Source organism: Pseudomonas sp. B111 (genome assembly GCF_026428275.1).
GTDB lineage: Bacteria > Pseudomonadota > Gammaproteobacteria > Pseudomonadales > Pseudomonadaceae > Pseudomonas > Pseudomonas aeruginosa.
On record NZ_CP097857.1, the window covers coordinates 5739645 to 5962875 of the forward strand.

The 223231-nt window shown below is 67.2% G+C and carries 208 protein-coding genes, 1 pseudogene and 1 riboswitch (2 of these 210 only partly in view); of the genes and pseudogenes, 108 read left to right on the forward strand and 101 right to left on the reverse strand.

Translation table 11 applies throughout. The features are described from left to right. From M6E97_RS26565 to M6E97_RS26595, 7 genes are all read left to right on the forward strand, one after another. Window positions 1-343, forward strand: partial view of a glutamine synthetase family protein gene (locus M6E97_RS26565; protein WP_003084290.1) — the 3' portion only. 1016 nt of this gene lie to the left of the window's left edge; only the last 343 of its 1359 coding nucleotides appear in the window; its start codon lies beyond the left edge, outside the window; its stop codon occupies window positions 341-343. A 65-nt stretch (window positions 344-408) separates the two neighbouring features. Further along, complete coding sequence (spuC, locus tag M6E97_RS26570) at window positions 409-1779, forward strand: putrescine--pyruvate aminotransferase (protein WP_003084297.1); 1371 nt, start codon at window positions 409-411, stop codon at window positions 1777-1779. Window positions 1780-1894: 115 nt separating this feature from the next. Continuing rightward, entirely contained in the window at window positions 1895-2998 is a 1104-nt protein-coding gene (spuD, locus tag M6E97_RS26575) for a putrescine-binding protein SpuD (protein ID WP_003084299.1), read from the forward strand. Window positions 2999-3416: 418 nt separating this feature from the next. After that, a complete protein-coding gene (gene spuE, locus M6E97_RS26580) occupies window positions 3417-4514 on the forward strand; it encodes a spermidine-binding protein SpuE (RefSeq protein WP_003084301.1) in 1098 nt (365 codons plus the stop codon). A gap of 54 nt (window positions 4515-4568) precedes the next feature. Then, window positions 4569-5723 (forward strand): polyamine ABC transporter ATP-binding protein, encoded by a 1155-nt coding sequence (potA, locus tag M6E97_RS26585; RefSeq protein WP_003084303.1) that lies wholly within the window; start codon window positions 4569-4571, stop codon window positions 5721-5723. 26 nt (window positions 5724-5749) lie between these two features. Continuing rightward, on the forward strand, window positions 5750-6631 hold the full coding sequence (locus M6E97_RS26590; RefSeq protein WP_003121722.1) for an ABC transporter permease subunit: 882 nt from the start codon (window positions 5750-5752) through the stop codon (window positions 6629-6631). Window positions 6632-6713: 82 nt separating this feature from the next. Beyond that, complete coding sequence (locus M6E97_RS26595; RefSeq protein ID WP_003084307.1) at window positions 6714-7583, forward strand: ABC transporter permease subunit; 870 nt, start codon at window positions 6714-6716, stop codon at window positions 7581-7583. 177 nt (window positions 7584-7760) lie between these two features. Here M6E97_RS26595 and hacB read toward each other — a convergent pair whose 3' ends face one another. Continuing rightward, window positions 7761-10148 (reverse strand): N-acylhomoserine lactone acylase HacB, encoded by a 2388-nt coding sequence (gene hacB, locus M6E97_RS26600; protein WP_033939716.1) that lies wholly within the window; start codon window positions 10146-10148, stop codon window positions 7761-7763. Between the two features lie 110 nt (window positions 10149-10258). Here hacB and M6E97_RS26605 point away from each other — a divergent pair, with 110 nt between their 5' ends. Beyond that, a complete protein-coding gene (locus M6E97_RS26605; RefSeq protein ID WP_003112941.1) occupies window positions 10259-11311 on the forward strand; it encodes an AraC family transcriptional regulator in 1053 nt (350 codons plus the stop codon). Here the strand turns inward: M6E97_RS26605 and M6E97_RS26610 are convergent. Both M6E97_RS26610 and M6E97_RS26615 read right to left on the reverse strand, forming a co-directional pair. Next, window positions 11290-11793 carry a transcriptional regulator gene (locus M6E97_RS26610; RefSeq protein ID WP_003112942.1) on the reverse strand — a complete coding sequence of 168 codons (504 nt, stop codon included), beginning with the start codon at window positions 11791-11793 and terminating at the stop codon, window positions 11290-11292. The two genes, M6E97_RS26605 and M6E97_RS26610, sit on opposite strands and share 22 nt — an antisense overlap. 104 nt (window positions 11794-11897) lie before the next feature. Further along, window positions 11898-12509: a DUF6436 domain-containing protein gene (locus tag M6E97_RS26615; RefSeq protein WP_003118762.1), complete on the reverse strand. Its 612-nt coding sequence runs from the start codon at window positions 12507-12509 to the stop codon at window positions 11898-11900. A 76-nt stretch (window positions 12510-12585) separates the two neighbouring features. On the opposite strand from M6E97_RS26615, the gene M6E97_RS26620 reads away from it, so the two are divergent. Then, window positions 12586-13527 (forward strand): alpha/beta hydrolase, encoded by a 942-nt coding sequence (locus M6E97_RS26620; protein ID WP_023095103.1) that lies wholly within the window; start codon window positions 12586-12588, stop codon window positions 13525-13527. Window positions 13528-13546: 19 nt separating this feature from the next. Here M6E97_RS26620 and M6E97_RS26625 read toward each other — a convergent pair whose 3' ends face one another. Further along, complete coding sequence (locus M6E97_RS26625; protein WP_003110707.1) at window positions 13547-14299, reverse strand: hypothetical protein; 753 nt, start codon at window positions 14297-14299, stop codon at window positions 13547-13549. A 48-nt stretch (window positions 14300-14347) separates the two neighbouring features. Between M6E97_RS26625 and M6E97_RS26630 the strand changes: the two genes are divergently transcribed. Continuing rightward, complete coding sequence (locus M6E97_RS26630; protein WP_004346716.1) at window positions 14348-15046, forward strand: 2OG-Fe(II) oxygenase; 699 nt, start codon at window positions 14348-14350, stop codon at window positions 15044-15046. Between the two features lie 21 nt (window positions 15047-15067). On the opposite strand, the gene M6E97_RS26635 is transcribed toward M6E97_RS26630, so the two are convergent. After that, window positions 15068-15622: a DUF6160 family protein gene (locus tag M6E97_RS26635; protein ID WP_009315025.1), complete on the reverse strand. Its 555-nt coding sequence runs from the start codon at window positions 15620-15622 to the stop codon at window positions 15068-15070. A gap of 265 nt (window positions 15623-15887) precedes the next feature. Between M6E97_RS26635 and M6E97_RS26640 the strand changes: the two genes are divergently transcribed. Beyond that, complete coding sequence (locus tag M6E97_RS26640) at window positions 15888-16382, forward strand: DUF523 domain-containing protein (RefSeq protein WP_003084333.1); 495 nt, start codon at window positions 15888-15890, stop codon at window positions 16380-16382. A gap of 4 nt (window positions 16383-16386) precedes the next feature. Here the strand turns inward: M6E97_RS26640 and M6E97_RS26645 are convergent, their stop codons facing one another. Next, window positions 16387-17079, reverse strand: a complete 693-nt coding sequence (locus M6E97_RS26645) for an amino acid ABC transporter permease (RefSeq protein ID WP_003084339.1) — start codon at window positions 17077-17079, stop codon at window positions 16387-16389. Window positions 17080-17150: 71 nt separating this feature from the next. Next, window positions 17151-17921, reverse strand: a complete 771-nt coding sequence (locus M6E97_RS26650; RefSeq protein ID WP_003084341.1) for a cystine ABC transporter substrate-binding protein — start codon at window positions 17919-17921, stop codon at window positions 17151-17153. 292 nt (window positions 17922-18213) lie between these two features. Here M6E97_RS26650 and M6E97_RS26655 point away from each other — a divergent pair, with 292 nt between their 5' ends. Further along, window positions 18214-18651 (forward strand): DUF4399 domain-containing protein, encoded by a 438-nt coding sequence (locus tag M6E97_RS26655; protein WP_003084345.1) that lies wholly within the window; start codon window positions 18214-18216, stop codon window positions 18649-18651. A gap of 55 nt (window positions 18652-18706) precedes the next feature. Here M6E97_RS26655 and serA read toward each other — a convergent pair whose 3' ends face one another. Further along, entirely contained in the window at window positions 18707-19936 is a 1230-nt protein-coding gene (gene serA / locus M6E97_RS26660) for a phosphoglycerate dehydrogenase (RefSeq protein WP_003084348.1), read from the reverse strand. A 203-nt stretch (window positions 19937-20139) separates the two neighbouring features. On the opposite strand from serA, the gene M6E97_RS26665 reads away from it, so the two are divergent. The 4 genes from M6E97_RS26665 to M6E97_RS26680 all read left to right on the forward strand — a co-directional run bounded on the left by M6E97_RS26665 (window position 20140) and on the right by M6E97_RS26680 (window position 23813). Beyond that, window positions 20140-21534, forward strand: a complete 1395-nt coding sequence (locus tag M6E97_RS26665; protein ID WP_033939719.1) for an FAD-binding oxidoreductase — start codon at window positions 20140-20142, stop codon at window positions 21532-21534. Between the two features lie 91 nt (window positions 21535-21625). Then, window positions 21626-22291 (forward strand): fumarylacetoacetate hydrolase family protein, encoded by a 666-nt coding sequence (locus tag M6E97_RS26670; protein ID WP_003110705.1) that lies wholly within the window; start codon window positions 21626-21628, stop codon window positions 22289-22291. A 98-nt stretch (window positions 22292-22389) separates the two neighbouring features. Further along, complete coding sequence (locus M6E97_RS26675; protein WP_003128872.1) at window positions 22390-23379, forward strand: SdiA-regulated domain-containing protein; 990 nt, start codon at window positions 22390-22392, stop codon at window positions 23377-23379. 83 nt (window positions 23380-23462) lie between these two features. Continuing rightward, window positions 23463-23813: a NirD/YgiW/YdeI family stress tolerance protein gene (locus M6E97_RS26680; protein ID WP_003084357.1), complete on the forward strand. Its 351-nt coding sequence runs from the start codon at window positions 23463-23465 to the stop codon at window positions 23811-23813. 80 nt (window positions 23814-23893) lie between these two features. Here the strand turns inward: M6E97_RS26680 and aphB are convergent, their stop codons facing one another. The 6 genes from aphB to M6E97_RS26710 all read right to left on the reverse strand — a co-directional run bounded on the left by aphB (window position 23894) and on the right by M6E97_RS26710 (window position 30610). Next, the gene (gene aphB, locus M6E97_RS26685) at window positions 23894-24928 is read right to left on the reverse strand and encodes an acetylpolyamine amidohydrolase AphB (RefSeq protein ID WP_003084359.1); all 1035 of its coding nucleotides are present in this window, start codon (window positions 24926-24928) and stop codon (window positions 23894-23896) included. Between the two features lie 15 nt (window positions 24929-24943). Further along, window positions 24944-26338 carry an APC family permease gene (locus tag M6E97_RS26690; protein ID WP_003110575.1) on the reverse strand — a complete coding sequence of 465 codons (1395 nt, stop codon included), beginning with the start codon at window positions 26336-26338 and terminating at the stop codon, window positions 24944-24946. Between the two features lie 420 nt (window positions 26339-26758). Continuing rightward, window positions 26759-27802, reverse strand: coding sequence for an extracellular solute-binding protein (locus tag M6E97_RS26695; RefSeq protein ID WP_033939721.1), 1044 nt, complete (start codon window positions 27800-27802; stop codon window positions 26759-26761). Window positions 27803-27849: 47 nt separating this feature from the next. Beyond that, the gene (locus tag M6E97_RS26700) at window positions 27850-28638 is read right to left on the reverse strand and encodes an ABC transporter permease (RefSeq protein ID WP_003128877.1); all 789 of its coding nucleotides are present in this window, start codon (window positions 28636-28638) and stop codon (window positions 27850-27852) included. Beyond that, entirely contained in the window at window positions 28635-29564 is a 930-nt protein-coding gene (locus M6E97_RS26705; protein WP_003112953.1) for an ABC transporter permease, read from the reverse strand. The genes M6E97_RS26700 and M6E97_RS26705 overlap by 4 nt, the downstream gene beginning before the upstream one ends. Beyond that, the gene (locus M6E97_RS26710; protein ID WP_003110578.1) at window positions 29561-30610 is read right to left on the reverse strand and encodes an ABC transporter ATP-binding protein; all 1050 of its coding nucleotides are present in this window, start codon (window positions 30608-30610) and stop codon (window positions 29561-29563) included. The genes M6E97_RS26705 and M6E97_RS26710 overlap by 4 nt, the downstream gene beginning before the upstream one ends. A 327-nt stretch (window positions 30611-30937) precedes the next feature. On the opposite strand from M6E97_RS26710, the gene M6E97_RS26715 reads away from it, so the two are divergent. After that, window positions 30938-31903, forward strand: coding sequence for an SdiA-regulated domain-containing protein (locus M6E97_RS26715; protein ID WP_004364984.1), 966 nt, complete (start codon window positions 30938-30940; stop codon window positions 31901-31903). A gap of 38 nt (window positions 31904-31941) precedes the next feature. Here M6E97_RS26715 and M6E97_RS26720 read toward each other — a convergent pair whose 3' ends face one another. After that, window positions 31942-33885, reverse strand: a complete 1944-nt coding sequence (locus tag M6E97_RS26720) for an autotransporter outer membrane beta-barrel domain-containing protein (RefSeq protein ID WP_004364986.1) — start codon at window positions 33883-33885, stop codon at window positions 31942-31944. A 289-nt stretch (window positions 33886-34174) separates the two neighbouring features. On the opposite strand from M6E97_RS26720, the gene M6E97_RS31150 reads away from it, so the two are divergent. Then, window positions 34175-34900, forward strand: coding sequence for a CatB-related O-acetyltransferase (locus M6E97_RS31150; RefSeq protein ID WP_034005639.1), 726 nt, complete (start codon window positions 34175-34177; stop codon window positions 34898-34900). 42 nt (window positions 34901-34942) lie between these two features. Here the strand turns inward: M6E97_RS31150 and M6E97_RS26730 are convergent, their stop codons facing one another. Together M6E97_RS26730 and rpiA are read right to left on the reverse strand one after the other, a co-directional pair. Then, entirely contained in the window at window positions 34943-35275 is a 333-nt protein-coding gene (locus M6E97_RS26730) for a YegP family protein (protein ID WP_003110581.1), read from the reverse strand. Window positions 35276-35397: 122 nt separating this feature from the next. Further along, entirely contained in the window at window positions 35398-36069 is a 672-nt protein-coding gene (gene rpiA, locus M6E97_RS26735; RefSeq protein ID WP_003084386.1) for a ribose-5-phosphate isomerase RpiA, read from the reverse strand. A gap of 234 nt (window positions 36070-36303) precedes the next feature. Here rpiA and ilvA point away from each other — a divergent pair, with 234 nt between their 5' ends. The 4 genes from ilvA to M6E97_RS26755 all read left to right on the forward strand — a co-directional run bounded on the left by ilvA (window position 36304) and on the right by M6E97_RS26755 (window position 40215). After that, complete coding sequence (gene ilvA / locus M6E97_RS26740; protein ID WP_017001827.1) at window positions 36304-37842, forward strand: threonine ammonia-lyase, biosynthetic; 1539 nt, start codon at window positions 36304-36306, stop codon at window positions 37840-37842. A 119-nt stretch (window positions 37843-37961) separates the two neighbouring features. Continuing rightward, window positions 37962-38429 (forward strand): DUF2269 domain-containing protein, encoded by a 468-nt coding sequence (locus M6E97_RS26745; protein ID WP_003112958.1) that lies wholly within the window; start codon window positions 37962-37964, stop codon window positions 38427-38429. Between the two features lie 50 nt (window positions 38430-38479). After that, window positions 38480-39751 carry an SDR family oxidoreductase gene (locus M6E97_RS26750; RefSeq protein WP_033939724.1) on the forward strand — a complete coding sequence of 424 codons (1272 nt, stop codon included), beginning with the start codon at window positions 38480-38482 and terminating at the stop codon, window positions 39749-39751. Continuing rightward, on the forward strand, window positions 39748-40215 hold the full coding sequence (locus M6E97_RS26755) for a DUF2269 family protein (RefSeq protein ID WP_003084393.1): 468 nt from the start codon (window positions 39748-39750) through the stop codon (window positions 40213-40215). Before M6E97_RS26750 ends, M6E97_RS26755 begins: the two co-directional genes overlap by 4 nt. Here M6E97_RS26755 and M6E97_RS26760 read toward each other — a convergent pair. Both M6E97_RS26760 and M6E97_RS26765 read right to left on the reverse strand, forming a co-directional pair. Beyond that, window positions 40188-41429, reverse strand: coding sequence for an MFS transporter (locus tag M6E97_RS26760; protein WP_023092297.1), 1242 nt, complete (start codon window positions 41427-41429; stop codon window positions 40188-40190). The genes M6E97_RS26755 and M6E97_RS26760 overlap by 28 nt on opposite strands. A 49-nt stretch (window positions 41430-41478) precedes the next feature. Beyond that, window positions 41479-42132: an HAD family hydrolase gene (locus M6E97_RS26765; protein ID WP_003084397.1), complete on the reverse strand. Its 654-nt coding sequence runs from the start codon at window positions 42130-42132 to the stop codon at window positions 41479-41481. A 203-nt stretch (window positions 42133-42335) separates the two neighbouring features. Here M6E97_RS26765 and M6E97_RS26770 point away from each other — a divergent pair, with 203 nt between their 5' ends. The 3 genes from M6E97_RS26770 to M6E97_RS26780 all read left to right on the forward strand — a co-directional run bounded on the left by M6E97_RS26770 (window position 42336) and on the right by M6E97_RS26780 (window position 46273). Then, the gene (locus tag M6E97_RS26770; RefSeq protein ID WP_003084400.1) at window positions 42336-42815 is read left to right on the forward strand and encodes an RNA pyrophosphohydrolase; all 480 of its coding nucleotides are present in this window, start codon (window positions 42336-42338) and stop codon (window positions 42813-42815) included. Between the two features lie 22 nt (window positions 42816-42837). Beyond that, window positions 42838-45117 carry a phosphoenolpyruvate--protein phosphotransferase gene (gene ptsP / locus M6E97_RS26775; RefSeq protein WP_003084404.1) on the forward strand — a complete coding sequence of 760 codons (2280 nt, stop codon included), beginning with the start codon at window positions 42838-42840 and terminating at the stop codon, window positions 45115-45117. Between the two features lie 118 nt (window positions 45118-45235). Continuing rightward, window positions 45236-46273: a sensor domain-containing diguanylate cyclase gene (locus M6E97_RS26780; RefSeq protein ID WP_003084406.1), complete on the forward strand. Its 1038-nt coding sequence runs from the start codon at window positions 45236-45238 to the stop codon at window positions 46271-46273. Window positions 46274-46276: 3 nt separating this feature from the next. Here the strand turns inward: M6E97_RS26780 and M6E97_RS26785 are convergent, their stop codons facing one another. Continuing rightward, window positions 46277-47032 (reverse strand): NRDE family protein, encoded by a 756-nt coding sequence (locus tag M6E97_RS26785; RefSeq protein ID WP_033939725.1) that lies wholly within the window; start codon window positions 47030-47032, stop codon window positions 46277-46279. 121 nt (window positions 47033-47153) lie between these two features. Between M6E97_RS26785 and M6E97_RS26790 the strand changes: the two genes are divergently transcribed. The 3 genes from M6E97_RS26790 to M6E97_RS26800 all read left to right on the forward strand — a co-directional run bounded on the left by M6E97_RS26790 (window position 47154) and on the right by M6E97_RS26800 (window position 49767). Then, the gene (locus M6E97_RS26790; RefSeq protein WP_003110587.1) at window positions 47154-47957 is read left to right on the forward strand and encodes a sulfite exporter TauE/SafE family protein; all 804 of its coding nucleotides are present in this window, start codon (window positions 47154-47156) and stop codon (window positions 47955-47957) included. 9 nt (window positions 47958-47966) lie between these two features. After that, window positions 47967-48767: a prolipoprotein diacylglyceryl transferase gene (gene lgt / locus M6E97_RS26795; protein WP_003084409.1), complete on the forward strand. Its 801-nt coding sequence runs from the start codon at window positions 47967-47969 to the stop codon at window positions 48765-48767. Between the two features lie 205 nt (window positions 48768-48972). After that, window positions 48973-49767, forward strand: coding sequence for a thymidylate synthase (locus M6E97_RS26800; protein WP_003110588.1), 795 nt, complete (start codon window positions 48973-48975; stop codon window positions 49765-49767). A 26-nt stretch (window positions 49768-49793) separates the two neighbouring features. On the opposite strand, the gene M6E97_RS26805 is transcribed toward M6E97_RS26800, so the two are convergent. Genes M6E97_RS26805 through M6E97_RS26815 form a run of 3 tightly spaced genes read right to left on the reverse strand, consistent with a single transcriptional unit; the run spans window position 49794 to window position 53383 of the window. Further along, a complete protein-coding gene (locus M6E97_RS26805; RefSeq protein ID WP_003112965.1) occupies window positions 49794-50591 on the reverse strand; it encodes an FkbM family methyltransferase in 798 nt (265 codons plus the stop codon). A 34-nt stretch (window positions 50592-50625) separates the two neighbouring features. Continuing rightward, on the reverse strand, window positions 50626-52005 hold the full coding sequence (locus M6E97_RS26810) for a GTPase/DUF3482 domain-containing protein (RefSeq protein ID WP_034005640.1): 1380 nt from the start codon (window positions 52003-52005) through the stop codon (window positions 50626-50628). After that, on the reverse strand, window positions 51998-53383 hold the full coding sequence (locus tag M6E97_RS26815; protein WP_033939726.1) for a DUF2868 domain-containing protein: 1386 nt from the start codon (window positions 53381-53383) through the stop codon (window positions 51998-52000). The genes M6E97_RS26810 and M6E97_RS26815 overlap by 8 nt, the downstream gene beginning before the upstream one ends. 191 nt (window positions 53384-53574) lie before the next feature. On the opposite strand from M6E97_RS26815, the gene M6E97_RS26820 reads away from it, so the two are divergent. Further along, window positions 53575-53937, forward strand: a complete 363-nt coding sequence (locus M6E97_RS26820) for a hypothetical protein (RefSeq protein WP_003084423.1) — start codon at window positions 53575-53577, stop codon at window positions 53935-53937. 36 nt (window positions 53938-53973) lie between these two features. On the opposite strand, the gene M6E97_RS26825 is transcribed toward M6E97_RS26820, so the two are convergent. Then, complete coding sequence (locus tag M6E97_RS26825; protein WP_003117884.1) at window positions 53974-55125, reverse strand: glycerophosphodiester phosphodiesterase; 1152 nt, start codon at window positions 55123-55125, stop codon at window positions 53974-53976. A gap of 209 nt (window positions 55126-55334) precedes the next feature. Between M6E97_RS26825 and M6E97_RS26830 the strand changes: the two genes are divergently transcribed. The 3 genes from M6E97_RS26830 (at window position 55335) to M6E97_RS26840 (ending at window position 58043) form a co-directional block, all read left to right on the forward strand. Then, window positions 55335-56429, forward strand: coding sequence for a hypothetical protein (locus M6E97_RS26830; RefSeq protein WP_003110414.1), 1095 nt, complete (start codon window positions 55335-55337; stop codon window positions 56427-56429). Next, the gene (locus tag M6E97_RS26835) at window positions 56426-57466 is read left to right on the forward strand and encodes a hypothetical protein (RefSeq protein ID WP_033939728.1); all 1041 of its coding nucleotides are present in this window, start codon (window positions 56426-56428) and stop codon (window positions 57464-57466) included. Before M6E97_RS26830 ends, M6E97_RS26835 begins: the two co-directional genes overlap by 4 nt. A 70-nt stretch (window positions 57467-57536) precedes the next feature. Continuing rightward, window positions 57537-58043, forward strand: coding sequence for a dihydrofolate reductase (locus tag M6E97_RS26840; RefSeq protein WP_003084430.1), 507 nt, complete (start codon window positions 57537-57539; stop codon window positions 58041-58043). 15 nt (window positions 58044-58058) lie between these two features. On the opposite strand, the gene M6E97_RS26845 is transcribed toward M6E97_RS26840, so the two are convergent. The 5 genes and pseudogenes from M6E97_RS26845 to pfpI form a co-directional block, all read right to left on the reverse strand. Beyond that, a complete protein-coding gene (locus M6E97_RS26845) occupies window positions 58059-58532 on the reverse strand; it encodes a metallophosphoesterase family protein (RefSeq protein ID WP_003102894.1) in 474 nt (157 codons plus the stop codon). A gap of 138 nt (window positions 58533-58670) precedes the next feature. Continuing rightward, window positions 58671-60056: a nucleobase:cation symporter-2 family protein gene (locus M6E97_RS26850; protein WP_003084433.1), complete on the reverse strand. Its 1386-nt coding sequence runs from the start codon at window positions 60054-60056 to the stop codon at window positions 58671-58673. Window positions 60057-60285: 229 nt separating this feature from the next. Continuing rightward, window positions 60286-62124: a dihydroxy-acid dehydratase gene (ilvD, locus tag M6E97_RS26855; protein WP_003084436.1), complete on the reverse strand. Its 1839-nt coding sequence runs from the start codon at window positions 62122-62124 to the stop codon at window positions 60286-60288. Window positions 62125-62452: 328 nt separating this feature from the next. After that, window positions 62453-63648: pseudogene (locus M6E97_RS26860) on the reverse strand (class I SAM-dependent rRNA methyltransferase). 72 nt (window positions 63649-63720) lie between these two features. Beyond that, complete coding sequence (gene pfpI, locus M6E97_RS26865; protein WP_003128919.1) at window positions 63721-64260, reverse strand: protease PfpI; 540 nt, start codon at window positions 64258-64260, stop codon at window positions 63721-63723. A 216-nt stretch (window positions 64261-64476) separates the two neighbouring features. On the opposite strand from pfpI, the gene M6E97_RS26870 reads away from it, so the two are divergent. The 5 genes from M6E97_RS26870 (at window position 64477) to M6E97_RS26890 (ending at window position 68510) form a co-directional block, all read left to right on the forward strand. Beyond that, window positions 64477-65301 carry an HDOD domain-containing protein gene (locus M6E97_RS26870; protein WP_003128920.1) on the forward strand — a complete coding sequence of 275 codons (825 nt, stop codon included), beginning with the start codon at window positions 64477-64479 and terminating at the stop codon, window positions 65299-65301. 58 nt (window positions 65302-65359) lie between these two features. Beyond that, a complete protein-coding gene (mutM, locus tag M6E97_RS26875) occupies window positions 65360-66172 on the forward strand; it encodes a bifunctional DNA-formamidopyrimidine glycosylase/DNA-(apurinic or apyrimidinic site) lyase (RefSeq protein WP_003102876.1) in 813 nt (270 codons plus the stop codon). Between the two features lie 76 nt (window positions 66173-66248). Then, a complete protein-coding gene (locus M6E97_RS26880) occupies window positions 66249-66827 on the forward strand; it encodes a lysophospholipid acyltransferase family protein (RefSeq protein ID WP_003110410.1) in 579 nt (192 codons plus the stop codon). An 82-nt stretch (window positions 66828-66909) separates the two neighbouring features. Continuing rightward, the gene (locus tag M6E97_RS26885) at window positions 66910-67254 is read left to right on the forward strand and encodes a hypothetical protein (protein WP_003084452.1); all 345 of its coding nucleotides are present in this window, start codon (window positions 66910-66912) and stop codon (window positions 67252-67254) included. 269 nt (window positions 67255-67523) lie between these two features. Continuing rightward, window positions 67524-68510: a tetratricopeptide repeat protein gene (locus M6E97_RS26890; protein WP_023095107.1), complete on the forward strand. Its 987-nt coding sequence runs from the start codon at window positions 67524-67526 to the stop codon at window positions 68508-68510. 112 nt (window positions 68511-68622) lie between these two features. On the opposite strand, the gene M6E97_RS26895 is transcribed toward M6E97_RS26890, so the two are convergent. The 7 genes from M6E97_RS26895 to M6E97_RS26925 form a co-directional block, all read right to left on the reverse strand. Then, window positions 68623-69054 carry a hypothetical protein gene (locus M6E97_RS26895; RefSeq protein WP_003084454.1) on the reverse strand — a complete coding sequence of 144 codons (432 nt, stop codon included), beginning with the start codon at window positions 69052-69054 and terminating at the stop codon, window positions 68623-68625. Window positions 69055-69205: 151 nt separating this feature from the next. Then, complete coding sequence (gene ggt, locus M6E97_RS26900; RefSeq protein WP_023095108.1) at window positions 69206-70939, reverse strand: gamma-glutamyltransferase; 1734 nt, start codon at window positions 70937-70939, stop codon at window positions 69206-69208. Window positions 70940-71066: 127 nt separating this feature from the next. Next, window positions 71067-71318 (reverse strand): YfhL family 4Fe-4S dicluster ferredoxin, encoded by a 252-nt coding sequence (locus M6E97_RS26905; RefSeq protein ID WP_003084462.1) that lies wholly within the window; start codon window positions 71316-71318, stop codon window positions 71067-71069. Window positions 71319-71438: 120 nt separating this feature from the next. Beyond that, window positions 71439-71918, reverse strand: a complete 480-nt coding sequence (gene coaD / locus M6E97_RS26910; protein ID WP_003084466.1) for a pantetheine-phosphate adenylyltransferase — start codon at window positions 71916-71918, stop codon at window positions 71439-71441. A gap of 148 nt (window positions 71919-72066) precedes the next feature. Next, on the reverse strand, window positions 72067-73662 hold the full coding sequence (locus M6E97_RS26915; RefSeq protein WP_003102870.1) for a GMC family oxidoreductase: 1596 nt from the start codon (window positions 73660-73662) through the stop codon (window positions 72067-72069). A 55-nt stretch (window positions 73663-73717) separates the two neighbouring features. After that, complete coding sequence (locus tag M6E97_RS26920) at window positions 73718-74266, reverse strand: hypothetical protein (protein ID WP_003084486.1); 549 nt, start codon at window positions 74264-74266, stop codon at window positions 73718-73720. 54 nt (window positions 74267-74320) lie between these two features. Next, a complete protein-coding gene (locus M6E97_RS26925; RefSeq protein WP_033939730.1) occupies window positions 74321-75751 on the reverse strand; it encodes a coniferyl aldehyde dehydrogenase in 1431 nt (476 codons plus the stop codon). A 287-nt stretch (window positions 75752-76038) separates the two neighbouring features. On the opposite strand from M6E97_RS26925, the gene M6E97_RS26930 reads away from it, so the two are divergent. Beyond that, window positions 76039-76686 (forward strand): TetR/AcrR family transcriptional regulator, encoded by a 648-nt coding sequence (locus M6E97_RS26930; RefSeq protein WP_003084488.1) that lies wholly within the window; start codon window positions 76039-76041, stop codon window positions 76684-76686. On the opposite strand, the gene M6E97_RS26935 is transcribed toward M6E97_RS26930, so the two are convergent. The 6 genes from M6E97_RS26935 to M6E97_RS26960 form a co-directional block, all read right to left on the reverse strand. Next, window positions 76671-77081 (reverse strand): GNAT family N-acetyltransferase, encoded by a 411-nt coding sequence (locus tag M6E97_RS26935; protein ID WP_003084489.1) that lies wholly within the window; start codon window positions 77079-77081, stop codon window positions 76671-76673. The genes M6E97_RS26930 and M6E97_RS26935 overlap by 16 nt on opposite strands. A gap of 62 nt (window positions 77082-77143) precedes the next feature. Next, window positions 77144-78142 carry a hydrolase gene (locus M6E97_RS26940; RefSeq protein WP_003084490.1) on the reverse strand — a complete coding sequence of 333 codons (999 nt, stop codon included), beginning with the start codon at window positions 78140-78142 and terminating at the stop codon, window positions 77144-77146. A 36-nt stretch (window positions 78143-78178) separates the two neighbouring features. Beyond that, complete coding sequence (locus tag M6E97_RS26945; RefSeq protein ID WP_003084491.1) at window positions 78179-78745, reverse strand: hypothetical protein; 567 nt, start codon at window positions 78743-78745, stop codon at window positions 78179-78181. Between the two features lie 2 nt (window positions 78746-78747). Further along, entirely contained in the window at window positions 78748-79344 is a 597-nt protein-coding gene (gene rsmD, locus M6E97_RS26950; protein WP_003102864.1) for a 16S rRNA (guanine(966)-N(2))-methyltransferase RsmD, read from the reverse strand. Beyond that, a complete protein-coding gene (locus tag M6E97_RS26955; protein WP_023095110.1) occupies window positions 79344-80831 on the reverse strand; it encodes a M16 family metallopeptidase in 1488 nt (495 codons plus the stop codon). Before M6E97_RS26955 ends, rsmD begins: the two co-directional genes overlap by 1 nt. Beyond that, window positions 80824-82221, reverse strand: a complete 1398-nt coding sequence (locus M6E97_RS26960) for a M16 family metallopeptidase (RefSeq protein ID WP_003084498.1) — start codon at window positions 82219-82221, stop codon at window positions 80824-80826. Before M6E97_RS26960 ends, M6E97_RS26955 begins: the two co-directional genes overlap by 8 nt. A 120-nt stretch (window positions 82222-82341) precedes the next feature. On the opposite strand from M6E97_RS26960, the gene ftsY reads away from it, so the two are divergent. From ftsY to M6E97_RS26985, 5 genes are all read left to right on the forward strand, one after another. Next, on the forward strand, window positions 82342-83691 hold the full coding sequence (gene ftsY, locus M6E97_RS26965; protein ID WP_023095111.1) for a signal recognition particle-docking protein FtsY: 1350 nt from the start codon (window positions 82342-82344) through the stop codon (window positions 83689-83691). Next, the gene (gene ftsE / locus M6E97_RS26970) at window positions 83688-84359 is read left to right on the forward strand and encodes a cell division ATP-binding protein FtsE (RefSeq protein ID WP_003084505.1); all 672 of its coding nucleotides are present in this window, start codon (window positions 83688-83690) and stop codon (window positions 84357-84359) included. Before ftsY ends, ftsE begins: the two co-directional genes overlap by 4 nt. After that, complete coding sequence (gene ftsX / locus M6E97_RS26975) at window positions 84359-85366, forward strand: permease-like cell division protein FtsX (protein WP_003084508.1); 1008 nt, start codon at window positions 84359-84361, stop codon at window positions 85364-85366. Before ftsE ends, ftsX begins: the two co-directional genes overlap by 1 nt. 113 nt (window positions 85367-85479) lie before the next feature. Beyond that, complete coding sequence (gene rpoH, locus M6E97_RS26980; protein WP_003084510.1) at window positions 85480-86334, forward strand: RNA polymerase sigma factor RpoH; 855 nt, start codon at window positions 85480-85482, stop codon at window positions 86332-86334. 64 nt (window positions 86335-86398) lie between these two features. Next, window positions 86399-87004 (forward strand): hypothetical protein, encoded by a 606-nt coding sequence (locus tag M6E97_RS26985; RefSeq protein ID WP_003084511.1) that lies wholly within the window; start codon window positions 86399-86401, stop codon window positions 87002-87004. Between the two features lie 4 nt (window positions 87005-87008). Here the strand turns inward: M6E97_RS26985 and mtgA are convergent, their stop codons facing one another. Further along, window positions 87009-87740, reverse strand: a complete 732-nt coding sequence (mtgA, locus tag M6E97_RS26990; RefSeq protein WP_003100972.1) for a monofunctional biosynthetic peptidoglycan transglycosylase — start codon at window positions 87738-87740, stop codon at window positions 87009-87011. Window positions 87741-87776: 36 nt separating this feature from the next. On the opposite strand from mtgA, the gene M6E97_RS26995 reads away from it, so the two are divergent. From M6E97_RS26995 to M6E97_RS27015, 5 genes are all read left to right on the forward strand, one after another. After that, complete coding sequence (locus tag M6E97_RS26995) at window positions 87777-88154, forward strand: DUF423 domain-containing protein (protein ID WP_021263126.1); 378 nt, start codon at window positions 87777-87779, stop codon at window positions 88152-88154. A gap of 102 nt (window positions 88155-88256) precedes the next feature. Then, complete coding sequence (gene thiS / locus M6E97_RS27000; protein WP_003084514.1) at window positions 88257-88457, forward strand: sulfur carrier protein ThiS; 201 nt, start codon at window positions 88257-88259, stop codon at window positions 88455-88457. 58 nt (window positions 88458-88515) lie between these two features. Continuing rightward, window positions 88516-89313 carry a thiazole synthase gene (locus M6E97_RS27005; RefSeq protein ID WP_003084517.1) on the forward strand — a complete coding sequence of 266 codons (798 nt, stop codon included), beginning with the start codon at window positions 88516-88518 and terminating at the stop codon, window positions 89311-89313. Window positions 89314-89466: 153 nt separating this feature from the next. After that, complete coding sequence (gene trmB, locus M6E97_RS27010) at window positions 89467-90138, forward strand: tRNA (guanosine(46)-N7)-methyltransferase TrmB (protein WP_213904628.1); 672 nt, start codon at window positions 89467-89469, stop codon at window positions 90136-90138. Window positions 90139-90300: 162 nt separating this feature from the next. Beyond that, window positions 90301-91647 (forward strand): DUF1329 domain-containing protein, encoded by a 1347-nt coding sequence (locus tag M6E97_RS27015; RefSeq protein ID WP_003084522.1) that lies wholly within the window; start codon window positions 90301-90303, stop codon window positions 91645-91647. A gap of 12 nt (window positions 91648-91659) precedes the next feature. Here M6E97_RS27015 and M6E97_RS27020 read toward each other — a convergent pair whose 3' ends face one another. From M6E97_RS27020 to M6E97_RS27075, 12 genes are all read right to left on the reverse strand, one after another. Next, a complete protein-coding gene (locus tag M6E97_RS27020) occupies window positions 91660-91917 on the reverse strand; it encodes a hypothetical protein (protein WP_003084524.1) in 258 nt (85 codons plus the stop codon). 61 nt (window positions 91918-91978) lie between these two features. Continuing rightward, window positions 91979-92302 carry a DUF3392 domain-containing protein gene (locus M6E97_RS27025; protein WP_003084525.1) on the reverse strand — a complete coding sequence of 108 codons (324 nt, stop codon included), beginning with the start codon at window positions 92300-92302 and terminating at the stop codon, window positions 91979-91981. Window positions 92303-92382: 80 nt separating this feature from the next. Then, the gene (gene hemW, locus M6E97_RS27030; RefSeq protein WP_023115711.1) at window positions 92383-93537 is read right to left on the reverse strand and encodes a radical SAM family heme chaperone HemW; all 1155 of its coding nucleotides are present in this window, start codon (window positions 93535-93537) and stop codon (window positions 92383-92385) included. A gap of 120 nt (window positions 93538-93657) precedes the next feature. Beyond that, window positions 93658-94251: an RdgB/HAM1 family non-canonical purine NTP pyrophosphatase gene (rdgB, locus tag M6E97_RS27035; protein ID WP_003084527.1), complete on the reverse strand. Its 594-nt coding sequence runs from the start codon at window positions 94249-94251 to the stop codon at window positions 93658-93660. Further along, the gene (locus M6E97_RS27040; RefSeq protein ID WP_003100965.1) at window positions 94248-94667 is read right to left on the reverse strand and encodes a DUF4426 domain-containing protein; all 420 of its coding nucleotides are present in this window, start codon (window positions 94665-94667) and stop codon (window positions 94248-94250) included. The genes rdgB and M6E97_RS27040 overlap by 4 nt, the downstream gene beginning before the upstream one ends. A gap of 131 nt (window positions 94668-94798) precedes the next feature. Further along, window positions 94799-95419, reverse strand: a complete 621-nt coding sequence (metW, locus tag M6E97_RS27045; protein WP_003084530.1) for a methionine biosynthesis protein MetW — start codon at window positions 95417-95419, stop codon at window positions 94799-94801. A 7-nt stretch (window positions 95420-95426) separates the two neighbouring features. Further along, window positions 95427-96566, reverse strand: a complete 1140-nt coding sequence (metX, locus tag M6E97_RS27050; protein WP_003084535.1) for a homoserine O-succinyltransferase MetX — start codon at window positions 96564-96566, stop codon at window positions 95427-95429. Window positions 96567-96654: 88 nt separating this feature from the next. Beyond that, a complete protein-coding gene (locus M6E97_RS27055; RefSeq protein ID WP_003084539.1) occupies window positions 96655-98622 on the reverse strand; it encodes a dynamin-like GTPase family protein in 1968 nt (655 codons plus the stop codon). A 107-nt stretch (window positions 98623-98729) separates the two neighbouring features. Beyond that, a complete protein-coding gene (locus M6E97_RS27060) occupies window positions 98730-99026 on the reverse strand; it encodes a DUF167 domain-containing protein (protein ID WP_031628111.1) in 297 nt (98 codons plus the stop codon). Then, window positions 99023-99616, reverse strand: a complete 594-nt coding sequence (locus M6E97_RS27065) for a YggT family protein (protein ID WP_003084544.1) — start codon at window positions 99614-99616, stop codon at window positions 99023-99025. Before M6E97_RS27065 ends, M6E97_RS27060 begins: the two co-directional genes overlap by 4 nt. A 10-nt stretch (window positions 99617-99626) precedes the next feature. Further along, window positions 99627-100448 carry a pyrroline-5-carboxylate reductase gene (gene proC, locus M6E97_RS27070; protein WP_003084546.1) on the reverse strand — a complete coding sequence of 274 codons (822 nt, stop codon included), beginning with the start codon at window positions 100446-100448 and terminating at the stop codon, window positions 99627-99629. A gap of 11 nt (window positions 100449-100459) precedes the next feature. Beyond that, on the reverse strand, window positions 100460-101152 hold the full coding sequence (locus tag M6E97_RS27075) for a YggS family pyridoxal phosphate-dependent enzyme (protein ID WP_003084549.1): 693 nt from the start codon (window positions 101150-101152) through the stop codon (window positions 100460-100462). A 214-nt stretch (window positions 101153-101366) separates the two neighbouring features. On the opposite strand from M6E97_RS27075, the gene pilT reads away from it, so the two are divergent. Both pilT and pilU read left to right on the forward strand, forming a co-directional pair. Next, window positions 101367-102401, forward strand: coding sequence for a type IV pilus twitching motility protein PilT (pilT, locus tag M6E97_RS27080; protein ID WP_003084552.1), 1035 nt, complete (start codon window positions 101367-101369; stop codon window positions 102399-102401). Between the two features lie 177 nt (window positions 102402-102578). Continuing rightward, on the forward strand, window positions 102579-103727 hold the full coding sequence (gene pilU / locus M6E97_RS27085) for a type IV pilus ATPase PilU (RefSeq protein ID WP_003110016.1): 1149 nt from the start codon (window positions 102579-102581) through the stop codon (window positions 103725-103727). A 7-nt stretch (window positions 103728-103734) separates the two neighbouring features. On the opposite strand, the gene czcD is transcribed toward pilU, so the two are convergent. Beyond that, complete coding sequence (gene czcD, locus M6E97_RS27090) at window positions 103735-104634, reverse strand: CDF family zinc transporter CzcD (protein ID WP_023913256.1); 900 nt, start codon at window positions 104632-104634, stop codon at window positions 103735-103737. A gap of 154 nt (window positions 104635-104788) precedes the next feature. On the opposite strand from czcD, the gene M6E97_RS27095 reads away from it, so the two are divergent. The 3 genes from M6E97_RS27095 (at window position 104789) to M6E97_RS27105 (ending at window position 107990) form a co-directional block, all read left to right on the forward strand. Continuing rightward, the gene (locus tag M6E97_RS27095; protein WP_003084560.1) at window positions 104789-105193 is read left to right on the forward strand and encodes an NINE protein; all 405 of its coding nucleotides are present in this window, start codon (window positions 104789-104791) and stop codon (window positions 105191-105193) included. A gap of 242 nt (window positions 105194-105435) precedes the next feature. Continuing rightward, a complete protein-coding gene (locus M6E97_RS27100) occupies window positions 105436-106809 on the forward strand; it encodes a pyridoxal-phosphate dependent enzyme (RefSeq protein ID WP_023098360.1) in 1374 nt (457 codons plus the stop codon). Beyond that, window positions 106806-107990, forward strand: a complete 1185-nt coding sequence (locus M6E97_RS27105; RefSeq protein ID WP_003110017.1) for a cystathionine gamma-synthase — start codon at window positions 106806-106808, stop codon at window positions 107988-107990. The genes M6E97_RS27100 and M6E97_RS27105 overlap by 4 nt, the downstream gene beginning before the upstream one ends. A 227-nt stretch (window positions 107991-108217) precedes the next feature. On the opposite strand, the gene M6E97_RS27110 is transcribed toward M6E97_RS27105, so the two are convergent. The 7 genes from M6E97_RS27110 to gshB all read right to left on the reverse strand — a co-directional run bounded on the left by M6E97_RS27110 (window position 108218) and on the right by gshB (window position 114183). After that, entirely contained in the window at window positions 108218-109489 is a 1272-nt protein-coding gene (locus M6E97_RS27110; RefSeq protein ID WP_004365041.1) for a dihydroorotase, read from the reverse strand. After that, window positions 109486-110490 (reverse strand): aspartate carbamoyltransferase catalytic subunit, encoded by a 1005-nt coding sequence (locus tag M6E97_RS27115; protein ID WP_003084569.1) that lies wholly within the window; start codon window positions 110488-110490, stop codon window positions 109486-109488. The genes M6E97_RS27110 and M6E97_RS27115 overlap by 4 nt, the downstream gene beginning before the upstream one ends. 23 nt (window positions 110491-110513) lie before the next feature. Next, window positions 110514-111026: a bifunctional pyr operon transcriptional regulator/uracil phosphoribosyltransferase PyrR gene (pyrR, locus tag M6E97_RS27120; RefSeq protein WP_003084574.1), complete on the reverse strand. Its 513-nt coding sequence runs from the start codon at window positions 111024-111026 to the stop codon at window positions 110514-110516. A 111-nt stretch (window positions 111027-111137) separates the two neighbouring features. Further along, window positions 111138-111572, reverse strand: a complete 435-nt coding sequence (gene ruvX, locus M6E97_RS27125) for a Holliday junction resolvase RuvX (RefSeq protein WP_003084575.1) — start codon at window positions 111570-111572, stop codon at window positions 111138-111140. Further along, window positions 111572-112141 carry a YqgE/AlgH family protein gene (locus M6E97_RS27130; RefSeq protein ID WP_003084577.1) on the reverse strand — a complete coding sequence of 190 codons (570 nt, stop codon included), beginning with the start codon at window positions 112139-112141 and terminating at the stop codon, window positions 111572-111574. Before M6E97_RS27130 ends, ruvX begins: the two co-directional genes overlap by 1 nt. A gap of 48 nt (window positions 112142-112189) precedes the next feature. Beyond that, the gene (locus M6E97_RS27135) at window positions 112190-113083 is read right to left on the reverse strand and encodes a TonB family protein (protein ID WP_003084580.1); all 894 of its coding nucleotides are present in this window, start codon (window positions 113081-113083) and stop codon (window positions 112190-112192) included. Window positions 113084-113229: 146 nt separating this feature from the next. Next, window positions 113230-114183 (reverse strand): glutathione synthase, encoded by a 954-nt coding sequence (gene gshB / locus M6E97_RS27140; protein ID WP_003100943.1) that lies wholly within the window; start codon window positions 114181-114183, stop codon window positions 113230-113232. Window positions 114184-114437: 254 nt separating this feature from the next. Here gshB and pilG point away from each other — a divergent pair, with 254 nt between their 5' ends. The 10 genes from pilG (at window position 114438) to M6E97_RS27190 (ending at window position 129372) form a co-directional block, all read left to right on the forward strand. After that, window positions 114438-114845, forward strand: coding sequence for a twitching motility response regulator PilG (gene pilG, locus M6E97_RS27145; RefSeq protein ID WP_003084583.1), 408 nt, complete (start codon window positions 114438-114440; stop codon window positions 114843-114845). Window positions 114846-114891: 46 nt separating this feature from the next. Then, window positions 114892-115257: a twitching motility response regulator PilH gene (gene pilH / locus M6E97_RS27150; protein ID WP_003084587.1), complete on the forward strand. Its 366-nt coding sequence runs from the start codon at window positions 114892-114894 to the stop codon at window positions 115255-115257. 50 nt (window positions 115258-115307) lie between these two features. Then, entirely contained in the window at window positions 115308-115844 is a 537-nt protein-coding gene (locus tag M6E97_RS27155) for a chemotaxis protein CheW (protein ID WP_003084590.1), read from the forward strand. Between the two features lie 84 nt (window positions 115845-115928). After that, a complete protein-coding gene (gene pilJ / locus M6E97_RS27160; protein WP_003084592.1) occupies window positions 115929-117977 on the forward strand; it encodes a chemotaxis chemoreceptor PilJ in 2049 nt (682 codons plus the stop codon). A gap of 60 nt (window positions 117978-118037) precedes the next feature. Beyond that, window positions 118038-118913 (forward strand): type 4 fimbrial methyltransferase PilK, encoded by an 876-nt coding sequence (pilK, locus tag M6E97_RS27165; protein WP_003084594.1) that lies wholly within the window; start codon window positions 118038-118040, stop codon window positions 118911-118913. Window positions 118914-118924: 11 nt separating this feature from the next. Next, window positions 118925-126355 (forward strand): chemotaxis signal transduction system protein ChpA, encoded by a 7431-nt coding sequence (gene chpA / locus M6E97_RS27170; protein WP_034005214.1) that lies wholly within the window; start codon window positions 118925-118927, stop codon window positions 126353-126355. Beyond that, window positions 126348-127379 (forward strand): chemotaxis protein CheB, encoded by a 1032-nt coding sequence (locus tag M6E97_RS27175; protein ID WP_003084598.1) that lies wholly within the window; start codon window positions 126348-126350, stop codon window positions 127377-127379. The genes chpA and M6E97_RS27175 overlap by 8 nt, the downstream gene beginning before the upstream one ends. Continuing rightward, entirely contained in the window at window positions 127376-127882 is a 507-nt protein-coding gene (locus M6E97_RS27180; RefSeq protein WP_019485126.1) for a chemotaxis protein CheW, read from the forward strand. The genes M6E97_RS27175 and M6E97_RS27180 overlap by 4 nt, the downstream gene beginning before the upstream one ends. 7 nt (window positions 127883-127889) lie before the next feature. Beyond that, window positions 127890-128684, forward strand: coding sequence for an AraC family transcriptional regulator (locus M6E97_RS27185; RefSeq protein ID WP_003111539.1), 795 nt, complete (start codon window positions 127890-127892; stop codon window positions 128682-128684). Between the two features lie 76 nt (window positions 128685-128760). Continuing rightward, window positions 128761-129372, forward strand: coding sequence for a LysE family translocator (locus M6E97_RS27190; RefSeq protein WP_033955004.1), 612 nt, complete (start codon window positions 128761-128763; stop codon window positions 129370-129372). 7 nt (window positions 129373-129379) lie between these two features. Here the strand turns inward: M6E97_RS27190 and M6E97_RS27195 are convergent, their stop codons facing one another. The 3 genes from M6E97_RS27195 to M6E97_RS27205 form a co-directional block, all read right to left on the reverse strand. Then, on the reverse strand, window positions 129380-130795 hold the full coding sequence (locus M6E97_RS27195) for a hypothetical protein (RefSeq protein ID WP_023443539.1): 1416 nt from the start codon (window positions 130793-130795) through the stop codon (window positions 129380-129382). A gap of 34 nt (window positions 130796-130829) precedes the next feature. Then, window positions 130830-131552 (reverse strand): 16S rRNA (uracil(1498)-N(3))-methyltransferase, encoded by a 723-nt coding sequence (locus M6E97_RS27200; protein WP_023088759.1) that lies wholly within the window; start codon window positions 131550-131552, stop codon window positions 130830-130832. A gap of 92 nt (window positions 131553-131644) precedes the next feature. Further along, window positions 131645-133048, reverse strand: a complete 1404-nt coding sequence (locus M6E97_RS27205) for an adenosylmethionine--8-amino-7-oxononanoate transaminase (RefSeq protein WP_003106128.1) — start codon at window positions 133046-133048, stop codon at window positions 131645-131647. Window positions 133049-133221: 173 nt separating this feature from the next. Between M6E97_RS27205 and M6E97_RS27210 the strand changes: the two genes are divergently transcribed. The 3 genes from M6E97_RS27210 to M6E97_RS27220 all read left to right on the forward strand — a co-directional run bounded on the left by M6E97_RS27210 (window position 133222) and on the right by M6E97_RS27220 (window position 136050). Further along, window positions 133222-134712 (forward strand): flavin monoamine oxidase family protein, encoded by a 1491-nt coding sequence (locus M6E97_RS27210; RefSeq protein ID WP_003118815.1) that lies wholly within the window; start codon window positions 133222-133224, stop codon window positions 134710-134712. Between the two features lie 181 nt (window positions 134713-134893). Then, entirely contained in the window at window positions 134894-135463 is a 570-nt protein-coding gene (locus M6E97_RS27215) for a cytochrome b (RefSeq protein ID WP_034005215.1), read from the forward strand. A gap of 11 nt (window positions 135464-135474) precedes the next feature. Further along, window positions 135475-136050: a YceI family protein gene (locus tag M6E97_RS27220; RefSeq protein WP_003084626.1), complete on the forward strand. Its 576-nt coding sequence runs from the start codon at window positions 135475-135477 to the stop codon at window positions 136048-136050. 68 nt (window positions 136051-136118) lie between these two features. Here M6E97_RS27220 and mexR read toward each other — a convergent pair whose 3' ends face one another. Then, window positions 136119-136562, reverse strand: a complete 444-nt coding sequence (gene mexR / locus M6E97_RS27225; RefSeq protein WP_004365054.1) for a MarR family transcriptional repressor MexR — start codon at window positions 136560-136562, stop codon at window positions 136119-136121. Window positions 136563-136836: 274 nt separating this feature from the next. Here mexR and mexA point away from each other — a divergent pair, with 274 nt between their 5' ends. The 3 genes from mexA to oprM are packed head-to-tail and all read left to right on the forward strand — an operon-like array spanning window position 136837 to window position 142603. Further along, window positions 136837-137988, forward strand: a complete 1152-nt coding sequence (gene mexA / locus M6E97_RS27230; RefSeq protein WP_003118819.1) for a multidrug efflux RND transporter periplasmic adaptor subunit MexA — start codon at window positions 136837-136839, stop codon at window positions 137986-137988. Window positions 137989-138003: 15 nt separating this feature from the next. Beyond that, the gene (gene mexB / locus M6E97_RS27235; RefSeq protein WP_003107312.1) at window positions 138004-141144 is read left to right on the forward strand and encodes a multidrug efflux RND transporter permease subunit MexB; all 3141 of its coding nucleotides are present in this window, start codon (window positions 138004-138006) and stop codon (window positions 141142-141144) included. Between the two features lies 1 nt (window position 141145). Further along, window positions 141146-142603 carry a multidrug efflux RND transporter outer membrane channel subunit OprM gene (gene oprM, locus M6E97_RS27240; protein ID WP_003084633.1) on the forward strand — a complete coding sequence of 486 codons (1458 nt, stop codon included), beginning with the start codon at window positions 141146-141148 and terminating at the stop codon, window positions 142601-142603. Between the two features lie 95 nt (window positions 142604-142698). Here the strand turns inward: oprM and M6E97_RS27245 are convergent, their stop codons facing one another. The 5 genes from M6E97_RS27245 to ahcY all read right to left on the reverse strand — a co-directional run bounded on the left by M6E97_RS27245 (window position 142699) and on the right by ahcY (window position 148928). Then, the gene (locus tag M6E97_RS27245; RefSeq protein ID WP_003084635.1) at window positions 142699-144618 is read right to left on the reverse strand and encodes a DEAD/DEAH box helicase; all 1920 of its coding nucleotides are present in this window, start codon (window positions 144616-144618) and stop codon (window positions 142699-142701) included. Between the two features lie 250 nt (window positions 144619-144868). Continuing rightward, window positions 144869-145939, reverse strand: a complete 1071-nt coding sequence (locus M6E97_RS27250) for a hypothetical protein (RefSeq protein ID WP_003084637.1) — start codon at window positions 145937-145939, stop codon at window positions 144869-144871. A 69-nt stretch (window positions 145940-146008) separates the two neighbouring features. After that, on the reverse strand, window positions 146009-146857 hold the full coding sequence (gene metF, locus M6E97_RS27255) for a methylenetetrahydrofolate reductase [NAD(P)H] (RefSeq protein WP_003084639.1): 849 nt from the start codon (window positions 146855-146857) through the stop codon (window positions 146009-146011). A 66-nt stretch (window positions 146858-146923) separates the two neighbouring features. Beyond that, window positions 146924-147478 (reverse strand): HD domain-containing protein, encoded by a 555-nt coding sequence (locus tag M6E97_RS27260; protein ID WP_003118822.1) that lies wholly within the window; start codon window positions 147476-147478, stop codon window positions 146924-146926. Between the two features lie 40 nt (window positions 147479-147518). Beyond that, window positions 147519-148928 (reverse strand): adenosylhomocysteinase, encoded by a 1410-nt coding sequence (gene ahcY, locus M6E97_RS27265; RefSeq protein WP_003099900.1) that lies wholly within the window; start codon window positions 148926-148928, stop codon window positions 147519-147521. 22 nt (window positions 148929-148950) lie between these two features. Then, window positions 148951-149056: riboswitch (S-adenosyl-L-homocysteine riboswitch) on the reverse strand. A 179-nt stretch (window positions 149057-149235) separates the two neighbouring features. On the opposite strand from ahcY, the gene M6E97_RS27270 reads away from it, so the two are divergent. The 4 genes from M6E97_RS27270 to M6E97_RS27285 all read left to right on the forward strand — a co-directional run bounded on the left by M6E97_RS27270 (window position 149236) and on the right by M6E97_RS27285 (window position 154164). Next, on the forward strand, window positions 149236-149652 hold the full coding sequence (locus M6E97_RS27270) for a DUF2946 domain-containing protein (protein ID WP_003084647.1): 417 nt from the start codon (window positions 149236-149238) through the stop codon (window positions 149650-149652). 125 nt (window positions 149653-149777) lie between these two features. Next, a complete protein-coding gene (locus M6E97_RS27275) occupies window positions 149778-151970 on the forward strand; it encodes a TonB-dependent receptor (protein WP_003084649.1) in 2193 nt (730 codons plus the stop codon). A 10-nt stretch (window positions 151971-151980) separates the two neighbouring features. Then, window positions 151981-153459 (forward strand): PepSY domain-containing protein, encoded by a 1479-nt coding sequence (locus M6E97_RS27280; protein WP_023132738.1) that lies wholly within the window; start codon window positions 151981-151983, stop codon window positions 153457-153459. Window positions 153460-153543: 84 nt separating this feature from the next. After that, a complete protein-coding gene (locus M6E97_RS27285) occupies window positions 153544-154164 on the forward strand; it encodes a TetR/AcrR family transcriptional regulator (RefSeq protein ID WP_003084655.1) in 621 nt (206 codons plus the stop codon). Between the two features lie 36 nt (window positions 154165-154200). Here the strand turns inward: M6E97_RS27285 and M6E97_RS27290 are convergent, their stop codons facing one another. The 5 genes from M6E97_RS27290 to hydA form a co-directional block, all read right to left on the reverse strand. Next, window positions 154201-155472 carry a cytosine deaminase gene (locus tag M6E97_RS27290; RefSeq protein WP_033938506.1) on the reverse strand — a complete coding sequence of 424 codons (1272 nt, stop codon included), beginning with the start codon at window positions 155470-155472 and terminating at the stop codon, window positions 154201-154203. Continuing rightward, window positions 155462-156712 carry a cytosine permease gene (codB, locus tag M6E97_RS27295; protein WP_033938511.1) on the reverse strand — a complete coding sequence of 417 codons (1251 nt, stop codon included), beginning with the start codon at window positions 156710-156712 and terminating at the stop codon, window positions 155462-155464. Before codB ends, M6E97_RS27290 begins: the two co-directional genes overlap by 11 nt. Window positions 156713-156893: 181 nt before the next feature. Beyond that, entirely contained in the window at window positions 156894-158171 is a 1278-nt protein-coding gene (gene preA / locus M6E97_RS27300; RefSeq protein ID WP_003118829.1) for an NAD-dependent dihydropyrimidine dehydrogenase subunit PreA, read from the reverse strand. Continuing rightward, a complete protein-coding gene (locus tag M6E97_RS27305; RefSeq protein WP_033938505.1) occupies window positions 158168-159535 on the reverse strand; it encodes an NAD(P)-dependent oxidoreductase in 1368 nt (455 codons plus the stop codon). Before M6E97_RS27305 ends, preA begins: the two co-directional genes overlap by 4 nt. A gap of 94 nt (window positions 159536-159629) precedes the next feature. Further along, window positions 159630-161069 (reverse strand): dihydropyrimidinase, encoded by a 1440-nt coding sequence (gene hydA, locus M6E97_RS27310; protein ID WP_003099919.1) that lies wholly within the window; start codon window positions 161067-161069, stop codon window positions 159630-159632. Between the two features lie 615 nt (window positions 161070-161684). On the opposite strand from hydA, the gene M6E97_RS27315 reads away from it, so the two are divergent. After that, complete coding sequence (locus M6E97_RS27315; protein ID WP_003084674.1) at window positions 161685-163175, forward strand: NCS1 family nucleobase:cation symporter-1; 1491 nt, start codon at window positions 161685-161687, stop codon at window positions 163173-163175. Between the two features lie 58 nt (window positions 163176-163233). Further along, window positions 163234-164517: a Zn-dependent hydrolase gene (locus tag M6E97_RS27320; protein ID WP_003084676.1), complete on the forward strand. Its 1284-nt coding sequence runs from the start codon at window positions 163234-163236 to the stop codon at window positions 164515-164517. A gap of 406 nt (window positions 164518-164923) precedes the next feature. On the opposite strand, the gene M6E97_RS27325 is transcribed toward M6E97_RS27320, so the two are convergent. Further along, entirely contained in the window at window positions 164924-166147 is a 1224-nt protein-coding gene (locus M6E97_RS27325; RefSeq protein ID WP_003084679.1) for a CaiB/BaiF CoA transferase family protein, read from the reverse strand. Between the two features lie 119 nt (window positions 166148-166266). Further along, complete coding sequence (locus M6E97_RS27330; RefSeq protein WP_003084682.1) at window positions 166267-167448, reverse strand: acyl-CoA dehydrogenase; 1182 nt, start codon at window positions 167446-167448, stop codon at window positions 166267-166269. Between the two features lie 220 nt (window positions 167449-167668). Here M6E97_RS27330 and M6E97_RS27335 point away from each other — a divergent pair, with 220 nt between their 5' ends. Together M6E97_RS27335 and M6E97_RS27340 are read left to right on the forward strand one after the other, a co-directional pair. Beyond that, window positions 167669-168577: a LysR family transcriptional regulator gene (locus tag M6E97_RS27335; RefSeq protein ID WP_003109731.1), complete on the forward strand. Its 909-nt coding sequence runs from the start codon at window positions 167669-167671 to the stop codon at window positions 168575-168577. Between the two features lie 151 nt (window positions 168578-168728). Then, window positions 168729-169133, forward strand: a complete 405-nt coding sequence (locus tag M6E97_RS27340) for an acyl-CoA thioesterase (RefSeq protein ID WP_003084686.1) — start codon at window positions 168729-168731, stop codon at window positions 169131-169133. 42 nt (window positions 169134-169175) lie between these two features. On the opposite strand, the gene M6E97_RS27345 is transcribed toward M6E97_RS27340, so the two are convergent. Next, window positions 169176-170798 carry an inorganic phosphate transporter gene (locus tag M6E97_RS27345; protein WP_034005217.1) on the reverse strand — a complete coding sequence of 541 codons (1623 nt, stop codon included), beginning with the start codon at window positions 170796-170798 and terminating at the stop codon, window positions 169176-169178. 379 nt (window positions 170799-171177) lie between these two features. On the opposite strand from M6E97_RS27345, the gene M6E97_RS27350 reads away from it, so the two are divergent. The 3 genes from M6E97_RS27350 (at window position 171178) to M6E97_RS27360 (ending at window position 174139) form a co-directional block, all read left to right on the forward strand. Next, entirely contained in the window at window positions 171178-172509 is a 1332-nt protein-coding gene (locus M6E97_RS27350) for an NfeD family protein (RefSeq protein ID WP_033983368.1), read from the forward strand. Further along, a complete protein-coding gene (locus tag M6E97_RS27355) occupies window positions 172506-173300 on the forward strand; it encodes a slipin family protein (protein WP_023443536.1) in 795 nt (264 codons plus the stop codon). The genes M6E97_RS27350 and M6E97_RS27355 overlap by 4 nt, the downstream gene beginning before the upstream one ends. Before the next feature lie 107 nt (window positions 173301-173407). Next, window positions 173408-174139: a substrate-binding periplasmic protein gene (locus tag M6E97_RS27360; protein WP_003099929.1), complete on the forward strand. Its 732-nt coding sequence runs from the start codon at window positions 173408-173410 to the stop codon at window positions 174137-174139. On the opposite strand, the gene yccS is transcribed toward M6E97_RS27360, so the two are convergent. Further along, window positions 174136-176337: a YccS family putative transporter gene (gene yccS / locus M6E97_RS27365; protein ID WP_003084700.1), complete on the reverse strand. Its 2202-nt coding sequence runs from the start codon at window positions 176335-176337 to the stop codon at window positions 174136-174138. The genes M6E97_RS27360 and yccS overlap by 4 nt on opposite strands. 260 nt (window positions 176338-176597) lie before the next feature. After that, window positions 176598-177974: an ATP-dependent RNA helicase DbpA gene (gene dbpA / locus M6E97_RS27370; protein WP_034005218.1), complete on the reverse strand. Its 1377-nt coding sequence runs from the start codon at window positions 177972-177974 to the stop codon at window positions 176598-176600. A 347-nt stretch (window positions 177975-178321) separates the two neighbouring features. Between dbpA and M6E97_RS27375 the strand changes: the two genes are divergently transcribed. After that, complete coding sequence (locus M6E97_RS27375) at window positions 178322-178531, forward strand: cold-shock protein (RefSeq protein WP_003084710.1); 210 nt, start codon at window positions 178322-178324, stop codon at window positions 178529-178531. A 150-nt stretch (window positions 178532-178681) separates the two neighbouring features. Next, on the forward strand, window positions 178682-179206 hold the full coding sequence (locus tag M6E97_RS27380) for an ATP-dependent zinc protease (protein ID WP_003084714.1): 525 nt from the start codon (window positions 178682-178684) through the stop codon (window positions 179204-179206). Between the two features lie 102 nt (window positions 179207-179308). Here M6E97_RS27380 and mdtD read toward each other — a convergent pair whose 3' ends face one another. Further along, on the reverse strand, window positions 179309-180742 hold the full coding sequence (gene mdtD / locus M6E97_RS27385; protein WP_003084717.1) for a multidrug transporter subunit MdtD: 1434 nt from the start codon (window positions 180740-180742) through the stop codon (window positions 179309-179311). A gap of 374 nt (window positions 180743-181116) precedes the next feature. On the opposite strand from mdtD, the gene clpG reads away from it, so the two are divergent. Next, complete coding sequence (gene clpG / locus M6E97_RS27390; protein ID WP_003084722.1) at window positions 181117-183915, forward strand: AAA family protein disaggregase ClpG; 2799 nt, start codon at window positions 181117-181119, stop codon at window positions 183913-183915. A gap of 101 nt (window positions 183916-184016) precedes the next feature. Beyond that, on the forward strand, window positions 184017-184595 hold the full coding sequence (locus M6E97_RS27395) for a DUF2780 domain-containing protein (RefSeq protein WP_003084725.1): 579 nt from the start codon (window positions 184017-184019) through the stop codon (window positions 184593-184595). 197 nt (window positions 184596-184792) lie between these two features. Here M6E97_RS27395 and M6E97_RS27400 read toward each other — a convergent pair whose 3' ends face one another. Continuing rightward, window positions 184793-185680, reverse strand: a complete 888-nt coding sequence (locus tag M6E97_RS27400) for an acyltransferase (protein ID WP_003084727.1) — start codon at window positions 185678-185680, stop codon at window positions 184793-184795. Window positions 185681-185822: 142 nt separating this feature from the next. Between M6E97_RS27400 and M6E97_RS27405 the strand changes: the two genes are divergently transcribed. The 6 genes from M6E97_RS27405 (at window position 185823) to M6E97_RS27430 (ending at window position 190524) form a co-directional block, all read left to right on the forward strand. Next, the gene (locus M6E97_RS27405; RefSeq protein WP_003084733.1) at window positions 185823-186332 is read left to right on the forward strand and encodes an ATP-dependent zinc protease; all 510 of its coding nucleotides are present in this window, start codon (window positions 185823-185825) and stop codon (window positions 186330-186332) included. 84 nt (window positions 186333-186416) lie between these two features. Then, the gene (gene creB, locus M6E97_RS27410; RefSeq protein WP_019484382.1) at window positions 186417-187106 is read left to right on the forward strand and encodes a two-component system response regulator CreB; all 690 of its coding nucleotides are present in this window, start codon (window positions 186417-186419) and stop codon (window positions 187104-187106) included. Next, on the forward strand, window positions 187106-188530 hold the full coding sequence (gene creC, locus M6E97_RS27415) for a two-component system sensor histidine kinase CreC (RefSeq protein WP_003084735.1): 1425 nt from the start codon (window positions 187106-187108) through the stop codon (window positions 188528-188530). The genes creB and creC overlap by 1 nt, the downstream gene beginning before the upstream one ends. A gap of 101 nt (window positions 188531-188631) precedes the next feature. Beyond that, window positions 188632-189990 carry a cell envelope integrity protein CreD gene (gene creD, locus M6E97_RS27420; RefSeq protein ID WP_034005220.1) on the forward strand — a complete coding sequence of 453 codons (1359 nt, stop codon included), beginning with the start codon at window positions 188632-188634 and terminating at the stop codon, window positions 189988-189990. 49 nt (window positions 189991-190039) lie between these two features. After that, the gene (locus tag M6E97_RS27425; RefSeq protein ID WP_003084737.1) at window positions 190040-190342 is read left to right on the forward strand and encodes a hypothetical protein; all 303 of its coding nucleotides are present in this window, start codon (window positions 190040-190042) and stop codon (window positions 190340-190342) included. After that, a complete protein-coding gene (locus M6E97_RS27430; protein WP_003084739.1) occupies window positions 190339-190524 on the forward strand; it encodes a hypothetical protein in 186 nt (61 codons plus the stop codon). The genes M6E97_RS27425 and M6E97_RS27430 overlap by 4 nt, the downstream gene beginning before the upstream one ends. Here the strand turns inward: M6E97_RS27430 and M6E97_RS27435 are convergent. After that, window positions 190487-191107, reverse strand: a complete 621-nt coding sequence (locus M6E97_RS27435) for a glutathione S-transferase (protein WP_034005222.1) — start codon at window positions 191105-191107, stop codon at window positions 190487-190489. The two genes, M6E97_RS27430 and M6E97_RS27435, sit on opposite strands and share 38 nt — an antisense overlap. Window positions 191108-191125: 18 nt before the next feature. Next, window positions 191126-192076, reverse strand: a complete 951-nt coding sequence (locus M6E97_RS27440) for a lyase (protein ID WP_034005223.1) — start codon at window positions 192074-192076, stop codon at window positions 191126-191128. An 85-nt stretch (window positions 192077-192161) separates the two neighbouring features. On the opposite strand from M6E97_RS27440, the gene M6E97_RS27445 reads away from it, so the two are divergent. Then, window positions 192162-193019 (forward strand): PP2C family serine/threonine-protein phosphatase, encoded by an 858-nt coding sequence (locus M6E97_RS27445; RefSeq protein WP_003084748.1) that lies wholly within the window; start codon window positions 192162-192164, stop codon window positions 193017-193019. Window positions 193020-193191: 172 nt separating this feature from the next. Here the strand turns inward: M6E97_RS27445 and M6E97_RS27450 are convergent, their stop codons facing one another. The 3 genes from M6E97_RS27450 to M6E97_RS27460 form a co-directional block, all read right to left on the reverse strand. After that, the gene (locus M6E97_RS27450; RefSeq protein ID WP_034005224.1) at window positions 193192-195606 is read right to left on the reverse strand and encodes a TonB-dependent siderophore receptor; all 2415 of its coding nucleotides are present in this window, start codon (window positions 195604-195606) and stop codon (window positions 193192-193194) included. A 103-nt stretch (window positions 195607-195709) separates the two neighbouring features. Next, window positions 195710-196681 (reverse strand): FecR domain-containing protein, encoded by a 972-nt coding sequence (locus M6E97_RS27455; RefSeq protein WP_023109578.1) that lies wholly within the window; start codon window positions 196679-196681, stop codon window positions 195710-195712. Then, window positions 196678-197196 carry an RNA polymerase sigma factor gene (locus tag M6E97_RS27460; RefSeq protein ID WP_023435392.1) on the reverse strand — a complete coding sequence of 173 codons (519 nt, stop codon included), beginning with the start codon at window positions 197194-197196 and terminating at the stop codon, window positions 196678-196680. The genes M6E97_RS27455 and M6E97_RS27460 overlap by 4 nt, the downstream gene beginning before the upstream one ends. Window positions 197197-197364: 168 nt before the next feature. On the opposite strand from M6E97_RS27460, the gene M6E97_RS27465 reads away from it, so the two are divergent. The 3 genes from M6E97_RS27465 (at window position 197365) to M6E97_RS27475 (ending at window position 199277) form a co-directional block, all read left to right on the forward strand. Next, a complete protein-coding gene (locus tag M6E97_RS27465) occupies window positions 197365-198114 on the forward strand; it encodes a glutathione S-transferase family protein (RefSeq protein ID WP_023092327.1) in 750 nt (249 codons plus the stop codon). A gap of 139 nt (window positions 198115-198253) precedes the next feature. Further along, window positions 198254-198658 carry a PaaI family thioesterase gene (locus tag M6E97_RS27470; RefSeq protein WP_003084769.1) on the forward strand — a complete coding sequence of 135 codons (405 nt, stop codon included), beginning with the start codon at window positions 198254-198256 and terminating at the stop codon, window positions 198656-198658. 49 nt (window positions 198659-198707) lie between these two features. After that, the gene (locus tag M6E97_RS27475; protein WP_003084771.1) at window positions 198708-199277 is read left to right on the forward strand and encodes a TetR/AcrR family transcriptional regulator; all 570 of its coding nucleotides are present in this window, start codon (window positions 198708-198710) and stop codon (window positions 199275-199277) included. A 33-nt stretch (window positions 199278-199310) separates the two neighbouring features. Here the strand turns inward: M6E97_RS27475 and M6E97_RS27480 are convergent, their stop codons facing one another. Both M6E97_RS27480 and M6E97_RS27485 read right to left on the reverse strand, forming a co-directional pair. Further along, the gene (locus tag M6E97_RS27480) at window positions 199311-201038 is read right to left on the reverse strand and encodes an NCS1 family nucleobase:cation symporter-1 (protein WP_079382165.1); all 1728 of its coding nucleotides are present in this window, start codon (window positions 201036-201038) and stop codon (window positions 199311-199313) included. Between the two features lie 347 nt (window positions 201039-201385). Continuing rightward, on the reverse strand, window positions 201386-202312 hold the full coding sequence (locus M6E97_RS27485) for a LysR substrate-binding domain-containing protein (RefSeq protein WP_034005225.1): 927 nt from the start codon (window positions 202310-202312) through the stop codon (window positions 201386-201388). Window positions 202313-202399: 87 nt separating this feature from the next. Here M6E97_RS27485 and M6E97_RS27490 point away from each other — a divergent pair, with 87 nt between their 5' ends. Then, window positions 202400-202876 (forward strand): GNAT family N-acetyltransferase, encoded by a 477-nt coding sequence (locus M6E97_RS27490; RefSeq protein ID WP_003084777.1) that lies wholly within the window; start codon window positions 202400-202402, stop codon window positions 202874-202876. A gap of 78 nt (window positions 202877-202954) precedes the next feature. Here the strand turns inward: M6E97_RS27490 and M6E97_RS27495 are convergent, their stop codons facing one another. Further along, window positions 202955-203893, reverse strand: coding sequence for a LysR family transcriptional regulator (locus M6E97_RS27495; protein WP_009315084.1), 939 nt, complete (start codon window positions 203891-203893; stop codon window positions 202955-202957). 103 nt (window positions 203894-203996) lie between these two features. On the opposite strand from M6E97_RS27495, the gene pcaD reads away from it, so the two are divergent. Both pcaD and M6E97_RS27505 read left to right on the forward strand, forming a co-directional pair. Next, complete coding sequence (gene pcaD / locus M6E97_RS27500) at window positions 203997-204794, forward strand: 3-oxoadipate enol-lactonase (RefSeq protein WP_034005226.1); 798 nt, start codon at window positions 203997-203999, stop codon at window positions 204792-204794. 42 nt (window positions 204795-204836) lie between these two features. After that, a complete protein-coding gene (locus tag M6E97_RS27505; protein ID WP_009315086.1) occupies window positions 204837-205280 on the forward strand; it encodes a hypothetical protein in 444 nt (147 codons plus the stop codon). A 47-nt stretch (window positions 205281-205327) separates the two neighbouring features. On the opposite strand, the gene M6E97_RS27510 is transcribed toward M6E97_RS27505, so the two are convergent. Beyond that, entirely contained in the window at window positions 205328-207505 is a 2178-nt protein-coding gene (locus M6E97_RS27510; protein WP_003111109.1) for a malate synthase G, read from the reverse strand. Window positions 207506-207811: 306 nt separating this feature from the next. Between M6E97_RS27510 and M6E97_RS27515 the strand changes: the two genes are divergently transcribed. Both M6E97_RS27515 and M6E97_RS27520 read left to right on the forward strand, forming a co-directional pair. Continuing rightward, window positions 207812-208255 (forward strand): GNAT family N-acetyltransferase, encoded by a 444-nt coding sequence (locus M6E97_RS27515; RefSeq protein ID WP_003084786.1) that lies wholly within the window; start codon window positions 207812-207814, stop codon window positions 208253-208255. 31 nt (window positions 208256-208286) lie between these two features. Beyond that, on the forward strand, window positions 208287-208802 hold the full coding sequence (locus M6E97_RS27520; RefSeq protein WP_003084789.1) for a glycine cleavage system protein R: 516 nt from the start codon (window positions 208287-208289) through the stop codon (window positions 208800-208802). A 689-nt stretch (window positions 208803-209491) separates the two neighbouring features. On the opposite strand, the gene rarD is transcribed toward M6E97_RS27520, so the two are convergent. The 7 genes from rarD to M6E97_RS27555 all read right to left on the reverse strand — a co-directional run bounded on the left by rarD (window position 209492) and on the right by M6E97_RS27555 (window position 214952). Next, window positions 209492-210388 (reverse strand): EamA family transporter RarD, encoded by an 897-nt coding sequence (gene rarD / locus M6E97_RS27525; RefSeq protein ID WP_003103301.1) that lies wholly within the window; start codon window positions 210386-210388, stop codon window positions 209492-209494. Between the two features lie 202 nt (window positions 210389-210590). After that, complete coding sequence (locus tag M6E97_RS27530) at window positions 210591-211565, reverse strand: serine/threonine protein kinase (RefSeq protein WP_003129062.1); 975 nt, start codon at window positions 211563-211565, stop codon at window positions 210591-210593. 61 nt (window positions 211566-211626) lie between these two features. Further along, on the reverse strand, window positions 211627-212385 hold the full coding sequence (locus M6E97_RS27535; RefSeq protein WP_003103305.1) for a TOBE domain-containing protein: 759 nt from the start codon (window positions 212383-212385) through the stop codon (window positions 211627-211629). Window positions 212386-212452: 67 nt separating this feature from the next. Further along, complete coding sequence (locus M6E97_RS27540) at window positions 212453-212773, reverse strand: YfiM family lipoprotein (protein ID WP_031639707.1); 321 nt, start codon at window positions 212771-212773, stop codon at window positions 212453-212455. A 41-nt stretch (window positions 212774-212814) separates the two neighbouring features. Then, the gene (locus M6E97_RS27545; RefSeq protein ID WP_003129066.1) at window positions 212815-213540 is read right to left on the reverse strand and encodes a ComF family protein; all 726 of its coding nucleotides are present in this window, start codon (window positions 213538-213540) and stop codon (window positions 212815-212817) included. Window positions 213541-213678: 138 nt separating this feature from the next. Continuing rightward, on the reverse strand, window positions 213679-213972 hold the full coding sequence (locus M6E97_RS27550) for a hypothetical protein (RefSeq protein WP_003084806.1): 294 nt from the start codon (window positions 213970-213972) through the stop codon (window positions 213679-213681). Between the two features lie 53 nt (window positions 213973-214025). Further along, the gene (locus tag M6E97_RS27555; protein ID WP_174217692.1) at window positions 214026-214952 is read right to left on the reverse strand and encodes a LysR family transcriptional regulator; all 927 of its coding nucleotides are present in this window, start codon (window positions 214950-214952) and stop codon (window positions 214026-214028) included. Between the two features lie 117 nt (window positions 214953-215069). Here M6E97_RS27555 and M6E97_RS27560 point away from each other — a divergent pair, with 117 nt between their 5' ends. From M6E97_RS27560 to M6E97_RS27580, 5 genes are all read left to right on the forward strand, one after another. After that, entirely contained in the window at window positions 215070-215828 is a 759-nt protein-coding gene (locus tag M6E97_RS27560; RefSeq protein WP_003111232.1) for a 5-oxoprolinase subunit PxpA, read from the forward strand. Window positions 215829-215904: 76 nt separating this feature from the next. Continuing rightward, window positions 215905-216153: an acetyl-CoA carboxylase gene (locus M6E97_RS27565; RefSeq protein WP_003111233.1), complete on the forward strand. Its 249-nt coding sequence runs from the start codon at window positions 215905-215907 to the stop codon at window positions 216151-216153. 10 nt (window positions 216154-216163) lie between these two features. After that, window positions 216164-217540: an acetyl-CoA carboxylase biotin carboxylase subunit gene (locus M6E97_RS27570; protein ID WP_033957759.1), complete on the forward strand. Its 1377-nt coding sequence runs from the start codon at window positions 216164-216166 to the stop codon at window positions 217538-217540. Window position 217541: 1 nt separating this feature from the next. Next, window positions 217542-218420, forward strand: coding sequence for a 5-oxoprolinase subunit B family protein (locus tag M6E97_RS27575; RefSeq protein ID WP_021263093.1), 879 nt, complete (start codon window positions 217542-217544; stop codon window positions 218418-218420). Continuing rightward, complete coding sequence (locus tag M6E97_RS27580; protein ID WP_034005228.1) at window positions 218410-219387, forward strand: biotin-dependent carboxyltransferase family protein; 978 nt, start codon at window positions 218410-218412, stop codon at window positions 219385-219387. Before M6E97_RS27575 ends, M6E97_RS27580 begins: the two co-directional genes overlap by 11 nt. Before the next feature lie 43 nt (window positions 219388-219430). Here M6E97_RS27580 and M6E97_RS27585 read toward each other — a convergent pair whose 3' ends face one another. Next, entirely contained in the window at window positions 219431-219847 is a 417-nt protein-coding gene (locus tag M6E97_RS27585) for a fimbrial protein (protein ID WP_224429301.1), read from the reverse strand. Window positions 219848-219987: 140 nt separating this feature from the next. Here M6E97_RS27585 and bioB point away from each other — a divergent pair, with 140 nt between their 5' ends. The 4 genes from bioB to bioC all read left to right on the forward strand — a co-directional run. Then, entirely contained in the window at window positions 219988-221046 is a 1059-nt protein-coding gene (gene bioB, locus M6E97_RS27590) for a biotin synthase BioB (RefSeq protein ID WP_023100158.1), read from the forward strand. A gap of 105 nt (window positions 221047-221151) precedes the next feature. Beyond that, the gene (gene bioF / locus M6E97_RS27595; protein ID WP_003084826.1) at window positions 221152-222357 is read left to right on the forward strand and encodes an 8-amino-7-oxononanoate synthase; all 1206 of its coding nucleotides are present in this window, start codon (window positions 221152-221154) and stop codon (window positions 222355-222357) included. Then, window positions 222350-223072, forward strand: a complete 723-nt coding sequence (locus M6E97_RS27600) for an alpha/beta fold hydrolase (protein WP_003084828.1) — start codon at window positions 222350-222352, stop codon at window positions 223070-223072. The genes bioF and M6E97_RS27600 overlap by 8 nt, the downstream gene beginning before the upstream one ends. Then, window positions 223065-223231, forward strand: partial view of a malonyl-ACP O-methyltransferase BioC gene (gene bioC / locus M6E97_RS27605; RefSeq protein ID WP_003084830.1) — the beginning only. Its footprint extends 658 nt past the window's final position; 167 of the gene's 825 nt are visible here — the first part of the coding sequence; it begins with the start codon at window positions 223065-223067; the stop codon falls past the right edge of the window. The genes M6E97_RS27600 and bioC overlap by 8 nt, the downstream gene beginning before the upstream one ends.

Below are 223231 nucleotides of genomic sequence, written 5' to 3' on the forward strand. Positions count from 1 at the left end.
GGACTCCAGCCCGGAGAACCGCCGGGTCGAGAACCGTCTCGCCGGCGCCGACGCCAACCCTTACCTGGCGCTGGCTGCCAGCCTGCTGTGCGGCTACATCGGCATGGTCGAAGGCATCAAGCCGAGCGCCCAGGTCAAAGGTCGCGGCTATGAACGCCGCAACCTGCGCCTGCCGCTGACGATCGAAGCGGCGCTGGAGCGCATGGAGAACTGCAAGCCCCTCGAGCAGTATCTCGGCAGCAAGTTCATCAGCGGCTACGTCGCGGTGAAGCGTGCGGAGCACGAGAATTTCAAGCGGGTAATCAGCTCCTGGGAGCGGGAATTCCTCCTGCTTTCCGTTTGATCCTGACCGGGGGCGGCCGGCGTGGTCCGCCGCTCCCGGACAGTCTTGAATAGAAGAGGTGTGACATGAACAGCCAAATCACCAACGCCAAGACCCGTGAGTGGCAGGCGTTGAGCCGCGACCACCATCTGCCGCCGTTCACCGACTACAAGCAGTTGAACGAGAAGGGCGCGCGGATCATCACCAAGGCCGAAGGCGTCTATATCTGGGACAGCGAGGGCAACAAGATCCTCGATGCGATGGCCGGCCTCTGGTGCGTCAACGTCGGCTACGGCCGCGAGGAGCTGGTCCAGGCCGCCACCCGGCAGATGCGCGAGTTGCCGTTCTACAACCTGTTCTTCCAGACCGCCCACCCGCCGGTGGTCGAGCTGGCCAAGGCGATCGCCGACGTCGCTCCGGAAGGCATGAACCACGTGTTCTTCACCGGCTCCGGCTCCGAGGCCAACGACACCGTGCTGCGTATGGTCCGCCACTATTGGGCGACCAAGGGCCAGCCGCAGAAGAAAGTGGTGATCGGCCGCTGGAACGGCTACCACGGCTCCACCGTCGCCGGCGTCAGCCTGGGCGGCATGAAGGCGTTGCATGAGCAGGGTGATTTCCCCATCCCGGGCATCGTCCACATCGCCCAGCCCTACTGGTACGGCGAGGGCGGCGACATGTCGCCGGACGAATTCGGCGTCTGGGCCGCCGAGCAGCTGGAGAAGAAGATTCTCGAAGTGGGCGAGGAAAACGTCGCCGCCTTCATCGCCGAGCCGATCCAGGGCGCCGGCGGCGTGATCGTCCCGCCGGACACCTACTGGCCGAAGATCCGCGAGATCCTCGCCAAGTACGACATCCTGTTCATCGCCGACGAAGTGATCTGCGGCTTCGGCCGTACCGGCGAGTGGTTCGGCAGCCAGTACTACGGCAACGCCCCGGACCTGATGCCGATCGCCAAGGGCCTCACCTCCGGCTACATCCCCATGGGCGGGGTGGTGGTGCGCGACGAGATCGTCGAAGTGCTCAACCAGGGCGGCGAGTTCTACCACGGCTTCACCTATTCCGGTCACCCGGTGGCGGCCGCCGTGGCCCTGGAGAACATCCGCATCCTGCGCGAAGAGAAGATCATCGAGAAGGTGAAGGCGGAAACGGCACCGTATTTGCAGAAACGCTGGCAGGAGCTGGCCGACCACCCGTTGGTGGGCGAAGCGCGCGGGGTCGGCATGGTCGCCGCCCTGGAGCTGGTCAAGAACAAGAAGACCCGCGAGCGTTTCACCGACAAGGGCGTCGGGATGCTGTGCCGGGAACATTGTTTCCGCAACGGTTTGATCATGCGCGCGGTGGGCGACACTATGATTATCTCGCCGCCGCTGGTGATCGATCCGTCGCAGATCGATGAGTTGATCACCCTGGCGCGCAAGTGCCTCGATCAGACCGCCGCCGCCGTCCTGGCTTGAGTCCCTGAGCGGACTTTTGCCAGACTGCGCCAGTGCGTTGGCCAGGCTCACCGGGTGGTGACGCGATCGGTTGCGCCACCGCCCGGATACTTCAACAAAAATGGAGCTACCCCGCATGATGAAACGTTTCGGTAAGACCCTGCTCGCCCTGACCTTGGCGGGCTCTGTGGCCGGTATGGCGCAGGCTGCGGACAACAAGGTACTGCACGTCTACAACTGGTCCGACTACATCGCGCCGGACACCCTGGAGAAGTTCACCAAGGAAACCGGGATCAAGGTCGTCTACGACGTCTACGACAGCAACGAAGTGCTGGAAGCCAAGTTGCTGGCGGGCAAGTCCGGGTACGACGTGGTGGTGCCGTCCAACTCCTTCCTCGCCAAGCAGATCAAGGCCGGGGTCTACCAGAAGCTCGACAAGTCCAAGCTGCCGAACTGGAAGAACCTGAACAAGGACCTGATGCACACCCTGGAAGTCAGCGACCCGGGCAACGAGCATGCGATTCCCTACATGTGGGGCACCATCGGCATCGGCTACAACCCGGACAAGGTCAAGGCGGCCTTCGGCGACAATGCGCCGGTGGATTCCTGGGACCTGGTATTCAAGCCGGAGAACATCCAGAAGCTGAAGCAGTGCGGCGTCAGCTTCCTCGACTCGCCGACCGAGATTCTCCCGGCGGCCCTGCACTATCTCGGCTACAAGCCGGACACCGACAATCCCAAGGAACTCAAGGCGGCCGAAGAGCTGTTCCTGAAGATCCGTCCCTACGTCACCTACTTCCACTCGTCGAAGTACATTTCCGACCTGGCCAACGGCAACATCTGCGTCGCCATCGGCTACTCCGGCGACATCTACCAGGCCAAGTCCCGCGCCGAAGAGGCGAAGAACAAGGTCACCGTCAAGTACAACATTCCCAAGGAAGGCGCCGGCAGCTTCTTCGACATGGTCGCCATTCCCAAGGACGCCGAGAACACCGAGGGCGCCCTGGCCTTCGTCAACTTCCTGATGAAGCCGGAAATCATGGCCGAGATCACCGACGTGGTTCAGTTCCCCAACGGCAACGCGGCGGCCACCCCGCTGGTGTCCGAGGCGATCCGCAACGACCCGGGCATCTACCCGAGCGAAGAGGTCATGAAGAAGCTGTATACCTTCCCCGACCTGCCGGCCAAGACCCAGCGGGCGATGACCCGCAGCTGGACCAAGATCAAGTCCGGCAAGTGATCCGCGAGGAGCCCGGCGGCGCCTGAAGCCGCCGGCGCTCCGGCACGAGAGAACCGGAACGCGGCCGGGTTTCCTCCGGCCACGCTCCCCTGCGAAGAGGTTCGACTCTTTTGCCCGTTCGTCCAGACGCTTCCTCCTGGGGGCCCGACGACCGGACGCAGTATCGACGACGAAGACGCTGCCATGGGCGCTGCGCCAATCTGCCGCGCCGGGGCCGGTCGTGTCGCTCGCACCGGGGCCGAGGGCCCGGAAAACCTGAAACCAACACGCCGGTAGGGAACCCAGCTCACTCATGTTTCCCGGCGGAATCGTCGGGTTGTCATGAAACCCGAGTGATCTGGGCTTACATCGGCACTTGAAGAACACGGGTCGAACAGGCAGGGTGCTGCCGTGAAAAGGCCCGGAACAGGAGTCGGACATGCAACATTCCATTGGCAAGACACTGCTGGTAGCCGCTCTGGCTACGGCGATCGCGGGCCCCGTGCAGGCGGAGAAGAAGAGCCTGCACATCTATAACTGGACCGATTACATCGCTCCCACCACCCTCAAGGACTTCACCAAGGAGAGCGGGATCGACGTCAGCTACGACGTCTTCGACTCCAACGAGACCCTCGAGGGCAAGCTGGTCTCCGGCCACTCCGGTTACGACATCGTGGTGCCGTCGAACAACTTCCTCGGCAAGCAGATCCAGGCCGGTGCCTTCCAGAAGCTGGACAAGAGCAAGCTGCCGAACTGGAAGAACCTCGATCCGGCGCTGCTCAAGCAGCTGGAGGTCAGCGACCCGGGCAACCAGTACGCGGTTCCCTACCTGTGGGGCACCAACGGCATCGGTTACAACGTGGCCAAGGTCAAGGAAGTCCTCGGTGACCAGCCGATCGACTCCTGGGCCATCCTCTTCGAGCCGGAGAACATGAAGAAGCTCGCCAAGTGCGGCGTAGCCTTCATGGACAGCGGCGACGAGATGCTGCCCGCCGCCCTCAACTACCTGGGGCTGGACCCCAACACCCACGACCCGAAGGACTACAAGAAGGCCGAGGAAGTCCTGACCAAGGTTCGCCCCTACGTCAGCTACTTCCACTCCTCCAAGTACATCTCCGACCTGGCCAACGGCAACATCTGCGTCGCCTTCGGCTATTCCGGGGACGTCTTCCAGGCCGCTGCCCGCGCCGAAGAGGCCGGCAAGGGCATCGACATCCAGTACGTGATTCCCAAGGAAGGCGCCAACCTGTGGTTCGACCTGATGGCGATTCCCGCCGATGCCAAGGCCGCCGATAACGCCTATGCGTTCATCGACTACCTGCTGCGTCCGGAGGTGATCGCCAAGGTCAGCGACTATGTCGGCTACGCCAACGCGATACCGGGGGCCCGCCCGCTGATGGACAAGAGCGTCAGCGACAGCGAGGAGGTGTATCCGCCGCAGGCCGTGCTCGACAAGCTCTACGTTTCCGCCGTGTTGCCGGCCAAGGTGCTGCGCCTGCAGACCCGTACCTGGACCCGGATCAAGACCGGCAAATAAGTTCAAATTCCGCCCGGTAGCGTGACCGGGCTCAACGACTTGGGAGTTGTGGTAATGGCGATAGCCTCCGGTGCCTACAAGAAAGCCCTAGAGGGCAACCAGCAGCCGAAAGAGGTGCTGGTAAAGATCGACCGGGTAACCAAGCAGTTCGACGAGACGCTGGCGGTGGACACCGTGTCCCTGACCATCAACAAGGGCGAGATCTTCGCCCTGCTCGGCGGCTCCGGCTCGGGTAAATCCACCCTGTTGCGCATGCTCGCCGGTTTCGAGCGGCCCACCGAGGGGCGGATCTTCCTCGATGGCCAGGACATCACCGACCTGCCGCCCTACGAGCGACCGATCAACATGATGTTCCAGTCCTATGCGCTGTTCCCGCACATGAGCGTGGCGCAGAACATCGCCTTCGGCCTCAAGCAGGACGGCCTGCCCAAGGCCGAGATCGACGAGCGCGTGGCCGAGATGCTCAAGCTGGTGCACATGACCCAGTACGCCAAGCGCAAGCCGCACCAGCTCTCCGGCGGCCAGCGCCAGCGGGTGGCCCTGGCTCGCTCGCTGGCCAAGCGGCCGAAGCTGCTGCTGCTCGACGAGCCGATGGGCGCGCTGGACAAGAAGCTGCGCTCGCAGATGCAACTGGAACTGGTGGAGATCATCGAGCGCGTCGGCGTGACCTGCGTGATGGTGACCCACGACCAGGAAGAGGCCATGACCATGGCCCAGCGCATCGCCATCATGCACCTTGGCTGCATCGAGCAGATCGGCAGCCCGATGGACATCTACGAGACCCCGGCGAGCCGCCTGGTCTGCGAGTTCATCGGCAACGTCAACCTGTTCGACGGCGTGCTGGTGGAGGACGTGCAGGACCATGCGGTGATCGCCTGCCCGCAGCTGGAGAACCCGATCTACATCGGCCACGGCATCAGCACCCGCGCCGAGGACAAGCGCATCACCTACGCGCTGCGGCCGGAGAAAGTGATGATCAGCGCGCAGAAGCCGGACAACCTGGAACACGCCGGGCACAACTGGGCCCAGGGCACCGTCTACGACATCGCCTACCTTGGCGGCCACTCGGTGTACTACATCAAGCTGGCCTCCGGGATGATCGTCCAGGCCTTCATGGCCAACGCCGAGCGCCACGTCGCCCGGCCGACCTGGGACCAGTCGGTGTACATCAGCTGGTACGACGACAGCGGCGTGGTACTGCAGTCATGAAATTCGCCAACAGCCTGAAAAAGCGCATGCCCACCGGGCGGCATGCGGTCATCGGGGTGCCGTTCCTGTGGCTCTTCCTGTTCTTCCTGCTGCCCTTCGCCATCGTGCTGAAGATCAGCCTGGCGGAAGCGGACGTGGCCATCCCGCCCTACACCGAGATCTTCGCCTACGCGGACCAGCAGTTGCAGGTGCTCCTCAACCTCGGCAACTACCTGATGCTGACCGATGACCCGCTCTACATCGATGCCTACCTCGGCTCGCTGAAGATGGCCTTCATCAGTACCCTGATCTGCCTGCTGGTGGGCTACCCGATGGCCTACGCCATCGCCCGCTCCAGCCAGTCCTCGCAGACCGTCCTGCTGCTGCTGATCATGATGCCGACCTGGACGGCGATCCTGATCCGGGTCTACGCCTGGATGGGCATCCTTTCCAACAACGGCCTGCTCAACAGCGTACTGATGGGGCTGGGGCTCATCAGCGAGCCGCTGACCATCCTCAACACCAACATCGCGGTGTACATCGGCATCGTCTATTCCTACCTGCCGTTCATGATCCTGCCGCTCTACGCCAACCTGGTGAAGCACGACCCGAGCCTGCTGGAGGCCGCTTCCGACCTGGGCGCGCGTAACTTCACCAGCTTCTGGAAGATCACCGTGCCGCTGTCGAAGAACGGCATCATCGCCGGCTGTATGCTGGTGTTCATCCCGGCGGTGGGCGAGTTCGTCATCCCGGAACTGCTCGGCGGCCCCGAGACCCTGATGATCGGCAAGGTGCTCTGGCAGGAGTTCTTCAACAACCGCGACTGGCCGGTGGCGTCCGCCCTGGCGGTGGTAATGCTGGCGATCCTGATCATCCCGATCATCCTGTTCAACAAGAACCAGGCCAAAGAACTGGAGGGCAAGGTATGAGCCAGCACAGCGTATCCCGCTCCGTATCCCGTTCAACAGGCTCTCCATCCAGAAGCGTGGCCAAAGAACTGGAGGGCAAGGTATGAAGCGCTGGAATTTCTCCAACGTCATGTTGATCGTCGGCCTGCTCTTCATCTACCTGCCGATGCTGATCCTGGTGATCTATTCGTTCAACGCCTCCAAGCTGGTGACGGTGTGGGGCGGCTGGTCGGTAAAGTGGTACGTCGGCCTGCTGGACAACACCCAACTGGTCAGTTCGGTCGGCCGCTCCCTGGAGATCGCCTTCTATACGGCGTTCTCCTCGGTGCTCCTCGGCACCCTGGCGGCCTTCGTCCTCACCCGTATCCCGCGCTTCCGCGGTCGTACGCTGTTCGGCGGCATGGTCACCGCGCCGCTGGTGATGCCGGAAGTGATCACCGGCCTGTCGCTGCTGCTGTTGTTCGTGGCCATGGCGCAACTGATCGGCTGGCCGCAGGAACGGGGTATCGTGACCATCTGGATCGCCCACACCAGCTTCTGCTCGTCCTACGTGGCGGTGGTGGTGTCGGCGCGCCTGCGTGAACTCGACCTGTCGATCGAGGAAGCGGCGATGGACCTGGGCGCCAAGCCCTGGAAGGTGTTCCTGCTGATCACCATCCCGATGATCGCGCCCTCGCTGGCGGCGGGCGGCATGATGTCCTTCGCCCTGTCGCTGGACGACCTGGTACTGGCCAGCTTCGTCTCCGGACCCGGCTCGACCACCTTGCCGATGGAAGTGTTCTCGGCGGTACGCCTGGGCGTGAAGCCGGAGATCAACGCGGTGGCCAGCCTGATCCTGCTGAGCGTTTCGCTGTTCACCTTCTTCGCCTGGTACTTCACTCGCCAGGCCGAGGAGCGGCGTCGCCGGGCGATCCAGCAGGCGATGGAAGAGACCGCGACCGACTGGCAGAAAGGCTCGCCGACCCCGGCCTGAGCCCTCCGCCGAAAAGAAAAGGCCACCTGCGGGTGGCCTTTTTCATTGGCGTGTCGGTGGCAGGAAATGCCTGGCTACGCTCCGTAGGGCGACGCCCGAGGCGTTATCCGCCGATACCCCGTTGTACCCGGCGGACAACCACCATGCGGCTACTCGCCCGACCCCACGCCGGCCGGCTCAGCGCTTCGGTTCCAGCACCAGCACGCCCTTGCTGTTCGCCTTCACCTCGTTTTCCTCGTAGTGCTGCGGCAGGTAGTGGCCCTCGATGTAGGCCTCGGCCTGGTCGTCGTAGTGGCCGTCGAAGGGCACGCCGCTCTGCCCGACCGGGTTGATGCCGAGGCTGTGGGTCGGGTCGGCGAAGTCCACCAGGCGCCGGGTCGATGGACCGTAGGTGACCGCCCAGGGGGCCGGGCCGATCTTCGCCGACAGATTGTTCGGTACCTCGTGGGTGCCGGGGGCGGCGAACGGACCGACGTTGAGAAGGCGCCTGAGCAGCGCCTGCTGGCCCAGGGCGTGCTCGTGGGTCAGGGTATGCGCCTTGCCCCACAGCCAGCCGGACGGGTCGTTGCCGAGGGTGCCGCGCAGATGCGCGAGGGAGGCGTTCCAGGCGGCCCTGACGATATCCGCGCGGGTTTCCCGGCGTTCTGTGCGGGGGTCGTCCCACCAGGGCGAGTCGGCGTCGCCAGCCAGCCGAGGCAGCGCGCTGTCGATGGCGCGGGTGGCGATCAGGCTGTCGAAGAAGGCATCGCCCAGTTCGTCGTGCAAGGCGCCCTCGGCAATCTGGAACAGCAACTGGTTGAACAGCGTGGCGGCGGTCGAGTCGACCGGGTAGTCGCCGTTCCAGGCCGCCAGTTGTTCGACCAGGCGCTTGCCTTCGGCGTCGTCGACCACCTCGCGCAGGACCGGCAGCAAGGGTGCGAGCAGGCGCGGCGCGTAGCCGGTGCGACTGCCGAGTTGCAGCGCGCGGCTGTTGTCCAGGTTCCATTTGGTGCCGCGGTCGGCCAGTTGGGTATCCAGCCACTGGCCGCGGTCCGCCAGGTTGTAGTAGCCGGGAATCGGCCGGCCATTGGCCGGGACCGGCTGGAAGTTGGCGGAGACGATGTAGCCGCGCGCCGGGTTTTCCTCCTGCGGGTTGTCGGCGAACGGATAGAAGCCGGACTTGTCCGCCTCGCCCTTGCTGCCGTCGAGGATGAAGCTCGGGTTCACCCCCTCCGGCCGCTTCGGCAGGGCCGCCGAGGCCCACCAGCCGATATCGCCGGCGGCGTTGGCCCAGACCAGGTTGAGTCCTGGCGAATGGATCTTCGAGGCCGCCGCGCGGGCCTTGGCCAGGGTATCGGCGCGATTCAGCTGGTAGAAGGCGTCGAGCACCGGGTTCTCGGTCTCGAGGAAAGCCCACCACATGGCGATCGGGGTCTTGCCGGAGCTGGCGCCGAGCGCGTCGTTGACGATCGGACCGTGGGGCGAGCGGCGCAGGGTGAGCTTCACCGGGGCGGCGCCCTTGACCGCGATTTCCTGCTCCTCGCTCTGCAGGTCGACCCATTTGCCCTGGTACCAGACCTGGTTGGGGTTGTCCGGGTTGACCTTCTCGGCGACCAGGTCGAGGTCGTCGTTCTGGAACATCGTCAGGCTCCAGCCGAACGCACGGTTGTGGCCCAGCGAGGCGAAGGGGTTGAGCGCCTGGTGGTGGCCATAGAGTTCGAAGCCGGGCGCGCTCAGCTGGGCCTCGTACCATACCGCCGGCGCGGCGAAGCGGATATGCGGGTCGCCGGCCAGCAGGGGCTTGCCGCTGGCGGTGCGGCTGCCGGCGACGACCCAGGCGTTGCTGCCCTCGAACTGCGGCAGGCCGGCGTCCTCCAGGGCCTGCTGGCTGAGACGGGCGAGGGCGCCGAGGTCCTTCCAGTCGCCGGCGCCCAGTGCGCCGGAGGGCGTCAGCACGCCCTGCGGATGCCAGTCGAGATCGAAGATGCGCAGGTAGTCGCTGCCCAGTTCGTCGCGGATGTAGGTCAGCACCGGCTCGGTGCGGAAGGCGGCGGCGAAGCTGTAGGCCATGTAGCCGGCGATGCTCAGGGTATCTTCGGGGGTGAAGGGACGCCTGGGTATGCCCAGCAGGTCGAATTCGAGCGGCGCCGGGTTGTTTTCCTGGAACTGGTTGACCCCGTCCAGATAGGCCTCCAGCACCTTCCAGGGCTGCGACTGCTTGTCCTGGCGGGCGCTGTATTCGGCGGCGTGGTCGCGGATGCGCAGGGTGCGGAACAGACGGTCGGTATCCACCAGCTTGGCTCCGAGCACTTCGGCCAGCTCGCCGCGCGCCAGGCGCCGCAGCATTTCCATCTGGAACAGGCGGTCCTGGGCGTGCACGTAGCCGAGGGCGCGGTAGAGGTCGGTCTGGTTCTGCGCGTACAGGTGCGGAACCCCGCGCTCGTCGTAGCGCACGTCGACCGGCGCCTGCAGGTGGGCCAGGGCGAGCGAGCCGTTGCGGAGCGGCTGCTTGGCATGGAGGTACCAGGCGCCGCCGGCAGCCGCGGCGGCGACCGCCACGGCGATCACGGTCAGGGTGCGTTTCATCGATCCTTTCTCCTTGTTGTAGTGCCGAGCATTCTGCGGATGCCGCCGGCCTGCGGCATTGACCGAATGCTCGGACCCTGGAAGTCTTTGGTCAATCGCGAGGAGCCGCCATGCAGGACGACCCGTCTACCAGCCCCCTGACCCATTCCGCCACGTTGCGGCGTCTGTTGTATGAAGCCCTGGACGCCCTCGGGCTCGACCCCACCCGCGTCTACCGCAGCGTCTACCGGCGTATCCCGCTGCCGCCGCCGACCCTGGGCGGCCGCCTGGTGCATGACAACGCCCCGTTGTTCTGGACCGAGCTGGCGGCGGTGACCGGCGATGCCGACATCGGCCTGCACCTGGGCGAGGCAATGAAGCCGCGCCTGCTCGATGTGGTCGGCTACCTGCTGCTGTCCGCGCGCGACCTGGAGGAGGCGCTGCGCAGCTTCGTGCGTTTCCAGCACATTCTCTCCGGCGGTTTCGCCGCGCGCCTCGAGGTCGAAGGGGAAACGGCAAGGCTGATCCTCGACATCAACTACCTGGGCTATGCCTCGCTGCGCCAGCAGATCGAATGCCTGATGCTGCTGTTCCTCAAGCTGCTGGCGCTGATCAGCGACGACGAGTTCGTCGCCGAGCGCATCGAGTTCCGCCACCGAGCCCCGCCGCGGCTGGGCGAACACCGCCGGTTGTTCGGCAGGCTGCCGCTGTTCTCGCGGCCGCACGATGCCCTGGTGTTTTCCGCCGCCTTGCTGCGGCGTCCTTCGCGCAACGCCAATCCGGACATGCATGACGTGCTGACCCGCCACGCGGAAGAACAGTCCCGCGAACTCAGCGAGAACCGCTTGCTCAATCGCGTGCGCTACCTGATCGAGCTGCGCCTCGGGGAGGGCTATGGCTTGCGCCAGTGCGCGGCGGAGCTGGGTCTTGGCAGCGGTGCCTTGCAGCGTGCGCTGGCCGCTGGCGGAGCGAGTTTCCGGCAGGTTCGCGATGAGGTTCGCCGGCAGCGGGCGAGCGAGATGCTGTTGGCCGGTCGCGCCATCCGCGAGGTGGCCAAGGCTTGCGGGTTCGCCGAGCTGTCGCCGTTCTACCGGGCCTTTCGCCGCTGGCACGCCGCGCCCCCGGAGCAATACAGGGCGCGGCTGGCGAAGCGGGAAGAGGGTTACTCGACCAGCGGTACCTGACGGCCGATCTCCAGGGTGGCGATGGCGTCGAGCTGGATCTCGATCTGCAGGAAGCGCATGGCGCGCTTGGGCGAGACGTTCTTGGCGATGCGCTTGACGTACTTGTCGCGCAGTTCCAGACGGTCCTCCTGGAGGTCGTCGACACGCTCGATCAGCTTGCTCGCCTGGTCGTCGCTGACGTTGCCGCTGTTGTAGGCCTGGGCGTAGTCGAGCAGGAGCTTGAGGGTTTCCTTGCTGAGCTTGTCCGACTCGGTGCGGTAGGTGTTGTAGATCGGCCAGAACTTCTCGCCTTCCTGGTCGGTGAGGTTCATGTTGGCCTCGACGATGCGCTTGCGCTTGTAGTCGACGTCGGCCAGGTCGTTCTGGATCTGCGCCTGGTGCTCCTTCATCAGTTCCTTGCTGCTGGGCTGAGGGTCGTTCTGGGCGGCCATCAGCGGCAGGCTGACGAGGGCGAGCAGGGCGAGGGTGGGACGTAGGGACATGCAGCGACTCCTTGGTTCGGCAACGGCCCCTCGTGGGCCGACCCGGGCAGTGTAGCCGCTACGCCTTCCGGCGCCCCCTCCGGAAGGCCCGGTGTTGAGCCAGGTCAGCCTTTTTCCGGGGTCCAGGGGCAGTAGCAACCCACGGCGAGGGTATGGGTGGCATCCACCGGACGTCCCTGCAGCAGCGCTTCGAGGATCGGTTCGATGAAGCTGTTGCTGGAGGTGCATACCGCGCCCTCGCTATAGGGGCCGAAGTAGGCCAGGCGGCCGTCGCGGTCCCAGATCGCCACGGCCGGGCTGGCCGGCAACTGCTCGGAACCGGGCAGACCGGCGAGGGGGCGCAGGGCGGCCAGGTTGTCCGGCAGGCGGCCCTGGCTGCCAGGCTTCTGCAGGACATGGAACTCCACGCCCTTGCCGGCGAAGCGTTCGATCAGCTCGCCGAGGTGCTGCTGGTTGCCGACGTTGCAGGGGCAGGCCGGGTCCCAGAAATGCACCAGGCGGATCGCCCCCGGCCCGGCCAGCTCGGCCGGCAGGCGCAGGCTGTCGCCGGAGAACAGGGTGGTCTGCTCGCTGAACGGGCGGATGTAGCGGATCTCGAACCACCAGTAGGCGGCGAGCAGGCCGCCGGCCCAGAGCAGGCCGACCAGGCTGACGAGGAGCGTCTTGCGGCGGGGAGTCATGGCATTCACACGGAAAACGGGTGCCAAGCTTGCCATGTGTTCGCGCGCAGCTGAATATCCCTGGGTTTCGCCCGTGGCCCGGCCACGAATCGATTGCAGCCCGGAACCGCCGATGTCAGAAGCCTTCAACCCCGATTACCTGCGCCAGCACCTGCGACCCTTGGCCGCGGCCGAGGCGGACGCCGCCGTCCTCGCCTACCAGGCCTACTACGGCCTGGACCTGCGCTCCCGCCATCCGCGCCTGCAAGCGCGGCTCGGCAGCATGGCGGTCGACGGGCGCCGCCTGGCGGTGCAGGCCTGGCTGCTGCCGGAAGCGCGCGGCAGCCTGTTGCTGATGCATGGCTATTACGACCACATGGGACTGTATCGGCACGTGGTCGACTGGGCGCTGGGCATGGGCTTCTCCGTGCTCGCCTGCGACCTGCCGGGGCATGGCCTGTCCGAAGGCGAGCGGGCCAGCATCCGCGACTTCGCCGAATACCAGGCGGTGTTCGAAGGCCTGCTGGGCCAGGCTGCCGAACTCGACCTGGCGGCGCCCTGGCACCTCTGCGGACAAAGCACCGGCGGGGCGATCCTGCTGGACTACCTGCTGCACGGCGGCGAACGTCCCGAGCTGGGCGAGACGATTCTCCTGGCGCCGCTGGTGCGTCCGCGCGCCTGGGGCTGGTCGAAGCTCAGCTACCGCCTGCTGAGTCCTTTCGTCGATTCGATCCCGCGGCGCTTCTCGGAGAACTCCAGCGATCCGCAGTTCCTCGACTTCCTCCGCGAGCACGATCCGTTGCAGCCGCGCACCCTGCCGACCGCCTGGGTCGGCGCGCTAACCCGCTGGGTGCCGCGCATCGAGCGGGCGCCTCGGCGTGCCCTGAGCCCCCTGGTGGTGCAGGGCGAGTCCGACGAGACGGTGGACTGGCGCCATGGCCTGAAGGTGCTGCGGGAGAAATTCGACGAGCCGCGGATACTGTTGCTGGAAGAGGCGCGCCATCACCTGGCGAACGAAAGCGAGGGGCTGCGGCGGCGCTATTTCGATTTCCTGAGCGACGCGCTGGGGGCCTGAGTTCCAGGCCCCGCGGCGATCAGTGGGCGACCGCCTGGTCCACCGCCAGGCCGGCTTTCAGCGCCGCCAGGGCCGCCTGGTAGTAGCTGCGGCCGGCCGGCGACTCGGCGAAGTTCACGTACTGGGTGAGTTCCGTGTCGGAGAGATCGCGGTAGACATACAGCAGGGTGTTCTCCAGGTCCGCGCCGATCTGCTGCACCAGGCGCTGGCGCTGGCCTTCCAGCAACTGGCCGGTCTGTCCGCCGCCAAGCAGGCCGGGGAGGCCCGGAAGCATCTGGCTGAGGCTGTCGGCGGCGACCCCGGCCAGGGCCAGGCTGACTTCCGCACCGGCCTCTCGGGCCGGAAGGACCTGGGCCAGGCGCTTGACCAGGGCCCGGCGTGGCTCGCTGGCGGTCTGCCGCGGCAGGCCGTTGCTGTGCTGGAGCAACTGGTCGCGGCGGGTGGCGAGCACCTCGGCGGCGACCACCTTGCGCCCCAGCGGCGACTCGAAGAAATTCAGCGGGCTGGCGCTGTCCGGCAGGTTCTCGCGCAGGCCGTTGAGGGCGCGCTGGTCGACTTCGGCCGGGGCGAAGCGGCGATTGCTGTTGTCCACCAGGGTCTGGTAGAGCGCGGGTGGCAGCTTGTCCTGGTAGCGCTTCTGGGCCGCGTCCAGGGCATCGCTGAAATGCGCGCGCTGGTCGGGCCAGCCAGCGGCCTGGTACAGGCGTTGATAAGGGTCGGCCAGGGCGGGCAGACCAACCAGCAGTAAAGCGAAGGCGAGCAAAGCGCGCATTGATACTCCTTTGGCGGCGAAAGCCTCGTCGTTCGGGTGGTGCCGTCCATGGGGCGCTATTGTCGACATGCGGCGGACCGCTTGTCGAGACACCGGGGCGGCACGCTACAATGGACAATGCACATCAACGTCAATCATCCACTCCTGCATCGCATCGTCGATGAACTGGTCGACCAGGGCTGGTCGCACCAGAGCATCTTCATGCCTGAGCGTCTGACCACCAGACTGGCCGAAGAGTGCCGCACCCGTGCGGTCGCGGGCGACCTGACCCCGGCGGGGATCGGCCGCGGCGACGGCCAGGTGATCCGCGAAGGCATCCGCGGCGACCTCACGCAATGGCTGGAGCCCGGAGAATCCGAGGCCTGCGACGAATACCTGGGGGTGATGGACAGCTTGCGCCAGGCGCTCAACGCCTCGCTGTTCCTCGGCCTCGAGGATTTCGAGTGCCACTTCGCGCTGTACCCGCCGGGCGCCTATTACCAGAAGCATGTCGATCGTTTCCGCGACGACGACGCACGCACCGTCTCCGCGGTTCTCTACCTCAACGATGCCTGGTTGCCCGAGCATGGCGGCGCGCTGCGCCTGCACCTGCCGCAGCGGCAGGTGGACATCCAGCCGACGGGCGGTAGCCTGGTGGTGTTCATGTCCGCCGGCACCGAGCACGAAGTCCTGCCCGCCAGCCGCGACCGGCTGTCGCTGACCGGCTGGTTCCGCCGGCGCAACGAATCCCTCCTGCAACTCTCCTGAACCCTCGGCGGGGTCGCCGCCTCAGTGACCCCAGACCTTGATCGTGCCGCGCAGGTCGGTGATGTCGCGCAGTTCGATGCGGCCGATCGAGTTGTCACCGATGTACAGGTCGCTGGCCACCCGCAGGCGGATGCGCTGCGCCGGCAGGCCGCTGGCGATCAACTGGTCGTTGATGGTGGCGAGGTCCGGCAGGCTGATCGCCAGTTGCTGCCCGCCGCCGCTGCCGGTGGTCACGTCCAGTGCCAGGGTCGGCTGCTCGACGCCGAAGATCGGCAGGCTCAGGCCGAGCTGGGCGGCGCCCAGGGGGATGTTGCCGCCGCGCCCGTCCGGGCAGTCGCCGACCTTCACGCAGCCGTTGTCGATCACCAGGTTGCGCAGCGAGAGGCTGCCGCCGTCGTCCACCCAGGCGACCCTGGCCGCGCCGGCGCGCAGGTCCAGGCGCAGGCTGATGCCGGCCTGGCCGGTGACCTGGCTGAGACTGTCGTTGTCCAGGGCCTCCATGGCCGCCTGGCTGGCAGCGCTGGCGAGCAGCGCGGGGGCCAGGAAAAACGGTAGAAGCGAGCGGGTCGGGAGCATGACGGGCGGGTCCTTCGCGGTTGCGCGGGAAGCCAGTCTGCTCGGGGCGGCGGAGGTTCGCCATGGGCCGCCCGCAGTTCTATCCTAAGGATCGGCAAGAAATAGCCCTGGTCCCCGCCATACGGGCGCTGGAGCGCTACCGCGAGGCCTAACTCCGGTTGGGTCGAGGGCGGGTTTCCCCGGTGCTTCCCGGCTACTGTTACCGGGCGTGACCATCGGTGAGCGGCAGGCTACTCTGTGTGCCTGTCAAAGGGGTGGAGCATCCATGCAGAAGGTTCTGGTCAGCCGTTGCCTGCTGGGCCACCTGGTGCGCTACGACGGTGGCAGCCATGGCCCGTTCGACCTGCTCTCGCGCTGGCATGCGCAGGGGCGGATCGTCGCCCTTTGCCCGGAGGTCGCCGGCGGCCTGCCGACGCCCCGCCCGCCAGCGGAGATCCCCGGCGGCCAGGGCGGCGAAGTGCTGGACCGGCTGAACCGGGTCTTCACCGTCGACGGCGAGGATGTCAGCGAAGCATTCCTGCTGGGTGCGGAGGCGGCAGTGGAGCTGGTCCGCCGCCATGACATCCGGATGGCCGTGCTCAAGGCGCGCAGTCCTTCCTGCGGCAACCTGGAGAACTACGACGGGCGCTTCAACGGCAGCCGGGTCGCCGGCGAGGGCGTGACCGCCGCCGCCCTCAAGCGCATGGGCGTGCTGGTCTTCAACGAAGACGAGCTGGACCGCGCCGCGGTCTGCCTGGCCGGCCTCGACGCCGGCGGCTGAACGCTCAGCGCCGCAGCGGCGCGGTCAGGCGGTTCTCCAGGGCTTTCTGCACACGCTCGAAGAGCGCCGAAAGCAGCCAGTAGATCCCGGCGGCAGCGAGATAGAGCGGCAGCGGCTGGAAGGTCTCGGCGATGACCTCCTTGGTCGCCAGCATCAGCTCGGTCACGGTGATCACGGAGATCAGCGAAGTGTCCTTGATCAGGCTGATCAGGCTGTTCGACAGGCTCGGCACCGCCAGGCGCAGGGCCTGCGGAGTGATGATGTTCCACAGGGTCTGGCCCCAGGTCAGGCCGACCGAGAGCCCGGCTTCCCATTGTCCCTTGTCGATGCCGAGGATCGCCCCGCGCATGGACTCCGAGAGATAGGCCGCGACATTCAGGGTCAGCGCCAGGATGCCCGCGGTGACCGGGGTGAACTCGATGCCGACGCTCGGCAGCCCGTAGTACAGGACGAAGATCTGCACCAGCAGTGGCGTCCCGCGGAAGGCGCTGACGTAGACCGCGGCGATCTGCGAGACCACCGGCACCTTGGTCACCCGGACCACCGCGACGCTGAAGCCGAGGATCAGGCCCAGGACCATCGATACCGCGGCGAACAGCACGGTATACATCGCGCCCTGGAGCAGGAAGGGCCAGGCCATCCCGAGCAGCTCGACCAGGTTGGCGAGCCATTCGAGCAATTTCTGCAGCGAATTCATTCAACACTCCATCGACAAACACGACGGCCGCGTCCCTCGGACGCGGCCGCTTCCCCCGTTCGGGCGGGAACTCACTTCGGCGGCTGGCTGACGTCCAGGCCGAACCACTTTTCCGAGAGCTTGGCGAAGCGGCCGTCGGCCTTGATCTTCTCCAGCGCCGCGTTCAGCGCCTCGCCGAACTTCGGGTTGTTCTTCCGGTAGGGAATCGCCATGTTCGCCACCGGTCCCACCGCCGCGCCGGGCTTGACCGGGAGCTTGGCCTCGCGGATGGCGAAGGGGATCAGCAGGCGGTCGTTGAGCGCCGCGTCGATACGCTTGCTGGCCAGGTCCTGCAGGTATTCCGGGGCGCCCGGATAGGTGCGCACGTTGACGCCGGCCACCGACTTCGCCAGGTCGGCGTAGTTGGTGCCCTGGCCGACGCCGAGCTTGAGGCCCTTGAGGTCTTCCAGCGACCTGAACTGGCGGGTGTCGTCGGCGCGCACGATCAACTGGGCGCTGGAGATGGTGTACGGCTCGCTGAAGTCGAAGACCTTGCGCCGCTGCTCGTTCACCGAGACCTGGTTCAGCGCGATGTCGTACTTGCCGCTCTGCAGGCCGGCGAGGATGCCGCTCCATTCGGTGGTGACGAATTCCGGCTTGACCTCCAGCTCGGCGGCCAGCAGTTCGCCCAGTTCGGTCTCGAAGCCGGTGAGCTTGCCGCCCTGCTTGAAGTTGAACGGCGGATAGGTGCCCTCCAGGGCGATGCGCAGGGCGCCGCGCTGGTGGACGTCGTCGAGCAGCTCGGCATGGGCCAGCGGAGCGGCCAGGGATACCAGCATCAGCAGGCGGGGCAGAAATCGCATGTAGTACTCCTCGGGTGGGAATGAACGTCGGTCGGGCCTATGCTGTTCGTTCAGCTTAGCCGGGCCCGCGTCCTGGACAATCGCGAACCTACTGGGTTGCATGCGGTCTTTCCAGGGGTTGCGGGCATTGACCCGGATTATGTGCGCGAGCGCCGCTCTAACACGGGCTTCGCAGTGGAAATCGCTGTGCCAGCGATGCCTTTCCCTGATTCGGAAGGCACGAAGAGTGCCGGGGAAATTCCGTCCAGTGGCGTTTCCCGGGTGCTAACGGAAGTGAAAACAGGAGACTCCCATGAGAGTGACATTGCCTTGCCTCGGTCTAGCCGCCCTGATGTTCGGCGCATCCGCCAGCCTGATGGCTGCCGACCTGCCCCGGACGAAGGCGCCCGAAGGGGCGAAAGTGTATTTCATCACGCCGGCCGATGGTGCAACCGTCGACAAGACCTTCACCGTGAAATTCGGCCTGAAAGGCATGGGCGTGGCGCCGGCCGGCGTCGACATGCCGGATACCGGCCACCATCACCTGTTGGTGGACCTGAAGGAGCAGCCGGCGATGAACCTGCCGCTGCCGATGACCGACAACATCCGCCACTTCGGCAAGGGCCAGACCGAAACCGAGATCACCCTGCCGCCGGGCAAGCACACCCTGCAACTGCTGGTGGGCGACAAGAACCACGTGCCGCTGGAGCCGACCGTGGAGTCGGAGAAGATCACCGTTACCGTCAAGTGACGGAAACGAAAAAGGAGGCCGCTGGGCCTCCTTTTCCTTTCCGCCGGGCGCTGTCTTAGAACAGCACGCGGCTACGGATGGTGCCGTTGACCTGCTGGAGTTTCTCCAGGGCCAGGTCGGAGTACTCGGCATCGACGTCGATCACCACGTAGCCGACCTTATCGTTGGTTTGCAGGTATTGGCCGGAAACGTTGATGCCGTTGTCGGCGAAGACCTTGTTGATCTCGCTCATCACGCCGGGGATGTTGGCGTGGATGTGCAGCAGGCGGTGCTTGCCCGGGTGCGACGGCAGGGCCACTTCGGGGAAGTTGACCGAGGACACCGAGGTGCCGTTGTCGCTGTACTTGACCAGCTTCTCCGCCACTTCCAGGCCGATGTTGGCCTGTGCCTCGGCGGTGGAGCCGCCGATGTGCGGGGTCAGGATCACCCGGTCCAGGCCACGCAGCGGGCTGGCGAATTCCTCGTCGTTGGATTTCGGCTCGACCGGGAACACGTCGATGGCGGCGCCGATCAGGTGCTCATCCTTGATCGCGGCGGCTAGGTGGTCCAGCTCGACCACGGTGCCGCGCGCGGCGTTGATCAGGATGCCGCCCTTCTTCATCGCGCGGATTTCCTTCTCGCCGATCATCCACTGGGTGGAGGGCAGTTCGGGAACGTGCAGCGAGACGATGTCGGACATGCCCAGCAGCTCGTGCAGGCTGCCGATCTGCACCGCGTTGCCCAGCGGCAGCTTGGTCACGGTGTCGTAGAAGAACACCTGCATGCCCAGGGCCTCGGCGAGTACCGAGAGCTGGGTGCCGATCGAACCGTAGCCGACGATGCCGAGCTTCTTGCCACGGATCTCGAAGGAGTTCGCCGCGCTCTTGATCCAGCCGCCGCGATGGCAGGAAGCGTTCTTTTCCGGGATGCCGCGCAGCAGCAGGATCGCCTCGGCCAGTACCAGCTCAGCCACAGAGCGGGTGTTCGAGTAGGGCGCGTTGAACACGGCGATACCGCGTTCGCGAGCGGCGTTGAGGTCGACCTGGTTGGTGCCGATGCAGAAGCAGCCGACCGCGATCAGTTTCTTCGCGCAGTCGAAGACCTCTTCGGTCAGCTGGGTGCGGGAGCGAATGCCGATGAAGTGCGCATCGGCGATCCTTTCCTTCAGCTCGTCGCCGGAAAGCGCGGTCTTGAGGTACTCGATGTTGGTGTAGCCGGCGGCCTTCAGCGTGTCCACGGCGTTCTGGTGGACACCTTCGAGAAGAAGGAACTTGATCTTGCTCTTGTCGAGAGAGGTCTTGCTCATCTGCGTAAACCTGTTGTCCCGGAGGAAGTGGCTGGAAAGCGAACTGCGCGAAGCGGGTCCGGCCGGCGCTGGCCGGCACCCGCAACTCGGCGCCCAGAGGCACTAAGCGCGGGGGGCGTATGCTAGCATGTTCTCCCTTTTCCTTGCCCGGTTGCGACCTGAGTTGTTCTCAGGGCGACCATGAATCATTTGAGAGTTCCCGAATGACCCGCGAAGCCCTGATCGAATCGCTCAAGCCCCTGGTCGAGCCTGGCAAGCTGCTCGACGACGCCGCCTCCCTGGACGCCTACGGCAAGGACTGGACCAAGCATTTCGCCCCTGCGCCGCTGGCCATCGTGTTCCCCAAGAGCGTCGAGCAGGTCCAGGCGATCGTCCGCTGGGCCAACCAGCACAAGGTCGGTCTGGTCCCGTCGGGCGGCCGTACCGGGCTCTCCGCCGCGGCCGTGGCGGCCAACGGCGAAGTCGTGGTGGCCTTCGACTACATGAACCGGATCCTCGACTTCAATGCCTTCGACCGCACCGTGGTCTGCCAGCCCGGCGTGGTTACCAAGCAATTGCAGACCTTCGCCGAGGAAAACGGCCTGTACTACCCGGTTGACTTCGCTTCTTCCGGTTCCAGCCAGATCGGCGGCAATATCGGCACCAATGCCGGCGGGATCAAGGTCATTCGCTACGGCATGACCCGTAACTGGGTGGCCGGGATGAAGGTCGTCACCGGCAAGGGCGACCTGCTCGAGCTGAACAAGGACCTGATCAAGAACGCCACCGGCTACGATATGCGCCAGCTGTTCATCGGCGCCGAAGGCACCCTGGGCTTCGTGGTCGAGGCGACCATGCGCCTGGAGCGCACGCCGAAGAACCTCACCGCTATGGTCCTCGGCACGCCCGACTTCGACTCGATCATGCCGGTGCTGCATGCCTTCCAGAGCAAGCTCGACCTGACCGCCTTCGAGTTCTTCTCCGACAAGGCCCTGGCCAAGGTCCTGGCCCGTGGCGACGTACTGCGGGCGTTCGAGACCGACTGCCCGTTCTACGCCCTGCTGGAGTTCGAGGCGACCACCGAGGAAGTCGCCAACGAGGCGCTGGCCACCTTCGAGCACTGCGTCGAGCAGGGCTGGGTGCTGGACGGGGTGATGAGCCAGAGCGAGCAGCAGTTGCAGAACCTGTGGAAGCTGCGCGAGTACATCTCCGAGACCATCTCCCACTGGACGCCGTACAAGAACGACATCTCGGTCACGGTTTCCCGGGTGCCCGCCTTCCTCAAGGACATCGACGCCATCGTCGAGGCCAACTACCCGGACTTCGAGGTGGTGTGGTTCGGCCACATCGGCGACGGCAACCTGCACCTGAACATCCTCAAGCCGGAAAACCTCGGCAAGGACGAGTTCTTCGCCAAGTGCGCGACCGTCAACAAGTGGGTGTTCGAGACCGTCGAGAAGTACGACGGCTCGATTTCCGCCGAGCATGGCGTGGGCATGACCAAGCGCGACTACTTGACCTACACCCGCTCGGAAACCGAAATTGCCTATATGAAGGCACTGAAGGCGGTGTTCGACCCCAACGGGATCATGAATCCCGGCAAGATCTTCGCCGAGTAGCAGGTTTCGCAACGCAGAGGGCCGGTCATCCGGCCCTTCTCGTCTGTGGCGGGCGCCACGGATGCCTTTCCACCCGTTCAGGAGTCGGTAAATGAGTTACCAGCATCAATATATCGACGGCACCCCGATCCACTTCCCCCTGGGCAAGCTGGTCTGCGTCGGGCGCAACTACGCCGAACACGCCAAGGAACTGAACAACCCGGTTCCCACCGAGCCGCTGCTGTTCATCAAGCCCGGCTCCTGCGTGGTGCCGGTGAGCGGCGGGCTGAGCCTGCCGCAGGAGCGCGGCTCGGTACACTACGAGGCGGAAATCGCCGTGCTGATCGGCAAGCCGCTGTCGCGCAAGCCGAACCGCGAGGAGGTCCTCGACGCGATCTCCGGCTATGCGCCGGCGCTGGACCTGACCTTGCGCGAGGTCCAGGCGAAGTTGAAGGAAAAGGGCCTGCCCTGGGAGCTGGCAAAGAGCTTCGATGGTGCCGGCGTGCTGTCGCCGTTCGTGAACGCCGACCAGTTCCCCGACCCGACCGACATCGGCATCCGCCTGACCATCAACGGCGAGGTACGCCAGGACGGCAACAGCCGCGACATGCTCAATCCGATCGTGCCGCTGATCCAGCACATCGCCGGGCATTTCTCGCTACAGGCCGGCGATGTGGTGCTGACCGGCACGCCGTCCGGGGTCGGGCCGCTGAACAGCGGCGACGAGTTGCTGCTCGAATTGCCGGGCGCCAGCCGTTTCGAGACCCGCGTGCTCTGAACCGCTGCGGCCGCCGGGGGCGGCCGACCTCCCTAGCGCCGGCAGCGGAAGCGACTGTCGGTCGGCTGGCCGACGCTTCGATTGACAGGCCGGGGGCAATGCCCTTTCATGGCGACGCCCAAGAAAACACCTGGCCAAACAGTCGAGCCTCGCCCATGTCCCTTGCCTCCAAGCTTCCCCGTTTCCGCTGGCTGCTGCCGGCGTTCGTCGTGCTCGTCGGCGTGGTGCTGACCATCGTCATGCATTGGGACGATCGCGCCGGCCTGTGGTGGAAGGAAAGCCAGGCCAGCCAGCAGCAGCGCGACGAAAGCATCTGGCTGCCGGGCTATCGGGTGGTGATCGACGCCAAGCCGTTGCAGGGCCTGGAAGAGGACGAAACCTCGGACCTGGCCTACAACCCGGCAACCAGGACCCTGTTCACCGTTACCGGCAAGCGGCCGCTGCTGGTGGAGCTGTCGCTCACCGGCGACGTGCTGCGCACCATCCCGCTGCTCGGCCTGAGCAATCCCGAAGGCGTGGCGGTGCTGGAGAACGGCAACGTCGCAGTGACCGACGAGCGCCGCAATACCCTGACCATCTTCCATGTCGACCCGCAGACCGCCGAGCTGAGCACCAAGAGCCTGGCCGAATTCCCGCTGGGCAATATCGGCAAGAAGAACAAGGGCTTCGAGGGCATTGCCTGGGATCCGCGCCAGCAGCGTCTGTTGCTGAGCAAGGAGCGCGATCCGATGACCCTGTTCAGCTGGAAGAGCGACGGCGGGCCGAGCCTGAGCGGGGCGATGACCGCGCTGCCGAGCGACGACCTGTACATGCGCAACGTCTCGGCGCTCAGCGTCGACCCGCGTACCGGCCATACCCTGGTGCTGTCGGCCGAATCGCATCTGCTGCTGGAGCTGGACGAGAAGGGCGAGCCGGTCAGCTTCATCAGCCTGCTCGGCGGCTTCAACGGCCTGGACAGCAAGATCCCTCGCGCCGAAGGGGTGGCCATCGACGACGAGGGCACCATCTACATGGTCAGCGAGCCGAACCTGTTCTACGTGTTCCGCAAGAAGAGCGGCGAGCGCCTGGCCACCAGCGACGCCGATTAAGCTTCGCTTAAGCGCCGATTAAGCCTGGTTTCAGCAAGGCTTCGTAGCCTGGACCCATCGAAACCAACTACGAGGCGTTACCCATGAAACTTCGTCACCTGCCCCTCATCGCTGCCATCGGCCTGTTCTCCACCGTCACCCTGGCCGCCGGCTATACCGGCCCGGGCGCTACCCCGACCACCACCACGGTGAAGGCCGCGCTGGAAGCCGCCGACGACACCCCGGTGGTCCTCCAGGGCACCATCGTCAAGCGCATCAAGGGCGACATCTACGAGTTCCGCGACGCCACCGGCAGCATGAAGGTCGAGATCGACGACGAAGACTTCCCGCCGATGGAAATCAACGACAAGACCCGGGTCAAGCTGACCGGCGAAGTCGACCGCGACCTGGTCGGCCGCGAGATCGACGTCGAGTTCGTCGAAGTGATCAAGTAAGGCCCTGAATCGAAACGGCCCGCCTCTCTTCCGGGAGGCGGGCCGTTTCGCGTTCCGACCGGTCGAAGTTGCGGGTGGGCTTACCGGTGAACCCCTTCGAAACCCTGTAGCACGTTCACCGCGTTGATCCCGATTTCCTCCACCGCGTAGCCTCCCTCCATCACGAACAGCGTGGCCAGGCCGAGCTTGCCGATGGCTTCGCCCATGCGCAGGTAGTCGGGGCTGTCCAGGCGGAACTGGGAAATCGGGTCCTCCTTGAAGGTATCCACCCCCAGGGAAACGATCAGGACGTCCGCCGCATAGGCCTGGATCTGCCGGATCGCCGCCTGCAGCGCCTGGCTCCAGGTCGCCCAGTCGCTGCCGGCCGCCAGTGGGTAGTTGAAGTTGTAGCCGGTGCCGACGCCGTTGCCCTTCTCGTCGGCGTAGCCGAGGAAATAGGGGTATTCGAAGCGCGGATCGCCGTGGATCGAGGTGAACAGCACATCGGCGCGGTCGTAGAAGATGTCCTGGGTGCCGTTGCCATGGTGGTAGTCGACGTCGAGGATCGCCACCCGCCCGGCGCCCCGGTCGAGGAAGGCCTGGGCGGCGATGGCGGCATTGTTGAAGAAGCAATAGCCGCCCATGTAGTCGGCCGCGGCGTGGTGGCCCGGCGGGCGACAGAGCGAAAATACCGAGCGCGCGCCGTTGGCGAGTTCGGACTGGCCGCTGAGGGCGACGTTGGCCGAACTGGTGATCGCCTGCCAGGTCCCGGCGGTGATCGGCGCGCCGGCGTCGAAGGAGTAGTAGCCGAGGCGACCGTCGATATTGTCCGGCTCCGTCTGCCGCAGGCGCCGGGTCGGCCAGGCGATCGGCAGCATGTCGTGGCTGCGGCCGGTGGCCAGCCAGTCCTGCCAGGCGTTCTGCAGGAAACGCACGAAACCCTCGCTGTGCACCCGGCGGATCGGTTCCAGGCCGAAGTCGCGCGGTGCGCGGACTTCGCCGAGGCCGACGGCCTTCACGCAGTCGAGGACCATGTCGGCGCGGCTGGGTTTTTCGAAGCAGGGGGTGAACTGGCCGCCGATCAGTTCGTGCCGGCCGTGGTGCAGGCGATGGTCGTCGCTGTAGATGGTCAGCATGTCGGGCTCCCGGGCTCAGTTCTGTTCGGAGAAGGTCACGGTCGGCGCCTTGCGGCGGAAACCGCCGGTATGCAACGCCAGGTAGGCGAGGCCGGCGGCGAACCAGGTCAGGCCGATCACCAGGGTCAGCGCCGAGAGGCTGGTCCACAGCCACAGGGTCAGGCCCAGGCCGATGGCCGGCACCAGCCCGTAGCGCAGCAGGTCGCGCGGGGCGCGGCGGCCGTCGAGCAGCAGGTAGCTGCGGATCACCGCCAGGTTCACCGCGGAGAACGCCACCAGCGCGCCGAAGCTGATCATCGAGGCCAGGGTGGTGAGGTCGATGACCACCGCCAGCAGGGAAATCACCGAGACCACCAGGATCGCGATCACTGGCGTCTTGAAGCGCTCCGAGAGGCTGCCGAACACGCGCCGCGGCAGGATGCCGTCGCGGCCCATGCTGTAGAGGATGCGCGACACCGAGGCCTGCGAGGCCAGTGCCGAGCCGGCGGCGCCGGCGACGTAGGCGGCGGTGAAGAAGCTGGCGAGGAACTTGCCGCCGGCCGCCAGCATCACTTCGTTGGCCGCCGACTCGGCGTCCTGGAATACGCTGCCGGGGAACACCAGTTGGCTGAAGACCGCCAGCACGGTGAACAGCAGGCCGGCGCCGACCGTGGTGATGACGATGGCGCGCGGGATGTCGCGTTGCGGGTCGCGGGTTTCCTCGGCCAGGGTCGAGACCGCGTCGAAGCCGAGGAACGACAGGCACAGCACCGCCGCGCCGGCCATCAACGGGGCGAAGCCCGGCTGGCTGCCGTCGCCGACGAAGGGCAGGCTCAGGTCCAGCGAGGGGATGCCGGCCAGGTGCTTGACTGCCATGGCGACGAACACCACGGCGAAGACGAACTGGGCGCCGACGATCACGTTGCTCATGCCGGCCACCGAGCTGATGCCGATCACGTTGAGCACGGTGACCAGGCCGATCGCCGTGAGCACGAAGACCCAGGCCGGCACCATCGGGAAGGCGATGTTGAGGAACAGGCCGATGAGCAGGTAGTTGATCATCGGCAGGAACAGGTAGTCGAGCAGCAGCGACCAGCCGGCGAGGAAGCCGACGCAGGGGCCGAAGCTGAGGCTGGTATAGGAATAGGCCGAGCCGGCGATGGGATATTTCTTCACCATGAAGCTGTAGGAAAAGGCGGTGAAGAGCATCGCCGCCAGGGTGATCAGGTAGGCGCTGGCGGTGCGACCGCCGGTGATCTCGGTGACTACCCCGTAGGTGGTGAACATGGTCAGCGGAACCATGTAGACCAGCCCGAAGAAGACCAGGGCGGGGAGCCCGAGGATGCGCCGCAGGCCGGTGCCCTGGGCGCTGTGGACGTACTCGGGGCGCTTGCCGCCGATGAGGATGCCGTTGTTGCGTTGGCTGGCCATGTTCCGCTCCTCGCGAAATGCCGTATCGATCCCGCAGGCGGCCGCGTGGGCGGACCTTTCCTGCGCCGGGTGAATGGACGGGCTAGTGGAAAGCCGCTGGGGTTTCCGCCGGGTCGGTGGAGAGGGCAGTGACGAGAGGGCGCGCGGCGTGTGCGGGCACGGGCGTTGGGGCGTCGATAGTGTTCATGGCGTTCTCAGGAAGCGTTCTTGTTGGATTTCTAGCTCACGGTCGCGAGGTTCCCTTGGGCTCTGCCGGCGCCGTTTCCGCGGCTCCGGGCGACCCCTCGAGGAGGGCGCGGTTCGACTCTAGCAATCCGGTTTCGCCGGGGAGAACCCTGTAGACGGTCAAAAAGGGATCGAGATGGCCAAACTGGCTGGCCGGCCAGCGCTGGCGCGAGCTGGCCGCCAGCGCCGCGTCGATCATTTCTTAAGCTTGGTCCAGACCTTGCTGCGCAGCGCCAGGGCTTTCGGCGAGCAGAGCTTGAACGGCTTCAGGCGGTTGAGCTTGTCCTGCGGGGTGTTGATCGCCGGGTCGTCGAACAGCGCCTTCTCCATGAATTTCTCCGAGCCGACGATGGCGTTGTTGTACTTGGCGAAGTTGGAGGCGGCGGCGATGTTCTCCGGGCGCATCATCCAGTCGATGAAGACGTGGGCTTCCTTGACGTTGCTGGCGACGCGCGGAATCGCGAAGTTGTCGATGAACAGCCGGATGCCTTCCTTCGGATAGACGTATTCGAGGCTGGCGCGTTGGGCGTGGGCGCGGTGGAAGGCGCCGTTCCACTGCTGGTGCATGGCGACCTCGCCGGCGGCCATGCGCTCGATGGTGCCGTCGCTGTTGTACATGGCCAGCGCCGGCTTTTGCCTGAGCAGCAGGTCGAGGACCTTTTGCGCTTCCCTGGCGTCCTCGGTGCATTCGTCGATGCCGAGGTAGTAGGTGGCGGGAATGAACAGTTCCTCGATGGAGTTCAGCGCCACCACCTTGCCCTTCAGCTCGGCCGGTGGTTCGAAGAACGGCTTCCAGCTTTCTTCCAGCCTGCCGCCCGGCACCTTCGCGGTATCGTAGCTGTAGCCGGTGGTGCCCCAGAGATAGGGAATGCTGTAGTCGTGGCCGGGATCGAAGCCAAGGGTCCGGAAGTTTTCCTTCAGGTTGCCCAGGCTCGGCAACTGGCTCTTGTCGAGCTTTTGCAGCAGCCCCTCCTTGACGAAAATCTCTATGAAGCTGTCCGACGGCACCACCACGTCGTAGGCGCCGCCACCGGCCTTGAGCTTGGCCAGCAGCGTCTCGTTGCTGTCGTAGGCGTCGAGGGTGGCCTTGATCCCGGTGTCCTTCTCGAACTTCTTCAGCAACTCCGGCGGGTAGTAGTCCGACCAGTTGGCGAAGTGCAGGGTGCCTTCGGCGCGAGCCTGGCCGCCCAGGGCTAGACCGGCGGCGAAGAGCAGGGTGAGCGGTGTGCGGTAGGTCATGGTGGACTCCTGGCGATCTTCTGTTTTTTCTTCGTGGAGGCAGATTCTCAGCGGCGGCGTTGGCCGAGGTAGTACGACAGGGCGACGAAGGCGATGGAAATCATGAGGATGATCGATGAAATCGCATTGATCTTCGGGGATATGCCCATGCGGATGGAGCTGAAGATGTACACCGGCAGGGTGGTTGCGCCGGCGCCGGCGACGAAATAGGTGATGACGAAATCGTCCATCGAGATGATGAACGCGAGCATCGCCCCGGACAGCACGCCGGGCATCAGCAGCGGCAGGGTGATTTTCCAGAAGGCCTTCCACGGCGAGGCGTAGAGGTCGGCGGCGGCCTCTGCCAGGCGCGGGTCCAGGCCCTCCAGGCGGGCGCGGATCGGCAGGTAGGCGAAGGGGATGCAGAACACGATGTGGGCGATGAGGATGGTGAACAACGACAGCTTCAGGCCGATGAAGGAGAAGAACATCAGGGTCGCCACCGCGGTGACGATCTCCGGCACCAGCAGCGGCAGGCCGAGCACGCCGTTCATCAGGGTCTGTCCGCGGAAGGCGCGACCACGCATGCCCAGCGCGGCGAGGGTGGCCAGGACGGTCGAGGCCAGGGTGGCGAGGGTGGCGACGATCAGCGAGTTCTTCGCCGCGCGGAGGATTTCCGGATCGTTGGCCACCACCGCGTACCATTTCAGGCTGAAGCTCTCCCAGAGCGTCGCCGACTGGCCGCTGTTGAAGCTGAGCACTACCAGCACCAGGATCGGGATGTAGAGGAAGGCGAAGAACAGCCAGGCGGCCTGGCGCACTCCGCTGAAGGTCCAGAGTGGATTGCGGCCGTTCATGGCTGGCCTCCGCCGGCGTTGGCCCGGAAGCGCAGGTTGTAGATCAGCATCGCTAGCAGGACGAAGGCCAGCAGGGCGAACGAAAGGGCGGCGCCGAACGGCCAGTTGTGCGCGGTACCGAATTGCAGCTGGATCAGGTTGCCGATCATCAGCGCCTTACCGCCGCCGAGCAATTCCGGAATGATGTAGCTGCCCAGGGCCGGGATGAATACCAGGATGCAGCCGGCGACTATCCCCGGCATCGCCAGCGGCACGATCACCCGCCGCAGCGCTTTCCAGCGGTTGGCGCCGAGGTCGAATGCCGCCTCCACCAGGCGCCAGTCCATCTTTTCCAGGCTGCTGTAGATCGGCAGCACCATGAACGGCAGGTAGGTATAAAGGAGGCCGATGATCACCGCGTTGTCGGTATAGAGCAGCCCCAGCCCGGTGTCGGTCAGGCCGATGCCTTGCAGGCCGGCGTCCACCAGCCCGCCGTTGCGCAGCAGCAGGATCCAGGCGTAGACCCGCACCAGCAGGTTGGTCCAGAACGGCACGGTGACCAGGAACAGCAGCAGGTTGCGCCGACGTTCCGGTTGCAACGCCAGGTACAGCGCGGTGGGGAAGCCGAGCGCCAGGCAGCCGAGGGTGGTCAGCAGCGACAGCCAGAACGAGCGCTGGAAGATGCCCAGGTAGTCGGCGTTGAACACCAGGCTGTCGTCCAGGTCGCGTTCCCAGAGGAAATTGAGGTAGGCCTCCAGGCTGTGCTGGCCCCATTTCACTCCGCCGTAGTCGCCGGATTGCTGGATCGACACGGCGAACATGATGCCCAGCGGGATCACCAGGAACAGCACCAGCATCAGCATCGCCGGGCTGCTCAGCAGCAGGCGCCGACGCAGCTGCCGGCGTTCGGCCGACTGTTGCGCGGTAGGTCGCCCGGCGGTGCTCATTCGGCGAGCACCCGGATGGCGGCGGCGGGAATCCGCACCCGCACCTTCGCCCCCGGACTGTGCGGGCAGCGTGCGCCGTCGCGGTTCTGCTGGCGCACGCGGAAGCCCGGCTGGCCGGCCACGTTCAGGTGGTAGACGGTATCGGTGCCGACATAGACGATGTTTTCCAGCACGCCTTCCAACTGGCCGTCGGCGGCCAGTTCGGTGCGCTCCGGGCGGATCGCCAGGGTCACCGCGCCGCTGCCCGGGGTCGTCGCGGCCAGCCGCTGGCCGTCCGCCAGGCGCACGCCGTCGGCGTCGGCCTGGCCCTCGAGGAAGTTGGTTTCGCCGATGAAGTCGGCGACCGCCCGGTTCAGCGGCGCCTCGTAGATGTCGCTGGGCGTGCCGACCTGCAACACCTTGCCCTTGCTCATCACCGCGATGCGGTCGGACATGGTCAGCGCTTCCTCCTGGTCGTGGGTGACGAAGATGAAGGTGATCCCGGTCTCGTGCTGCAGGCGCTTCAGCTCGATCTGCATTTCCTTGCGCAGCTTCAGGTCCAGCGCCGACAGCGACTCGTCGAGCAGCAGCACCTTGGGCCGGCTGGCCAGCGCGCGGGCCAGGGCGATGCGTTGCTGCTGGCCACCGGACAACTGGTCGGCGCGGCGCTTGCCGACCTCCGGCAGCTTCACCAGCTCGAGCATGCGGCTCACGGTGGCGTCGATCTCGCTGCGCGGGCGGCCCTGCATCTCCAGGCCGAAGCCGATGTTGTCGGCGACGCTCATGTGCGGGAACAGCGCATAACTCTGGAACACCGTGTTGACCGGGCGGCGGAACGGCGGCAGGCCTTCCATGCGTTCGCCATAGAGGCGGATGCTGCCGGAGCTGGGTTGTTCGAAACCGGCGATGAGGCGGAGGAGGGTGGTCTTGCCGCAGCCGGAAGGGCCGAGGAGGGTGAAGAATTCGTTGGCGTGGATATCCAGGGACACATCGTCAAGGGCCTTCAGGCCTTGGCCGGGGGTACCGAATTCCATGCAGATCCGCTCGATGGCTATCGCGCTGGTCATGCTGAATTCCATGCAGTCAAGCAGTTGTTATTGTTGAGGTTTTGCGGTTTCTGGGGCCCGCTTCACCTGCTGCGGTTCGATAATGACCGGGGCGCCGCGGGCGCAGAACGATAGATGCGGCCAATAAGGGATCGAACAGGCCAATCTGGTGGCGCTGGAAGAAGACTGCGGATGCTCTCTTGTCGTCTCTTTCGGACAGGAAACTCGGACCTGTCCGAGTCGCCCGGGCGGCTGGCTGACTTTAAGCTTGGCTTCAGCCTGGAGCCGTAGCTTGCGTAGGAAAGGTCGGGCGCAGCCCGTTTCCATACAGCGTACAGGCTCTATGCTATGACTATCCACGCCCAAACTCCCGAGCCGTTTTCAATGTCCCGAGCTTTTACGCCTCGCCGTCTGCTGCTGGCCGTCCTGCTGGTCGCGCTGACCGCGCTGGTCCTTCTCGGCCAGAGCTTCCGCGTCTTCGACCGGGCCTGGTTCGCTGTCCAGGAGTGGCGTCACGCCGATGCCTGGAAAGAGCGCTCGATATGGCTGCCGGACTACCGCGTGCGGATCGAGGCGCAGCCCATCGAGGGGTTGAACGACGACGTTTCCGCGCTGACCTTCGATCCCGACCGGCGCACCCTGTTCACCGTGACCAACCAGCCGGCGCAGATCATCGAGCTGTCCTTGCAGGGCAAGGTACTGCGGACCATCCCGCTGACCGGCTTCGGCGACGCCGAGGCCATCGAGTACATCAGCCGCGGTGTCTACGTGATCACCGACGAGCGCCAGCAACGCCTGGTCAAGGTGCGCCTGGAGGACGATACGCGCTTCATCGACGCTGCCGATGCCCAGCAGCTTTCGCTGGGTATCGGCCTCAACGGCAACAAGGGTTTCGAGGGGCTGGCCTACGACGCCGAGGGCAAGCGCCTGTTCGTCGCCAAGGAGCGCGACCCGGTGCGCATCTACGAGATCCACGGTTTCCCCCACACCCAGGCGGACAAACCGTTCGCCGTGCACGTGGTGGACGACCCCGGGCGCGACAAGCGCCTGTTCGTCCGCGACCTGTCCAGCCTGCAGTTCGACGAGGGCACCGGGCACCTGCTGGCGTTGTCCGACGAGTCGCGTCTGGTAGTCGAGCTGGACACCGACGGCGAGCCGGTCAGCACCCTGTCGCTGCTGCGCGGCATGCACGGCCTGAAGCGCAGCGTGCCGCAGGCCGAGGGCGTGGCGATGGACGACCGTGGCGTGCTCTACCTGGTCAGCGAGCCGAACCTGTTCTACGTGTTCAGCAAGGACGAGCCGGCGCAGCCCTGACGCGGCTGCGGGGACGGCAGGAGCGTCCCCTGGCCCGCTCAGAACTGCCAGTTCACCCCGAGCGAATAGCCCGCCTGGTTGCCTTCGCTGTGGGCGAAGCGGCTGTTGGCTTCGGCGAAGACCCCGAGCTGCTCGGTGATCGCCAGTTGCGCGCCAAGCTGGGCGCGGCCGAAATCCTTGTCCACGCCGCCCATGTCGGCGACCCGGACACGCCCGTCGCCGCGGCTGGTCAGGTCCATGTCCTCCAGGCGTCCGTCCGCCAGCTCGCGGACCCAGCGCAGGCTGGCGTAGGGTTGCAGGCGCATTCTCGCACCCAGCGCCAGCTCGCCGCGCAGGCGCCAGCCGAGGCTCGCCTCCAGCGAGTCGTAGTCCTGCTTCTCGTAGCCGAGTGCGGTACGCAGGGCCTCGTCCTCGCGGAAGTCGTCGATGCGGTAGCGCATGTAGTCGAGACCGGCCAGCGGCCCGCTCCGCAGTTCGCCGAAGCTGAAGTCATAGCCGCCTTCCAGCCGGGCGCCCCAGGACCAGGCCGAGGTGTCGCCCGACAGACGCTGGTCGAGCAGCACCGGCCCGCCGGCGGCCTGGAGGTAGACCGAACGCTTGCTGTCGTAGCGGGTATGCCCGAGGTTCAGCTCGCCGGCCAGCCATTCCGGACCGCCGTCGTTGTACAGGCCGAACAGGCCGAGCTGCCAGGTGTCGCCCTCGATGCGCCCGCCATGGTCCAGCTTGTCGCGGCTGCGCTGGAAGGCCAGGCTGCCGCCGAGGGTCAGGGCCTCGCTGTAGCGGTAGTCGCCGAGCAGATGCACGCCGGCGCGCCTGGACTCCGGATCGCCAGGCATGTCGAAACCGCTGTCCGGCGAGACCTCGCCCTCCGCGCCCACCTCGCCGTCGAAGCTGCCTACCGGCCGGTTGCTGCCGAGCAGGGTCAGCCAGCGGCGGTCGTGCAGGCGGGTCAGTGCCTGGTGCTGGCGCTGCAACTGGTCTTCCATCTGCCGCGCCAGGGCGCCGCCGGAGGCGGTGGAGGCCAGCAGGTCGGCGTTGGTCAGCTCCAGCACCAGGCGCGTCAGCAGGCGGGAAAAGTCGCGCATGCGTTGCTCGATGCGCTCCTGGCCGAGGGCGTTGGTCAGTACTTCCTTGTTGTCCTCGGCCGGGTCGTGCCAGGTTGAGCCGCCGGGAATCGCCGGGTTGTCGGTCTGCTCGTAGCCGTCCAGGTCACCCAGTTCCCAGTTGGTCGCCTCGATGAACAACACCGGGATGTCCATCCCGTTGAAGCTTTCGCCGTCGCTGCAGCAGCCGGTACCCGCCGGGTATTCGGCGTTCAGGCCGGGGTTGGTGAACAGCGGGATGTCCAGCTCGCGGGCGATGCGCAGGATCTGTTCGCGGTAGGCGCCGAGGGCCGGGTTGGACACGCTGTTGGAGCCGGCATGGGCGTACATCTTGTCGCCGGTGACCAGGCTGTCGAGGTTGATCATTCCCAGCAGGTTGGCGCGCTGGCTGGCGTCGAGGGACTCGACGTAGGCACGCGAACCGCGCAGGCCTTCCTCCTCGGCGCCGAAACCGACCACCTCGAGGCCGTTCTCCAGGGCGATGCCGCCGAGGTTGCGGGCGATCTCGGTGAGCACCGCCGCGCCCGAGGCGTTATCGTCCAGGCCCTGCAGGGTCGGGCGACCGTAGTAGGTGTCGTAGTGCGCGCCGAGTACAAGGAACTTCCCGCTGCTGCCGGGCGCCGAGGCGATGACGTTCTGCGAACTGCGGTTGCCGGCCCAGGTGAAGTCCTGGCGACTGGTCTGGTAGCCGAAGCCCAGGCGCGACTGCATCAGTTCGCTGGCACCGGCGAAGCTGGCGGTGCCGCGATAGCGGCCCGGGTAGTCGGTGATCAGGCGCTCCAGGGTCTCCCCGGCGTATTCCCCGTATTGATAGGCGTTGGCACCCAACGACAGCGCAGCACATCCCAGGCCTACAGCGACAGCTAATGGTTTGAACACGGCACTTTCCTCTGTGTCGGTACGATGGTGCATCGAATGATGCTCGCGCCGCGAAAAGCAGGATGCGGACCGTTTCATGTCCTTGGAGCACGAATTGACGCCTGGGCGACCTGCGGTGTCGCCAGGTTGTAAGAAGCGTCGCTCCTGGCGATGGGCAGGAAGCTTCGTGCAGGACGTAGTGTTACCGGCGATGGCCGCTACTGGGGCGTGACTTCCCGTTTCGGGGCTTGGTAACCGCGAGCGGTCGATTTACAGTGCTCGCCCTGCCGATCTCCTGGATACCCGTCGCATGAACATTTTCCGCGAAGCCCTGCTCAACCGTCGCCTGAAGAAGGCCCTGGCACGTCACGGTTGCCGCATGGCCAGCGGGGTCGAGACGCTGCGCGACGGCACGCAGGTGACGCTGGAGCCGAACGTGAAGCTGGGCAAGGCGAAGATCCACTCGCCAGCACTGGAGGTCGGTGCCTATACCGACGTGGTCAGCGGCTGCGAGTTCTTGGAGGTGGCCAGCATCGGCCGCTTCTGCTCGATCGCCACCGGGGTGGTGATCGGCCAGCCGCGCCGCTCGCATCCAATGCACTGGCTGAGCACCCACGCCTTCACCGCCAATCCGAAGCTGTTGCGCAAGCCGTTGCAGCCCGAGCGCGAAGCGGCCCCGGCGCGGATCGGCCACGATGTATGGATCGGGCGCGACGCGCTGATCCTCGATGGGGTGGAGATCGGCACCGGCGCGGTGATCGGCGCGCAAACGCTGGTCAATCGCGACGTGCCGCCCTACGCGGTGGTGGCGGGTTCGCCGGCGCGGGTACTCCGCTATCGCTTCGCGCCGGAGCTGATCGAGCGACTGCTGGCGAGTCGCTGGTGGGAGTTGCCGCTGGACGTGCTCGGCGAATTGCCGCTGGACGATCCGCAGGCCTGCGTCGAGGCGCTGGAGCGTCGGCCGCCGCAGGCGCGCCAGGAGGCGCGGCGCTTGCGCATCCGGCACAAGCCGTTCGCCATCGAATGGCTGTCCTGAGGCCCGCAGCCGCCGCCGGCGTCGACGGCGGCCAGGGCTGGATCAGCTTTCGTCGCTGAGGCCGGCTTCCGGCGCTGCGCGCTTCACCGACTGCACGCCGGCTTCGGCGTTGGCCTGGCTGGCATAGAGCTGGCTCTGGCCGACGACCTGGCCATTGGTGGCCTTGAGCACGAAGTGGAACTTGCCGTTGTTGGCCGGCTTGACCTCGAAGGCACCGTCGCGCTGGGAGTTCTTGCGCACCGACTCGATGCCGCCGAGCGCCGAGTCCTTGGCCTTGTACAGTTCGCTGGTGAGAATGATCTCGCCGTTGGCGGCATGCAGGTTGAAGTGGAACTGGCCGTCTTTCGCTTTCTTCAGATGGAATTTGGCTGCCATGTCTAGCTCCTTGTTCACGGGGTGCGGCGGATCGCAACGGACCAGCCGTCTGCTGAGACACAGCGTAGCCGCTTTTGTTGCAGTGTCGCCCCGCACCGGTCATCGGCCTGGGGCGAGCGGGCTCAGGCCTTGAGGGTCTTGACGCCGTCGGCGGTGCCGAGCAGCAGCAGGTCGGCCGGGCGGGCGGCGAACAGGCCGTTGGTGACCACGCCGACGATGGCGTTGATCTTCTCTTCCAGTTCCACCGGGCTGTCGATGCGCAGGTTGTGCACGTCGAGGATGATATTGCCGTTGTCGGTCAGCACGCCTTCGCGGTAGACCGGATCGCCGCCGAGCTTCACCAGTTGGCGGGCGACGTGGCTGCGAGCCATCGGGATGACCTCCACCGGCAGCGGGAACTGGCCGAGGATGGGTACCAGCTTGCTGGCATCGGCGATGCAGATGAAGGTCTTGGCCACCGCGGCGACGATCTTCTCGCGGGTCAGCGCGGCACCGCCGCCCTTGATCAGCTCCAGGCGCTCGTTGCTTTCGTCGGCGCCGTCGACGTAGAACTCCAGCTCGCTGACCGTGTTCAGCTCGTAGACCGGGATGCCATGCTCCTTCAGGCGCTTGGCGGTGGCCTCCGAACTGGCCACTGCGCCGTCGAACTCGGCCTTGTGGCGGGCCAGGGCATCGATGAAGAAGTTGGCGGTGGAGCCTGTGCCGACGCCGACGATGCTCTTGCTGTCGAGGTGCGGAAGAATGTGGTCGACGGCGGCCTGTGCCACTGCCTGCTTGAGCTGATCCTGGTTCATCCCGGGTGCCTGTCTGGTTGCCTGGCCGGCCGTCCCGGCGGCGCAGGCGGAGGGTGCGCGCGGCCGTGGCGGCCCGGCGGGTTTCCGGCACGTCCTGTGCCGCTGCGATACGAAGGGACGAATTATAGCGGCCTGGCGTCCTCCGGTCTTGCCCCGGATGACCGGCAGTCGCGGTGTTTTCCTGCGGCGCGCCGGTAGTCCGCCCGGCGGGCCTGGAGTAGACTCCGGGCTTCCGTGAAGTCCGCCGAACCGCCTCCGATGCTCGAACAATACGTCAAGAAGATCCTCACCTCGCGCGTCTACGACGTCGCGGTGGAAACGCCCCTGCAACCCGCCCGCCAGTTGTCCGAACGCCTCGGCAACCAGGTCCTGCTCAAGCGCGAGGACCTGCAGCCGGTGTTTTCCTTCAAGATCCGCGGCGCCTACAACAAGGTCGCGCAGCTCACCGAGGAGGAGAAGGCCCGCGGGGTGATCGCCGCCTCGGCCGGCAACCACGCCCAGGGCCTGGCCCTGGCGGCCAAGCGGCAGGGGATCAGGGCGGTCATCGTGATGCCCAAGACCACCCCCGAGATCAAGGTCCAGGCGGTGCGCGCCCACGGCGCCAAGGCGGTGCTGCACGGCGACGCCTTCCCCGAGGCGCTGGCCCACGCGCTGAAGCTGGTCGACGAGAAGGGCTACACCTTCGTCCATCCCTACGACGATCCGGACACCATCGCCGGCCAGGGCACCGTGGCCATGGAGATCCTCCGCCAGCAGCCCGGCCGCCTCGATGCGATCTTCGTCCCGGTGGGCGGTGGCGGACTGGTCGCCGGCATCGCCGCCTACGTCAAGTACCTGCGTCCGGAGATCAAGGTGATCGGCGTCGAGCCGGACGAGTCGAACTGCCTGCAGGCGGCCATGGCCGCCGGCGAGCGGGTGGTGCTGGGCCAGGTCGGGCTGTTCGCCGACGGCGTGGCGGTGGCGCAGATCGGCCAGCACACCTTCGACATCTGCAAGGACCACGTCGACGAAGTGATCACCGTCAGCACCGACGAGATCTGTGCGGCGATCAAGGACATCTACGACGACACCCGCTCGATCACCGAGCCGGCCGGCGCGCTGGCGGTGGCCGGGATCAAGAAGTACGTCGAGCGCGAGCGCGCCGAGGGGCAGACCCTGGTGGCGATCGACTCCGGCGCCAACGTCAACTTCGATCGCCTGCGGCATGTCGCCGAACGCGCCGAACTGGGCGAGCGCCGCGAAGCGATCATCGCGGTGACCATTCCCGAGCGGCCGGGCAGCTTCAAGGCCTTCTGCGAGGCGGTCGGCAAGCGCCAGATCACCGAGTTCAACTATCGCTACCACAGCGGCAGCGAGGCGCACATCTTCGTCGGCGTGCAGACCCACCCGGAGAACGACCCGCGCGAGGCGCTGGTGGCCTATCTGCGCGAGAAGGGCTTCCCGGTCCTCGACCTGACCGACAACGAACTGGCCAAGCTGCACATCCGCCACATGGTTGGCGGCCATGCGGTGAAAGTCAGCGACGAGATGGTGTTCCGCTTCGAATTCCCCGAGCGGCCCGGCGCGCTGTTCAACTTCCTCACCAAGCTCGGCGGGCGCTGGAACATCTCGATGTTCCACTACCGCAACCATGGCGCGGCCGACGGCCGGGTGGTGGCCGGGTTGCAGGTGCCGGAAGACGAGCGCCACCTGATCCCGCAGACCCTGGAGGCGATCGGCTATCCGTACTGGGACGAGACCGCCAACCCGGCCTACCAGCTGTTCCTCGGCTGACCCGCGGCGGCTCGCCGACGCGGGCTGCTAAGCTTCACGGGCAGGTGATCTCCTTCCTCGGGAACTGAGCCCGCCCCCGGCCCCTCAAACGGGCCGGGAACACGGACAAGGATGCGCTGATGGAACATTTTCTCCAGATCAAGATTCTCCACGGAGTCGCCACCGTGCTGCTCTTCGGCGGCCTGCTCGGCCTGGCGTTCTACGCCTGGCGCAGCTGGCGGACGGGCGACGCGGCGCGGGTCGCGCGCGGTTTCAAGCGGGTCCGCCTGATCGGCTGGCCGCTGCTGGGGCTCAGCCTGCTGGCCCTGCCGGTCAGCGGCTGGTGGCTGGTGCACCTGGCCGGCTGGCCGTTGGGCCAGAGCTGGCTGCTGTTCGGCGCCTGCCTCTATCTGCTCGGCTGCATCTTCTGGCTGGTCCTCGCCGGCCGCCTGGCGCGGGTCCAGCACCAGGCCGGCGCCGCCGAGACGGCGGGGGCCGCGCTGGGCGAGCAGACCCTGCGCGAGATCAAGGTGGGCCTGGTCATGGCCCTGCTCGGTGCGGCCAGCTTCATCGCGGTGGCGGTACTGATGGTCAGCAAGCCGCTCTGAAAAGCCAACGAAATGGACTTCACCGGCCTTCGCCGGTTCTGTAGGAACGCATGCGTATTCTGCTGGTAGGCGCGGGAGGTTTCGTCGGGCGGCACCTGCTCCCGGCGCTGCTCGCCGCCGGACATGAACTGCTCCTCAGCGCGCGCCGCCCGCCGGCCGATGCGCCTGCCGGCGTACGCTGGCTGGCGCTCGACCTGGAGCGGCTTGCGGAAAGGCCGGACAGCTTCGCCTGGCCCGCCGGGGTCGACCTGCTGATCAATGCCGCCGGCACCATGAGCCTCGACGAGGCGAGCATGGCTCGCGTCCAGGACAGCGGCGCGCGAACACTCTTCGATCTCGCCGCCGCCCATGGGGCGAAGGTCCTGCAGATTTCCGCGCTGGGCGCCGGTGCGCACCCGGACGTGGCCTTCCTCGCCAGCAAGGCGGCGGCCGACCGCCACCTGCTGGAACTGGGCATCCCGGCGCTGGTGCTGCGCCCGTCCCTGCTGCTGGGGCCGGGCGGCGCCAGCAGCGCCTGGCTGGAACGCCTGTCGCCGCTACCGCTGATTCCCTTGCTGGACAATCGCGCGCGCCTGCAACCGCTGCATGTCGAGGACCTGGTCGGCGCGGTGCTGGCCTTGCTGCGCTGCTGGCCGGAGCGGGCGCAGGTGATTCCGCTGGTGGGCCCGCAGGCGCTGACCCAGGGCGAGCTGCTGGACGAGCTGCGCCGCGCCCAGGGTTGGCCGCGCGGCCGCTATGTGGTGCCGCCCGCGGCGCTTCTCGATGCGTTGGGCGGGCATGGCCGGCGTGCTGGCTGGCGGACACTGAGTCCATCGATGCTGAAGCTGGTGCGCCACGACAACCTGGCCGACCCGGCACTCCTCGATGCGGCCTGCGGCTATCGTTGCGCGCCGCTGGCCAGTCGCCTGCTCGGCTGGCCGCAGGCGGCACGCAGCCTGGCGGCTCTGATGCGGCCGCTGATGCTGGCGGCCCTGGTGCTGATCTGGTTGGGTACCCTGGTCGCCTGCCTGGGGCCGGGTTACGGCTGGGGCCTGCGGATCCTCGGCGAGGCCGGCATCCACGGCTGGCCGGCGAGCCTGGCGGTGATCGCCGGGGCCTTGCTCGACGGCGCGCTCGGCGTCGGCCTGCTGCTCCGCCGCTGGCGTCGGCGCGCGCTGCTGGCGCAGTTCTGGCTGATGCTTGGCTACAGCCTGGCGATCAGCCTGATCCTGCCGCATTACTGGTACGACCCCTACATGGCGGTCGGCAAGAACATCGTGCTGATGGTGGCCACGCTCTGGCTGCTGGGCGACGAACCTAGAGCCAGGGAGGCCCGTGGATGAACCTTTACCTGCTGCTGAAGACCCTGCATATCCTTTCCTCGACCATTCTTTTCGGCACCGGCCTGGGGTCGGCCTACTACGCCCTGCGTGCCTGGCGCAGCGGGCAGTTGCCGGTGATCGCAGTGACCTTCCGCCACCTGGTCACCGCCGACTGGCTGTTCATCGCCACCACCGCGGTGTTCCAGCCGCTCAGCGGCCTGGCCATGGTGCATGTCGCCGGCTGGTCGCTGGCCCAGGGCTGGTTGCTGTGGAGCCTGGGCCTCTACGTGTTCGCCGGGCTCTGCTGGCTACCGGTGGTGTGGTTGCAGATCCGCGTACGCGACATGGCCGAGGCGGCCTTGCGCGAGGCGCGGCCCATCGAACCGCTGGCGTACCGCTACATGAACGCCTGGTTCATCCTCGGCTGGCCGGCCTTCATCGCCTTCATGGTCATCTTCTACCTGATGGTCAACAAGCCGGTCTGAGAGTCCGCTCGGCGCAACCAGAGCAACGCCAGGACCAGGAACGCCAGGGAGCCGCCCCAGTACAACCAGGCGAAGCCGCCGGGCCGCTCCAGCAGGAGGAAGGCCAGGGCCGGGCCCAGCGCGGCACCGAGGTCCTGGACGATGGAGTAGCGGGTCATGAAGCCGACCACGTCGCCGGCGCGGGCGACGTCGGCGGCGAGGGCGTCGGTCAGGGTGGTGAGGGCGGTGGCGACCAGCATCACCAGCAGGGCGATGGCCAGCCAGGCGAGAATGGGCAGCCTGCTGGAAAGCAGGCCGAAGCCCATTGCGCCGACCAGTAGCGCCGCCACGTAGAAGCGCCGACGCCCGCGCGGGCCATCCGACCAGGCACCGAAGCGCCCGGCCAGCCAGGGCTCCCAGGACCAGCGCAGGGCCTGGATGATCCCGGAGAGGCCGGCGGCGCTGAGCGCCAGGCCGAGCAGGCTGACCTCGGTGCCGAAGCTGCGGGCGATCAGGGCGCTCAGGGTGGCGGCGAGTACGCCCTGGATCAGGAGCGCGGTGGCGAAGCCGCTGAGGATCACCAGGCCGCGCGGCGGCGGGCGCCTGGCGACGCTGGTGGATGCCGTTGCGGCGGAGGTCCGCGCATGTCCGGCGGGACTCTCCGGCAGGTCGAAACCCTTCGCCAGCAGCGGCAGGCCGAGCAGTGCCAGGAACGCGAAGGACAGCGCCAGCGCCGGCAGGCCGAGGACCGGCACCAGCAGCCCACCGAGCAGCATGCCGACCAGGCTGCCCAGGCGGTAGAGGCCGTTGTACAGGCCCATGGCGCGGCCGCGCTGGTGGTCGGCGGCGCAGTAGACCACCGCCGAGAGCCCGCCGATGCGGAAGAACGACCAGCCGATCCCCCACAGTCCGCGCAGCAGCACCCAGGCCAGGAAACCGCTGGCCAGGCCGTAGCCGGCGGTGCTCAACACGCCGATGACGACCGCCAGGAGCAGGCCGGTCTTCAGTGCCAGGTGCTTGTACAGGCGGCCGATCAGCGGATTGAAGGGCAGGCGGATCAGGCGGTTGATCGACAGCAGCACGCCGACCTGCCAGAGCGCCTCCAGGCCGACCTCGTGCCAGTAGATCGGCAGGGCGATATAAAGCATCGAATCGCCGGCCAGGCATAGCGCGGTGACCAGGGCGACGATCACGACCGGCCGCAGCGAGCCGGGAGTGGGGGCGGTGTGGGGCATCCTGGGTCCGCCGTGGCGCCGCCCGTCGGACGGCGCACTTGTCAGTGGGTCAACGCAGGGAAATGATCGGCCAGCCGCGTTTTTCCGCCTCGGCGCGCAGGCGCGGATCGGGGTCGACGGCCACCGGCCGGCTGACCTTCTCCAGCAGCGGCAGGTCGTTCAGCGAGTCGCTATAGAAGCTGGCGCCTTCCAGGTTCAGGCCGTTCTCGTCGAGCCAGCGTTGCAGGCGAACCACCTTGCCGCCCTGGAAGCAGGGCACGTCGAAGGTCTGCCCGGTGTAGCGGCCGTCGCGCATCTCGCACTCGGTGGCAATCAGGGTCTCCACCCCGAGTCGTTCGGCGATCGGGCCGGTGACGAAGCGGTTGGTGGCGGTGATGATCACCAGCCGGTCGCCGGCGGCGCGGTGCTCGGCGAGCAGCGCCTCGCCCTTGGCCAGCACGATCGGCTCGATCACTTCCTGCATGAATTGGCGGTGCCAGGTTTCCAGCTGGGCCATCTCGGTGCGACCGAGGATCGCCTGGGTGAAGGCCTGGTAGGCAAGGACGTCGAGCTTGCCGGCCACGTAGTCGGCATAGAAGGCGTCGTTGCGCGCCTGGTATTCGGCGGCGTCGACCAGGCCGCGCTGGCACAGCCATTCGCCCCAGCTATGGTCGCTGTCGCCGGCGAGCAGGGTGTTGTCGAGATCGAAAAGGGCCAGACGCACGGGGTGACTCCATCGGTTGGCGGGTGGTGGGAGGGCCGCGAGAGCCTTTTGCGAAGGCTCCCACCGGGCCTTGGGAAAACCCCTAGCCTACCGGCTTTTGCCGGCCCTGTATCCTCCCCGCACGAGTCGCAAAGCCGCGCGTTGCCGCTATCACAAGCTTTATGGAACAATGCGGGCACATGCGATTTCGAGGATGTCCCAGCGTGATCGATTCCGATGGTTTTCGCCCGAATGTCGGCATCATTCTCGCCAACGAGGCGGGGCAGGTGCTGTGGGCGCGGCGTATCAATCAGGAAGCCTGGCAGTTCCCGCAGGGAGGCATCAATGATCGCGAAACGCCGGAAGAGGCGCTGTATCGCGAATTGAACGAAGAAGTCGGGCTGGAGGCCGGGGACGTGCGCATCCTGGCCTGCACCCGCGGCTGGCTGCGCTACCGTTTGCCGCAGCGCCTGGTGCGGACCCACAGCCAGCCGCTGTGCATCGGCCAGAAGCAGAAATGGTTCCTGCTGCGGCTGATGTCCGACGAGGCGCGCGTGCGCATGGATATCACCAGCAAGCCCGAGTTCGACGGCTGGCGCTGGGTGAGTTACTGGTACCCCCTGGGACAGGTGGTGACCTTCAAGCGCGAGGTCTACCGCCGCGCCCTGAAGGAACTGGCCCCGCGCCTTCTGGCGCGGGACTGAACACGGAGACAAGGCCCCGAGCATGCTCAACACGCTGCGCAAGATCGTCCAGGAAGTGAACTCCGCCAAGGATCTGAAGGCGGCGCTGGGCATCATCGTGCAGCGGGTCAAGGAAGCCATGGGTACCCAGGTCTGCTCGGTGTACCTGCTCGACACCGAGACCCAGCGTTTCGTCCTGATGGCCACCGAAGGCCTCAACAAGCGTTCCATCGGCAAGGTCAGCATGGCCCCCAGCGAAGGCCTGGTCGGCCTGGTCGGCACCCGCGAGGAGCCGCTCAACCTGGAGAACGCCGCCGCCCACCCGCGCTACCGCTATTTCGCCGAGACCGGCGAGGAGCGCTACGCGTCGTTCCTCGGCGCGCCGATCATCCACCATCGGCGGGTGATGGGGGTGCTGGTGGTGCAGCAGAAGGAGCGCCGCCAGTTCGACGAAGGCGAGGAGGCCTTCCTCGTCACCATGAGCGCCCAGCTCGCCGGGGTCATCGCGCATGCCGAGGCGACCGGTTCGATCCGCGGCCTGGGCAAGCTCGGCAAGGGCATCCAGGAAGCCAAGTTCGTCGGCGTGCCCGGCGCCCCCGGGGTCGGGGTGGGCAAGGCGGTGGTGGTGTTGCCGCCGGCCGACCTGGAAGTGGTGCCGGACAAGCAGGTCGACGACATCGACGCCGAGATTGCCCTGTTCAAGCAGGCCCTGGAGGGCGTTCGCGCCGACATGCGCGCGCTGTCGAGCAAGCTCGCCAGCCAGTTGCGCAAGGAAGAACGCGCGCTGTTCGACGTCTACCTGATGATGCTCGACGATGCCTCCATCGGCAACGAGGTCAAGCGCATCATCCGTACCGGCCAGTGGGCCCAGGGCGCCCTGCGCCAGGTGGTGATGGAGCACGTGCAGCGCTTCGAGCTGATGGACGACGCCTATCTCCGCGAGCGCGCCTCCGACGTCAAGGACATCGGTCGCCGCCTGCTCGCCTACCTCCAGGAAGAACGCAAGCAGAACCTGACCTACCCGGAACAGACCATCATCGTCAGCGAGGAGCTGTCGCCGGCGATGCTCGGCGAGGTGCCGGAAGGGCGCCTGGTCGGCCTGGTCTCGGTGCTCGGCTCGGGCAACTCGCACGTGGCGATCCTCGCCCGTGCCATGGGCATCCCCACGGTGATGGGGGCGGTCGACCTGCCGTACTCCAAGGTCGACGGCATCGACCTGATCGTCGATGGCTACCACGGCGAGGTCTACACCAACCCCTCCGCCGAGCTGGTGCGCCAGTACAGCGACGTGGTCGCCGAGGAGCGCGAGCTGAGCAAGGGCCTGGCGGCCCTGCGCGAGCTGCCCTGCGAGACCCTCGACGGCCACCGCATGCCGCTCTGGGTCAACACCGGCCTGCTCGCCGATGTCGCCCGCGCCCAGGAGCGTGGCGCCGAGGGCGTGGGCCTGTACCGCACCGAAGTGCCGTTCATGATCAACGACCGCTTCCCCAGCGAGAAGGAACAGCTGGCGATCTACCGCGAGCAGCTCAGTGCCTTCCACCCGCTGCCGGTGACCATGCGCACCCTGGATATCGGCGGCGACAAGGCGCTGTCCTACTTCCCGATCAAGGAAGACAACCCGTTCCTCGGCTGGCGCGGCATCCGCGTCACCCTCGACCACCCGGAGATCTTCCTGGTCCAGACCCGCGCCATGCTCAAGGCCAGCGAAGGACTGGACAACCTGCGCATCCTGCTGCCGATGATCTCCGGCACCCACGAGCTGGAAGAGGCCCTGCACCTGATCCACCGCGCCTGGGGCGAGGTGCGCGACGAGGGCGTGGACATCGCCATGCCGCCCATCGGCATGATGGTCGAGATTCCCGCCGCCGTGTACCAGACCCGCGAGCTGGCCCGCCAGGTCGACTTCCTTTCGGTCGGTTCGAACGACCTGACCCAGTACCTGCTGGCGGTCGACCGCAACAATCCGCGGGTCGCCGACCTCTACGACTACCTGCATCCGGCCGTGCTGCATGCGTTGAAGAAGGTGGTCGACGATGCCCACCTGGAAGGCAAGCCGGTGAGCATCTGCGGCGAGATGGCCGGCGATCCCGCGGCTGCCGTGCTGCTGATGGCGATGGGCTTCGACAGCCTGTCGATGAACGCCACCAACCTGCCCAAGGTGAAGTGGCTGCTGCGCCAGATCACCCTGGACAAGGCCCGGGACCTGCTCGGCCAGTTGCTCACCTTCGACAACCCGCAGGTCATCCACAGCTCGCTGCACCTGGCGTTGCGCAACCTCGGCCTGGGTCGCGTGATCAACCCGGCGGCTACCGTCCAGCCCTGATTTCCCGCGCGCCGGACGCTTCGTCGTGCGGCGCTTACGCTTTCCCCGCAAGCGTATAGACTGCCTGCCATTCGGTAGAGGCCACTGGCCAGTCGAACGTGCGAGGGATTGCCGCAAAATGGACGAACGGGCGTCGAAGCCGCCAGGTCTTCTTCCGCTGTCACGCGAAGACCTTGAGAAAACCCTGCGATATGCCCTGGAGATCGTCAGCGACGGGATCTGGGACTGGAACATCGCGACCAACCAGGTCAGCCGCAGCGCCGGCTGGTACCTGATGCTCGGCTATCCGCCGCATAGCCTGCCGGAGAGCGTGGAGACCTGGAAGAACATCATCCATCCCGAGGACTATCCGCGGGTGATGGCCAGCTTCCAGGCCTACCTCGACGGCGAAAGCCCGGAATACTGCGAGGAATACCGCTGCCGCACCTACAGCGGGGATTACCTGTGGATCAGCGATCGCGGGCGTTTCGTCGAGTTCGACGAGCGCGGCGAGCCACGGCGGATGATCGGTGCGCACCACGAGATCCATCAGCGCAAGCTGGTCGAGCTGGAGTTGCAGCAGCGCAACGAGGAACTGTTCGACTGGAACCGGCGTCTCGAGGACCTGGTGGCCGAGCGCACCGAGGCGCTGCACCGGGTCAACCAGGCGCTGGCCTCGAAGATGGCCGAGGCCCAGCGCCTGAGCGAAATCGATCCGCTCACCGAGCTGTACAACCGGCGCAAGTTCGAGCAGTGCCTGCACCATGAATGGATGCGCCGGCAGCGCCATGGACGCGCCACGGCACTGGTGATGATCGATGTCGATCACTTCAAGCGGATCAACGACCTGTTCGGCCACTCCACCGGCGATCGCGTGCTGGTCGCCTTCGGCCGCCTGGTCGCCAGCGAGCTGCGCGAGGTCGACGTGCTGGCGCGCTGGGGCGGCGAGGAGTTCATCCTGCTGCTTCCGGAAACCGGCCTGGAGGCCGCGGCGGCCTTGGCCGAACGCCTGCGCCAGCGGGTTCGCTCGCAGTCCTTCGAGATGGGCGAGCGGTTGACCGCCAGCTTCGGCGTCGGCGTGCTGAACGATGGCGAGACCCTCGACCTGCTGCTGTGCCGGGTGGACGACGCCCTCTATCGGGCCAAGCAGCGTCGCGATTGCGTGGCCTGTTGCTGAAGGTCAGCCTGGCGGCAGCACCAGGTTGACCTCGCCGAGCCGGGCGCCGGACGGCCCGAAGCTGCGCTCGATCATCTCCCGCGTGCCGTCGGCGTGTACCCGTACGACGCTGCTGGCGCGAGTGCCGTAGCTCGGGCTGGCGATGAACACGCTGGAGAGCAGACGTTCCGTGGCCAGACCCACGCCGGTATCCGGCAACTGGCTGTCGGCGGCCGGCGCTGCGTCGGCCAGCAGCTCCAGCAGGGCCTGCGGATGCGGCTCGGCAAGCCGCTCGGCGAGGGCGGCGCGAGCCTTGAGCAGCTTCGGCCAGGGCGTATCGAGGGCCGCGTTGGACAGCCCGTAGACCCCCGCCGGCAGCAGGCGCGGTGGCCCTACGCGGGGGTTGTAGTGCCAGAGCTGATGGCGATCGCCAATGAGCAGGTTGAAGCCGGAATAGTCCGCAGCGCGCCCGGCGACCTGCGCCAGGTAGTCGGCCGGGTTGCCGCCGCCGCGCAGGAAGTCCGCCACCAGTTCGCCACGGGAGCGCTTGCCGAGAGCCTGCGACGGATCGCGGACGTTGGTCAGGGCGGCGAAACGGCCGGCCGGGCCGAGCCCCAGCCAGGTGCCGCCGGCCTCCAGGTCGCGTCCGGCGAATACCCCCTCGGCGTCCTCCCAGGCCGCCAGCGGCAGGCTCGGGCGGGCATAGAATTCGTCACGGTTGGCGGCGACCAGCAGCGGCAGGGCGTGCCCCGGTTGCCAGGCGAAGACGATCAGGCACATGCGCGATCCTTGGGATGGGCTGGCCGTCAGGCTAAAGGCATCCGCCATCGCCGTTCAAGCACGACGCCTGCCGCGCGGCGCGCAATTCCGTTACCATGCCGGCTTTCCAACGGGGGCGTGCATGGAGTTTCTCCTCTATATCGTGCTGGGCGCCTGTGCCGGCGTGCTGGCCGGACTGTTCGGCGTCGGTGGCGGCCTGATCATCGTCCCGGCGCTGGTCTTCAGCTTCACCGCGCACGGTTTCGGCGGCGACGTCCTGACCCAGATGGCGGTCGGCACTTCCCTGGCGACCATCGTCTTCACTTCGATCAATTCCATTCTCGAACACCATCGGCGCGGCGCGGTGCGCTGGCCGGTGTTCGCCTGGATGACCCTCGGCATCCTCATCGGCAGTGCCCTCGGCGCGCTGACCGCGGCGCAGATCAAGGGGCCGCTGTTGCAGAAGATAATCGGGGTGTTCGCCATCCTGGTCGCTTTGCAGATGGTTCTCGATCTCAAGCCAAAGGGTAGCCGCGAGGTGCCCGGCAAGGGCGGCCTGACCCTGGCCGGCGCGGTGATCGGCTGGGCCTCGGCGATCTTCGGCATCGGCGGCGGTTCGCTGACCGTGCCTTTCCTCAGTTGGCGCAGCGTGCCGATGCAGCAGGCGGTGGCGACTTCCTCGGCCTGCGGCCTTCCTATCGCCATTTCCGGCGCTCTGTCGTTCATCGCGGTCGGTTGGCACAACCCGCAGTTGCCGGAGTGGAGCCTGGGCTACGTCTATCTGCCGGCGTTGGTCGGCATCGCCGCCACCAGTATGCTGTTCGCCCGCTTCGGCGCGCGCCTGGCGCATCGTTTGTCGCCGCGCGTACTCAAGCGACTGTTCGCCCTGCTGCTGTTCAGCGTGGGCATAAGTTTCCTGACCCCCGATCTCGCTTTTCTGTCGTAGGAGTTATCGATGCTGACGTATCCCCAGATCGATCCGGTTGCGCTGGCCGTCGGCCCGCTGAAGATCCACTGGTACGGGCTGATGTACCTGATCGGGATCGGCGGCGCCTGGCTGCTGGCGTCGCGCCGGATGAAGCGCTTCGACCCGACCTGGACCAAGGAGCGCCTTTCCGACCTGGTCTTCTGGGTCGCCTGCGGCGTGATCCTCGGTGGCCGCCTGGGCTACGTGCTGTTCTACAACCTGGACGAGTACATCGCCAACCCGACGCTGATCTTCGAGGTCTGGAAAGGCGGCATGTCCTTCCATGGCGGTCTGCTCGGCGTGATGCTGGCGGTCTGGTGGTTCGGCAAGCGCCATGGCAAGAGCTTCTTCCAGCTGATGGACTTCATCGCCCCGCTGGTGCCCATCGGCCTGGGCGCCGGGCGCATCGGCAACTTCATCAACTCGGAACTGTGGGGCAAGGTCAGCGACGTGCCCTGGGCCATGGTCTTCCCCAACGGAGGCCCGCTGCCGCGGCATCCCTCGCAGCTGTACCAGTTCGCCCTGGAAGGCGTGGCGCTGTTCGTCATCCTCTGGCTGTTCACCCGCAAGCCACGGCCGACCGCCTCGGTCTCCGGCCTGTTCGTGCTGTGCTACGGGATCTTCCGCTTCGTCGTCGAGTTCGTCCGCGTGCCGGATGCCCAGCTCGGCTACCTCGCCTGGGGTTGGCTGACCATGGGCCAGGTGCTCTGCGTACCGATGGTGCTGGCCGGCATTGCCCTGATGGTCTGGGCCTACCGCCGCGACGCGGCGCAGCCGAAGGCGGCCTGAGCCGCTTTTCGTGCCCGGGGCGGATAACGTCGCAGGCGTCATCCGCTCCGGGCAGCCGGCTTTCCGCTCCAGGGCGTGCATGGCTTGCGCCGGTTGCGCCGAACTGGCGATGCCGGCCCCGTCGCCGTAGACTTGGCCATCCTTCTGTCATCCCTCGGTGGGAGCCGCCACGTCGGCGCCGCACCGATATCGATCCGAGCCTCCGATGAAACAGTACCTCGACCTGATGCGCCACGTGCGCGAGCACGGCACCTTCAAGAGCGACCGCACCGGCACCGGCACCTATAGCGTGTTCGGCCACCAGATGCGCTTCGACCTGGCCGCGGGCTTCCCCCTGGTGACCACCAAGAAGTGCCATCTCAAGTCGATCGTCCACGAGCTGCTGTGGTTCCTCAAGGGCTCCACCAATATCGCCTACCTCAAGGAACACGGCGTCTCGATCTGGGACGAGTGGGCCGACGAGAACGGCGACCTCGGCCCGGTGTATGGCTACCAGTGGCGCTCCTGGCCGGCGCCGGACGGCCGCCACATCGACCAGATCGCCAACCTGATGGCGATGCTGAAGAAGAATCCGGACTCGCGCCGGCTGATCGTCTCCGCCTGGAACCCGGCGCTGATCGACGAGATGGCCCTGCCGCCCTGCCACGCGCTGTTCCAGTTCTACGTCGCCGACGGCAAGCTCAGCTGCCAGCTCTACCAGCGTTCGGCGGACATCTTCCTCGGCGTACCCTTCAATATCGCCAGCTATGCCCTGCTGACCCTGATGGTGGCGCAGGTCGCCGGCCTGCAGCCGGGCGAGTTCATCTGGACCGGCGGCGATTGCCACCTGTACGCCAACCACCTGGAGCAGGCCGACCTGCAGTTGACCCGCGAGCCGCTGCCGTTGCCGAGCATGAAGCTGAATCCCGAGGTGAAGGATCTGTTCGACTTCCGCTTCGAGGACTTCGAGCTGGTCGGCTACGAGGCCCATCCGCACATCAAGGCACCGGTCGCGGTCTGACCCTTCGGCGGAGCCGTCGGCTCCGCTCAACCGAACAGGCGGCGGTACCAGGGAAGCGCGCGCCAGTCCCGCAAAGCCCGCTCCGCATCTTCTGCGCGTTGCAGCGCCTGCTCCAGGGCCTGCTCCAGCGGTGCGACCGGATGGCTCATGGCGTGGCCATGGCAGAGCTGGAAGTCGTCCAGCAGGTTCGGCGGTAGCGCGAAGGCGCCTTCCAGGCGGGCCTGTTCCTCCGCCAGGTAATAGCCGTTAAGGCCGTCGAAGTGGACGAAACGGTAGCCCGCGGCGAGCAGCGGCGCTTTCCACTCGGGGTCGTGGTCGAACGGAGTTTCCGCGAGGATCAGCCACGGGCGCCAGCGGTTCAGGTCGAGGCCGCGGAGCACCGCGCCTTCCAGCCCTTCGACGTCGATCTTGAGGAAGTGGATCGGCCCTTCGACATGGGCCGCGCAGATCGCGTCCAGGGTGCTGACCTTCACTTCGCGCGGAGTGGCCGTGCAGCCCTCGGCCTGGCGCTGGCGGGCTAGCTCGGGGTCCAGGGTGGAGAGACCCGAGGCGGCCATCTCGTAGAGCGTGGCGCGGCCTTCGCGCTCGCCAATGGCGAGGTTCAGGTTGAGGTCTTCCGGCCGTTCCCGCTCCAGCTCGCGGTGCAGGTGGGGCAGCGGTTCGATGTTGATGCCGCGCCAGCCGCGCTCGTAGAACGCCAGGGTGACCGAGTCGATCCGCGGGTGGTTGGCGCCGACGTCGATGTAGAACCCCCTGGGGAAGAGTTTCAGGGCCCGCCAGAGTCGGACGTCTTCCAGGTTCTGCGCGTAGGAAACGAAGGGCATGGGCCTACCTCTTGGGCGATCGTCGCCCAGTCTGTCATTCCCCGCGTCCGCTCTCCAGCAATTCGGCCAGCGCGTCGATCTGTTCCTGGCGGTCGCTGCCGCCCACCCGCCTGCCGTTCAGCGACGACCACTCCGGATGCGCGCGCGCCTTGCGCAGTGCTTCCGGCAGCTTGCCTTCGCGCCACTGCTTGTCCTCCGGGGTCTCCAGGCGGATCGCCTCGATCGCCGCGTGGCCGCGCGTTTGCAGGGCTGCCAGGAGCTGCCGTTGGCGCAGCGCAAGCAAGCGCAGCACGGCGTCGTTGACGGTCAGCTCGCGGGCGCCCTTGAGTTTGCCGAGCAGGCGCGAACCGTAGTGCCCGACGGTCTGCCAGGCGCCGCCAGCGAGGGCGCCGAGGGCGGCGGCGGCGCCAAGGGTGACGCCGCCCACCAGCAGGTCGATGCCGGCGCCGGCCGCGGCACCGGCCGCAACCCCGCCGCCGAGGCGGATACCGAGTTGGCGCAGGGTCTCCGGATTGAACAGATCGTCGCCCCAGCGGCCGTCGAGCAGCGGCAGGTCGGCGGCGCGGGCGTCGTCCCTGGCGAAGGCGTAGAGCCGCAGCAGCGCTTCCACGCAGGCCTGCTCGCGCTTGCGCACCTGCTGGTGCAGGTCGCGGGTGGCTTCCTGCATGGCGCTTTCGCCGCCGGGCACCAGGCGCCGACAGGCGGCGACGTCAACCAGCAATTCGGCGATCAGCCGTTGCCCGGCGCGCAGGCGCGCGGCGGCCTGGGTCTCATGGTCGGCGATCAGCCGGTCGAGTTGCGGCCGGGCGCGCTCCAGCAGCAGCGCCAGGCTCTCGTAGAGGCGCCGTTCGCCGTCCAGCGGCGGCGCCACGCTGTCGAAACGCACCAGGGCGTGCAGGCCCAGGCGAGCGAGGGCGGCGCGCCACTCCTCCTCGCGATGCTGCGGGCTGGCGACGAAGTTCAGCACCGGCAGCAGCGGCCGGCCGCAGCCGGCGAGCACCGCCAGTTCGTCGCGATACTTGGCCAGCACCGGTTCGCGGGCGTCGATCACGTAGAGCCCGGCGTCGGAGGCGAGCAACTGGCGGACCACCTTGGCTTCCTGTTCGAAACGCCCGCGCGCTTCGTTGCTGTCCAGCAACCGCGCCATGCGTTCCGGGCCATCGAGACGCTCGCCGGGGCGCTCCAGGGCGTCCAGGTAGTCGAGCAGGGCGATGGCGTCTTCCAGGCCGGGCGTGTCGTAGAGTTCCAGCAGCGCTTCGCCGTCCACCGACAGCCTGGCGCCCTCGACGTGGCGGGTGGTGCTGGGGCGATGGGAGACTTCGCCGAATCCGCGGTCGCGAGTCAGGGTGCGCAGCAGCGAGGTCTTGCCGGTATTGGTGTGGCCGACCACGGCCAGGATCAGCGGCTCAGTCATGGCCGGTCTCCAGCCAGGCCAGCGGCGAGGTCTCGCCGTGCGGCAGTTGCAGGCGCTCCAGGGCGGCGTGCCAGTCGCCCAGGCGGTCGCTGTCGAGCGCTTCGCCGGGCGGAGCCTGGAGCAGCCAGATGCGGGTGCTGGCGGCGCAGCGGGCGAGTTCGCCGAGCAGTGTCAGGGTGCCACGGTCCGGCGAGCGACGCGGGTCGCAGGCGATGGCCAGGCGCGCCGGCGGGTAGCGGGTCAGTTGTTCGAGCAGGCGACGGCGCTGCTGGCCGTCGTCGAGGATGCCGGCGTCGGCGACGCCTTCGGCGAGCTTCGGCGGCCAGGGCCGGCGATCGTCCAGCTCCACCGCCACCAGCACCGCTCCGGCGGCTTCCTGGCCGGACTGGCCGCCCTGCGGCTCCGGCAGCCAGTCCGGTGCCGCGTCGCTGACGCCGAGGCGTTCGCTGGCCGGCATCAAGCGTTCGCGCAGCAGGCTGTAGCCTGGGTCGTCGAGGTCCAGGTCGAGGTCGGCCAGGCCGCGTTTCCAGCGCCACAGGCAGAACAGACCGAGCAGCGCGCGCGGCAGGACCCCATAGACCAGCAGTACGCCTACCAGCCAGCCGGCCCAGGCGTGCCGTGCGGCTTCGCTGGCCAGGGCGGCGTCGCCGCTGGCGCGGATCAGTTCGGCGTCCGGCAACGGGAAGCCAAGCAACGCCGGCAGGGCGCCGAGCGCCTGGGTGAGGGCGATGAAGGTATCGCTGCCGAGAATGGTGGTTTCCCAGACGAAACCGTAGCGGCGGGTCGCCAGCAGGCCGAGGAGCATGGCCAGCGCGGTCAGCAGGCCGAGCAGCCAGAGCCCGTGGACCAGCGCGCCGAGGCCCCAGCGCGCCAGCCGGCGCCGGCCGAGCAGGACCAATAGCGCCGGCGCCAGGTGCGCGGCGCGGGCATCGCGCGCCAGCTTGCCGCTGAGCCACAGCCAGAGCCGGCCGAGCGCGCCCGCGGCCTCGCCGCCGGCGAGCAGGCCGAGGGCCCAGCCGAGCAGGGTCAGCAGGTGCAGGCCGAGGAGGCTGGCCAGCGCCCAGAACACGTTGACCGGGCGCTGGCCGTCGCCAAGCGCGGCGAAGGCCAGGCCGGCGCCGCTGGCCAGGGCCAGCACCAGCAGCAGGGCCAGCGCCAGCCGCGAACCCTGGCGCCAGGTCCGCTGGGCGTCCAGCAGGCCCTCGCGGCGGCCCAGCCAGTGGGCGCGGGTGAGAATACGGCGCGGCAGAGAACCGCCCTGGGCCAGCGCCTGGCGAAGCGCCTCGCTGTCTTCCAGCGGACCGGCCTGCTCCTCGCGCAGGCGAACGGCCTCGGTCAGCCAGAGGGCGTCGAGGCCGGGATGCGTCGTGTGACTCAAGTCACCTCCTGTGTCGATTTCCCTGCCGAGCGTGAATCGTGCCCGGCCAACGGCGTCTGATCAGCGCCAAACATAGCAAAAAGCGCCCCGGCGGCTCATGCTGGCTTGCCAGCCGGCTGGCGGCGGGGTGTGGGATTTTGACTGGCGCCGTGGCGAAAGCGTTCGGCGCCGGTAGCGAGAGGAACACTGAGATGAAGGTAGTACGCCGATACCCCCTGGCGCTGTTGCTGGGGATGGCGGGCGCGCTGGCCGACGAGTTGCCCGATGGCTCCTTGCTGCAACGCTATGGCGTGCAGGCCGACCAGTTGCCGACCCTGGCGGCGGATCCGCCGTCGCGCAAGGAGGAGAAGGAAACGCCGTCGCGCTTCCGGGTGGAGCCGGAGCAGCCCTTGGTGACCTTTGGCGTCAAGGACCACAAGGGCGTGGAACCCACCGGCAACCCGTCGATCGACGCCATGCACGAGCGCGATCGGCGGATCTGCCGGAACATCAGGCGGCAGGCGCTGGAGAAGGGCAAGGCACAGCCCTTCGACGGCTACATCGAGTGTCCATGAGGCCGGCGCCCGCGTACGAGCGCCGGTCGGGCCGCGTCAGCGCTGCTCGCGCAGGCGCACGGCGACGTCCGGCTGGTCGCTGAACAGGCCGTCGATGCCGGCGTCGAGGTAGGCCCTGATCTCGCCGGCCAGGTCGCCGCGCGACTGTGGGTTGCCGTCGGCGCTGCGGAACTCCGCCGGAAGGAAGCTGTTTTCCGCGCGGAAGGTGTAGGGATGCACCTTCAGCCCGGCGGCGTGGGCGTCGCCGACGAAGCGGGTCGGCTGGCCGAGGTTGCCGTTGGCATCGCGGGGAATCACGTAGCTCTTGTCCGGACCGACCCCGTAGGCGTAGCGCGCCACCTGGCGCAGGCCCTTGGCGGTGGCCATCTCGGCGTAGGTCAGGCTGCCGCCGCTGGCCTGCTGGTCGTAGGGCTGGCCGCTGCCGTAGAGCTGGACAAGGCGGATGCCGGTGAGGCGCTTGAGTTCCTTCAGGTTGTTCACCTCGAAGGACTGGATGAATACCGGCGCGCGCGGACCGAGGTAGCCGTTGCGGTGCAGGGTCTTCACCAGCGGGCGTTCCATGGCCAGGCCGAGGCGCTGGAAGTGGGTGCCGTGCTTGATCTCGGGGTACAGGCCGATGGTGCGTTGCTGGCTGATTTGCAGGCTTTTCACCAGGTCGATGATCTCCTGCAGGGTGGGGATCTCGAAGGTGCCGTCCAGGCGCGCATTGCCCGGGCGGATCGTGGGGATGCGCTCGATGGCGCGCAGCGTCTTCAGTTCGGCGAGGGTGAAGTCTTCGCTGAACCAGCCGGTGAGTTCCACTCCGTCGACTTTCTGCGTGCGCTTGCGGTCGGCGAATTCCGGGTGCTGGGCGACATCGGTGGTCAGGCCCAGCTCGTTGTCGTGGCGGGCGACCAGCTTGCCGTCGCGGGTCATCACCAGGTCCGGCTCGACGTAGTCGGCGCCCATCATCACCGCCAGGGCGTAGGCGCCCAGGGTGTGTTCCGGTACGTAACCGCTGGCGCCACGGTGGGCGATGACCAGAGGCGAGCGTTCGTCGCTGGCCGGGTGGCGGACGGAGGCCTGGCCCTGGGCCCAGTCGATGGCGCGTTGTACGTTGCCGGTGTCGGCGTGGGCGGCGCTGGCCAGGCCAGCGGCGAGCATCAGGCAGGCGGCGCCGAGGTGGCGGCGCAGGAAGGCTGGTTGCATGACGGGTCCTCGTCGGCGGTTCGGGAGTGTTCCAGTCCAGCAGAGTGACGCAGCCAGGTGATACTTCTTTGCCCGTTTCGCGACATTCCCGTGACAATCGCCGCCAGCGTGACGACGTCGGCGTTTTCCCGGCCAATCCAACGAAAGGGGCGGACGGCCGGGGCAGGGTATAGGGTGACGGCGCTCGCATAACAATAAGAGGATCGGTGATGGCTTCCGCGCAACCTGCCTCCGCGTTTCCCTGCCTGTCGTTGCAACTGGCCTGCCTGTTGCTGGGCGCCTGGCTGGCCTTCGATGCCCACGGTGGCGGCCAGGCCGTGGCGCCGCCGGCCCGTGTCGAAGCGCGTGTGCCGACGGCCGCTACCGATGACTGGGGGCGCCAGCCGGACAGCCTGATGAGCGCCGTGCCGCCGCGTACGCTGGAGGCGAGCGTCGGCGCCCGCGGCTCGGGATCGGCGAGTTCGCGACTGTGGATCGCCGATACCGACTTCCGCCTGCACGACGACATCGGTTTCTTCATCCAGCGCATGCTGATCCGCATGGAACCGACTCGTCCCGGCGCGCCCTTGTCGCTCGACGATCCGACGGCGATGGTGGCGCGGATCCAGGCCGGCGAGATATTCGTCAGCGACGCCACCCTGGCGACCCTGCTCAACCAGGACCTCGCCGCGTCCCGCGCGGCCGTGCGCAACCTCAGGATGAGCACCCGCAAGGACGGCCAGGAAGTGCGTGGCGAGTTGTTGCGCAAGGGGCGCTGGCGGCCGCTACGGATGCTCACCGAGATCGAGCTGAGCGGTCCGCTGGAGGTGACCCTGGTACCCCGGCGGATCTTCGTCGACGGGGTCGAGGTCACTTCGTCGCTGGCGGCGGCCTCGATCGAGATGTCCGAGGTGCTGAAGCTGAAGACCCGGCACATGGAGCTGGTCGGCAACCGCATCCGCGTCGACCTCGACGGTTTGTTCCCGCCGCCGCGCCTGGACTTCCGCGTCAGTCGCCTGGCCCTGGCGGACGGCGGCATGCAACTCGCCCTCGGCGACTCCCTGGCCGACCTGCAATGGCCGGCATTACGGGCGCCGGACAGCTACATGTTCATCGAGGGCGGCGATATCAAGATGGCGCGCACCGTGCTGGTCAAGGCCTACGCCCTGTTCACCAGCCTCAGCCCGGGGCAGCCGCTGCTGTTCAATCTCTACGACTACCGGCGGCAACTGCAGAACGGTGTGATCCGCCTGCGCGAGGACGGCATGGTGCAGATCGCCGTGTCGCCGGTGAAGGCGCCGGCGCCGCTGGAGGCACGGCTGTGAGCCGGCGTCCGTGGGGCGTGCTGCTTGGCTGGTGCCTGTTGGCGGCCAGCGCGGTCCAGGCCGAAAGCGCCATCGACCGGCAGCAACGCGAACTGGCCCTGCTGCGCGAGGGCTGGTACCGGCAGGTCCCGCCGGCGCCGGTGCCGCTGCCCATGCGTACGGCCGGGCCGGCGGATTCCGGCCAGGATGGCGTCGGCATACTGCTGCGCAACGTGGACATGTACCTGCGCGGCAACATCGGTTTCCACGTGCCCGAGGTGAAGGGCTGGCTGGTGCCGAACCGGGCCGGCCAGCCGGTGGACTTCGATCGCCCGCAGGACATGCATTTCCAGGTGATGGAGGGCGAGGTGCTGCTCAGCCCGCGGCAACTGGCCAACCTGTTCAACGAGCACATCCTCGCCTACGACGGGACCATGTTGAAGGACTTCCGCATGAGCAGTGCGGCGGGACGCCTGGAGGTGGAGGGACGGGTGCGTCCGCTCGGCGTAGGGCCCTGGCTGCCGCTGCGGCTGGGCGGCGGCGTGGAGGTGGACGCGGCCAGCGGCGCGCTGGTCTATCGGCCCGACCAGTTGAAGGTGATCGGTCTGCCGCTGTACGGGGCGATGAGCCTGGTCGGCTTGCCGATGTCGGCGCTGGTCAGCCTCGATCGGCCGGGGGCGAGCCTGGTCGGCAGCGCCATGCGCCTGGACTACCGCAAGGTCTTCCCGCTGCTGGGCATCGACGGCCACGTACAGGAGGCCTGGCTCGACGACCAGGGGCTGCACCTGCGTTTCTCCCAGGCGCCCGGCCAGCCGTCGCCGGTGTTCAGCCCGCCGACCGCGGCGGGCCCATCCTTCCTCTGGCTACAGTCCGGCGACCTGAAGATCTTCGAAATCCTCATCACCTACGCCCAGGTGCTGCTGAAGACCGAGACCCCGGACCAGGTGCTGACCTTCAACCTGCAGGACTACCGCAAGGTGTTGGCGACCGGCACCACCCAGGTCAACGAGGATGGCACCTTCTTCATGCAGGTGCCGCCGTATGCCAATCCCTTGTAGGCCGGGCCTGGAGTCCGCCGGCGCGAGTGTTTATCCTCGCGCCTTTGTCCTTCCACGATGAGGTAACCCCATGGCACGACCGCTGGCGATGATCGCCGCCCTTGGCGAGAACCGCGCGATCGGCATCGACAACCGCCTGCCCTGGCGCCTGCCGGCCGACCTCAAGCATTTCAAGGCGATGACCCTCGGCAAGCCGGTGATCATGGGGCGCAAGACCTGGGACTCGCTGGGTCGGCCGCTGCCGGGCCGGCTCAACCTGGTGGTCAGCCGCCAGGCCGGCCTGGCACTGGAGGGTGCGGAAGTGTTCGCCAGCCTGGACGCCGCGCTGGCGCGCGCCGAGGCGTGGGCGCAGGCGGAGGACGCCGACGAACTGATGCTGATCGGCGGCGCCCAGCTCTATGCCGAGGCCTTGCCGCGCGCCGCGCGCCTCTACCTGACCCGGGTGGGCCTGGCGCCGGAAGGCGACGCCTTTTTCCCCGAGATCGATGGCGCGGCCTGGCGCCTGGCGTCGAGCATCGAACACGCCGCGGCTGACGATGCGCCTGCCTACGCCTTCGAGGTATGGGAGCGCCGCTGACGGTTCCAGGCGGGGTCAGAGGGTGATCAGCTCCGCCTCGATCTTCTTCCCCGCCACTTCCAGCACGCCGATCCCGATCGGCAAGCTGAAGCGCCGCGGTCCGGCGCTGCCCGGGTTGAGGTAGAGCACGCCGTCGCGCTCTTCCTTCAGCGGCTTGTGCGAATGTCCGGCGACCACCACGTCGATGCCTTCGGCGGCCGGGTCGAGGTCGAGTCGCTTGAGGTCGTGCAGCACGTAGAGGGTCAGCCGGCCGATCTTCAGCAGCAGGCGCTCGGGGATGTCCGCCGCCCAGTCCTGGGTGTCGTTGTTGCCGCGCACCACCGAGAGCGGCGCCAGGCGTTCCAGCTCGGCGAGGATTTCCGGCTTGCCGATGTCGCCGGCATGGATCAACTGGTCGCAGCCGCGCAACCGTTCCAGCGCCTCGGGCCGGAGCAGGCCATGGGTGTCGGCGATCAGGCCGATGCGCAACGGGCGGCGGGACTGGGGCATGGGCGCGGGTCCGGGTTGCGGGACGGAAGAGGGTGGCCGACGGGCATGGCCATGCCGTCGATCATACCCAACCATTGGCCGGCTACGAAAACCCTTCGGCGAAAACCGCGACGCCACCCGGAGGTGGCGCCGCGCCTATCAGTGTGCGGCCTTCTGGACCGGGCTTTCCGGCAGGAACCAGTTCAGCAGCAGGGCGCAGATGCCGCCGGTGGCGACCCCGGATTCCAGCACGTTGCGCAGCGCCGCGGGCATGTGCGCGAGGAACTCCGGCACCTGCGAAACGCCCAGGCCGAGGGCCAGGGACACGGCGATGATCAGCAGGGCGCGGCGGTCCAGCTGGATGCCGGCGAGGATGTTGATGCCCGAAGCTGCCACCGCGCCGAACATCACCATCGCCGCGCCGCCCAGTACCGGTTCCGGCACCGCCTGGATGACGCCGGCGACGCTCGGGAACAGGCCGAGCAGGACCAGCATGGCGGCGATCCAGAGGCCGACGTAGCGGCTGGCCACTCCGGTGAGCTGGATCACCCCGTTGTTCTGGGCGAACACCGAGCTGGGGAAGGTATTGAAGATACCGGCGAGGAACGAGTTGGCGCCGTTGACCAGCACGCCGCCCTTGATCCGCTGCATCCACAGCGGGCCTTCCACCGGCTGCTTCGACACCTTGCTGGTGGCGGTGACGTCGCCGATGGCTTCCAGGGAAGTGACCAGGTAGATCACCAGCATCGGGATGAACAGCGGCCAGGAGAAGTCCAGGCCGAAGTGCAGCGGGGTCGGTACCTGGAACAGCTCGGCCTGGTGCATGCCGGTGAAGTCCAGGCGGCCGAGGTAGCCGGCCAGCGCGTAGCCGACGGCCAGGGCGATGACGATGGCGCAACTGCGCATCCATACCACCGGGATGCGATTGAGCACCACGATGATGCCCAGCACCACGCCGGACAGCAGCAGGTTCTCGCCGTTGGCGAAGGTGCCGTTGGACATCGCCGAGAAGCCGCCGCCCATGCTGATCAGGCCGACCTTGATCAGGGTCAGGCCGATCATCAGCACGACGATGCCGGTCACCAGCGGGGTGATCAGCCGCTTGACGAACGGCAGTATGCGCGAGATGCCCATCTCGACGAAGGAGCCGGCGATGACCACGCCGAAGATCGCCGCCATCACGCTTTCCACCGGCGTGCCCTGCTTGACCATCAGCGCCCCGCCGGCGATCAGCGGGCCGACGAAGTTGAAGCTGGTGCCCTGGACGATCAACAGTCCGGCGCCGAACGGGCCGAAGCGCTTGCACTGGACGAAGGTGGCGATGCCGGAGATCACCAGCGACATCGACACGATCAGATTGGTGTCGCGCGGCGATACGCCCAGCGCCTGGCAGATCAGCAGGCCGGGGGTAACGATCGGCACGATGATCGCCAGCAGGTGCTGGAGAGCGGCGAGCAGGGCGATGGGAGCGCTGGGACGGTCGTCCAGGCCATAGACCAGGTCGTTGCGGGCGCTGGCGTCCGACGGGCTTTGCAGGGAACTCATGGTGGCGGTCCGGGGAAAAAGAGCGCGATTTTACTGGGCGAACGCGGTCTCGCCCAGGCCTGGCTGCGCCGCATGTCGGCGGATAACGCCGGTGGCGTATGCGCCCTACGGTTGGAGCGTGGGTGAGCGGTAGGGCGAATGACCGCTTGCGGTTATCCGCCATTCGGCGTGCGCACGCGCGAATGAAAAAGCCCGGCGCGGGACCGGGCTTTTTTCGTCGCGGGACGATTCAGCCGTCCAGTAGCGCCTTGTTGCGTACCGCGCCCTTGTCGGCGCTGGTGGCGAGCAGGGCGTAGGCCTTGAGCGCGGTGCTGACGCGGCGGGCACGCGGCGCGGCCGGCTTCCAGCCCTTCTTGTCCTGTTCGGCGCGGCGGGCGGCGAGTTCTTCGTCGCTGACCAGCAGGTTGATCGAGCGATTGGGAATGTCGATCAGCACCTTGTCGCCGTCCTGCACCAGGCCGATGGCGCCGCCGGCGGCGGCTTCCGGGGAGGCGTGGCCGATGGACAGGCCCGAGGTGCCGCCGGAGAAGCGTCCGTCGGTGAGCAGGGCGCACTGCTTGCCCAGGCCCTTGGACTTCAGGTAGCTGGTCGGATAGAGCATTTCCTGCATGCCCGGCCCGCCCTTCGGTCCTTCGTAGCGGATGATCACGATGTCGCCGGCCTTCACCTCGTCGCCGAGGATGCCTTTCACCGCGGCGTCCTGGCTTTCGAAGATCTTCGCGCTGCCTTCGAACACGTGGATCGACTCGTCGACCCCGGCGGTCTTCACCACGCAACCGTCGAGAGCGATGTTGCCGTAGAGCACGGCCAGCCCGCCTTCCTTGGAATAGGCATGCTCGACGCTGCGGATACAGCCCTCGGCGCGGTCGTCGTCCAGGCTCGGCCAGCGGGTGTTCTGGCTGAACGCGGTCTGGGTCGGGATGCCCGCCGGACCGGCCTTGAAGAAGGTGTGCACGGCTTCGTCGCGGGTCTGGGTGATGTCCCACTGGGCGATGGCGTCGGCCATGCTCGGGCTGTGCACGGTGGGGACGTCGGTGTGCAGCAGGCCACCGCGGGCCAGTTCGCCGAGGATGGAGAAGATGCCGCCGGCGCGATGCACGTCTTCCATGTGGTACTTCTGGATGTTCGGCGCCACCTTGCACAGTTGCGGCACCTTGCGCGACAGGCGGTCGATGTCGCGCAGGTCGAACGGCACCTCGGCCTCCTGGGCGGCGGCCAGCAGGTGCAGGATGGTATTGGTCGAGCCGCCCATGGCGATGTCCAGGGTCATGGCGTTCTCGAAGGCCTTGAAGTTGGCGATGTTGCGCGGCAGCACGCTGTCGTCGCCTTCGCCGTAGTAGCGCTGGCAGAGTTCCACGGCCAGGCGCCCGGCGCGCAGGAACAGTTGCTCGCGGTCGGCGTGGGTGGCCAGGGTCGAGCCGTTGCCCGGCAGCGACAGGCCGAGCGCCTCGGTCAGGCAGTTCATCGAGTTGGCGGTGAACATGCCGGAGCAGGAGCCGCAGGTCGGGCAGGCGCTGCGCTCGTACTCGGCGACCTTCTCGTCGGAGCAGGAGTCGTCGGCGGCCACCACCATGGCATCGACCAGGTCCAGGCCGTGGCTGGCCAGCTTGGTCTTGCCGGCTTCCATCGGCCCGCCGGAGACGAACACTACCGGGATGTTCAGGCGCAGCGCGGCCATCAGCATGCCGGGGGTGATCTTGTCGCAGTTGGAGATGCAGACGATGGCGTCGGCGCAGTGGGCGTTGACCATGTATTCCACGGAGTCGGCGATGATCTCCCGGCTCGGCAGCGAATAGAGCATGCCGTCGTGGCCCATGGCGATGCCGTCGTCGACGGCGATGGTGTTGAATTCCTTGGCCACGCCGCCGGCCTTCTCGATCTCGCGGGCGACCAGTTGGCCGAGGTCCTTCAGGTGCACGTGGCCGGGCACGAACTGGGTGAAGGAGTTGGCGATGGCGATGATCGGCTTTTTGAAGTCTTCGTCCTTCATCCCGGTGGCGCGCCAGAGGGCGCGGGCGCCGGCCATGTTGCGGCCGTGGGTGGAGGTTTTCGAGCGGTAATCGGGCATGACGATTTCCTGCGGCTAATCAGGTTCGGGTTATGACTGTATCGTGAGCGTCGAAGGAACCGGATGCAAACGGGGAATAGCCGAGTGTACGGAGTTGGCCGGGGTCTGAATGGGGTCACCATTGGCGACGGCCTGGGCTCACTGCCCGCCGGGGGATGATTGGCGAGGAATGCCCGGATTCTAAGCCCAGAGCGGGCGAATGGGGAAGGCTGGCGGTCGGCGGAGCGGCGCGTCGCGACCAGGGTTGGCCTCTTGCGCCGCCCGTCGCGCCGCGAGAGGCGGTGGCCGTAGGGCGGATGAACGCAGGCGCTCATCCGCCGGGACGGGCTCAGCCGTTGGGCAGCAGCCGGCAGATCAGGCTCTTGATGTAGCGGGTTTCCGCGATCGCCAGGTGCACCGGATGGTCGGGGCCCTGGCCGCCGCGCTCGAGCAGCTGGATGTTGCGGTCGAGATGGCGGGCGCTGCCGATCAGGATGTTCTGCAGGTCGTCCTCGGGCAGGTGCATCGAGCAGGAGGCGCTGACCAGGATGCCGTCCTTGCTCAGCAGGCGCATGGCCTGTTCGTTGAGACGGCGGTAGGCGGCCTCGCCGTTCTTCAGGTCCTTCTTGCGCTTGATGAAGGCCGGCGGGTCGGCGATCACCACGTCGAAGCGTTCGTCGGCGGCCTTCAGCTCGCGCAGGGCCTCGAACACGTCGCCCTCGACGCAGGCGACCTTCTCCGCCACGCCGTTCAGCGCCGCGTTGCGCTCGACGCCGTCGAGGGCGAAGGCGGACGCGTCCACGCACATCACTTCGCTGGCGCCGAAGGCGCGGCCTGGATGCCCCAGCCACCGATATAGCTGAATAGGTCGAGGACCCGCTTGCCCTGCACGTAGGGCGCCAGGCGCGCGCGGTTCATGCGGTGGTCGTAGAACCAGCCGGTCTTCTGCCCGGCCAGCACCGGCGCCTCGAACTTCACGCCGTTCTCTTCCAGCGCGACCCACTCCGGCACTTCGCCGTAGGCGTTGGCCACGTAGCGCTCCAGGCCCTCGGCGTCGCGCGCGCTGGAGTCGTTCTTCCAGAGCACGGCGGCGGGCTTGAGCACCTGCAGCAGGGCGGCGAGCACCTCGTCCTTGCGCAGTTCCATGGCCGCGGACGCCAGTTGCACCACCAGCACGTCGCCGAAGCGATCGACCACCAGGCCGGGCAGCAGGTCGGAATCGCCGTAGACCAGCCGGTAGAACGGCTTGTCGAAAAGCCGCTCGCGCAGGCTGAGGGCGATGTTGATGCGATGAACCAGCAGCGATTTGTCGAGAACGTGCTTGGTATCACGGGAAATGAGGCGGCCGCAGATGAGATTGTTCGGGCTCAGCGCGACGATGCCCAGCGGCTTGCCGTTGGCCATTTCCAGCACCGCCTGGTCGCCGGCGGCGAAGGCATTCAGCGGCGTCGCGGCGACATCCACCTCGTTGCTGTAGACCCACAGGTGGCCGGCGCGCAGGCGGCGCTCGGCGTTGGCTTTGAGACGCAAGCTGGGCAGGGTCATGGGAAAGGCTCCGGCAAAAGAGCGCGATTATAGCGCAGCGACGGGATTCGCCGCTGCGCGAACGCGGGCCGTTCAGCCGGCGAGGATTTCGATGAATCGACGGTTGAAGGCCGGGATGTCTTCGGGTTTGCGGCTGCTCACCAGCTTGCCGTCCACCGCTACCTCCTGGTCCACCCAGTGGCCGCCGGCGTTGTTGATGTCGTCCTTGAGCGACGGCCAACTGGTCAGGGTACGACCCTGCACCAGTCCGGCGGAGATCAGCAGCCAGGCGCCGTGGCAGATCACCGCCACCGGCTTGCTCGCCTGTTCGGCGCGGATCGCCAGTTCCTGGGCCTTGGCCAGGCTGCGGATCTGGTCGGAATTGACCACCCCGCCGGGCAGCAGCAGGGCGTCGTAGTCGTCCAGGCTGGCGTCTTCGAAGGTGCCGTCGACGCGGAAGGCGTCGGCTGGCTGGTGATGGTTCCAGCCGCGCACCTCGCCGGCCTTGTCGGAAAGAATCCTTACCGTGGCGCCGGCGTCTTCCAGGGCTTTTTTCGGACCGATCAGTTCGATCTGTTCGAAACCGTCGGTCACCAGGGCGGCGACGACCTTGCCGTGCAGGGATTGGGTCATGGCGTGTCTCCCGATATCGGATGGGGGTATACATTCCGACCCTGGCGGCTGCGGGAAAAGTTCCATGCCCGTTGCCTGGCGCCGCTTTTCCGGCAGAAGCCCGCCCCATGGCGGGGTTCTCCGGGTAAACTGCGCACACCGTCAACTTTCGCCCCCGCCCTCATGGTCCAAGAACTCACCGCCGAGCAGATCCGCCAGGCCCTGCAAGGCATCAGCGTGCCGCCGCAACCCCAGATCATGGTCGACCTGCAGATGGAGCAGGTCATGCCCAATCCGGACCTGAAGAACATCGCCAGGCTGATCAGCCAGGACCCGGGCCTTTCCGGCGCCCTCCTGAAACTGGTGAACTCGCCGTTCTTCGGCCTGGCCAACCGCATCACTTCGATCCAGCGCGCGGTGAACCTGCTGGGCAGTCGTTCGGTGATCAACCTGATCAACGCCCAGTCGATCAAGGGCGAGATGAGCGACGACACCATCGTCACCCTCAACCGTTTCTGGGACACCGCCCAGGACGTGGCCATGAGCTGCCTGAGCCTGGCCAAGCGGGTCGGCTACGAGTCGGTGGACGAAGCCTACGCCCTCGGCCTGTTCCACAACTGCGGCATTCCGCTGATGCTCAAGCGCTTCCCGCACTATATGGCGGTGCTGGAGGAGGCCTATGCCGCCGCCAGCGACGAGCGCCGGGTGGTGGACACCGAGAACCGCGTGCTGAACACCAACCATGCGGTGGTCGGCTACTACACCGCGCGTTCCTGGCGCCTGCCGGAGCACGTCTGCGAGGCGATCGCCAACCACCACAACGCGCTGTCGATCTTCGGCGACGAGTCGGCCCGCGACACCCAGCTGAAGAACCTGCTGGCGATCCTGAAGATGGCCGAGCACATCTGCGGCTCGCACCGGATTCTCGGCAACCAGCCGGAAGACCACGAGTGGAACAGCATCGGCGCGCTGGTGCTGGACTACGTCGGGCTCACCGACTACGACTTCGAGAACCTCAAGGGCTCGATTCTCGAGCTGGGCGTCGGCCAGGGCAGCTACTGACTGGCCGCGCCGCGGCGCTTCCTGCTAAGGTGCCGCGGTCAACCGGATTGCTGCCGCCATGCCCGAACTACCCGAAGTCGAAACCACCCGCCGGGGCATCGCCCCCTACCTCGAAGGCCAGCGCGTCGAGCGCGTGATCGTGCGCGAGCGGCGCCTGCGCTGGCCGATCCCCGAAGACCTGGACGTGCGCCTGTCCGGACAACGCATCGTCAGCGTCGAGCGCCGCGCCAAGTACCTGCTGCTGGGCGCCGAGGCCGGTACGCTGATCAGCCACCTGGGCATGTCCGGCAGCCTGAGGCTGGTGGAGAGCGGCACCCCGGCCAGTCGCCACGAGCACGTCGACATCGAGTTGGCCTCGGGCATGGCCCTGCGCTACACCGATCCGCGGCGCTTCGGCGCCATGCTCTGGAGCCTGGCGCCACTGGAACACGAGCTGCTGCGCAACCTCGGCCCGGAACCGCTGACCGACGCTTTCGCCGGCCAGCGTCTGTTCGAGCTGTCGCGCGGGCGGAGCATGGCGGTCAAGCCGTTCATCATGGACAACGCGGTGGTGGTCGGGGTCGGCAACATCTACGCCAGCGAAGCGCTGTTCGCCGCCGGCATCGATCCGCGCAAGCCCGCCGGGAGCATCTCCAAGGCGCGCTACCTGCGCCTGGCGGAGGAGATCAAGCGGATCCTGGCGATCGCCATCGAGCGCGGCGGCACCACCCTGCGCGATTTCGTCGGCGGCGACGGCCAGCCCGGTTACTTCCAGCAGGAATTGTTCGTCTATGGCCGTGGCGGGGAGTTCTGCAAGGTCTGCGGCAGCACCCTGCGCGAGATCCGCCTAGGCCAGCGCGCCAGCGTGTACTGCCCGCGCTGCCAACGCTGAAGCGCCGCGCCGCGCATACTCTACCGCCACAAGAAGGGCCGCCACGGTGAGCGGCCTGCCATAAGAAAGGTGCACGATGTCCGGCAATTACCTGCCTCGCAACACCCTGGTCGAGTCGCTCGGCCATGCCATGCTGAAACTCTCCGGCTGGAAGATCGAGGGCCAATTGCCCGCGCTCGACAAGTTCGTGGTGATCGGCGCCCACCACACCTCGAACTGGGACTTCGTGGCCTTCCTTGCCGCCAAGTTCGTCCTGCGCCTGAACGCCCGCTGGTTCGGCAAGCACACCCTGTTCAACGGCCCGCTGGGCGGCCTGATGCGGCGCTGGGGCGGTATCCCGATCCAGCGCCACCTGAAGCTGAATACCGTGGACCAGGCGATCCAGGCCTTCCGCGAGCACCGTGAGTTCATGCTGATCATCGCTCCGGAAGGCACGCGCAAGAAGGTCGACCGCTGGCGCATGGGCTTCTACCACATCGCCCGTGGCGCCGGCGTGCCGGTGGTGCCGGCGGCGCTGGACTACGAGAACCGGCGGATCGTCATCGGCGAACCCTTCTGGCCGACCGGCAACGAGGACGACGACCTGTGCAGCCTGATTGGCTTCTACCGGCCGTTCATCCCTAAAAAGCCGCACTACGCATTCCTCGGCGATTGAAGGCGGTCACGCTGGCACTACCCGCAGCGCTGTTATAGTTAGGCGATATCTGCCCAACCAAAAACCAGAAAGGACCGCCTCCATGAACCTGTTTCGCACCACCGCGCTCGTGCTGGCGCTGACCACCGGGCTCTCGTCCATGCCCGCGCTGGCGGATGCCGTGCAGGAAAACGCCAGCGGCGACCCGATGTACACCGTCGAAGCGCCCCCCGCGTACGCCATGATCGGCGATCTGCTCATCGCCCGTCCCTTCCTGATCGCCGCCACGGCCGTCGGGGCGGTGGCCTTCGTGGTCAGCCTGCCGTTCACCGCGGCCAGCGGCAGCGTCGGCAAGGCCGGCCAGGCGCTGGTGGTCGATCCGGGCAAGGAAGCCTTCGTCCGTTGCCTGGGCTGCACCACCAGCGGCTATAACCACGACGAAAGCTGAGTTTCCAACGGAATGAAAAAAAGCCGGTCATCGACCGGCTTTTTGTTTTCTCGATGCATTGCAGGGGGCACGGAGATTGAGCTGAGTCTTTTCTTCCGCCACGGCAGGCGGCAGCTATAGCGCCGCATCGGCCGATGACAGATGTTCCGCACGGACCGTTCGCGGCACTTGATCGGACTCTCCGATGGTGACAGTGTCCTGCTGACCAGCAAGGTCACAAGGTCGACCAGGGGTGGCCGACCGGCTCAACCAAGATAAGGATTTCGCGTATGTTCAGTCAGTGGGTGTTCCTGTCCGTCCTTGCTCTTGCCGTACCCTCGTTCGCCTGGGCGGAGGATGCGGCGTCCGACCTCGGCACGGAGCAGTTCAAGGCGGAGCAGGGTGACAAGCGCGGCGATGAACTGTTCGCCGAATTCACCCGCCTCCGCCAGGCCGCCGAGACGGGGGAGCCGCAGGCGCTGTTCGATTTCGGCGCCTACTTCTACCAGCAACAGAACTACGCCAGCGCGCGCGAATGGTGGGGCAAGGCGGCCGCTGCGGGGATGGTCCGCGCGCAGATCCAACTGGCCATGCTCTATCGCGATGGTGACGGCGGGCCACAGGACAAGACCGAGGCGGCACGCTGGTTCCGGAAGGCCGCGGAGCAGGGGGCTGCCGCCGCCCAGAATGAAATGGGCGTTCTCTACTGGAGAGGCGAAGGGGTCGACCAGGACCGGGTGAAGGCCGGGACCTGGTTCGAACGCGCGGCGGCCAGCGGTAGCGAAGACGCCGAAACCAATCTGGGATGGTTCTACCTGGACGACTCGCAAGGCGTCTATTCCGCCACTTCAGACGAGGAAGCCGCCCTGCTGGACCGTTATGCCGGCAGCCGGGAAAAGGCCTTCCAGTGGTTCTGCAAGGCTGCGACCCAGGGAGATGCCCGTGCCCAGTTCAAGGTGGGCGAGGCCTACTGGAACGGTTCCGGTGCCGGGATGAACAAGCTGCAAGCACGGCTCTGGCTGGAAAAGGCCGCACAGCAGCAGGATGCGGATGCCATCGCCTGGCTGGAGAGCGCCGCGAACGCAGCCTGGTACACCCGCCTGGAAAACTGGATTCACGCTGCGCTGGATGGAGAGCTGTCCGGCGTCGCCGACTGCTCCGGTGTCGCCGATCGCCGGCACTCCGGCCGAGGCATGGAGGGCGCCTCGTCTGAACCGGAGGCGGTGGAAGCCAGTGCGGAGGATGCGCAACAGGCGGCTGAAGCGGCGAGCCAGTGAGGCCCGCCGCCTGGATTGCCAGCCGGACTCGTCGGCGAGACGTCTACGCGTGGGCCGGGGCGCCCTGTCGGTCGAGGAGGACCCGGCCGGTCATCGATCGGCTTTTTCTTGTTCAGGGGGTGTAGCGGTATTTCGTTTCCACGTCCTGGCGCTTCCGCGCCAGCGTGGCGCCGTCCAATGCGCCGTTGTCGGCCAGCCGTTGCAGTTCGTCGAAGTCGCGCTGGCGCAGCTTCTCCAGGTGCACCCGGGTCGCGGTGTAGTTGATGCGCTGGGATGCGTCGTAGCCGCTCACCGGGTCCCAGAGGATCGACAGCGGCCAGAACAGCAGGTTGACCACCCCGAGTCCGTAGGAACGGCCGTAGAAGGAGCCGCCGCCGGGGAGCAGGCCGAGGGCCGCGCCGGTGCCGGGGGATTTCTCGATGACCGCCAGGTTGCGGGCTTCGTAATACTCAAGTTCGGCCGTCTGCTGCGAGTTGAGGCCGCTGGCGCAACCGCTGGCGAGGGCGAGGGTGGAGGCGATCAGGAGGGGACGAAACAGCGACATCGGGTTTCCTTGCTTTTGATTATCCAGTATCCGTGTGAGCCGCCTGCGCGGCGGCGCGCAAGCTAGCATGGATGGATGTCAAAAGGCCATCATCGATCGCTGGTATCCGCGTTTTTGAGCGCTGTCTCTCGTTTCGCCGCTCTCCTGGGGTTCAGTGCGCCTGGGGCTGTGCCTGCATCTCCGGGGAAAACGCCGAATAACCGATCCCGCGCGGGTCGCTGGCGGCGTCGACGCGGCCGCTGCGCTTGTCCCAGTAGAGCACCTGCTGGTTGCCGTAGCTGCGCTCCAGGCGTTTGAGCTGATAGCCGCGCCGGCGCAGTTCGGCGGCCTCGGCATCGCTGAAGGCGCGCGGTTCGTACTCGACGACGTCCGGCTTGTACTGGTGGTGGTAGCGCGGCGCGGCGACCCATTGGCCGACCGGGCGGCCGTCGAAGTACTGCAGCATGGAGATCAGCACCATGCTCGGGATACGGCTGCCGCCAGGGGTGCCGAAGGCGGCGAAGTCGGTCGGGCTTTCCAGGAAGCTCGGGCTCATGCTCGACAGCGGGCGCTTGCCGGCCGCCACCGCGTTCGCCTGGCTGCCGGCCAGGCCGTAGCTGTTGGCGCCCTGGGTGTCGGCGGCGAAATCGTCCATCTCGTTGTTCAGCACCACGCCGGTACCGGGAACGGTGAAGGCGGCGCCGAACGGCAGGTTCACCGAGAGGGTGGCGGCCACCGCGTTGCCCTGGGCATCGATCACCGCGAAGTGGGTGGTGTGGTCGCCCTCGCGCCAGGCCGGCGCCTCCGGCAGCGCCGAGCTGGGCGTGGCGCGGCGCGGGTCGATGCCGGCGGCAAGGCGCTTCAGGTAGTCCGGCGCCAGCAAGCTGGGCAGCGGGTTGGCGACGAAGTCCGGGTCGCCGAGCAGGCCTCGATCGCGGTAGGCACGGCGCAGGACCTCCAGCACGTAATGGGCGCGCTGTACCGGCTCGGCCTTCTGCCACGGCAGCTGTTCCAGCATCTGCAGGCTCTGCGCCAGGGCCACGCCGCCGGCCGAGGGCGGCGGTGCGCTGATCAGTTCGCGGCCGTTGGCCAGCTTCACCTCCAGCGGGCGGCGTTCGATCACCCGGTAGTCGCGCAGGTCGGCCGCGCTCCAGATGCCGCCGCCGGCGCGGACCCCGGTGAGCAGCTTGTCCGCTGTCTCGCCTTCGTAGAAGCCGATCCGCCCGTAGCGCCCGAGGCGTTCCAGGGTACGTGCCAACTGCGGTTGGCGGAGCAGGTTCCATTCGTCGGGGATTCCGCCCTTGTCGAGGAAGATCCGCGCGGTTTCCGGGTTCTTGCGCATCGCTTCCAGGCGCATGGCGGCGCGGTCGCGGTAGACCCGGTCGACGGATACGCCATCCACCGCCAGGCGGATCGCCGGCACCAGGTTGTCGGCCAGGGGCTTGCGTCCGTAGCGGCCGCTCAATTCGACCAGCGCCGCCGGCAGGCCGGGGATCGCCGCCGCCAGCGGGCCGTCGACGGACAGCCTGGGGTCGACCTTGCCGTTGCGCCGGTACATGTCGGCGTAGGCGGCCTTCGGCGCGCGCTCGCGGGCGTCGAGGAAGCGATAGGTCGGCTGCGCGCCGGCCTGGCGCAGAAGGAAGAATCCACCGCCGCCGAGTCCCGAGCCGTAAGGCTCGGCTACCGCCAGGGCAGCGGCGATGGCCGCCGCGGCGTCGAAAGCGTTGCCGCCATTGGCCAGGGTTTCCAGGCCGGCGACGGTCGCGGCCGGATGTGGCGTGGCGACGGCGGCCTGCTGCGGTGCGTGGGCGTCGCCGCGAAAGCTGTCGGCATGCGCCGCGAGGCTGAGCAGGGACAGGCCGCAGGCGGCGACCAGGGTACGGACGGGCAGGTTCAGGAAGGACATGGCGGCTCACTGTTCAGCGGCGTTCGCGGGACGGGACCGCGAACGCCTCAGACTGGATTGCCAAGGATAGCCAAAAGCGCGTCGGACGGGGCGCGAACCGTCCCTGAAGGACAGGCGCCGGCGGGGATCAGGCCTTGCCGGTGATCTTCCGGTATTTCTCCATCAACTGGTCCTTGCTCTCGACATTGGCGTCGTCGAGGGGAATGCAGTCCACCGGACAGACCTGCTGGCACTGCGGCTCGTCGTAGTGGCCGACGCACTCGGTGCAGAGATTGGGATCGATCACATAGATTTCTTCGCCTTGCGAGATCGCGCCGTTCGGGCATTCGGGTTCGCAGACGTCGCAATTGATGCAATCGTCAGTGATTTTCAGGGACATCTAACAACTCCAACCGCGACGGACAGCCACGGCATCGGTAACGGGAATAGCGGAATTGTGCCGCATCGGCGCCCGCAGTGCACGCGGGGCGCCGACGGGAGGCCGGCGGAGAGACGCGGATCAGCGCTTGAAACGTTCCGCCAGGGCGTCTGCCACGGCCGGATGCACGAACTTGCTGATATCCCCGCCGAGAGCGGCGATTTCCCGGACCAGCGTCGAGGAAATGAAGGAATACTTCTCCGACGGGGTGAGGAACATGCTTTCCACGTCGGGGGCGAGCTGGCGGTTCATGTTGGCCAGCTGGAACTCGTACTCGAAGTCGGAAACCGCGCGCAGGCCGCGGAGGAAGACATTCGCCTTCTGCTCCTTGACGAAGTGCGCCAGCAGGGTGGAGAAGCCCACCACCTCGACGTTCGGCAGGTGCTTGGTGACCTCCTGGGCCAGCGCCACCCGCTGTTCCAGGCTGAACAGGGGGTTCTTCTTGGGGCTGGCGGCGACCGCGATGATCACATGGTCGAAAAGCCGTGAAGCACGTTCGATCAGATCGCCGTGACCCTTGGTGATGGGATCGAAGGTGCCTGGGTACAGCACTCGGTTCATCGCTACGTCCTGGCAGGGTTTCGTAAGGGAATCGGATGGTAGCGCAGGGATGCCCGTGCGGCCAAGACGCACGGGCCATCGGCCTTTAGCCCATAGGTCTGATGGCGCCGGGCCGGCTGCCGCGGCGCGCGGCCGGCCGGGCGGCGGTTCAGGCCCTGGCCAGGCGTTCGGCCAGCGCGCTGGCCAGTTGCGCGGTAAGACCGTAGACCGAGAGCTGCGGGTTGGCGCCGATGCTGGTGGGGAACAGCGAGCCGTCGTGGATCGACAGGTTCCGCAGGTGGTGATGGCGGCCGAGGCTGTCGGCCACCGCCACGGCCGGGTCTTCGCCCATGGCGCAGCCGCCCATGACGTGGGCGCTGCCCAGGCGCGTGCGGTAGATCTCCAGGCGCAGGCCGTCGATGATCCCGCGCGCCTCCTGCAGGTTCTTCGCGCTACGCGCGTCGCTGTGCACCGGCCGCACTTCCCGGGCGCCGGCGGCGAACTGGATCTCCGCCATGGTATGGAAGGCACGGCGGATACCGTCCCAGGTGTAGTCGGTCATTCGGTAGTCGAGCACTGGGGTGTCGTCGCCGCGCAGGCCGACCGAGCCCTCCGCGCTGTCCGGGTGGAAGCCGTCGCGGAGCAGGGCGAGCATCATGTTGGTATGCGGTAGCTGTTCCATGCGCAGGGCGTTGTCGCTGCCGAAGCCGCCGAGCAGCACCGAGGCCAGCGACGGTTGCAGCGGCGGCACCTCCAGTTTGTAGGACATGCGTCCGGTGACGCCGTCGTCCCATTGGAAATGGTCGGAGTAGATCGACTGCGGTGCGCCGTAGAAGGGGTTGATCACCCGGTCGAACAGCCCCGCGCTGAAATTCACCGTGTGCAGGAAGGTGCGCTTGCCGACCCGCTGGCTCGGATCAGGCGCCTTCGAGCGGAGAAGAATCGCCGGGGTGTTGATGCCGCCGCCGGAGAGCACGTAGTGCCTGGCCCGGACCCTGATCCGGCGGCCGTTGGGCGCCACGCAGCGCTCATCCATGCCCAGGCATTCGAGGCCCGTCACCTTGTCGCCATCCAGCAGCAGGCGGTTGGCGCGCGCCAGGTAGAGCAGCTCGCCGCCCTTGTCGAGGGTCGCCGGGATGGTGGTGACCAGCATCGACTGCTTGGCGTTGACCGGGCAGCCCATGCCGCAGTAGCCGAGGTTCCAGCAACCGAGGACGTTGCGCGGGATGACCTTCCAGTGATAGCCGAGCTTCTCGCAGCCCAGGCGGATCACGTCGTTGTTGGCATTCGGCGGCAGCGCCCAGGGCGCCACGTGCAGGCGCTGCTCCATTTTCTCGAACCAGGGCGCCATGTCCTCCGCGCTGTGGCCCTTGACCCCGTAGACCTGGGCCCAGTGCTGCAGGGTCGGTTCCGGGGTGCGGAAGCTGCTGGTCCAGTTGATCAGGGTGGTGCCGCCCACGGCGCGACCCTGGAGGATGGTGATGGCGCCGTCCTTGCTCATCCGGCCGATGCCTTCCTGGTATAGCTCGGGGTAGGCGTCGGCCTCCTGCATCTTGAAATCGCTGCTGGTCTTCAGCGGGCCCTCTTCCACCAGCAGCACCTTCAGGCCGGCGGCGCTGAGGATTTCCGCGGTGGTGCCGCCGCCGGCGCCGGTGCCGACCACGACCACGTCGGCCTCCAGCTCCAGGTCGTCGTCCAGGCGCGAGCCGTTGTAGGTTTTCCAGCCGCGGGCGAGGCCCTCGGCGAACAGATCGGGTACAGGCATGAATGCACTCTCAGGCTAGGCGGCTTCGGGCTCTTCGTATTGTTCCGGGGGCGGCTCAAGCGATCTTCGGCGGTCCGGGATAGCCACAATGGGCCCACGCCTCGGGGCGGGCGTACCAGGCCATCATCGCCAGTTGCATCAGCGAACTGTGGCCCATCCGCAACAGGCCGATGAAGCTGTTTTCCCAGCGCGAAAGGAATGCCCGAACGTCGTCGCCGCTGGCGTTCTCCCAACTGCCCCAGATACCGGTCAGCGGGCCACGGGTGAGCGGCAGGGCGAGCACGTCGAAGAGTTGCTGGGTGAGCTTGAACATCTCCGGGGAGAGCCGCGCCAGGTTGTGGTCGAGGCTCTGGATCGCGCCCTCCACGGCTTTCGGCATCTGCTCGGCGGAAACCGCGCCGAGCAGCATCACCGGCAGCAGCGCACGGAGGAACGGCAGGTCGGATTCGCGGACCTTTTCCAGGCCGCTCGCCGGTTTCTCCGCCGAACAGCCGGTGAGGCTGGCGGTGACGCCCGCGGTGGCGAGGAAGGCGCCGCCGATCAGGCCGACTTTCATCAGGCTGCGTCGGGACAGGCCGGCGCTTTCGAGAGTGGTGTCGCTCATTGTTGTTATGTCACCTGCAGCGTAGGAATGAGGGGGCGCCGCACGCGCCCCGGTTCAGCGCACGAACAGCTTGTAGACGAGCTTCTGGATCGACTTGCCGTAGGGCGGGTAGATCATTCGCGCGGCGTTGAAGCGCGGCTTGCTGAACACGCCCTTGGCCTTGCTGAAGGTGAGGAAGCCTTCGTGGCCATGGTAGTGGCCCATGCCGGAGGGACCGACGCCACCGAACGGGATGTCGTCCTGGGCGACATGCAGCAGGGTGTCGTTCAGGCACACGCCGCCCGAGTGGGTCTCGTGCAGCACGCGCTGCTGTTGCGCCTTGTCGTAGCCGAAGTAGTACAGGGCCAGCGGTCGCGGGCGCTGGTTGACATAGGCCAGGGCGTCTTCCAGGCGCTCGTAGGGGATCACCGGCAGCAGCGGGCCGAAGATTTCCTCCTGCATCACTTTCATGTCGTCGCTGACGTTCAGCAGCAGCGTCTGCGGCAGGCGCCGCTGCTGGCCCTCGGCGAACAGCGGGACGAGGGTCGCGCCCTTCTCGCGGGCGTCGTCGAGATAGCCCCGGAGGCGGCCGAGCTGGCGCTCGTTGATGATCGCGGTGTAGTCGGGGTTGTCCGGGAGGCGCGGGAAGAAGCCCTGGACCACCTCCTTGTACTGGCTGACGAATTCCTCGACGCGCCGGCTCGGTACCAGCACGTAGTCGGGCGCGACGCAGGTCTGCCCGGCGTTGAGGCTCTTGCCGAAGGCGATCCGCTCGGCGGCGTCCTTCATCGGCACGCTGTCGGAGACGATCGCCGGCGACTTGCCGCCCAGTTCCAGGGTGACCGGGGTCAGGTTCTCGGCGGCGGCGCGCATCACGTGCTTGCCGACGCTGGTGGCGCCGGTGAACAGCAGGTGGTCGAACGGCAGCTTGGAAAAGGCCACGCCGACGTCCACCTCGCCGAGCACCACGGCGACCTGGTCCTCGGGGAAGATCCGCGCCAGCAGGTCCTTGAGCAGGCGCCCGGTGGCCGGGGTCGACTCGCTCATCTTGATCATCACCCGGTTGCCGGCGGCGAGGGCCCCGGTCAGCGGGCCGATGGAGAGGAACAGCGGATAGTTCCAAGGCACGATCACCCCGACCACGCCCAGCGGCTGGTACACCACCTGGGCCGAGGCCGGCTGGAATTGCAGGCCGACCGCGCGGCGCGCAGGCTTCATCCATTTCTTCACGCGCTTGGCGGCGTAGTGGATGCCGTGCAGGCTGGGCATGATCTCGGCGAGCAGGGTCTCGTCGGCGGAGCGCGCGCTGAAGTCCTGGTCGATGGCCTCGATCAGTGCCTGCTGTTCCTTGAACAGCAGGTCGCGCAGGGCCTTCAGCCACTGCACGCGCTGCGTGGCGTCGGGCATCGGCTGCGCCAGGTAGGCGGCGCGCTGGCGGGCGAAGAGGGCTTCGAGCTGGTTGATTTCCTGCTGGCTCTGCTGCAGGTAGGCGATATCGGCGACCATGGGCTGGCTCCTCGGCGAAGCGTGGGCGGCTGCGTGGCCGCGCGTCTGTCGTTATGGCGGACCTGCTCGGTCCGATGAATTTCGCTACGTCGCTGGATTTCTAGAGTAAATACTCTAAAGTGTCAAACAGCATGCCTGCCAGCCCGGCGCTTGCGTACCCAACGAAAGGCGGGCCGGTCGCCGGCCGCCGCCCCGGGGGCTGACCCGGGCGGCCGGCTTTGTGTACCTTCTACGCTGTCACGGCGGGGCGCGCCCCGCACTGTTACCCGAACGAGCCCGTCGTCCCCATGGCACCACGCATCAAGACCCGCGATCGCATCGCCCAGGCCAGCCTGGAACTGTTCAACGCCCAGGGCGAGCGCAGCGTCACCACCAACCATATCGCCACCCACCTGGGTATATCGCCTGGGAACCTCTACTACCACTACCCGAACAAGCAGGCGATCATCGCCGAGCTGTTCGCCGAGTACGAAAGCCACGTCGAGAGTTTCCTGCGCCTGCCCGAAGGGCGGGGTCTGACGGTGGACGACAAGACCTTCTACCTGGAAGCGCTACTGGCCGCGATGTGGCGCTACCGCTTCCTCCACCGCGACCTCGAGCACCTGCTGGAAAGCGACCCGGAGCTGGCGGCGCGCTACCGCGCCTTCGCCCAGCGTTGCCTGGTCAACGCCAAGGCGATCTACCGGGGCTTCACCGAGGCCGGCATCCTGCGGATGAACGAGACCCAGCTGGAGGCCCTGACCCTCAACGCCTGGATCATCCTCACCTCCTGGGTGCGCTTCCTCTGCACCACCCTCGATCTCGACGGCGACCTCAGCGAGGCGCAACTGCGTCGCGGCATCTACCAGGTGCTGGCGCTGGAGAGCGGGCACATCGAGGCGCAGGCCCAGGATGCGGTGGACGGGATTTCCGAGCGGCTCTACGTGCCGCTCTGATCGCGCAGGGTTTTCTCCAGCACCTGCTGGATGTGGATGCCGTGGCGGCGGAAGAAGGCTTCGGTACCGAGGGTGGCGTCGGTGAACAGGTAGGCGCCGCGGTGATCCTCGGCGAAGCGCCGCAGCAGGGCTGCGCCGACGCCGCTGCGCTGTGCGCCTGGCAGCACGGCGATTTCCGCCAGCCAGACGCGAATCGGTGTTTCTTCCTCGGCGCGCAGCAGGCCGACCAGGCGGCCGTCGCGTTCGGCCAGCAGGGAATAGCCGGAATGCTGGTACAGCGTGCGTAGCTCGGCAGGCGGCATGCGCCGGTCCCAGCCGACTGCCGCGTGGATCGCCAGGATCGCCTCGCAGTCGGCGTCGTCGAGCATCGGGTTGTGCCGCAGCGTCAGTTCCATTCGCCCCCCTTTTTCCTTCAGCCTGTTCCTATTCTGCCGCCCGTCGCCGGACGCCGGCCAGCTCAGTGCTGCCGCAGGCGGGCCTCCAGCCAGTCGGGGATGCGTCGTTCCAGGTAGTAGGTGGGCTGGCGCGGAGAGCCGTCGACGAAGCCGACGTGACCGCCGCGGGCGTGCAGTTCCAGCTCGGTGCAGGGTGCCAGTTCGCTGCGATCGGGCAGGCTGCGGGCGAACACGAAGGGGTCGTCGCTGGAATGGATGATCAGGCTCGGCGTGCGGATGTCCGGCAGGTAGTAGCGGCTGGACGCGCGCCGATAGTAATCCCTGGCGTCGGCGAAGCCGTGCAGCGGCGCGGTGACCCGGCCGTCGAAGTCCCAGAAGGTGCGCATGCCCTCCAGCGGACCGAGGCGTTGCAGGGCGGCCAGGCCTTCCGCCTGGCCCTGCTCGCCGAACAGCCGCTGCTTGTCCTGCACGTAGGCCAGCATGGCCTTCATGAAGTGCGCCTGGTAGACCCGGGAAAAGCCCAGGCCGATGCGGTCGGCGCACTCGTCCAGGCGGAACGGCACCGACACCGCGACGCCGCCGAGCAGCGGGCAGTCCCCAGCGGTTTCGCCCAGGTACTTGAGCAGCACGTTGCCGCCCAGCGAATAGCCGACCGCGTACAGCGGCGCTTGCGGGCGCCTGGCGCGCAGGTGCGCGACCACCTCGGCGAGGTCGTCGCTGACCCCGGAATGGTAGCCGCGCGGCAGGCGGTTCGGCTCCCCCGAGCAACCGCGCCAGTTCAGCGCCACGCTGGCCCAGCCGCGCTCCAGCAGGGCGCGCTGCAGACCGAGGATGTAGTGCGACGAGGATGACCCGGTGAGGCCGTGCAGTGCCAGCACCAGCGGGGTTTCGGCATCGTGCGGGCCGGCCCAGTCGAGGTCGATGAAGTCGCCATCGGCCAGCCACAGGCGTTCGCGCTGCCGTTCCAGGGTCGGCCCGCGGCGGAAGAACGGGCTCCACAGGGTCTGCAGGTGCGGATTGGGCAGCCACCAGGCGGGCTGGAAGGTCGGGGACGCGGTCATGCGCAGGTCATGGGCGGTGGTGGTGTGGTCACCAGCTTACCAGCCGAACTCGTCGGCGAGGTCCTCCGCCCGCTGGCGCGAACCGAGGATCGGTTGCAGTTCGTCGACGAGCTGCTGCCGATAGCGGGGCGCGACGCTGCAGTCGTCCAGCAGGATGTCCTCGCCGGCGCCGCTCCAGACCTCGCCGAAGCAGGCCAGGCTGGCCGCCATCTGCCACAGGTCGTCGAAGCACGGGGCCGGGTCCCAGCCCCTGCCGCCATGCAGGTCGAAGAGTATGCGCCCGCTGCCGGTCTCGAGGATGAACGGGTCGGCGCCCTGGTCGGCCACCACCAGCCAGTCGTCCTGCCAGCCCGACAGGCGCTCGCCGCTGATGCCGTGCCAGCGATAGCCGGCCTGGCGCTGCCAGAGGCGGGCCAGGGACGGCAGGAAAAATGGGTTGCCGGCACTCTCCAGGGTGCAGTCGAGTGGGCCGACCTCGCGGTAGAAACGCTCCAGCTCGGCGGGCAGGGCGATATCGCCCTGCCAGTCGGCGGCGGGTTGCGCCGCGCAAGGCTCGCCAAGCGCCAGCAGGCGTTGGCGAATGCTCGCGGAAGCCGGGCTCATCCTCAGGCTCCCCGCTGCCAGAGCGCGTAATGTACGTTGCCGGCTTTCTTTTCCCGGTGCAGCCGCCAGTTTCCGGGCAGGCCGAGGGACGAGGGGACGCTCTCGCTCTCGGTATAGATCCAGGCGTCGGGGTTCAGCCAGCCGCGGGTTTCGAGCAGGCGGCAGGCGTCCTGCAGCAGGTTCTGATGGAACGGCGGGTCGAGGAACACCAGGTCGAAGGCGCTCGGAGCCTGGTTTCCCAGGTAGCGCACGGCATCGCCGAGGACCAGTTGGGCGGTGCCGCACTTGAGCGCGTCGAGGTGGTTGCGCAGGGCCGCCACCGCTTCGCCGTTGGTATCCAGGGCCAGCCCTTCGCGGGCGCCGCGCGACAACGCCTCGAGGAACAGCGCGCCGCTGCCGGCGAAGGGATCGAGCACCCGTGCGCCTTCGACATAGGGTGCCAGCCAGTTGAACAGGGTCTCGCGGACCCGGTCCGGGGTCGGTCGCAGGCCGGGCCCGTCGGGAAAGACGAAACGCCGGCTGCGCCATTCGCCACCGATGATCCGCAGCTGTCCCTGGCCGCCGTGGCGGCCGGGGGCTTTCGCAGTAGGTTTGCTCATCAATGCTCCGGAACGCCGCTGGGTTGCTGGGCCGGCTTGGCGGTGGGTGGCGGCAGGGGTTTCTGCGGCACGCTCGGGCCGGCGCTGACGATGACGAAGGCGTCGGCGTCCAGGTGCTTGGCCATGGCGGTCCTGACCTGTTCGACGCTGAGTCCCTCGACCTGCTTGAGGAAGCTTTCCAGGTAGTCCAGCGGCAGGCCGTAGAAACCGATGGCGCCGAGCTGGCCGACGATGTCGGCGTTGCTCGCGGTGGACAGCGGGAAGCTGCCGGCCAGTTCGCGCTTGGCGTCGTCCAGCTCCTTCTGGGTCGGGCCGTTGGCCAGGTAGTCGCGGACGATGTCCTGGACCAGCTTCAGCGCACCTTCGCTGAGTTCGGCGCGGGTCTGGAAGTTGATCATGAACGGACCGCGTGCCTGCATGGCGGTGAAGCCGGAATAGATGCCGTAGGTCAGGCCGCGCCTTTCTCGCACCTGGTCCATCAGGCGGGTGCCGAAGCCGCCGCCGCCGAGGATCTGGTTGCCCAGGTAGAGCGCCGCGTAGTCGGGATCCTGGCGGTCGATGCCAAGCTGGGCGAGCATCAGGTGGGTCTGCTCGGAGGGGAAGTCGATGTGCGTCAGGCCGGGCTTGGGCGTTTCCGGCTGGGCGGTCTTGGCCAGCGCCGGGCCCTGGGGCAGCGCCTTGGAGACTTCTGCGGCGATCGCTTCGGCCTCCTGCCGCGAGAGGTCGCCGACCAGCGCGATGACCACGTTGCCGGCGGCGTAGGCTTTCTTGTGGAACGCCTGCAATTGTTCGCGGCTGATCGGTGGAATGGACTTTTCGTCGCCGTCGCTGGAGTGCGCGTAGGGATGCTCGCCATAGAGGCGCTTGAACAGCTCCAGCCCGGCCAGCTTGCCGGGGTTCTGCTTCTGGTACTCGAAACCGGCCAGGACCTGGTTCTTGATGCGTGCCAGGGCGTCCTCGGGGAAGGTCGGCTGGCCGATCACCTGTTCGAACAGCTTCAGCGCCTGGGTCCGCTTGTCGGCGTCGGACAGGCTGCGCAGGCCGGCCACCGCCATGTCGCGGTAGGAACCGTTGCTGAACGAGGCGCCGAGGTCCTCGAAGCCGGCGGCGATGGCAGTGGTGTCCTTGCCCGGCACGCCTTCGTTGAGCATGGCGTTGGTCAGCATCGACAGGCCGGGGGTGCCGGCGTCCTGGCTGCTGCCGGCGGCGAAGGTCAGGCGCAGGTCGAACATCGGCAGTTCATGGGCCTCGACGAACAGCACCTTGGCGCCTTCGGCGGTCTTCCATTCCTGGATGTCCAGCTTGCGATGGACCGGCGGCTGCTTGGCGACGTCCTTCAGCGACTGCAACTGGTTTTCCTCGACCGCCGCGGCATGGGCCGCCGCCGGGGTCTGGGTGGGACGCGCGACGAAATAGGCCAGCGCGGCCAGCAACGCAATGACGATCAGGCCGAGCAGGCCATAACGCAGCCCTGTGCGCTCACTCATGACGGGCCTCCTTTTCCTCGGCCTTCACAGGCAGCACTTGCGCCAGGGTCAGGCGCGACGGGGTGAAATAGGTGCGGGCGGCTTTCTGGATATCGTCCGGAGTCACTGCCTTGAGGGCCTCCAGGTCCTGGTCGATCAGCTTCCAGGACAGGCCGACGCTTTCCAACTGGCCGATGCTGCTGGCCTGGGCGGCGATGGAGTCCTTCTCGTAGACCATCCCGGCGATCATCTGCGCGCGCACGCGCTCGATCTCCGCGGCGCTGGGCGGGTTCTGCTTGAGGTCGTCGAGCTGCTTCCACAGACCGGCCTCGACCTGCTCGAGGGTCTTGCCCTTCTGCACGTTCGGCGTGGCCGAGAGGACGAACAGGCTGTCGCCGCGGTTGAACGCGTCATAGTAGGTGGAGGCGCCGGCGACCAGCTCCTCGCCGCGCTCCAGGCGCGAGGCCAGGCGGGCGCTGTAGCCGCCATCGAGCAGCGCGCCGATCAGGCGCAGGGCGTTGACTTCGCGAGGGTTCTCGCTGCTGCCCAGGCTGGGCACATTGAAGCCCATGATCAGGTTCGGCAGCTGGGTGCGTACGTACAGCTTGAGCCGGCGCTCGCCGGGCTCGGCCAGTTCCAGCGGCTTGCGCGCCGGCGGCAGCTGGCGCCAGGGGATCTCGCCGAAGTAGCGCTTGGCGAGGGTCTTGACCTCGTCGGCGGTGACGTCGCCGACCACTACCAGGGTGGCGTTGTTCGGCGCGTACCAGGATTCGTACCAGTGGCGCAGGTCGTCGATGGTCATGCGCTGCAGGTCGGCCATCCAGCCGATGGTCGGGGTGTGGTAGCCGCTGGCCGGGTAGGCGGCGGCCTTGAAGCGCTCGAAGGCGAGGGCGTTGGGATTGTCGTCGGTGCGCAGGCGGCGCTCCTCCTTGATCACCTCGATCTCGCTCTTGAACTGGTCGGCCGGCAGGCTCAGGTGGGCCATGCGGTCGGCTTCCATCTCCAGCGCCACCGGCAGGCGGTCGCGGGCCAGGACCTGGTAATAGGCGGTGTAGTCGTCGGTGGTGAAGGCGTTCTCTTCCGCACCCAGGTCGCGCAGCACCCGCGAGGCTTCGCCCGGGCCGAGCTTGCGGCTGCCCTTGAACATCATGTGTTCGAGGGCGTGGGACAGGCCGGTGAGCCCGGGTGTCTCGTAGCTGGAGCCGATCCTGTACCAGAGCTGGGAAACCACCACCGGGGCGCGGTGGTCTTCACGCACTATGACCTTCAGGCCGTTGTCGAGGCTGAACTCGTGGGTGGGCTGGGTTTCCGCCGCCTGGGCGAAAAGCGGTAGACAAAGGCTGGCTAGGAGCAGGCCGACGCGGCGGCGAGCTGGGGTTTTCATGGTGATCTGGACCTTTCGTGCCGCCACCGGGGTCTCAGGTCACTGCGGGGCAGGACCCTTAGCCCCGTCGGGCGAGGAGATGCTAGGATACCCATCCGTTTTCCGGGCGGCCACGTCCCGTGCCGCTCCCTTGAGATACAAGCATTCATGTTTGGTTCCAACGACGACAAGAAGGCCCCGCAGGGCGGGGAAAAGAAAGGTCTGTTCGGCTGGTGGCGGAAAAAGCCGCAAGCCGGCGAGCAGCCTGCCGATCAGCCTGTCGAGCCGGTCTCCGAGACAGCGGCCGCCGAGCAGCGCGCGCCCGCCGATGACGTGGCGCAATCCCTGACAGAACAGCCAGGTCGGCAGCAGCCCTCCGCTGCCGAGCCGGCCGAGCCGCCGGCGCCGGTTGCCGAAGCGCCGCTCGCCGGTGACGAGCCAGCGTCGGCCGAGGAGCATTCGCCCCGGCCCGAGGCGCCCGTCGCGCAACCCGAGCCTATCCTGGCTGCCGAGCCCGAGCCCGAGCCCGAGCCCGAGCCCGTTGCGCCGCTGGCCGCCGCTCCGGCAGTCAGCGAGCCGGCGACCAGGCCGGGCTTCTTCGCCCGCCTCCGGCAGGGGCTGTCCAAGACCAGCGCCAGCATCGGCGAAGGCATGGCCAGCCTGTTCCTCGGTCGCAAGGAAATCGACGACGACCTGCTCGACGACATCGAGACGCGCCTGCTGACCGCCGACGTCGGCGTCGAGGCCACCACCCTGATCGTGCAGAACCTGACCAAGCGCGTGGCGCGCAAGGAGCTGGCCGACAGCGGCGCGCTGTACAAGGCGCTGCAGGAAGAGCTGGCCAGCCTGCTGCGCCCGGTGGAGCAGCCGTTGCAGGTCGACGTCGCGCGCGAGCCCTATGTGATCCTGGTGGTCGGGGTGAACGGCGTGGGCAAGACCACCACCATCGGCAAGCTGGCGAAGAAGCTGCAACTCGAGGGCAAGAAGGTCATGCTGGCCGCCGGCGACACCTTCCGCGCTGCCGCCGTGGAGCAGTTGCAGGTCTGGGGCGAGCGCAACCGCATCCCGGTGATCGCCCAGCACACCGGCGCCGACTCCGCCTCGGTGATCTTCGACGCGGTGCAGGCCGCCAAGGCCCGCGGCATCGACGTGCTGATCGCCGATACCGCCGGACGCCTGCATACCAAGGACAACCTGATGGAGGAGCTGAAGAAGGTGCGCCGGGTGATCGGCAAGCTGGACGAGACGGCGCCCCATGAGGTCCTGCTGGTGCTCGACGCCGGCACCGGGCAGAACGCCATCAACCAGGCCAAGCAGTTCAACCTCGCGGTGGAGCTGACCGGCCTGGCCCTGACCAAACTGGACGGCACCGCCAAGGGCGGGGTGATCTTCGCCCTGGCCAAGCAGTTCGGCCTGCCGATCCGCTATATCGGTGTCGGCGAGGGGATCGACGATCTCCGTACCTTCGAGGCCGACGCCTTCGTCCAGGCACTCTTCGCAGAGCGGGAGAACGCATGATCCGCTTCGAGCAGGTCGGCAAACGCTATCCCAACGGCCACGTAGGCCTGCACGAGGTGTCCTTCCGCGTGCACCGTGGCGAGATCCTCTTCGTCACCGGCCACTCCGGCGCCGGCAAGAGCACCCTGCTGCGCCTCATCCTGGCGATGGAGCGACCGACCAGCGGCAAGCTGTTGCTCGGCGGCCAGGACCTGGGGCGCATCACTACCGCGCAGATCCCTTTCCTGCGCCGGCAGATCGGCGTGGTGTTCCAGAACCACCAACTGCTCACCGATCGTACGGTGGCGGACAACATCGCCCTGCCGCTGCAGATCCTCGGCATGCCCAAGCCGGAGATCGCCAAGCGCGTGGCCTCGGCCCTGGAGCGGGTGAACCTGAAGGAAAAGGGCGAGGCGTTGCCTTCCGACCTTTCCACCGGCCAGCAGCAGCGGGTCGGCATTGCCCGCGCCATCGTCCACCAGCCGGCCCTGCTGCTGGCGGACGAACCCACCGGCAACCTCGACCCGCGACTCGCCTCGGAAATCATGGGCGTGTTCGAGGATATCAATCGCCTGGGCACCACCGTACTGATCGCCAGCCACGACCTGGCCCTGATCGCCCGTATGCGCCATCGCATGCTGACCCTGCAGCGTGGCCGGATCATCGCTGACCGTGAGGACGAGGCCTGATGAGCGCCAACGATCTTCCCCGTGGCCCCGAAGAGGGCGCACCGGAACGCAAGACCCGCGAGAAACCGAGCCAGGAACAGACCGACTGGAGCGGCTCGTTCAGCGCCTACCTGGAAAGCCATCGCGCCAGCCTGGTGGACAGCCTGCGCCGGTTGTTCGGCCACCCGTTCGGCAGCTTCTTCACCTGCCTGGTGATGGGTATCACCCTGAGCCTGCCGATGGGCCTCTCGCTGCTGCTGAACAATGTCGAACGGCTCGGCGGCTCCTGGCAGCGCGCCGCGCAGATCTCCCTGTTCCTCGACCTGAAGACCAGCGAAAACCAGGGTCAGGACCTGCGCGAGCAGATCGAACGCCTGCCGGACGTGATCGAGGCCCAACTGATCAGCCGCGAGCAGGCGCTCAGCGAATTGCAGGAACAGTCCGGCCTGGGCGAAGCGCTCAAGGAGCTGCCGGAGAACCCGCTGCCGCCAGTGATCTCGGTCACGCCCAAGCAGATCGACCGGGCCGGCCTGGAAGCGCTGCGCCAGCAGCTCGCGGAGCTGCCTCATGTGCAGCAGGCGCAGCTCGACCTGGTATGGGTCGAGCGCCTGAGCGCGATCCTCAAGCTCGGCGAACGCTTCGTCTTCGGCCTGACCATCCTGCTGGTGCTGACCCTCTTGCTGGTGGTGGGCAACACCATCCGCCTGCACATCGAAAATCGCCGTAACGAAATCGAGGTGATCAAGCTGGTCGGCGGGACGGACGGTTACGTGCGCCGGCCATTCCTGTACATGGGCGCGTTGTACGGCCTGGGCGCGGGCATCCTGTCCTGGGCGCTGCTGGCCTATTCGCTGAACTGGCTGAACGGTTCGGTGGTCAACCTTTCAGGGCTGTACGGCAGCGACTTCGGCCTGCAGGGCGTGCCGCTGGACGACGGCCTGTCGCTCACCGTCGGCGCGGTGCTGCTTGGCTGGGTCGGCGCCTGGCTGGCCGTGGCCCGCCACCTGCGCGAGCTGGCGCCGCGCTGAGGACAGGGGAATCACGACCGGCCGGCGGGTCGCTGTAAAGGAACTTATACACCCGCTTGCAGTCAGATATCCGAGTGCTACACTGCGCGAGTTTCGTGAATCGGAGGATTCGCATGACCACTTCTTTGCAACCTGTACATGCCTTGGTTCCAGGCGCAAACCTGGAAGCCTACGTGCACTCGGTGAACAGCATTCCGCTGTTGTCGCCGGAACAGGAGCGTGAACTGGCCGAACGCCTCTTCTATCAGCAAGACCTGGAAGCGGCGCGGCAGATGGTGTTGGCGCACCTGCGCTTCGTTGTTCATATCGCCAAGAGTTATTCGGGGTACGGCCTGGCCCAGGCCGACCTGATCCAGGAAGGCAACGTCGGCCTGATGAAGGCCGTGAAGCGTTTCAACCCGGAAATGGGCGTTCGCCTGGTGTCCTTCGCCGTGCACTGGATCAAGGCGGAGATCCACGAGTTCATCCTGCGCAACTGGCGGATCGTCAAGGTCGCCACCACCAAGGCGCAGCGCAAGCTGTTCTTCAACCTGCGCAGCCAGAAGAAGCGCCTGGCCTGGTTGAACAACGAGGAAGTCCATCGCGTCGCCGAGAGCCTGGGGGTCGAGCCCCGCGAAGTGCGCGAGATGGAAAGCCGCCTGACCGGCCAGGACATGGCGTTCGACCCGGCCGCTGACGCGGACGACGAGAGCGCCTACCAGTCGCCGGCGCATTACCTCGAAGACCACCGCTACGACCCGGCGCGCCAGTTGGAAGACGCCGACTGGAGCGACAGCTCCAGCGCCAATCTGCACGAGGCGCTGGAAGGCCTCGACGAGCGCAGCCGCGACATTCTCCAGCAGCGCTGGCTGTCCGAGGAGAAGGCCACGCTGCATGACCTGGCGGAAAAGTACAACGTCTCCGCCGAGCGTATCCGGCAGCTGGAAAAGAACGCCATGAGCAAGCTGAAAGGGCGGATTCTCGCCTGATCACCGCGCCTCGCGAAAACCGCACCCCGCAAGGGTGCGGTTTTTTTCTGCCCGGAGGAATCCCATGCCGCGCAATACCCGCTGGCTGTTCTACCTGTCGCTGGCGGTCCTGACCTTCGTCGTCGGCGCCTGGCTGGTCCGTACGCCGGAACCGGCACGGCCGTTGCCGTGGCTGGCCGACTGGCAGGAGCAGGTGCTGGCGCCGTTGGCGGACAACGCCCTGACCCTGCGCCAGCTGCACGACGCGGTGGATGGCGAGCTGTGGGTGGACCCGCGCCTGGATGGCGTGCGCCTGGCCTTCCGTGGCCGCCTGCTGGGCGATGGCGGCCCCTGGCAGGTGGAAGGCGAGCTGGGCCTGAGCGCCGAGGAGCAACTGAGCCTGCAGCGGGCATCCGCGTTGCAGCCTGGCAGCGCGCCGCAGCCATTGAGCGCCGGGCTGGAAGGACAGTTGGGCGACAAGCCGATCGTGGCGCTGAGCATGATTCCCGAAGGCAGGGTCGGTGCCGAGCGGCTGCTGGCCAGTCTCGGCCAGCCGCGCCTGCGCCTGCAACTGGCCCAGGGCGAGGCCTGGGTCTATCCGCAACTGGGCCTGACCGCGCACCTGCCGGACGACGACTTGCGGCTGATGCTCGCGGTGCCGCGCCAGGCCCTGGAAAAACCGCCGCGTTGAGCTTTCAGCGCTCCAGGCGCAGCAGGTAGTCGTCGCCGCCCAACTGCCACATCTGCTGGCGAATCCAGGCCGCGCGCTGGCGCACGTAGGGGCCCGGCCTGGCCGCGCTCCATTTCAGCGGGCTGGGCAGCACCGCGGCGAGCTGGCTGGCCTGGGTGCGGCTCAGGCGCTCGGCGTCGAGGCCGAAGTGATAGCGTGCCGCAGCCTGCGCGCCGAAGACGCCCGGGCCCCATTCGGCGCTGTTCAGGTAGACCTCGAGAATCCGTTGCTTGGTCCAGAGCGTCTCGATCAGCAGGGTGAACCAGGCCTCCAGGCCCTTGCGCAGCCAACTGCGCCCGGACCAGAGGAAGACGTTCTTCGCCACCTGCTGGCTGAGCGTACTGGCGCCGCGGATACTGCCGCCGCGCTCGTTGTGCGCGAGGGCCTGCTGGATGGCCGGCAGGTCGAAGCCGTGGTGCTCGGCGAAGTGCTGGTCCTCGCCGGCGATCACCGCGACCTTCAGGCTGTCCGGCAACTGCTCCCAGGAGCGCCAGTCGCGCTGCAGGTCGATGGGCTGGCCGTCGACCCAGGAGCCGACCTTGCGTTCGACCATGACCATGGTCCCCGGTGGCGGCACCCAGCGCAGGACCGCGACCAGCACGACGCTGGCGGCCATGAACCAGAGCAGGTACTTGAACAGGCGGCGGAACAGGGATCGCAACATGCGCGGCTTGGCTTGGAAGAAGGGGGCGGCCATTATAGCGGGCTGGATGCTATCACCGGAGTCTTGTCCATGCTTCGTCCCTTCCTGTTGTTGGCGGCATTTTTCGGTTTCACCGGCGTGGCCCTCGGGGCGTTCGCCGCCCACGGCCTGAAGAAGCAGCTCAGCGCCGAGTACCTGGCGGTATTCCAGACCGGCGTGCACTACCAGTTGATCCATGCCCTGGCGCTGTTCGGCGTGGCGCTGCTCGCCACCCGCCTGGACGGCCGCCTGGTGAGCGCGGCGGGTGGCCTGTTCACGCTGGGCATCCTGCTGTTCTCCGGCAGCCTCTACCTGCTGACCCTCAGCGGCGTCGGCAAGCTCGGCATCGTCACCCCGTTCGGCGGCGTCTCCTTCCTCGCCGGCTGGCTGTGCCTGGGGCTGGCCGCCTGGCGCCTGGGCAACGCCTGAGACCGGTTGCCTCAGGCGGCGCACTTGTCGACAAGGCGCCTTGGTCATCGGGGTGGATCGGGCTAGAATGCCGCTCCCTTTCACTTTCGTGACCGTCCAGCCATGCAGATTCAACTGAACGGCGAGCCCTTCGAGCTGCCCGACGCGCAGAGCGTCGCGGACCTGCTGGCCCGCCTGGAGCTTGGCGGCCGCCGCGTGGCCGTCGAGCTGAACCTGGATATCGTGCCGCGCAGCCAGCACGCCAGCACCGCGCTCAAGGATGGCGATCGCGTGGAGATCGTCCACGCCATCGGCGGCGGCTAGGCCTGGCCCCCGAACCCTTCCATCGGCCCCGCAAGCCTTTCCATCCAGGAGTCATCCGATGAGCCAAGCATCCAGTACCGATACCCCCTTCGTCATCGCCGGCCGTACCTATGGCTCGCGCCTGCTGGTGGGGACCGGCAAGTACAAGGACCTCGACGAGACCCGCCGGGCCATCGAGGCCTCCGGAGCGGAGATCGTCACGGTGGCGGTGCGGCGCACCAACATCGGGCAAAATCCCGACGAGCCGAACCTGCTGGATGTGATCCCGCCGGATCGCTATACCATCCTGCCGAACACCGCCGGCTGCTATGACGCGGTCGAGGCCGTGCGCACCTGCCGCCTGGCCCGCGAGCTGCTGGACGGGCACAACCTGGTCAAACTGGAAGTCCTCGCCGACCAGAAGACCCTGTTCCCCAACGTCGTCGAGACCCTCAAGGCCGCCGAGCAACTGGTGAAGGACGGCTTCGACGTGATGGTGTACACCAGCGACGACCCGATCATCGCCCGCCAACTGGCCGAGATCGGCTGCATCGCGGTGATGCCGCTGGCCGGCCTGATCGGCTCCGGCCTGGGCATCTGCAACCCCTACAACCTGCGCATCATCCTCGAGGAAGCCAAGGTCCCGGTGCTGGTCGACGCCGGCGTGGGCACCGCTTCCGATGCAGCGATCGCCATGGAGCTGGGTTGCGAGGCGGTGCTGATGAACACCGCCATCGCCCATGCCAAGGACCCGGTGATGATGGCCGAGGCCATGAAGCACGCGATCGTCGCCGGTCGCCTCGCCTACCTGGCCGGACGCATGCCGCGCAAGCTGTATGCCAGCGCCTCGTCGCCGCTGGACGGCCTGATCGACTGATACCGACTACCTGGGGCGGGCTGTCCGCCGGATGCGGGAAGCGTCCGGCAGGCAGCCCGCCCTTCTGTCTCTAGCAAGGTTTTCTTTTCCATGAGCGATACCCCGCAATCCCCGGCCCAGGACTCCCTGGCGGAACACGACGAAGCACGGCCGATGCGCACCGTGAAGAGCTTCGTGATGCGCGCCGGGCGCATGACCGAAGGCCAGCAGCGTGGCCTCGACCTGGGCTGGCCGAAGTTCGGCCTGGAACTGAGCGATGAGGTTCAGGACTTCGACGCGATCTTCGGTCGCCGGGCGCCGCGGACTTTCGAGATCGGCTTCGGCATGGGCCATTCCACCCTGGAAATGGCCGCCGCCGCGCCTGACATCGACTTCATCGGCGTTGAGGTGCACAAGCCCGGCGTCGGCGCGCTGCTCAACGGCCTGCTGACCCAGGGCCTGGGCAACGTGCGGGTGTATAGCTGCGACGCGCTGGAAGTGCTGCGCCACTGCGTGGCCGACGCCAGCCTCGATCGGCTGCTGCTGTTCTTCCCCGATCCCTGGCACAAGAAGCGCCACCACAAGCGGCGGATCGTCCAGCCGGAATTCGCCGAACTGGTGCGGCGCAAGCTGAAGGTCGGCGGCGTGCTGCACATGGCCACCGACTGGGAGCCCTATGCTGAGCACATGCTGGACGTCATGAGCGCGGCGCCGGGCTACCGCAACCAGGCCGAAGACGGCCGCTTCGTAGCGCGCCCGCAAGAGCGTCCGGTGACCAAGTTCGAACGGCGCGGGGAGCGCCTGGGACATGGCGTCTGGGACCTCAAGTTCGAGCGCATCGACTGATCCACCGCACCAGCGACGTATCCCTGGCGCCGAACCGGCGCCGGGACTCCAAGCAGACCGGGAACACCCGGCGGACCTCACCTTCAAGCTGCACGTTTCCCGGCTTCGGCCGGATCCAATAATAAGAGCGGCACGGCTCGGCCGGCTGCAAAGGAGACTGCTGTGTTGAAGAAACTGGGCATCCTGTTGCTCGGGGCCGGTTGCGCCTGGGCGGCGCAGGCCAAGGTAGACGAAGTCCAGGCCGCACGCCTGGACCAGGACCTGACCCCGCTGGGAGCGGAGCGGGCCGGCAACGCCGATGGCAGCATCCCGCCCTGGACCGGCGGCATCACCCAGGCGCCGGCCGGCTACCGGCCCGGCATGCATCACCTCGACCCGTTCGCCGCCGATCGTCCGCGCCTGGTCGTCGACAGCCGCAACATGGCCGCCTACCAGGCGCTGCTGACGCCGGGCACCCAGGCCTTGCTGCAGGCCAACCCGGACTACCACCTGCGGGTCTTCCCCACCCGCCGCAGCGCATCCCTGCCGCAGCGCCTGTACGACGCTACCCGCGCCAACGCCAGCCGCGCCGAGCTGATCGCCGACGGCAACGGCGTGCAGGGCGCTGCCGCCGGTGTGCCCTTCCCCCTGCCGCAGAGCGGCCAGGAAGCGATCTGGAACCACATCATGCGCTACCGCGGCGAGCAACTGCACCTGCAGACCAACCAGGCGGCGGTGCTGGCCAACGGCAGCTACAACCTGCTCAAGCTCGACCGCTACCTGTACTTCGTCTATGGCCGCGAGGGGATGATCCCGGAGAACCTCGACAACACGTTGTTCTACTACAAGTACAAGGTGGTCGCGCCGGCGCGCCTGGCCGGTTCGGCGCTGGTGGTGCAGGAAACCCTCGACCAGGTGCTGTCGATCCGCAAGGCCTGGCGCTTCAACCGTGGCGAGCGGCGCGTGCGGCGCTTGCCGACCCTGGCCTACGACAGCCTGCAGCCGGATACCAACGGCATGGCCACGGCGGACACCGTGGATGTCTACAACGGCGCACCGGACCACTACGAGTGGGCGTTGCTCGGCAAGCGCGAGATGCTGGTGCCTTACAACAGCTACGCGGTGCACCAGAAGGGCCTCGCCTATGGCGACATCCTCAAGAGCCGCTTCATCAATCCCGACCTGCTGCGCTACGAGCTGCATCGCGTTTGGGTGGTCGAGGCGACCCTGCGCAAGGGCTTCAGCCATCCCTACGCCAAGCGCCGCTTCTACCTCGACGAAGACAGCTGGCAGATCCTCGCCGCCGACATCTACGACAAGGATGGCGTGCTGACCCGGGCCCAGGAGGTCCATCCGATCAACTACTACGATGTGCCGCTGGTCTCCAGCACCCTGGAAGCGATCTACGACTTCAAGGGCGGCCGCTACTTCGTCGATGGGCTGGACAACAACGAGCCGATGTACGACTTCGGCGTCCAGGTCGGGCCGCGCGACTTCACCCCGCAGGCGCTGCGCCGGGAGGGTAACTGAGGCGGACGGCCCTCAGACGATCAGCTCGGCGCCGCGCAGCGTGCCGTCGTCGTCCAGGCGCGCCGGCGCCGGGCTGATCTGCAGGTACTTGATGCTGTCCCGCGGAATCAGCAGCAGGTCGCCGTCGACCTCGACGCTGAGATAGGGCGTGTCCAGTTGCTGGCGGATGCTGCGGGCGACCTCGGCCGGGTCGTCCTGCTGGCGCGGGAAGCGCAGCGACAGGCGCTGGCCGTCGGTGAAATGCAGATAGAGGTGCTTGATCGGTTTCATGCGGGCTCCCGGAGGCCATGACGCTCTTGGGGACGGCGCTGGCCGCCGGGAGACCGGGGGCTCAGCTGCGATCGGCGATCATGCCGATCACGAAGAACACTAGCAGGAGCACGGGCGCCAGGGTGTAGTTGTTGAAGTAGCCGAGGCCCTTGGCCAGCCAGGGGGTGACGAAGACCATCGCCAGGCCGTAGCCGACCGCGCAGATCAGCACGAACAGCAGGGTGCGGAAGACGAAGTTGAGGCTGCCGATGCGCTGCTGTACCCAGGCGTTGATCGCCGGGCCGAACAGCACCAGCAGGGTGGCCATGATGGCCAGGGAAATGTCCGACAGGTGGCTGCGGCTCCAGCGCGACAGGGTGGCGATCAGGTCCAGCGCGTAATCCATCGAGGGTTCCTTGTAACGAATCGGCGTGTCGGTCGGCGGAGTTTACCTGCCTGCCGGCACGGATGGGCGTGCATCCGTCGTCACGGCAGGAAATGTTGCAGCAGGTCGTTGAGGAACAGCTGGCCGCGTTCGCTGGGACGCAGGCGCTGCGGGTCGTCGGCGAGCAGCCCGGCGTCGCGCGCGGCGGCGCAGGCATCGGCGATCGCCGCCAGCGGCTGGCCGGTGCGCTGCGGGTAGAGCGCGGCGGGGACGCCGTCGACCAGGCGCAGCACGTTCATCATGAACTCGAATGGCAGGTCGGCCGCTTCCAGCGGGCGCTCGCCGGCCTGGAAGGCCTTTTGCGGGTTGAGGTAGTCCTTCGGCAGGCGGGTCTTCCAGGTCCGCACGATGCGTCCGTCCGGCGCGCTCAGCTTGGCGTGGGCGCCGGCGCCGATGCCGAGGAAGTCGCCGAAGCTCCAGTAGTTCAGGTTGTGCCGGGCGCGCAGGCCGTCGCGGGCGTAGGCGGAGGTCTCGTACTGGCGGTAGCCGTGCGCGTCGAGCAGGGCCTGGCCGGCTTCCTGGATGTCCCAGAGGATGTCGTCCTCGGGCAGCTCCGGCGGCTGGCTCCAGAACACCGTGTTCGGCTCCATGGTCAGTTGGTACCAGGAGAGGTGCGTGGGGGCCAGGGCGAGGGCCTGGCGCAGGTCGGCCAGGGCGTCGTCGAGGCTTTGCCCGGGCAGGCCGTGCATCAGGTCGAGGTTGAAGTTGTCGAAGCCGGCCTGGCGCGCCATGTCGGCGGCGCGCACTGCCTCGGCGCCGTCGTGGATGCGTCCCAGGGCCTGCAGCTTGTCGGCCTGGAAGCTCTGTACGCCGATGGACAGGCGATTGATGCCGAGGCGCCGGTAGTCGGCGAACTTGACCTGTTCGAAGGTGCCGGGATTGGCTTCTAGGGTGATCTCGATGCCGTCGGCGAAGCCGACCCTGCGCTCGACGCCTTCCAGTAGCCGGCCCAGGGCCTTGGCCGAGAACAGGCTGGGCGTGCCGCCGCCGAAGAAGATCGAACCCAGGCGCCGGCCGTGGACATGGCGCAGGTCTTGCTCCAGGTCGGCGAGCAGGGCGTCGACATAGGCCTCTTCGGGCAGCTCCGGGCCAGCGGCGTGGGAGTTGAAGTCGCAATACGGGCACTTGCGCACGCACCACGGGATGTGCACGTACAGGGCCAGGGGCGGGAGCTGGAACGGGGTGGCTTGGGTCACGGCGGGGCGGGGTGGAGGCGGTTTCGGGGCGCTATCGTGGCATGAGTTCGGCCAACCTCCAAGGCGGCCGGACGAAACGCCGTGTCGACGCCGCCCGGGGGCGGCGCCGGCGGTTGCGGCTCAGAGACCCAGGCGCTGCTTGAGCAGGGCCATGGCGCGGGCTCGGTGGCTGAGGCGGTTCTTCTCCTCGGGCGCCAGCTCGGCGCTGGAGCAGTCGCGTTCCGGCACCCAGAACAGCGGGTCGTAGCCGAAGCCGTGGGCGCCGCGGGCTTCGCGGAGGATGCGGCCTTCCCAGATGCCCTCGCAGAGGATCGGCAGCGGGTCGTCGGCGTGGCGCACCAGCGCCAGCACGCTGACGAACTGTGCGCCGCGCTCGGCGTCCGGGACATCCTTCATGGCCTCCAGCAGCTTGGCGTTGTTCGCCGCGTCGCCCCGGCCGTCGGCATAGCGCGCCGAGTAGATGCCCGGCGCGCCGCCGAGGAAGTCCACCGCCAGCCCGGAGTCGTCGGCCAGCGCCGGCAGGCCGGAGAGGCGTGCGGCGTTGCGTGCCTTGAGGATGGCGTTCTCGACGAAGGAAAGACCGGTTTCCTCCGGTTCCACCTGGCTGAACTCGCCGATCGAGCGCACCTTCACGCTGGCGCCGAGCATGGCCTGGAGTTCCTTGAGTTTGCCGGCATTGTGGCTGGCCAGCACCAGCTGTTCGAGCTTGATCATTCGTCCGGGAAGATTTCCTTGTTGAAACTGAAGGTTTGCGCAGGTTCGCCCTTGGCCTCGACCTTGATGGTGAAGACCAGGGTCTCGCGCTGGCTGATCGGGAATTGCGCCAGGTTGTAGATGGCGCCTTCCTCGCTGACTCGGCGGAACTCCAGGGGGATGACCTTGCCGGTCAGGTCCTTGGCCGAGCCGGTCACGGCGGCCTCTACCGGCTTGCCTTTCTCCATCGGCACCACGTTGATCACGCCCTGCGCCTTGCTGCGTACCAGGCCGACCGCGCTGGCCACGTTGGGCTGGAGGAAGCTGGAGTTGAACACGTTGTAGTGGACGTCCAGGTCGCCGAAGCGCTGCACCTGCTCGGCGAGGACCGGCAGGCTCAGGCAGAGGCCGAGGACGAAAGCGGTGAAGCGGCGCATGATGGTTTCTCCTGAAAGGTGGCATGGACGTTGTCCATGGTCTGCTGCCGGCGGCCTTGGCCGGCTTCGGCAGCGCTCTCCCGAGGACGAGCGGAGGGGCGCCCGGCCCTGGCCCGCAGCCTGGCGCGTTCCTAGACGGCGAGGTTGCGGGTCTGCACTCCGGGTCCGGTGACCCGGTAGATTCCAATCTCACCCAATAGATTAGGCCACAGCCGGCTGGCCCAGCCATGCCGGTGGTCACGGTCTACGGCCAGGCGGTCGAGCACGCGCATGCGCAACTGGCGGCACAGGCGCTCGAAGTCCTGGAAGGTGCAGAAATGGATGTTCGGCGTGTTGTACCAGGTATACGGCAGGAACTCGGAGACCGGCATCCGGCCGTTGCGCGCCAGGTACCAGCGGCAGCGCCAGTGGCCGAAGTTGGGGAAAGTGATGATGCAGGTCTTGCCGACCCGCAGCATCTCTTCGAGGATCTTGTCCGGATAGTGCACGGCCTGTAGCGCCTGGGTCATCACCACCACGTCGAAGCTGTCGCTGGCGAAGTTGCCCAGGCCCTTGTCGAGGTCCTGCTCGATCACGTTCACCCCGTTTTCGATGCAACGGGCGATGTTGTCGGGATCGATCTCCAGACCGTAGCCGCTGACCTGCTTGTGGTCGCGCAGCCAGGCCAGGAGTTCGCCGTCGCCGCAGCCGAGGTCGAGGACGCGGCTGCCGGCGGGAATCCATTCCTGGATGATTTCGAGATCGGCGCGCATCGGGTCCTCACACGCTGATGCGGTTCATGTAACCGCTGAAGGCTTGCAGGTACCGGGGGATCGGCATGAGGAAGGCGTCGTGGCCTTGCGGGGCGTCGATCTCCAGGTAGCTGACGTTCTTTTTCGCCGCGATCAGGGCGTCGACGATTTCCCGCGAGCGGGCCGGCGAGAAACGCCAGTCGGTGGTGAAGGACATCAGGCAGAAGTCCGCCTCGACGCCCTCCAGGGTGCGCACCAGGTCGTCGCCGTGGGCGGCGGCGGGGTCGAAGTAGTCCAGCGCCTTGGTCATCAGCAGGTAGGTATTGGCGTCGAAGCGGGTGGAGAACTCCTCGCCCTGGTAGCGCAGGTAGCTCTCGACCTGGAACTCGACGCTGTGCAGGTCGTAGTTGAGCTTCTCGGTCTTCAGTACGCGGCCGAACTTGGCGCCCATGGCGTCGTCGGACAGGTAGGTGATATGGCCGACCATCCGCGCCAGCTTGAGGCCGCGCTTGGGAATCACGCCCTGTTCCTGGAAGTAGCCGCCGAGGAACTCAGGGTCGGAAAGAATCGCCTGCCGGGCGACTTCGTTGAAGGCGATGTTCTGCGCCGACAGCTTCGGCGCGCTGGCGATGCACAGGCAGTGACGGACGCGTTCGGGGTAGCTGATGGTCCATTGCAGCGCCTGCATGCCGCCGAGGCTGCCGCCGACCACCGCGGCCCACTGGCGGATGCCGAGGCGGTCTGCCAGGCGCGCCTGGCTATGCACCCAGTCTTCCACCGTGACCATCGGGAAGTCCGCGCCGTAGACCTTGCCGGTCGCCGGATTGATGCTGGCGGGGCCGCTGGAACCGTTGCAACCGCCGAGGTTGTTGAGGGCGACGACGAAGAACTTGCGGGTATCGATCGGCTTGCCCGGACCGATGCAGCTGTCCCACCAGCCCGGCTTGCGCTCGTCGACGCTGTGGTAGCCGGCGGCGTGGTGGTGGCCGGAGAGGGCGTGGCAGATCAGCACCGCGTTGCTCTGCGTGGCATTCAGCTCGCCGTAGGTTTCGATCACCAGGTCGTACTCGGCCAGGGACTTGCCGCTGGTCAGCTCGAGCGGTTCGTTGAAGTGCAGCGTCTGGGGGGAGACCAGACCGACGGAGTCGTCGGGGAAGACTGTGGGCATCGACCCTGCTCTCGAACAAAGGAGGGCGCCAGTCTAAAGAGCGTCGCCCCCAGCGGCAAGCGCGCTGGCGCGCGCCGTGGGAGCGGGGTCAGGCGCGCTGCGAGCCGGGCAGGTTGACCACCTTGGCCTGGCGCTGCAGGGGCGAGGGGCGGCGCAACTGGCGGAGGATGTCGCCGGCTTCGCGCAACTGTTCCTGCAATTCCTCGGCGAACCCGGCGAAGGCCTGGCTGCGCTGGCGCACCTGCTGGGTCTCCTGGGCCAGGCCCTTGAGGCGGAGCATGTGGCTTTCGAGCAACTGTTTGTTTTCCAGGGTGTGCTGCATCAGCGGCATCAGCGCGTCGTTGGCCCAGCGCTCGGTTTCCTCGCGCAGGCGCTGGTGCAGGCCGACCACCTCCTGCACCAGGGTGGCGAAGAAGCGCCGGGTCAGCAGGCGTTGCTCGGTAAGCACGGTCTTCAACTGCAGGCGGAACTGGTCGCCCTTCTTCTTCAGTTGCAACAGTTCGCGCTGGTAGCGCTGGACCCGCAGCTGCGGCGCGTCGAGGGCGTAGAGCGGGTTCTCCTCGTTGTGCCGGCGGTAGATGGCGGCGACCATGCGGTTGGCCATGCCGGCCTCGTGCTCGAGGTTGTCGAGGTCGTGCTCCACCGCGCGGAAGAACGCCAGGATCGCCTGGTTGATGCCGACCGTGGTCAGGCTGCCGTTGAGGTTGCGCCGCACCTTCTGCAGGTGCTGTTCCATGCGTTCGCTACGGATCGTCTCGCGCAGCGTCGCGCCCTGGTGCTGCAACAGGCGCTGGTTGGTCTTCAGGTTGAGCAGGCGGCGGTGGTGGCGGCCGTGGTCGTCCTTGGTCTTCGCGGTCAGTTCGAACAGCAGTTGGCCGCTGTCGCGCTGCTTGTCGTCGAGCAGCGCGCGCTGTTCCTCGACCTTCTCCAGGCGCAGGCGCAGCAGATGCTGGCTGTTGTGCAGCAGGCCGAGGACCTGGCCGAGCACGGCGTTCTCCAGCAGCGCTTCCTTCTGCGCGACGATGCGCTCGCAGAGCAGCGCTTCCAGCCGATCCAGGCGACTGCGTTCGAGCAGCGCCGGTTCGCCGCGGACCTTGGCCAGCAGCGCCTGCTTCGCCGACAGCGGCAGCACGTCGCCGCGCTGCAGGCCGAGCTGGCGGGCCGTGCCGTCCTGGATCAGGCGGATGGCGTTCTGTACGAAGCGCTCGCCGGAGAGGTCGTCCCAGAGCACGTCGATCTTGTTCAGCACGGCGAACAGGCTGCTATGGCCGTCCTCGCGCAGTGGCTGGATGTACTTCTGCCAGATTTCCATGTCCGAGGCGGTGACACCGGCGTCGGCGGACAGCAGGAACAGGATCGCCTGGGCGTTGGGCAGCATCGACAGGGTCAGCTCCGGCTCGCTGCCGAGGGCGTTCAGGCCGGGCGTGTCGAGGATCCGCAGGCCCTGGCGCAGCAGCGGGTGGTCGAAGTTGACCAGGGCGTGGCGCCAGGCCGGGACGCGCACCTGGTCGGGTTCGTCGGCGGCTTCCAGGGCATCCGGATGGAAGCCGAGCTGGATCGCCTGTTCCACCGGCAGCGCCTTGGTCTTGGCGACCTGGGCGAAGGCCTGGGCCATGCCCTCCGGGTCGCCGGTGTCCAGCGGAATGTTCACCCAGTGGCGCGGCACGCGCTTGAACTGGGCGACGCTGGCGTCGGCCAGGCGCGTCTCGATCGGCAGCAGGCGGATGTAGCTGCGCTCGGCGCGCGGATCGTGGAACAGCTCGGTGGGGCACATGGTGGTGCGCCCGGCGTGGGACGGCAGCATGCGCTGGCCGTAGCCGGCGAAGAACAGGCTGTTGATCAGCTCGGTCTTGCCACGCGAGAACTCGCCGACGAAGGCCAGGGTGATGTGGTCCGCGCGCAGTTGGCGCAGGGCGCGTTCGAGCTTGGCCTCGACCGCCGGGCTGTTCAGCCGGCTGCGCTCCAGCCAGCCGCGATAGCGGGTGATTTCCCGCATCAGCTCGCGCTTCCAGGCGACGTAGGCGTCGATTTGATGGCTGAGTCTTTCCATGCTCATCCAGGGGCTCCAGGGCGCGGGACCGGCGGGGGAAGGATGGCGTGGATTATGCGGGGGAGCGGGGGAGCGTCAATTGGCCTGCTTCACATTCCTGCACGTAAGGTCGGTCAAGCGGGTCGAGCGGCGATCCCCAGTTCCTCCGGCAATCGGGTCGGACGGCGGATGCGCACCCGTTTCTGCCGGTTCAGCTCGCCGCTTTCGAGACTCACCAGGCTCTTGGCCACGCCGAAGGCCTTGCCGAGGAAGGCCAGCAGATGGGCGTTGGCCTTGCCCTCCACCGGCGGTGCGGTGAGACGGATCTTCAGGCGTTCGCCGTGCAGCCCGGCGAACTCGTCGCGGCTCGCCTTGGGCTGCAGGTGGCAATCGAGGAGCAGGTCCTCGCCGTCCCAGCGGTAGAAGCTCAGAGGAAGATGCTCAACTGCTGGGGCATGCCGGTCATGGCCGCCAGGTTGTTGATCACCAGCATGTCGATCAGCTTCAGCGCGAGGAACGCGAAGATCGGCGAGAGATCCAGTCCGCCGAGGTTCGGCAGGAGCTTGCGGAACGGCATCAGCAGCGGTTCGCAGATCTGGTTCACCAGTTGCGCGCCGGGGTTGTAGCTGCCCGGGGCGACCCAGGAAAGGATCACGCTGATGATCAGGGCGAAGAAGAACACCTTCAGGAACAGCGAGGTGACGGCGATGATCGACCAGATCAGCAGTTGCATGATGAAGCCGCCGACGCCGTAGCCCATCAGCATCAGGATCAGGATCATCAGCACCAGTTGGATCAGGATCGCCAGCACCAGCGAGGCCAGGTCGATCCCGCCGAAGCCGGGGATGATCCGCCGCAGCGGGTTCAGCAGCGGCTTGGTGGCGCGCACGATGAACTGGCTGAGGGGGTTGTAGAAGTCCGCGCGGACCAGTTGCAGGATGAAGCGCAGCAGCACGATCAGCAGGTAGAGGCTGCCGAGGGTCTGGAGGATATAGATAGCAGCGGTGTTGAGGCCGATCATCGACTACTCCTTATTGGCCAAGCTGTTCGGCCAGCTCGGCGGAGCGCTGGCTGGCGGCGTTCAGGGCCTGCTCCACCAGTGCTTCGAAGCCGTTGGCCTGGAAGGATTTGATCGCCGCCTCGGTGGTGCCGTTGGGCGAAGTCACCCGGCGCCGCAGTTCGGCCGGCTCGACCTCGCTGGACAGCGCCATCTGCGCCGCGCCGAGGGCGGTCTGCAGGGTCAGGCGCGAGGCTGTCTCGCGGGACAGGCCGAGCTTCTCGCCGGCGTCGGTCATGGCCTGCATCAGCAGGAAGAAATACGCCGGGCCGCTGCCCGACACCGCGGTCACCGCGTCGATCTGCGCTTCGTCGTCCAGCCACAGGGCGATGCCTACCGCAGACAGCAGTTGCCCGGCCTGCTCGCGTTGCGCGGCGCTGACCTGCGCGTTGGCGTACAGCCCGCTGGCGCCCTGGCGCAGCAGCGCCGGGGTGTTGGGCATGCAGCGGACCACCGGGCGCGGCTGGCCGAGCCAGGCTTCGAGGCTGGCGCAGGGGATGCCGGCGGCGATGGAGACGATCAGTTGCTCCGGCTTCAGCGCTGGCGCCAAGGCCTGGCACACGGCTTTCATGGCCTGCGGCTTGACCGACAGGACCACGACGTCGGCGTCGGCCACGGCCTCGGCGTTGGACTCGACCACGTCGATGGCGAACTCGCCGGCGATCTTCGCGCGTTGCTCGGCGCCCGGGTCGCTGGCGCGGATCTGCGCCGCCGGCACGCCTTGGGCGCGCAGGCCGCCGATCAGGCTGGCGGCCATGTTGCCGGCGCCGATGAACGCTATGCGGGGTGTGCTCATAGGGGATTCCTTCAAGAAGCCGGCGCGCCGTAGTCGCGGGCGCCGAACAGGGCGGTACCGATGCGGACCCAGGTCGCACCTTCGCCGATGGCTGCCTCGAGGTCGTCGCTCATGCCCATGGACAGGGTGTCCAGGCCAAGGTTCAGGTCCAGCAGCAGTTCGCGCAGGCGGGCGAACGCGGCGTGTTGCGCGGCGCGTTCGGCGGTGGGTTCGGGGATGGCCATCAGGCCACGCAATCGGAGGTTGGGCAGTTGCTTCACGGCCTCGGCCAGGGCCGGCAGGTCCTCGGGGGCGCAGCCGGACTTGCTGGCTTCGCCGCTGACGTTGACCTGCAGGCAGACATTCAGGGGCGGCAGCCCGGCCGGGCGTTGCTCCGACAGGCGCTGCGCGATCTTCAACCGGTCCACCGAGTGCACCCACTGGAAATGCTCGGCGATGGGCCGCGTCTTGTTCGACTGGATGGGGCCGATGAAGTGCCAGTTCAAGGGCAGGTCGGCCAGTTCGGCCTGCTTGCCGAGGGCCTCCTGCAGGTAGTTTTCGCCGAAGTCGCGAAGGCCGGCGGCGTGCGCCTCGCGCACCGCGGCGGCGGGCTTGGTCTTGCTCACGGCGAGCAGGCCGACCGTGGCCGGATCGCGCCCCGCAGCTTGCGCTGCCTCACGGATGCGCGCGGCAACCTTTGCAATATTCTCTGCTATCGTGGACATTACCTGCGCCCTATGGAAGTGCGGTCGGCGTCGGCTCGACGCCCTCGAAACCGCCGGCCTCGATGGCCATCTTCCTGTTCCAGTGTCGAGGTTCCGCGTCTGGCGCAGGACACCACGCGTGTCCTGGAAGCACCCTGGTTCATCCGGTGTTTTCCTTGTCCGAGACGGCGGCTTTGGCGGCATTCTACCTGCTTGCTTGTAATTGGGGAGTCCCATGGATATTACCGAGCTGCTCGCCTTCAGTGCCAAACAGGGCGCTTCGGACCTGCACCTCTCCGCCGGCCTGCCGCCCATGATCCGGGTGGATGGCGATGTACGCCGGATCAACCTGCCACCGCTGGAACACAAGCAGGTGCATGCGCTGATCTACGACATCATGAACGACAAGCAGCGCAAGGACTTCGAGGAATTCCTCGAGACCGACTTCTCCTTCGAGGTGCCGGGCGTCGCGCGTTTCCGGGTCAACGCCTTCAACCAGAACCGTGGCGCCGGCGCGGTATTCCGGACCATTCCCTCCAAGGTACTGACCATGGAGGAGCTTGGCATGGGAGAAGTGTTCAAACGTGTTTCAGACGTCCCGCGCGGGCTGGTACTGGTCACCGGGCCGACCGGTTCGGGCAAGTCCACCACCCTGGCGGCGATGCTCGACTACCTGAACAACACCAAGTACCACCACATCCTCACCATCGAGGACCCGATCGAATTCGTCCACGAATCGAAGAAGTGCCTGGTCAACCAGCGCGAGGTGCATCGCGACACCCTCGGCTTCAGCGAAGCGCTGCGCTCGGCGCTGCGGGAGGACCCGGACATCATCCTGGTCGGCGAGATGCGCGACCTGGAAACCATCCGCCTGGCCCTGACCGCGGCGGAGACCGGCCACCTGGTATTCGGCACCCTGCACACCACCTCGGCGGCGAAGACCATCGACCGGGTGGTCGACGTGTTCCCGGCCGAGGAAAAGGCCATGGTTCGCTCGATGCTCTCCGAGTCGCTGCAATCGGTGATCTCGCAGACCCTGATCAAGAAGATCGGCGGCGGCCGGGTGGCGGCCCACGAGATCATGATCGGCACCCCGGCGATCCGCAACCTGATCCGCGAGGACAAGGTCGCGCAGATGTATTCGGCGATCCAGACCGGCGGCTCGCTGGGCATGCAGACCCTCGACATGTGCCTCAAGGGCCTGGTCGCCAAGGGCCTGATCAGCCGCGAGAACGCCCGCGAGAAGGCGAAGATCCCGGAAAACTTCTGATCCTGGCGCCGATCCGCCGCGCTTCGCCCGAATCCCGGAACTGCGTCTAGGATTCAAGAGCGGGAGAGCGGTACCGTAGGCGCATTCCTACCTATCCTTGCCGGCGAGCGCGTCCAGCGCCCGCTCGCCCGCATCCGGCTCGCCGTCGCGGCGCGCCCCTGAGTGAGCGAGAACATCATGGAATTCGAAAAGCTGCTGCGCCTGATGGTGGAAAAGGGCGGCTCCGACCTGTTCATCACCGCCGGCGTACCGCCGTCGATGAAGGTCAACGGCCGGGTGATGCCGGTGACCAAGACGCCGCTGTCGCCGGAGCAGACCCGCGAGACCGTGCTAGGCGTGATGAACGAGCAGCAGCGCCGCGATTTCGCCGAGAACCATGAGTGCAACTTCGCCATCAGCGCCCGCGGCATCGGCCGCTTCCGGGTCAGTGCCTTCTACCAGCGCAACCTGGTGGGCATGGTATTGCGCCGGATCGAGACCAACATCCCGACCCTGGAAGAGCTGAAGCTCCCGGAAATCCTCAAGAAGCTGGCGCTGACCAAGCGCGGCCTGGTGATCTTCGTCGGCGCCACCGGCACCGGCAAGTCCACCTCGCTGGCGGCGATGATCGGCTACCGCAACAAGAACTCCACCGGGCACATCATCTCCATCGAGGACCCGATCGAGTACATCCACCAGCACCAGGGCTGCATCGTCACCCAGCGCGAGGTGGGGCTGGACACCGACTCCTTCGAGGTGGCGCTGAAGAACACCCTGCGCCAGGCGCCGGACGTGATCATGATCGGCGAGGTGCGCTCGCGGGAGACCATGGACCACGCCGTGGCCTTCGCCGAGACCGGCCACCTGTGCCTGGCGACCCTGCACGCGAACAACGCCAACCAGGCGCTGGAGCGGATCATCCACTTCTTCCCGGCCGATCGTCATGGCCAGGTGTGGATGGACCTGTCGCTGAACCTCAAGGCCATCGTCGCCCAGCAACTGGTGCCGACCCCCGACGGCAAGGGGCGGCGGGCGGTGATCGAGGTGCTGCTGAACACCCCGCTGGCCGCCGACCTGATCCGCAAGGGCGAGGTGCACGAGCTGAAGCCGCTGATGAAGCGCTCCACCGAGCAGGGCATGCAGACCTTCGACCAGGCGCTGTACCAGCTCTACACCCAGGGCGAGATCACCTACGAGGACGCCCTGGCCCACGCCGACTCGGCCAACGACCTGCGCCTGATGATCAAGCTCGGTTCGGAAAGCGACGCCGACCACCTGTCGAACCTGACCCAGGGCCTGAGCCTGGAAATCACCGACGACGACCCTGCCGGCCGGCGCTTCCGCTGAACCGCCTTCAGTAGGCCAGCGGCTCCTCGGCCTGGGCGCAGGCCGAGGTTTCCAGTTGCAGGGTGCTGTGTTCGATCTCGTAGCGGTCGTGCAACAGCGCCTTCACCGTGCCCAGCAGCGCCTCGGCGTCGACCAGGGCCGGGTCGTAGACCAGATGGCTGGTCAGGCTGATCTTGCCGCTGGTGATCGACCACACATGCAGGTCGTGCAGCCCGGTCACGCCGGGAATCCCCAGCAGCGCTTCGCGCAGCTCGGCCAACTGGATTTCCTTCGGCACCCCTTCGAGCAACACATGCAGGCTCTCGCGCAGCAGGATCCAGGTGCGCGGCAGGACCCAGAAACCGATCAGCACCGCCACCAGCGAGTCGACCCAGGCCCAGCCGGTGAAACGGATCACGATCGCGGCGACGATCACCCCCAGCGAGCCGAGCATGTCGCTCCAGACCTCCAGGTAGGCGCCCTTGACGTTCAGGCTGTTGCCCTGGGCCGGCACCAGCAGGCGCATGCTGGCCAGGTTCACCAGCAGACCAAGCACGGCGATCACCAGCATGCCCACGGACTGGATCTCCGCCGGCTGGTTGAGCCGCTCGTAGGCCGCGTAGAGGATATAGAAGGCCACGCCGAACAGCAGGAAGGCGTTGAACGCCGCGGCGAGGATCTCGAAGCGGTGGTAGCCGTAGGTCAGGCGATCGTTGGTCGGGCGCCTGGCGATGTTGATCGCGGCCAGGGCGATGGCCAGGGCCACGGCGTCGGTGAGCATGTGCGCGGCATCGGAGATCAGCGCCAGGCTGCCGGTGAGGATGCCGCCGACGACCTCGGCGACGAGGAAGCTTCCGGTCAGCAGCAACGCCCATTTCAGGCGGGTCGAGTTGGTCTGGGCGAAGCTGTGCTCGTGTCCGGCGCTCATGGCGGCTCCTGTGGGGCGGTGGCGGCAGCACCAGCCTACAGGATAGGCAATTGCAAAACTGTCATGCGCCGGGCCGCTCTGGCGCGGCGTCCGCCGCTCCGCTAACCTGCGGCTCAAGCGCGGCCGCAGCCGCGCACGGAACGAGGGGGGACGCATGACTCAACAGCACGACACCCATAGCAAGGCCATCGGCTACCTGCTGTGGATCTTCGGTTTCACCGGTTCGCACCGCTTCTATTACGGCAAGCCGATCACCGGGACGATCTGGTTCTTCACCTTCGGCCTGTTCTTCATCGGCTGGATCATCGACCTGTTCCTCATCCCGTCGATGGACCGCGAGGCCGACCGGCGCTTCCAGGGCGGCAACCTGGACTACAACGTGGCCTGGATCCTGCTGACCTTCCTCGGCGTGCTCGGCGTGCACAGGATGTACATGGGCAAGTGGATCACCGGGATCATCTACCTGTTCACCGGCGGCCTGTTCTTCCTCGGCGTGCTCTACGACTTCTGGACCCTCAACGGACAGGTGTCCGAGCGCAACGGGCCGCAGCGCATCTGAGGCTCGTCGCCAGGTGCGAGAAGCCCGCCATCCGGCGGGCTTTTTCATGGGTGGCGCCACGGTCGGCAGGGAATTCCTCCGGCGGGACTTAAGGAACCAAAGGTTCTAACGTTCTACCTGTAGGTTATTGGCGCCCGCGCGCGCCAGCCCCTATGGTCTGCAAGCCCCAGAACGGATAGGTGCAATGGCTCACGAGGCCGCGCACCGTATCGCTCCGTGCGGAAACACCGAAAGGAGAAAAGATGACTTCCGACTCACGCCCCGCCGTGCTCGACCTGATCGGCAACACCCCGCTGGTTCGCGTGACGCGCTTCGATACCGGCCCCTGCACCCTGTTCCTCAAGCTCGAATCGCAGAACCCCGGCGGCTCCATCAAGGATCGCATCGGTGTCGCCATGATCGAGGCCGCCGAGCGTGACGGCCGCCTGCGGCCCGGTGGTACCATCGTCGAGGCCACCGCCGGCAACACCGGTCTCGGCCTGGCCCTGGTCGGCCGCGCCAAGGGCTACCGGGTGGTGCTGGTGGTGCCGGACAAGATGTCCACCGAGAAGGTCCTGCACCTGCGCGCCATGGGCGCCGAGGTGCACATCACCCGCTCGGACGTCGGCAAGGGCCATCCGGAGTACTACCAGGACGTTGCCGCGCGCCTGGCGCAGGACATTCCCGGCGCATTCTTCGCCGACCAGTTCAACAACCCGGCCAACCCGCTGGCCCACGAGTGCGGCACCGGCCCGGAGCTCTGGGCGCAGACCGGCCACGATCTCGACGCCATCGTCGTCGGCGTCGGCTCCTCCGGTACCCTGACCGGCCTTACCCGGTTCTTCCAGAAGGTCCAGCCGGAGCTGGAGATGGTTCTTGCCGACCCCGAGGGCTCGATCATGGCCGAATACTCCCGCTCCGGCACCCTGGGTACGCCGGGGTCCTGGGCGGTGGAGGGCATCGGCGAGGATTTCGTGCCCGCCATCGCCGACCTCTCCAGCGTGCGCCATGCCTATTCCATCAGCGACGAGGAAAGCTTCGCCATGGCCCGCGAGCTGTTGCGCGTCGAGGGCATTCCCGGCGGCTCCTCCACCGGCACCCTGCTGGCCGCGGCGCTGCGCTTCTGCCGCGAGCAGAAGGAGCCGAAGCGGGTGGTCAGCTTCGTCTGCGACACCGGCACCCGCTACCTGTCGAAGATCTACAACGACCAGTGGATGACCGACCAGGGCCTGCTGCAACGCAAGCACTACGGCGACCTGCGCGACATCATCGCGCGGCGCTTCGAGGAGGGCCGGGTGATCAGCGTCGGTCCGGACGACACCCTGCTCACCGCCTTCCAGCGCATGCGCCTGGCCGACGTTTCGCAATTGCCGGTGCTGGACAATGGAAAACTGGTCGGCGTGATCGACGAGTCGGATATCCTGCTCGGCGTCCACGCCGACGCGCCACGCTTCCGCGATGCGGTAAGCAGCGCGATGAACGCCGCGCCGGAGACCCTCGCGCCCGGCGCCAGCCTGGCCCAGTTGCAGGCGGTCCTGGACCGCGGCCTGGTGGCGATCGTTGCCGATGCCAGCGGCTTCCACGGCCTGATCACCCGTTTCGACCTGTTGAACCATTTGCGGAGAAAGCTCACATGAGCCAGCACGACCAGCATCCCGACGCCCCGGCCCAGGCCTTCGCGACCCGGGTCATCCACGCCGGGCAGGCCCCCGATCCCTCGACCGGCGCGATCATGCCGCCGATCTATGCCAACTCCACCTACATCCAGGAAAGCCCCGGGGTACACAAGGGGCTCGACTACGGCCGCTCGCACAACCCGACCCGCTGGGCCCTGGAGCGCTGCGTGGCCGACCTCGAGGGCGGCGCCCAGGCCTTCGCCTTCGCCTCCGGCCTGGCGGCGATCTCCTCGGTGCTGGAGCTGCTCGACGCCGGTTCCCACATCGTTTCTGGAAATGACCTCTACGGCGGTACCTTCCGCCTGTTCGAGCGGGTCCGCCGGCGCAGCGCCGGGCATCGCTTCAGCTTCGTCGACCCGACCGACCTGCAGGCCTTCGAGGCCGCGCTGACCCCGGAAACCCGCATGGTCTGGGTGGAAACCCCGAGCAACCCGCTGCTGCGCCTCACCGACCTGCGCGCCATCGCCCAGCTCTGCCGCGCCCGCGGCATCATCAGCGTGGCCGACAACACCTTCGCCAGCCCCTACATCCAGCGCCCCCTGGAACTGGGCTTCGACGTGGTGGTGCACTCCACCACCAAGTACCTGAACGGCCATTCCGACGTGATCGGCGGCATCGCCATCGTCGGCGACAACCCGGACCTGCGCGAGCGCCTGGGCTTCCTGCAGAACTCGGTGGGCGCCATCTCCGGGCCGTTCGACGCCTTCCTCACCCTGCGTGGGGTGAAGACCCTGGCGCTGCGCATGGAGCGCCATTGCAGCAACGCCCTGGCCCTGGCCCAGTGGCTGGAGCGCCAGCCGCAGGTGGCGCGGGTCTACTACCCCGGCCTGGCTTCGCACCCGCAGCATGAGCTGGCGAAACGGCAGATGCGTGGCTTCGGCGGGATGATCTCCCTCGACCTGCGCTGCGACCTGGCCGGCGCCCGGCGCTTCCTGGAGAACGTGCGGATCTTCTCCCTGGCGGAGAGCCTGGGCGGGGTGGAAAGCCTGATCGAGCATCCGGCGATCATGACCCACGCCAGCATCCCGGCGGAAACCCGCGCCGACCTGGGCATCGGTGACTCGCTGATCCGCCTGTCGGTGGGCGTCGAGGCGCTGGAGGACCTGCAGGCCGACCTGGCGCAGGCGCTGGCGAAGATCTGAGGCTCCGCAGGGAGCGGCGCCGACCGGCGCGGCTGCCGGCCATCGGGTGTTCCCGGCGAGCATGCCTCGGCGGATAACGCTCCGCGTTATTCGCCCTGCCGTTGAGGCGGGTTGGTGGCAGAGGCTGGGATAGGGCGCCCGCCCCGGCAACGGATACGCCCCCCGGAATCGCGAACGCGAAGATGAAAAAGCCCGCCGGATGGCGGGCTCTTTCATGGTGGCAGGGATCAACCCTCGTGGGTCAGGTGTCCGTCCACCAGGGTGTAGCGCACTCGTCCCGGCAGGCAGTGACCGACGAACGGGCTGTTCTGCCCCTTCGAGTACCAGCTCTCACCGGCCAGGGTCGAACCCTGCGGGTCGAACAGCACCAGGTCGGCGGCCTGGCCCACCGCCAGGCGCCCGGCAGGCAGGCGCAGCGCCTGGGCCGGGCCGTGGGAGAGGCGGGCGAGCAGGGTCGGCAGGTCGAGCAGGCCGTCCTGCACCAGCGTCATCGCCAGCGGCAGCAGCAGCTCGGCGCCGCTGATGCCCGGCTCGGTGGCGGCGAACGGCGCGTTCTTGGCGTCCGCCTCGTGGGGTTGGTGGTGGCTGGCGATGGCTTGTACCACGCCGTTCTTCACCGCCTCGCGCAGGGCTTCGCGGTCGGCCTTGGTGCGCAGCGGCGGTTGCACGTGGTAGAGGCTGGAGAAGCCCACCAGCGCTTCGTCGGTGAGGATCAACTGGTACAGCGCCACGTCGCAGGTCACCGGCAGGCCGCGGGCCTGGGCCTGGGCGACAAGTTCGATGCCGCGGGCGCTGGTCAACTGGCTGAAGTGCGCGCGCACGCCGCTCTGTTCCACCAGCAGCAGGTTGCGGGCCAGGGCCACGGTCTCGGCGGTTTCCGGGATCCCCGCGAGGCCGAGGAAGCTGGCGGTCGGGCCTTCGTGGGCGAGGCCGCCTTCGGCGAGATCGGTGTCCTGCGAGGTGAAGATCACCGTCAGGTCGAAGGTCGCCGCGTACTCCAGGGCGCGCCGCAGGATGCGGTTGCTGGCGAAGCCATGCAGGCCATTGGTGAAGGCCACGCAACCGGTGTCGCGCAGGGCCACCAGTTCCGACAGTTGCTCGCCGCCGAAGCCGCGGGTCAGCGCGCCGATGGGGTAGACCTTGGCGTTGCCGGCCTCACGGGCGCGGTCGAGGATCAGCTCGGCCACCGCCGGGGTGTCCAGCACCGGCCGGGTGTAGGGCGGGCAGCACAGGCTGGTGGTGCCGCCGGCCGCGGCGGCGCGGGTCTCGCTTTCGACGTTGCCCTTGCGTCCGTAGCCCGGCTCGCGCAGGGCGACGCTGAGGTCGACCAGTCCCGGCGCGGCCACCAGGCCGGCGCCGTCGAGGGTCTTCTGGGCGCTGAAGCCGGCCGGCGCGGCGCCGATGGCGACGATCTTGCCGGCCTCGATGTGGAGGTCGCCGACCTGGTCCAGGCCGCTGGCCGGGTCGATGACGCGGGCGCCTCGGATACTGATGGTCATTCGGCGTCCTCCTGTTCCAGCTGGCGTTGGGTGTTCTGGCCGCTCATGGCCATGGACAGCACCGCCATGCGGATGGCGATGCCGTAGGTGACCTGGTTGAGGATCACCGACTGGGCACCGTCGGCCACCGCCGACTCGATCTCCACGCCACGGTTGATCGGGCCAGGGTGCATGACGATGGCATCCGGCTTGGCCAGCTTCAGGCGCTTCTCGGTCAGGCCGTAGAGCTTGAAGAACTCGCCCTCGCTGGGTAGCAGGCCACCCTGCATGCGCTCGCGTTGCAGGCGCAGCATGATCACCACGTCGACGTCCTTCAGGCCTTCGTCGGCGTTGGTGAACACGCGCACGCCGTACTGCTCTTCCAGTCCGATCGGTAACAGGGTGCGCGGGGCGATCACGCGGATGTCCGGGCAACCCAGGGTCTTGAGCGCCAGCATGTTCGAACGGGCTACTCGCGAATGCAGGATATCGCCGACGATCGCCACCGATAGCTGCTCGAAGTTCCCTTTGTGCCGGCGGATGGTCAGCATGTCGAGCATCCCCTGGGTGGGGTGCGCGTGGCGGCCGTCGCCGCCGTTGATCACCGCCACGTTGGGGCTGACGTGCTCGGCGATGAAGTGCGCCGCGCCCGAGTCGCTGTGGCGCACCACGAACATGTCGGCGGCCATCGCCTCCAGGTTGCGCAGGGTGTCGGTGAGCGTCTCGCCCTTGCTGGTGGAAGAGGTGGATACGTTCAGGCTGATCACGTCGGCCGACAGCCGCTGGGCGGCCAGCTCGAAGGTGGTGCGGGTGCGCGTGGAGTTCTCGAAGAACACGTTGCAGACGGTCTTGCCGCGCAGCAGCGGGACCTTTTTCACCGCGCGGGCGCCGACCTCCAGGAAGGAATCGGCGGTATCGAGGATTTCGGTGAGCAGCTCGCGGGGCAATCCGTCGAGCGAGATGAAGTGGCGCAGCTGGCCCTGGTCGTTGAGCTGCAGCGGGCGCTTGGCGTCTGTCGGCATGGGGCAGGCCCTAGTGAAGAGGATCAGGAAGCGGAGGAAAGGACCTTGCGCTCGAGGGCGAGCGGTGCGGGACCGACCAATTTTACCCGTTCATCGCGACCCAGGGACAGGGTCTGGCCGACCACGTCGGGGCGGATAGGCAACTCCCGGGCGTTCAGGTCGAGCAGGCAGACCAGGGTCACGCTGGCCGGACGGCCGTAGTCGAACAGTTCGTTGAGCGCGGCGCGGATGGTGCGGCCGCTCATCAGCACGTCGTCCACCAGCACCAGGTGCTGGCCGTCGATCTCGAACGGCAGCGCCGACGGGCGGACCTGCGGATGCAGGCCGTTCTGGGTGAAGTCGTCGCGGTAGAAGGAGACGTCGAGGGTGCCCAGCGGCTCTTGGTTGCCCAGTTCCCTCAGCAGCGCCTCGGCGACCCAGATGCCGCCAGTGTGGATGCCGACGAAGCGCGGCCGCTCGATGCCTCGCTCGGCGAGATGGGCGCGCAGGTCGCTGGCCATGCGCGGCAGGAGTTCGGCGGGATTGGGTAGGCTCATGGTGGCTCCTCGCTGACATCGATGGGATGGCCGCCGGGAGAGCCCGCTGTAGGGAGGCGCCCGCGGTGGCGAAAGCATAATGGCAACCGGCGGCGTGCCGGCTGCCATGGGTCAATCCGGGTGTTCGGCCAGCCAGCCTTCCAGCAGCAGGGCGGCGGCCAGGGCGTCCACCGGTCGCTCGCGGTAGCCGTCGCGCTGGCCCTGGGCCAGGCGCTCGCCCTTGGCGGCATAGGTCGTGAGGCGTTCGTCGTGGGTAAAGACCGGCAGGTTGAAACGGCCGTTGAGGCGGCGGCCGAACTTTTCCGCGCGCTCGCTCATCTCGCTTGGGCTGCCGTCCATGTTCAGCGGCAGGCCGACGACGATGGCGTCCGGCTGCCATTCCTTGATCAGCGCTTCCACCCGGTTCCAGTCCGGCACGCCGTTCTGCGCCTTCAATACGCACAGCTCGCGGGCCTGGCCGGTCACCGCCTGGCCGACGGCGACGCCGATCTGCCGGGTGCCGTAGTCGAAGCCCAGCAGCAGGCGCAGCGGCTTGTCGCTGGCCATCAGGCGTGACCGGCCTGGGCGGTGAGCAGGCTGAGGTTGACGCCCAGGCGCGCGGCGGCGGCGCTGAGGCGCTCCTCGGCCGGCAGGTCGAAGAGGATCGCCGGGTCCGCCGGGCAGGTCAGCCAGGCGTTGTCGCTCAGCTCGGCCTCCAGCTGGCCGGCTTCCCAGCCGGCATAGCCGAGGCTGATCAGGCTCTTTTCCGGGCCGGTGCCGGCGGCGATGGCGAACAGCACGTCCTGCGAGGTGGACATCGCCAGCTCGCCCAGTTCCAGGGTCGACTGGTAGCTCAGGCCGCTGGGGTGGAGGACGAAGCCGCGGTCGGTCTGCACCGGGCCGCCGTTGTAGATGTCGATGTGCTGGCAGCGCGCCGGCGGCAGGGCGTCCGGCTTGAGCTGTTCGAGGACTTCCGCCAGGTTGAGGCCGCTGGGACGGTTGATCACCAGGCCCATGGCGCCCTGCTCGTTGTGTTCGACCAGGTAGGTCACGGTCTGGGCGAAATTGGGGTCGGCCATGTGCGGCATGGCGATCAGGAAATGATGCTTGAGGTAGGTTGGGCTGCTCTGTTTCATGGCCGCTAGTGTCCTGCTTCGGACGCGAGAAAGCCAGCCTTGCCGGCGCTACTTGCTGGACAGCCGGTCGCCGCGTTCGAAGCGCCAGGTACGGATGATCTCCAGCCGGTCGATGTCGGCCAGGTCGCCGCTGAACGGCGCGTAGGGCGCGGCCAGGCGGACGATGCGCTGGGCGGCCTGGTCGAGGATCGGCTCGCCGGAAGACTCCAGCACCTGCACCTCGTAGATGGTGCCGTCGCGGTTGATCGACACCAGCAGTCGCAGGCTGCCGTAGAGCTTCTGCCGGCGGGCCTCGTCGGGGTAGTTGAGGTTGCCGATGCGTTCGATCTTCTTGCGCCAGTCTTCCTTGTACCAGGCGCCCTTGTCGCGCATGGTCGAGGCGGCGCTCAGGCGGTGGATGCGCGGGCGCTTGGCGTAGGCCTGCTGCTCCTTGGCCAGGTCGGCCTCGAGGCTGGCGATTTCCGCCGACAGCTGGGTTGAGTCGAAATGCGGCGCCGGCTTGGCGACCTGCTCGGCCTTCTGTGCCTGGGTCTTGCTCGGTGCCTTCTGCTGGCGCTGGCGGGTGGTGGTCACCGCGGCCTTGGGCGCCTCTTCGCTCCTGGCCTGCTTCGGCGTAGCCGGCGGCGCGACTTTCTTCACCTGGTTGTCCTGGAACGGCGCGACCTCGGTGGTCTTCGGCGCGGCCTTGTGCTCCAGGGTTCCGCTGCCCTGCTGGTTCATCTGCGCGAGGTAGTCGGCCTTCTCCGGCGCCTTGTCGCTCTTGAAGGTGGCCAGGGTGATTTCCAGGGTCTTGCTGATCTGGCTCGGCGCGGGCATGGAGAAGCCCACCCCGAGGATGAAGGCGACGTGCAGGATGGCTGCGATGAACAGGGTGAAGCCCAAACGGTCCGCCGGGCGGACGCCGGCAGCGGCGGAGGGGGACTTGAGGACGGCGGCGTTCATTGCGGATCGTGGTGGCTGGCGTGGGGCGAAGTCTGCCGATGGGGGGCGGAAAAGTCTATGACGCACTCCGCGCCTTGGACACGCGGTCGCTCGCCGTGGCGCATCGGCCGGGCCGAGACGGGCGGACCGGGGCCCGCCCGCGCGATTCAGCGGGCAGCCAGCTGGGCGGCGATGGCGTCCATCAGCTTGTCGCCGATTCGGGTGTCGAAGGCCTGGTCGATCTCGCGGATGCAGGTCGGGCTGGTGACGTTGATTTCCGTCAGATAATCGCCGATCACGTCGAGGCCGACGAACAGCAGGCCGCGCTCGCGCAGGTGCGGGCCGACCTCGGCGGCGATCCAGCGGTCGCGCTCGCTCAGCGGCTGGGCCACGCCGCGGCCGCCGGCGGCGAGGTTGCCGCGGGTCTCGCCCTGGGCGGGGATGCGCGCCAGGCAGTAGGGCACCGGTTCGCCGTCGATCATCAGGATGCGTTTGTCGCCGTCCTTGATTTCCGGCAGATAGCGCTGCGCCATGATCTGCTGGCTGCCATGCTGGGTGAGGGTCTCGAGGATCACCGAGAGGTTCGGGTCGCCTTCGCGGTGACGAAATATCGACGAACCGCCCATTCCGTCCAGGGGTTTGAGAATGATGTCACGATGCTCGGCGGCAAACTCGCGCAGAATATCGGATCGCCGGCTGACCATCGTCGGCGGAGTGCACTGGGTGAACTGCGTGGCGAAGAACTTCTCGTTGCAGTCGCGCAGGCTCTGCGGCCGGTTCACCACCAGGGCGCCGGCACGCTCGGCCTGTTCCAGCAGGTAGGTCGAATAGACGAATTCGTTATCGAAGGGCGGGTCCTTGCGCATCAGGATCACGTCCAGTTCGTGCAGCGGTTGGTCGCTTTCCGCTTCCAGTTCGAACCAGCGGGAGGCATCGTTGAAGACCTTCAGCGGGCGCATGCGTCCACGCGCGACGCCGGCCTTCTGGTAGAGGTCCTGCTGTTCCATGTAGAACAGCGACCAGCCGCGGGCCTGGGCAGCCAGCAGCATGGCGAGCGAGCTGTCCTTCTTGAAGTTGATGCGCGCGATGGGGTCCATGACGATCCCGAGGCGTACGCTCATGGGAATTCCTCCGAAAGGGGGTGGGTTGTCCGGTCGCGGCGGGGAGGCCGCGTGGCAAGCGGGTTTGACGCTCAGGTTGGCGCCCCGTTTGCGCTTGGTCAAGGAAAAAGCCGGCCTGTTCCGGGCATTATGGATAGAGTTGCGTCGAGTGTGCTAAAAAGGCCCGCGATTGGGTCGCAGCCCGTCGGTGACAGGGCGTTAGCGCACTGAAGAAAACACAGAAGAATGATTCACCGAGTCGATATAGGGCGAACATGGAACAGCAATCCGACGGTTTGAAAGTGATGGTGATCGACGATTCGAAAACGATTCGTCGCACCGCCGAAACACTGCTGAAAAAGGTCGGTTGCGACGTGATCACGGCAATCGACGGCTTCGATGCCCTGGCGAAGATCGCCGATACCCATCCGAACATCATTTTCGTCGACATCATGATGCCGCGCCTGGATGGCTATCAGACCTGCGCCCTGATCAAGAACAACAGCGCGTTCAAGTCCACCCCGGTGATCATGCTGTCCTCCAAGGACGGCCTGTTCGACAAGGCCAAGGGGCGCATCGTCGGCTCCGACCAGTACCTCACCAAGCCGTTCAGCAAGGAAGAGCTGCTGGGCGCGATCAAGGCACACGTACCCAGCTTCACCCCGGTGGACGCCGTTTCCTGATATCCGGCCGCATGGCCGTTGATGCTTATTTCGTGATGGGGATCCCATGGCTCGTATTTTGATTGTTGATGACTCTCCGACCGAGATGTACAAGCTGACCGCCATGCTGGAAAAGCATGGTCACCAGGTACTCAAGGCCGAGAACGGCGGCGACGGCGTCGCCCTGGCCCGCCAGGAAAAGCCCGACGTGGTCCTGATGGACATCGTCATGCCCGGCCTCAACGGCTTCCAGGCGACCCGTCAATTGACCAAGGACGCCGAGACCAGCGCCATCCCGGTGATCATCGTCACCACCAAGGACCAGGAGACCGACAAGGTCTGGGGCAAGCGCCAGGGCGCTCGCGACTACCTGACCAAGCCGGTGGACGAAGAGACCCTGCTGAAAACCATCAATGCGGTGCTGGCGGGCTGAGCCCGTCGCAGCGCATCGCTCACCCTGACCCCGGAAAGACCAGGCCCCGCATGTCGGACGTTCAGACCCCCTTCCAGCTCCTCGTCGACATCGATCAGCGCTGCCGACGCCTGGCCGCCGGCCTGCCGGCCCAGCAGGAGGCGGTGCAGAGCTGGAGCGGGATCGGCTTCCGCATGGGCGGGCGGTTCTTCGTCGCCCCCATGGGGGAGGTCGGCGAAGTCCTGCACGAACCGCGCTACACCCAGCTGCCGGGCGTGAAGACCTGGGTCAAGGGGGTGGCCAACGTACGTGGCCGCCTGCTGCCGATCATGGACCTCTGCGGTTTCCTCGGCACCGAACTGTCGCCCTTGCGCAAGCAGCGGCGGGTGCTGGTGGTGGAGCACCTGGACGTGTTCGCCGGCCTCATCGTCGATGAGGTGTTCGGCATGCAGCACTTCCCGGTGGACACCTTCAGCGAACAGCTGCCGCCACTAGAAGCGGCACTGCAACCCTTCATTCATGGCGTCTTCCATCGAGAGCAGCCGTGGCTGGTGTTCAGCCCGCATGCGCTGGCGCAACACCAGGGCTTCCTCGACGTCGCCGTATAAACAGCTTCACCGGTTGGGCCGGTCTGCCGGCCCGTGTCGTGACATGGAAATCGTAATCGTGGTCGGTCCGGGCGGGGGCCAAATATGAAGAAAATCAACGCAGGCAATCTTTTCGCGGGCATGCGCAGCAGCTCGGTGATCGCGGGGCTGTTCATCGTCCTCATCGTCTCGATCGTGTTGCTGTTCGCCAACTTTGCCTACCTCAACACCCAGTCGAACCATGACAAGCAGTACATCGGCCATGCCGGCGAACTGCGCGTCCTGTCGCAGCGGATCGCGAAGAACGCCACCGAAGCGGCGGCGGGCAAGGGCGAGGCGTTCAAGCTCCTGAAGGATGCGCGCAACGACTTCGAGAAACGCTGGAACATCCTGGTCAACGGCGACGAGAGTACATCCCTGCCGCCCAGCCCCGAAGCGGTGAAGCCGCAGATGGACGTGGTGCAGCAGGACTGGGACGGCCTGCGCAAGAACGCCGACTCCATCCTCGCCAGCGAACAGACCGTACTGTCCCTGCACCAGGTGGCCTCGACCCTCGCCGAAACCATCCCGCAGCTGCAGGTGGAATACGAAGAGGTGGTCGACATCCTGCTGGAGAACGGTGCCCCGGCCGACCAGGTCGCGGTCGCCCAGCGCCAGTCGCTGCTCGCCGAACGTATCCTCGGCTCGGTGAACAAGGTGCTGGCCGGCGACGAGAACTCGGTGCAGGCCGCCGACAGCTTCGGCCGCGACGCCAGCCTGTTCGGCCGCGTACTGAAGGGCATGCAGGAAGGCAACGCGGCGATGAGCATCTCCAAGGTGACCAACGCCGAGGCGGTGGATCGCCTGAACGAGATCGCCGAACTCTTCGAGTTCGTCTCCGGCTCGGTGGACGAGATCCTCGAGACCTCGCCCGACCTGTTCCAGGTCCGGGAAGCGGCGAACAACATCTTCAGCGTTTCGCAGACCCTGCTGGACAAGGCCTCGCAACTGGCCGACGGCTTCGAGAACCTGGCCGGCGGGCGTAGCATCAACCTGTTCGCCGGTTACGTCCTCGGCGCCCTGGCCCTGGCCTCGATCATCCTGATCGGCCTGGTGATGGTGCGCGAGACCAACCGCCGGCTGGCCGAGACCGCTGAGAAGAACGACCGCAACCAGGCCGCGATCCTGCGTCTGCTCGACGAGATCGCCGACCTCGCGGACGGCGACCTGACCGTGGCCGCGACCGTGACCGAGGACTTCACCGGCGCCATCGCCGACTCGATCAACTACTCCATCGACCAGCTCCGCGAACTGGTGGAGACCATCAACCAGACCGCCGTGCAGGTGGCCGCAGCGGCCCAGGAAACCCAGTCCACCGCGATGCACCTGGCCGAAGCCTCCGAGCACCAGGCGCAGGAAATCGCCGGCGCCTCGGCGGCGATCAACGAAATGGCGGTGTCGATCGACCAGGTATCGGCGAACGCCTCGGAATCCTCGGCGGTAGCGGAACGTTCGGTAGCCATTGCCAACAAGGGCAACGAGGTGGTGCACAACACCATCACCGGCATGGACAACATCCGCGAGCAGATCCAGGACACCTCGAAGCGAATCAAGCGCCTCGGCGAATCGTCCCAGGAGATCGGCGACATCGTCAGCCTGATCAACGACATCGCCGACCAGACCAACATCCTCGCCCTGAACGCCGCGATCCAGGCGTCGATGGCTGGGGACGCGGGCCGCGGCTTCGCCGTGGTAGCGGACGAGGTACAGCGACTGGCGGAACGTTCCTCGGCGGCGACCAAGCAGATCGAGGCGCTGGTGAAGACCATCCAGACCGACACCAACGAAGCGGTGATCTCGATGGAGCAGACCACCTCCGAGGTGGTCCGCGGCGCGCGCCTGGCCCAGGACGCCGGTGTGGCCCTGGAGGAGATCGAGAAGGTATCCAAGACCCTCGCGGCACTGATCCAGAACATCTCCAACGCCGCCCGTCAGCAGGCATCGTCGGCCGGCCACATTTCCAACACCATGAACGTCATTCAGGAGATCACCTCGCAGACCTCCGCCGGTACCACCGCCACCGCGCGGAGCATCGGCAACCTGGCGAAGATGGCGAGCGAGATGCGCAACTCGGTATCCGGCTTCAAACTGCCGGAGGGCGTGGAGCAGGCCTGAGCATAGGCGCGGCGGCCGCCTGGCGGGCGCCGCGTCGACACCTTGGACGAGGGGCACGGCATGCAGGCGAACGGCGTCTGGTCACTGCAGCCGCTGGCCGATATGTCGGCAGCGGAGTTCCGCGACTGGCAGGTCCTGTTGGAGAACCGCACCGGCGTGGTGCTCAACGAGCAGCGCCGGACGTTCCTGCAGGCCAGCCTGACCGCGCGCATGCGTGAACTGGGCATCGGCGACTACCACAGCTACTACCGCCAGGTGACCGACGGTCCGCGTGGCGCAGTGGAGTGGGCGACCCTGCTGGACCGCCTGACCGTCCAGGAAACCCGTTTTTTCCGTCATCCCCCGTCTTTCGAGCTGCTCGAGCGCTACCTGGGCGAGCGCCTGCGCCGCGAAGGCATGCCGCGGCCCTGGGCCCTGTGGAGCGTCGGCTGCTCCAGCGGCGAGGAACCCTACTCGCTGGCGATGTGCGCCGCGCAGGCGTTGCGCGGGCAGGAACGGGAAGATTTTTTCGGCGTCACCGGGACGGATATCAGCCTTCACGCCCTGCAGCGGGCGCGGCAGGCGAACTATCCGGCCCGCAAGCTGGAGCAACTGGAGGCCGGACTGGTCGAACGCTATTGCGAACGCCAGGCCGACGGCAGCTTCAGCGTGAAAACGATACTGACCGAGCGCGTCTGCTGCGCCCGGCTGAATGTGCTGGACCTGGCGAAGGCGCCCTGGTCCGGCATGGACGTGATTTTTTGTCAGAACCTGCTGATCTACTTCCGTCGCTGGCGACGGCGCGAGATCCTCAACCGGTTGGCCGAACGGCTGGCGCCGGGAGGCTTGCTGGTGATCGGGGTCGGCGAAGTGGTCGACTGGAGCCATCCGGAGCTCGAGCCGGTCGCCGACGAGCGGGTCCTGGCCTTTACCCGTAAGGGGTACTCAGGCACATGAATGGAGTGGCTATGGGTGACCGGCACGACTACGTCGCTCTGGAATGGGTGAAAGGCGAGATCGCCGAAACCCTGAAACAGGCGCGCCAGGCGCTGGAAGCGTTCGTCGAGAACCCGCAGGACCCGACCCGCATGCGGTTCTGCCTGACCTACGTGCACCAGGTGCAGGGCACCCTGCAGATGGTCGAGTTCTACGGCGCGGCCCTGCTCGCCGAGGAAATGGAGCAGTTGGTCCAGGCCTTGCTGGACGGTCGCGTGCCGAACCAGGGCGAGGCCCTGGAAGTGCTGATGCAGGCGATCCTGCAACTGCCGGTCTACCTCGACCGGATCCAGACCGCCCGGCGCGACCTGCCGATGGTGGTCCTGCCGCTGCTCAACGACCTGCGCGCCGCGCGCGGCGAGAAGCTGCTCTCGGAAACCAGCCTGTTCGCGCCCGACCTGTCGCAGCGCCAGCCGCAACTGGACGGCGAGGCCATCGCGCAACTGCGCACCGACGAACTCGGCGGCTTGCTGCGCAAGCTGCGCCAGACCCAGCAGATGGCCCTGGTCGGCCTGCTGCGCAACCAGGACGTGGCCACCAGCCTCGGCTACCTGGCGCGTGTCTATGCGCGCCTGGAGGGCCTGTGCCGCGAGGCACCGCTGGGGCCGCTGTGGAGCATCGCTTCCGGCCTGGTCGAGGGCCTGGCCAACGGTAGCGTGGTCAACAGCGCCTCGGTGCGCACCCTGCTGCGCCAGCTCGACCGCGAACTCAAGCGCCTGGTCGAGCAGGGCGCCGACGGCCTGAACCAGGCCGCGCCGGACGAGCTGGTGAAGAACCTGCTGTTCTACGTGGCCAAGGCGCCTTCGCAGTCGCCGCGAATCCGCGCACTGAAGGAACAGTACCGCCTCGACGAGGCGCTGCCCGACCACGAGACGGTGGATGCCGAGCGCGCCCGCCTCGCCGGACCCGACCGCGACGCGATGCGTTCGGTGGTCGGTGCGTTGTGCGAGGAACTGGTGCGGATCAAGGACAGCCTCGACCTGTTCGTGCGCAGCGACCGTGGCCACCCCTCGGAACTGGACGCCCTCCTGGCGCCGCTCAAGCAGATCGCCGATACCCTGGCGGTGCTCGGCTTCGGCCAACCGCGCAAGGTCATCCTCGACCAGTTGGACGTCATCCACGCCCTGGCCCAGGGCCGCCGCGAGCCGAGCGACGCGATCCTGATGGACGTCGCCGGCGCGTTGCTCTACGTCGAGGCCACCCTGGCCGGCATGGCCGGTCCCGGCGACGAGCGCAACAGCGAGGAAAGCCGCCTGCCCACCACCGATGTGGCGCAGATCCACCAGTTGGTGATCAAGGAAGCGCGCAACGGTCTGGAGCAGGCCAAGGACGCGATCATCGAGTTCATCGCCTCGCAGTGGAACCACGAGCACCTGGCCCGCGTGCCGGAGCTGCTGACCCAGGTCCGCGGCGGCCTGGCGATGATCCCGCTGGAGCGCGCCGCGACCCTGCTGGAAACCTGCAACCGCTATATCCAGGAACAGCTGCTGGCGCGCAAGGCGGTGCCGGACTGGCAGAGCCTGGATACCCTGGCCGATGCCATCACCAGCGTCGAGTATTACCTGGAGCGCCTGAGCGAGGACCATGCCAGCCAGAGCGACCTGATCCTCGACGTCGCCGAGGACAGCCTGGCGAACCTCGGCTATACGCTGAAACCGAATTCGTCGGCCCCGGCCGAGCCCGGCCTGTCCGGGCCCGCTGCCATCGAGTCCCCGGCTGCCGAGCCGGAGAGGCCGGAGGCGGTCGTCGAGGTCGCCGAGACAGCGGAGCAACCGCCCGCCGACACGGCTCCTGCCGAGGCGGCGAGGGAAGATGCCCCGCTGCTGGCCAGCGACGACAACTGGACCCTTGGCGAAGTCGCGCCCGACGCCGGCGAGCCGTCCCTCGACCTGGCCCTGGACCTGCCGCTGGACGATTCCGCCGAAGTGCCGCCGGCGTTGCCGGAGGTGGTCGAGGAGAGCGGCCAGCCGCAGTCGACCCCGGCGCCTGCCCGCAGCTTGGACGATTTCAGCCTCGACGAGATCGATCTCTCCGGCCTCGACCTGCCCGCCGATGCGGCCCCGGCCTCCGGGCCGGCGGCCCTGGCGGACTGGTCGCTGCCGGAGCAGTGGGGGCTCGGCGATGACCTGGCGCAGCCGGCGCAGGCCGACGAGACGTTGGATCTGAGCCTGGAGGAGCCGGCGCTGTCCTTCGACGCACCGCTGGAAAGCCTCGAGCCGTTGCCGGCGCTGGAGCCTTTCGACGGCTCCGCTGAACAGGAGCTGGTTCTCGATGCGCTCGATCCGCTGCCGCTGGATGTAGCCTTGCCGGAGGTGGAGGGCGAGGTGTCCGCCTGGGAGGGCTCGAGCCTGGAGGAACTGGATCTTTCCGACCTCGATCTCCCCGAGGTGCAATTGCCCGAGGCCGAGGCGCCGCCTGCCGCCGAGGCGCTCGCCAGCGCAGCGCCGGCCCTGTCTCTGGCCGAGGTGATGGCTGCGCCGGTGCAGCCGATCAACCCGCCGGCGCAGAACGTTCCGGTCAGCCTGCTGCCGCCGCCGGCCGACGAGGAGCCGGTGGACGAGGAACTGCGCGAGGTCTTCATCGAGGAGGCCGGCGAGGTCCTGGAGACCCTCGGCCGCTACCTGCCGGCCTGGAAAGCCGACCACGACGACCGCGACGCGCTGACCGAGGTACGCCGTGCCTTCCATACCCTCAAGGGCAGCGGACGGATGGTCCGTGCCCTGGTGATCGGCGAACTGGCCTGGTCGATAGAGAACCTGTTCAACCGCGTGCTCGATCGCAGCATCGCCGCCAGCGAGCCGGTGCAGCGAGTGGTGGACCAGGTCGTGGCCCTGTTGCCGGAGCTGGTCGAGGAGTTCGCCGCCAATGCCCAGCGCCAGCGCGACGATGTCGACCTGCTGGCGGCCACCGCGCATGCCCTGGCCAAGGGCGAGCCGCTGCCGGAACCGCCGGCGCCGGACGACGGCGGAGTACCGCCGGAGGCCGGGGCGGAGCAGCCGCCGAGCCTGGAGAACGGCGTCCAGGCGCCGCCATTGGCCGACGCGCCGCAGGCCGCTGCCGAGGCGCAGAGCGACGTCGAACTGCTCGATCCGCAACTGCTGGAGATCTTCACCAACGAGGCGGAGACCCATCTCGAGGCCCTGGTCGGCTTCCTCGCCGACTGCGCCCGCGAACTGCCGCAGCCGGTCACCGATGCCTTGCAGCGTGCCCTGCATACCCTCAAGGGCAGCGCGCACATGGCCGGCATCCTGCCGATCGCGGAGATCGCCACGCCGCTGGAAAAACTGGTCAAGGAATACAAGTCCAACCTGCTCGCCTTCGACCTGCGCGAAGCCGAGTTGCTGCACGACGCCGAGCAACTGTTCCGCATCGGCCTGGAACAGGTCGGTGCGCACCGGCCGTTGAACCCGATCCCCGGCAGCGATGCGCTGCTGGAGCGTATCGAGGCACTGCACCAGGAGCGCATCGCCTCGCTCGAGGCCGAGCGCTACAGCGATGCCGGCGAGCGCCGCGATCCGTTGCTGATCGAGGCGTTCCTCGTCGAAGGCATGGACATCCTGCTGGACGCCGAGGACTTGCTCGAGCGCTGGCACGAGCATCCGCAGGAGCGCCAGGAGCTGAGCGCGCTGCGCGAGGAACTCAGCGCTCTGGACCAGGGCGCCCGGCATGCCGAGCTGCCGCAGGTGGAAGAACTCTGCCAGGCCTTGCTGGCGCTCTACGATGCCGTCGAGGAAGGCCGCCTGGCGGTCAGCCCGGCGTTCTTCGAGGAAGCCCGCCAGGCCCATGAGGCGCTGATCGGGATGATGGACCAGGTCGCCGCCGGCCTGCAGGTCACGCCGCGTCCGGAGCGGGTCGCGGCCCTGCAGGAACTGTTGGAAGCGCCCGCCGCCGAGGCCGTTCCGTTCATCGACCCGGAGAGCCTCGGCGCCGACGATTTCCCCCCGGAAGACGAAGAGCTGGCCCTCCCCGAGGCGGTCTTCGAAGAGGCCGGGACGCCTGCCGAGGAGACCGTACCGGCAGCGCCTGCACCGGCTCCCGGCCGCGAGCTGGACGAGGAAATGGTGTCGATCTTCCTCGAAGAGGCGGTGGACATCCTCGAAAGCGCCGGCCAGGCACTGGCCCAATGGCAGGCCGAGCCGGGCGCGCTGTCTTCGCTCAGCGCCCTGCAGCGCGACCTGCACACCCTCAAGGGCGGCGCACGAATGGCCGAGATCGCCGAGATCGGCGACCTGGCCCACGAGCTGGAGGCCCTCTACGAAGGACTGGTCGACCGCCGTTACCAGCACTCCCCGCAACTGGCCGGATTGCTGCAAGCCTGTCACGACCGCCTGGCCGAACAGCTCGACCAGTTGAGCGCCGGCCAGCCCCTGGCCGACCCGCACGACCTTATCCAGGCGATCCGCCGGTTCCGCCAGGGCCCTCTGGCCGAGGCCGCGACACCGGGCGAGGCGGAAAGCCCCGTCGAGGAACTCGTTGCACCGGCCGTCGAGGTGCCCGCCGCGCCTGCCGCGACGCAGCCGCCCGCTGCGGAGGCGTTCGAAGAGCGCGATCCCGAACTGGTGGAGATCTTCCTCGAGGAAGGCTTCGATATCCTCGACAGCGCTGCCGCCGCGTTGCAGCGCTGGATCGACGACGTCGACAACACCATCGAACTGGAAGCCTTGCAGCGCGACCTGCATACCCTCAAGGGCGGTGCGCGGATGGCCGAGATCGGCGAGATCGGCGACCTCGCCCATGAGCTTGAATTCCTCTACGAAGGCCTCTGCGGCGGACGCCTGCGCGCCAGCCCGGCCTTGTTCGGCCTGCTGCAGCGCTGCCACGACGAGCTGGCCGAGATGCTCGAGGCGGTGCGTGGCCACCGCACGCTGCCCGACGGGCAGGCGCTGATCGCGGAGATCAGACGCCTGCGCAGCGATCCCGACGAGCAACTGAGCGTACCCACCAGCGTCAGCCTCAAGCCGCTGGCGGCGAAGGGTGCGGCGGCCGACGAGAGCGAGATCCTCGACATCTTCCTCGAGGAAGCCGACGACCTGCTGGAGAACCTCGAACTGGCGCTCGGCCGCTGGGACGGCGGCAACGGCGACGCCCAGCCGCTGGACGACCTGCTGCGGATCCTGCACACCCTCAAGGGCGGCGCGCGCCTGGCCGGGCAGACCGAGCTGGGCAACCTGGCCCACGACCTCGAGCAGCATCTCACCGATGCGCAGCAACAGGGCGCGCCGTGGCCGGACAGCCTGCTGCTGGATGCGCAGTCGGGGCTGGAAGGCCTGCAGCGGCAGGTCGACCTGTTGCGCGAGCGGCTGGCCGAGGACGACGAGGCCGGTGAACGGCCCGAGCCCGCCCAGGCGCTGGTCCAGGCCGACGATACCGACCGCGCGGTGGCCTCCGCGCTGGCCGAGCTGACCCGCCTGGCCCCGGCGGCCGGCGCGATCATGGCGGCCGAGGCGGCGCCTCCGGCTGCCCCGGCCACCACCCTGCCGTTCGTGCGCAAGGCCCAGGAGGCGGCCCAGGAGGCCGCTTCCCGGCGTGCCCCGCAGGAACTGGTGAAGGTGCCGGCGGAACTGCTGGAGAACCTGGTCAACCTGGCGGGCGAGACCTCGATCTTCCGCGGCCGGGTCGAGCAGCAGGTGAGCGACGTCGGCTTCACCCTCGGCGAGATGGAGTCCACCATCGAGCGGGTGCGCGACCAGTTGCGCCGCCTCGACACCGAGACCCAGGCGCAGATCCTCTCGCGTCATCAGGCCGATGCCGAACGCGCCGGCTACGAAGAATTCGACCCGCTGGAAATGGACCGCTATTCGCAGTTGCAGCAGCTCTCGCGCGCACTCTTCGAATCGGCCTCCGACCTTCTCGACCTGAAGGAAACCCTGGCGGCGAAGAACCGCGACGCGGAGACCCTGCTGCTGCAACAGGCGCGGGTCAACACCGAACTCCAGGAAGGCCTGATGCGCACCCGCATGGTGCCGTTCGATCGGCTGGTACCGCGTTTGCGGCGGATCGTCCGGCAGGTGGCCGGCGAACTCGGCAAGCAGGTCGAGTTCGTGGTCGGCAACGCCGACGGCGAGATGGATCGTACCGTTCTCGAACGCATCGTCGCGCCGCTGGAGCACATGCTGCGCAACGCCGTGGACCACGGCATCGAGTCCGGCGAGACGCGCCGCGCGGCGGGCAAGCCGGAGCACGGTACGATCCGCCTGAACATCGGCCGCGAGGGCGGCGACATCCTCCTCACCCTCTCCGACGACGGCGCCGGCATCCGCCTCGACGCGGTACGGCGCAAGGCCATCGAGCGTGGCCTGATGAGCGCCGACAGCGACCTCAGCGATCATGAAGTGCTGCAGTTCGTGCTCGAGTCCGGTTTCTCCACCGCCGAAAAGGTCACCCAGATCTCCGGGCGCGGCGTCGGCCTCGACGTGGCCAACTCCGAGGTCAAGCAGCTCGGCGGCTCGGTGAGCATCCAGACCGAGCCGGGCCAGGGCACCCGCTTCAACGTGCGGCTGCCGTTCACCGTGTCGGTGAACCGGGCGCTGATGGTGCTATCCGGCGAGGATCTCTACGCGGTGCCGCTGAACACCATCGAGGGCATCGTGCGGGTTTCGCCCTACGAACTGGAGGCGCTCTACGACCAGCGCGGCGAGGCGGGGCTGGATACGCCCAGCTTCGAATATGCCGGGCAGTCCTACGAACTGAAGTACCTCGGCGAGCTGCTGAACAACGGCCAGGAACCCAAGCTGGTCGGCCAGTCGCTGCCCTTGCCGGTGATCCTGGTGCGCTCCTCGGAGCATGCGGTGGCGGTGCAGGTCGACTCGCTGGCCGGTTCCCGCGAGATCGTGGTGAAGAGCCTCGGTCCGCAGTTCGCCGGGGTCGCCGGGATTTCCGGGGCGACCCTGCTCGGCGATGGCCGGGTGGTGGTGATCCTCGACCTGCTGGCGACCATCCGCTCCCGGCACGCGCTGCTCGGCCAGGAAAACCGTCGCGAACGCCTGGCGCTGCGCCAGGAAATGGCGGCGAGCGAAAGCGAGCAGCAGCGGCCGCCGCTGGTCATGGTGGTGGACGACTCGGTCACCGTGCGCAAGGTCACCACCCGCCTGCTGGAGCGCAACGGCATGAACGTGCTGACCGCGAAGGACGGCGTGGACGCCATCGCCCAGCTCCAGGAGCACCGTCCGGACATCCTCCTGCTGGACATCGAGATGCCGCGCATGGACGGTTTCGAGGTCGCCACCCTGGTGCGCCACGACGAGCGCCTGGGCAACCTGCCGATCATCATGATCACCTCGCGGACCGGCGAGAAACACCGCGAGCGCGCGCTGGGCATCGGCGTCAACCAGTACCTCGGCAAGCCTTACCAGGAAACCGAGCTGCTCGAAGCCATCCAGTCCCTGGTCGGCCAGCATGAGTGAGCGCGCCACCCCACGGGTCGCGGTGATCGCCGACACCTCGTTGCAGCGCCACGTGCTGCAACAGGCGCTGCTCGGCCATGGCTACGAGGTGGTGCTCAACGCCGACCCGGCCAGGGTCGACGACGCCGCGCTGGAGTGCGCGCCCGACCTGTGGCTGGTGGACCTGACCCAGCAGGACGACTCGCCGCTGCTGGACAGCCTGCTGGAGCAGGACCGTGCGCCGGTGCTGTTCGGCGAGGGCCACGCGCCGGAGCGGCATACCGAACATTACCCGCGCTGGGAGCGGCGGCTGATCGGCAAGCTGAAGCGCTTGATCGGCGACCCCAGCGATGGCGTTGGCGACAGCCTCGGCGCATTGCTCGACGAGGAGCGTCCGCCGCGCCTGGAGATTCCCGGCGACCTCGCGGCGATGCCGCTGCAGGCCGGCGAAGCGGCCCGCGAGGTGTGGCTGCTGGCGGCCTCGCTCGGCGGCCCGGCGGCGGTGAAGGCATTTCTCGACGCCTTGCCCGGCGGCCTGCCGATCGGCTTCCTCTATGCCCAGCACATCGACGCCAGCTTCGAGCAGAACCTGCCGCAGGCAGTCGGCCGGCACAGCCAGTGGCATGTGAAGAACGTCCGCGACGGTGAAGCGCTGCGTTGCGGCGAGGTCATGGTGGTGCCGGTGCTGCACGAACTCGGTTTCCACCACGACGGGCGGCTGAAATGCAGCCAGCGTCCCTGGCCGGAACCCTACACCCCGTCCATCGACCAGATGATGCTCAACCTGGCCCAGCAGTTCGGGCCCGACTGCGGGGTGATCGTCTTCAGCGGCATGGGTAGCGACGGCAGCGCCGCTGCCGCCTACGTGCGGCGCCAGGGTGGCGAGGTATGGACCCAGCGCGCCGACAGTTGCGTCTGTTCGAGCATGCCGGACAGCTTGCGCGAAGCCGGTTACAGCAGTTTCAATGCCAGCCCCCGCGAACTGGCCGAGGCATTGGTCAAGCATCTGGCCGCACGCTGCGCGCCGACAGGAGTCGAAACATGAACCAGGCCGTGATCGAGCAGGATGGCATGAGCCGGAACACCCCAGCCAACCCGACCCCGGACAGCCTCACCGGGCTGCTCCTGCCGCTGAGCGACCGCACCCTGCTGTTGCCCAACGTCGCCGTGGCCGAACTGATCGCCTATCGCAACCCGCAGGTCGCCGCCGGCGTGCCGCAGTGGTACCTGGGCCAGGTGGCCTGGCGCGACCTGCGCCTGCCGCTGCTGTCCTTCGAGGCGGCCTCCAGTGGCGAACAGCAGCCGGTACTCGGCAGCAGCGCGCGGGTGGTGGTCATCAACGCCCTCGGCGGACGTCCCCATGTGAAATTCCTCGCCCTGCTGGTGCAGGGCATTCCGCGCTCGGTGCGGCTGGACGCCAATCTCGCGGGCACCGCCGCGCCGCTGGCGGCGCTGGAACTGGCGGCGGTGGACATCGGCGGCGAAACCGCGCGGATTCCGGACCTGGCCGGGCTCGAAGAGAAGCTCGCCGACGCCGGCCTGATCTGAGCCGTCCATGGCCGGCCTGCAACACGCGCGGATCGGCGCCTCCCTCGAGGTCGCCAGCGCCAGCCTGGCCGGGCACCGCTTCGAGAAGCACAGCCACGACGAGTTCGTCATCAGCGCCAACCTCTGCGGATTGGAAGATGTCTGGCTGGATGGCCGTACCTTCCAGGCCGACAGCGGCGACCTGACCCTCTACAACCCGGGGCAGATCCAGGGCGGCGGCGTCCGCGACGGCCAGCCCTGGCGCTTCGCCAGCCTCTATCTGCCTGCCGCCGAACTGGCGAGCAGCCTGGATCTTTCCTCCGTCGAGTTCGACCGCCCGCTGCTGCGCAGTCCGGCGCTGGGCCGCGAGTTGGCCGCTAGCATCGAAGCCTTGCTGGCCAGCGACCGCTTCGCCCGCGAACGGGGCGAGGAGCGCCTGCTGGAGTTCCTTGGCCGCCTGCTGGCGGCGAGCGGCACCCGCCTGCCGCAGAGGGCCGATCCTGGGCGCCCGGCTGTCGCCCGCCTGCAGGCGCTGCTCGCCGAGCGCCTGGCCGAGCCGCCGGACCTGGATGGGATGGCGGAGCAGGTGGGCCTGTCGAAATACCACCTGCTGCGGGCGTTCAAGAAGGCCACCGGGCTCAGCCCGCGCCAGTGGAGCATGCAACTGCGCACCCGCCGCGCCCTCGGCCTGTTGCGCCGTGGCCTGGCGGTGGGCGAGGTGGCCCACGCCCTGGGCTTCGCCGACCAGAGCCACCTGACCCGTTACTTCACCAGCGCCTACGGCATTTCGCCGGGCCGCTACCAGCGCGCCGTGCGCGGCTGAACTGCGCAATCCGGTTCAAGTCCGCTTCGCTGCCGGCCGGGATAATCCGACGACCCACCCACGGAGTCGTCGTCCCATGCTCGCCATCTTCCTCGCCGCCTTGCTGTTCGGTTTCGCCTTCAATGTTTCTCCTGGCGCGGTGTTCAGCGAAACGCTGCGCCGTGGTTTGACCGGCGGCTTCCGCCCGGCGTTGCTGGTGCAACTGGGGTCGCTGATCGGCGATGCCGTCTGGGCCCTGCTCGGGCTCACCGGGCTGGCACTGCTGCTGGGCTACGAACAGGTGCGGATTCCCCTGACCCTGGCCTGTGCCGCCTACCTGGCCTGGCTCGGCGTGCAAGGCTTGCGCGACGCCTGGAGTCCGCCGCTGGCGGCGGAGGATGCCGGCGAGCAGGGGCGCAACGCCTTCGGCGCCGGCGCGGCGATCTCCCTGTCCAACCCGAAGAACGTGGTCTATTGGGGCGCCCTCGGCAGCGCCCTGGCGGGGATCGTCGACGGCACGCCGAACCAGGCGCAGTCGCTGGTGTTCTTCGCCGGTTTCATGCTCTCGTCGCTGATCTGGTGCTTTTGCTGCGCGGCGCTGGTGGACTGGCTGCGGCGCAACACCTCGCTGTTCTGGCACCGCCTCAGCTACGCCGGTTGCGGCGTGCTCCTGCTCGGCCTGGCAGGACTGGCGCTGCGCGGGCTGTAGCCGCGCCTCAGGCCGGCGCCAGGCGCCGCCGCAGCAGGCGTTGGCGCAGGCTTTCGAACCTGCCGAGGTCGACATGCCGGGCATGGTCGCCGACGACGATCCGGCCGTCGGGCAGCTCCGCCCAGTGCTGTAGTCCGCCCTCCAGGTCCAGTTCGCCGTAGCGGATGCGCAGCGCCCGGCCGGATTCGAGGTGCCAGAGCTGGGCGAGGTCCCGCGAGCGATGCGGTTCCAGCCACGGCGCCAGGAGCAGCCAGCCTCCGTCCAGGGCCTGGAGCTTCAGGTAGGGGCCTTCGGCCAGGCCGTCCAGCGAGTGGCTGCGGATCTCGCCGCTGTCGAGCCGGCCTTCGCAGAGCGTTTCACGCTCCAGCCAGACGATGGTCCCGGGCGCCGCCGAGGTCGGTTGCGCCGGATCGGCGGGCAGATCCTTGCCGACGGGGAACGGCAGGGGCTGGATGCGTGCCTCGCGCCATTCGAAGAACTGCCCGCGGGAGAGCAGGCAGACGCGCTGGTCCGGAGTGGTGAAGACCGCCGGCGGATTCTCGATGGAGCGCCGCGCTTGCGGCACCTCGAAGAGCAACCGCGGTTCGTCGTTGCCCTGGGCGAAGCCCGGATAGAGGAAGAACAGGCCGCGGTCGGCCAGGAGCAGGTCGTCCCCGGCCAGGCCGATGGCAAGTTCCGGGGTGCGGCGTTGGCGCAACGACTGCGCCGGCGGCAGCGGCAAGGGCGGTAGTTCGGGCGTCAACGAGGCGAGGTCGCGGGAGCGATGCAGCCAGGCGTAGGGGCTTCCCGAACGGGTCATCCTGACCCAGGCGTGCAGGCCGTCCGCCGAACTGGCCCGGCAGAGCAACGCGCCCTGGGTTTCCTCCGCGCCATCGGGCAGGCGTTGCAGCCTGGGCCATTGGCGCAGGTCCAGCAGGTTGCGGCTGTCCTCGCCCGGCAGGCGGGCGATGGCCAGGCCGGGCGCCAGGTGCTCGGCGTGTTCGAGGCAGATGTAGGCCGAAGCCGGCGCCAGGCCGGCCGGCGCGGCGGCGGGGAGGGCCGCCCGGGCGCCCTCGGGTGCGTCTTCCTGGCGCAGCGTGCGGGCGTTGTGGCCCTGCGCTGCGAGCGCATCGAGGAGGCGCTGGCTGTGGGGGGCGCCGACCACGTACAGGTTCAGGCTGTCGTCTTCGTCCAGGCGTTCCACCAACGCCAGTCCGAGGGATTCCAGCTCCTGGCCGAGGGCTGGCAGGAAATCCTCGGGAAGGTCGTCGCGCAGGCGCTCCAGCAGCGTCTCCAGTGCGGCGGAGGCCAACTGCGGGAAGCGTCCGGCATAGTCTCGGCGGAGTACGCCGAGCACGTCGGGCAGGCGGATCTTCCAATCGAAGGTAACGGGCGTGTCCATGCGTGCGATCCGTTGCGAAGTGGGTTGCGCAACGGTATTCACTGGCTGTCGCCGTTGTAAAGCGGCGGGAGAGATATCAGGCGAAGTCGCCCCAGAGTTGCTGGGCCACCGCCAACGCTACCACCGGCGCGGTCTCGGTGCGCAGCACTCGCGGGCCGAGGCGCGCGGCGTGGAAACCGGCCGCCTGCGCCTGCTCCACCTCGGCATCGCTCAGGCCGCCTTCGGGACCCACCAGGAAGGCCAGGCGCGACGGCGGCGCATGGCTGGCCAGGGGGGCGGCTACTGGGTGCAGGACCAGCCTGAGCTCATCGTCCCGCCCGCGCAGCCAGTCCTCCAGGGCCAGCGGCGGATGGATCAGCGGCAGGCTCGAACGGCCGCACTGCTCGCAGGCGCTGATCGCCACCTGGCGCCAGTGTTGCAGGCGCTTGTCGGCGCGCTCGTCCTTCAGGCGCACTTCGCAACGCTCGCTGACGATCGGGGTGATTTCCGCCACCCCCAGCTCGGTGGCCTTCTGGATCGCCCAGTCCATCCGCTCGCCGCGCGACAGGCCTTGCCCCAGGTGGATACGCAGGGGCGAGTCGGGCTGGCCGGCGAACTGCTCGCGGAGTTCGACGCGGACATTCTTCTTGCCGACCTCGACCAGCTCGCCGAGGTATTCCCGGCCGCTGCCGTCGAACAGTTGCACGGCGTCGCCCGTGGCGTGCCGCAGCACGCGGCCGATGTAGTGGGCCTGGGTCTCGGGCAGGTCGTGCTGGCCGAGGGCGAGGGGCTGGTCGACGAAGAAGCGGGACAGGCGCATGGCGATTCGAGGGTAGTGGCGACAGGCGCGCAGTTTACTGCCTGCCGCGGGGCGCTGGAACCGGCCCCCTCGGGACGAAGGGGCGGCGACGTTCAGCCCGGATCGCGGTGGTCCGGGTGGAAGTCGCTGACCGCCACGCTGACCGCGTCGCGGGTGGCGATGTCGATGCCTTCGCTGGCCACCTCGGCGAGGAAGTCGATCTGCTCCGGGGTAATCACGTAGGGCGGCAGGAAATACACCACGCTGCCCAGCGGGCGCAGCAGCGCGCCGCGCTCCAGGCCATGCTGGAAGACCTTCAGGCCGCGGCGCTCCTGCCAGGGGTAGGGCGTCCTGGACGCCTTGTCCTGGACCATTTCGATGGCCAGGACCATCCCGGTCTGGCGCACCTCGGCGACATGCGGGTGGTCGGCCAGGTGCGCGGTGGCCCTGGCCATGTGGGTGGACAGCGCGCGGTTGGCCTCGATCACCTTGTCTTCCTCGAAGATGTCCAGGGTCGCCAGGGCGGCGGCGCAGGCCAGCGGGTTGCCGGTATAGGTGTGCGAGTGGAGGAAGGCGCGCAGGGTCTGGTAGTCGTCGTAGAAGCCCCGGTAGATGGTCTCGCTGGTCAGCACCGCGGACATCGGCAGGTAGCCGCCGGTGAGGGCCTTGGACAGGCAGAGGAAATCCGGGGCGATGCCGGCCTGCTCGCAGGCGAACATCGTCCCGGTGCGGCCGAAGCCCACCGCGATCTCGTCGTGGATCAGGTGCACGCCATAGCGGTCGCAGGCTTCGCGCAGCAGCTTGAGGTAGACCGGATGGTACATGCGCATGCCGCCGGCGCCCTGGATCAGCGGTTCGACGATGACCGCGGCGATCTCGTCGTGCCCTTCGGCCAGGGTGCGCTCCATGTGGGCGAACATGTTCCGCGAATGTTCTTCCCAGCACATGCCGTCCGGACGCAGGAAGCAGTCCGGGCTGGGCACCTTGATGGTGTCCAGCAGCAGCGACTTGTAGGTTTCGGTGAACAGCGCCACGTCGCCCACCGACATCGCGGCGATGGTTTCGCCGTGGTAGCTGTTGGTCAGGGTGACGAAGCGCTTCTTGCGCGGCCTGCCGCTATTGAGCCAGAAGTGGTAGCTCATCTTCAGCGCGACCTCGATGCCCGCCGAGCCGCTGTCGGCGTAGAACACCCGGTCGAGCCCCGGCGGGGTGATCTTCACCAGTCGCTCCGACAACTCGATCACCGGCTGGTGGCTGAATCCGGCGAGGATCACGTGCTCCAACTGGTCGACCTGGTCCTTGATGCGCTGGTTGATGCGCGGGTTGGCGTGGCCGAACACATTGACCCACCAGGAACTGACCGCGTCGATGTAGCGCTTGCCTTCGAAATCCTCCAGCCAGACGCCTTCGCCGCGGCGGATCGGGATCACCGGCAGGCGTTCGTGGTCTTTCATCTGGGTACAGGGATGCCAGAGTACGTTCAGGTCGCGCTGCATCCAGTCGGCGTTAAGGCCCATGGGCTGTCTCCTCGGATCGATCGGCAAAGCCTATGCAATGGGGGTGAGATGAACAACCCGGTGGGTTGGGACACATCCGACAGCAGCCGCCGACGGACTCCTATGGTGGCCCAAACGGCTCTGGCGTATGCTGCGCGCCGTTGCGTCTTTGCTTTTTTTCTGGGGAGTCCGGTATGTCGTTAAGGTGGCTGCGCGCCGCGGCGTTTCTCATGTTGGGGGTGTTCAGCGCGGTGGCGCTGGGCAAGGATAAACAGCCTACGGCGATCGTCGTAGGCGCGGGCCTGGCAGGCCTGAGCGCGGCCTACGAATTGCAGAAGGACGGCTGGCAGGTCACGGTGCTCGAGGCGCGGCCGCAGGTGGGCGGGCGTTCCGGCCTGGCCACCAGCGAATGGGTCGGCAACCAGAAGGTCCAGCCCACGCTCAATGCCTACCTGGACACCTTCAAGCTGAAGCCGGTGCCGGCGCCGGACTTCGTCCGCACCCCCAGCTACCTGATCGACGGCCTGTACTACAGCAGCAGCGATCTCGCGCTCAAGCAGCCGAACGTCGCCGCCGACCTCAAGCGCTTCGAGTCGACCCTGGACGATCTCTCGGCATCGATCTCCGATCCGCTCAACCCCGCCTCGAGCAATACCCTGTTCGCCCTCGACCAGATGAACGCCGCGCGCTGGCTGGACAAGCTGAACCTGTCGCCGACCGCGCGCCTGCTGGTCAACCAGCGTATCCGCTCGCGCTACGACGAACCGTCGCGCCTGTCGCTGCTCTACCTCGCCCAGCAGGGCCGCGCCTACCGTGGCGTCGATGACCGCGACCTGCGCGCGGCGCGCCTACCCGGCGGCAGCCAGGTGCTGGCGGAAGCCTTCGTCAAGCAGATCAAGACGATCAAGACCAAATCCAAGGTGTCGAGCATCGTCCAGGCCAAGGACGGCGTCGCCGTCAAGGCCGGCAGCGAGACCTACAAGGCCGACTACGTGGTTCTCGCCGTGCCGCTGAAGGCGCTCGGCCAGATCCAGATGACCCCGTCCCTGAGCGGTACCCAGATGTCCGCGCTGAAGGGCACCAACTATGGCTGGCGCGACCAGATCCTGCTGAAGTTCAAGCGCCCGGTGTGGGACGACAAGTCGCGCCTCTCCGGCGAGATCTTCAGCGACCAGGGCCTGGGCATGATCTGGGTCGAGCCGGCGCTGAAAGGCGGCGCCAACGTGCTGATCAACCTGTCCGGCGACAACGCCCGCGTGCTGCAGGCTTTCGGCGACCGGCAGATGGTCGACCAGGTGCTGATCCGCATGAACAAGTTCTATCCGAAGATGCGCGGTGCCTTCGCCGGCTACGAAATTCGTCGCTACAGCGCCGACCCGGGCACCGGCGGTTCCTACCTGGCCTACGGTCCGGGCCAGGTGACGCGCTTCTGGCGGATCTGGGAACAGCCGCTGTCGCGGGTCGCCTTCGCCGGCGAGCACACCGATGCGCTGTACCCCGGCACCATCGAGGGGGCGCTGCGCAGCGGCAAGCGCGCCGCCAGCCAGGTGCGCGACCTGTACGCCGGCAAGACTCCGGTGATCGAGGGCGCGCCGATGGTGGCGAAGGCCGAGAAGGTAGCCGCACCGACGACCGGCGGCGAGAAGAAGAACCCATTCGCCTGGTTCACCCGCCTGTTCGATTGATCCCCTTCGCCGGCGCCGGAAGCTCCGGCGCCTTGCGCTTCCCGGTTCGCAGCGCAATCCAGGGTTTTTTCTTAGCCTGCGAACCTATCTTGTGAATCGATGTTTCAAAGCAGAATTTTCTGCTTTAACTCGATGGATTTGCCGCTAGTCTTGAGGCTTCGCTTTTCAAGGAAGTTTTTTCATGCAGTGGCGCAATACCTCATCCCGTTACGGCGTATTCAGCCTGTTCCTGCACTGGGGCAGCGCGCTGGTGGTCTTCGGCCTGTTCGGCCTGGGCCTGTGGATGCGCGAACTGAGCTATTACGACCCCTGGTACCACCCCGCGCCGGCGCTGCATAAAAGCATCGGCATCCTGCTGGCCATCGCCCTGCTGGTGCGGATCGTCTGGCGTTTCGTCAGCCCGCCGCCGCCGGCGCCGGTCAACCACGGTCCGCTCACGCGGGTAGTGAGCAAGCTCGGCCACCTCGCGCTGTACGGGCTGCTGCTGGCGGTGATCGTCGCGGGCTACCTGATTTCCACCGCCGACGGCGAACCGATCAGCGTATTCGGCTGGTTCTCCGTGCCGGCGACCCTCAGCGGGCTGCCCGACCAGGCGGACGTCGCGGGTGAAATCCATCTCTACCTGGCCTGGGCGCTGGTGGTCTTCGCCGTCCTCCATGCCCTGGCCGCCCTCAAGCATCACTTCGTCGACCGCGACCCGACCCTAAAGCGCATGCTCGGTCGCTCGTCGAATGATCAACAACCACGTTAAGGAGAATGTCCATGCTGAAGAAGACCCTTGCCGCGCTGGCGCTCGGCTCCGCACTGTTCACCGCCGGCCAGGCAATGGCCGCGGACTACAAGATCGACAAGGAAGGCCAGCACGCCTTCATCGAGTTCCGCATCAAGCACCTGGGCTATAGCTGGCTGTACGGCCGCTTCAACGACTTCGACGGCAGCTTCACCTTCGACGAGAAGAACCCGTCGGCCGACAAGGTCAAGGTGACCATCAACACCAACAGCGTGGACACCAACCATGCCGAGCGTGACAAGCACCTGCGCAGCGGTGATTTCCTCAACGTCAGCAAGAACCCGACCGCTACCTTCGAATCCACCGAAGTGAAGGCCAACGGCGACAGCGCCGACATCACCGGCAACCTGACCCTGAACGGCGTGACCAAGCCGGTCACCATCAAGGCCAAGCTGATCGGCCAGGGCGACGACCCGTGGGGCGGCTACCGTGCCGGCTTCGAAGGCAGCGCCACCCTGAAGCTGAAAGACTTCGGCATCAAGATGGACCTCGGCCCGGCATCCCAGGAAGTCGAGCTGCTGCTCTCCGTCGAAGGCATTCGCCAGTAAGCGGATACCTGAAACGAAAAACGCCGGCGATCGCCGGCGTTTTTCATTGTGCTTCGAAAAGAATGTTCTTAAATATCCTCAAGCGGTTGCGCGGCCAGGCATTGGTCGAGGAGATGCACCAGGGTGGCTTGTTCCTCCGGGGTGAGCGGGGCAAACAACTCGTCATGCACGCGTGACATGATGGCTTCCGCATGCTGGTGGATGGCCAGCCCCTCGTCGGTGAGGAAGAGCTGGAAGCTGCGCTGGTCACTGGGGTTGCGCTCGCGGCGGACCAGGTTTCTTCCCTCCAGCTCGCGGATCTTCCGGGTGATCAGTGCCTTGTCGCGGCACATCTGGCGTCCCAGATCCTGCAGGTTCAGCCCGCGTTGTTCGTCGATAAGCTTCAATACATGGACGTCGGGCGGGGTCAGGTCGAGTCGCTGGCAATCGAGCTCGCTCTGGATGCGCGTCCGCACATGCTGGAAGACCGCCATCAGCGCGGGCATCAGGTCGGGATTCACGGGGTAGTTCATTGGTCTGGCCGAGTAAACCTAATGTAAATGTGGTTGATCCAGTCAACTATTTTGCTTATTTTAGTTGACCTTATCAACCTTGTTTCAGGTTCTGAATATGGGCCATGGCGCCGGGTGGATAACCGGCCATCGAGCTAAAACGTTTCAGGTGTTTTCACGCGAGGCTTTCGGACGTTTACAAACACCTATGAATGTAAGTATTTTGCCTGCCTTCTTCGAGCCGGTGCAGCGCCTTCACGCTGCATCGGCCGCTTTCGCTCATGAGGACAACGCTATGCAACGAACGCCAGCCATGCGTGTACTGGTTCCGGCCCTGCTGGTCGCGATTTCGGCCCTTTCCGGGTGCGGAAAAAGCGAGGCGCCGCCGCCGGCGCAAACGCCGGAGGTCGGAATCGTGACCCTGGAAGCGCAGACGGTGACCCTGAATACCGAGCTGCCGGGCCGGACCAATGCGTTCCGCATCGCCGAGGTGCGTCCCCAGGTGAACGGCATCATCCTCAAGCGCCTGTTCAAGGAAGGCAGCGACGTCAAGGCCGGGCAGCAGCTCTACCAGATCGACCCCGCCACCTACGAGGCCGACTACCAGAGCGCCCAGGCCAACCTGGCCTCGACCCAGGAGCAGGCCCAGCGCTACAAGCTGCTGGTCGCCGACCAGGCCGTGAGCAAGCAGCAGTACGCCGACGCCAATGCCGCCTACCTGCAGTCCAAGGCGGCGGTGGAACAGGCGCGGATCAACCTGCGCTACACCAAGGTGCTGTCGCCGATCTCCGGCCGCATCGGCCGTTCCGCGGTGACCGAAGGCGCCCTGGTGACCAACGGCCAGGCCAACGCGATGGCCACCGTGCAACAGCTCGACCCGATCTACGTCGACGTCACCCAGCCGTCCACCGCCCTGCTGCGCCTGCGCCGCGAACTGGCCAGCGGCCAGTTGGAGCGCGCCGGCGACAACGCTGCGAAGGTCTCCCTGAAGCTGGAGGACGGTAGCCAATACCCGCTGGAAGGCCGCCTCGAATTCTCCGAGGTTTCCGTCGACGAAGGCACCGGCTCGGTCACCATCCGCGCCGTGTTCCCCAACCCGAACAACGAGCTGCTGCCCGGCATGTTCGTTCACGCGCAGTTGCAGGAAGGCGTCAAGCAGAAGGCCATCCTCGCTCCGCAGCAAGGCGTGACCCGCGACCTCAAGGGCCAGGCTACCGCGCTGGTGGTGAACGCGCAGAACAAGGTCGAGCTGCGGGTGATCAAGGCCGACCGGGTGATCGGCGACAAGTGGTTGGTTACCGAAGGCCTGAACGCCGGCGACAAGATCATTACCGAAGGCCTGCAGTTCGTGCAGCCGGGTGTCGAGGTGAAGACCGTGCCGGCGAAGAATGTCGCGTCCGCGCAGAAGGCCGACGCCGCTCCGGCGAAAACCGACAGCAAGGGCTGATCAAGGGGATTCGTAATGTCGAAGTTTTTCATTGATAGGCCCATTTTCGCGTGGGTGATCGCCTTGGTGATCATGCTCGCGGGCGGCCTGTCGATCCTCAGTCTGCCGGTCAACCAGTACCCGGCCATCGCCCCGCCGGCCATCGCCGTGCAGGTGAGCTACCCGGGCGCCTCGGCCGAGACGGTGCAGGACACCGTGGTCCAGGTGATCGAGCAGCAGATGAACGGGATCGACAATCTGCGCTACATCTCCTCGGAGAGTAACTCCGACGGCAGCATGACCATCACCGTGACCTTCGAACAGGGCACCGACCCCGACATCGCCCAGGTCCAGGTGCAGAACAAGCTGCAACTGGCCACCCCGCTACTGCCGCAGGAAGTGCAGCGCCAGGGGATCCGGGTGACCAAGGCGGTGAAGAACTTCCTCATGGTGGTCGGTGTGGTTTCCACCGACGGCAGCATGACCAAGGAAGACCTGTCGAACTACATCGTTTCCAACATCCAGGACCCGCTCTCGCGGACCAAGGGCGTCGGTGACTTCCAGGTGTTCGGCTCGCAGTACTCGATGCGCATCTGGCTCGACCCGGCCAAGCTGAACAGCTACCAGCTGACCCCCGGCGACGTGAGCAGCGCGATCCAGGCGCAGAACGTGCAGATTTCCTCCGGCCAGCTCGGCGGCTTGCCGGCGGTCAAGGGCCAGCAGCTCAACGCCACCATCATCGGCAAGACCCGCCTGCAGACCGCGGAGCAATTCGAGAACATCCTGCTCAAGGTCAATCCCGACGGTTCCCAGGTGCGCCTGAAGGACGTCGCCGATGTAGGCCTGGGCGGCCAGGATTACAGCATCAACGCGCAGTTCAACGGCAGCCCGGCGTCCGGTATCGCGATCAAGCTGGCCACCGGCGCCAACGCGCTGGATACCGCCAAGGCGATCCGCCAGACCATCGCCAACCTGGAACCGTTCATGCCGCAGGGCATGAAGGTGGTCTACCCGTACGACACCACCCCGGTGGTCTCGGCCTCGATCCATGAGGTAGTGAAGACCCTCGGCGAGGCGATCCTCCTCGTGTTCCTGGTGATGTACCTGTTCCTGCAGAACTTCCGCGCCACGCTGATCCCGACCATCGCCGTACCGGTGGTGCTGCTGGGGACCTTCGGCGTGCTCGCCGCGTTCGGCTTCTCGATCAACACCCTGACCATGTTCGGCATGGTGCTGGCCATCGGCTTGCTGGTGGACGACGCCATCGTGGTGGTGGAGAACGTCGAGCGGGTGATGGCCGAGGAAGGCCTGTCGCCAAGGGAGGCGGCGCGCAAGTCCATGGGTCAGATCCAGGGCGCGCTGGTCGGTATCGCCATGGTGCTCTCGGCGGTATTCCTGCCGATGGCGTTCTTCGGCGGCTCCACCGGGGTGATCTACCGGCAGTTCTCCATCACCATCGTGTCGGCCATGGCCCTCTCGGTGATCGTGGCGCTGATCCTCACCCCGGCGCTCTGCGCGACCATGCTCAAGCCGATCGAGAAAGGCGACCATGGCGAGCACAAGGGCGGCTTCTTCGGCTGGTTCAACCGGATGTTCCTTTCCACCACCCACGGCTACGAGCGGGGCGTGGCGTCGATCCTCAAGCATCGCGCGCCGTACCTGCTGATCTACGTGGTGATCGTGGCCGGGATGATCTGGATGTTCACCCGCATTCCCACCGCGTTCCTCCCCGACGAGGACCAGGGCGTACTGTTCGCCCAGGTACAGACCCCGCCGGGCTCCAGCGCCGAGCGTACCCAGGTGGTGGTGGACTCGATGCGCGAATACCTGCTGGAGAAGGAAAGCTCTTCGGTCAGCTCGGTGTTCACCGTGACCGGCTTCAACTTCGCCGGCCGCGGCCAGAGTTCGGGCATGGCGTTCATCATGCTCAAGCCCTGGGAAGAGCGTCCCGGTGGTGAGAACAGCGTGTTCGAGCTGGCCAAGCGCGCGCAGATGCACTTCTTCAGCTTCAAGGACGCGATGGTGTTCGCCTTCGCGCCGCCGTCGGTACTGGAACTGGGTAACGCCACCGGCTTCGACCTGTTCCTCCAGGACCAGGCGGGCGTCGGCCACGAGGTCCTGCTCCAGGCGCGCAACAAGTTCCTCATGCTCGCCGCGCAGAACCCGGCGCTGCAACGCGTGCGCCCCAACGGCATGAGCGACGAACCGCAGTACAAGCTGGAGATCGACGACGAGAAGGCCAGCGCCCTCGGCGTGTCCCTCGCCGACATCAACAGCACCGTGTCCATCGCCTGGGGTTCCAGCTACGTCAACGACTTCATCGACCGTGGCCGGGTCAAGCGGGTCTACCTGCAGGGCAGGCCGGACGCGCGGATGAACCCGGACGACCTGAGCAAGTGGTACGTGCGCAACGACAAGGGCGAGATGGTGCCGTTCAACGCCTTCGCCACCGGCAAGTGGGAATACGGTTCGCCGAAGCTGGAGCGCTACAATGGCGTGCCGGCGATGGAGATCCTCGGCGAGCCGGCGCCCGGCCTGAGTTCCGGTGACGCCATGGCGGCGGTCGAGGAGATCGTCAAGCAATTGCCGAAAGGCGTTGGCTACTCCTGGACCGGCCTGTCCTACGAGGAGCGCTTGTCCGGCTCGCAGGCGCCGGCGCTGTATGCGCTGTCGCTGCTGGTGGTGTTCCTCTGCCTGGCGGCCCTGTACGAAAGCTGGTCGATTCCGTTCTCGGTGATGCTGGTGGTGCCGTTGGGCGTGATCGGCGCGCTGCTGGCGACGTCCATGCGCGGCCTGTCCAACGACGTGTTCTTCCAGGTGGGCCTGTTGACGACCATCGGCCTGTCGGCGAAGAACGCCATTCTCATCGTGGAGTTCGCCAAGGAGCTGCACGAGCAGGGCAAGGGCATCGTCGAGGCGGCCATCGAGGCCTGCCGCATGCGTCTGCGGCCGATCGTGATGACCTCCCTGGCGTTCATCCTTGGTGTGGTTCCGCTGGCGATCTCCACCGGCGCCGGCTCGGGCAGCCAGCATGCGATCGGTACCGGCGTGATCGGCGGCATGGTCACTGCGACCGTCCTGGCGATCTTCTGGGTACCGCTGTTCTACGTGGCGGTCAGCACGCTGTTCAAGGACGAGGCGTCCAAGCAGCAAGCGTCCGTCGAAAAGGGGCAATGATATGAAACGGTCCTTCCTTTCCCTGGCGGTAGCCGCTGTCGTTCTGTCCGGCTGCTCGCTGATCCCCGACTACCAGCGCCCCGAGGCGCCGGTAGCCGCGGCCTACCCGCAAGGGCAGGCCTACGGGCAGAACACCGGCGCGGCGGCCGTTCCGGCCGCCGACATCGGCTGGCGCGAGTTCTTCCGCGACCCGCAGTTGCAGCAACTGATCGGCGTGGCGCTGGAAAACAACCGCGACCTGCGGGTCGCCGCGTTGAACGTCGAGGCCTTCCGGGCGCAGTACCGCATCCAGCGGGCCGACCTGTTCCCGCGGATCGGCGTGGACGGTAGCGGCACCCGCCAGCGTTTGCCGGGCGACCTGTCGACCACCGGCAGTCCGGCGATTTCCAGCCAGTACGGGGTGACCCTGGGCACTACCGCCTGGGAACTCGATCTCTTCGGCCGCCTGCGCAGCCTGCGCGACCAGGCCCTGGAGCAGTACCTGGCGACCGAACAGGCGCAGCGCAGCGCGCAGACCACCCTGGTGGCCAGCGTGGCGACCGCCTACCTGACGCTGAAGGCCGACCAGGCGCAGTTGCAACTGACCAAGGACACCCTGGGCACCTACCAGAAGAGTTTCGACCTGACCCAGCGCAGCTACGACGTCGGCGTCGCCTCCGCGCTCGACCTGCGCCAGGCGCAGACCGCCGTGGAAGGCGCCCGCGCGACCCTGGCGCAGTACACCCGCCTGGTAGCCCAGGACCAGAATGCACTGGTCCTGCTGCTGGGTTCCGGGATCCCGGCGAACCTGCCGCAAGGCCTGGGCCTGGACCAGACCCTGCTGACCGAAGTGCCGGCGGGCCTGCCGTCGGACCTGCTGCAACGGCGCCCGGACATCCTCGAGGCCGAGCACCAGCTCATGGCCGCCAACGCCAGCATCGGCGCCGCGCGCGCGGCGTTCTTCCCGAGCATCAGCCTGACCGCCAACGCCGGCACCATGAGCCGCCAGCTGTCCGGCCTGTTCGACGCCGGTTCGGGCTCCTGGTTGTTCCAGCCGTCGATCAACCTGCCGATCTTCACCGCCGGCAGCCTGCGCGCCAGCCTGGACTACGCGAAGATCCAGAAGGACATCAACGTCGCGCAGTACGAGAAGGCGATCCAGACCGCCTTCCAGGAAGTCGCCGACGGTCTGGCCGCGCGCGGTACCTTCACCGAGCAGTTGCAGGCACAGCGCGATCTGGTCAAGGCCAGCGACGAGTACTACCAGCTCGCCGACAAGCGCTACCGCACGGGGGTGGACAACTACCTGACCCTGCTCGACGCGCAACGCTCGCTGTTCACCGCGCAGCAGCAACTGATCACCGACCGCCTCAACCAGCTGACCAGCGAGGTCAACCTGTACAAGGCCCTCGGCGGCGGCTGGAACCAGCAGACCGTGACCCAGCAGCAGACCGCGAAGAAGGAAGATCCGCAGGCCTGATCGCCTTCCGCGCCATGCAAGAACGCCGACCCTAGGGTCGGCGTTTTTTTATCCTCGCGGAAGTCGGCGGGTCCGCGTCACGGACCCGCTCGGCCTTAGCGGTTGCGGGTCAGCAGTGCGGGGCGCTCGCCCTTGCGCCGCGGCTCCAGCTCGTCGAGCTGCTCGGCGGTGGGGAAGCGATCCATGCGCACCAGGTCGCGCTTGTTGATCACCACCGGCTGGCGGCTCGGCTGCTTGCCGGTGCCGTACTCGGACGGCTCGCGCAGCGGCGCGTCGCTCATCCGCGAGGCATTCTCGCGACCCTGGCCGCGCGGCTTGCTGGCGCGCGGTTTCTTCGCCTTGCCCTGGCCGGCACCCTGACCGCGAGCGCCGCCTTGAGCGGCGCCCTGGCTCTTGCCGCGAGCTTGGCCCTGGCCTTGGCCACGACCCTGCTGGCCGGTGCCGCCCTGGGGTTTCTGCTGGCCACCGCGGCGTCCGCGCCCCTTGTTTTCCTGACCCTGGTAGGGGCTGACGTAGTCGGCGCGGTTGCCGAAATTGTCGAAGTCGTCGTCGAGGAACTCTTCCGGATCGCGATTACCGTCGACTTCCGGCGGCCGATTGGGCTTGGCCGGACGCGCTTCGCGGCTCTGCCGCGGCTGCTGCGCTTGGCCGGCCTCGCGGTTTTCCTTGTTCTTGCCACCACGACGGCGGCGCTTGCCGGCCGGCTTCTCGGTACCGTCCTGGGCCGCAGCGACATTGCTGTCGGGGTTGCTCGCCTGGGCGTCTTTCGGCTTGCGCTCGCGGCTGCTGCGCCGTTCCTTGTCGCGGCGCGGCTGCTTCTGCGGCGCCTCGCGGGGCTCCGGCTGGGCCACCTCGGGCAGCACGGCCTCGGGGTCGAAACCCTGGGCATCGCCATCGGGAATACGCTGTCTGGTCATCTTCTCGATGGCCTTGAGCAGCTTCTCTTCGTCCGGCGCCACCAGCGAGATCGCCTCGCCGCTGCGTCCGGCGCGGCCGGTACGGCCGATGCGGTGGACGTAGTCTTCCTCGACGTTGGGCAACTCGTAGTTGACCACATGGGGCAACTGGTCGATATCCAGGCCGCGGGCGGCGATGTCGGTCGCCACCAGGATGCGCACGTCGTTGGCCTTGAAGTCGGCCAGCGCCTTGGTCCGCGCGTTCTGGCTCTTGTTGCCATGGATCGCGGCGGCCGGCAGGCCGTGCTTGGTCAGGTACTCGGCGAGACGGTTGGCGCCGTGCTTGGTACGGGTGAAGACCAGCACCTGTTCCCAGGCGCCGACGGTCACCAGGTGCGCCAGCAGGGCGCGCTTCTGCGGCGCCGGCAGGCGGAACACGCGTTGCTCGATGCGCTCGACCGTGGTGTTCGGCGGCGTTACCTCGATGCGTTCCGGGTTGTGCAGGAGCTTGTTGGCGAGGTCGACGATGTCTTTCGAGAAGGTAGCCGAGAACAGCAGGTTCTGGCGCTTGGGCGGCAGCTTGGCGAGAACCTTCTTCACATCGTGGATGAAGCCCATGTCGAGCATGCGGTCGGCTTCGTCGAGGACGAGGATTTCCACGTGGGACAGGTCGACCTTGTTCTGCCCGGCCAGGTCGAGCAGGCGGCCGGGGCAGGCGACGAGTACGTCGACGCCCTTGGCCAGGGCCTGGATCTGCGGGTTCATGCCAACCCCGCCGAAGATGCAGGTGCTGTTCAGCGGCAGGTCGCGGGCGTAGACCTTGAAGCTGTCATGCACCTGGGCGGCCAGCTCACGGGTCGGGGTCAGTACCAGCACGCGCGCCTGGCGCGGGCCGTGGCGGTGTTCGCGGTCGGGATGACCGGCGGGGAACAGGCGCTCCAGTACCGGCAGGGCGAAACCACCGGTCTTGCCGGTGCCGGTCTGTGCCGCAACCATCAGGTCGCGACCTTGCAACACGGCGGGAATCGCCCGCTGTTGCACGGGAGTGGGCTGGCTGTAGCCCGCAGCCTCCACAGCGCGGGCAAGCGCCTCGGAGAGTCCGAGGGAAGAAAAGGACATGCGGGTTTTCCTATATGGGCCGGGGCGAGGCCGGCTGCTGTGAAATCACCAAGTTCTGCGAACTCCTGTCTACCTTCGGGCCCTGTCGGACAGGGCGGAAGGTCTGGCCGCGGCGCTGCGTATGCGCTCGGTGGCCGGTGTCGAACGGGTGCCCTCGCGGGCATGGCCGCGCACCTGGTCGGGGGCGCTGGCCGGTTCGCTCCCGGCCCTGGGTGGGGGGGCCGGGGGCAGCGTCAACGGAGGGCTGCGGTCAGAGCAGGTCACGCTGGCGCAAATGCTGGCGGATCTCGTTGGCCCGGGAGCCAAGGAGGTTGCGCAGCAAGCTGTGATTCAGCCAATCCTCGATTTGTTCCGCAATCGGTTCCTGCGGATAGCGTTCGATGGCATTGGTCGCGGCTTTCTCCCACCAGACGGGGCCGCAGGCCCGGTCGAACTCGTTACTGTATTCGTGGCAACCGTAGAGCAGTTCGATACTGAACTGGCGCATCGGAGCCGGCAACGGCAGGGTTCCCAGCTTGTACAGCAGACGCTTGGCACGCGGTGGGCGTGGCAGTCGATCGGTCACCTTGAGGGTGTCGTCGAGGGCTGCAGCGCTGAGAAGGGAGGAACCGTGCTTGCACAACCAGGCCTGGATCTTCGCGCGGAACAGCTGTTTCCGGCTCCAGTAATGGTGGATCAGGTCGGTACAACCCACCAGCTCCAGCCGCTTGTGGGCGGCGACGGCCAGGACGAATTCCTCAAGAGTATAGGCACCGTTGGCAATTGGATAGAGTTCATCCATTAATTCCAACGAACGGTCGAGTATTTTCGCCTCTTCCCGAGGCAGGCCGATGACGCCGGAGTTGAGCTGGTGCATCTCGTCGTCGGCCCAGCCGCGCTCGAACAGGTAGGGCGAGAGGTCGCGGTAGAGCGGGAAGTTACGGTGTTCGCCATAGCGCGCGCCGATCGCGTTGCACAGCAGGCTGCCGGGCTGGATGCGGTCGAACAGGCGCAGGGGCGAACTGTGGAAGAAGGTATCGGTGTCGATCAGCAATGCCTGGTCGGCGTCTTCCAGGGCGTCGCGCAGGGCCACGTGCTTGGCGCGGAAGTGATAGCCGTGCGGTTGGCACCAGGCGACCAGCTCCTCGGCCGTCACTTCGCGGACCTGCACCGGCAGGCCGGCGTAGGGACTGGGGTCGTCGGTATAGACCCTGACCGTCAGGCCATGCGCCGCCCCGTCGCGGAGGTGGGCGAAGGCGCTGGCGATGCTGAACAGGGCTTCCTGGTGGTAGGTCTGTCGCCCGTAGACCAGGTAGATCAGATGCTTGCGTGAGTTGGCCATGTCTGTCGTGGATCGCGTGAGAGGCTTCCCTGCCGGTATACGCTGCCGGGCCGAACCGCGTGGGCGGTATCAGCGTGGCAGCTGGAGATTCTTCCAGATCGCCAGGCTCGGATCGGCCTGGTTCAAAGTATAGAAATGCAGTCCCGGTGCGCCGCCCTCCAGCAGGCGTTCGCACATCTCGCTGATGACCTGCTCGCCGAAGGCCTGGATGCTGCGGCTGTCGTCGCCGTAGGCTTCCAGTTGCTTGCGGATCCAGCGCGGCAGTTCGGCGCCGCAGGCGTCGGAGAAGCGCGCCAGCTTGGAGTAGTTGGTGATCGGCATGATGCCGGGGACCACCGGGATGTCCACGCCGAGCTTGGCGACCCGCTCGACGAAGTAGAAATAGGCATCGGCGTTGAAGAAGTACTGGGTGATGGCGCTGCTGGCGCCGGCCTTCACCTTGCGCACGAAGTTCGCCAGGTCATCCTCGAAGCTGCGCGCCTGGGGGTGGACTTCCGGATAGGCGGCGACCTCGATGTGGAAGTGGTCGCCGGTCTCGGTGCGGATGAAGTCCACCAGTTCGTTGGCGTAGCGCAATTCGCCGCTGGCCATGCCCATGCCCGACGGCAGGTCGCCGCGCAGGGCGACGATGCGGCGGATGCCGGCCTCGCGGTAGCGGCCGAGCAGTTCGCGCAACTCGGCTTTCGAGTCGCCGACACAGGACAGGTGGGGCGCGGTCGGCACCTTCACCTCGCCGTCCAGTTGCAGCACGGTACTCAACGTGCGGTCGCGGGTGGATCCGCCAGCGCCGTAGGTGCAGGAGAAGAAGTCGGGCTTGTAGCCCGCCAGGTTGCGGGCGGTGGCCAACAGCTTTTCATGGCCGGCCTCGGTCTTCGCCGGGAAGAACTCGAAGCTGAAACGGCGTTCGCTCTGACTCATGATCGGTTCCTTGGACGCGACCACGGCCGCGCCTCTTCTTGTTGATTCCGACTAGCGCCGGGTACTTCAGTAGTACTGGCGGTAGTGCTCGATTTTTTCCCGCAGGCGTCGGGCCGTCGCGGCGTGGGCATGGCCGAGGCGAGCGAGGATCAGCTGCGACTCCTGGTGGTAGTTCGCGATCTTGTCCTGGTTCCAGGTCTGCGGCGGTGGCTGCAGGTTGGTGATGCGGTCGCACAGCTTGACCAGGGCGTACTGCGCCGGGCCCTCGGCAAGCGCCTGGAGATAGTCGTCGAGGGAACGCTTGGGGCCGTCGCCGACGCGCTTGCTCAGGGCCTGCACGCCGGCACAGACGAACTCGCCGAACTGTTGCCGCAGCTCCTCGGGTGAGGTCGCCGTGTCTTCCAGGGTGTCGTGCAGGACCGCGATCTGCAGGGTTTCCCCGAGCCGTTCGATGGCACCGTCGCGATCGGCGGCCAGCAGCTCGTTGGCGACCATGCCCAGGTGCACCAGATAAGGCAGCGGCGAGCCGCTGAGGGTCTGGTTGCGGTGGGCGCGGGCGGCGAACAGCCAGGCCTGGTTGTAGCGATCGGCGAGGTGCGTGGACATCGTGGGAGCGCTCATGCGAACGGGGCAGGCGCATGGCGCCTGCCCCGTGGTCCGCTTAGTAGCGATAGGTGTCCGGCTTGAACGGGCCTTCCACGCTCACGCCGATGTACTCGGCCTGTTTCGGGGTCAGCTGGGTGACCACGCCGCCGAAGCCCTTGACCATCTCCAGGGCCACTTCCTCGTCGAGCTTCTTCGGCAGCACTTCGACGCTCAGGCGCTTGGCCTTCTCGGCGGCCGGCAGGTCGGCGTACTTCTGCTCGAACAGGTGGATCTGCGCCAGCACCTGGTTGGCGAAGGAACCGTCCATGATCCGGCTCGGATGGCCGGTGGCGTTGCCCAGGTTGACCAGGCGGCCCTCAGCGAGAAGGATCAGGTAGTCGTCGTTGTGCGCGTCGAAACCGTCCTTGCCGGTGCGGTGGATCTTGTGCACCTGCGGCTTGACCTCTTCCCAGGCCCAGTTCTTGCGCATGAAGGCGGTGTCGATCTCGTTGTCGAAGTGGCCGATGTTGCAGACCACCGCGCGCTTCTTCAGCGCCTTGAGCATGTTGGCGTCGCAGACGTTGACGTTGCCGGTGGTGGTGACGATCAGGTCGATCTTGCCCAGCAGCGCGGCGTCGATGCTGGCCTCGGTGCCGTCGTTGATGCCGTTCTTGTACGGCGAGACGACTTCGAAGCCGTCCATGCAGGCCTGCATGGCGCAGATCGGGTCGACTTCCGCGACCTTGACGATCATGCCTTCCTGGCGCAGCGACTGCGAGGAGCCCTTGCCCACGTCGCCGTAGCCGATCACCAGGGCCTGCTTGCCCGACAGCAGGTGGTCGGTGCCGCGCTTGATGGCGTCGTTGAGGCTATGGCGGCAGCCGTACTTGTTGTCGTTCTTGCTCTTGGTCACCGAGTCGTTGACGTTGATCGCCGGGACTTTCAGGGTGCCGTTCTTGAGCATGTCGAGCAGGCGGTGGACCCCGGTGGTGGTCTCTTCGGTGATGCCGTGGATGCGCTCGAGCATCTGCGGGTATTTCTTGTGCAGGATCTCGGTCAGGTCACCGCCGTCGTCCAGCACCATGTTGGCGTCCCACGGCTGGCCGTCCTTGAGGATGGTCTGCTCGATGCACCATTCGTACTCTTCCTCGGTCTCGCCCTTCCAGGCGAACACCGGGATGCCGGCGGCGGCGATAGCGGCGGCGGCCTGGTCCTGGGTGGAGAAGATGTTGCAGCTCGACCAGCGGACTTCGGCGCCCAGCGCGACCAGGGTCTCGATCAGCACGCCGGTCTGGATGGTCATGTGGATGCAACCGAGGATCTTCGCGCCTTTCAGCGGCTGCTGGCCGGCATACTTGCGGCGCAGGCCCATCAGTGCGGGCATTTCCGATTCGGCGATGATCAGCTCGCGGCGGCCCCAGGCGGCCAGGGTGATGTCGGCGACCTTGTAGTCGGTGAAACCGGCGGGCGTCATGACAGCGCTCATGCGTAACTCTCCATTCGTTGTCTGCGAATGGGCGCCGTTGGTGCGTTGACAGACCGGCGAGGCCGGCCTGAGAGCGCGCTCCGTTCGAGCCTGACAGGCCTAGGCCTGCTGCAGCGCCCCTCGAACGGAAGGCGGGAGCGACCCGAAAGGGCCGCCTGAGCGGGCGATTATAGCGGCGCCACATGAAACTCCCAAGTCACCCCTGATACGCCGCTCGTCGCCGTGCGTCGTGTCCTCGGGCTGCGGCGATGCACCGCAGCGCAGAAGCGCGGGGAATTTGCGGGTCAGGATGCTAGAGTGCGCGGTCATGAGAATCGCTCCCAACTCCCGCTCGCCGCTGCTGCAGTGGCTGAGCTTCGCCCTCTGTGCCTGCGTGCTGGTCAACGCGCTGGCTTGCGGCGTCCTGCACCTGCAGGCGCTGGGAGTGGGCAGCGACAAGGGGCAGAAGGCCAGCGTCGGGCTGTTCTGCGTCGCCGGTGCCAGCCAATGGCTATCCCTGGATCCCGACGACGGGTCCGCCGGCGATCCGGCACCGGTCAATCCCCAGTTGCCGATGAGCTGCCCGATGTGCAGCGCTCTGGTGCTGTTCGTCGCGCTTGGGGTGATCTGGTCCTGGCGCTTGCAACGGCGACGCCAGGCGCGTTTCCGCCCGCCCGCCACGCGCGAGCCGGTGCCGCCCCGATACGTCTGGCCGCCGGCCAACCCGCGCGCTTCCCCCGCCTGATCCTGAACGCCCGCCGCGCCGGGCATTTGCATCCGTCGCCCGTCCTGCCTCGTCCGCGCAGCGCTCGCCGCTGTCCATCCGGGCGAGGCGGGCGTGCCCACCATGCCTTGCTTCAGGATCGCTCGATGAAAAAGCACTCCACGGCCCGCCGCGTCCTCGCGCTGGGTCTCAACCTCACCCTGGCCGGCGTTCCGGCCTTGCTCTGGGCCGATGAGGAACCCACCGAACTGCCCGCCCTCACCGTCAGCGCCGGCGCCGCCGGGGAAACCCCGCCGGCCCTCGATCTCGACGACAGCGCCGGCGGCGGCTCGCGCCTGGGCCTGAGCCTGCGCGAGACTCCCGGCTCGGTAAGCGTGGCCAACCGTGCCAGCTTCGAGCGGCGCGGCCTGCGCAGCACCCAGGACATCGCCAACAGCCTGCCCGGCGTGAACGCCTCGGCGCCGCCCGGCTTCGGCGGCTTCGTCACCTACCGCGGCTTCAGCTCGAACCAGGTCAACCAGTTGTTCAACGGCATTCCGGTGCAATACAGCAGCGCCATGCGTCCGCTGGACGACTGGATCGTCGACCGCGTCGAGCTGGTCGGCGGTCCGTCCTCCTTCCTCAACGGCGCCGGTGCCGTCGGCGGCTCGCTGGACTACATCAGCAAGCTCGCCGACCGCTACGGCGATTTCATGGAAGGCCGGGTGCGCTACGGCAGCTACGACGATTCGGAAGTCGCCTTCGGCTTCAACCAGGCCCTGGGCATCGGCCCCGAGCCGAAGCACTTCGTGCGCCTGGACGTCAGCCGCAGCGGCGGCAACGGCTACGTCGACCGCAATTCGCGCGAATCGTGGAACGTCGCTTTCTCCCTGCTCAGCGACCTGACCCCGGACCTTTCCCACACCCTGGCCCTGGAGTACCAGGACGAGCAGGAAGACAGCCCCTACTGGGGCACACCGGTGCTCAATCCCTACGCCGGCGAGCTGAAGATCGACAAGAGCCGTCGCCGCGAGAACTACAACGTCGCCGATGGCCGCTACGAACAGCGCGTGCGCTGGCTGCGCTCGATCCTCGAATACCGGGTCAGCGACAGTACGCGCTGGCGCAACACCTTCTACCACTACGACGCCGAGCGCGATTACCGCAACCTCGAGACCTATCGCTACAACGCCGACAACAGCGGGGTGGTGCGCTCCAACGCATTCCTCCAGCGCCACGACCAGCAGCTCAACGGCAACCGCTTCGAGCTACAGCACAGCCAGCCGCTGTTCGGACTGGCCAGCGACTGGGCGCTGGGCTTCGACTACAGCATCAACAAGCAGACGCGCTTCCCGAGTACCGCCTCCGGGCCGTTCGGTACGGTCGATCCGGCCAGTTTCGAGCCGGGCCACTTTTACGACCTGCCGGGCATGCGTCCCGGCCACCGGAAGGACCGCAGCAACGAGGTGCGCACCAGCGCGTTGTTCGCCGAGAACCGCCTGGGCCTGACCGACGAGCTGTCGCTGGTCACCGGGCTGCGCTACGACCACCTCGACCTCGACGTGCGCAACCATCGGACGGTGACCGCCAGCGATCCTGCACACTTCGAACGGCGCTGGGACGTGCTCACCGGGCGCGCCGGGCTGGTCTACCAGTTCACCCCGCACGCCAACGTCTACCTGCAATACAGTACCGCCGCCGACCCGCCGGGAGGGGTGCTGACCAGCGCCAGCTTCGGCCAGGTCCGCGACTACGACCTGTCCACCGGCGACCAGTGGGAGCTGGGCAGCAAGTTCGATTTCCTCGACGGTCGCGGCAGCGCCACCCTGGCCGCCTACCGCATCGTCCGCCGGGACTTCTCGGTGGCCGACCCGAACAACCCCAACCTCAGCGTGCCGGTGGGCCAGCAGACCTCCAGGGGCATCGAGGCCGCCGCCTCCCTGCGGATCACCCCGAAGCTGCTGGCCGAGGGCAATTTCGCCTGGGTCGACGCGCAGTACGACGAGTTCACCGAGAACGTCGGCGGCGTCGCCGTCTCGCGTAAGGGCAAGACGCCGCCGAACGTGCCGGAGCGGGTCGGCAACCTGTGGCTGACCTACGACTTCGACCCGGCCTGGCAGGGCGGGGTGGACGCGCGCTACGTGTCCTCGGTGTACGCCAACAACGCCAACACCTGGCACGTGCCGTCCTATACGGTCTACGGGACTTTCCTCAGCTACCGGCTGGACGAGCGCACGCGGATCACCGGGCGCGTGCGCAACCTCACCGACGAGGTCTACGCGCGCTTCGTGCAGAGCACGCCGCTGTACTACGTCGGCGACCCGCGCACCTTCGAGCTGAGCGTGCAGACGCGCTTCTGAGGAGTCGTCGATGAAACGCTACCTGTACCTGTGGCACCGCTGGCTGGGCATCGGCTGCTGCCTGCTGATGGTGCTCTGGTTCGTCTCCGGCATGGTCATGCTGTATGTCGGCTATCCCAAGCTGACTCCGCTGGAGCGCCTGGCCCACCTGCCCGAGCTGGACGGCTGCGAGGCCTGCGTACCGCTGCGGACGGCCCTCGCCGGCGGCGATGGAAAAACCCCGCGGAGCATCCGGCTGGCCAGCGTAGGCGGTCTGCCGACCTACCTGCTGGATGACGCCGACGGACGCACGCGTGCGCTGGCGGCGCGCGACGGCCGGCCGCTGGCGGTGGACGCGGACAGGGTGCTGGCTTCGGCCCGTGCTTTCAGCGGCGAAGTACCGATGCAGTTGCAAGGGCGGATCGAGGAAGACGCCTGGACCCATACCCGCAACCTCGATCCGCACCGGCCGCTATGGCGGGTGCAGACCGCGGACGAGGAGGGCCGGCTGCTCTACCTGTCCTCGCAGACCGGCGAGGTGGTACGCGACGCCAGCCGCCGGGAGCGTGCCTGGAACTGGCTCGGCGCCTGGTTGCACTGGCTCTATCCGCTGCGCGGCGGCGGGTTCGACGGGCAGTGGGCGAACCTGGTGATCGGCCTGTCGCTGCTGGCGACCCTGGCGACCGTCCTCGGCATCCTCGTCGGCCTGCTCCGCTGGCGCTTCCGCAAGCCCTACCGCAGCGGCTCGCGCTCGCCCTATGCGGGCGGTTTCCAGCGCTGGCACCACCTCGCCGGCCTGCTCTTCGGCGCGCTGGTGCTGAGCTGGATCTTCAGCGGGCTGATGTCGATGAATCCGTGGAACCTGTTCGGCCGCGGCACGCCGCTCGACCTCGCGGCCTACCAGGGCGGTAGCTGGGACCGGGCGCTGCCCGCCGGACTGGAGGCGGACGCTGTCCTGCGGCGCTTGCGTGCCGCCGGGTTGCGGGTGCGCGAGCTGGAGTGGCGGGCGCTCGACGGCGAGCCCTATGCGCTCGGGCGCAGCGCCAGCGGCAACAGCCTGCTGCTGACGGCGGATGGCGAAATCCTCCGCGAGCTACCCGCGGATCGCCTGCTGGCGGCGGCTCGCGCGCTGCTGCCGGGCGTGCCGATGCAGGCCGAACGGTTGGAACGCTACGACTTCTATTACTACCCGCGCGAAGAACACAGCATGATGGGCTACCTGGAACGGCGCCTGCCGGTCTGGCGCCTGCGTTTCGACGATCCCCGGCATACCTGGGTGCACCTGGATCCCTACAGCGGCGCGGTGGTTGGCGTGCTCGACGACGGTCGGCGCGGCAGCCGCTGGCTGTTTTCCCTGTTGCATAGCTGGGACTGGCTGCCGCTGCTGACCCGGCGTCCGCTGTGGGACCTGTGGATGCTCGGTTTCAGCCTCGGCGGCCTGGTGGTCTGCGCCAGCGGCTGCTGGATCGGCTGGCGTCGCCTGCGCGGCCGCCGTCCGAAGCGTCGCTGAGAGGGGCTACCTGGCAAGACTGGGCGTCGCCGCACGTCCGGATTTGCTGGTAGCCTTGGTTGAATTCGCAGTAATGGATCGCACATGGGCACACACAAGATCGAGATCCGCCGCCGCAACGTCGAGAAGATTCTCCTGGCCGCCGAAAAAGTCTTCGCCGAAAAAGGCTACGCCGGCACCTCCATGGGCAACATCGCCGAAGAAGCCGAACTGCCGCGCTCCAACCTGCACTACTACTTCAGCACCAAGGACGAGCTGTACCGCGACGTCCTCCTCGGCCTGCTCGAGGTCTGGAAGCAGGACGCCCTCTGCTTCGAGATGTTCGATGACCCAAGGGTGGTATTGACCAGCTATATCCGCGCGAAGATGAACCATTCGCGCACCCGCCCGCATGGCTCCAAGGTCTGGGCCAACGAAATCATGCATGGCGCGCCGCTGCTCGGCGCCACCCTCGACGACAGCCTCTACGAATGGGCCAAGATGAAGGAGGCGAAGATCCGCCAGTGGGTCGAGGAAAAGCGCATCCTGTCGATCGAACCGAGCAGCCTGCTCTACATGATCTGGGCCTCCACCCAGCACTACGCCGACTTCGGCTACCAGGTCGAGGTGCTCAACGGCCACCAGCCGCTTAGCGACATGCAGTTCGAAAGGGCGGTACAGACGGTGACCAGCGTGGTCCTGCGCGGAATCGGATTGGAGCCCTGAGCAGCGGAGCCTTCGCTAGAAGGCTCCGGCGATGGCTCAGCTGGCGCGGGTGAAGTCCACCGCTTCCGCCTGTTCGAGGAACACCGTGGTCTGCGCCGGGACCGTCTCGGCGAGCAGCCGTCCGCCGCGGATCGAGTAGCGCACCGGGACCTGCCGGCGCACCGCGTCGAAGCCGTCGCGGGCCGGCAGCACCAGCAGGTTGGCCGGATGGCCGACCTTGATGCCGTATTCCCGCAGGCCGAGGGTGCGGGCGCTGTTGCGGGTGATCAGGTCGAGGCCGCCGTCGATCTCGTCGTAGCCCATCATCTGCGTCACGTGCAGGCCCATGTGCAGCACCTGCAGCATGTTCGCGGTGCCCAGCGGGTACCAGGGGTCGAACACGTCGTCGTGGCCGAAGCAGGTGTTGATCCCGGCACCGAGCAGTTCCTTGACCCGGGTGATGCCGCGGCGCTTCGGGTAGTCGTCGAAGCGACCCTGCAGGTGGATGTTCACCAGCGGGTTGGCGACGAAGTTGATTCCCGACAGTTTCAGCAGGCGGAACAGCCGCGAGGTGTAGGCGCCGTTGTAGGAGTGCATCGCCGTGGTGTGGCTGGCGGTGACCCGTGCGCCGAGGCCGTCGCGATGGGCGAGCATGGCCAGGGTCTCGAGGAAGCGCGACTGCTCGTCGTCGATCTCGTCGCAATGCACGTCCACTGGCAGGTCGTAGCGCTTGGCCAGGTCGATGGCCTTGTGCAGCGACTCGACGCCCAGCTCGCGGGTGAATTCGAAATGCGGGATCGCCCCCACCACGTCGGCGCCCAGGCGCAGCGACTCCTCCAGCAGTTCCAGGCCGTTGGGGTAGGAGAGAATGCCCTCCTGGGGGAAGGCGACGATCTGCAGGTCGACCCAGGGCGCCACTTCGCCGCGCACCTCGAGCATGGCCTTGAGCGCGGTGAGGGTCGGGTCGGAGACGTCGACGTGGCTGCGCACGTGCTGCACGCCGTTGGCGATCTGCCATTTCAGGGTCTGCCAGGCGCGCTGCTTGACGTCCTCGTGGCTGAGCAGGGCCTTGCGCTGGGCCCAGCGCTCGATGCCTTCGAACAGCGTGCCGGAGCGGTTCCACTCCGGCTGGCCGGCGGTCTGGGTGGTGTCGAGATGGATGTGCGGCTCGATGAACGGCGGCACGGCAAGACCGCCGGCGCCGTCCAGGCGCTCGCCGGCGTCGTCGGCGGCCTGTTCCATCGGCACCAGGGCGGCGATACGGCCATCGGCGACGCGCAGTTGCCAGAGACCTTCGCGGCCGCGCAGGCGCAGGTTGTCAATCAGCATGGAGGACCTCTTCTGGTTTGTTCGGGCTGCGGCTCAGCAGGGGATTGAACAGCAGGTAGGCGATGGCGGCGCCGAGCACCGCGTTGACCGGCACTATCCCCGGCAGCCAGTGGCCGGCGGCGGTGCCGCAGGCGACGGCGAGGATCGCCGCCCAGTTGATCGCCTGGATGTCCGCGCAGGGGTGCTGGCGGTAGCGCCGGCGGCGACTCAGGTAGTCGGCGATGATCACCCCGCCGATGGGCGGGATGGCGGCGGAGAGGAAGGTCAGCCAGCCGACGAAGTGGTTGTACAGCCAGAGCGCGGCGAGGGTGCCGAGGGCGCCGTTGAGCATCGCCAGGAAGCGGCTGGAGAGGCCGGTGATGTTGGCGAAGCCGAGGCCGGAGGCATACAGCGCGTTGTCGTTGGTGGTCCAGATGTTCAGGCCGAGGACCAGGATCGCCGGGATCAGCAGGCCCTGGGCGATCATCACGTCGGAGATGTCCGACTTGCCCACCGCCGCCGCGCCGGCCGCGCCGAAGATGAACATCAGTGAGTTGCCGAGGAAAAACGCCACCAGGCACACCACCACGGCGGTACGCGCGCTGCGGCCGAAGCGGACGAAGTCGGCGGTGAGGGTGCCGGCGCTGACGAACGAGCCGACCACCAGGGCGATCGCGGTCGAGAGGCTCAGCGGCGCGCTCGGCGTCACCTGCTGCAGCGCCGCCAGGCCGCCGGCGTCGCGCACCGCGAGCCATACCGAGTAGCTGCCGAGGACGACGATCGCCGGGACCGCGATGGCCGACAGCAGGGTCAGACCGGCGATGCCGAAGAACACCGTGAGGGTCATCAGCGCCCCGGAGACCAGGATCAGCAGGTTGACGTCGAGGCCGGTGGCCTTGGCCACCGGGATGGCGAACATCGCTACGCCGACGCCGAACCAGCCGACCTGGGTGCCGCCGAGCAGCGCCGAGGGCAGCCAGGAGCCCTTGCTGCCGAACGAGTAATGCGCCAGCAGGTGGGTGGAAAGGCCGGTGCGCGCGCCGATGAAGCCGAGGATCGCGGTGTACAGGCCGAGCATCAGGTTGCCCAGCAGCACGGCGAGGAAGAAGTCGTCGTAGCTCAGGCCGGTGCCGAGGGTGCCGCCGGTCCACATGCTGGCGGAAAAGAAGGTCAGGCCGAGCATCACCACGCTCAGGGCCAGTGCGCTCTTGCGCGCCGCCAGCGGGACCGGTTGCTGGCTGTAGTTGCTGTCTGCGGACATGCGCGAGTCTCCATGGGGCGCCGGCCGTCCGGGAGCGTCGGCCGGGCCGCGGCGAATGGTAGTCGAAGGCGGGTCGATCCGACAGACGCCGTTGCGCGTCGTCGGACCGCAGCGGCACGCAGGAAGCGTGCCGGCGCGCGGCAGGGCGGCGTCCGCCGGGGATGCGGGCGCCGCCCTGCGTTCAGGAGGCTTCGCGGTAAGGGTTGCGCGGATCCTGGGTCCAGTTGAGATAGGGCTTGCCGGTGTCCTGCGGCACCATTTCGATGCAGTTCTCCACCGGACAGGTGATCTGGCACAGGTTGCAGCCCACGCACTCGGCGTCGATCACTTCGTAGCGGTGCGTACCGTCGGCCCGGGGCAGGCTGGCGATGGCCTGGTGCGAGGTGTCCTCGCAGGCGATATGGCAGCGGCCGCAACCGATGCAGGCGTCCTGGTCGATGCGGGCGATCACCTGGTAGTTGATGTCCAGGTACTTCCAGTCGGTGGTATTGCCCACCGCGCCGCCGCTGAAGTCGGACAGCCGCTGGTAGCCATGGCTGTCCATCCAGCGCGCGAGACCGTCCTGCATGTCCTCGACGATACGGAAGCCGTGCAGCATCGCCGCCGTGCATACCTGCACCGCGCCGCAGCCGAGCGCGACGAATTCCGCTGCGTCGCGCCAACTGCCGATACCGCCGATGCCACAGATCGGCAGGCCGCGGGTCTGCGGGTCGCGGGCGATCTCGGCGACCATGTTCAGGGCGATCGGCTTCACCGCCGAGCCGCAGTAGCCGCCGTGGGTGCTCTGGGTGCCGACCACGGGGAGGGCGACCATGCGCTCCAGGTCGACGCTGGTGATCGAGTTGATGGTGTTGATCAGCGACACCGCGTCGGCGCCGCCGCGATGGGCGGCGCGCGCCGACTGGCGGATGTCGGTGATGTTGGGGGTGAGCTTGACGATCACCGGCAGCGAGCAGTGGGTCTTGCACCAGCGGGTGACCATCTCCACGTACTCCGGTACCTGGCCCACCGCCGCGCCCATGCCGCGCTCGGGCATGCCGTGGGGGCAACCGAAGTTCAGCTCGATGCCGTCGGCGCCGGTGGCTTCCACCAGCGGCAGGATGTATTTCCACGACTCCTCGACGCAGGGCACCATCAGCGACACGATCAGCGCGCGGTCTGGCCAGTCCTTCTTCACCTGGGCGATCTCGCGCAGGTTGATCTCCAGCGAGCGGTCGGTGATCAGCTCGATGTTGTTGATCCCCTGCACCTGGCGGTTCGGTCCGAAGTGCGCGGAATAACGCGACGACACGTTGACCGCCGCGGGGTCTTCGCCGAGGGTCTTCCAGACCACCCCGCCCCAGCCCGCCTGGTAGGCGCGGACCACGTTGTAGGCCTTGTCGGTGGGCGGCGCGGAGGCCAGCCAGAAGGGGTTGGGCGACTTGATGCCGGCGAATTCGATAGACAGGTCGGCCATCACGCAGCCTCCACGTTGAGCATGAGTTGGGCGTGGATCGCTTCCGCCGCCAGTTTGCCGTGCTGCACCGCCTGCACGGTGAGGTCCTCTCCGAGCGCCACGCAGTCGCCGCCGGCGTAGATGCCGGGGATGCTGGTGCGCATCTGTCCGTCGACCTGGATGCGCTCGCCGTCGCGCCGCAGTTGCGCTGCCAGCGGATCGCCCAGGCTGGCGCCTTCGAAGGCCTGGCCGATGGCCTTGAAGATGGCGTCGGCGGCCAGTTCGAAGTGCTCGCCGGTGTCGCCCAGGCGACCGTTCTCCAGGCGCGTGCGGGCGAAGCGCATGCCGCGCACCCGGCCATGCTCGTCGAGCAGTACCCGTTCCGGTCGGGCCCAGGTCAGCAGGCGCACCTGGCTGACCTTGGCGATCTCCTGCTCGTGGCCGGTGGCGCCCATTTCCTCGAAGCCACGGCGGTAGACCAGGTTGACGTCGCGGGCGCCGAGCCGGCTCATCTGCACCGCCATGTCGATGGCGGTGTTGCCGGCGCCGATGACGATGCAACGGTCGGCGACGGGCAGGTCGAGCAGGTCGTCGCTCTGCCGCAGTTCGCGGATGTAGTCGGTGGCGGCGAGCAGGCCGGGGGCGTCCTCGTCTTCCAGGCCGAGGCGCTTGCTGGCGGCCAGGCCGATGCCGAGGAACACCGCGTCGTACTCGTCGTGCAGGGCGCCGAGCGCCAGGTTGTCGCCGAGACGCTGGCCGTGGCGCAGTTCGATACCGCCGATCTGCAGGAGGAATTCCACTTCGCGCCGGGCGAAGTCGTCCACCAGCTTGTAGCGGGCGATGCCGTACTCGTTGAGGCCGCCGGCCTTGGCGCGGGCCTCGAAGAGCACCACGTCGTGGCCGTGCATGGCCAGGCGGTGGGCGCAGGACAGCCCGGCCGGCCCGGCGCCGACCACGGCGATGCGCTTGCCGGTGGCCGGCGAGCGCTTGAACGGATGTTCGCCGAAGCCGGCGTGGTCGAGGGCGTAGCGTTGCAACTGGCCGATCAGCACCGGTGCGCATTCCTGGGCGTTGTTGCGTACGCAGGCCCGCTGGCAAAGGATTTCCGTGGGGCAGACGCGGGCGCAGCTGCCGCCTAGGATGTTCGCCGAGAGGATCTTCTGCGCCGCGCCCTGGACATTCTCCTGGGCGATGCTGCGGATGAACCCGGGGATGTCGATCTCGGTCGGGCAGGCGTTGACGCAGGGCGCGTCGTAGCAGTACAGGCAGCGGGCGCTTTCCAGGGCGGCCTGGCGGGCATTGAGCGGCGGTGCGAGGTCGGCGAAGCGCTCGGCGAGCGTGTCCGCGCCGGCGTCCGGACGGGGGAGGTGGTTCAGGGAATCGATCACGGTTGTAGCCTCTCTTCTGGTTTCTTCTCGGGGCAGTCAACGGCAATACGGCACCGTCCGGCCTCTACGGGCCGGTCCGGTATTGCGGGAAGGATCAGCGCTCGACGGCGACCGGGCGCTGGCGTTCGGCGCGGCGGCCGAGCACTTCGTACACCGACGGGTAGGCCGGGCGCTCCACGTAGCGTCCGGCACCGGGTTCGGCGCGCAGGTCGCCGGCGGCCCAGAGCAGCTTGCCCTGGCTGATGGTGTGGCTGGGAATGCCGCGCACGGTGCGACCTTCGAAGATGTTGAAATCGACCCGCTGGTGGTGGGTGGCGGCCGAGAGGGTGCGGCTGCCCTGCGGGTCCCAGAGCACCAGGTCGGCATCCGCGCCGACGCGGATCGCGCCCTTGCGCGGGAACAGGTTGAAGATCTTCGCGGTGTTGGTGGAGGTCAGCGCGACGAACTCGTGCATCGACAGGCGCCCGCTGTTGACCCCGGCGTCCCACAGTAACGCCATGCGGTCCTCAATGCCGGCCGTGCCATTGGGAATCTTGCTGAAGTCGTCGCGGCCCATGGCCTTCTGCTCGGCGCAGAAGCAGCAGTGGTCGGTGGCGGTGGTATGCAGGTTGCCGGACTGCAGGCCGCGCCACAGCGCTTCCTGGTGTTCGACGGGACGGAACGGCGGGCTCATCACGTAGCCGGCCGCGGTGGCCCAGTCCGGGTGGCGGTAGACGCTGTCGTCGAGCAGCAGGTGCCCGGCCAGCACCTCGCCGTAGACCGGCTGGCCCTTGGCGCGGGCATAGGCGATCTCGTCCAGCGCCTCGCGGCTGGAAATATGCACCAGGTACAGCGGCGTACCCAGCGTCTCGGCGATGCGGATGGCGCGGCTGGCGGCCTCGCCCTCGACTTGCGGCGGACGCGACAGCGGATGCGCCTCGGGGCCGGTGAGGCCTTGGGCGAGGAGTTTCTGCTGCAGGTGGAAGACCAGTTCGCCGTTCTCCGCGTGCACCGTCGGCACCGCGCCCAGCTCCAGGCAGCGCTCGAAGCTGGCCACCAGGGTATCGTCGGCGGCCATGATGGCGTTCTTGTAGGCCATGAAGTGCTTGAAGCTGTTCACCCCGTGCTGTGCCACCAGCTCGCCCATTTCCCGGGCGACCTCGTCGCTCCACCAGGTGATGGCGACGTGGAAGCCGTAGTCCGCAGCGGATTTCTGCGCCCAGCCGCGCCAGGTGTGGAAGGCCTCCAGCAGCGACTGTCGCGGGTTGGGGATGACGAAGTCGATGATCGAGGTGGTCCCTCCGGCCAGCCCGGCCGCGGTGCCGCTGAAGAAGTCCTCGCTGGCCACCGTGCCCATGAAGGGCAACTGCATGTGGGTATGGGGGTCGATGCCGCCCGGCATCAGGTACTGGCCACCGCCGTCGAGGACGTCGCAGCCGGAGGGGGTTTCGAGGTTCTCGCCGATGGCCTGGATGAGGCCGTTGGCACAGAGCACGTCGGCTCGATAACTCTCTTCGTGAGTAACCACGGTGGCGCCACGGATCAACAGGGACATGCCGTCTTTCCTCGCAGGCTGACCGGTCGTTGCCGGTTCTTGAAATTGTTTTTTCGCCATGCGCCGAGGGTTTCTGTAATCCTGTCAGCGCTGACAGGATTCGAATCTAGATGCTGATCATCGATTGAGCAAGATTATTTTCAAATGGTTGTTTGAGTTTGTAACTTGTTGATTTTAAATAATTAAAAATAAATATCACCAAAATGGTGAGGGTTCTCACCATTTTGACGCGCTTGACAAGAATTCAAAAAGGTCGAGATTTCTCATGCAAAATCAGCCGCTTGAAAGCCGTGTTCGAGCGGTTGTGGGGAGATGAAAAAAATTCGCCTGCACTCCTTTGGTTCCTGACCAGGGCGACAGGCTCGCGCATTTTCCCCGGTGACACACCGGACTGCCCGTCGGCGTGTCACCAACGTTGTCGACGAAGTGTTTCAGATCAGTCGGTTACCTCCAGTAGACCGGCCTGCCCAGTGACGTCGCGGGGTTTTCGGCACGCTTATTGAGTGCCGCCCGCCACGGCATTGTCCGGACCGGAGGTGCAGTACTGGTGGTGCGGTACTCCGGCCATCGCATTAGCCCGATGAGCGAATAACTAAAAGAATTCTGGAGAGGCCCATGCAACAGAGCAGATCGGAAGTGACCGAGCGCGACGGCTTGGTCGAGCTGTCCGCCGGCAGCGACGTACTCGACAGTCCCCGCTACAACCACGACATCGCCCCGACCCGGGTGGAACAGCGTACCTGGAACAGGTGGCACATCACCGCGCTGTGGATCGGCATGTCCATCTGCGTGCCCACCTACACCCTCGGCGGCGTCCTCACCGCCTACTTCGGCCTCAGCGTCGGCGAAGCGCTGCTGGCGATCCTGCTGGCCAACCTGGTGGTGCTGATCCCGCTGACCCTCAATGCCTTCGCTGGCACCCGCTACGGCATTCCCTTCCCGGTGCTGCTGCGCGCTTCGTTCGGCATCATCGGCTCCAACGTGCCATGCCTGATCCGCGCCGTGGTCGCGTGCGGCTGGTTCGGCATCCAGACGCTGTTCGGCGGGCTGGCGATCCATCTCTTCCTCGGTTCGATCTTTCCCGCCTGGAAGGCCCTTGGCGGCACCGGCGAGGTGATCGGTTTCCTCCTGTTCTGGGGGCTGAACCTGTGGGTGGTGCTGCGCGGCGCGGAGTCGATCAAATGGCTGGAGACACTCTCGGCACCGCTGCTGGTGCTGGTCGGCCTCGGCCTGCTGGTGTGGGCGCTGCCGCACATATCGGTCAGCGAACTGCTGGCGCAGCCGCCGAAGCGCCCGGAAGGCGCCAGCGTCACCGGCTACTTCATGGCCGGGCTGACGGCGATGGTCGGCTTCTGGGCCACGCTGTCGCTGAACATCCCCGACTTCAGCCGCTATGCGCGCAGCCAGAAGGACCAGATACTCGGACAGATCTTCGGCCTGCCGCTGACCATGTTCCTGTTCGCCGCCCTCGGCGTGGTGATGACCGCCGCCTCGGCTTCGCTGGTGGGCGAGACGGTTTCCGACCCGGTCAGCCTGATCGGCCACATCCCCAGCCCCGGCTGGGTGGCGGTGGCGATGGCGTTGATCATCGTCGCCACCCTCTCGACCAACACCGCGGCGAACATCGTCTCGCCGACCAACGACTTCCAGAACATCGCACCGAAACTCATCGGCCGCACCCGCGCCGTCTGGCTCACCGGTTTCATCGGCCTGGCGCTGATGGCCCACGAGTTGCTGAAGAAGCTCGGCTGGATCGTTTCCGACCTCAGCCTGGAAAGCGTCTACTCCAACTGGCTGCTCGGCTACTCCAGCCTGCTCGGGCCGATCGCGGGGATCATGGTGGTGGACTACTTCCTGGTGCGCAGGCAACGCCTCGACCTTGCCGGACTCTACCGCGACGACGTCTACCCGGCCTGGAACTGGCCCGGCTTCGCCGCCTTCGCGGTGCCGGTGGCGCTGACCGTCATGGCCCTCGGCAACCGCCAATTCCATTGGTTCTACGACTACGGCTGGTTCACCGGCTCGCTGCTCGGCGGCGCGCTCTACTACGGCCTCTGCGGCCGCCGCGCGCGGAGCCCGGCGGCATTGGCCAAACCGCTGCCCTGATGGGCATACAGGCGGCCGGCGAGCCGCCGACACCCACTCCAAGCCTGAGGAGACGACAATGAGCACTGCCCGGAACGTCCTGCAATCCACCCAGCGACACATCGATGGCCAGCGCCTCTGGCAATCGCTGATGGATCTCGCCCGCCTCGGCGCCACCGCCAAGGGTGGGGTCTGCCGCCTGGCCCTGAGCGATCTCGACCGCCAGGCCCGCGATCTCTTCGTGCAATGGTGCGAAGCGGCCGGCTGCACGGTCAGCGTCGATCGGGTCGGCAACATCTTCGCCCGTCGTCCCGGGCGTAACCCGGACTTGCCCCCGGTGATGACCGGTAGCCACATCGACACCCAGCCCACCGGCGGCAAGTTCGACGGTTGCTTCGGGGTGATGGCCGGCCTCGAGGTGATCCGCACCCTCAACGACCTCGGGGTGGAAACCGAGGCGCCGCTGGAGGTGGTGGTGTGGACCAACGAGGAAGGCTCGCGCTTCGCGCCCTGCATGATGGGCTCGGGCGTATTCGCCGGGAAGTTCACCCTGGAGGAGACCCTGGCCAAGCGCGATGCCGACGGTGTCAGCGTAGGCGAGGCGCTGGACGCCATCGGCTACGCGGGAGCGCGGGATTGCCTCGGACATCCGGTGGGCGCCTATTTCGAGGCGCACATCGAACAGGGGCCGATCCTCGAGGACGAGGAGAAGACCATCGGCGTGGTGCTCGGCGCGCTCGGGCAGAAATGGTTCGATCTGTCCCTGCGCGGCGTCGAGGCACACGCCGGGCCAACGCCGATGCACCTGCGCAAGGACGCCCTGGTCGGTGCCGCGGCGGTGGTCGAGGCGGTCAATCGCGCGGCCCTCGGCCATCAGCCGCATGCTTGCGGCACGGTCGGCTGCCTGCACGCCTATCCCGGTTCGCGCAACGTGATACCCGGCGAAGTGAAGATGACCCTGGACTTCCGCCATCTGCAACCGGAGCGCCTGGACTCGATGATCGCCGAAGTCCGCCAGGTGATCGCCGCGACCTGCGAGAAGCATGGCTTGCAATACGAGCTGGTGCCGACCGCCGATTTCCCGCCGCTGTACTTCGACCAGGGATGCGTCGGCGCGGTGCGCGAGGCGGCGCAGGCGCTGGGCATGCCGCAGATGGACATCGTCAGCGGCGCCGGCCACGACGCGATCTTCCTCGCCGAACTCGGTCCGGCGGGGATGATCTTCGTGCCCTGCGAGAACGGCATCAGCCACAACGAGATCGAGAACGCCAGCCCCGACGACCTGGCCGCCGGCTGCGCGGTGCTGTTGCGGGCCATGCTCAAGGCCTCCGAGGCGATCGCCGGCGGCCGCCTGGCGGCCTGAGTGGCGCTTCCATCGAGGCGCCGGCATCGACCGCCTTCTACACGGGGTCGGTAGGGCGAATAACGCCAGGGGCGTTATCCGCCGATGCGCGGCTGGGCCGGCGGATAACCGCGTTGCGGTTATGCGCCCTACGTCGCGGTTCTGCGCAGGGTACGGTAGGGCGAATAACGCCAGGGGCGTTATCCGCCGATGCACGGCTGGGCCGGCGGATAACCGCGTTGCGGTTATCCGCCCTACGTGGCGGTTCTGCGCAGGGTACGGTAGGGCGAATAACGCCAGGGGCGTTATCCGCCGATGCGCGGCTGGGCGGCGGATAACCGCGTTGCGGTTATGCGCCCTACGTGGTGCTGCGCGGGGTACGGTGGGGCGTTGTCCGCCGATGCGTCGCTGGGGCGGCGCGCGGGGCTCAGATCACCTTGCCGTCGCGCAGCCTTTCCAGCGCGGCCGCGTCCAGGCCGAGGAGCGTCTCGAGGACCTCGTCGGTGTGCTGGCCGAGGGTGGGCGGCGGGTTGCGGTATTCCACCGGCGTCTCGGACAGGCGGATAGGGCTGGCCACCTGCGGCACCGTCCCGGCCAGCGGGTGCGGTAGCTCCACGCGCAGGCCGCGGGCCTGCACCTGCGGGTCGGCGAACACCTGCGCCAGGTCGTTGATCGGCCCGCAGGGCACGCCGGCGCGCTCCAGGGAAAGAATCCACTCGGCGGTGGTGTGCAGCACCGTGGCCTGGCGGATCAGCGGGATCAGCACCTCGCGGTTGGCCACCCGCGCCTTGTTGGTGGCGAAGCGCGGGTCGTCGGCCCATTCCGGGTGGTCTGCCAGCTCGGCGAACTTGCGGAACTGGCTGTCGTTGCCGACCGTGAGGATCATGTCGCCGTCGGCGGTGGGGAAGTCCTGGTACGGCACGATGTTCGGGTGTGCGTTGCCCAGGCGCCGCGGCGGCACGCCGGTGGTCAGGTAGTTGAGGGTCTGGTTGGCCAGGCAGGCGACCTGCACGTCGAGCAGGGCCATGTCGATGTGCTGGCCGATGCCGCTGACGTCGCGGTGGGCGAGGGCGGCGAGCACCGCGGTGGAGGAGTACAGCCCGGTGAGGATATCGGTCAGCGCCACGCCGACCTTCACCGGACCGGCGCCTTCCTCGTTGTCGGCGCGCCCGGTGAGGCTCATCAGGCCGCCCAGGCCCTGGATCATGAAGTCATAGCCGGCGCGCTTGGCATAGGGGCCGGACTGGCCGAAGCCGGTGATCGAACAGTAGATCAGCTTCGGGTTGACCTGCTTCAGCGATTCATAGTCGAGGCCATAGGCCTTGAGCCCGCCGACCTTGAAGTTCTCCAGCAGGATGTCGGCCTTGGCCGCCAGCTCGCGAACGATGCGCTGGCCTTCCGGCTGGGTGAAGTCCACCGTCACCGACTTCTTGTTGCGGTTGGCCGACAGGTAGTAGGCCGCCTCGCTGGTGTCGTTGCCTTCGGCATCCTTGAGGAACGGCGGGCCCCAGGCGCGGGTGTCGTCGCCGCTGCCGGGGCGCTCGATCTTGATCACCTCGGCGCCGAGGTCGGCGAGGATCTGCCCGGCCCAGGGGCCGGCCAGGACGCGGGACAGGTCGAGTACGCGGATATGGGAAAGGGCGCCGGGCATGACGGTTCTCGCTGCTGGAGGCTGGAAACGGAAATGGCCGGGAAGACGGGTTCCTTGCCCGTCTCCCCGGCGGCCGGCGCGCTACCGTGAAAAAGCGCGCCGGGGTGTTGCTCGGTGGCTCAGAAGAATGCCTGGATGCCGGTCTGCGCGCGGCCGAGGATCAGCGCGTGGACATCGTGGGTGCCCTCGTAGGTGTTCACCACTTCCAGGTTGACCAGGTGGCGGGCGATGCCGAACTCGTCGGAGATGCCGTTGCCGCCCAGCATGTCGCGGGCCAGGCGGGCGATGTCGAGGGCCTTGCCGCAGCTGTTGCGCTTCATGATCGAGGTGATTTCCACCGCCGCGGTGCCTTCGTCCTTCATCCGCCCCAGGCGCAGGCAGCCTTGCAGGGCCAGGGTGATCTCGGTCTGCATGTCGGCCAGCTTCTTCTGGATCAGTTGGTTGGCGGCCAGCGGGCGGCCGAACTGCTGGCGGTCGAGCACGTACTGGCGGGCGGTGTGCCAGCAGAATTCGGCGGCGCCCAGGGCGCCCCAGGAGATGCCGTAGCGCGCCGAGTTCAGGCAGGTGAACGGACCGCGCAGGCCGCGCACCTCGGGGAAGGCGTTCTCTTCCGGAACGAATACGTTGTCCATCACGATCTCGCCGGTGATCGAGGCGCGCAGGCCGACCTTGCCATGGATCGCCGGGGCGCTCAGGCCTTCCCAGCCCTTCTCGAGGACGAAGCCGCGGATCTGCCCTTCGTCATCCTTGGCCCAGACCACGAAGACGTCGGCGATCGGGCTGTTGGTGATCCACATCTTGCTGCCGCTCAGGCGATAGCCGCCGTCGACTTTCTTCGCCCGGGTGACCATCGAGCCCGGGTCGGAACCGTGGTTCGGCTCGGTCAGGCCGAAGCAGCCGATGTATTCGCCACTGGCCAGCTTGGGCAGGTACTTCTGCCGGGTGGCTTCGTTGCCGAACTCATGGATCGGCACCATTACCAGCGAGGACTGCACGCTCATCATCGAGCGATAGCCGGAGTCGACGCGCTCGACTTCGCGAGCGATCAGGCCATAGCAGACGTAGTTGAGGCCGCTGCCGCCGTAGGCTTCGGGAATGGTCGCGCCGAGCAGGCCGGTCTCGCCCATCTCGCGGAAGATCTTCGGGTCGGTCTGTTCGTGGCGGAAGGCTTCGAGCACGCGCGGGGCCAGCTTGTCTTGGGCGAACTGCTGGGCGCTGTCGCGAACCATGCGCTCTTCTTCGGTGAGCTGCTGGTCCAGCAGCAGGGGGTCTTCCCAGTTGAAGCTAGCTTTGGTGGCCATGCGTACATCCTCGTCAAGCGGTAGCGGAGGCTGGCGTGGGCCAGCCGGAATGGAAGCATCCTAAGAGCCTAGCGAATGGGGCGGCAAACGAGGAATTCGCACGCACTTGTGCTATTTTCTCACTCCGAGAAAATGAGTCTCGTATTTCATGCCCTTGAAGAGGCGCGAGGAATCGTGACCTGGGCGTCATAGATGCGAAACCGGCACTCCGGAGTCCTCCATGCGACGCAAGATCCCTTCCACCGCCGCGCTGGTCAGCTTCGAATCCGCCGCGCGCCACGAGAGCTTCACCAAGGCGGCGGAGGAGTTGTCCCTGACCCAGAGCGCGATCTGCCGGCAGATCGCCACGCTCGAGGAGTTCCTCGGTGTCGAGCTGTTCCGTCGCTCGCGGCGCGGGGTCAAGCTTACCGAGGCCGGGCTGTCCTATAGCCGGCGGGTGGCGGTACGCCTCGACGCGGTGGAGCGCGACACCCTGGCGGTGATGGGGCACCAGGGCGGCGGCGCGATCGAACTGGCGGTGGTGCCGACCTTCGGCACCCAATGGCTGTTGCCGCGGCTCAAGCGTTTCCAGCGGCTGCACCCGGAGGTCACGGTCAACCTGACCAACCGCACCCGCCCGTTCCTCTTCGCCGACACCGAGTTCGACGCCGCGCTGTACTTCGGCGACGCCGACTGGTCGGGTACCGTCTCGCATTTCCTGATGCGCGAGAATCCGGTGCCGGTGTGCAGCCCGGAGCTGCTGGGCGGGCGTCGAACGCTGAGCGCCGAGCAGGTCGCCGGGCTGCCGCTGATGCAGCAGAGCACCCGGCCCTACGCTTGGCGCCAGTGGTTTCACTCCCAGGGACTGAACGTCGCCCACGACATGAGCGGGCCGCGCTACGAGCTGTTCTCCATGCTTGCCCAGGCGGCCATGCACGGCATGGGCGTGGCCCTCATACCGCCCTTCCTGATCCAGGACGAGCTGGCCGACGGAAGGCTTATCGTGCCCATGCAACATGCCTATTTGAGCGAGAATGCGTATTACCTGATCATTCCCGAGCGCAGGGTCGAATCGGCGATGCTCAATGCCTTCCGCGACTGGCTGGTGGAAGAGGCCAGGCAGTACCGCGAGGCCAACGGGCTGGGCTGAGCGCGCAGGAACATCGGGCGGCGCAGGCAGGACGCGCCGCCCCGGGACCGGGCCGATCCGCCGGGTCCCGCGGAGCCGCGGCGGCGATACCGCCGGGCATCCTCCACGACGGCCAGGATGGCGGCCGTGGGGCACCACACCAGGAGTTCACATGAATTTCCACACCCGCAAGTGGGTCAAGCCAGAAGATCTCAACCCCAACGGCACCCTGTTCGGCGGCAGCCTGCTGCGCTGGATCGACGAAGAAGCGGCGATCTACGCGATCATCCAGCTGGGCAACCAGCGCGTGGTCACCAAGTACATTTCCGAGATCAACTTCGTCAGCTCGGCGCGCCAGGGCGACATCATCGAGCTGGGCATCACCGCCACCGACTTCGGTCGTACCTCGCTGACCATGACCTGCCACGTGCGCAACAAGATCACCCGCAAGAGCATCCTCACCATCGACAAGATGGTCTTCGTCAACCTCGGCCCGGACGGCCTGCCGGCGCCCCACGGCAAGACCGAGATCACCTACATCAAGGACCAGTTCAAGGAAGACGAAGTCCTGCCCTGAGCGGCGCGACGAGCGGCCGGCACCCATGCCGGCCGCCGTGTTTCAGAACAGCCGGGTAAGCAGCCAGTAGAGCGAGGCCGAGAGCAGGATCGCCGCCGGCAGCGTCAGCACCCAGGCCATCAGCAGGTTGCGGATGGTCTTCCACTGTAGCCCCGAACCGTTCGCCGCCATGGTCCCGGCCACCCCGGAAGACAGCACATGGGTGGTGGAGACCGGCAAGCCATACAGGTCCGCCGCGCCAATGGTCAGCATCGCCACGGTTTCCGCCGAGGCGCCCTGGGCGTAGGTCAGGTGGGTCTTGCCGATCTTCTCGCCGACCGTCACCACGATGCGTTTCCAGCCGACCATGGTGCCCAGGCCGAGGGCGATGGCCACGGCGATCTTCACCCATAGCGGGATGAACTTGGTGGCGTCGTCGATCTTCTGCTTGAACGCCTGCAATTTGCCGCGGGTGTCGGCGTCGAAGCGGCCGACGCCGTCCTTGTCCATCAGGCGGATCGCCTCGGAGGTCAGGTACATGTCGTTGCGCACGTTGCCCATGGCTTCCGCCGGTACCCGCGAGAACGCGCCATAGCCTTTCACTTCCTGGCCGATCGAGCCGGTCAGGGCGGCCAGCGCCGGGATCAGCTCAGGCGATGCCTGCTTGCTGCGCACGTAGTCGGAGAGTACCTGGCGCGGATCGGCCGGCGCCGGTTGCGGCGCGCTCTTCACCAGCGCTTGCTGGGTGACCTCGGCGACGGCGGCGAACTGCACCGCCTGGTCCGCCGGCATGGTGCGGTTCAGGGCGTAGGCCATCGGCAGGGTGCCGACCAGGATCAGCATGATCAGGCCCATGCCTTTTTGTCCGTCGTTGGAGCCGTGGGCGAAGGACACCCCGGTACAGGTCAGGATCAGCAGGCCGCGGATCCACCAGGGCGGCGGCGCCTTGCCCTTCGGCGCCTTGTACAGCGCGCGGTTCTTCACCAGCAGGCGCAGCGCCAGGAGCAACAGGGCGGCGCAGGCGAAGCCGATCAGCGGCGAGAGCAGCAGGGAGTAGCCGACCTTGGTCGCCTGGCCCCAGTCCACCCCGCTGGTGCCATCGCGCCCATGCATCAGCGCGTTGGCCACGCCGACGCCGATGATCGAGCCGATCAGGGTGTGCGAGGACGACGCCGGCAGGCCCAGCCACCAGGTCCCGAGGTTCCACAGGATGGCGGCGATCAGCAGGGCGAAGACCATGGCGAAGCCGGCCGAGGAACCGACCTGCAGGATCAGTTCCACCGGCAGCAGGGCGATGATGCTGAAGGCCACCGCGCCGCTGGAGAGCAATACGCCGAGAAAGTTGAAGCAACCCGACCAGACCACCGCGAAGTGCGGCGGCAGCGAGTGGGTGTAGATCACCGTGGCCACCGCGTTGGCGGTGTCGTGGAAGCCGTTGACGAACTCGAAGCCGAGGGCGATCAGCAGGGCCACGCCGAGCAGCAGGAAGGGCGTCCAGGTGGTGATCGCGGAACCGACGTCATCGACGTCCTGCATCAGGCTGTAGGCGCTGAACAGCAGTCCGGTGGCGAGCACGGCGAAGAATACGAGGGCGGTGAGGCGGCCGGGACGCTGCTCGAGATGGGGCTTGTGCGCGTTGCCGGCGGCACTGACGACGGCGTCGGCGGGAAGGACATCGGAGGTCATGGTGCGGGTCCGCGCTGGGGATGACCGGCACATGATGGGCAGGCGATTGTGACAAGTTATGTCTTGCGCATACCGGCTTCGTCTGGCGAAGAAAGGACAAGGGCCGCGGGAGGCCGCCGGAAGCCGGATGGGGTCGGGCGCCAGGCGGCCTGCCCGCTGCGGCCGCGAAGATTAATGAATTCCTGTGGCGAGTGCCATCATTTCGTCGCTAAAAAGTTGGCATGTTGAGGGATTTGCCGATCCGGACACGCGCGGGGAAGGCGAGAGCCACTGAACTAGACTGAGAAGTGCGCGGCGGGGCCGGTCGCTTGCCGGCCCGGTGCGCGGGACGAGCACCTTCGTCCCGGGGTGGCCCGGCCGGGCGGTCGGGGAGGTCGATATGCGGATGCCGTGCCGGCTCGCGCTGGCGCTGTTGTTGTGCTTCGCCGGCCCGGCCTGTTTCGCGGCCTCCGGCCCGGTTCGGGTGCTCTCGGTGGATGGTGCGATCGGCCCGGCCAGCGCCGATTACCTGGTGCGCGGCATCGAGCGTGCCGCCGAGGACGGCGCGCAACTGGTGGTGCTGGAACTGGACACGCCCGGCGGCCTGGACGCATCGATGCGGCGCATCGTCAAGGCGATCCTCGCCAGCCAGGTGCCGGTCGCCGGTTTCGTCGCGCCCAGCGGGGCGCGGGCGGCGAGCGCCGGCACCTACATCCTGTATGCCTGCCATATCGCGGCGATGGCGCCGGGCACCAACCTCGGCGCTGCCACCCCGGTGCGCCTGGGGACGCCGGACAAGCCCGCAGAGAAGCCCCCGGCGCGGGACGCCGAACCCATGGCGCGCAAGCAGGTCAACGACGCCGCCGCCTATATCCGTGGCCTCGCGCAACTGCGCGGGCGCAACGCCGAGTGGGCCGAGCGCGCGGTGCGCGAGGCGGTCAGCCTGGCGGCGCACGAGGCCGCGGCGCAGAAGGTGATCGACCTGCAGGCCCGCGACCTGCCCGACCTGCTGCGCCAGCTCGACGGCCGCAGCCTGCGCGTCGGCGAGCGCGTGCTGACCCTGGCTACCGGCGGCGCCACGGTCGAGCGCCAGGCACCGGACTGGCGCGCGCGGTTGCTGGCGGTGCTCACCGATCCCAGCGTGGCGCTGATCCTGATGATGATCGGCATCTACGGGCTGATCTTCGAACTGGCCAATCCCGGCATGGCGCTGCCCGGCGTACTCGGCGGCATCTGCCTGCTGCTCGGCCTGTACGCCCTGCAGATGCTGCCGGTCAACTACGCCGGGCTGGCGCTGATCGCGCTGGGCCTGGCGTTCATGGTGGGCGAGGCGTTCGTCGCCAGCTTCGGCGTGCTCGGCATCGGCGGAATCGTCTCGTTCGTGGTCGGCGCGCTGATCCTGATCGATACCGAGGTGCCCGGCTACGGCATTCCGCCCGGCCTGGTGGTGGCCCTGGCGTTGCTCAGCGCCGCGCTGATCGTCGGTCTGCTGGGCATGGCCCTGCGTACTCGCCGGCAAGCGGTGGTAAGTGGCACCGCCGGATTGGTCGGCAGCCTGGCGACGGTGGCGGCGGTGGATTCCGAACAACCCTGCGCAGGCTGGGTGCTGCTCCAGGGCGAGCGCTGGCGGGTGCTCGCCGCGCGGCCGCTGGCGGTGGGCCAGCCGGTCTGGGTGCTGGCGCGCAAGGGCCTGCTCCTGGAAGTCGCGCTGGCCGATGAAGGAGGTGGATGATGGGTATTTCCTATGGTTTGGCGATGTTGCTGGTGTTCCTCGCGCTGCTGCTGTTCAGCGCGCTGCGCATCCTCCGCGAGTACGAGCGTGGCGTGGTGTTCCAGCTCGGGCGGTTCTGGAAGGTCAAGGGGCCGGGGCTGGTGCTGGTGATCCCGGCGATCCAGCAGATGGTGCGCATCGACCTGCGCACCATCGTTCTCGACGTGCCGCCGCAGGATGTGATTTCCCGCGACAACGTTTCGGTGAAGGTCAACGCGGTGGTGTACTTCCGCGTGCTCGATCCGCAGAAGGCGATCATCCAGGTGGAGAACTACCTGGCCGCCACCAGCCAGTTAGCGCAGACCACCCTGCGCGCGGTGCTGGGCAAGCACGAACTGGACGAGATGCTCGCCGAGCGCGAGCGCCTGAACCTGGATATCCAGCAAGTGCTCGATGCGCAGACCGACGCCTGGGGCATCAAGGTGGCGAATGTGGAAATCAAGCACGTCGATCTCAACGAATCGATGGTCCGCGCCATCGCCCGGCAGGCCGAGGCGGAGCGTGAGCGCAGGGCCAAGGTGATCCATGCCGAGGGCGAGCTGCAAGCCTCGGAGAAACTCATGCAGGCGGCGCAGATGCTCGGCCGGCAGAGTGGCGCCATGCAGTTGCGCTACATGCAGACCCTCGGCGCGATCGCCGGCGACAAGAGTTCGACCATCGTCTTCCCGATGCCGATCGAACTCTTCGGCGGCAAGTACGCAGGTGCCGCGCCGCGGAACGAAAAGGCCGACGGAGAGGACGAGGAGAGGTGAACGCGCGCGGTTTGTGATGGAAATATCATCGAGCCGCGACACGGGGACATGCGTGCCCGGGGTCGGGATGGCTATGCTGTGGCGATCCACTCCCGGGACGCTCCTTCATGCTGCGATGCGCACTCCTGCTGCTGACATTGCTCCTCCCTTGCGCGCTGCCTGCCGCCAACCTGCGCCTGGTCGGCGACTCCTGGCCGCCTTTCGTCGATTCGCGCCTGCCTGGCAACGGCCTGGCGGTGGAACTGGTGACCACCGCGCTCAAGCGCGCCGGCTTCGACTCGAGTTTCCAGCAGGTACCCTGGTCGCGTGCCCTGTACGGCGTGCGCAGCGGCGACTACGACATCGCCCTGAGCGCCTGGTACGAGCCCGCCCGCAGCCTCTACGGGCAGTTTTCCCGCGCCTACCTGAGCAACCGCATCCGCCTGCTGCAACGCAAGGGGCGGGGTATCGAGTTTTCCCGCCTGAGCGACCTGCGTCCCTACCGCATCGCGGTCGTGCGCGACTATGCCTACGCGCCCGAATTCGACCGTGACAGCCGTCTGCAGAAGGTCAACGTGACCAGCTTCGCCAACGCCGCGCGGATGCTCGAGGCGGGGCGGGTCGACCTGGCGGTGGAGGACGAGCTGGCGCTGGGGGTCGCCTTCAAGGGCGAACTGGCCGATTTGCGCGACAAGCTGGAGGTACTGCCCATCCCGCTTGGCGAGAACGGCCTGCACCTGCTGGTGAGCCTGAGGAATCCCCGGCATGACGAGATCGTCGACGGCTTCGACCTGGCCATCCGCGGCATGCGCGACGACGGCAGCTACCAGCGCCTGCTGGAGCGCTACGGCGCGCGCTAGGGCTGGCCTGGCAGCGGCTGCGCGCCGGCCAGTTCCTTCTTCAGCAAGTGCGCGGCCAGGGTGCGCAGCGGGGCGAGCTGGCGGCAGATGTGCGCCAGTTGGGTCTGTACCAGGCGATGGCTGTCGTCCATGTCCTCGGGCATCTGCTCCAGTTCCTTGGCCAGCGCTTCCTCCTCTTCGCTGTAGATGGCGACCGGGCGTTTCTGTTCCAGGCTCGCGGCGATTTCCTCGAGGCTGGCGGAGAGCCGCTCGGCGGCGCGCTCCAGGAGGCCGTCGCTGGCGTCCTCGGGCAGGCTTTCGCGGTGCGCGCCGAGACCGGATAGATAGCTGAGCAGGGTGTGCGAGAGGACCAGGAAGCGGAAGCCGATCTCGGCGTCCTTCCTGAAGTGGCCGGGCTCCAGGAGCATGTTCGACAGGGTGGTCGAGAGCGCTGCGTCGGCGTTGTGCGCGTTGCGCCGGGCGGTGCGGTAGTCGAGGTCGTCGCGCTTGCCGGTGGCGTACTGCTGCATGATCTGCCGCAGGTAACGGCTGTTGCAGGCGAGGGTGTTGGCGAGCATGCGGTTGAGCCGGCGGCCCTGCCAATCGGGCAGCACCAGGAACACCGCGAGGCCGGCGATCAGGCTGCCCAGCAAGGTATCGAACAGGCGGGGCAGGATCAGCCCGTAGCCATCGCCGACCTGGTTGAAGCAGAACAGCACCAGCAGGGTGATCGCCGCCGTCGCCAGAGTATAGCGACTGCTGCGGGTGGCGAAGAAGGCGACCCCGGCGGCGACCGCGAACAGCGACTGCACCAGCGGGCTGGGGAACAGGTCGATCAGCGCCCAGCCGACCACCAGGCCGACCACCGTACCTAGGATCCGCTGCACCAGGCGCAGGCGGGTCGCGCCATAGTTGGGCTGGCAGACGAACACCGTGGTGAGCAGTATCCAGTAGCCCTGGGTCGGATGGATCCAGTGCAGCACGCCGTAACCGGCGGTCAACGCCAGGGCCATGCGCAGGCCGTGGCGGAACAGCAGCGAGGTCGGGGTGAGCTGCTGGCGCAGGCGCTCGAAGGCGTCCTTCAGGCTGCGCGGCGAGCGGTCGAGCAGGGCGCTGTCCTGTTCGTCGGCGATGGCGTCCGGGTTGCTCGCCCCGGCCAGCTTGCGGTCCAGCGTGGTGAGGTTGGCGGCCAGGGCGCCGAGCGAGCGCAGCAGGCCCTTCCAGGCCGGGTTGCTCTGCTGGCGCAGGTGTTCGAGCGAGGCCTGGAGGTCTTCCAGGGCCAGCTCGCGGTCGGCGTAGTCGAACGGCTGGCGCAGGCGGATAGCCCGCGCCAGGGCCTGGCAGGCCTTGCCCTGCTGGTTGAGCAGGCGCTGGCAGCGGAACAGCACGTCGCTGTGGAAGAACGCCTCGGCCAGCCGGTTGTACGGGTAGTGCGAGGAACTGGCGCGCTCATGGACGTCCTGGGCGATGAAATAGAGCTTCAGGTAGCGGCTCACCTTGGGGCCCGGCCGGCCATGGCCGAGGCGGTTGAGAATGGTCTCCTTGGCCTGGTTCAGCGCCACCACCACCTTGCCGTTCTGCCGTGCCAGGGCGAGGCGCTGGCCCTCCACGTCGAGCTGGCGCAACGGTTCGAACAGGCTCGACTTGATCCTCAGGTATTCGCCCAGCTCGAAATACAGGCGGGAAAGACTCTGCTGCACCGGCTGGTTGGAGAACAGCGCGTTCCACAGCACTGAGAGCAGCCCGTACCAGGCCGCCCCGGCCACCAGCAGCAGCGGTTCGTGCCAGACATCGGCGACCTCACCGCCGCGCTGGTCCACGCCGATCATGGTGTAGATCGAGAGGATCAGGGTCGCCGAGGCGATCGCCGCATAGCGCTCGCCGAGGGCGCCGAGGAGGATCATGCCGAACGCCGACAGCGCCATCCCGGAAACGAACAGCCAGGGATAGGGGAACAGCAACTCGACGGCGAAGGCGGCGACGCTGAAGCACAGCAGGGTCACCAGCAGCGCTTGCAGGCGGCCGAGCCAGTTGTCGTCGGTCTCCGCCAGGGCGCTGGCGATGATCCCGAGGAACAGCGGGATCAGCAGCTCGATGCGGTCCTGCCACCAGCACAGCAGCAGGGCGCCGGCCAGGGCGATGAACACCCGCAGGCTGTAGGCGAACTTGTCGAGGGCCCAGAGGCGGCGGAGCGTGTGTGTCAGCGAAGAGGGCGGCATGGGGCGGAGTGCTATCCGATGGTCCGTGGTTCAGCCTATGTGGCCTGTCCGGCTAATTCAATCGGCCGATTTCGCGCGACTGGAAGTCCGCTGCCCGCCGCAGTCGCAGGAAACGCTGCCGTGGGCAACTCGGTCGAGCCGGGCATCTGGCGGATGCAGGCTTCGTGCCTGCGAACGCTAAGACGTCGTCGCCGCGCCGGAAGTTACCCGGCGGCGATATCGCGCGCCGGAGCGGGCCCGGCGAGCGAAGCGGCGGCGCGCTACAGCAGGCGGACCTTGAACGAGCGCCCCTTGATCTTGCCTTCGCTCAGGCGCTTGAGGGCCTGGTGGGCGAGGCCGCGCTCGATGGCGACGAAGGCCTGGAAGTCGAAGATGGCGATCTTGCCCACCGCGCTGCCGGGCAGCCCGGCGTCGCCGGTGAGGGCACCGAGCAGGTCGCCGGGGCGCACCTTGTCCTTGCGTCCGCCGGCGATGCACAGGGTGCTCATCGGCGGCAGCAATGGCTCCGGGCTGGCCTTCAACTGGCCGAGGGCGTACCAGGCCAGCGGCTGCTTCTGCAGGTCCTCGATGGCCTGCGCGCGGCTGGCCTCGGCCGGCGCCACCAGCGACAGGGCCAGGCCTTTCTCGCCGGCGCGACCGCTGCGTCCGATGCGATGGATGTGGACCTCCGGGTCGCGTGCCAGCTCGACGTTGATCACCGTTTCCAGGGCGGCGATGTCCAGCCCGCGGGCGGCCACGTCGGTGGCCACCAGTACGTTGCAACTGCGGTTGGCGAACACCGTCAGGACCTGGTCGCGCTCGCGCTGCTCCAGGTCGCCGTGCAGGGCCAGGGCGGAAATCCGCTGCGCCTTCAGTGCGTCGGCCAGCTCCTGGCACTGCTGGCGGGTCTGGCAGAAGGCCACGCAGGACTGCGGCCGGAAATGCTGGAGCAGGCGTACCACGGCGTCCATGCGCTGCTTCGGGTCGATCTCGAAGAAGCGCTGCTCGATCTGGCTGTCGGCGTGCAGCGACTCGACCTTCACCTGTCGCGGATCGCGCATGAAGGTCTTCGCCAGCTTCTCGATGCCGTCCTGGTAGGTGGCGGAGAACAGCAGGGTCTGCCGGCGCTCGGGGAGCTGGCCGATGATCTCGGCGATGCTGTCGTAGAAGCCCATGTCGAGCATCCGGTCGGCTTCGTCGAGGACCAGGGTATTGAGCCCGTCGAGGACCAGGGTGCCCTTGCGCAGGTGCTCCTGGATGCGCCCCGGGGTGCCGACCACCACGTGCGCGCCGTGCTCCAGCGAAGCCACCTGCGGACCGTAGGGGACGCCGCCGCAGAGGGTCAGGACCTTGATGTTGTCGGCGGCACGGGCCAGCCGGCGGATCTCCTTGGCGACCTGGTCGGCCAGTTCGCGGGTCGGGCACAGCACCAGCGCCTGGCAGCCGAAGTAGCGCGGGTTCAGCGGGCTGAGCAGGGCGAGGCCGAAGGCCGCGGTCTTGCCGCTGCCGGTCTTGGCCTGGGCGATCAGGTCGTGGCCCTGGAGGATCAGCGGCAGGCTCTGCGCCTGGATCGGCGTCATCTCCCGGTAACCGAGGGAGTCGAGATTGGCCAGGAGGTCCGCGGAAAGCGGCAGCGAGGAGAAAGCGGTGGAGGTCACGGGGCAGGGCTCGGCAGGCGATACGAGCGGCTAGTCTAGCAGCCTGCGGCGGCTTGCCGCGTGCGATCGCCGCCGGAGCAGCAGCGACAGGCAATGTATCTTTGGCCAGTACCGTTCGTCCGAAAAACGAAAAAAGCGCGTTTCTGTATTTTTATACAGGTTCGCTTTCCTCAGTTTTTTGTCGTAGAGTGCTGACACTGTGTTTGCATGGGTCGCCGTCGATCGTGACCTGATGCGGTCGGAAATTCCAGCCCGTCCTGCTCGACTCCTTGTAACTCCTTGCAACTCAGTTACCGGCTACGATTTCGTGGCTAAATCAATACCCATAGTTCCAAGGAGAACTTGCAATGTCCCGTCAGAACGGCACCGTTAAGTGGTTCAACGAAACCAAAGGCTACGGCTTCATTACCCCGGAAAGCGGCCCGGACGTTTTCGTTCACTTCCGTGCCATCGAAGGTAACGGCTTCAAGACCCTGGCCGAAGGCCAGAAGGTCAGCTTCGAAGTCGTACAAGGCCAGAAAGGCATGCAGGCCGAGCGCGTTCAGGTGATCAACTAAGATCCCTGGGCCCCAGCCCGAAGAACCCGGATGGAAGCATCCGGGTTTTTTATTGCCCGGAGAAAACCGTCACACTGTCTTCGCCTGCCGTTCACCCTGTCTTGACGAGTTCCCGCCCAGAGTGGCCCGGTCCCGTTCGGAGTCGTTTCGATGAAGCCTGTGCAATCCCGTCGTCTGGCCTTCGCCGCGCTGTTGTCGCTGTCGTTCTCTTCCGCGTCCTGCCATGCCGCCACCGAGCACTGGGGCTGGATCGAGCAGTCCTGGCTGATGCCCGAGCGCATGCAGGCCAAGGCCAAGCTGGATACCGGCGCGCTGACCTCGTCGCTGGACGCGAGGAATATCCATCGCTACAAGAAGGACGGCGAGCGCTGGGTGCGCTTCGATGTCGTGCTGCCCACCGCCGACAGCAAGGCGCCGGTCAGCGTGACCTTCGAGCGCAAGGTGCTGCGGCTGATCAAGGTGCGCGGCGCCGGTGGCAGCGACAGCCGTCCGGTGGTGGCGATGGACATCTGCCTGGGCGCCAAGCTGCTGCGCGAGCAGTTCTCCCTGCGCGACCGCGGCAACATGAACTATCCGGTGCTGCTCGGCCGCCGCACGCTCGAACACCTCGGCGCGGTCGACGTGTCCCGAACCTTCACCCGCAAACCCACCTGCGGCGCGCTCGCCGCTCAGTAGAAGAACCCGCGCGGCAGTCCGGCGGCCAGCGCCAGCCGGGGCAGCACGATCAGCGCCGTCATCCACAGGTTGCGCGGGCGCGCCTCGTCCTCGCGAGCCCGGCTAGAGGTCCGGGTCCTTTTCCGGATCGACCCGGCGCGGGCTGGTGCGGCCGTCCTCGCTGCCGAGCTGGAAGAAGATCGCTGCGGCCAGCATCGACATCAGGCCGACGCTGACATAGGTGGCGTGGAAGGCGCCGAGTACGGTGTCCTGCCCCGTATCCAGGTCGGTCTGGAAACCGCCCAGCAACGCCGCCGCGCAAGCCACGCCAAGGCTGATCGACAATTGCACGACCACCGACATCAGGCTGTTGCCGCTGCTGGCGTTGCTGTCCTGCAGGTCGATCAGGGTGAGGGTGTTCATCGCCGTGAATTGCAGGGAGTTCACCGCGCCGAGCAGGCTCAGGTGCAGCAGCAGCCAGACGTAGGGGGTGTCCTGGTCGACCAGGCCGAAGCCGGCGATCAGGCAGCCGAGGATCAGGGTGTTGCCGACCAGCAGCTTGCGATAGCCGAAGAAGTCCAGCAGTGGCTTGGCCATCGGCTTGGCGACCATCGCGAACAGCGCCAGCGGGATCATGGTCATGCCCGCGGTGGAAGGCGGGTAGCCCAGTCCCACCTGCAGCAGCAGCGGGGTGAGGAAGGGCAGGGCGCCGCTGCCCAGGCGGGCGAACAGGTTGCCGAGGATGCCGACGGCGAAGGTCCGCGCCTTGAACAGGCTCGGCGGGAACAGCGGCTTGTCGATGCGTAGCGCGCGCAGCCAGTAGGCGGTGAGCAGGACCAGTCCGCCGATCAGCAGCAGGACCACGCGCAGGTGCGACAGGTGCAGCTCGCCGAGTCCTTCCAGGGCGATGGAGATCAGCACCATGGAGCCGCCGAAGAGCAGGAAGCCGATGCTGTCGAAACGGCTCGGCACCGGGCTGCGCAGGTCCGGCATCAGCTTCATCGCCACCAGGCAGCCGAGCAGGCCGACCGGCAGGTTGATCAGGAAGATCCAGTGCCAGGAGGCGTACTCCACCAGCCAGCCGCCCAGCGTCGGTCCCGCCAGCGGGCCGAGCAGGCCGGGAATGGTGACGAAGCTGAGCACCCGCACCAGGTCCTGGCGCGGGTAGACGCGCAGGATCACCAGCCGTCCCACCGGCATCATCAGCGCGCCGCCGACGCCCTGTACGATGCGCGCGCCGACCAGCAGTTCGAGGCTCGGCGACAGCGCGCAAAGCAACGAGCCGAGGCTGAACAGCAGTACCGCGCCGAGGAATACCCGGCGTGTGCCGAAACGGTCGGCGATCCACCCCGAGGCCGGTATCAGCAGGGCCACCGTGAGCAGGTAGGCGATCACCACCGCCTGCATGCGCAGCGGGTTTTCGTTCAGCGAACTGGCCATGCTCGGCAGCGCGGTGTTGAGGATGGTGCCGTCGAGGGCTTGCATGAAGAAGGCGACGGCGACCAGCCAGGGCAGTTGGCGGGCGATGCGGGGGGTGAGCTGGAACGGCTCGCTCATGGACGGGCTCCCTCGGGCGGACAGGGCCCAAGCATAGAGAAGTTCTCGCCGCGATGGGACGGCCGACGACCGGATCGGGGCGAACAACGGGCATTGCGGCGGAAGTCGCGGGCCAGAGCGGTCGCCTTTCATTGTCCTGGGTCAAGCCGAAGCGCTGGCGCTCGCCGGCTGCTGTGCTAGTACTCAAGAGTCACCCCGTCAGTGGCTGCGGATGCGACGCCGGCGCTTCGTCATCGCACGGACATGTCCCGCGTTGCATGCTCGACGGCGCGTGCTTCACCGCCTTGTCGCGATGTTCTCCACGCAGCGCTCGGCGACCCCGGTCGCCGCCGCCGTCGCCGAAGCCCACCTTCCGTGGAAACAGGAGCCCTCCCATGGCCCAGGAACTTTGCGCTATCTGCCACGAACGTCCCGCCGTCGCCCGCGTCAGCCTGGTACAGAACGGCCAGCGCCGCGAACTCGCCCTCTGCGAACTGCACTACCGCCAGTTGATGCGCCAGCAGCGCATGCGCTCGCCGCTGGAGTCGCTGTTCGGCGGCGGCAGCCCGTTCGACGAGATCTTCTCCGGCTTCGGCGAGCAGAGCCCGGTCACCCCGGTGCGCGCCCGCGAGCCGGAGGCGGTGGACATCGCCGAGTACTTCAGCAAGCAGACCACCGAGTACCTGCAACGCGCCGCGCAGGTCGCCGCCGAATTCGGCAAGCGCGAAGTGGACACCGAGCACCTGCTCTACGCCCTGGCCGACGCCGACGTGGTGCAGGCGGTGCTCAAGCAGTTCGGCCTGTCGCCGGCCGACCTCAAGCAGTACATCGAGGCCAACGCCGTGCGCGGCGCCAGCAAGGGCGAGGCGAGCGAGGACATGACCATCTCGCCACGGGTGAAGAGCGCCTTGCAGCATGCCTTCGCCCTGTCCCGCGAACTCGGCCACAGCTATGTCGGCCCCGAGCACCTGTTGCTCGGCCTGGCAGCGGTGCCGGACAGCTTCGCCGGGACGCTCCTGAAGAAGTATGGCCTGACTGAGCAGGCGCTACGGCAGAAAGCGGTCAAGGTGGTCGGCAAGGGCGCCGAGGACGGCCGCGTGGACGGCCCGAGCAACACTCCGCAACTGGACAAGTTCAGCCGCGACCTGACCCGGCTGGCCCGCGAAGGCAAGCTCGATCCGGTGATCGGCCGCTCGAAGGAAGTCGAGACCACCATCGAGGTTCTCGCCCGGCGCAAGAAGAACAACCCGGTGCTGATCGGCGAGCCCGGCGTCGGCAAGACCGCCATCGTCGAAGGCCTGGCCCAGCGCATGGTCCAGGGCGAGGTGCCGGAGGTGCTGCGCGACAAGCGCCTGGTCGAACTGAACATCAACGCCATGGTCGCCGGCGCCAAGTACCGCGGCGAGTTCGAGGAACGCCTCAAGCAGGTGATGGACGAACTGCAGGCGGCGCAGAGCGAGATCATCCTGTTCATCGACGAGGTGCACACCATCGTCGGTGCCGGCCAGGGCGGCGGCGAAGGCGGGCTGGACGTGGCCAACGTGCTGAAGCCGGCGATGGCGCGCGGCGAGATGAACCTGATCGGCGCCACCACCCTCAACGAGTACCAGAAGTACATCGAGAAGGACGCCGCGCTGGAGCGGCGCTTCCAGCCGGTGTTCGTCCCCGAGCCGACGGTGGAGCAGACCATCTCCATCCTCCGTGGCCTGCGCGACAAGCTCGAAGGCCACCACAAGGTGACCATCCGCGACGAGGCCTTCGTCGCCGCCGCCGAACTGTCCGACCGCTACATCGGCAACCGTTTCCTGCCGGACAAGGCCATCGACCTGATCGACCAGGCCGCCGCCCGCGTGCGCATCGCCAGCACCTCGCGGCCGGCCGAGATCCAGGAACTGGAGGCCGAGCTGGCGCAGCTCAAGCGCGAGCAGGACTACGCCGCCAGCCGCAAGTGGTACGACGAGGCGAAGGTCTTCGAGAAACGCATCCAGGAACGCAAGGAACACCTCGAGCAGATCACCGAGCGCTGGCAGCAGACCCAGGGGTCGAAGACCGAGGAGGTGCGGGTCGAGGACATCGCCGAGATCATCTCCAAGCTCACCGGCATCCCGGTCACCGAACTGACCGCCGAGGAGCGCGAGAAGCTCCTGCAGATGGAAGAGCGCCTGCACCAGCGGGTGATCGGCCAGCAGGAAGCGATCACCGCGGTCAGCGACGCCGTGCGCCTGGCCCGCGCCGGGCTGCGCCAGGGCAGCCGGCCGATCGCCACCTTCCTGTTCCTCGGCCCGACCGGGGTGGGCAAGACCGAGCTGGCCAAGGCCTTGGCCGAGGTGGTGTTCGGCGACGAAGACGCGATGATCCGCATCGACATGAGCGAATACATGGAGCGCCACGCGGTGTCCCGGCTGATCGGTGCGCCGCCGGGCTACGTCGGCTACGACGAGGGCGGCCAGCTCACCGAGCGGGTGCGCCGGCGGCCGTACAGCGTGATCCTGCTCGACGAGATCGAGAAGGCCCACGCCGACGTCAACAACATCCTCCTGCAGGTGTTCGACGACGGCCGCCTGACCGACGGCAAGGGGCGCGTGGTGGACTTCACCAACACCATCATCATCGCCACCAGCAACCTCGGCTCCGAGCTGATCATGAAGAACGCCCAGGCCGGCGAGTTCGCCCAGCCGCCGGAGAAGCTCAAGCGCGAACTGATGACTACCCTGCGCGGGCATTTCCGCCCGGAATTCCTCAACCGCCTCGACGAGGTGATCGTCTTCGAATCGTTGAGCAAGGCGCAGATCGAGGACATCGTGCGCCTGCAACTGGAGCGGGTGAAGCGCGCCGCGCACGCTCAGGACATCTACCTGCACATCGACGACAGCCTGGTCGGCCACCTCGCCGAAGAGGCCTACCAGCCGGAGTTCGGCGCCCGCGAACTGAAGCGGCAGATCCGCCAGCAGCTGGAGACGCGCCTGGCCACGGCGATGCTCAAGGGCGAGGTGAAGGAGGGCGAGACGGTCACCTTCTTCTACGACGCCAAGGACGGCGTCGGCTACCGCAAGGGCGCCGCGCCGAAGCCGGCGGCACGCAAGAAGTCCGGTGCCGGCGAGACGCCCAGGGGCCGCGCGACGGCGGCGAGGAAGCCGGCGGCGAAGAAAGGCGCCGCCGCCAAGGGCAAGGCCGACAAGCCGAAGGCCAAGTGACCCGACCAAGGTTGGGGAACAAGGCACCGGCCGGCCGGTCGAAATCTCACCCCGGCCTGCGAATGCGGCCGGGGCGTTCGATATCTCATGAGGAATTGCCGATGCGCGTCACCACTCACGCTACCCTGGCCGCGGCCCTGCTGCTCAGCGCCGCCTCCGCGTTCGCCTTCAATCTCGGGGATGCCGCCAAGGCGGTCGCCGGGGCGTCCCAGGGCGACTCCGCCCAGGTAGCCACCACCCCGCAGACCAGCGGTCTGCTCGGCGCACTCACCGGTCAGCTCGGGGTCAGCCAGGAGCAGGCGGTCGGCGGTACCGGCGCCCTGCTCGGCCTGGCCAAGAACCAGTTGGCCGGCAACGATTATTCGCAACTGGTTAAGACCATCCCCGGCCTCGACAAGCTGGCCGGCAACAACGCCCTGGCCGGTCTCGGCGGGCTCGGCAACGTGCTCGGCAAGAGCGGCGGCGACAGCAAGGGCCTCGGTTCGCTGCTCGGCAATGCGGACAGCATGGGCGACGTGAACAAGGCCTTCGGCACCCTGGGCATGGATAGCGGGATGACCGAGAAGTTCGCCCAGGTGCTGGTCGACTACTTCGGCAAGCAGGGCGCCAACAGCGAGCTGCTGGGCAGCCTGAGCAATCTCTGGGGAGTGAGCAAGGCGGGCGGCTCGTCGCTGCTCTGATCTGCCGCCAGCGGATCGGCGGATAACCGCGTTGCGGTTATTCGCCCTACGAGGTGGGTGCGACCCCCGGGTATTCGTTGCCCGCACCGGTAGGGCGAATAACGCCCCCGGCATTATCCGCCGCTGCGCCGTGGAAACGGCGGATAACCGCGTTGCGGCTATCCGCCCTACGAGATGGGTGTGCTTCGGCCGGTACTTCAGCGTAGTTGCCGCAAGCGGGCGATGCGTTCGTCCTTTTCTTCCCACATGCGCGAGACCCATTCCTGCACGTACTGGCGGAACACCGGGTCGTTCTCGTAGTCGCCCTGCCACAGGGCGGGATCGATCGGCCGGGTCTGGATGTCGACGATCACCTTCGGCACCCGTCCGCAGAGCAGGTCCCAGAATCCCGGAACCTTGTCGCTCGGGTAGACCACGGTGACGTCGAGCAGGGCGTCCAGCTGCTCGCCCAGCGCGGCGAGGACGAAGGCCACCCCGCCGGCCTTGGGCTTGAGCAGGTGGCGATAGGGCGACTGTTGCTGGGCCTTCTTCTGCTCGCTGAAGCGCGTGCCTTCCAGGTAGTTCACCACGGTCACCGGGATGCGCTTGAACTTCTCGCAGGCGGCCTTGGTGATCTCCAGGTCCTTGCCCTTGAGTTCCGGGTGCTTCTCCAGGAAGGCCTTGGAATAGCGCTTCATGAACGGATACTCCAGCGCCCACCAGGCCAGGCCGAGGAAGGGCACCCAGATCAGCTCCTTCTTGAGGAAGAACTTGAAGTACGGGGTGCGCCGGTTGAACACCTGGATCAAGGCGGGGATGTCGACCCAGGACTGGTGGTTGCTCACCACCAGGTACGAGGTGTCCTGGCGCAGGTCGCCGGCGCCGCGCACGTCCCAGACCGTCGGCGTGCAGGTGGCGAAGATCCACTTGTCGATCTCCGCCCAGGTCTCGGCGATCCACATCACGCCCCTGGAGCAGAGGTCCTTCAGGCGCTGGCCGGGGAGCACCAGCTTGAGCAGTGCGATCAGCATCATCGGGCCGATCAGGATCAGCGTGTTGAGAAGCAGCAGAAGGCTGCTGGTCAGGCCGGTCAACAGTTCCCGCATGGTTGGTTTCCCTGTCCTGGGTGTGGGTCGACGCGGCCCATCATACGCATCCGCGCCGCGCCGCCCAAGCCGCCGGCGTGGCGAACGAAACCGCGCCGTGCTAGTCCTATGTGGACCTCGTATCACTTCAGGAGATGCCCGCGTGAAGCGTGCCCTTGCCTTGCTCTCGCTGTTCGCCCTGCCGGTCCTCGCCGCCGAACCCAACCTCTACGGCCGCTACGAATGGGTCTCCCTGCCGGAGCTGGACCGCACCCTGCAGGCGAAGATGGACACCGGCGCCTACACCTCCTCGCTGTCGGCCAAGGACATCGAGTTGTTCCAGCGCGACGGCGAGGAGTGGGTGCGCTTCCGCCTGGCCACCAAGGAGGCCGATGGCTCGGTGTTCGAGCACAAGCTGGCGCGCATCGGCAAGATCAAGAACCGCGCCGACAACCGCAACGGCGAGGACGAGGATGAGGACCGCCTGAGCGAACGCCCGGTGATCGACCTGCAGGTCTGCCTGGGCGGAGCGATGAAGACCATCGAGGTCAACCTCACCGACCGCAGCGCCTTCAACTATCCGTTCCTGATGGGCACCAAGGGCTTGCGCAAATTCCACGTCGCGGTCGATCCCTCCGAGCGCTTCGTCGCCGACAAGCCCACCTGCAAGTAAGCGTCCTACGCCACCGGCGGCGCGATTGACGCGCGCGCCGGCTTGCGGCACCGTTCCGGCATTCCCGTCAGCCGCCGTCACGCCATGCCGCATATCCTGATCGTCGAAGATGAAGCCGCGATTGCCGACACCCTGCTCTACGCCCTGCAGGCCGAAGGCTTCGCCACCACCTGGGTGACCCTCGCCGGCGAGGCGCTGGCGTTGCAGGAGCGCCAGCCGGCGGATCTGCTGATCCTCGACGTCGGTCTGCCGGACATCAGCGGTTTCGAGGCCTGCAAGCGCCTGCGGCGGTTCTCCGAGGTGCCGGTGATCTTCCTCACCGCGCGCGATGCCGAGATCGACCGCGTGGTCGGCCTGGAGATCGGCGCCGACGACTACGTGGTCAAGCCGTTCAGCCCGCGCGAGGTGGCGGCGCGGGTCAAGGCCATCCTCAAGCGCATGGCGCCGCGCCCGGCGGCGCTGGAAGAGGCCACGCCGAGCGGGCCGTTCCAGGTCGACGAGGAGCGCGTGCGGATCCACTACCGCGACACCCCGCTCAACCTCACCCGCCACGAGTTCCGCCTGCTGCAGACGCTGCTCGGGCAGCCCGAGCGGGTATTCAGTCGCGAGCAGTTGCTCGACGCCCTCGGCGTCGCCAGCGAGGCCGGCTACGAGCGCAACATCGACAGCCACATCAAGAGCCTGCGCGCCAAGCTGCGCCAGGTGAACGAACGCGGCGAAGCGATCCAGACCCATCGCGGCCTGGGCTACAGCTACAGCCCGGACCACGCCTGATGCCGCTCGGCGTTCGGATCTTTCTGGTCTACTTCCTGTTCGTCGGTCTCACCGGCTACTTCGTGCTGAGCACGGTGATGGACGAAGTGCGCCCCGGCGTGCGCCAGTCCACCGAGGAAACCCTGGTGGACACCGCCAACCTGCTCGCCGAGATCCTCCGCCAGGACGTGAAGAACGGCACCCTGGCGCAGAGCGACCTGCCGGAGATGCTCGAGGACTACGGCAAGCGGGTGCCGCAGGCGGATATCTGGGGCTTGCGCAAGGAGGCGGTGAACCACCGCATCTACGTCACCGACGCCAGCGGCAAGGTGCTGCTGGACTCCGCCGGGGTGGCCGTCGGCCAGGACTATTCGCGCTGGAACGACGTCTACCTGACCCTCCGTGGCCAGTACGGCGCGCGCTCCAGCCGCGAAGACCCGGACGACCCGGATTCCTCGGTGATGTACGTGGCGGCGCCGATCAAGGATGCCGGGAAGATCATCGGGGTGGTTTCGGTGGCCAAGCCGAACAGCAGCCTGCAACCCTACATCGACCGCTCGCAGCGGCGCCTGGCCTGGCTCGGTGCCGGGCTGATCGCCCTCGGCCTGCTGGTCGGCGGCCTGCTCTCCTGGTGGCTCAGCGGCGCGCTGCGGCGCCTCACCCAGTACGCACAGGCGGTCAGCGAGGGGCGCCGCGCCGAGCTGCCGCGCTATCGCGGCGGCGAGATGGCGCAACTGGCCGACGCGGTGGAACGCATGCGCACGCAACTGGAAGGCAAGGACTACGTCGAGCGCTACGTGCATACCCTGACCCACGAACTGAAGAGCCCATTGGCGGCGATCCGTGGCGCCGCCGAGTTGCTCGACGGCGAGATGCCGGCCGAGCAGCGGGCGCGCTTCGTCGGCAACATCGCCGGCGAGAGCGAGCGCCTGCAACAACTGATCGAGCGCCTGCTGAGCCTGGCCCAGGTGGAGCAGCGGCAAGGCCTGGAGGAGGTCGGCAAGGTCGACCTGCGGGAGATCGCCGCGTCCCTGCTGGAAGGCCAGGCGGCGCGTATCCAGCGCCAGCGATTGCGGGTGGAGAACCGCCTGGAAGGTCCCTGCGAGGTTCGCGGCGAGCAGTTCCTGCTGCGCCAGGCGCTGGCCAACCTGCTCGACAACGCCCTCGACTTCACCCCGCCCGGCGGCATCCTTCGCCTGCTCGCCGAGGCCGACGGCGAGGGTATCGCCCTGCGCCTGTTCAACCAGGGGCCGGCGATTCCCGACTACGCCCTGGCGCGCCTCACCGAACGCTTCTACTCGCTGCCGCGCCCGGCCAGCGGGCGCAAGAGCACCGGGCTGGGACTGAACTTCGTCGCCGAGGTGGCGCAACTGCATGGCGGCCGGTTGCAGGTCGGCAACCGCGACGACGGCGTCGAGGCGCTGCTCTGGCTGCCGCGCGGCTGAGGCGTCTCCACGGAAACTCCATCGACTCTCCACACGGCGACCCGAAGCCCGCCATCGCGGCGCCGCAGACTTTCCGCCATCACCCCGACGGAGAGTCCCCCATGAACCGCACGCTGGCCTACAAGCTCGGCGCCATCGCCCTACTCATCCTGCTATTGCTGATTCCCCTGTTGATGATCGACGGCCTGATCCGCGATCGCCAGGAGGTTCGTGACGGCGTGCTGCAGGATATCGCCCGCAGCTCCAGCTACAGCCAGCGCCTCACCGGCCCGCTGCTGGTGGTGCCGTACCGCAGGACGGTGCGCGAGTGGGTCACCGAGGAGAAGACCGAGAAGCGCGTGTTGCAGGAGCGCGAGCAGCGCGGCGAGCTGTACTTCCTGCCCGACCGCTTCGCCCTCGACGGGCAGATGCACACCGAGCTGCGCTACCGTGGCATCTACCAGGCGCGCCTGTACCACGTCGACAACAAGGTTGCCGGCTACTTCCAGGTGCCTGCGCACTATGGCATCGAAGAAGACCTGGAGGACTACCAGTTCGAAACGCCGTTCCTGGCGATGGGCATCAGCGACATCCGCGGCATCGAGAATGCCCTGCGCCTGTCCCTCAACGGTGCCAGCGTCGACTTCGAGCCGGGTAGCCGGGTCGGCCTGCTCGGCAGCGGTGTGCACGCACCGCTGCAAGGCGTCGACGGGCGCCAGGCGCAGCGCCTGGAGTACGCCTTCGACCTGTCGTTGCTCGGCAGCGAGCGGCTGGACATCGTGCCGGTGGGCCGCGACAGCCAGGTCATCCTGAAGGCCGACTGGCCGCACCCGAGCTTCGGCGGCGAGTTCCTGCCCAGCGAGCGGGAGATCACCGCCCAGGGCTTCACCGCGCGCTGGCAAACCAGCTTCTTCGCCACCAACATGGAAGAGGCGCTGCGCAGTTGCGTGGAGGAGCAGCGCTGCGACGGTTTCCAGGCGCGCGCCTTCGGCGTCGGCCTGGTCGATCCGGTGGACCAGTACCTGAAGGCCGACCGCGCGATCAAGTACGCGCTGCTGTTCATCACCCTGACCTTCGCCGGCTTCTTCCTCTTCGAGGTGCTCAAGCGCCTGGCGGTACACCCGATCCAGTACGCGCTGGTCGGCCTGGCGCTGGCGTTCTTCTACCTGCTGCTGCTGTCGCTGGCCGAGCATGTCGGCTTCGAGCTGGCCTACCTGGTCTCCGCCGGAGCCTGCGTCGGCCTGATCGGCTTCTACCTGTGCTTCGTCCTGCGCAGCGTGGCCCGAGGGCTGGGCTTCAGCGTCGGCCTGGCAGGGCTGTACGGCCTGCTCTACGGCTTGCTGAGCGCGGAGGACTACGCCTTGCTGATGGGCTCGCTGCTGCTGTTCGCGGTGCTTGCCGCGGTGATGGTGCTGACCCGCCGCCTGGACTGGTACGGGGTCGGCCGCAAGGACCTCCCGGCGGTACCCGCCAGGGCCTGACGACGAGGGCGGCGGCGCCGGCCGCCGCCGATTTCCAAGGAGGAAAAGCATGCGCCTGTTCTTCGAGTTCACCCTCTGTGCCGCCCTCGGCCTGCTGGTCAGCGGCGTGATCCTGATCTTTCTGCTGTTCTTCGGCAAGTTCGGCCTGATCGAGTACTGGATCGCCAGCGGCAAGCCCCTGGCCCACGCCATGCTGGTGCTGATGCCGGACGGATTCTGGGAAGGCCTCAGCGGCATCGAGGGCGCCGCCGGCAATCCGCACGTACGCTCCTTCCTGGAGCTTTGCATGGGGCTCGGACAGAGCGCGCTGTTGCTGGGCCTGCTGCTGTTCCGCCTGGTGTGCTGGAAATGAACGGCTATGTCGGCCTGCGCGACGACCGTCGCGACGGCGAGCGCCTGGCGGCGCGGATCGGCCTGCTGTTCCCCGGCCCCTCGGCGGCCTGGCTGCAACGCGCCGAACGTCTGCGGCGGCAGCAGGCGTCGGCGGGCCTCGGGGTCAGGCGCGGGTGGCCTGCATCGACGGGCGCTGGCTGACTTCGGCGAACCAGGCGGCGAGTCGCGGGTAGCGGCCGCGCCAGTCCCACTCCGGCTGGCGCAGGTCGAGATAGCCCAGGGCGCAGGCGACGCCGATGGCGGCGATGTCGAAGCGCGCCTGCAGTTCGGCGATGCAGTCGCTCTCCAGCCATGCCAGGGACCACGCGATCTTTTCCCGCTGTGCCTCGAGCCAGGCGTCCCAGCGCTTCTCCTCGGGACGGACGAAGGTCTCGTAGCGGGTCAGCACCGCGGCGTCGAGGACGGCGTCCGCCAGCGAGGCGATGGTCAGGCGTCGCCAGCGGGCGCTGCCTTCGCGGGGGATCAGCGGTTCGCCGACGTGCTGCTGGTCGAAGTAGTCGCAGATCACCCGGCTGTCGTGCAGCACCTGGCCGTCCGGCAGGCGCAGGGCGGGAATCTTGCCGGCCGGGTTGCTGGCGTTGAGCTGCCGGATGGGCGCGACCGGCGTCGGCGTGACTTCCTCGAGCGCCACGCGCTCGCGTTGGCCGGTTTCGTGGAGCAGGACCAGGACCTTGCGCACGAAGGGCGAGGCGGCGGCGTAGAACAGCGTATGGGTAGCGCTCATGCGGGCTCCTTGGAAGGATCAGTCGCGGACGACGCGTAGACGATCGGCGGCAGGCTCGGCGCTCCAGGTTTCTCCGGGGCGACTGCCGAGCAGGGCGTTGCCGGGCGCCGGCCGGTCGCTGGGCAGGACGCGAAATGTCGCCTGCTCACTGTCGAAACGCAAGAGCGCCCCGCTGGCGGCGTCGTGCAGCCAGATACGGTCCATGGTGTCGACCCGCAGGCTGTCCGGGCGGGCCTGGCTGTCCGGCAGCGGCCAGCTCTGCCACGAGGCATCGCTGGGATCGTAGCGGTACAGCCGGGCGCCACCGCTGTCGCTGGCCCAGAGCCTGCCGATGGAGTCGGCGCCGATCCCGCGCAAGGCCTTCGTGCCTTCAGGTGCGGGCAACCGCTCGGCGCTGCCGTCGAGCGGATCGACATGCACCAGCGCGTCGTCCTGCGCGTACCAGACCTCGCCGTCCGGAGTGACGCAGATGCCGTTCGCCGCCTTGCCCTGGGGCGAGGGCCAGACCTCCACCAGGCGCCTGGCTGGGTCGAGGCGACCGTGGAAGCCGCGGCTGCCGGTGAACCAGAGGCGCCCGTCGTCGTCGAATACCGCGGACTCGAGCCCGGCCGGCGCGACCTTGGCCGGTAGCGGGAAACGTTCGCTGCCCAGGCGCTCGCCGCCGATGCGAAGGATGGCGTTGAGGCCACTGTCGAGCACCCAGGCGTTGCCGCTCTCGTCGCTGACGATGGCTCGCGGCCGCGCGCCTTCGCCGAGCGGCACCTGCACGCTCTCGCCACTGGTCGGGTCGAGGCGCCCCAGCGAATGCCCGCCGTCCGCGCCGTACCAGACCGCACCCTGTGCACTGGGCGCGACCGCGTAGGGCGCGGAGCCCTTGTCCAGCGGGTAGTACTGTTCGCCGGCCAGGGCGGCGCCGGTCGACGACAGGGCCAGGAGCAGGCCCAGCAGCGGGTAGGGCAGGTGACGCATACGGTTCTCCCGGAACGACGAGCGGAACGTGGAAAGGCTCTGTCTTGCTATTCTGGCAGCGCATTGAGCATAGGAGGAACTGCGAATGGCCACAGTGGAAATACTCGGGGCGGAATGCCGCGCGGGGGGCGCGGTGAACGACGATGCGCTGGGCTGCACGGCGCAGGCCGCCTGGGTGATCGACGGTGCCACCAGCATCGGTCGCAGCGTGCTGGGCGTGGAAAGCGACGCGCGCTGGCTGGCCCAGGCGGTGGACCGGCACCTGCGGTTGCTGCTGGAAGTCGAGCCCGAGCAATCCAGCGAGACCCTGCTGCGGCGCCTGCTCAACGATATCCAGGGCGACTTCCGCGCCCAGAGCGGCCGCGACTGGCACGACCTCGAAGACATGCCGGCGGCCTGCCTGAGCCTGCTGCGGATTCGCGGCGGAGAAATCGAACTGCTCAACATCGGCGACAGCCGGATTCTCGTCGAAGGCGCCGACGGCCAGGTACGCAGCTTCGGCGATTCGGCCCTGTACGAACTGGACCGGCAATCCCTGGCGCATTTCTGCCGGATGCGCGAGGAACATCCGCAGTGGGATCACGCCGAACTGTTCAAGGCCAGCCGCCCGCGCGTGCGGCAGAACCGCCTGCTGATGAACAAGCCCGAGGGCTACTGGGCGCTGGACATCAGCGACCGCTGGCTCGGCCAGGTGCAGCGCGAGACCTTGCCGCTCGCCGCGTTGCGTTCCTTCGTGCTGATGACCGACGGCTTCGACCGGCTGGTCGAGCCTTTCCGCCGCTATACCGACGAACAGTTGCTGCGGCGCCTCGAGGACGTCGGAGTGAGCGCCATGCTCGACGAGTTGCGCGAGATCGAACAGGGCGACGACCAGGCCCTGGCTTTCCCGCGTTTCAAGATCCACGACGACGCCAGCGCGCTGTGGGGTCGGATCGCGGGGTGAACGACGATCTCCGGCGCCCGGAATGCAGCTCCTCCCCGATGCGCCGGCTACCGATATCCCGGCCCTCTCCCACAGGCGGGAGGAGGGCATCCGGTGCCCGGAAGGTACTTTCTGCGGTAGGGCGGATAACCGCGAAGCGGTTATCCGCCGTTGCGCACCTGTGACGCGTCGCTTACCACTTGTAGCTGACGCTGCCCACCACGCTGCGCTGGTCGCCGTAGTAGCAGTAGTAGCCGTCGCAGGACGCCAGGTAGTCCTTGTTGAACAGATTGTTGGCATTGACCGCCACGCTGACGCCTTTCAGGCTGCCGTTCAATTGGCCCAGGTCGTAGCGCACGGCGGCGTCGTACAGGGTGTACGAGCCGGCGTAGCCGTCGTAGGTGTTGGCCTGGTCGCCGTAGGTCGAGCCTACGTAGCGGGCGCCGGCACCCACGCTGAAACCGTTCAGCGCACCCTCGTGCCAGGTGTAGTCGGCCCATAGCGAGGCCTGGTTGCGCGGCGCCTGTTGCAGGCGGTTGCCTGCGTACTGGCCTTTTTTCACTTCGGTGTCGGTGTAGCTATAGGAGCCGATCACTTTCAGATTGTCTGTGACGTTGCTGGTGGCTTCCAGTTCCAAGCCGGTGACCTTAACCTCGCCAGCCTGCGAGGTAGTGGGTGTCCCATTGACGTTGTCGGTGACCCTCACGTTCTCCTGGCGTAGGTCGTAGACGGCTGCGGTGAACAGCGAATCGGAGCCTACGGGTTGATACTTGACGCCCAGTTCCCATTGTTTGCCTTCGGTGGGTTTGAACATCTTGTTGGAGCCTATATCGTCGGCGCCGGTGCTTGGCTGGAATGACTCTGCATAGGAAAGGTAGGGCGCCAGGCCGTTGTCGAAGATGTAGCTCAGAGCTGCGTTACCGCTGAATTTCTTGTCGCGGCTGGTGTTGGTGGCATCGTTCTGATTGTAGAACGTGGCGCCGGCATGTACCCAGTCCTCACGGCCGCCGAGGGTCAGGCGCCAGTTGTCGAGGGCGATCTGATCCTGGACGTAGAGCCCGGTCTGATAAGTCTTCTGTCGGTAGTCATAGAACGCACTAGAGCGCGATGGCTTGGGAATTGGCTGACCATAGATCGGGTTGTTGACGTTGGTCGGCGGCACACCGGTGAAGTTGTAGATCGAGGTGTAGTCGGTGCGGGTGCGGTTGTGATCGATACCCAGCAGGAGAGTATGGCGCAGCGCACCGGTCTCGAAGTCAGCCTGGAAATTGTTATCTACCACGAACTGACTGATGTCCTCGTCCACCGAGGTCGTCATGCGCTGTAAGGTGCCGTCGGCGCTGGCCGCATCGATACTGCTGGTTGGCGTAAGCGTCTGGAACGACAGGTCGTTGCGCAGGTAGCGCAGGTTCTGGCGAAACTGCCAGACATCGTTGATGCGCCGTTCGAAGGAATAGCCCAACCAATAGTAGGTGCGGTCGTAGAAGTCCCAGTCCGGATCGCCGAGGTTTTTGTGATGGGAGATCTTTCCGAACGGAGCGTCGTATTTGGTCCCGCGTAACGGCAAGAATTGGCTGGTGGCGGCTGTATCGTCGCGGTTGAATTGGCTGAGGAAGGTCAGCCGGGTATCGTCGTCGATGTTCCAGGTCAGGCTCGGGGCGATGTTGTAGCGCTTGTCGTCGATATGGTCGACCTGGGTGTTGCTGTCGCGCACCACGCCGGAGAGGCGATAGAGAAAGCGCCCCTCGTCGTCGATCGGGCCGGTGCTGTCGAAGCTGATCTGCTTGTGGTTGTAGTTGCCGATCTCGGCCTTCACCTCGTGACTGGCGACGTTCTGCGGACGCAGGCTGACCATGTCGAGCATGCCGCCGGGCGGGGTCTGGCCGTAGACCGAGGAGGCCGGGCCGCGGAGCAGGGCGAGGCGCTCCAGGTTCCAGGTCTCCAGCTTCGGGTTGTTGTATGAGCCTGTCGCCATCGGCAATCCATCGAGGAACTGGGTCGGCTTGAAGCCGCGCACCTTCAACCAGTCGGAACGGGAGTCGCTGCCGAAACTGCTGGCGACGACGCCGGGCATGTAGCGCACCGCGTCGTCGAGGTTGTGCACGGCGCGGTCGGTCATCTGCTGGCGGGTCGCCACCGAGATCGAGCGCGGGGTCTCGAGGATCGGCGTATCGGTCTTGGTCCCGGTCATGCTGCGCTTGGCCACGTAGCCGCTGGTCGGCCCCAGTGGGTCTTCCTCGGCGCCGCTGACCGTCATCGCCTGCAACGACAGGGTGTCTTCCGGCACCTTGCGCAGGCTGTAGGTGCCGCCGGCATTTTCCACCAGCTCCAGGCCGCTGCCCTTGAGCGCTTCGCGCAATGCGCCGGGCGCGTCGAAGCGACCTTGTACGGCGTGGGCGCTGCGTCCTTCGGCGAGCGCCGGGTCCAGGGTGAGGACCAGGCCGGCCTGGGCCGCGATGCGGTTCAGGGTGCCTGCCAGCGGCCCGGCGGCGATGCGGTAGTCGCGCACGCTGGCCTGTTCGGCTGGGGCGGCGTGGAGGAACGGTGCGGGAACGGCGAGGGCGATGGCTAGGGCGAGCAGGCCGGGACGGAACGTCGGGCGGGGCATGTGCGGGGCTCCTGGATGGAAACGAGTCTCAATGCCTCCTTGCCGGACGAGTCGGAAAAAGTGATAGGGCCGGCGGGAAAAATTTTTCGCCGGCCCGTTCGGTTCAGCGTGGCACCACTTCGAACCACCAGGCGTTGTGCCTCACGCTGCGCACCGGCAGGCTCGGCTCCAAAGCCTGAAGGGCGAGGCGGGTGTCCTTCAGCGGGAAACTGCCGGTGACGCGCAGGTCGGCGATGCTCGGGTCGACCCGCAGCAGCGCCGGCGAATAGCGCCCCAGTTCCGCCACCAGGTCGGCCAGCCGGGCGTTCTCCACCACCAGCATGCCTTGTGCCCAGGCGCCGGCCAGGGCCGGGGCCGCTTCGCTGGCCTGCAGGCCTTGCGGCAGGATCAGCACCTGCTGGCCTTCCTTGATCACACGCTCTTCGCTGAGCGTTTCCGCGCGCGCGGCCACCGCAGACTGCAACACGGTGAGGCGCGTGCCGGGTTCCTCGCGGCGCACCAGGAAGCGCGTGCCGAGGGCGCGCATGTCGCCATCGGCGCTGCTGACCACGAAGGGGCGCGGGTCGCCATGGGCGGTTTCCACCAGGATCTCGCCGGCCAGTAGCACGACCTGGCGGCGTTCGCCGTCGAAGCGGACGTCGATGGCGCTGCGGCTGTTCAGGCGCACATGGGTGGCATCCGGGAGGGTCAGCTCGCGCTGCTCGCCGGTGGCGCTGTAGGCGTCGGCCAGCAGGTAGCGGACCGGGACGTAGCGGTTGGCCAGGCCGAGCCCGACGCCCAGCGCCAGCACTAGCCCCAGGGCGCTGCCGCCGAGCCGGCGCAGGCGGCGCTTGAAGCGTGCGTTGCCGGATAGCAGGGCGTTGCGCGCCGGCCCGTTGGCGGCTCTCGCCAGGTGCCGGTCGAGGCCGCCGAGCTGTTCCCAGGCGCGTTCGTGTTCGGGATGCGCCGCGTACCAGCGGTGGAAGGCGCGGTGATCGTCGGGATGGGCTTCGCCGGAGTCGAGCAGCAATTGCCAGGCGATGGCTTCGTCGAGCACCCGCGCGCGTACCGGCGAATGACGATCGTCGGCGCTCACCGGGGCTCTCCGTAGAGGGCGATATAGCACTGGCGCAGGCCCTGGGCCAGGTATTGGCGCACGCGCGGCACCGAGACTCCGAGACGCTCGGCGATCTCCGCGTGGGGCATGCCGTCCAGGCGGCTATAGAGAAACGCGCTGCGCGCCTTCAGCGACAGCGTGCCAAGCAGGCGATCAATCTCGCGGAGATCCTCGAGAATCAGGTACTGCTCTTCGGCCGAAGGCTGCTCCGCTTCCGGAACCAGCGCCAGTTCGACGAGATAGGCCTGCTCAAGGGCGGCGCGGCGGAAGTGGTCGATCATCAGGCCGCGCGCCACCTTCGCCAGGAACGCGCGTGGTTCGCGCAGGCCGGGCAGCTCCGGGCGGCCGAGAAGGCGAACGAAGGTGTCCTGGCTGAGGTCTTCGGCGCGCTGGCGGCAGCCGAGGTTGCGGTTCAGCCAGGCAAGCAGCCAGCCGCGGTGGTCCCGGTACAGGCTACCCACGAATTCGCTGTTGCTGACGTCACCCGCCGACACGGCCGCTCCCCATCCCGAAACGGGATTGAATGGAAAAACGAGAATTATTCGCAAATGATCGCAAAGTGCGACTATCCCTGCAATTGGCGTCCGTCGGGAAGCCACTTGAGTCGTCCCACCGGTTTGCCGGAGGATCGGCGTTCCCATAACAAGAACAGGAGTCTCGCCGTGGCCGAACCTTTGCTGATCATCGGTTCCTATCTGTCCCCCTATGTGCGCAAGGTGCTGGTGCTGCTGGAACTGAAAGGCATCGCCTACCGCATCGACCCCATCGTGCCGTTCTTCGGCGACGAGGCCTTCGAGCGCCTCAGTCCGTTGCGCCAGATTCCGGTGCTGGTGGACGGTGACTTCGTCCTCAACGATTCCAGCGTGATCTGCCAGTACCTGGAGGAGCGCTACCCGCAGCCGAGCCTATATCCCACCGACATCGGCCAGCGCGCCCAGGCCCGCTGGCTGGAGGAGTACGCCGATTCGCGGCTGGGCCAGGTGATCATCTGGCAGTTGTTCCACCAGTTGGTGATCAACCGCGGCATCTGGCAGCGCGAACCCGACCAGGCGATCCTGCAACGCACCTACGACGAAGACCTGCCATCGATCTGCAACTACCTGGAAGGGCGGGTCCCGCCAAGCGGCTGGCTGTGCGGCGAGCTGTCCATCGCCGATGTCGCCGTCGCCTGCCTGTTCCGCAATGCCCAGTTGGCGCGCTACCAGGTCGACGGCGAGCGCTGGCCGCGCCTGGCGCGCCTGTTGGCTGACGCTTTCGCCCTGCCGGCCTTCCAGCATCTGGCGCGTTTCGAGAAGGCCACCGCGCAGACCCCGGTCGCCGAACAGCGCCAGGCGCTGCGCGAGGCCGGCGCGCCGCTCAGCGCGACCAGCCACGCCCGCGAGCGGCCGGTGCGCGGTCCGATGAGCCGCTGAGAGGGAGTGCGGGCGGCGCCCAGGGCGCCGTCCTGATGAAGCGCCATTCAGCGCCTCGATAAGACCTTCGCGGCGCTGGTGGATCCAGCGTCCGGGCATATTTTATATAGACCAGTCTATATAAAACGGAGGCCGCACCGTGATGAACGTCCCCGAAGGGTTCCAGCCGCTGTTCCGCAGCAGTCCGTTGCTCGACCTGCTCGGTCCTTTCTTCTGCCGGCACGACGCCCAGCGCCAGTTGGTGGTGGCGCTGCGCATCGACGAAAAGCACTGCAACCACGGTGGCACCGCCCACGGCGGCCTGCTCTCGACCCTGGCCGACGTTGGCCTCGGCTACGCCATGGCGTTCTCCCGCGAACCGCCGCAGCCGATGGTCACCGTCGGCCTGCGCCTGGACTTCTGCGGGGTCGCGCGGGTCGGCGACTGGCTGGAGGTGCATACCCGGGTCGACAAGCTCGGCCAGCGCATGGCCTTCGCCTCGGCCCGGCTGCACAGCGGCGAGCGCCTGGTGGCCAGCGCCAGCGGCGTGTTTCATCTGCCCTGAGGCTCGGGCATGCTTGCCCGGTCGTCTGCCGTGAGTTGGGGAGTCAGGTTTGCCGAAGAAGTCCAATGCCGCCGAACGGATCGTCCATGCCACCGCCTCGCTGCTGGCCAGCCGCGGGTATTTCGGCACCGGGCTGAGCGACATCATCGCTCGCGCCGAGGCGCCGAAAGGCTCGCTCTATCACTATTTCCCCGAGGGCAAGCCGCAGATCGCCAGCGCCGCGATCGGCTTCGTCGCCGACGAGGTGGCGTCCTTCCTCGACCGCGCCGGGACCCAGGCCCCCCATGCGCGCAACGTCCTCCGCCAGTTCACCGCGACCCTGCGTGGCTGGCTGGAGCATTCGCGTTTCGAAGAGGCCTGCCCGGTGCTTTCCACCAGCCTGAGCATCGACGCCGAGCTGGCCCCGGTGCACGCTGAATGCCGCCGGGCGCTCCGCGCCTGGCACGCCAGCATCGAGCGTGCGTTGCGCGCCGACGGACTGGCGGAAAAGCTCGCCGCCTCGCGCGCCTGGCTGATCCTCGCGGCGCTGGAGGGGGCGGTCGCGGTGGCCCGCGTCGAGCGGTCGTTCCAGGCGCTGGATGCGATCGAGGAAGAATTGCAGGCGCTACTGCCGGCCTAGGCGGGTGTCGCGCCCAGGCCGGCCAGGTATCCTTCAGTGCTGCACGCTGTCCACCGCGATCGCTTCGCCGGAAACTTCGCGGTAGGCCGTGCGGCGCTTGGCCAGGGCATAGTGGATCAGGCCGGCCAGGCCGGCGCCGAAGAACCAGGAGAACGGCGATAGCTCGGCGAATGCCGGCAACAATGCCAGCAGGGTGGAGATGATCGCCGCCGGGACGAACGCGGCGATGGCCCGCGGGTTCACCCCTCGCGCGTAGTGATAGGCGCCGGCGCGGCTTTCGGTGTACAGCTCCGGCAGGTTCACCCGGCCTTTCCGCACCAGGTAGTAGTCGACCATGATGATCCCGTACAGCGGGCCGAGCAGCGCGCCGAGGCCGCCGAGGAAGTAGAGGATCACCCCGGGGCTGTTGTACAGGTGCCAGGGCAGGATCAGCACTGCGATGGTCGCGCTGATCAGCCCGGCGCGGCGGAAGTTCAGCAGGTTCGGCGCCAGGTTGGTGAGTACGTAGGCCGGGGCGACGAAGTTGGCCATGATGTTCACCGCCACGGTGACGATCAGCAGCGCCAGGCTGGCCAGCACCAGGAAGAGGGTGTCGGGGATCGCGGCGACGATGTCGGTGGGGCTCTGGATGAGCTGGCCGTCGATCCTGAACTGGGCGCCGGCGAGGACCACCGCGAACAGGCCGAACAGCAGGATGTTCACCGGCAGCCCCCAGAAGTTGCCGACGCTGATGGTGCGCCGATCCGGGCAGCCGCGGGCGAAGTCGCAGAAGTTCAGGATCATGGTGCCGTACAGGGTCACCCAGAACGCCGCGCCGCCGAAGATCTTCAACCACATCTGCGAACCGCTCATGGGTTCGCCGCTTGACCAGGCGATGGAGGCGCCGGCGCGCAGGTACATCCAGGCGGCGAGGGCGGCGACGGTGAGCAGGATCACCGGTCCGGCGAAGGATTCGTAGCGACGCACCATCTCCATGCCGTAGGCGAAGATCAGCAGTTGCACGCACCAGATGGAGACGAAGGTCGCCCAGCCCAGGCTCGACAGCCCGAGGATGGCGTCCTGGTCGTAGGCTGCGAGCCCCGGCCAGATCGCCGTCAGCAGCACGCGCAGGACGATGGAGGCGAGGTAGGTCTGGATGCCGAACCAGGCGATGGCGATCACCGCGCGGATCAGCGCGGGGAGTTGTGCGCCGTGGATGCCGAAGGCGATGCGGCACATCACCGGGTAGGGCAGGCCGGTCTTCTGGCCCATGTAGCCGGACAGGTTCATCAGCCCGTAGACCATCAGCGCGCCCAGGGCCAGCGCGGCGAGGATCTGCGCGCCGCTCATGCCGAGGGCGAAGAGACCGATGGCGAAGGAGTAGTTGGCGATGTTGTGCACGTCGTTGGTCCACAGCGCGAACAGGCTGTAGCGTCCCCAGCGGCGCCCTTCGGCCTTGGTCGGGGCGAGATCGGCGCTGTACAGGCGCGGGCTCAGCGGCGGCAGTTCGGTGCCGGCGTGATGGCTGGCGCGGGGCAGGCAATCGAGACTGGCGGGAGTGCCCAGGTCCAGGCGCGCCGCCGAGAACTCCGCTGCGCGCAGCCCGGCGCGTGGTAGGCAGTCGAGACTGGCCGGAGTGCCCAGGTCGAGCAGCGAGGCGGAGAACTCCGCGCTCCGCTGACCGGCGCGCGGCAGGCTGTCGAGGCTTTCCAGGGTGCCGAGGTCGAGCAGCGAGGGAGAAAACTCGCGGGGCGAGGCGGGCGGCTTCGGGGTGCTGGACATGGCGGTCTCCTCCGGCAGTCGGAAGAACTCGGCGCGAGGTCGGGTTCGTCTGTTGTTTTTGTATACAAGAATTTCGAAGATTTAAGCCAGTTATGTGCCAACCGATCCTCGACCGACTTTTCCGTGTTCTGCGGAAACCGGCCTTTCACCGGCAAGCCCCTGAAACCGCTTGGGAAAAAGCTGTCGCCTCGATCAGGTAAGAATTTCGAACTGATTCATAGGCTTATGCGGACGGACGAGGGAGAGGGGAAAAAAGCGTGGCGCCAGGAGAGCGTATTGGGAAAATTGTGCACAATAATTGTGCCCAGTGTTACCGCCGCGCCCGTCGACGGTGCGCGGCGCGAAGCTCAGCCCGTCCGGGAAATATCCAGGCCCTTCAACTGCCCGATCATCCACGCATGGGCATCACGCCCGACATGCTGGACGTGGCTGTAGAGCCGCAGCACGTAGGGCCGAATGTCGAACGGCGCGGGATACAGGGCGAGGCCGGCGGCTTCCGCCAGGGCCCGTGCGGCATGTCGGGGAGCGGTGAGCAGGAAATCGGTGGAGCCTGCCAGGAACAGCGCCGCCAGCACCGTCGGCAGTTGCACCGCCACTTCGCGACGCAGGCCGGAGCGGGCCAGCAGCCGGTCGATCACCCCGCTGTCCTCGTTCCACGGCGTCACCACCGCATGCCGTTCGGCCAGGTAGCCCTCCAGCGTCGGCGCCCCGGCGAGGCGCGGGTGGTCGCGCCGCGCTACCACCACGTAGCGGTCGGCGAACCAGTCATGGGCCTGGATGCCTTCGGGCAGGCGCTCGTGTTCCTCGTCGTAGCCGAGGGCGAAATTGATCCGCCCGCTGGCCAGGGCCTCCACCGACAACTTGCGTTCCGCGTTGACCAGGCGCAGGCGCACTCCGGGCGCGCTGTGCTGCAGGCGGTTCATCAGCGGCGGAAGCAGGGCGAAGGCGGTGTAGTCGGTGGCGGCGAAGACGAAGGTACGCTGGCTCTGTCCCGGTACGAACGGCCGCCACTCTTCCAGCCCCTCGCCGAGGGCGCGCAGGGCGGCGGCCACCGCAGCGGCCAGGTGCTCGGCACGCTGGGTCGGCTGCATGCGATTGCCCTGGCGCAGGAACAGTTCGTCGTCCAGCCCCTGGCGCAGGCGCCCCAGCGCATGGCTGAAGGCCGAGGCGCTGATCGCCAGTTCGCTGGCTGCGGTGCCGACGTTGCGGTGGCGATACAGGGCGTCGAAGACAAGCAGGAGGTTGAGATCGAGACGGCGCAGCAGGGGATGCATGTTATTCAGTTGCCGATGAGAAGAATGCACTTCATGCATCTTAGCAGTCGCACTAGGATGGCCGGATCCTCCACCGGAAGGTTGCCCATGACTCTCGAAATCCGTCCCGCCGTACCGGCCGACGCCGAACAGATCCTTGCCTTCATCATCGAACTGGCCGACTACGAGCGCGCCCGCCACGAGGTGGTCACCGACGTCGAAGGCATCCGCCGCAGCCTGTTCGCCGAAGGCTCGCCGACCCGCGCGCTGATGTGCCTGAGCGAAGGCCGGCCGATCGGCTATGCGGTGTATTTCTACAGCTACTCGACCTGGCTGGGGCGCAACGGCATCTACCTCGAAGACCTCTACGTCACCCCGGAATACCGTGGCGTCGGCGCCGGTCGCCGGCTGCTCCGCGAGTTGGCCCGCGAGGCCGTGGCCAACGACTGCGGACGCCTGGAGTGGAGCGTGCTGGACTGGAACCAGCCGGCCATCGACTTCTACCGCTCCATCGGCGCGCTGCCGCAGGACGAGTGGGTGCGCTACCGGCTGGATGGCGAGGCGTTGCGCAAGATGGCGGAATAGCTGGCGGCAAGCCGACGTTGATGCCGGGGGAGTGTGTGGGGGTAGGGCGAATAGCGCCTGGCGATATCCGCCAGTTTCTCACCGAGGACGCCTGGCGCCCTCCGCCCTGTCGCCGCTTTTCCCCCGCAACGTCGTAGCGTTGTCCCGCAGGAACGCCCACAGGCGTTCCGCTACCGGGCCCTGCGCGCGATCGCGCCGGCGCGCCGCCACCACCTCTTCGCTGCGTCCTGGCAGATGCGGCCCGGCCAGGGCGAGCAGGCGGCCGTCGGCCAGTTCCTCGTCGACCAGGAAGTCCGGCAGGTGCCCCCAGCCGAGGCCCTGGAGGATCACCTCTTTCTTCGTTCGCTGGTCCGGCACGCTGCACTGTCGCGCGCCGGCGAGCATGAAATAGTCCGTCGGCGGCGAATGGCGGGCGCTGTCGCGCATCACGCACTGGGCGAAGGGGCGCAGTTGTTCCGGGCGCACCGATCGCGGCGGAGGATCGCCGAGCAGGCCCGGCGCGATGACCGGGACCAGCCCGACCCTGCACAGGTCGAGCCATTCCAGGCGTGGGTCGGACTTGTCCACGCGATGCAGGATCAGGTCGGCCTCGCCGTCCAGCAGGCGCTCCAGCGGGCCGCTGACGGTTTCGAACAGCAATTGCAGGCGGGTCTGCGGCTGGCTGCCGAAGAACCCTGCGAGCAGCGCCAGGGCCGGGCGCGGCGGGCAGAGGTCGCCCAGTACCACGCGCAGCTCGCTTTCCTCGCCCTGGGCCAGGTGCGCGGCGTGGCCCCGCAGCCCTTCCAGTTCGTAGAGCAGGGCCTGGGCACGCTGGTGGAAGGAGCGACCGGCGGCGGTCAGGCCGACCCGGTAGCCGCCTCGTTCCAGCAGCACCAGGCCGAGCTGGCGCTCCAGCCTGGCAACGGCGGCGAACACCGCCGGATGGGAGCGGTGCAGGCGCTGTGCGGCGGCCTGGAAGCCGCCGGCGTCGACCACTGCGTCGAAGCATTGGAGGTCGTGGAGGGTGAAATCGTGCATGTCAGCTTCCCTGACAGAGTCGTTCCATTCTTTGTAGTTTTTCCCAGGGGCCGTCGCAACTAGCCTGGCGTGCATGGCAATCACCCTGACCCCGGAGGCTCCCATGGGCAACCTGTCTTTTCTCGCTACCAGCGATGGCGCCAGCCTCGCCTATCGCCTGGACGGTGCGGCGGAGAAACCGCTGCTGGCGCTCTCCAACTCCATCGGCACCACCCTGCACATGTGGGATGCGCAACTCCCGGCACTGACCCGGCACTTCCGCGTCCTGCGCTACGACGCCCGTGGCCATGGCGCCTCCAGCGTGCCGCCGGGGCCCTATACCCTGGCCCGGCTGGGCGAGGACGTACTGGAGCTGCTCGACGCGCTGGAGGTACGGCGCGCGCATTTCCTCGGCCTGTCCCTGGGCGGGATCGTCGGCCAGTGGCTGGCGCTGCATGCGCCGCAGCGGATCGAGCGGCTGGTGCTGGCCAACACCTCGGCCTGGCTCGGCCCGGCGGCGCAGTGGGACGAGCGCATCGCCGCGGTGCTGCAGGCCGAGGACATGAGCGAGACCGCCGCGGGTTTCCTCGGCAACTGGTTTCCGCCGGCGCTGCTGGAGCGCGCCGCGCCCGTCGTCGAGCGCTTCCGGGCGATGCTCATGGCCACCAACCGGCACGGCCTGGCCGGCTCCTTCGCGGCGGTGCGCGATACCGACCTGCGCGCGCAACTGACGCGGATCGAGCGGCCGACCCTGGTGATCGCAGGGGCGTACGACACGGTCACCGCCGCCAGCCACGGCGAGCTGATCGCCACGTCGATTGCCGGGGCCAGGCTGGTTACGCTGCCGGCGGTGCATCTGTCGAACGTCGAGTTCCCGCAGGCGTTCGAAGGCGCGGTGCTGAGCTTTCTCGGCGCAGCCTGATTAGGCTATCGTCGCGGCTTTTCCCTCGGCGCAGGAGCCGACATGAACGAGCCGGGCAGTTTCATCTGGACGTGGTACGGGCAGGATGAGCATCGATGGGTCCTGCTCAGCGCAGAGGCGTTCCTGGCGCTCGATTTCCTGGCCCTTGACGGTGCCATGCAGAGAGAGACCATCGGCAGTTGCCCGGGCTGCTCTACCTGGTCGGAGAAGATCGTGCCGCTGCACGAGTGGCTCGAAGGCTGTCCGGGTCACCAGGCCGGGAGTTTTCGCGATGCCTTGAGGCGTGTCTGGGCGCTGTGCAACGAGCTGCCCGAGGAAGCGCTGGGCTGCTTCGACTTCGACATCTATGCCCACCCCGGATGGCAGGCGGTACGTCGAGAGGCCCGGGAGGCGCTGCGGCAGAACGGTTGGGGCAGCATCCGTAGCCATGCCGAGGAGCTGCGTGACGACTGTTGGGAGCGTGTGCATGGCTACCCGAAGAAATGAAAAAGCCGCCCCTCGGGGCGGCTTTTCGTTGCGCTGCGGCGAACGGCCTACAGCCCGTTCTTCGCCTTGAACTCGCGGCGGCGGCGATGCAGGACCGGCTCGGTATAGCCGTTCGGCTGCCGGGTGCCTTCCACCACCAGCTCCAGGGCGGCCTGGAACGCGACGTTGTCGTCGAAGTTCGGCGCCATCGGCCGGTAGGACGGGTCGCTGGCGTTCTGCCGGTCGACCACCACGGCCATGCGCTTGAGGCTCTCGACCACCTGCTCCTGGCTGATCACGCCGTGACGCAGCCAGTTGGCCAGCAGCTGGCTGGAGATGCGCAGGGTGGCGCGGTCTTCCATCAGACCGACGTCGTTGATGTCCGGCACCTTGGAGCAGCCGACGCCCTGGTCGATCCAGCGGACGACATAGCCGAGGATGCCCTGGGCGTTGTTGTCCACCTCGTTCTTGATCTCTTCCGCGGTCCAGTTGGTGTTCGGCGCCAGCGGAATGGTCAGGATGTCGTCCACCGAGGCCGGGGTGCGCTTGGCCAGCTCGGCCTGGCGGGCGAACACGTCGACCTTGTGGTAATGCAGGGCGTGCAGGGTCGCGGCGGTCGGCGACGGGACCCAGGCGGTGTTGGCGCCGGCCAGCGGATGGCCGATCTTCTGCTCGAGCATGGCGGCCATCAGGTCGGGCATGGCCCACATGCCCTTGCCGATCTGCGCCTTGCCTTGCAGGCCGGTGGCCAGGCCGACGTCGACGTTGTTGTTCTCGTAGGCGCCGATCCACTTCTCCGACTTCATGGCGCCCTTGCGCACCACGGCGCCGGCTTCCATGGAGGTGTGGATCTCGTCGCCGGTGCGGTCGAGGAAGCCGGTGTTGATGAACACCACGCGATCCTTGGCCGCCTTGATGCAGGCCTTCAGGTTCACGGTGGTGCGGCGCTCCTCGTCCATGATGCCGACCTTCAGGGTGTTGCGCGGCAGGCCGAGGACGTCCTCGACGCGGCCGAACAGCTCGTTGGTGAAGGCGGCTTCTTCCGGACCGTGCATCTTCGGCTTGACGATATACACGCTGCCGGTGCGGCTGTTCTTGCGGCTGGTGTTGCCGTTCAGGTCATGAATGGCGATCAGGCTGGTGAACAGACCGTCCTGGATGCCTTCCGGCACTTCGTTGCCGTCCTTGTCGAGGATCGCATCGTTGGTCATCAAGTGGCCGACGTTGCGCACGAACAGCAGCGAGCGGCCGTGCAGGGTCAGTTCGGAACCGTCGGCCCTGGTGTAGACGCGGTCCGGGTTCATGGTGCGGGTGAAGGTGCTGCCGCCCTTGCTGACTTCCTCGGCCAGGTCGCCTTTCATCAGGCCCAGCCAGTTGCGGTAGATCACTACCTTGTCGTCGGCGTCGACCGCGGCGACCGAGTCCTCGCAGTCCATGATGGTGGTGAGGGCGGCTTCCATCAGCACGTCCTTCACGCCTGCGGCATCGGTCTGGCCGACCGGGCTGCTGGGGTCGATCTGGATTTCGAAGTGCAGGCCGTTGTGCTTGAGCAGTACCGCTTGCGGCTTGGCGGCGTCGCCCTGGAAGGCAAGGAACTGGCCAGCGTTCTTCAGGGCGGTTTCGCTGCCGTTCTTCAGCGCGACGACCAGCGCGCCGTTCTTCACGCTGTAGGAAGTGGCGTCGACATGGGAGCCGGACTCCAGCGGCGCGGCCTCGTCGAGGAAGGCGCGAGCGAAGGCGATGACCTTGTCGCCGCGAACCTTGTTGTAGCCCTTGCCTTTCTCGGCGCCGCCTTCTTCGCTGATCACGTCGGTGCCGTAGAGCGCGTCGTACAGCGAGCCCCAGCGGGCGTTGGAGGCGTTCAGGGCGAAGCGCGCATTCATCACCGGCACCACCAACTGCGGGCCGGCCATGCGGGCGATCTCGTCGTCGACGTTCTGGGTGCCGGCCTGGAAGTCTTCCGCCTCGGGCAGCAGGTAGCCGATTTCCTCGAGGAAGGCCTTGTAGGCAGCGGCGTCGTGGGCCTGGCCGGCGCGAGCCTGGTGCCAGCCGTCGATCTTGGCCTGGAGTTCGTCGCGCTTGGCGAGCAGGGCTTTATTCTTCGGCGCCAGGTCGTTGATCACGGCCTCCGCACCGGTCCAGAACGTGTCGGCAGAGACGCCGGTTCCGGGGATGGCTTCGTTGTTCACGAAGTCGAACAGGACTTTGGCGACCTGCAGGCCACCGACTTGAACGCGTTCAGTCATTGTTTGCCTCACTCTGCTCTAGACCAGCTCTGGACCCGGGCCGCACGGCCTTGTAGTCCGAGCCGCGGCATACTACATGATGCCGCGGGAAAAATCAGTGGTTACGCGTCGCGTTACGACTGGATGACGCTTCACGGTCACGTTGGCCAGGCTCAATGTTCGCAAAAAAACTGTACTTTGTTCCAGATAAATCTAAAAACAGTACACGATTTATCGCGAGCCCAACTGCGGCGCGGCGTCGCAGGATGTTTCACTGCGCTGCGAGCGCCTTGCCTATACTCCCGGAATCGCCCCAGGAGCCTCGCCATGCCCGTCCATGCCGCATCCCTCGCCGATCTCGCCGACCTGGTTCCGCTGTTTTCCGCCTACCTCGACTTCTACGAAGTGCCGGCGCCGGAAGAGCAGGTCCGCGCATTCCTCGCCGAGCGCCTGCGCCAGGGCGATTCGACCCTGTTCCTGGCCAGGGATGCCGAGGCGCGGGCGCTGGGCTTCGTCCAACTCTATCCGCTGTTCGCCTCCCTGGCGCTACGACCTTCGTGGCTGCTCAGCGATCTCTACGTCCGTCCGGAGGCGCGCCGCCAGGGCGTCGGCGAGGCCCTGATGAACCAGGCCCGGGGTTTCGCCGAAAGCATGGGCGCCTGCGGCCTACAACTGGAGACGGCGAAGACCAACCACGCCGGGCAGTCGCTCTACGAGCGCCTCGGCTATGTCCGTGACGAACAGTTCTACACTTACTGGCTGCAGCTCTGAACTCCCATTCGTCCCAGCAGGAGGCAAGCTCATGGATCACCTGGTCCTGACCGTGATCGCCACCGACCATCCCGGCCTGGTCGAGCGCATCGCCCAATGCATCGCCTCCCACGGCGGCAACTGGCTGGAAAGCCGCATGTCGCGGATGGCCGGGCAGTTCGCCGGGATACTGCGGGTGGCCGTGCCGGCGGAAGGCTACGACGAACTGGTGGAAGGGCTACAGGGCCTGTCCAGCCACGGTATCCGCGTGCTCCTGGCGGAAAGCGGGATCGAGCCGGTATGTAACTGGAAGCCTATCCACCTCGACCTGGTGGGCAACGACCGCCCCGGTATCGTGCGCGACATCACCCGGTTGCTGGCCGAGCACGGGGTGAACCTGGAGAGCCTGTCCACCGAAGTGCGCCCGGCGCCGATGAGCAGCGAACCGCTGTTCCATGCCGATGCGCTGCTGGCGGTGCCGCTGACCCTGTCGCTGGACACCCTGCGCGAGCGACTGGAAGACCTGGCCGACGACCTGATGGTGGAGTTGGTGCTGGACGCGTCCTGAAGTTGTTCAGGAAAGCCGGGGACGGGCCTGTGGAAAAGCCTTGGGTGAAACCCTGAAGCCCAGGCGCCGCGAGGCTTGGAGGTCGTAGCGCGTTTTTTGACCAGCTACGTTGCGGTTATTCCCAAACCAGGTGGACCAGCCTGTGGGTATTCTGTGTGGATAACCTTGCAGGCCTTTATCCATGGGCGATACAAGGGTTTGCTCGTTTTCTGAGCAGCCTCTCTTGCGCTTTTTCTTGTGGATTAACCTTCGCCGCTGTCATTGCCCCTGTGCACAAATAACGTGGAGCAGTCTGTGGGTAAGCCGGGGAAGAATCCATGCAGGCCTTTATCCATCGGTACTCCAGGTGTCAGTACGTTTTTTGATCGATGGCTTTTCCGGTTCATCCACAGTTGCTCACAAAAGCCTTGGGCAGATTTGTGGATAAGCCTTGTGTATATCGTTGTAACCCTTGGTAATACTGGCATACAGCGGTGTGCTCAAAGACTGATCAGGCGCTTTGCAGGGCTTCTTCCGACGAGTTATCCACGCGCCTGCGGGGAGGAGAAGGCAGGTCTATGCACAAAGTACGTGCATGAACCTGTGGAAAAGCCTGGGGTGGATCGCTGAGCGTCAGTATTGGCGGGGGATAGGAAGGAGTGCGTGTTTTTTCGCCAGGCTTGCGGAGTTCCGCAAGCCTGGGGATAACGTCAGCCCGGCTGGGGAAGGCGGCGCAGGCTGCGCCAGGCGTCGAAGCTGTAGACGGCCAGGGCGAGCCAGATGAAAGCGAAGGCGGTCAGGCGGCTGGAGTCCAGATGCTCGCCGAACAGCAGGATCGCCTGTAGCAGGACCAGCGTCGGTGCCAGGTATTGCAGGAAGCCCAGGGTGGCGTAGGGCAGGTGCCTTGCCGCAGCGTTGAAGCAGACCAGCGGAACCAGCGTCACCGGGCCCGCGGCGACCACCCACAGGGCTTCCGGGGTGCTCCAGAAAGCCGTTTCGCTGGTCGGCCCGTCGGCGAAAAACAGCAACCAGACCAGCGCCAGCGGCAGCAGCAGCCAGGTTTCCACCACCAGTCCGGGCAGCGCGGCGACCGGCGCCTTTTTGCGGATCAGGCCGTAGAAGCCGAAGGTCAGGGCCAGCACCAGCGACACCCAGGGCAGGCTGCCGAGTTGCCAGACCTGCTGCGCCACGCCCAGCGAAGCCAGGGCCACCGCCAGCCATTGCAGAGGACGCAGGCGTTCCTTGAGCAGCAACATGCCGAGCATCACGTTGATCAGCGGATTGATGTAGTAGCCCAGGCTGGCTTCCAGCATGTGGCCGTTGTTCACCGCCCAGACATAGGTCATCCAGTTGCTGGCGATCAGCAGTCCGCTGGCGGCCAGCACGACGAAGCGCTGCGGATTCTGGCGCAGCTCACGCCACCAGCCCGGGTGCTTCCAGAACAGCAGCAGGACGGCGCCGAACAGGGCCGACCAGACCGCGCGCTGGACGATGATTTCCACCGCGGGAATGCGTTCGAGCAGTTTGAAGTAGAGCGGGAACAATCCCCAGATCACATAAGCCGTCAGGCCGAGGACATAGCCCCGACGGAGGTTGGCGGTCGCCATGGAGAATCCTTGAAACGTCAGGCAGGTAAGAATGGCCGTGCACGGCATGCACGAGCGGATGACCTGTGAATTCTAGTAGGGGGGTGACGGGGTTGTCTGCGCACAGTTCCCGCGGAAAAGCACCGGCACACTTGCCGTTCCCTCGCCTGCCCCGCGGCGGGACGGCTAGCGCCGCGCGCCATTCGCCCTGTCCGCAGGAGGCTCAGAACAGCCGCAGCGGTTCCTCGTCCAGCGCCGCCAGTTGTTCGCGCAGCACCAGCACCTGCTCGCCCCAGTAACGTTCACTGCCGAACCAGGGGAAGCTCGGTGGGAACGCCGGGTCGTCCCAGCGCCGCGCGAGCCAGGCGCTGTAGTGCATCAGGCGGAGGCTGCGCAGGCCTTCGAGCAGCGGTAGCTGGCGCGGGTCGAAGTCGTGGAACTCATTGTAGCCGTCGACCAGTTCGGCAATCTGCGCCAGGCGTTCGTGGCGCTCGCCGGCGAGCATCATCCACAGGTCCTGGAGGGCCGGGCCCATGCGGCAGTCGTCGAGATCGACCATGTGGTAGACCTCGTCGCGGCACAGCAGGTTGCCCGGATGGCAGTCGCCGTGCAGGCGGATCGGCTGGTAGGGCACCTCGGCGAACAGGGCGTCGAGGCGTTTCAGCAGGTCGCGGGCGACCGACTCGTAGGCCGGCAGCAGGCTCCTGGGGATGAAATTGCCTTCCAGCAGGGTGGCCAGCGAGGCGTGGCCGAAGTTATCCACAGCGAGCGCCTCGCGGTGCTCGAACGGCCGCGTGGCGCCGACCGCGTGCAGGCGGCCGAGCAACTGGCCGAGGCGGTAGAGCTGGTCGAGATTGCCCGGCTCGGGCGCGCGCCCGCCGCGCCGGGGGAACAGGGCGAAGCGGAAGCCGGCGAATGCGAACAGGCTTTCGCCGTCGCGCGACAGCGGCGCCACCACCGGCACCTCGCATTCCGCCAGCTCGGCGGAGAAGGCGTGCTCCTCGCGGATCGCCGCGTCGCTCCAGCGGTCCGGTCGGTAGAACTTGGCGATCAGCGGCTCGCCGTCCTCGATGCCGACCTGGTACACGCGGTTTTCGTAGCTGTTGAGCGCCAGCACCCGTGCGTCGCTGAGATAGCCGAGGCTTTCCACGGCATCCAGGACGAGGTCGGGGGTCAGTTGGTCGAAGGGATGGGACATGACGGGGCATCCAAGGCTCGAAAGACCCCTAGTGTACGCAAGCCGGCGCGGGCCGGCAGGTTCACAGCGGCGTGCCGAGCAGGACCTGGGCTGGATCGAAGGAGGCGATCACCTTCTGGCCCTTCTTCAGCCCCAGGCTGGCCAGGCGTTCGCCGGACAGCAGCGCGCAGAGGGTAAGACCGCTGCCCAGGGCGATGCGCACCTCGCTGGGACCGGCCTTGGCCGCGAGGATTTCCTCCAGGGTGCCTTGCAACTGATTCGGCTGGTCCTCGCGCGGTTCCAGCCCGACGTCCAGCCAGCCGGCCTTTATCAGCGCCAGTACCGGGCGGCCGCGACCGAGTTCGAGTTGCTCGGTGCTGGCGCGGGTGATCAGCGCCTCGATGCGTTGCTGGCCTGGCAGCTCGATGGCGATGCGGTCGTGGAAGCCTTCGCCATGGATCGACAGGACCCGCCCGTGCAATTGGTTGCGTGCGCTGGTGCGGAGCATCAGGCGGCCGATCAGGTTGAGGTCCTCGGCGTCTTCAGCGGCCTGCAACACCTGCGCTTGCAAGGCTTCCAGGCGCCGGTAGAGAGCCAGCAGGCGTTCGCCCTCGGCGGTCAGTCGGGCGCCGCCGCCGCCCTTGCCGCCGACGCTACGCTCGACCAGCGGACGCTCGGCCAGGTTGTTCAGTTCGTCGATGGCGTCCCAGGCGCCCTTGTAGCTGATGCCCACGGCCTTCGCCGCACGGGTGATGGAGCCCAGTTCGGCGATCTGCGCGAGCAGGGCGATGCGTTGCGGGCGACGGGTGACGTGCTGGGCGAGAGTGGAGAGTGCGGACATGGAAGCTTCGCTATGAGCGGACGTATACGGCGAAGGCTCCAACAGCCATGGGCAAAACGCAAGGGCGTCACTCGGCGGCCTGGTAGAGACCGTAGCCGGCGGCGGCGCCGGCCAGGTCCCAGGCGAGGTCCTTCCAGCTCCAGCCGCTGCCGGCGGAACGGCTGTCGTAGAGTTCCTTGCCGACGCCGAAGGCGAGCGAGAAGCTCAGGCCGAAGCGTGCCTGGCGAGCACCGTGCAGGCCGCGGTCGTGGGCCATCTGCATGCCCGCCGCGGTAAGGGCCGCGGAACTGGCGAAATGCAGGGCCTTGTCTTCGCCCAGCCAGTCGTCTTCGGCGAAGTGGCTGCAACCGCCGAGCAACAGGCAGGCCGCGACCAGCAGTGCGCGCATGGATCCTCTCCCGTATCGGTTGCGCGGCAGTTTAGCCCAGCTCAGCCGGGCTTCGGCGTGCGCGCCAGGCAGTAGACGTCGACCCGCGCGGCGCCCGCCCGGCGCAACAGGCGGGAAAGGCACTCGGCGGTGGCCCCGGTGGTGAGCACGTCGTCCACCAGTGCCAGGTGCAGCCCGCGAACATCGCTGGCGGGCGCCAGGGCGAAGGCGTGGCGCAGGTTGCGCCGCCGCACCGTCGCGTCCAGGCCCTGCTGGGCCGGAGTATCCAGCACTCGCCGCAGGCTGTGCGGATCGCAGCGCAGGTCCAGCTCGCCGGCCAGTCGCTCGGCGAGCTGTTGCGCCTGGTTGAAGCCGCGACGACGTTCGCGCCGTGGCGCCAGCGGGACCGGCAGCAGGCGTGCCGGGCGCGGCAGGCCTTCGGCGTAGCGTTGCCGCAGGTGTTCCGCCAGCAACTCGCCGAGCAGCCGCCCCAGCGGCCAGGCCGCCTGGTGCTTGAAGCGGTTGATCAGGCTGTCGAGCGGAAAGGCGTAGCGCCAGGGCGCGATCGCCTGTTCATAGGCCGGCGGGCGGCGCAGGCACTCGCCGCACACCTGGCCGTCCAGCGGCAGGGGCAGGGCGCAGCGCCGGCACTGCTGGCGCGACCAGGGCAGGTCGGCGGCACAAGCGCGGCACAGCGGGCGGGGCGGCTGGTCGCTGCGGGCGGCGCAGAGCAGGCAGGCCGGCGGCGGCAAAAGCCAGCGCGTGAGAGGACGAAGCGGGAACGACATGGCGGGACTTCCTGGCGGATGTCGCACCATGCAACCGCAGGCGCGCGCCGCCGACCAGCCGTTGCCAGCGGGTTCGGAACTCGCCTGTGGATAACCGAAGCCTTCCTTCGCTCCTTGCGGAAACGGCCGACGCGTGGATCAGTGGATGAGCCAGCTCATGACGATCAGGCCGAGCACCGTCCAGATCACCCCGCCGACTATCGAGCGGCGCATGAAGGCGCGTATGCCGCTGTAGAGCAGCAACAGGCCGAGCACCAGGAAGACGAAGCTGAACAGCGATGCGTCCATGCCGATGGCCCTGGCCAGGCCGTGGAGGAAGTCGTCCATGGCGCCCCAGATGCCGCCCAGCAGGCCGGAGAGCAGGTCCACCACGAAGCGGATCGCCCTGCCCAGCATCTCGCCCAGTCCGTCGAAAAAGCCTTCTGTACCCATGAGTGTCCTGTCCTGAGTGTTCCCAGCGTTGGATCAGAGATTAGCCGCCGGGTTCAGCGCCGGCTGCTGCTTTGCTGCGGAGCGAGGAACGACTGGCGGAAGTATTCGCGGAACGCGCGCATCCCGGCGCTCGCTTCGGTGTCGCGGCGCCAGGCCAGGCCGACGCTCATCGACGGCACCGGGTCGACCAGCGATAGCGTCTCGATGCGTTTGCCTTCCAGCGACCAGGGCCGGTACACCAGGTCGGAGAGGATGGCCACGCCGGAGCCGTTGGCGACCATGCTGCGCACCGCTTCCACCGAACTGGTATGGAGGATCACCTGCGGCTGGTGGCCGCTCTGTTGCCAGTAGCGCAGCGCGCTCTGCCCGGCCTCGTCGACGGTGAGCATGATGTAGGGCTCGCCGGCCACGTCGGCCAGGCCCAGGTCGGCCTTCTCGCCCAGCGGATGGCGGCTGGGCAGCCACAACCGGCGCTCGGAGTTGAACAGGGTTTCGGCGGCGATCCCGGGCTCGGTGAGATTGCCGGTGAGCAGCACGGCGATGTCGTAGCGACCGTCGAGGAGGCCGCGCTCGATGCTGGCGCGCTCGTCCTCGAACAGTTGCAGCTCCAGTTCCGGGTACCACTGCGCCAGGCGTTGCAGGTGGTGGGGGAGGAAATAGCCCATCACGGTATAGCTGGCGGCGACCTTCAGGGTGCCTTCGACCCGGGTGTCCGGTTGCGGGCTGTTGAGCGCGTCGTCGACGCTGCGCTGGATCGAATAGGCGTGGTTGAGGAAGTGCCGGCCGCTGTCGGTCAGGTTCATGCCCTGGGCCGTGCGGGTGAACAGGGCGACGCCGAGCATGCCCTCCAGTTCCTGGATCGCGCTGGTCACCGCCGACTGCGAGATGTTCAGGTGGATGGCGGCCTGGGATATCTGGCCGAACTCGGCGGTGGCGATGAAGTAGCGAACCTGGCGGAGGGTCAGGGCCATGGGCAGCATCCGGAAGAGGTATCTGTTTTTCAGAAACCAGTCTATCGAATAATAAATCTACCCAATACCTTTCCCGGCTTTTACCGTGGCTCCATCCAACAACAAGACAGATGAGGCCAGCCGGCAATGACTGAAGTCGACCTCAATTCCGACATGGGCGAAGGCTTCGGCCCATGGACCATCGGCGATGGCGTGGACGCGGCGATCATGCCGCTGATCAGCAGCGCCAACATCGCCACCGGTTTCCATGCCGGCGACCCGAGCAGCATGCGCCGCACCGTGGAGATGGCCGCCGAGCATGGCGTGGCCATCGGCGCCCATCCGGGCTTCCGCGACCTGGTCGGCTTCGGTCGCCGGCACATCGCCGCGCCGGCCATCGAGCTGGTCAACGACATGCTCTACCAGCTTGGCGCCCTGCGCGAATTCGCCCGGCTGCAGGGCCTGTCGCTGCAACACGTCAAGCCCCACGGCGCGCTCTACATGCACCTGGCGCGCGACGAGGCCGCCGCGCGCCTGTTCGTCGAGACCCTGCAACGCCTGGAACCGGAACTGCTGCTCTATTGCATGCCCGGTTCGGCCACCTGGCGCATCGGTCGGGAACTGGGCCAGCCGCTGGTGCGCGAGTTCTACGCCGACCGCGACTACGACCGCAGCGGCTCCATCGTCTTCACCCGGCGGGTCGCCGCCCTCGATCCGCAACAGGTCGCCGACAAGGTCCTGCGCGCCTGCCGCGAGGGCAAGGTGCGCACCGTCGAGGGCGAGGACCTCGACATCGCCTTCGACTCGGTGTGCATCCACAGCGACACCCCCGGCGCCCTGGAGCTGGTCGCCAGCACCCGCGCGCGCCTGGAAGGCGCCGGCATCCGCATCAAGGCGCCGCGTTGAGCGCCGCTCGCCTCGGCGAGCCTCGCGACAAGCTTTTCTGCCATTTCCTACAACGTTCGAATAATGAGGATTCGTCATGGCCGAACATAACGTGCAGTCCCCCTTGCCCGGCACCTTCTATCGCAAGGCCAGCCCCGACGCGCCACCCTACGCGGAGGTCGGGCAGGCGGTCGAGGCCGGCAGCGTGATCGGGCTGATCGAGGTGATGAAGCAGTTTTCCGAAGTGCAGGCCGGGCAGGCCGGCATACTCCAGGTGTTCCACGTGGAAGATGGCGAGGCCATCGAGCCGGGACAGGTGCTGGCGGTGATCGCCAGCGCTACCTGAGGAGGACGCCATGCACAAGCGACTGAACAAGCTGCTGGTGGCCAATCGCGGCGAGATCGCCGTGCGCATCATCCGCGCCGCGCAGGCACTGGGCATTCCCACGGTAGCGGTGTGCAGCGAGGCGGATCGCGATTCGCTGGCCGCGCGGCTGGCCGATGAGGTACGTCTGATCGGCCCTGCGCGGGCCGAGCGGAGCTACCTGGATATCGAGGCGATTCTCATGGCGGCGCGGGAAACCGGTGCCGACTCGATCCATCCCGGCTACGGTTTCCTCTCCGAGAACCCTGCCTTCGCCGAAGCGGTGCAGGCGGCCGGACTGGTCTTCGTCGGTCCGGATGCGCAGACCATCCGCCGCATGGGCGACAAGGCCGAGGCGCGGCGTACCGCGATGGCCGCCGGGGTGCCGGTGGTGCCGGGCTCGCCCGGCGAGCTGGACGACCTCGACGCGGCGCTGGCCTGCGCCGAAGAGGTCGGCTATCCGCTGCTGGTCAAGGCCTCCGCTGGCGGCGGCGGGCGTGGCATCCGTATCGCCCACGACGCCGACGAACTGCGTCGGGAATTCCCCATCGCCCAGCGCGAGGCGCAGGCCGCCTTCGGTTCGCCGGCGGTGTACCTGGAGCGCTTCATCCGCCAGGCGCGGCACATCGAAGTGCAGATCCTCGGCGATGGCGAGCGCGCGGTGCATCTGTTCGAACGCGAATGCTCGCTGCAGCGGCGGCGCCAGAAGGTCTTCGAGGAGGCACCTTCGGCGGCGCTGGACGGCGCGCAGCGCCAGGCCCTCTGCGAGAGCGCGGTGCGCCTGGCGCAGAGTCTCGGCTATCGTGGCGCGGGCACCCTGGAATACCTGTTCGACGCGCACAGCGGCGAGTTCTTCTTCATCGAGATGAACACCCGTATCCAGGTTGAGCATCCGGTCAGCGAGATGGTCACCGGCATCGACCTGGTCCAGGCCATGCTGCGCATCGCCGCCGGCGAGGCGCTGCCCTGGCGCCAGGAGGACATTCGCCTGAACGGCGCGGCGCTGGAGATGCGGATCAACGCCGAAGACCCGGCGCGCAATTTCTTCCCCAGCCCCGGCACCGTGGAGCGCCTGGAATGGCCGCAGGGCGAGGGCGTGCGAGTGGACAGCCACCTGTATCCCGGCTACCGGGTGCCGCCGTACTACGATTCGTTGCTGGCCAAGCTGATCGTCCATGGTCGCGACCGCGACGAAGCGTTCGCCCGCGCGCGCCAGGCGCTGGAGCGCACCGTGCTGGCCGGCATGGCCACTACCCTGCCGCTGCACCGCTGGCTGCTCGCCCATGCGCGGGTACAGGCCGCGCAGTTCGATACCGCTACCCTGGAAACCTGGCTCGCCGAGCGGACCGCAGCCGCGCAGGAGGTTTGAGATGCACGCCAACATCCGCTACAGCTTCGGCGGCGACGAGCACCTGTTCGCCGAGGTCGCCGAAGCCATGTCGCTGGAAGCCTTCTTTCGCGGCATGGCGATCACCCGCGCCATCGAGGCCCTGCAATTGCCCGGGGTGCTCGACGTGTGCCTGGCCAACGCCTCGTTCCAGGTCCGCTTCGACCCCGACCGGCTGGCCCCGCAGGCGCTGCTGGAGACCGTGCGCGGCCTGGAAGCCGAGGCGGTCGCCGCGCGCAGCATCGAGACGCGTATCGTCGAAGTGCCGGTGTTGTACAACGATCCCTGGACCCACGAGACCCTGATGCGCTTCCGCGACCGTCACCAGGACCCGGACTCCACCGACCTCGAGTACGCCGCGCGGATCAACGGCTACGCCGACGTGCAGGCGTTCATCCAGGCGCACAGCGGCACGCCGTGGTTCGTCTCGATGGTCGGTTTCGTCGCCGGCCTGCCGTTCATGTACCAGATGGTCGAGCGCGAGCGGCAGTTGCAGGTGCCCAAGTACCTGCGTCCGCGCATCGACACGCCGAAGCTGACCCTCGGCCACGGCGGTTGCTTCGGCTGCATCTATTCGGTGCGCGGTGCCGGCGGCTACCAGATGTTCGGCGTGACTCCGGCGCCGATCTTCGATCCGCGCCAGGGCTTGCCCTATCTCGAGGAATCGATGGTGTTCTTCCGCGCTGGCGACATCGTCCAGTTCCGCCCCATCGAGCGGACCGAATACGAACGCATGGCGGCCGAAGTCGAAGCGGGCACATTCGACCTGCGCATCCGTCCGGTGAGTTTCGATCTCGACGCGTTCCTCGCCGATCCGCGAGGCTGCACGCAACGTCTGCAGGAGGTGCTGTATGTCGATTAAGGTGCTCAAGCCCGGCCTCGCCACCTCGGTGCAGGACGCCGGCCGCGAAGGCCACTATCACCTGGGCATCCCGCCGTCCGGCGCGCTCGACCAGTACGCCCTGCGCGCGGCCAACCTGCTGGTGGGCAACGCACCGACCGCCGCCGTGCTGGAGTGCGCGCTGCTGGGTCCGCAGCTGGAGTTCCAGCGCGACGCCTTGGTGGCCGTGTGCGGGGCGCGCATGACGCCTCGCCTGGAGGGCGCGGAGATGCCGCTGGATACTTCCTTCCGGGTTCGCGCCGGCCAGGTCCTGGGGTTCGACTTCATCCGTGCCGGCGCCCGTGGCTATCTCGCCATCGACGGCGGCATCGCGGTACCCGAGGTGCTGGGCAGCCGTTCGACCTACGGTCTGGGGGCGATCGGTGGCTTGCAGGGACGGCGACTGGCGGAGGGCGACCTGCTGCCCCTGGGGTCTGCCTCGCCCTCTGCCGTGGAGGGCTTGGCGCTGCCGCGTTCGCTGCAGGTGGAGGTCGGCGGCGAGGTGAGCTTGCGGGTAGTTCCCGGACTCTACGTCCATCGCCTGACTCCCGACGCGGTCGAGCGTTTCTTCGCCGAGACCTGGACCGTCGGCTCGGAGGCGGACCGCACCGGCTACCGCCTCAAGGGCGGCACGGCGTTCCGGTTCGAGCCGCGCGAACAGCCATTCGGCGCAGGCTCGGACCCGTCCAACATCGTCGACGCCTGCTATCCCATCGGCTCGATCCAGGTACCGGGCGGGCTCGAACCCATCGTCCTGCATCGTGATGCGGTGTCCGGTGGGGGATATGCCACGCTGGGCACGGTGATCAGCCCCGACCTGAACCGGCTGGCGCAGATGCAACCGAACCAGAAGGCGCGTTTCGTCGCCGTCAGCCTGGAGGAAGGTCTCGAGGCGCGTCGCCGTTACAACTGGCAAGTGCAACGACTCCAGCACTTCTTCCTGCGCTGAGTCGTCGATACCGGCCGCTTCCGTCTGCGAAGCGGCCTCCCGCTCACTTGTAGTAGATATCTATCGCAGCGGTGGCATTGAATCGACCCAACGTAGGTGCGTTGGTCATCCATTTCAGTTGGGCCAGGAAGTTCTTCACCACGATCTGGTCTTTGCTGTGTTCCACCAATTGGAATTCTTTGTTGAAGGGGACGATGCGACGGTCTTCTTGCCTGAGCACGGTGATGCCTACGGACTTGTTGTCTCCCGGCACCAACGTGTCGCCTACGGTGCTGGAAGAGTTCACGGGACTCAGAAGGGCTCCCAGGCCATAGGCGCTATGCAGTTCTTGCTTGCAGTGATCTGGAAAGGCTTCTCCTTGATGGTCTGGTTGGTGGCGGCTTGAAGCGCTTGAAGTAGGCCGAAGTCGAGTGTCTTGGGTGAAATGCTCAGGGGCGACGATCGCCGATGAAATGATCAAATATTGATCAGATGTATACCTGTGTCCTGGTCTGGGTTGACAGCGTCCTAGAGCCACTTATGATGCCCCTTAAGCCTGACCCCGGCGTGCCGGGGCTCCCCGACAAAAGGCGCCATGCAAGCGTCGAAGGAATCTTCCCCATGAGTGCAACCGCTTCCGTCGCCACCCGTCACGACTGGTCCCTCGCCGAAGTCCGTGCCCTGTTCGAGCAGCCGTTCAACGACCTGCTGTTCCAGGCGCAGACGGTGCATCGCGCGTACTTCGACCCGAACCGCGTACAGGTCTCGACGCTGCTGTCGATCAAGACCGGCGCCTGTCCCGAGGACTGCAAGTACTGCCCGCAGTCCGGCCACTACAACACCGGCCTGGACAAGGAGAAGCTGATGGAGGTGCAGAAGGTCCTCGAGGCGGCGGCCGAGGCCAAGGCCATCGGTTCGACCCGCTTCTGCATGGGCGCTGCCTGGAAGCACCCGTCGGCCAAGGACATGCCCTACGTCCTGGAGATGGTCAAGGGCGTGAAGAAGCTCGGCCTGGAGACCTGCATGACCCTCGGCCGGCTGAACCAGGAGCAGACTCAGGCGCTGGCCGATGCCGGCCTCGACTACTACAACCACAACCTGGATACCTCGCCGGAGTTCTACGGCAACATCATCACCACCCGGACCTACAGCGAGCGCCTGCAGACCCTGGCCTACGTGCGCGAGGCGGGGATGAAGATCTGCTCCGGAGGCATCCTCGGCATGGGCGAGTCGGTGGACGACCGCGCCGGCCTGCTGATCCAGTTGGCGAACCTGCCGGAGCACCCGGAGTCGGTGCCGATCAACATGCTGGTGAAGGTCAAGGGCACGCCCCTGGCGGAAGAGAAGGACGTCGATCCCTTCGACTTCATCCGCACCCTGGCGGTGGCCCGGATCATGATGCCGAAGTCCCACGTGCGCCTGTCCGCCGGCCGCGAGCAGATGAACGAGCAGATGCAGGCGCTGGCCTTCATGGCCGGGGCCAACTCGATCTTCTACGGCGAAAAGCTGCTGACCACGAAGAACCCGCAGGCCGAAAAGGACATGCAGTTGTTCGCCCGTCTCGGCATCAAGCCGGAAGAGCGCGAAGAGCACGCCGACGAAGTGCACCAGGCCGCCATCGAGCAGGCGTTGGTGGAACAACGCGAATCGAAGCTGTTCTATAACGCCGCTTCCGCCTGACCATACTGGAAGGGAGGGCGCCGCCGTCCCTTCGTTGCAGCCGCTGATGTCGGCCCTGCGTGGACGGGTGCGCCTGCGTCCGTCCAGCAACACGAGCGACCTGCCATGTCCTTCGATCTCGCTTCCCGCCTCGCCAGCCGGCGCGCGGAAGACCTCTACCGCCAGCGGCCGCTGCTGGAGTCGGCCCAGGGTCCGGACGTCGTGGTCGACGGCCAGCCGCTGCTGGCCTTCTGTTCCAACGACTACCTCGGCCTGGCCAATCATCCCGAAGTGATCGCCGCGTTACGCGCCGGCGCCGAGCGCTGGGGCGTGGGCGGCGGCGCCTCGCACCTGGTGGTCGGCCACAGCGGTCCGCACCACGAACTGGAGCTGGCCCTCGCCGAATTCACCGGGCGGCCGCGCGCGCTGCTGTTCTCCACCGGCTACATGGCCAACCTTGGCGCGGTGACCGCGCTGGTCGGCAAGGGCGACACGGTGCTGGAGGACCGCCTCAACCACGCTTCGCTGCTGGATGCCGGATTGCTCTCCGGCGCGCGTTTCTCGCGCTACCTGCACAACGACCCGGCAAGCCTCGCCGCGCGCCTGGACAAGGCCGAGGGCAATACCCTGGTGGTCACCGATGGGGTCTTCAGCATGGACGGCAATCTCGCCGACCTGCCGGCCCTGGCCGCCGTGGCGCAGGCCCGCGGCGCCTGGCTGATGGTCGACGACGCGCATGGCTTCGGCCCGCTGGGCGCCAGCGGCGGCGGGATCGTCGAACACTTCGGCCTCGGCCAGGAGCAGGTGCCGGTGCTGATCGGCACTCTCGGCAAGGGTTTCGGTACCGCTGGCGCCTTCGTAGCCGGCAGCGAGGAACTGATCGAGACCCTGATTCAGTACGCCCGGCCCTACATCTACACCACCAGCCAGCCGCCAGCGGTGGCCTGCGCCACCCTGAAGAGCCTGGAGCTGCTGCGCCGCGAAAGCTGGCGGCGGCAACACCTGGCGGCGTTGATCGCCCGTTTCCGCCATGGCGCCGAGGCGCTTGGCCTGACCCTGATGGACAGCTTCACGCCGATCCAGCCGATCCTGGTCGGCGGCAGCCGCCAGGCCGTGGCCCTGGCCGGCATGCTTCGAGCCCGTGGCATCATGGTCGGCGCGATCCGCCCGCCAACCGTGCCGGCCAACAGCGCGCGGCTGCGCGTCACGCTGTCCGCCGCGCACAGCGAAGCGCAGGTCGACCGCTTGCTCGAAGCCCTCGGCGAAAGCTGGCGACAGCTGTCGTCTAGCCTTCTGGCAGAGATCGAAGCCGAGGAGGGAGACGATGCGTGACCACCTGATCCTGTTGCCGGGCTGGGGCCTGGGCAGCGCACCGCTGGAACCGCTGCGCGACGCGCTGCACGAGCGCGAGCCGCACCTGAACGTGTTGATCGAGCCGCTGCCGTCGCTGGACGATGCCGCCGACTGGCTCGACGAACTCGACGACAACCTGCCGCGCGATAGCTGGCTGGCCGGCTGGTCGCTGGGTGGCATGCTCGCCGGCGAACTGGCGGCGCGCCGCGGCGACGATTGCCGGGGCCTGCTGACCCTGGCCAGCAATCCGTGCTTCCGTGTGCGCGAGGACTGGCCGAACGCGATGCCGGCGGAAACCTTCGAGGACTTCTTCGAGGCTTTCCTGCTCGAACCGCACCTGACCCGCAAGCGTTTCACCCTGCTGGTCAGCCAGGGTGCGCGCGACCCTCGGACCCTGGCGCGGCAACTGCAGGTGGCGCTGCCGCAGCTGGAGCGCGAGGCGCTGGTCGCCGGCCTGCAGTTGCTCGGCCAACTGGATACCCGGGCCGCCCTGGAAAACTTCCGCGGGCCGCAATTGCATCTGTTCGCCGAAGCCGATGCGCTGGTGCCGGTGGCCGCCGCCGAGGCCCTGCTCGAGTGGCTGCCGGACGTCGAGGTCTCGACCCTGGCGGCCAGCCACGGCCTGCCGCTGGAATGCCCGGACGAGGTGGCCAGCGCAATCCTGAGATTCCTTCGCGAGGGTGACGATGCCTGACGATTCCGCGCCGCTGCTGGCGCCCCATGGCGTTGCCGCGCTGCCCGACAAGCGCCGGGTCGCCGCGTCGTTTTCCCGCGCGGCGGCCAGCTACGACGCGGTGGCCGAACTCCAGCGCGGCGTCGGCGAGAGCCTGCTGTCGGCATTGCCGGAAGGCTT

What these genes read in the sequence shown, in the direction of transcription:
- spuC (WP_003084297.1), top strand. Translation starts at nt 409, where the DNA reads ATGAACAGCCAAATCACCAACGCCAAGACCCGTGAGTGGCAGGCGTTG.
- spuD (WP_003084299.1), top strand. Translation starts at nt 1,895, where the DNA reads ATGATGAAACGTTTCGGTAAGACCCTGCTCGCCCTGACCTTGGCGGGC.
- spuE (WP_003084301.1), top strand. Translation starts at nt 3,417, where the DNA reads ATGCAACATTCCATTGGCAAGACACTGCTGGTAGCCGCTCTGGCTACG.
- potA (WP_003084303.1), top strand. Translation starts at nt 4,569, where the DNA reads ATGGCGATAGCCTCCGGTGCCTACAAGAAAGCCCTAGAGGGCAACCAG.
- M6E97_RS26590 (WP_003121722.1), top strand. Translation starts at nt 5,750, where the DNA reads ATGCCCACCGGGCGGCATGCGGTCATCGGGGTGCCGTTCCTGTGGCTC.
- M6E97_RS26595 (WP_003084307.1), top strand. Translation starts at nt 6,714, where the DNA reads ATGAAGCGCTGGAATTTCTCCAACGTCATGTTGATCGTCGGCCTGCTC.
- hacB (WP_033939716.1), bottom strand. Translation starts at nt 10,148, where the DNA reads ATGAAACGCACCCTGACCGTGATCGCCGTGGCGGTCGCCGCCGCGGCT.
- M6E97_RS26605 (WP_003112941.1), top strand. Translation starts at nt 10,259, where the DNA reads ATGCAGGACGACCCGTCTACCAGCCCCCTGACCCATTCCGCCACGTTG.
- M6E97_RS26610 (WP_003112942.1), bottom strand. Translation starts at nt 11,793, where the DNA reads ATGTCCCTACGTCCCACCCTCGCCCTGCTCGCCCTCGTCAGCCTGCCG.
- M6E97_RS26615 (WP_003118762.1), bottom strand. Translation starts at nt 12,509, where the DNA reads ATGGCAAGCTTGGCACCCGTTTTCCGTGTGAATGCCATGACTCCCCGC.
- M6E97_RS26620 (WP_023095103.1), top strand. Translation starts at nt 12,586, where the DNA reads ATGTCAGAAGCCTTCAACCCCGATTACCTGCGCCAGCACCTGCGACCC.
- M6E97_RS26625 (WP_003110707.1), bottom strand. Translation starts at nt 14,299, where the DNA reads ATGCGCGCTTTGCTCGCCTTCGCTTTACTGCTGGTTGGTCTGCCCGCC.
- M6E97_RS26630 (WP_004346716.1), top strand. Translation starts at nt 14,348, where the DNA reads ATGGGGCGCTATTGTCGACATGCGGCGGACCGCTTGTCGAGACACCGG.
- M6E97_RS26635 (WP_009315025.1), bottom strand. Translation starts at nt 15,622, where the DNA reads ATGCTCCCGACCCGCTCGCTTCTACCGTTTTTCCTGGCCCCCGCGCTG.
- M6E97_RS26640 (WP_003084333.1), top strand. Translation starts at nt 15,888, where the DNA reads ATGCAGAAGGTTCTGGTCAGCCGTTGCCTGCTGGGCCACCTGGTGCGC.
- M6E97_RS26645 (WP_003084339.1), bottom strand. Translation starts at nt 17,079, where the DNA reads ATGAATTCGCTGCAGAAATTGCTCGAATGGCTCGCCAACCTGGTCGAG.
- M6E97_RS26650 (WP_003084341.1), bottom strand. Translation starts at nt 17,921, where the DNA reads ATGCGATTTCTGCCCCGCCTGCTGATGCTGGTATCCCTGGCCGCTCCG.
- M6E97_RS26655 (WP_003084345.1), top strand. Translation starts at nt 18,214, where the DNA reads ATGAGAGTGACATTGCCTTGCCTCGGTCTAGCCGCCCTGATGTTCGGC.
- serA (WP_003084348.1), bottom strand. Translation starts at nt 19,936, where the DNA reads ATGAGCAAGACCTCTCTCGACAAGAGCAAGATCAAGTTCCTTCTTCTC.
- M6E97_RS26665 (WP_033939719.1), top strand. Translation starts at nt 20,140, where the DNA reads ATGACCCGCGAAGCCCTGATCGAATCGCTCAAGCCCCTGGTCGAGCCT.
- M6E97_RS26670 (WP_003110705.1), top strand. Translation starts at nt 21,626, where the DNA reads ATGAGTTACCAGCATCAATATATCGACGGCACCCCGATCCACTTCCCC.
- M6E97_RS26675 (WP_003128872.1), top strand. Translation starts at nt 22,390, where the DNA reads ATGCCCTTTCATGGCGACGCCCAAGAAAACACCTGGCCAAACAGTCGA.
- M6E97_RS26680 (WP_003084357.1), top strand. Translation starts at nt 23,463, where the DNA reads ATGAAACTTCGTCACCTGCCCCTCATCGCTGCCATCGGCCTGTTCTCC.
- aphB (WP_003084359.1), bottom strand. Translation starts at nt 24,928, where the DNA reads ATGCTGACCATCTACAGCGACGACCATCGCCTGCACCACGGCCGGCAC.
- M6E97_RS26690 (WP_003110575.1), bottom strand. Translation starts at nt 26,338, where the DNA reads ATGGCCAGCCAACGCAACAACGGCATCCTCATCGGCGGCAAGCGCCCC.
- M6E97_RS26695 (WP_033939721.1), bottom strand. Translation starts at nt 27,802, where the DNA reads ATGACCTACCGCACACCGCTCACCCTGCTCTTCGCCGCCGGTCTAGCC.
- M6E97_RS26700 (WP_003128877.1), bottom strand. Translation starts at nt 28,638, where the DNA reads ATGAACGGCCGCAATCCACTCTGGACCTTCAGCGGAGTGCGCCAGGCC.
- M6E97_RS26705 (WP_003112953.1), bottom strand. Translation starts at nt 29,564, where the DNA reads ATGAGCACCGCCGGGCGACCTACCGCGCAACAGTCGGCCGAACGCCGG.
- M6E97_RS26710 (WP_003110578.1), bottom strand. Translation starts at nt 30,610, where the DNA reads ATGACCAGCGCGATAGCCATCGAGCGGATCTGCATGGAATTCGGTACC.
- M6E97_RS26715 (WP_004364984.1), top strand. Translation starts at nt 30,938, where the DNA reads ATGACTATCCACGCCCAAACTCCCGAGCCGTTTTCAATGTCCCGAGCT.
- M6E97_RS31150 (WP_034005639.1), top strand. Translation starts at nt 34,175, where the DNA reads ATGAACATTTTCCGCGAAGCCCTGCTCAACCGTCGCCTGAAGAAGGCC.
- M6E97_RS26730 (WP_003110581.1), bottom strand. Translation starts at nt 35,275, where the DNA reads ATGGCAGCCAAATTCCATCTGAAGAAAGCGAAAGACGGCCAGTTCCAC.
- rpiA (WP_003084386.1), bottom strand. Translation starts at nt 36,069, where the DNA reads ATGAACCAGGATCAGCTCAAGCAGGCAGTGGCACAGGCCGCCGTCGAC.
- M6E97_RS26745 (WP_003112958.1), top strand. Translation starts at nt 37,962, where the DNA reads ATGGAACATTTTCTCCAGATCAAGATTCTCCACGGAGTCGCCACCGTG.
- M6E97_RS26750 (WP_033939724.1), top strand. Translation starts at nt 38,480, where the DNA reads ATGCGTATTCTGCTGGTAGGCGCGGGAGGTTTCGTCGGGCGGCACCTG.
- M6E97_RS26755 (WP_003084393.1), top strand. Translation starts at nt 39,748, where the DNA reads ATGAACCTTTACCTGCTGCTGAAGACCCTGCATATCCTTTCCTCGACC.
- M6E97_RS26760 (WP_023092297.1), bottom strand. Translation starts at nt 41,429, where the DNA reads ATGCCCCACACCGCCCCCACTCCCGGCTCGCTGCGGCCGGTCGTGATC.
- ptsP (WP_003084404.1), top strand. Translation starts at nt 42,838, where the DNA reads ATGCTCAACACGCTGCGCAAGATCGTCCAGGAAGTGAACTCCGCCAAG.
- M6E97_RS26780 (WP_003084406.1), top strand. Translation starts at nt 45,236, where the DNA reads ATGGACGAACGGGCGTCGAAGCCGCCAGGTCTTCTTCCGCTGTCACGC.
- M6E97_RS26785 (WP_033939725.1), bottom strand. Translation starts at nt 47,032, where the DNA reads ATGTGCCTGATCGTCTTCGCCTGGCAACCGGGGCACGCCCTGCCGCTG.
- M6E97_RS26790 (WP_003110587.1), top strand. Translation starts at nt 47,154, where the DNA reads ATGGAGTTTCTCCTCTATATCGTGCTGGGCGCCTGTGCCGGCGTGCTG.
- lgt (WP_003084409.1), top strand. Translation starts at nt 47,967, where the DNA reads ATGCTGACGTATCCCCAGATCGATCCGGTTGCGCTGGCCGTCGGCCCG.
- M6E97_RS26800 (WP_003110588.1), top strand. Translation starts at nt 48,973, where the DNA reads ATGAAACAGTACCTCGACCTGATGCGCCACGTGCGCGAGCACGGCACC.
- M6E97_RS26805 (WP_003112965.1), bottom strand. Translation starts at nt 50,591, where the DNA reads ATGCCCTTCGTTTCCTACGCGCAGAACCTGGAAGACGTCCGACTCTGG.
- M6E97_RS26810 (WP_034005640.1), bottom strand. Translation starts at nt 52,005, where the DNA reads ATGACTGAGCCGCTGATCCTGGCCGTGGTCGGCCACACCAATACCGGC.
- M6E97_RS26820 (WP_003084423.1), top strand. Translation starts at nt 53,575, where the DNA reads ATGAAGGTAGTACGCCGATACCCCCTGGCGCTGTTGCTGGGGATGGCG.
- M6E97_RS26825 (WP_003117884.1), bottom strand. Translation starts at nt 55,125, where the DNA reads ATGCAACCAGCCTTCCTGCGCCGCCACCTCGGCGCCGCCTGCCTGATG.
- M6E97_RS26830 (WP_003110414.1), top strand. Translation starts at nt 55,335, where the DNA reads ATGGCTTCCGCGCAACCTGCCTCCGCGTTTCCCTGCCTGTCGTTGCAA.
- M6E97_RS26840 (WP_003084430.1), top strand. Translation starts at nt 57,537, where the DNA reads ATGGCACGACCGCTGGCGATGATCGCCGCCCTTGGCGAGAACCGCGCG.
- M6E97_RS26845 (WP_003102894.1), bottom strand. Translation starts at nt 58,532, where the DNA reads ATGCCCCAGTCCCGCCGCCCGTTGCGCATCGGCCTGATCGCCGACACC.
- M6E97_RS26850 (WP_003084433.1), bottom strand. Translation starts at nt 60,056, where the DNA reads ATGAGTTCCCTGCAAAGCCCGTCGGACGCCAGCGCCCGCAACGACCTG.
- ilvD (WP_003084436.1), bottom strand. Translation starts at nt 62,124, where the DNA reads ATGCCCGATTACCGCTCGAAAACCTCCACCCACGGCCGCAACATGGCC.
- pfpI (WP_003128919.1), bottom strand. Translation starts at nt 64,260, where the DNA reads ATGACCCAATCCCTGCACGGCAAGGTCGTCGCCGCCCTGGTGACCGAC.
- mutM (WP_003102876.1), top strand. Translation starts at nt 65,360, where the DNA reads ATGCCCGAACTACCCGAAGTCGAAACCACCCGCCGGGGCATCGCCCCC.
- M6E97_RS26880 (WP_003110410.1), top strand. Translation starts at nt 66,249, where the DNA reads ATGTCCGGCAATTACCTGCCTCGCAACACCCTGGTCGAGTCGCTCGGC.
- M6E97_RS26885 (WP_003084452.1), top strand. Translation starts at nt 66,910, where the DNA reads ATGAACCTGTTTCGCACCACCGCGCTCGTGCTGGCGCTGACCACCGGG.
- M6E97_RS26890 (WP_023095107.1), top strand. Translation starts at nt 67,524, where the DNA reads ATGTTCAGTCAGTGGGTGTTCCTGTCCGTCCTTGCTCTTGCCGTACCC.
- M6E97_RS26895 (WP_003084454.1), bottom strand. Translation starts at nt 69,054, where the DNA reads ATGTCGCTGTTTCGTCCCCTCCTGATCGCCTCCACCCTCGCCCTCGCC.
- ggt (WP_023095108.1), bottom strand. Translation starts at nt 70,939, where the DNA reads ATGTCCTTCCTGAACCTGCCCGTCCGTACCCTGGTCGCCGCCTGCGGC.
- M6E97_RS26905 (WP_003084462.1), bottom strand. Translation starts at nt 71,318, where the DNA reads ATGTCCCTGAAAATCACTGACGATTGCATCAATTGCGACGTCTGCGAA.
- coaD (WP_003084466.1), bottom strand. Translation starts at nt 71,918, where the DNA reads ATGAACCGAGTGCTGTACCCAGGCACCTTCGATCCCATCACCAAGGGT.
- M6E97_RS26915 (WP_003102870.1), bottom strand. Translation starts at nt 73,662, where the DNA reads ATGCCTGTACCCGATCTGTTCGCCGAGGGCCTCGCCCGCGGCTGGAAA.
- M6E97_RS26920 (WP_003084486.1), bottom strand. Translation starts at nt 74,266, where the DNA reads ATGAGCGACACCACTCTCGAAAGCGCCGGCCTGTCCCGACGCAGCCTG.
- M6E97_RS26925 (WP_033939730.1), bottom strand. Translation starts at nt 75,751, where the DNA reads ATGGTCGCCGATATCGCCTACCTGCAGCAGAGCCAGCAGGAAATCAAC.
- M6E97_RS26930 (WP_003084488.1), top strand. Translation starts at nt 76,039, where the DNA reads ATGGCACCACGCATCAAGACCCGCGATCGCATCGCCCAGGCCAGCCTG.
- M6E97_RS26935 (WP_003084489.1), bottom strand. Translation starts at nt 77,081, where the DNA reads ATGGAACTGACGCTGCGGCACAACCCGATGCTCGACGACGCCGACTGC.
- M6E97_RS26940 (WP_003084490.1), bottom strand. Translation starts at nt 78,142, where the DNA reads ATGACCGCGTCCCCGACCTTCCAGCCCGCCTGGTGGCTGCCCAATCCG.
- M6E97_RS26945 (WP_003084491.1), bottom strand. Translation starts at nt 78,745, where the DNA reads ATGAGCCCGGCTTCCGCGAGCATTCGCCAACGCCTGCTGGCGCTTGGC.
- rsmD (WP_003102864.1), bottom strand. Translation starts at nt 79,344, where the DNA reads ATGAGCAAACCTACTGCGAAAGCCCCCGGCCGCCACGGCGGCCAGGGA.
- M6E97_RS26955 (WP_023095110.1), bottom strand. Translation starts at nt 80,831, where the DNA reads ATGAGTGAGCGCACAGGGCTGCGTTATGGCCTGCTCGGCCTGATCGTC.
- ftsY (WP_023095111.1), top strand. Translation starts at nt 82,342, where the DNA reads ATGTTTGGTTCCAACGACGACAAGAAGGCCCCGCAGGGCGGGGAAAAG.
- ftsE (WP_003084505.1), top strand. Translation starts at nt 83,688, where the DNA reads ATGATCCGCTTCGAGCAGGTCGGCAAACGCTATCCCAACGGCCACGTA.
- ftsX (WP_003084508.1), top strand. Translation starts at nt 84,359, where the DNA reads ATGAGCGCCAACGATCTTCCCCGTGGCCCCGAAGAGGGCGCACCGGAA.
- rpoH (WP_003084510.1), top strand. Translation starts at nt 85,480, where the DNA reads ATGACCACTTCTTTGCAACCTGTACATGCCTTGGTTCCAGGCGCAAAC.
- M6E97_RS26985 (WP_003084511.1), top strand. Translation starts at nt 86,399, where the DNA reads ATGCCGCGCAATACCCGCTGGCTGTTCTACCTGTCGCTGGCGGTCCTG.
- mtgA (WP_003100972.1), bottom strand. Translation starts at nt 87,740, where the DNA reads ATGGCCGCCCCCTTCTTCCAAGCCAAGCCGCGCATGTTGCGATCCCTG.
- M6E97_RS26995 (WP_021263126.1), top strand. Translation starts at nt 87,777, where the DNA reads ATGCTTCGTCCCTTCCTGTTGTTGGCGGCATTTTTCGGTTTCACCGGC.
- thiS (WP_003084514.1), top strand. Translation starts at nt 88,257, where the DNA reads ATGCAGATTCAACTGAACGGCGAGCCCTTCGAGCTGCCCGACGCGCAG.
- M6E97_RS27005 (WP_003084517.1), top strand. Translation starts at nt 88,516, where the DNA reads ATGAGCCAAGCATCCAGTACCGATACCCCCTTCGTCATCGCCGGCCGT.
- trmB (WP_213904628.1), top strand. Translation starts at nt 89,467, where the DNA reads ATGCGCACCGTGAAGAGCTTCGTGATGCGCGCCGGGCGCATGACCGAA.
- M6E97_RS27020 (WP_003084524.1), bottom strand. Translation starts at nt 91,917, where the DNA reads ATGAAACCGATCAAGCACCTCTATCTGCATTTCACCGACGGCCAGCGC.
- M6E97_RS27025 (WP_003084525.1), bottom strand. Translation starts at nt 92,302, where the DNA reads ATGGATTACGCGCTGGACCTGATCGCCACCCTGTCGCGCTGGAGCCGC.
- rdgB (WP_003084527.1), bottom strand. Translation starts at nt 94,251, where the DNA reads ATGATCAAGCTCGAACAGCTGGTGCTGGCCAGCCACAATGCCGGCAAA.
- M6E97_RS27040 (WP_003100965.1), bottom strand. Translation starts at nt 94,667, where the DNA reads ATGCGCCGCTTCACCGCTTTCGTCCTCGGCCTCTGCCTGAGCCTGCCG.
- metW (WP_003084530.1), bottom strand. Translation starts at nt 95,419, where the DNA reads ATGCGCGCCGATCTCGAAATCATCCAGGAATGGATTCCCGCCGGCAGC.
- metX (WP_003084535.1), bottom strand. Translation starts at nt 96,566, where the DNA reads ATGCCCACAGTCTTCCCCGACGACTCCGTCGGTCTGGTCTCCCCCCAG.
- M6E97_RS27055 (WP_003084539.1), bottom strand. Translation starts at nt 98,622, where the DNA reads ATGAGCATGGAAAGACTCAGCCATCAAATCGACGCCTACGTCGCCTGG.
- M6E97_RS27065 (WP_003084544.1), bottom strand. Translation starts at nt 99,616, where the DNA reads ATGATCGGCCTCAACACCGCTGCTATCTATATCCTCCAGACCCTCGGC.
- proC (WP_003084546.1), bottom strand. Translation starts at nt 100,448, where the DNA reads ATGAGCACACCCCGCATAGCGTTCATCGGCGCCGGCAACATGGCCGCC.
- M6E97_RS27075 (WP_003084549.1), bottom strand. Translation starts at nt 101,152, where the DNA reads ATGTCCACGATAGCAGAGAATATTGCAAAGGTTGCCGCGCGCATCCGT.
- pilT (WP_003084552.1), top strand. Translation starts at nt 101,367, where the DNA reads ATGGATATTACCGAGCTGCTCGCCTTCAGTGCCAAACAGGGCGCTTCG.
- pilU (WP_003110016.1), top strand. Translation starts at nt 102,579, where the DNA reads ATGGAATTCGAAAAGCTGCTGCGCCTGATGGTGGAAAAGGGCGGCTCC.
- czcD (WP_023913256.1), bottom strand. Translation starts at nt 104,634, where the DNA reads ATGAGCGCCGGACACGAGCACAGCTTCGCCCAGACCAACTCGACCCGC.
- M6E97_RS27095 (WP_003084560.1), top strand. Translation starts at nt 104,789, where the DNA reads ATGACTCAACAGCACGACACCCATAGCAAGGCCATCGGCTACCTGCTG.
- M6E97_RS27100 (WP_023098360.1), top strand. Translation starts at nt 105,436, where the DNA reads ATGACTTCCGACTCACGCCCCGCCGTGCTCGACCTGATCGGCAACACC.
- M6E97_RS27105 (WP_003110017.1), top strand. Translation starts at nt 106,806, where the DNA reads ATGAGCCAGCACGACCAGCATCCCGACGCCCCGGCCCAGGCCTTCGCG.
- M6E97_RS27110 (WP_004365041.1), bottom strand. Translation starts at nt 109,489, where the DNA reads ATGACCATCAGTATCCGAGGCGCCCGCGTCATCGACCCGGCCAGCGGC.
- M6E97_RS27115 (WP_003084569.1), bottom strand. Translation starts at nt 110,490, where the DNA reads ATGCCGACAGACGCCAAGCGCCCGCTGCAGCTCAACGACCAGGGCCAG.
- pyrR (WP_003084574.1), bottom strand. Translation starts at nt 111,026, where the DNA reads ATGAGCCTACCCAATCCCGCCGAACTCCTGCCGCGCATGGCCAGCGAC.
- ruvX (WP_003084575.1), bottom strand. Translation starts at nt 111,572, where the DNA reads ATGGCCAGCGACAAGCCGCTGCGCCTGCTGCTGGGCTTCGACTACGGC.
- M6E97_RS27130 (WP_003084577.1), bottom strand. Translation starts at nt 112,141, where the DNA reads ATGAAACAGAGCAGCCCAACCTACCTCAAGCATCATTTCCTGATCGCC.
- M6E97_RS27135 (WP_003084580.1), bottom strand. Translation starts at nt 113,083, where the DNA reads ATGAACGCCGCCGTCCTCAAGTCCCCCTCCGCCGCTGCCGGCGTCCGC.
- gshB (WP_003100943.1), bottom strand. Translation starts at nt 114,183, where the DNA reads ATGAGCGTACGCCTCGGGATCGTCATGGACCCCATCGCGCGCATCAAC.
- pilG (WP_003084583.1), top strand. Translation starts at nt 114,438, where the DNA reads ATGGAACAGCAATCCGACGGTTTGAAAGTGATGGTGATCGACGATTCG.
- pilH (WP_003084587.1), top strand. Translation starts at nt 114,892, where the DNA reads ATGGCTCGTATTTTGATTGTTGATGACTCTCCGACCGAGATGTACAAG.
- M6E97_RS27155 (WP_003084590.1), top strand. Translation starts at nt 115,308, where the DNA reads ATGTCGGACGTTCAGACCCCCTTCCAGCTCCTCGTCGACATCGATCAG.
- pilJ (WP_003084592.1), top strand. Translation starts at nt 115,929, where the DNA reads ATGAAGAAAATCAACGCAGGCAATCTTTTCGCGGGCATGCGCAGCAGC.
- pilK (WP_003084594.1), top strand. Translation starts at nt 118,038, where the DNA reads ATGCAGGCGAACGGCGTCTGGTCACTGCAGCCGCTGGCCGATATGTCG.
- chpA (WP_034005214.1), top strand. Translation starts at nt 118,925, where the DNA reads ATGGGTGACCGGCACGACTACGTCGCTCTGGAATGGGTGAAAGGCGAG.
- M6E97_RS27175 (WP_003084598.1), top strand. Translation starts at nt 126,348, where the DNA reads ATGAGTGAGCGCGCCACCCCACGGGTCGCGGTGATCGCCGACACCTCG.
- M6E97_RS27180 (WP_019485126.1), top strand. Translation starts at nt 127,376, where the DNA reads ATGAACCAGGCCGTGATCGAGCAGGATGGCATGAGCCGGAACACCCCA.
- M6E97_RS27185 (WP_003111539.1), top strand. Translation starts at nt 127,890, where the DNA reads ATGGCCGGCCTGCAACACGCGCGGATCGGCGCCTCCCTCGAGGTCGCC.
- M6E97_RS27190 (WP_033955004.1), top strand. Translation starts at nt 128,761, where the DNA reads ATGCTCGCCATCTTCCTCGCCGCCTTGCTGTTCGGTTTCGCCTTCAAT.
- M6E97_RS27200 (WP_023088759.1), bottom strand. Translation starts at nt 131,552, where the DNA reads ATGCGCCTGTCCCGCTTCTTCGTCGACCAGCCCCTCGCCCTCGGCCAG.
- M6E97_RS27205 (WP_003106128.1), bottom strand. Translation starts at nt 133,048, where the DNA reads ATGGGCCTTAACGCCGACTGGATGCAGCGCGACCTGAACGTACTCTGG.
- M6E97_RS27210 (WP_003118815.1), top strand. Translation starts at nt 133,222, where the DNA reads ATGTCGTTAAGGTGGCTGCGCGCCGCGGCGTTTCTCATGTTGGGGGTG.
- M6E97_RS27215 (WP_034005215.1), top strand. Translation starts at nt 134,894, where the DNA reads ATGCAGTGGCGCAATACCTCATCCCGTTACGGCGTATTCAGCCTGTTC.
- M6E97_RS27220 (WP_003084626.1), top strand. Translation starts at nt 135,475, where the DNA reads ATGCTGAAGAAGACCCTTGCCGCGCTGGCGCTCGGCTCCGCACTGTTC.
- mexR (WP_004365054.1), bottom strand. Translation starts at nt 136,562, where the DNA reads ATGAACTACCCCGTGAATCCCGACCTGATGCCCGCGCTGATGGCGGTC.
- mexA (WP_003118819.1), top strand. Translation starts at nt 136,837, where the DNA reads ATGCAACGAACGCCAGCCATGCGTGTACTGGTTCCGGCCCTGCTGGTC.
- mexB (WP_003107312.1), top strand. Translation starts at nt 138,004, where the DNA reads ATGTCGAAGTTTTTCATTGATAGGCCCATTTTCGCGTGGGTGATCGCC.
- oprM (WP_003084633.1), top strand. Translation starts at nt 141,146, where the DNA reads ATGAAACGGTCCTTCCTTTCCCTGGCGGTAGCCGCTGTCGTTCTGTCC.
- M6E97_RS27245 (WP_003084635.1), bottom strand. Translation starts at nt 144,618, where the DNA reads ATGTCCTTTTCTTCCCTCGGACTCTCCGAGGCGCTTGCCCGCGCTGTG.
- M6E97_RS27250 (WP_003084637.1), bottom strand. Translation starts at nt 145,939, where the DNA reads ATGGCCAACTCACGCAAGCATCTGATCTACCTGGTCTACGGGCGACAG.
- metF (WP_003084639.1), bottom strand. Translation starts at nt 146,857, where the DNA reads ATGAGTCAGAGCGAACGCCGTTTCAGCTTCGAGTTCTTCCCGGCGAAG.
- M6E97_RS27260 (WP_003118822.1), bottom strand. Translation starts at nt 147,478, where the DNA reads ATGAGCGCTCCCACGATGTCCACGCACCTCGCCGATCGCTACAACCAG.
- ahcY (WP_003099900.1), bottom strand. Translation starts at nt 148,928, where the DNA reads ATGAGCGCTGTCATGACGCCCGCCGGTTTCACCGACTACAAGGTCGCC.
- M6E97_RS27270 (WP_003084647.1), top strand. Translation starts at nt 149,236, where the DNA reads ATGAGAATCGCTCCCAACTCCCGCTCGCCGCTGCTGCAGTGGCTGAGC.
- M6E97_RS27275 (WP_003084649.1), top strand. Translation starts at nt 149,778, where the DNA reads ATGAAAAAGCACTCCACGGCCCGCCGCGTCCTCGCGCTGGGTCTCAAC.
- M6E97_RS27280 (WP_023132738.1), top strand. Translation starts at nt 151,981, where the DNA reads ATGAAACGCTACCTGTACCTGTGGCACCGCTGGCTGGGCATCGGCTGC.
- M6E97_RS27285 (WP_003084655.1), top strand. Translation starts at nt 153,544, where the DNA reads ATGGGCACACACAAGATCGAGATCCGCCGCCGCAACGTCGAGAAGATT.
- M6E97_RS27290 (WP_033938506.1), bottom strand. Translation starts at nt 155,472, where the DNA reads ATGCTGATTGACAACCTGCGCCTGCGCGGCCGCGAAGGTCTCTGGCAA.
- codB (WP_033938511.1), bottom strand. Translation starts at nt 156,712, where the DNA reads ATGTCCGCAGACAGCAACTACAGCCAGCAACCGGTCCCGCTGGCGGCG.
- hydA (WP_003099919.1), bottom strand. Translation starts at nt 161,069, where the DNA reads ATGTCCCTGTTGATCCGTGGCGCCACCGTGGTTACTCACGAAGAGAGT.
- M6E97_RS27315 (WP_003084674.1), top strand. Translation starts at nt 161,685, where the DNA reads ATGCAACAGAGCAGATCGGAAGTGACCGAGCGCGACGGCTTGGTCGAG.
- M6E97_RS27320 (WP_003084676.1), top strand. Translation starts at nt 163,234, where the DNA reads ATGAGCACTGCCCGGAACGTCCTGCAATCCACCCAGCGACACATCGAT.
- M6E97_RS27325 (WP_003084679.1), bottom strand. Translation starts at nt 166,147, where the DNA reads ATGCCCGGCGCCCTTTCCCATATCCGCGTACTCGACCTGTCCCGCGTC.
- M6E97_RS27330 (WP_003084682.1), bottom strand. Translation starts at nt 167,448, where the DNA reads ATGGCCACCAAAGCTAGCTTCAACTGGGAAGACCCCCTGCTGCTGGAC.
- M6E97_RS27335 (WP_003109731.1), top strand. Translation starts at nt 167,669, where the DNA reads ATGCGACGCAAGATCCCTTCCACCGCCGCGCTGGTCAGCTTCGAATCC.
- M6E97_RS27340 (WP_003084686.1), top strand. Translation starts at nt 168,729, where the DNA reads ATGAATTTCCACACCCGCAAGTGGGTCAAGCCAGAAGATCTCAACCCC.
- M6E97_RS27345 (WP_034005217.1), bottom strand. Translation starts at nt 170,798, where the DNA reads ATGACCTCCGATGTCCTTCCCGCCGACGCCGTCGTCAGTGCCGCCGGC.
- M6E97_RS27350 (WP_033983368.1), top strand. Translation starts at nt 171,178, where the DNA reads ATGCGGATGCCGTGCCGGCTCGCGCTGGCGCTGTTGTTGTGCTTCGCC.
- M6E97_RS27355 (WP_023443536.1), top strand. Translation starts at nt 172,506, where the DNA reads ATGATGGGTATTTCCTATGGTTTGGCGATGTTGCTGGTGTTCCTCGCG.
- M6E97_RS27360 (WP_003099929.1), top strand. Translation starts at nt 173,408, where the DNA reads ATGCTGCGATGCGCACTCCTGCTGCTGACATTGCTCCTCCCTTGCGCG.
- yccS (WP_003084700.1), bottom strand. Translation starts at nt 176,337, where the DNA reads ATGCCGCCCTCTTCGCTGACACACACGCTCCGCCGCCTCTGGGCCCTC.
- M6E97_RS27375 (WP_003084710.1), top strand. Translation starts at nt 178,322, where the DNA reads ATGTCCCGTCAGAACGGCACCGTTAAGTGGTTCAACGAAACCAAAGGC.
- M6E97_RS27380 (WP_003084714.1), top strand. Translation starts at nt 178,682, where the DNA reads ATGAAGCCTGTGCAATCCCGTCGTCTGGCCTTCGCCGCGCTGTTGTCG.
- mdtD (WP_003084717.1), bottom strand. Translation starts at nt 180,742, where the DNA reads ATGAGCGAGCCGTTCCAGCTCACCCCCCGCATCGCCCGCCAACTGCCC.
- clpG (WP_003084722.1), top strand. Translation starts at nt 181,117, where the DNA reads ATGGCCCAGGAACTTTGCGCTATCTGCCACGAACGTCCCGCCGTCGCC.
- M6E97_RS27395 (WP_003084725.1), top strand. Translation starts at nt 184,017, where the DNA reads ATGCGCGTCACCACTCACGCTACCCTGGCCGCGGCCCTGCTGCTCAGC.
- M6E97_RS27400 (WP_003084727.1), bottom strand. Translation starts at nt 185,680, where the DNA reads ATGCGGGAACTGTTGACCGGCCTGACCAGCAGCCTTCTGCTGCTTCTC.
- creB (WP_019484382.1), top strand. Translation starts at nt 186,417, where the DNA reads ATGCCGCATATCCTGATCGTCGAAGATGAAGCCGCGATTGCCGACACC.
- creC (WP_003084735.1), top strand. Translation starts at nt 187,106, where the DNA reads ATGCCGCTCGGCGTTCGGATCTTTCTGGTCTACTTCCTGTTCGTCGGT.
- creD (WP_034005220.1), top strand. Translation starts at nt 188,632, where the DNA reads ATGAACCGCACGCTGGCCTACAAGCTCGGCGCCATCGCCCTACTCATC.
- M6E97_RS27425 (WP_003084737.1), top strand. Translation starts at nt 190,040, where the DNA reads ATGCGCCTGTTCTTCGAGTTCACCCTCTGTGCCGCCCTCGGCCTGCTG.
- M6E97_RS27430 (WP_003084739.1), top strand. Translation starts at nt 190,339, where the DNA reads ATGAACGGCTATGTCGGCCTGCGCGACGACCGTCGCGACGGCGAGCGC.
- M6E97_RS27435 (WP_034005222.1), bottom strand. Translation starts at nt 191,107, where the DNA reads ATGAGCGCTACCCATACGCTGTTCTACGCCGCCGCCTCGCCCTTCGTG.
- M6E97_RS27440 (WP_034005223.1), bottom strand. Translation starts at nt 192,076, where the DNA reads ATGCGTCACCTGCCCTACCCGCTGCTGGGCCTGCTCCTGGCCCTGTCG.
- M6E97_RS27445 (WP_003084748.1), top strand. Translation starts at nt 192,162, where the DNA reads ATGGCCACAGTGGAAATACTCGGGGCGGAATGCCGCGCGGGGGGCGCG.
- M6E97_RS27450 (WP_034005224.1), bottom strand. Translation starts at nt 195,606, where the DNA reads ATGCCCCGCCCGACGTTCCGTCCCGGCCTGCTCGCCCTAGCCATCGCC.
- M6E97_RS27480 (WP_079382165.1), bottom strand. Translation starts at nt 201,038, where the DNA reads ATGTCCAGCACCCCGAAGCCGCCCGCCTCGCCCCGCGAGTTTTCTCCC.
- M6E97_RS27485 (WP_034005225.1), bottom strand. Translation starts at nt 202,312, where the DNA reads ATGCATCCCCTGCTGCGCCGTCTCGATCTCAACCTCCTGCTTGTCTTC.
- M6E97_RS27490 (WP_003084777.1), top strand. Translation starts at nt 202,400, where the DNA reads ATGACTCTCGAAATCCGTCCCGCCGTACCGGCCGACGCCGAACAGATC.
- M6E97_RS27495 (WP_009315084.1), bottom strand. Translation starts at nt 203,893, where the DNA reads ATGCACGATTTCACCCTCCACGACCTCCAATGCTTCGACGCAGTGGTC.
- pcaD (WP_034005226.1), top strand. Translation starts at nt 203,997, where the DNA reads ATGGGCAACCTGTCTTTTCTCGCTACCAGCGATGGCGCCAGCCTCGCC.
- M6E97_RS27505 (WP_009315086.1), top strand. Translation starts at nt 204,837, where the DNA reads ATGAACGAGCCGGGCAGTTTCATCTGGACGTGGTACGGGCAGGATGAG.
- M6E97_RS27510 (WP_003111109.1), bottom strand. Translation starts at nt 207,505, where the DNA reads ATGACTGAACGCGTTCAAGTCGGTGGCCTGCAGGTCGCCAAAGTCCTG.
- M6E97_RS27515 (WP_003084786.1), top strand. Translation starts at nt 207,812, where the DNA reads ATGCCCGTCCATGCCGCATCCCTCGCCGATCTCGCCGACCTGGTTCCG.
- M6E97_RS27520 (WP_003084789.1), top strand. Translation starts at nt 208,287, where the DNA reads ATGGATCACCTGGTCCTGACCGTGATCGCCACCGACCATCCCGGCCTG.
- rarD (WP_003103301.1), bottom strand. Translation starts at nt 210,388, where the DNA reads ATGGCGACCGCCAACCTCCGTCGGGGCTATGTCCTCGGCCTGACGGCT.
- M6E97_RS27530 (WP_003129062.1), bottom strand. Translation starts at nt 211,565, where the DNA reads ATGTCCCATCCCTTCGACCAACTGACCCCCGACCTCGTCCTGGATGCC.
- M6E97_RS27535 (WP_003103305.1), bottom strand. Translation starts at nt 212,385, where the DNA reads ATGTCCGCACTCTCCACTCTCGCCCAGCACGTCACCCGTCGCCCGCAA.
- M6E97_RS27540 (WP_031639707.1), bottom strand. Translation starts at nt 212,773, where the DNA reads ATGCGCGCACTGCTGGTCGCGGCCTGCCTGTTGCTCGGCGGTTGCAGC.
- M6E97_RS27545 (WP_003129066.1), bottom strand. Translation starts at nt 213,540, where the DNA reads ATGTCGTTCCCGCTTCGTCCTCTCACGCGCTGGCTTTTGCCGCCGCCG.
- M6E97_RS27550 (WP_003084806.1), bottom strand. Translation starts at nt 213,972, where the DNA reads ATGGGTACAGAAGGCTTTTTCGACGGACTGGGCGAGATGCTGGGCAGG.
- M6E97_RS27555 (WP_174217692.1), bottom strand. Translation starts at nt 214,952, where the DNA reads ATGCTGCCCATGGCCCTGACCCTCCGCCAGGTTCGCTACTTCATCGCC.
- M6E97_RS27560 (WP_003111232.1), top strand. Translation starts at nt 215,070, where the DNA reads ATGACTGAAGTCGACCTCAATTCCGACATGGGCGAAGGCTTCGGCCCA.
- M6E97_RS27565 (WP_003111233.1), top strand. Translation starts at nt 215,905, where the DNA reads ATGGCCGAACATAACGTGCAGTCCCCCTTGCCCGGCACCTTCTATCGC.
- M6E97_RS27570 (WP_033957759.1), top strand. Translation starts at nt 216,164, where the DNA reads ATGCACAAGCGACTGAACAAGCTGCTGGTGGCCAATCGCGGCGAGATC.
- M6E97_RS27575 (WP_021263093.1), top strand. Translation starts at nt 217,542, where the DNA reads ATGCACGCCAACATCCGCTACAGCTTCGGCGGCGACGAGCACCTGTTC.
- M6E97_RS27580 (WP_034005228.1), top strand. Translation starts at nt 218,410, where the DNA reads ATGTCGATTAAGGTGCTCAAGCCCGGCCTCGCCACCTCGGTGCAGGAC.
- bioB (WP_023100158.1), top strand. Translation starts at nt 219,988, where the DNA reads ATGAGTGCAACCGCTTCCGTCGCCACCCGTCACGACTGGTCCCTCGCC.
- bioF (WP_003084826.1), top strand. Translation starts at nt 221,152, where the DNA reads ATGTCCTTCGATCTCGCTTCCCGCCTCGCCAGCCGGCGCGCGGAAGAC.
- M6E97_RS27600 (WP_003084828.1), top strand. Translation starts at nt 222,350, where the DNA reads ATGCGTGACCACCTGATCCTGTTGCCGGGCTGGGGCCTGGGCAGCGCA.